This window comes from Mycobacterium sp. SVM_VP21 (genome assembly GCA_024758765.1).
Lineage (GTDB): Bacteria > Actinomycetota > Actinomycetes > Mycobacteriales > Mycobacteriaceae > Mycobacterium > Mycobacterium heraklionense_C.
Window position 1 is genome coordinate 1 of the sequence record CP101406.1, and the last position, 229,161, is coordinate 229,161.

At 66.8% G+C, this 229,161-nt stretch carries 225 protein-coding genes, 2 tRNA genes and 5 pseudogenes (1 of these 232 only partly in view); 90 read left to right on the forward strand and 142 right to left on the reverse strand.

Translation table 11 applies throughout. From position 1 onward, the window contains the following. Positions 1–163 precede the first annotated feature (163 nt). The 5 genes from trmD to NM962_00025 all read right to left on the reverse strand — a co-directional run bounded on the left by trmD (position 164) and on the right by NM962_00025 (position 2,729). Positions 164–853 carry a tRNA (guanosine(37)-N1)-methyltransferase TrmD gene (gene trmD / locus NM962_00005; protein ID UVO12601.1) on the reverse strand — a complete coding sequence of 230 codons (690 nt, stop codon included), beginning with the start codon at positions 851–853 and terminating at the stop codon, positions 164–166. Positions 854–861: 8 nt separating this feature from the next. Next, positions 862–1,383 carry a ribosome maturation factor RimM gene (rimM, locus tag NM962_00010; protein ID UVO12602.1) on the reverse strand — a complete coding sequence of 174 codons (522 nt, stop codon included), beginning with the start codon at positions 1,381–1,383 and terminating at the stop codon, positions 862–864. Between the two features lie 11 nt (positions 1,384–1,394). After that, positions 1,395–1,637 (reverse strand): RNA-binding protein, encoded by a 243-nt coding sequence (locus NM962_00015; GenBank protein ID UVO12603.1) that lies wholly within the window; start codon positions 1,635–1,637, stop codon positions 1,395–1,397. 8 nt (positions 1,638–1,645) lie between these two features. Beyond that, a complete protein-coding gene (gene rpsP, locus NM962_00020; GenBank protein ID UVO12604.1) occupies positions 1,646–2,140 on the reverse strand; it encodes a 30S ribosomal protein S16 in 495 nt (164 codons plus the stop codon). Positions 2,141–2,309: 169 nt separating this feature from the next. Then, positions 2,310–2,729: a nuclear transport factor 2 family protein gene (locus tag NM962_00025; protein ID UVO14917.1), complete on the reverse strand. Its 420-nt coding sequence runs from the start codon at positions 2,727–2,729 to the stop codon at positions 2,310–2,312. Positions 2,730–2,766: 37 nt separating this feature from the next. On the opposite strand from NM962_00025, the gene NM962_00030 reads away from it, so the two are divergent. Next, positions 2,767–3,636, forward strand: coding sequence for a D-alanyl-D-alanine carboxypeptidase (locus tag NM962_00030; protein ID UVO12605.1), 870 nt, complete (start codon positions 2,767–2,769; stop codon positions 3,634–3,636). Between the two features lie 89 nt (positions 3,637–3,725). Here the strand turns inward: NM962_00030 and NM962_00035 are convergent, their stop codons facing one another. After that, positions 3,726–4,793 carry an amidohydrolase family protein gene (locus NM962_00035; protein ID UVO12606.1) on the reverse strand — a complete coding sequence of 356 codons (1,068 nt, stop codon included), beginning with the start codon at positions 4,791–4,793 and terminating at the stop codon, positions 3,726–3,728. 1 nt (position 4,794) lies between these two features. Then, a complete protein-coding gene (gene ffh / locus NM962_00040; protein UVO12607.1) occupies positions 4,795–6,354 on the reverse strand; it encodes a signal recognition particle protein in 1,560 nt (519 codons plus the stop codon). Positions 6,355–6,693: 339 nt separating this feature from the next. On the opposite strand from ffh, the gene NM962_00045 reads away from it, so the two are divergent. Both NM962_00045 and NM962_00050 read left to right on the forward strand, forming a co-directional pair. Next, positions 6,694–7,524 carry a PE domain-containing protein gene (locus NM962_00045; protein UVO12608.1) on the forward strand — a complete coding sequence of 277 codons (831 nt, stop codon included), beginning with the start codon at positions 6,694–6,696 and terminating at the stop codon, positions 7,522–7,524. A 35-nt stretch (positions 7,525–7,559) separates the two neighbouring features. Beyond that, positions 7,560–8,738, forward strand: a complete 1,179-nt coding sequence (locus NM962_00050; GenBank protein UVO12609.1) for a PPE family protein — start codon at positions 7,560–7,562, stop codon at positions 8,736–8,738. 748 nt (positions 8,739–9,486) lie between these two features. Here NM962_00050 and NM962_00055 read toward each other — a convergent pair. The 5 genes and pseudogenes from NM962_00055 to NM962_00075 all read right to left on the reverse strand — a co-directional run bounded on the left by NM962_00055 (position 9,487) and on the right by NM962_00075 (position 15,031). Then, positions 9,487–10,194: pseudogene (locus NM962_00055) on the reverse strand (DUF294 nucleotidyltransferase-like domain-containing protein). A gap of 151 nt (positions 10,195–10,345) precedes the next feature. Continuing rightward, positions 10,346–10,684, reverse strand: coding sequence for a P-II family nitrogen regulator (locus NM962_00060; GenBank protein UVO12610.1), 339 nt, complete (start codon positions 10,682–10,684; stop codon positions 10,346–10,348). Next, the gene (locus NM962_00065; protein UVO12611.1) at positions 10,590–12,065 is read right to left on the reverse strand and encodes an ammonium transporter; all 1,476 of its coding nucleotides are present in this window, start codon (positions 12,063–12,065) and stop codon (positions 10,590–10,592) included. The genes NM962_00060 and NM962_00065 overlap by 95 nt, the downstream gene beginning before the upstream one ends. 149 nt (positions 12,066–12,214) lie before the next feature. Next, positions 12,215–13,648 (reverse strand): hypothetical protein, encoded by a 1,434-nt coding sequence (locus tag NM962_00070; GenBank protein ID UVO14938.1) that lies wholly within the window; start codon positions 13,646–13,648, stop codon positions 12,215–12,217. A 105-nt stretch (positions 13,649–13,753) separates the two neighbouring features. Further along, positions 13,754–15,031, reverse strand: coding sequence for a PE-PPE domain-containing protein (locus tag NM962_00075; protein UVO12612.1), 1,278 nt, complete (start codon positions 15,029–15,031; stop codon positions 13,754–13,756). 274 nt (positions 15,032–15,305) lie between these two features. Here NM962_00075 and NM962_00080 point away from each other — a divergent pair, with 274 nt between their 5' ends. Beyond that, positions 15,306–16,082 carry an SDR family oxidoreductase gene (locus NM962_00080; protein UVO12613.1) on the forward strand — a complete coding sequence of 259 codons (777 nt, stop codon included), beginning with the start codon at positions 15,306–15,308 and terminating at the stop codon, positions 16,080–16,082. Positions 16,083–16,169: 87 nt separating this feature from the next. On the opposite strand, the gene NM962_00085 is transcribed toward NM962_00080, so the two are convergent. The 4 genes and pseudogenes from NM962_00085 to NM962_00100 all read right to left on the reverse strand — a co-directional run bounded on the left by NM962_00085 (position 16,170) and on the right by NM962_00100 (position 17,875). Then, positions 16,170–16,550, reverse strand: a complete 381-nt coding sequence (locus tag NM962_00085) for a DUF4267 domain-containing protein (GenBank protein UVO12614.1) — start codon at positions 16,548–16,550, stop codon at positions 16,170–16,172. A gap of 36 nt (positions 16,551–16,586) precedes the next feature. Beyond that, a pseudogene (locus NM962_00090) lies at positions 16,587–16,775 on the reverse strand (hypothetical protein). Positions 16,776–16,825: 50 nt separating this feature from the next. After that, complete coding sequence (locus NM962_00095; GenBank protein ID UVO12615.1) at positions 16,826–17,194, reverse strand: STAS/SEC14 domain-containing protein; 369 nt, start codon at positions 17,192–17,194, stop codon at positions 16,826–16,828. Positions 17,195–17,245: 51 nt separating this feature from the next. Beyond that, positions 17,246–17,875 (reverse strand): GntR family transcriptional regulator, encoded by a 630-nt coding sequence (locus NM962_00100; GenBank protein ID UVO12616.1) that lies wholly within the window; start codon positions 17,873–17,875, stop codon positions 17,246–17,248. 137 nt (positions 17,876–18,012) lie between these two features. Between NM962_00100 and NM962_00105 the strand changes: the two genes are divergently transcribed. Together NM962_00105 and NM962_00110 are read left to right on the forward strand one after the other, a co-directional pair. After that, entirely contained in the window at positions 18,013–19,056 is a 1,044-nt protein-coding gene (locus NM962_00105; protein UVO14918.1) for a methyltransferase domain-containing protein, read from the forward strand. 20 nt (positions 19,057–19,076) lie between these two features. Beyond that, positions 19,077–20,054, forward strand: a complete 978-nt coding sequence (locus NM962_00110) for an isopenicillin N synthase family oxygenase (GenBank protein UVO12617.1) — start codon at positions 19,077–19,079, stop codon at positions 20,052–20,054. An 8-nt stretch (positions 20,055–20,062) separates the two neighbouring features. Here NM962_00110 and NM962_00115 read toward each other — a convergent pair whose 3' ends face one another. The 7 genes from NM962_00115 to NM962_00145 form a co-directional block, all read right to left on the reverse strand. After that, positions 20,063–21,034, reverse strand: coding sequence for a glycoside hydrolase family 6 protein (locus tag NM962_00115; protein ID UVO12618.1), 972 nt, complete (start codon positions 21,032–21,034; stop codon positions 20,063–20,065). A 63-nt stretch (positions 21,035–21,097) separates the two neighbouring features. Next, positions 21,098–22,348, reverse strand: coding sequence for a signal recognition particle-docking protein FtsY (gene ftsY / locus NM962_00120; GenBank protein UVO12619.1), 1,251 nt, complete (start codon positions 22,346–22,348; stop codon positions 21,098–21,100). A gap of 43 nt (positions 22,349–22,391) precedes the next feature. Next, positions 22,392–25,982 carry a chromosome segregation protein SMC gene (gene smc / locus NM962_00125; protein ID UVO12620.1) on the reverse strand — a complete coding sequence of 1,197 codons (3,591 nt, stop codon included), beginning with the start codon at positions 25,980–25,982 and terminating at the stop codon, positions 22,392–22,394. Between the two features lie 19 nt (positions 25,983–26,001). Beyond that, complete coding sequence (locus NM962_00130; protein UVO12621.1) at positions 26,002–26,283, reverse strand: acylphosphatase; 282 nt, start codon at positions 26,281–26,283, stop codon at positions 26,002–26,004. Then, complete coding sequence (locus tag NM962_00135) at positions 26,270–26,686, reverse strand: OsmC family protein (GenBank protein UVO12622.1); 417 nt, start codon at positions 26,684–26,686, stop codon at positions 26,270–26,272. Before NM962_00135 ends, NM962_00130 begins: the two co-directional genes overlap by 14 nt. 48 nt (positions 26,687–26,734) lie before the next feature. After that, on the reverse strand, positions 26,735–27,130 hold the full coding sequence (locus NM962_00140) for a nuclear transport factor 2 family protein (protein ID UVO12623.1): 396 nt from the start codon (positions 27,128–27,130) through the stop codon (positions 26,735–26,737). A 42-nt stretch (positions 27,131–27,172) separates the two neighbouring features. Then, positions 27,173–27,364 carry a hypothetical protein gene (locus NM962_00145; GenBank protein UVO12624.1) on the reverse strand — a complete coding sequence of 64 codons (192 nt, stop codon included), beginning with the start codon at positions 27,362–27,364 and terminating at the stop codon, positions 27,173–27,175. Between the two features lie 288 nt (positions 27,365–27,652). Between NM962_00145 and NM962_00150 the strand changes: the two genes are divergently transcribed. From NM962_00150 to NM962_00160, 3 genes and pseudogenes are all read left to right on the forward strand, one after another. Next, positions 27,653–28,675, forward strand: coding sequence for a LuxR C-terminal-related transcriptional regulator (locus NM962_00150; protein UVO12625.1), 1,023 nt, complete (start codon positions 27,653–27,655; stop codon positions 28,673–28,675). 11 nt (positions 28,676–28,686) lie between these two features. Beyond that, positions 28,687–29,025: pseudogene (locus NM962_00155) on the forward strand (hypothetical protein). A 33-nt stretch (positions 29,026–29,058) separates the two neighbouring features. Next, a complete protein-coding gene (locus NM962_00160; GenBank protein ID UVO12626.1) occupies positions 29,059–29,832 on the forward strand; it encodes a PIG-L family deacetylase in 774 nt (257 codons plus the stop codon). 20 nt (positions 29,833–29,852) lie between these two features. Here the strand turns inward: NM962_00160 and mutM are convergent, their stop codons facing one another. From mutM to NM962_00180, 4 genes are read right to left on the reverse strand one after another with little or no spacing between them, the layout of a single operon-like run. Further along, entirely contained in the window at positions 29,853–30,698 is an 846-nt protein-coding gene (gene mutM, locus NM962_00165; GenBank protein ID UVO12627.1) for a bifunctional DNA-formamidopyrimidine glycosylase/DNA-(apurinic or apyrimidinic site) lyase, read from the reverse strand. A 2-nt stretch (positions 30,699–30,700) separates the two neighbouring features. After that, on the reverse strand, positions 30,701–31,420 hold the full coding sequence (rnc, locus tag NM962_00170) for a ribonuclease III (protein ID UVO12628.1): 720 nt from the start codon (positions 31,418–31,420) through the stop codon (positions 30,701–30,703). Next, positions 31,417–32,010 carry a DUF177 domain-containing protein gene (locus tag NM962_00175; GenBank protein ID UVO12629.1) on the reverse strand — a complete coding sequence of 198 codons (594 nt, stop codon included), beginning with the start codon at positions 32,008–32,010 and terminating at the stop codon, positions 31,417–31,419. Before NM962_00175 ends, rnc begins: the two co-directional genes overlap by 4 nt. Positions 32,011–32,049: 39 nt before the next feature. After that, positions 32,050–32,787, reverse strand: a complete 738-nt coding sequence (locus NM962_00180; GenBank protein ID UVO12630.1) for a DivIVA domain-containing protein — start codon at positions 32,785–32,787, stop codon at positions 32,050–32,052. A 144-nt stretch (positions 32,788–32,931) separates the two neighbouring features. Between NM962_00180 and purU the strand changes: the two genes are divergently transcribed. Together purU and NM962_00190 are read left to right on the forward strand one after the other, a co-directional pair. Beyond that, positions 32,932–33,873 carry a formyltetrahydrofolate deformylase gene (purU, locus tag NM962_00185; protein UVO12631.1) on the forward strand — a complete coding sequence of 314 codons (942 nt, stop codon included), beginning with the start codon at positions 32,932–32,934 and terminating at the stop codon, positions 33,871–33,873. A 40-nt stretch (positions 33,874–33,913) separates the two neighbouring features. Beyond that, on the forward strand, positions 33,914–34,468 hold the full coding sequence (locus tag NM962_00190; protein ID UVO12632.1) for a DUF4334 domain-containing protein: 555 nt from the start codon (positions 33,914–33,916) through the stop codon (positions 34,466–34,468). On the opposite strand, the gene NM962_00195 is transcribed toward NM962_00190, so the two are convergent. The 3 genes from NM962_00195 to NM962_00205 are packed head-to-tail and all read right to left on the reverse strand — an operon-like array spanning position 34,465 to position 37,819. Then, entirely contained in the window at positions 34,465–36,450 is a 1,986-nt protein-coding gene (locus tag NM962_00195; GenBank protein UVO12633.1) for a 5-oxoprolinase/urea amidolyase family protein, read from the reverse strand. The two genes, NM962_00190 and NM962_00195, sit on opposite strands and share 4 nt — an antisense overlap. After that, complete coding sequence (locus tag NM962_00200; GenBank protein UVO12634.1) at positions 36,447–37,064, reverse strand: DUF1989 domain-containing protein; 618 nt, start codon at positions 37,062–37,064, stop codon at positions 36,447–36,449. Before NM962_00200 ends, NM962_00195 begins: the two co-directional genes overlap by 4 nt. Next, positions 37,061–37,819 (reverse strand): DUF1989 domain-containing protein, encoded by a 759-nt coding sequence (locus tag NM962_00205; GenBank protein ID UVO12635.1) that lies wholly within the window; start codon positions 37,817–37,819, stop codon positions 37,061–37,063. The genes NM962_00200 and NM962_00205 overlap by 4 nt, the downstream gene beginning before the upstream one ends. Positions 37,820–37,897: 78 nt before the next feature. Between NM962_00205 and NM962_00210 the strand changes: the two genes are divergently transcribed. Together NM962_00210 and NM962_00215 are read left to right on the forward strand one after the other, a co-directional pair. Beyond that, on the forward strand, positions 37,898–38,557 hold the full coding sequence (locus NM962_00210) for a TetR/AcrR family transcriptional regulator (GenBank protein ID UVO12636.1): 660 nt from the start codon (positions 37,898–37,900) through the stop codon (positions 38,555–38,557). Between the two features lie 96 nt (positions 38,558–38,653). Further along, the gene (locus tag NM962_00215; GenBank protein ID UVO12637.1) at positions 38,654–39,910 is read left to right on the forward strand and encodes an HNH endonuclease; all 1,257 of its coding nucleotides are present in this window, start codon (positions 38,654–38,656) and stop codon (positions 39,908–39,910) included. A 157-nt stretch (positions 39,911–40,067) separates the two neighbouring features. Here the strand turns inward: NM962_00215 and NM962_00220 are convergent, their stop codons facing one another. The 7 genes from NM962_00220 to NM962_00250 all read right to left on the reverse strand — a co-directional run bounded on the left by NM962_00220 (position 40,068) and on the right by NM962_00250 (position 47,728). Next, on the reverse strand, positions 40,068–40,658 hold the full coding sequence (locus tag NM962_00220; protein ID UVO12638.1) for a TIGR03086 family metal-binding protein: 591 nt from the start codon (positions 40,656–40,658) through the stop codon (positions 40,068–40,070). A 91-nt stretch (positions 40,659–40,749) separates the two neighbouring features. Continuing rightward, positions 40,750–41,229, reverse strand: coding sequence for a pantetheine-phosphate adenylyltransferase (gene coaD, locus NM962_00225; GenBank protein UVO12639.1), 480 nt, complete (start codon positions 41,227–41,229; stop codon positions 40,750–40,752). Between the two features lie 11 nt (positions 41,230–41,240). Then, positions 41,241–41,807, reverse strand: coding sequence for a 16S rRNA (guanine(966)-N(2))-methyltransferase RsmD (gene rsmD, locus NM962_00230; GenBank protein ID UVO14919.1), 567 nt, complete (start codon positions 41,805–41,807; stop codon positions 41,241–41,243). Continuing rightward, complete coding sequence (locus NM962_00235) at positions 41,804–45,187, reverse strand: pyruvate carboxylase (protein UVO12640.1); 3,384 nt, start codon at positions 45,185–45,187, stop codon at positions 41,804–41,806. Before NM962_00235 ends, rsmD begins: the two co-directional genes overlap by 4 nt. An 8-nt stretch (positions 45,188–45,195) precedes the next feature. After that, entirely contained in the window at positions 45,196–45,801 is a 606-nt protein-coding gene (locus tag NM962_00240) for a vitamin K epoxide reductase family protein (protein UVO14920.1), read from the reverse strand. 2 nt (positions 45,802–45,803) lie between these two features. Then, on the reverse strand, positions 45,804–46,523 hold the full coding sequence (locus NM962_00245; protein UVO14921.1) for a DsbA family protein: 720 nt from the start codon (positions 46,521–46,523) through the stop codon (positions 45,804–45,806). A gap of 101 nt (positions 46,524–46,624) precedes the next feature. Next, positions 46,625–47,728 carry an alpha/beta hydrolase gene (locus tag NM962_00250; protein ID UVO12641.1) on the reverse strand — a complete coding sequence of 368 codons (1,104 nt, stop codon included), beginning with the start codon at positions 47,726–47,728 and terminating at the stop codon, positions 46,625–46,627. Here NM962_00250 and NM962_00255 point away from each other — a divergent pair. Beyond that, a complete protein-coding gene (locus NM962_00255; GenBank protein ID UVO12642.1) occupies positions 47,727–48,572 on the forward strand; it encodes an aldo/keto reductase in 846 nt (281 codons plus the stop codon). The genes NM962_00250 and NM962_00255 overlap by 2 nt on opposite strands. 1 nt (position 48,573) lies before the next feature. After that, positions 48,574–49,413, forward strand: coding sequence for an aldo/keto reductase (locus tag NM962_00260; protein UVO12643.1), 840 nt, complete (start codon positions 48,574–48,576; stop codon positions 49,411–49,413). An 88-nt stretch (positions 49,414–49,501) separates the two neighbouring features. Here the strand turns inward: NM962_00260 and NM962_00265 are convergent, their stop codons facing one another. Genes NM962_00265 through NM962_00275 form a run of 3 tightly spaced genes read right to left on the reverse strand, consistent with a single transcriptional unit; the run spans position 49,502 to position 54,095 of the window. After that, positions 49,502–50,218, reverse strand: coding sequence for an HNH endonuclease family protein (locus NM962_00265; protein UVO12644.1), 717 nt, complete (start codon positions 50,216–50,218; stop codon positions 49,502–49,504). Next, complete coding sequence (recG, locus tag NM962_00270; GenBank protein ID UVO12645.1) at positions 50,215–52,443, reverse strand: ATP-dependent DNA helicase RecG; 2,229 nt, start codon at positions 52,441–52,443, stop codon at positions 50,215–50,217. Before recG ends, NM962_00265 begins: the two co-directional genes overlap by 4 nt. A gap of 2 nt (positions 52,444–52,445) precedes the next feature. Beyond that, positions 52,446–54,095 (reverse strand): DAK2 domain-containing protein, encoded by a 1,650-nt coding sequence (locus NM962_00275; GenBank protein UVO12646.1) that lies wholly within the window; start codon positions 54,093–54,095, stop codon positions 52,446–52,448. Between the two features lie 192 nt (positions 54,096–54,287). Between NM962_00275 and rpmB the strand changes: the two genes are divergently transcribed. After that, entirely contained in the window at positions 54,288–54,479 is a 192-nt protein-coding gene (rpmB, locus tag NM962_00280; protein ID UVO12647.1) for a 50S ribosomal protein L28, read from the forward strand. 70 nt (positions 54,480–54,549) lie between these two features. Here rpmB and NM962_00285 read toward each other — a convergent pair whose 3' ends face one another. After that, positions 54,550–55,230: a uracil-DNA glycosylase gene (locus NM962_00285; protein ID UVO12648.1), complete on the reverse strand. Its 681-nt coding sequence runs from the start codon at positions 55,228–55,230 to the stop codon at positions 54,550–54,552. Between the two features lie 6 nt (positions 55,231–55,236). Next, complete coding sequence (locus tag NM962_00290) at positions 55,237–56,169, reverse strand: thiamine-phosphate kinase (protein UVO14922.1); 933 nt, start codon at positions 56,167–56,169, stop codon at positions 55,237–55,239. Positions 56,170–56,253: 84 nt separating this feature from the next. Between NM962_00290 and NM962_00295 the strand changes: the two genes are divergently transcribed. After that, positions 56,254–56,796 carry a DUF3515 domain-containing protein gene (locus tag NM962_00295; GenBank protein UVO12649.1) on the forward strand — a complete coding sequence of 181 codons (543 nt, stop codon included), beginning with the start codon at positions 56,254–56,256 and terminating at the stop codon, positions 56,794–56,796. Positions 56,797–56,881: 85 nt separating this feature from the next. Here the strand turns inward: NM962_00295 and NM962_00300 are convergent, their stop codons facing one another. Together NM962_00300 and NM962_00305 are read right to left on the reverse strand one after the other, a co-directional pair. Beyond that, a complete protein-coding gene (locus tag NM962_00300; protein ID UVO12650.1) occupies positions 56,882–57,994 on the reverse strand; it encodes a D-alanine--D-alanine ligase in 1,113 nt (370 codons plus the stop codon). Positions 57,995–58,031: 37 nt separating this feature from the next. Continuing rightward, complete coding sequence (locus tag NM962_00305) at positions 58,032–59,060, reverse strand: NAD(P)-dependent glycerol-3-phosphate dehydrogenase (protein UVO12651.1); 1,029 nt, start codon at positions 59,058–59,060, stop codon at positions 58,032–58,034. A gap of 185 nt (positions 59,061–59,245) precedes the next feature. On the opposite strand from NM962_00305, the gene cofC reads away from it, so the two are divergent. Genes cofC through NM962_00320 form a run of 3 tightly spaced genes read left to right on the forward strand, consistent with a single transcriptional unit; the run spans position 59,246 to position 63,105 of the window. Beyond that, on the forward strand, positions 59,246–59,926 hold the full coding sequence (gene cofC / locus NM962_00310; protein UVO12652.1) for a 2-phospho-L-lactate guanylyltransferase: 681 nt from the start codon (positions 59,246–59,248) through the stop codon (positions 59,924–59,926). Then, on the forward strand, positions 59,916–62,123 hold the full coding sequence (locus tag NM962_00315) for an RNA degradosome polyphosphate kinase (GenBank protein ID UVO12653.1): 2,208 nt from the start codon (positions 59,916–59,918) through the stop codon (positions 62,121–62,123). Before cofC ends, NM962_00315 begins: the two co-directional genes overlap by 11 nt. Before the next feature lie 49 nt (positions 62,124–62,172). Further along, positions 62,173–63,105 (forward strand): NUDIX hydrolase, encoded by a 933-nt coding sequence (locus NM962_00320; protein ID UVO12654.1) that lies wholly within the window; start codon positions 62,173–62,175, stop codon positions 63,103–63,105. Positions 63,106–63,153: 48 nt separating this feature from the next. Here the strand turns inward: NM962_00320 and NM962_00325 are convergent, their stop codons facing one another. The 3 genes from NM962_00325 to leuC all read right to left on the reverse strand — a co-directional run bounded on the left by NM962_00325 (position 63,154) and on the right by leuC (position 66,013). After that, the gene (locus tag NM962_00325; GenBank protein ID UVO12655.1) at positions 63,154–63,768 is read right to left on the reverse strand and encodes an HU family DNA-binding protein; all 615 of its coding nucleotides are present in this window, start codon (positions 63,766–63,768) and stop codon (positions 63,154–63,156) included. Positions 63,769–63,956: 188 nt separating this feature from the next. Further along, entirely contained in the window at positions 63,957–64,553 is a 597-nt protein-coding gene (gene leuD / locus NM962_00330) for a 3-isopropylmalate dehydratase small subunit (protein UVO12656.1), read from the reverse strand. A gap of 38 nt (positions 64,554–64,591) precedes the next feature. Further along, a complete protein-coding gene (leuC, locus tag NM962_00335) occupies positions 64,592–66,013 on the reverse strand; it encodes a 3-isopropylmalate dehydratase large subunit (protein UVO14923.1) in 1,422 nt (473 codons plus the stop codon). Positions 66,014–66,065: 52 nt separating this feature from the next. Here leuC and NM962_00340 point away from each other — a divergent pair, with 52 nt between their 5' ends. Continuing rightward, positions 66,066–66,767 (forward strand): IclR family transcriptional regulator, encoded by a 702-nt coding sequence (locus NM962_00340; protein ID UVO12657.1) that lies wholly within the window; start codon positions 66,066–66,068, stop codon positions 66,765–66,767. A 41-nt stretch (positions 66,768–66,808) separates the two neighbouring features. Beyond that, entirely contained in the window at positions 66,809–67,309 is a 501-nt protein-coding gene (locus tag NM962_00345; GenBank protein ID UVO12658.1) for a PPOX class F420-dependent oxidoreductase, read from the forward strand. A gap of 63 nt (positions 67,310–67,372) precedes the next feature. Here the strand turns inward: NM962_00345 and NM962_00350 are convergent. The 4 genes from NM962_00350 to NM962_00365 all read right to left on the reverse strand — a co-directional run bounded on the left by NM962_00350 (position 67,373) and on the right by NM962_00365 (position 69,971). Beyond that, a tRNA-Glu gene (locus tag NM962_00350) sits at positions 67,373–67,445 on the reverse strand. A gap of 73 nt (positions 67,446–67,518) precedes the next feature. Then, a tRNA-Gln gene (locus NM962_00355) sits at positions 67,519–67,590 on the reverse strand. 99 nt (positions 67,591–67,689) lie between these two features. Further along, positions 67,690–69,162: a glutamate--tRNA ligase gene (gltX, locus tag NM962_00360; GenBank protein ID UVO12659.1), complete on the reverse strand. Its 1,473-nt coding sequence runs from the start codon at positions 69,160–69,162 to the stop codon at positions 67,690–67,692. Continuing rightward, positions 69,159–69,971, reverse strand: coding sequence for a fumarylacetoacetate hydrolase family protein (locus tag NM962_00365; GenBank protein UVO12660.1), 813 nt, complete (start codon positions 69,969–69,971; stop codon positions 69,159–69,161). Before NM962_00365 ends, gltX begins: the two co-directional genes overlap by 4 nt. A gap of 110 nt (positions 69,972–70,081) precedes the next feature. Here NM962_00365 and NM962_00370 point away from each other — a divergent pair, with 110 nt between their 5' ends. From NM962_00370 to NM962_00395, 6 genes are all read left to right on the forward strand, one after another. After that, positions 70,082–71,338, forward strand: a complete 1,257-nt coding sequence (locus NM962_00370; protein ID UVO12661.1) for an MFS transporter — start codon at positions 70,082–70,084, stop codon at positions 71,336–71,338. Between the two features lie 92 nt (positions 71,339–71,430). Further along, positions 71,431–71,988 carry a diaminobutyrate acetyltransferase gene (ectA, locus tag NM962_00375; GenBank protein ID UVO12662.1) on the forward strand — a complete coding sequence of 186 codons (558 nt, stop codon included), beginning with the start codon at positions 71,431–71,433 and terminating at the stop codon, positions 71,986–71,988. A 188-nt stretch (positions 71,989–72,176) separates the two neighbouring features. Next, on the forward strand, positions 72,177–73,454 hold the full coding sequence (ectB, locus tag NM962_00380) for a diaminobutyrate--2-oxoglutarate transaminase (GenBank protein UVO12663.1): 1,278 nt from the start codon (positions 72,177–72,179) through the stop codon (positions 73,452–73,454). Next, entirely contained in the window at positions 73,451–73,858 is a 408-nt protein-coding gene (locus NM962_00385) for an ectoine synthase (GenBank protein ID UVO12664.1), read from the forward strand. The genes ectB and NM962_00385 overlap by 4 nt, the downstream gene beginning before the upstream one ends. Next, complete coding sequence (thpD, locus tag NM962_00390) at positions 73,855–74,757, forward strand: ectoine hydroxylase (GenBank protein ID UVO12665.1); 903 nt, start codon at positions 73,855–73,857, stop codon at positions 74,755–74,757. Before NM962_00385 ends, thpD begins: the two co-directional genes overlap by 4 nt. 27 nt (positions 74,758–74,784) lie before the next feature. Then, the gene (locus NM962_00395; protein ID UVO12666.1) at positions 74,785–75,276 is read left to right on the forward strand and encodes a DUF3830 family protein; all 492 of its coding nucleotides are present in this window, start codon (positions 74,785–74,787) and stop codon (positions 75,274–75,276) included. Positions 75,277–75,341: 65 nt separating this feature from the next. Here NM962_00395 and NM962_00400 read toward each other — a convergent pair whose 3' ends face one another. After that, the gene (locus tag NM962_00400; protein UVO12667.1) at positions 75,342–76,715 is read right to left on the reverse strand and encodes an amidase; all 1,374 of its coding nucleotides are present in this window, start codon (positions 76,713–76,715) and stop codon (positions 75,342–75,344) included. A 10-nt stretch (positions 76,716–76,725) separates the two neighbouring features. Next, positions 76,726–77,694 carry a D-2-hydroxyacid dehydrogenase gene (locus tag NM962_00405; GenBank protein UVO12668.1) on the reverse strand — a complete coding sequence of 323 codons (969 nt, stop codon included), beginning with the start codon at positions 77,692–77,694 and terminating at the stop codon, positions 76,726–76,728. Between the two features lie 81 nt (positions 77,695–77,775). Here NM962_00405 and NM962_00410 point away from each other — a divergent pair, with 81 nt between their 5' ends. Genes NM962_00410 through NM962_00420 form a run of 3 tightly spaced genes read left to right on the forward strand, consistent with a single transcriptional unit; the run spans position 77,776 to position 79,951 of the window. Then, on the forward strand, positions 77,776–78,543 hold the full coding sequence (locus tag NM962_00410; protein UVO12669.1) for an Asp/Glu/hydantoin racemase: 768 nt from the start codon (positions 77,776–77,778) through the stop codon (positions 78,541–78,543). Beyond that, on the forward strand, positions 78,540–79,262 hold the full coding sequence (locus NM962_00415) for a maleate cis-trans isomerase (GenBank protein UVO12670.1): 723 nt from the start codon (positions 78,540–78,542) through the stop codon (positions 79,260–79,262). The genes NM962_00410 and NM962_00415 overlap by 4 nt, the downstream gene beginning before the upstream one ends. Beyond that, complete coding sequence (locus NM962_00420) at positions 79,259–79,951, forward strand: GntR family transcriptional regulator (protein UVO12671.1); 693 nt, start codon at positions 79,259–79,261, stop codon at positions 79,949–79,951. Before NM962_00415 ends, NM962_00420 begins: the two co-directional genes overlap by 4 nt. 3 nt (positions 79,952–79,954) lie before the next feature. Here NM962_00420 and NM962_00425 read toward each other — a convergent pair whose 3' ends face one another. Further along, positions 79,955–80,761, reverse strand: coding sequence for an IclR family transcriptional regulator (locus tag NM962_00425; protein UVO12672.1), 807 nt, complete (start codon positions 80,759–80,761; stop codon positions 79,955–79,957). A 121-nt stretch (positions 80,762–80,882) separates the two neighbouring features. Between NM962_00425 and NM962_00430 the strand changes: the two genes are divergently transcribed. The 11 genes from NM962_00430 to NM962_00480 are packed head-to-tail and all read left to right on the forward strand — an operon-like array spanning position 80,883 to position 89,685. After that, the gene (locus NM962_00430) at positions 80,883–82,310 is read left to right on the forward strand and encodes an aromatic ring-hydroxylating dioxygenase subunit alpha (GenBank protein ID UVO12673.1); all 1,428 of its coding nucleotides are present in this window, start codon (positions 80,883–80,885) and stop codon (positions 82,308–82,310) included. Continuing rightward, complete coding sequence (locus NM962_00435) at positions 82,307–82,933, forward strand: 3-phenylpropionate/cinnamic acid dioxygenase subunit beta (GenBank protein ID UVO12674.1); 627 nt, start codon at positions 82,307–82,309, stop codon at positions 82,931–82,933. The genes NM962_00430 and NM962_00435 overlap by 4 nt, the downstream gene beginning before the upstream one ends. Positions 82,934–82,950: 17 nt before the next feature. Further along, on the forward strand, positions 82,951–83,190 hold the full coding sequence (locus NM962_00440; GenBank protein ID UVO14924.1) for a dihydrodiol dehydrogenase: 240 nt from the start codon (positions 82,951–82,953) through the stop codon (positions 83,188–83,190). Further along, positions 83,187–83,987: a 3-(cis-5,6-dihydroxycyclohexa-1,3-dien-1-yl)propanoate dehydrogenase gene (hcaB, locus tag NM962_00445; protein ID UVO12675.1), complete on the forward strand. Its 801-nt coding sequence runs from the start codon at positions 83,187–83,189 to the stop codon at positions 83,985–83,987. The genes NM962_00440 and hcaB overlap by 4 nt, the downstream gene beginning before the upstream one ends. Beyond that, positions 83,984–84,712, forward strand: coding sequence for a class II aldolase/adducin family protein (locus tag NM962_00450; GenBank protein UVO12676.1), 729 nt, complete (start codon positions 83,984–83,986; stop codon positions 84,710–84,712). Before hcaB ends, NM962_00450 begins: the two co-directional genes overlap by 4 nt. Then, a complete protein-coding gene (gene pcaH / locus NM962_00455; GenBank protein ID UVO12677.1) occupies positions 84,709–85,458 on the forward strand; it encodes a protocatechuate 3,4-dioxygenase subunit beta in 750 nt (249 codons plus the stop codon). The genes NM962_00450 and pcaH overlap by 4 nt, the downstream gene beginning before the upstream one ends. Continuing rightward, positions 85,451–85,999 carry a protocatechuate 3,4-dioxygenase subunit alpha gene (pcaG, locus tag NM962_00460; protein ID UVO12678.1) on the forward strand — a complete coding sequence of 183 codons (549 nt, stop codon included), beginning with the start codon at positions 85,451–85,453 and terminating at the stop codon, positions 85,997–85,999. The genes pcaH and pcaG overlap by 8 nt, the downstream gene beginning before the upstream one ends. Then, on the forward strand, positions 85,996–87,195 hold the full coding sequence (gene pcaB / locus NM962_00465) for a 3-carboxy-cis,cis-muconate cycloisomerase (GenBank protein ID UVO12679.1): 1,200 nt from the start codon (positions 85,996–85,998) through the stop codon (positions 87,193–87,195). Before pcaG ends, pcaB begins: the two co-directional genes overlap by 4 nt. Next, positions 87,192–88,349, forward strand: a complete 1,158-nt coding sequence (gene pcaC / locus NM962_00470; GenBank protein UVO12680.1) for a 4-carboxymuconolactone decarboxylase — start codon at positions 87,192–87,194, stop codon at positions 88,347–88,349. Before pcaB ends, pcaC begins: the two co-directional genes overlap by 4 nt. Then, complete coding sequence (locus NM962_00475; protein ID UVO12681.1) at positions 88,346–89,014, forward strand: 3-oxoacid CoA-transferase subunit A; 669 nt, start codon at positions 88,346–88,348, stop codon at positions 89,012–89,014. Before pcaC ends, NM962_00475 begins: the two co-directional genes overlap by 4 nt. After that, positions 89,011–89,685, forward strand: a complete 675-nt coding sequence (locus NM962_00480; GenBank protein UVO12682.1) for a 3-oxoacid CoA-transferase subunit B — start codon at positions 89,011–89,013, stop codon at positions 89,683–89,685. The genes NM962_00475 and NM962_00480 overlap by 4 nt, the downstream gene beginning before the upstream one ends. On the opposite strand, the gene NM962_00485 is transcribed toward NM962_00480, so the two are convergent. Continuing rightward, positions 89,682–90,893 carry a PucR family transcriptional regulator gene (locus NM962_00485; protein ID UVO12683.1) on the reverse strand — a complete coding sequence of 404 codons (1,212 nt, stop codon included), beginning with the start codon at positions 90,891–90,893 and terminating at the stop codon, positions 89,682–89,684. The genes NM962_00480 and NM962_00485 overlap by 4 nt on opposite strands. A 177-nt stretch (positions 90,894–91,070) precedes the next feature. Between NM962_00485 and NM962_00490 the strand changes: the two genes are divergently transcribed. Then, the gene (locus tag NM962_00490; protein UVO12684.1) at positions 91,071–92,525 is read left to right on the forward strand and encodes a PE-PPE domain-containing protein; all 1,455 of its coding nucleotides are present in this window, start codon (positions 91,071–91,073) and stop codon (positions 92,523–92,525) included. A 64-nt stretch (positions 92,526–92,589) separates the two neighbouring features. Here NM962_00490 and NM962_00495 read toward each other — a convergent pair whose 3' ends face one another. Together NM962_00495 and serA are read right to left on the reverse strand one after the other, a co-directional pair. Continuing rightward, positions 92,590–93,606, reverse strand: a complete 1,017-nt coding sequence (locus NM962_00495; protein ID UVO12685.1) for a 3-isopropylmalate dehydrogenase — start codon at positions 93,604–93,606, stop codon at positions 92,590–92,592. After that, positions 93,603–95,189 (reverse strand): phosphoglycerate dehydrogenase, encoded by a 1,587-nt coding sequence (serA, locus tag NM962_00500; GenBank protein UVO12686.1) that lies wholly within the window; start codon positions 95,187–95,189, stop codon positions 93,603–93,605. The genes NM962_00495 and serA overlap by 4 nt, the downstream gene beginning before the upstream one ends. Before the next feature lie 273 nt (positions 95,190–95,462). Between serA and NM962_00505 the strand changes: the two genes are divergently transcribed. Both NM962_00505 and NM962_00510 read left to right on the forward strand, forming a co-directional pair. Continuing rightward, entirely contained in the window at positions 95,463–95,933 is a 471-nt protein-coding gene (locus NM962_00505; GenBank protein ID UVO12687.1) for a DUF4262 domain-containing protein, read from the forward strand. A gap of 26 nt (positions 95,934–95,959) precedes the next feature. Beyond that, on the forward strand, positions 95,960–97,393 hold the full coding sequence (locus NM962_00510) for an NAD(P)/FAD-dependent oxidoreductase (protein ID UVO12688.1): 1,434 nt from the start codon (positions 95,960–95,962) through the stop codon (positions 97,391–97,393). Between the two features lie 88 nt (positions 97,394–97,481). Here NM962_00510 and ilvC read toward each other — a convergent pair whose 3' ends face one another. From ilvC to NM962_00535, 5 genes are all read right to left on the reverse strand, one after another. Beyond that, positions 97,482–98,483: a ketol-acid reductoisomerase gene (gene ilvC / locus NM962_00515; GenBank protein UVO14925.1), complete on the reverse strand. Its 1,002-nt coding sequence runs from the start codon at positions 98,481–98,483 to the stop codon at positions 97,482–97,484. 54 nt (positions 98,484–98,537) lie between these two features. After that, positions 98,538–99,050 (reverse strand): acetolactate synthase small subunit, encoded by a 513-nt coding sequence (gene ilvN / locus NM962_00520; protein ID UVO12689.1) that lies wholly within the window; start codon positions 99,048–99,050, stop codon positions 98,538–98,540. Next, entirely contained in the window at positions 99,050–100,924 is a 1,875-nt protein-coding gene (locus NM962_00525; protein ID UVO12690.1) for an acetolactate synthase large subunit, read from the reverse strand. The genes ilvN and NM962_00525 overlap by 1 nt, the downstream gene beginning before the upstream one ends. A gap of 206 nt (positions 100,925–101,130) precedes the next feature. Then, positions 101,131–101,985, reverse strand: a complete 855-nt coding sequence (locus NM962_00530) for a metal-dependent hydrolase (protein UVO12691.1) — start codon at positions 101,983–101,985, stop codon at positions 101,131–101,133. Then, entirely contained in the window at positions 101,982–102,698 is a 717-nt protein-coding gene (locus NM962_00535) for a TetR/AcrR family transcriptional regulator (GenBank protein ID UVO12692.1), read from the reverse strand. The genes NM962_00530 and NM962_00535 overlap by 4 nt, the downstream gene beginning before the upstream one ends. A 91-nt stretch (positions 102,699–102,789) precedes the next feature. On the opposite strand from NM962_00535, the gene NM962_00540 reads away from it, so the two are divergent. Beyond that, positions 102,790–103,128 (forward strand): PH domain-containing protein, encoded by a 339-nt coding sequence (locus tag NM962_00540; GenBank protein ID UVO14926.1) that lies wholly within the window; start codon positions 102,790–102,792, stop codon positions 103,126–103,128. 38 nt (positions 103,129–103,166) lie between these two features. On the opposite strand, the gene NM962_00545 is transcribed toward NM962_00540, so the two are convergent. Beyond that, positions 103,167–103,976, reverse strand: coding sequence for a DoxX family membrane protein (locus NM962_00545; protein ID UVO12693.1), 810 nt, complete (start codon positions 103,974–103,976; stop codon positions 103,167–103,169). 133 nt (positions 103,977–104,109) lie between these two features. On the opposite strand from NM962_00545, the gene NM962_00550 reads away from it, so the two are divergent. Together NM962_00550 and gjpA are read left to right on the forward strand one after the other, a co-directional pair. Beyond that, positions 104,110–105,231, forward strand: coding sequence for a PQQ-dependent sugar dehydrogenase (locus NM962_00550; protein UVO12694.1), 1,122 nt, complete (start codon positions 104,110–104,112; stop codon positions 105,229–105,231). Between the two features lie 313 nt (positions 105,232–105,544). Next, positions 105,545–106,573, forward strand: coding sequence for an outer membrane porin GjpA (gjpA, locus tag NM962_00555; protein UVO12695.1), 1,029 nt, complete (start codon positions 105,545–105,547; stop codon positions 106,571–106,573). 61 nt (positions 106,574–106,634) lie between these two features. On the opposite strand, the gene NM962_00560 is transcribed toward gjpA, so the two are convergent. The 3 genes from NM962_00560 to tenA form a co-directional block, all read right to left on the reverse strand. Then, the gene (locus tag NM962_00560; GenBank protein ID UVO14927.1) at positions 106,635–108,263 is read right to left on the reverse strand and encodes a TIGR03767 family metallophosphoesterase; all 1,629 of its coding nucleotides are present in this window, start codon (positions 108,261–108,263) and stop codon (positions 106,635–106,637) included. Between the two features lie 479 nt (positions 108,264–108,742). Beyond that, positions 108,743–110,248, reverse strand: coding sequence for an Asp-tRNA(Asn)/Glu-tRNA(Gln) amidotransferase subunit GatB (gatB, locus tag NM962_00565; GenBank protein ID UVO12696.1), 1,506 nt, complete (start codon positions 110,246–110,248; stop codon positions 108,743–108,745). A 38-nt stretch (positions 110,249–110,286) separates the two neighbouring features. After that, the gene (tenA, locus tag NM962_00570) at positions 110,287–110,955 is read right to left on the reverse strand and encodes a thiaminase II (protein UVO12697.1); all 669 of its coding nucleotides are present in this window, start codon (positions 110,953–110,955) and stop codon (positions 110,287–110,289) included. A 37-nt stretch (positions 110,956–110,992) separates the two neighbouring features. Between tenA and NM962_00575 the strand changes: the two genes are divergently transcribed. Beyond that, positions 110,993–111,379 carry a DUF2237 domain-containing protein gene (locus NM962_00575; GenBank protein UVO12698.1) on the forward strand — a complete coding sequence of 129 codons (387 nt, stop codon included), beginning with the start codon at positions 110,993–110,995 and terminating at the stop codon, positions 111,377–111,379. Between the two features lie 31 nt (positions 111,380–111,410). Here NM962_00575 and NM962_00580 read toward each other — a convergent pair whose 3' ends face one another. The 4 genes from NM962_00580 to gatC form a co-directional block, all read right to left on the reverse strand. Continuing rightward, positions 111,411–111,785 carry a hypothetical protein gene (locus tag NM962_00580; GenBank protein UVO12699.1) on the reverse strand — a complete coding sequence of 125 codons (375 nt, stop codon included), beginning with the start codon at positions 111,783–111,785 and terminating at the stop codon, positions 111,411–111,413. A gap of 67 nt (positions 111,786–111,852) precedes the next feature. After that, positions 111,853–112,884: a 6-phosphofructokinase gene (locus NM962_00585; protein ID UVO14928.1), complete on the reverse strand. Its 1,032-nt coding sequence runs from the start codon at positions 112,882–112,884 to the stop codon at positions 111,853–111,855. 96 nt (positions 112,885–112,980) lie between these two features. After that, entirely contained in the window at positions 112,981–114,462 is a 1,482-nt protein-coding gene (gene gatA / locus NM962_00590; protein UVO12700.1) for an Asp-tRNA(Asn)/Glu-tRNA(Gln) amidotransferase subunit GatA, read from the reverse strand. Beyond that, on the reverse strand, positions 114,459–114,758 hold the full coding sequence (gatC, locus tag NM962_00595) for an Asp-tRNA(Asn)/Glu-tRNA(Gln) amidotransferase subunit GatC (protein UVO12701.1): 300 nt from the start codon (positions 114,756–114,758) through the stop codon (positions 114,459–114,461). The genes gatA and gatC overlap by 4 nt, the downstream gene beginning before the upstream one ends. 168 nt (positions 114,759–114,926) lie before the next feature. Here gatC and NM962_00600 point away from each other — a divergent pair, with 168 nt between their 5' ends. Then, positions 114,927–115,592 carry an amino acid-binding protein gene (locus tag NM962_00600; protein UVO12702.1) on the forward strand — a complete coding sequence of 222 codons (666 nt, stop codon included), beginning with the start codon at positions 114,927–114,929 and terminating at the stop codon, positions 115,590–115,592. Here NM962_00600 and ligA read toward each other — a convergent pair. Then, positions 115,589–117,697, reverse strand: coding sequence for an NAD-dependent DNA ligase LigA (gene ligA / locus NM962_00605; GenBank protein ID UVO12703.1), 2,109 nt, complete (start codon positions 117,695–117,697; stop codon positions 115,589–115,591). The genes NM962_00600 and ligA overlap by 4 nt on opposite strands. Before the next feature lie 33 nt (positions 117,698–117,730). On the opposite strand from ligA, the gene NM962_00610 reads away from it, so the two are divergent. Then, positions 117,731–118,126 carry an MmcQ/YjbR family DNA-binding protein gene (locus tag NM962_00610; GenBank protein ID UVO12704.1) on the forward strand — a complete coding sequence of 132 codons (396 nt, stop codon included), beginning with the start codon at positions 117,731–117,733 and terminating at the stop codon, positions 118,124–118,126. A gap of 7 nt (positions 118,127–118,133) precedes the next feature. Here the strand turns inward: NM962_00610 and NM962_00615 are convergent, their stop codons facing one another. Further along, positions 118,134–119,147, reverse strand: a complete 1,014-nt coding sequence (locus NM962_00615; GenBank protein ID UVO12705.1) for a methionine synthase — start codon at positions 119,145–119,147, stop codon at positions 118,134–118,136. Positions 119,148–119,208: 61 nt separating this feature from the next. Between NM962_00615 and NM962_00620 the strand changes: the two genes are divergently transcribed. Further along, on the forward strand, positions 119,209–119,832 hold the full coding sequence (locus tag NM962_00620; GenBank protein UVO14929.1) for a sensor domain-containing protein: 624 nt from the start codon (positions 119,209–119,211) through the stop codon (positions 119,830–119,832). Between the two features lie 75 nt (positions 119,833–119,907). Here NM962_00620 and mnmA read toward each other — a convergent pair whose 3' ends face one another. The 9 genes from mnmA to NM962_00665 all read right to left on the reverse strand — a co-directional run bounded on the left by mnmA (position 119,908) and on the right by NM962_00665 (position 130,251). Next, positions 119,908–120,996: a tRNA 2-thiouridine(34) synthase MnmA gene (gene mnmA / locus NM962_00625; GenBank protein ID UVO12706.1), complete on the reverse strand. Its 1,089-nt coding sequence runs from the start codon at positions 120,994–120,996 to the stop codon at positions 119,908–119,910. Beyond that, entirely contained in the window at positions 120,993–122,192 is a 1,200-nt protein-coding gene (locus NM962_00630; protein UVO12707.1) for a cysteine desulfurase, read from the reverse strand. The genes mnmA and NM962_00630 overlap by 4 nt, the downstream gene beginning before the upstream one ends. 62 nt (positions 122,193–122,254) lie before the next feature. After that, positions 122,255–123,058, reverse strand: a complete 804-nt coding sequence (locus NM962_00635) for a 1-acyl-sn-glycerol-3-phosphate acyltransferase (GenBank protein ID UVO12708.1) — start codon at positions 123,056–123,058, stop codon at positions 122,255–122,257. Between the two features lie 11 nt (positions 123,059–123,069). Continuing rightward, positions 123,070–123,936, reverse strand: coding sequence for a GNAT family N-acetyltransferase (locus tag NM962_00640; GenBank protein UVO12709.1), 867 nt, complete (start codon positions 123,934–123,936; stop codon positions 123,070–123,072). A 162-nt stretch (positions 123,937–124,098) separates the two neighbouring features. Then, positions 124,099–124,827 carry an SDR family oxidoreductase gene (locus tag NM962_00645; GenBank protein UVO12710.1) on the reverse strand — a complete coding sequence of 243 codons (729 nt, stop codon included), beginning with the start codon at positions 124,825–124,827 and terminating at the stop codon, positions 124,099–124,101. Continuing rightward, positions 124,824–125,567: an SDR family oxidoreductase gene (locus tag NM962_00650; protein UVO12711.1), complete on the reverse strand. Its 744-nt coding sequence runs from the start codon at positions 125,565–125,567 to the stop codon at positions 124,824–124,826. The genes NM962_00645 and NM962_00650 overlap by 4 nt, the downstream gene beginning before the upstream one ends. Before the next feature lie 100 nt (positions 125,568–125,667). After that, positions 125,668–128,364, reverse strand: a complete 2,697-nt coding sequence (locus tag NM962_00655) for a LuxR C-terminal-related transcriptional regulator (protein ID UVO12712.1) — start codon at positions 128,362–128,364, stop codon at positions 125,668–125,670. Between the two features lie 100 nt (positions 128,365–128,464). Continuing rightward, complete coding sequence (locus tag NM962_00660; GenBank protein UVO12713.1) at positions 128,465–129,421, reverse strand: electron transfer flavoprotein subunit alpha/FixB family protein; 957 nt, start codon at positions 129,419–129,421, stop codon at positions 128,465–128,467. Between the two features lie 38 nt (positions 129,422–129,459). Next, complete coding sequence (locus NM962_00665) at positions 129,460–130,251, reverse strand: electron transfer flavoprotein subunit beta/FixA family protein (GenBank protein UVO12714.1); 792 nt, start codon at positions 130,249–130,251, stop codon at positions 129,460–129,462. 195 nt (positions 130,252–130,446) lie between these two features. On the opposite strand from NM962_00665, the gene NM962_00670 reads away from it, so the two are divergent. The 4 genes from NM962_00670 to NM962_00685 are packed head-to-tail and all read left to right on the forward strand — an operon-like array spanning position 130,447 to position 135,220. Continuing rightward, positions 130,447–131,244, forward strand: a complete 798-nt coding sequence (locus tag NM962_00670; GenBank protein UVO12715.1) for a class I SAM-dependent methyltransferase — start codon at positions 130,447–130,449, stop codon at positions 131,242–131,244. Further along, positions 131,241–132,776, forward strand: coding sequence for a glycoside hydrolase family 57 protein (locus tag NM962_00675; GenBank protein UVO12716.1), 1,536 nt, complete (start codon positions 131,241–131,243; stop codon positions 132,774–132,776). Before NM962_00670 ends, NM962_00675 begins: the two co-directional genes overlap by 4 nt. A gap of 55 nt (positions 132,777–132,831) precedes the next feature. After that, positions 132,832–134,076 (forward strand): glycosyltransferase family 4 protein, encoded by a 1,245-nt coding sequence (locus NM962_00680; protein UVO12717.1) that lies wholly within the window; start codon positions 132,832–132,834, stop codon positions 134,074–134,076. A 10-nt stretch (positions 134,077–134,086) separates the two neighbouring features. Then, positions 134,087–135,220, forward strand: coding sequence for a Zn-dependent alcohol dehydrogenase (locus NM962_00685; protein UVO12718.1), 1,134 nt, complete (start codon positions 134,087–134,089; stop codon positions 135,218–135,220). Positions 135,221–135,226: 6 nt separating this feature from the next. Here NM962_00685 and NM962_00690 read toward each other — a convergent pair whose 3' ends face one another. Both NM962_00690 and NM962_00695 read right to left on the reverse strand, forming a co-directional pair. Beyond that, positions 135,227–136,993 carry an NAD(P)/FAD-dependent oxidoreductase gene (locus tag NM962_00690; GenBank protein ID UVO12719.1) on the reverse strand — a complete coding sequence of 589 codons (1,767 nt, stop codon included), beginning with the start codon at positions 136,991–136,993 and terminating at the stop codon, positions 135,227–135,229. A gap of 73 nt (positions 136,994–137,066) precedes the next feature. Beyond that, positions 137,067–137,675 carry a TetR/AcrR family transcriptional regulator gene (locus tag NM962_00695; protein UVO12720.1) on the reverse strand — a complete coding sequence of 203 codons (609 nt, stop codon included), beginning with the start codon at positions 137,673–137,675 and terminating at the stop codon, positions 137,067–137,069. Between the two features lie 90 nt (positions 137,676–137,765). Between NM962_00695 and NM962_00700 the strand changes: the two genes are divergently transcribed. Beyond that, positions 137,766–138,335: a TetR/AcrR family transcriptional regulator gene (locus NM962_00700; GenBank protein ID UVO12721.1), complete on the forward strand. Its 570-nt coding sequence runs from the start codon at positions 137,766–137,768 to the stop codon at positions 138,333–138,335. An 11-nt stretch (positions 138,336–138,346) separates the two neighbouring features. Here the strand turns inward: NM962_00700 and NM962_00705 are convergent, their stop codons facing one another. Both NM962_00705 and NM962_00710 read right to left on the reverse strand, forming a co-directional pair. After that, complete coding sequence (locus NM962_00705; GenBank protein ID UVO12722.1) at positions 138,347–138,670, reverse strand: TfoX/Sxy family protein; 324 nt, start codon at positions 138,668–138,670, stop codon at positions 138,347–138,349. Further along, on the reverse strand, positions 138,670–139,542 hold the full coding sequence (locus NM962_00710; GenBank protein ID UVO12723.1) for an alpha/beta fold hydrolase: 873 nt from the start codon (positions 139,540–139,542) through the stop codon (positions 138,670–138,672). The genes NM962_00705 and NM962_00710 overlap by 1 nt, the downstream gene beginning before the upstream one ends. A gap of 61 nt (positions 139,543–139,603) precedes the next feature. Between NM962_00710 and NM962_00715 the strand changes: the two genes are divergently transcribed. Next, the gene (locus NM962_00715) at positions 139,604–140,263 is read left to right on the forward strand and encodes a helix-turn-helix transcriptional regulator (GenBank protein UVO12724.1); all 660 of its coding nucleotides are present in this window, start codon (positions 139,604–139,606) and stop codon (positions 140,261–140,263) included. On the opposite strand, the gene NM962_00720 is transcribed toward NM962_00715, so the two are convergent. Further along, complete coding sequence (locus NM962_00720; protein UVO12725.1) at positions 140,226–141,173, reverse strand: alpha/beta hydrolase; 948 nt, start codon at positions 141,171–141,173, stop codon at positions 140,226–140,228. The two genes, NM962_00715 and NM962_00720, sit on opposite strands and share 38 nt — an antisense overlap. Beyond that, complete coding sequence (locus tag NM962_00725; protein ID UVO12726.1) at positions 141,173–142,642, reverse strand: aldehyde dehydrogenase; 1,470 nt, start codon at positions 142,640–142,642, stop codon at positions 141,173–141,175. The genes NM962_00720 and NM962_00725 overlap by 1 nt, the downstream gene beginning before the upstream one ends. Before the next feature lie 92 nt (positions 142,643–142,734). Between NM962_00725 and NM962_00730 the strand changes: the two genes are divergently transcribed. Continuing rightward, positions 142,735–143,712 carry an LLM class flavin-dependent oxidoreductase gene (locus NM962_00730; protein UVO12727.1) on the forward strand — a complete coding sequence of 326 codons (978 nt, stop codon included), beginning with the start codon at positions 142,735–142,737 and terminating at the stop codon, positions 143,710–143,712. 45 nt (positions 143,713–143,757) lie between these two features. Beyond that, positions 143,758–144,594 carry a class I SAM-dependent methyltransferase gene (locus tag NM962_00735; GenBank protein ID UVO12728.1) on the forward strand — a complete coding sequence of 279 codons (837 nt, stop codon included), beginning with the start codon at positions 143,758–143,760 and terminating at the stop codon, positions 144,592–144,594. A 3-nt stretch (positions 144,595–144,597) separates the two neighbouring features. On the opposite strand, the gene NM962_00740 is transcribed toward NM962_00735, so the two are convergent. Genes NM962_00740 through NM962_00750 form a run of 3 tightly spaced genes read right to left on the reverse strand, consistent with a single transcriptional unit; the run spans position 144,598 to position 146,884 of the window. Further along, positions 144,598–144,996: a PPOX class F420-dependent oxidoreductase gene (locus NM962_00740; GenBank protein UVO12729.1), complete on the reverse strand. Its 399-nt coding sequence runs from the start codon at positions 144,994–144,996 to the stop codon at positions 144,598–144,600. After that, the gene (locus tag NM962_00745) at positions 144,993–146,135 is read right to left on the reverse strand and encodes an FAD-dependent oxidoreductase (GenBank protein ID UVO12730.1); all 1,143 of its coding nucleotides are present in this window, start codon (positions 146,133–146,135) and stop codon (positions 144,993–144,995) included. The genes NM962_00740 and NM962_00745 overlap by 4 nt, the downstream gene beginning before the upstream one ends. 8 nt (positions 146,136–146,143) lie before the next feature. Continuing rightward, positions 146,144–146,884, reverse strand: a complete 741-nt coding sequence (locus tag NM962_00750; protein ID UVO12731.1) for an acyltransferase — start codon at positions 146,882–146,884, stop codon at positions 146,144–146,146. A 126-nt stretch (positions 146,885–147,010) separates the two neighbouring features. Between NM962_00750 and NM962_00755 the strand changes: the two genes are divergently transcribed. After that, entirely contained in the window at positions 147,011–148,273 is a 1,263-nt protein-coding gene (locus NM962_00755; GenBank protein UVO14930.1) for a PQQ-binding-like beta-propeller repeat protein, read from the forward strand. Between the two features lie 27 nt (positions 148,274–148,300). Here NM962_00755 and NM962_00760 read toward each other — a convergent pair whose 3' ends face one another. The 8 genes from NM962_00760 to NM962_00795 form a co-directional block, all read right to left on the reverse strand. Next, on the reverse strand, positions 148,301–148,942 hold the full coding sequence (locus NM962_00760) for an RsiV family protein (protein ID UVO14931.1): 642 nt from the start codon (positions 148,940–148,942) through the stop codon (positions 148,301–148,303). A gap of 134 nt (positions 148,943–149,076) precedes the next feature. Continuing rightward, entirely contained in the window at positions 149,077–150,228 is a 1,152-nt protein-coding gene (locus NM962_00765; protein ID UVO12732.1) for a class I SAM-dependent methyltransferase, read from the reverse strand. 50 nt (positions 150,229–150,278) lie between these two features. Then, positions 150,279–151,253: a class I SAM-dependent methyltransferase gene (locus NM962_00770; GenBank protein ID UVO12733.1), complete on the reverse strand. Its 975-nt coding sequence runs from the start codon at positions 151,251–151,253 to the stop codon at positions 150,279–150,281. 82 nt (positions 151,254–151,335) lie between these two features. After that, positions 151,336–152,448: a histidine phosphatase family protein gene (locus tag NM962_00775; protein UVO12734.1), complete on the reverse strand. Its 1,113-nt coding sequence runs from the start codon at positions 152,446–152,448 to the stop codon at positions 151,336–151,338. A gap of 125 nt (positions 152,449–152,573) precedes the next feature. Further along, positions 152,574–153,593 (reverse strand): histidine phosphatase family protein, encoded by a 1,020-nt coding sequence (locus NM962_00780; GenBank protein UVO12735.1) that lies wholly within the window; start codon positions 153,591–153,593, stop codon positions 152,574–152,576. 109 nt (positions 153,594–153,702) lie between these two features. Then, positions 153,703–154,458, reverse strand: coding sequence for an enoyl-CoA hydratase (locus NM962_00785; GenBank protein ID UVO12736.1), 756 nt, complete (start codon positions 154,456–154,458; stop codon positions 153,703–153,705). Then, positions 154,446–155,261, reverse strand: a complete 816-nt coding sequence (locus tag NM962_00790) for an NUDIX hydrolase (GenBank protein UVO12737.1) — start codon at positions 155,259–155,261, stop codon at positions 154,446–154,448. The genes NM962_00785 and NM962_00790 overlap by 13 nt, the downstream gene beginning before the upstream one ends. Further along, positions 155,258–156,112: an ABC transporter ATP-binding protein gene (locus tag NM962_00795; protein ID UVO12738.1), complete on the reverse strand. Its 855-nt coding sequence runs from the start codon at positions 156,110–156,112 to the stop codon at positions 155,258–155,260. Before NM962_00795 ends, NM962_00790 begins: the two co-directional genes overlap by 4 nt. A gap of 163 nt (positions 156,113–156,275) precedes the next feature. Here NM962_00795 and NM962_00800 point away from each other — a divergent pair, with 163 nt between their 5' ends. Beyond that, positions 156,276–157,670 carry a PE-PPE domain-containing protein gene (locus tag NM962_00800; GenBank protein UVO12739.1) on the forward strand — a complete coding sequence of 465 codons (1,395 nt, stop codon included), beginning with the start codon at positions 156,276–156,278 and terminating at the stop codon, positions 157,668–157,670. 58 nt (positions 157,671–157,728) lie between these two features. Here the strand turns inward: NM962_00800 and serB are convergent, their stop codons facing one another. Continuing rightward, on the reverse strand, positions 157,729–158,961 hold the full coding sequence (gene serB, locus NM962_00805) for a phosphoserine phosphatase SerB (protein UVO12740.1): 1,233 nt from the start codon (positions 158,959–158,961) through the stop codon (positions 157,729–157,731). 52 nt (positions 158,962–159,013) lie between these two features. Then, complete coding sequence (gene ctaD, locus NM962_00810) at positions 159,014–160,738, reverse strand: cytochrome c oxidase subunit I (GenBank protein UVO14932.1); 1,725 nt, start codon at positions 160,736–160,738, stop codon at positions 159,014–159,016. 137 nt (positions 160,739–160,875) lie between these two features. On the opposite strand from ctaD, the gene NM962_00815 reads away from it, so the two are divergent. Then, positions 160,876–161,961 (forward strand): iron-siderophore ABC transporter substrate-binding protein, encoded by a 1,086-nt coding sequence (locus tag NM962_00815; protein UVO12741.1) that lies wholly within the window; start codon positions 160,876–160,878, stop codon positions 161,959–161,961. 126 nt (positions 161,962–162,087) lie between these two features. Next, positions 162,088–163,140: an NAD(P)-dependent alcohol dehydrogenase gene (locus NM962_00820; GenBank protein ID UVO12742.1), complete on the forward strand. Its 1,053-nt coding sequence runs from the start codon at positions 162,088–162,090 to the stop codon at positions 163,138–163,140. A gap of 82 nt (positions 163,141–163,222) precedes the next feature. Here NM962_00820 and NM962_00825 read toward each other — a convergent pair whose 3' ends face one another. Then, complete coding sequence (locus tag NM962_00825) at positions 163,223–164,473, reverse strand: MFS transporter (protein UVO12743.1); 1,251 nt, start codon at positions 164,471–164,473, stop codon at positions 163,223–163,225. 48 nt (positions 164,474–164,521) lie between these two features. On the opposite strand from NM962_00825, the gene NM962_00830 reads away from it, so the two are divergent. Further along, positions 164,522–165,196: a FadR family transcriptional regulator gene (locus NM962_00830; protein ID UVO12744.1), complete on the forward strand. Its 675-nt coding sequence runs from the start codon at positions 164,522–164,524 to the stop codon at positions 165,194–165,196. A gap of 5 nt (positions 165,197–165,201) precedes the next feature. On the opposite strand, the gene NM962_00835 is transcribed toward NM962_00830, so the two are convergent. Both NM962_00835 and NM962_00840 read right to left on the reverse strand, forming a co-directional pair. After that, the gene (locus tag NM962_00835) at positions 165,202–165,615 is read right to left on the reverse strand and encodes a DoxX family protein (protein UVO12745.1); all 414 of its coding nucleotides are present in this window, start codon (positions 165,613–165,615) and stop codon (positions 165,202–165,204) included. Continuing rightward, positions 165,615–166,850, reverse strand: coding sequence for an MFS transporter (locus NM962_00840; protein UVO12746.1), 1,236 nt, complete (start codon positions 166,848–166,850; stop codon positions 165,615–165,617). Before NM962_00840 ends, NM962_00835 begins: the two co-directional genes overlap by 1 nt. Before the next feature lie 505 nt (positions 166,851–167,355). Here NM962_00840 and NM962_00845 point away from each other — a divergent pair. Continuing rightward, a complete protein-coding gene (locus tag NM962_00845) occupies positions 167,356–167,613 on the forward strand; it encodes a helix-turn-helix domain-containing protein (GenBank protein ID UVO12747.1) in 258 nt (85 codons plus the stop codon). An 83-nt stretch (positions 167,614–167,696) separates the two neighbouring features. Here the strand turns inward: NM962_00845 and nrdF (NM962_00850) are convergent, their stop codons facing one another. Further along, entirely contained in the window at positions 167,697–168,671 is a 975-nt protein-coding gene (nrdF, locus tag NM962_00850) for a class 1b ribonucleoside-diphosphate reductase subunit beta (protein ID UVO12748.1), read from the reverse strand. 97 nt (positions 168,672–168,768) lie between these two features. Further along, positions 168,769–170,280 (reverse strand): NAD(P)/FAD-dependent oxidoreductase, encoded by a 1,512-nt coding sequence (locus NM962_00855; protein ID UVO12749.1) that lies wholly within the window; start codon positions 170,278–170,280, stop codon positions 168,769–168,771. A 174-nt stretch (positions 170,281–170,454) separates the two neighbouring features. Between NM962_00855 and NM962_00860 the strand changes: the two genes are divergently transcribed. Further along, positions 170,455–171,300 carry a glycoside hydrolase family 5 protein gene (locus tag NM962_00860; GenBank protein UVO12750.1) on the forward strand — a complete coding sequence of 282 codons (846 nt, stop codon included), beginning with the start codon at positions 170,455–170,457 and terminating at the stop codon, positions 171,298–171,300. Beyond that, positions 171,239–171,838, forward strand: a complete 600-nt coding sequence (locus NM962_00865) for a hypothetical protein (GenBank protein ID UVO12751.1) — start codon at positions 171,239–171,241, stop codon at positions 171,836–171,838. The genes NM962_00860 and NM962_00865 overlap by 62 nt, the downstream gene beginning before the upstream one ends. A gap of 13 nt (positions 171,839–171,851) precedes the next feature. Here NM962_00865 and NM962_00870 read toward each other — a convergent pair whose 3' ends face one another. Both NM962_00870 and NM962_00875 read right to left on the reverse strand, forming a co-directional pair. Then, positions 171,852–173,378 carry a PE-PPE domain-containing protein gene (locus NM962_00870; GenBank protein UVO12752.1) on the reverse strand — a complete coding sequence of 509 codons (1,527 nt, stop codon included), beginning with the start codon at positions 173,376–173,378 and terminating at the stop codon, positions 171,852–171,854. A gap of 57 nt (positions 173,379–173,435) precedes the next feature. Beyond that, entirely contained in the window at positions 173,436–174,173 is a 738-nt protein-coding gene (locus NM962_00875; protein ID UVO12753.1) for a TetR/AcrR family transcriptional regulator, read from the reverse strand. A 66-nt stretch (positions 174,174–174,239) separates the two neighbouring features. On the opposite strand from NM962_00875, the gene NM962_00880 reads away from it, so the two are divergent. The 3 genes from NM962_00880 to nrdF (NM962_00890) all read left to right on the forward strand — a co-directional run bounded on the left by NM962_00880 (position 174,240) and on the right by nrdF (NM962_00890) (position 177,391). Beyond that, positions 174,240–175,421 carry an NAD(P)/FAD-dependent oxidoreductase gene (locus tag NM962_00880; protein UVO12754.1) on the forward strand — a complete coding sequence of 394 codons (1,182 nt, stop codon included), beginning with the start codon at positions 174,240–174,242 and terminating at the stop codon, positions 175,419–175,421. 380 nt (positions 175,422–175,801) lie between these two features. Then, entirely contained in the window at positions 175,802–176,428 is a 627-nt protein-coding gene (locus NM962_00885; protein ID UVO12755.1) for a superoxide dismutase, read from the forward strand. Positions 176,429–176,431: 3 nt separating this feature from the next. Next, complete coding sequence (nrdF, locus tag NM962_00890) at positions 176,432–177,391, forward strand: class 1b ribonucleoside-diphosphate reductase subunit beta (GenBank protein UVO12756.1); 960 nt, start codon at positions 176,432–176,434, stop codon at positions 177,389–177,391. A gap of 50 nt (positions 177,392–177,441) precedes the next feature. Here the strand turns inward: nrdF (NM962_00890) and NM962_00895 are convergent, their stop codons facing one another. Then, entirely contained in the window at positions 177,442–178,155 is a 714-nt protein-coding gene (locus NM962_00895) for a LysR family substrate-binding domain-containing protein (GenBank protein UVO12757.1), read from the reverse strand. A gap of 28 nt (positions 178,156–178,183) precedes the next feature. Here NM962_00895 and NM962_00900 point away from each other — a divergent pair, with 28 nt between their 5' ends. After that, complete coding sequence (locus tag NM962_00900; GenBank protein UVO12758.1) at positions 178,184–178,570, forward strand: DUF5997 family protein; 387 nt, start codon at positions 178,184–178,186, stop codon at positions 178,568–178,570. Between the two features lie 34 nt (positions 178,571–178,604). Here the strand turns inward: NM962_00900 and NM962_00905 are convergent. The 3 genes and pseudogenes from NM962_00905 to NM962_00915 form a co-directional block, all read right to left on the reverse strand. Continuing rightward, positions 178,605–178,898, reverse strand: a pseudogene (locus tag NM962_00905) (SAM-dependent methyltransferase). 92 nt (positions 178,899–178,990) lie between these two features. Next, positions 178,991–179,107 (reverse strand): VOC family protein, encoded by a 117-nt coding sequence (locus NM962_00910; GenBank protein UVO12759.1) that lies wholly within the window; start codon positions 179,105–179,107, stop codon positions 178,991–178,993. A 65-nt stretch (positions 179,108–179,172) separates the two neighbouring features. After that, on the reverse strand, positions 179,173–179,961 hold the full coding sequence (locus tag NM962_00915; GenBank protein UVO12760.1) for an SGNH/GDSL hydrolase family protein: 789 nt from the start codon (positions 179,959–179,961) through the stop codon (positions 179,173–179,175). 377 nt (positions 179,962–180,338) lie between these two features. On the opposite strand from NM962_00915, the gene NM962_00920 reads away from it, so the two are divergent. Continuing rightward, entirely contained in the window at positions 180,339–180,509 is a 171-nt protein-coding gene (locus NM962_00920; protein UVO12761.1) for a hypothetical protein, read from the forward strand. Here the strand turns inward: NM962_00920 and hchA are convergent. The 4 genes from hchA to NM962_00940 form a co-directional block, all read right to left on the reverse strand. Continuing rightward, on the reverse strand, positions 180,494–181,375 hold the full coding sequence (hchA, locus tag NM962_00925) for a protein deglycase HchA (protein ID UVO12762.1): 882 nt from the start codon (positions 181,373–181,375) through the stop codon (positions 180,494–180,496). The two genes, NM962_00920 and hchA, sit on opposite strands and share 16 nt — an antisense overlap. A 116-nt stretch (positions 181,376–181,491) precedes the next feature. Continuing rightward, positions 181,492–182,934, reverse strand: a complete 1,443-nt coding sequence (locus NM962_00930; protein UVO12763.1) for an aldehyde dehydrogenase — start codon at positions 182,932–182,934, stop codon at positions 181,492–181,494. A 265-nt stretch (positions 182,935–183,199) separates the two neighbouring features. Next, positions 183,200–183,406, reverse strand: coding sequence for an alcohol dehydrogenase catalytic domain-containing protein (locus tag NM962_00935; protein ID UVO12764.1), 207 nt, complete (start codon positions 183,404–183,406; stop codon positions 183,200–183,202). A 54-nt stretch (positions 183,407–183,460) separates the two neighbouring features. Next, the gene (locus NM962_00940) at positions 183,461–184,693 is read right to left on the reverse strand and encodes a helix-turn-helix domain-containing protein (protein ID UVO12765.1); all 1,233 of its coding nucleotides are present in this window, start codon (positions 184,691–184,693) and stop codon (positions 183,461–183,463) included. A 263-nt stretch (positions 184,694–184,956) separates the two neighbouring features. Between NM962_00940 and NM962_00945 the strand changes: the two genes are divergently transcribed. The 5 genes and pseudogenes from NM962_00945 to phaZ all read left to right on the forward strand — a co-directional run bounded on the left by NM962_00945 (position 184,957) and on the right by phaZ (position 189,874). Further along, positions 184,957–185,556, forward strand: a complete 600-nt coding sequence (locus NM962_00945) for an adenylate kinase (GenBank protein UVO14933.1) — start codon at positions 184,957–184,959, stop codon at positions 185,554–185,556. Next, positions 185,553–185,642, forward strand: a pseudogene (locus tag NM962_00950) (inorganic diphosphatase). Before NM962_00945 ends, NM962_00950 begins: the two are co-directional and overlap by 4 nt. Positions 185,643–185,815: 173 nt before the next feature. Next, positions 185,816–187,324: a long-chain fatty acid--CoA ligase gene (locus tag NM962_00955; protein ID UVO12766.1), complete on the forward strand. Its 1,509-nt coding sequence runs from the start codon at positions 185,816–185,818 to the stop codon at positions 187,322–187,324. Positions 187,325–187,329: 5 nt separating this feature from the next. Then, positions 187,330–189,021: an alpha/beta fold hydrolase gene (locus NM962_00960; GenBank protein UVO12767.1), complete on the forward strand. Its 1,692-nt coding sequence runs from the start codon at positions 187,330–187,332 to the stop codon at positions 189,019–189,021. 25 nt (positions 189,022–189,046) lie between these two features. Further along, the gene (gene phaZ, locus NM962_00965) at positions 189,047–189,874 is read left to right on the forward strand and encodes a poly(3-hydroxyalkanoate) depolymerase (protein UVO12768.1); all 828 of its coding nucleotides are present in this window, start codon (positions 189,047–189,049) and stop codon (positions 189,872–189,874) included. Between the two features lie 228 nt (positions 189,875–190,102). Here the strand turns inward: phaZ and nrdE are convergent, their stop codons facing one another. The 4 genes from nrdE to NM962_00985 form a co-directional block, all read right to left on the reverse strand. Continuing rightward, positions 190,103–192,274, reverse strand: coding sequence for a class 1b ribonucleoside-diphosphate reductase subunit alpha (nrdE, locus tag NM962_00970; protein UVO12769.1), 2,172 nt, complete (start codon positions 192,272–192,274; stop codon positions 190,103–190,105). Further along, entirely contained in the window at positions 192,241–192,699 is a 459-nt protein-coding gene (gene nrdI, locus NM962_00975; protein UVO12770.1) for a class Ib ribonucleoside-diphosphate reductase assembly flavoprotein NrdI, read from the reverse strand. The genes nrdE and nrdI overlap by 34 nt, the downstream gene beginning before the upstream one ends. 57 nt (positions 192,700–192,756) lie before the next feature. Then, positions 192,757–192,996, reverse strand: coding sequence for a redoxin NrdH (locus NM962_00980; protein UVO12771.1), 240 nt, complete (start codon positions 192,994–192,996; stop codon positions 192,757–192,759). Positions 192,997–193,396: 400 nt separating this feature from the next. Then, complete coding sequence (locus NM962_00985; GenBank protein ID UVO12772.1) at positions 193,397–193,657, reverse strand: hypothetical protein; 261 nt, start codon at positions 193,655–193,657, stop codon at positions 193,397–193,399. A 119-nt stretch (positions 193,658–193,776) separates the two neighbouring features. On the opposite strand from NM962_00985, the gene NM962_00990 reads away from it, so the two are divergent. Further along, positions 193,777–194,955: an AAA family ATPase gene (locus tag NM962_00990; GenBank protein UVO12773.1), complete on the forward strand. Its 1,179-nt coding sequence runs from the start codon at positions 193,777–193,779 to the stop codon at positions 194,953–194,955. A 13-nt stretch (positions 194,956–194,968) separates the two neighbouring features. On the opposite strand, the gene NM962_00995 is transcribed toward NM962_00990, so the two are convergent. Together NM962_00995 and NM962_01000 are read right to left on the reverse strand one after the other, a co-directional pair. Further along, positions 194,969–195,844: an SDR family oxidoreductase gene (locus tag NM962_00995; protein ID UVO12774.1), complete on the reverse strand. Its 876-nt coding sequence runs from the start codon at positions 195,842–195,844 to the stop codon at positions 194,969–194,971. Positions 195,845–195,927: 83 nt separating this feature from the next. Continuing rightward, positions 195,928–196,578, reverse strand: a complete 651-nt coding sequence (locus NM962_01000; protein UVO12775.1) for a TetR/AcrR family transcriptional regulator — start codon at positions 196,576–196,578, stop codon at positions 195,928–195,930. Positions 196,579–196,695: 117 nt separating this feature from the next. Between NM962_01000 and NM962_01005 the strand changes: the two genes are divergently transcribed. Further along, the gene (locus tag NM962_01005) at positions 196,696–198,171 is read left to right on the forward strand and encodes a cytochrome P450 (GenBank protein ID UVO12776.1); all 1,476 of its coding nucleotides are present in this window, start codon (positions 196,696–196,698) and stop codon (positions 198,169–198,171) included. A 103-nt stretch (positions 198,172–198,274) separates the two neighbouring features. Here the strand turns inward: NM962_01005 and NM962_01010 are convergent, their stop codons facing one another. The 4 genes from NM962_01010 to NM962_01025 form a co-directional block, all read right to left on the reverse strand. Continuing rightward, positions 198,275–198,742 carry a homocitrate synthase gene (locus NM962_01010; protein UVO12777.1) on the reverse strand — a complete coding sequence of 156 codons (468 nt, stop codon included), beginning with the start codon at positions 198,740–198,742 and terminating at the stop codon, positions 198,275–198,277. A 189-nt stretch (positions 198,743–198,931) separates the two neighbouring features. After that, entirely contained in the window at positions 198,932–200,668 is a 1,737-nt protein-coding gene (gene poxB, locus NM962_01015) for a ubiquinone-dependent pyruvate dehydrogenase (GenBank protein ID UVO12778.1), read from the reverse strand. A 118-nt stretch (positions 200,669–200,786) separates the two neighbouring features. Then, positions 200,787–202,952, reverse strand: a complete 2,166-nt coding sequence (locus NM962_01020) for an acyl-CoA dehydrogenase (GenBank protein ID UVO12779.1) — start codon at positions 202,950–202,952, stop codon at positions 200,787–200,789. A gap of 21 nt (positions 202,953–202,973) precedes the next feature. After that, complete coding sequence (locus tag NM962_01025; protein UVO12780.1) at positions 202,974–203,741, reverse strand: SDR family NAD(P)-dependent oxidoreductase; 768 nt, start codon at positions 203,739–203,741, stop codon at positions 202,974–202,976. 116 nt (positions 203,742–203,857) lie between these two features. Between NM962_01025 and NM962_01030 the strand changes: the two genes are divergently transcribed. The 3 genes from NM962_01030 (at position 203,858) to NM962_01040 (ending at position 207,237) form a co-directional block, all read left to right on the forward strand. Next, a complete protein-coding gene (locus tag NM962_01030; GenBank protein ID UVO12781.1) occupies positions 203,858–206,125 on the forward strand; it encodes a carbon starvation protein A in 2,268 nt (755 codons plus the stop codon). After that, positions 206,101–206,295: a YbdD/YjiX family protein gene (locus tag NM962_01035; protein ID UVO12782.1), complete on the forward strand. Its 195-nt coding sequence runs from the start codon at positions 206,101–206,103 to the stop codon at positions 206,293–206,295. The genes NM962_01030 and NM962_01035 overlap by 25 nt, the downstream gene beginning before the upstream one ends. Before the next feature lie 138 nt (positions 206,296–206,433). Further along, positions 206,434–207,237, forward strand: coding sequence for a L,D-transpeptidase (locus NM962_01040; protein UVO12783.1), 804 nt, complete (start codon positions 206,434–206,436; stop codon positions 207,235–207,237). Between the two features lie 9 nt (positions 207,238–207,246). Here NM962_01040 and NM962_01045 read toward each other — a convergent pair whose 3' ends face one another. Both NM962_01045 and NM962_01050 read right to left on the reverse strand, forming a co-directional pair. Continuing rightward, entirely contained in the window at positions 207,247–208,503 is a 1,257-nt protein-coding gene (locus NM962_01045) for a cytochrome P450 (protein ID UVO12784.1), read from the reverse strand. Then, positions 208,500–209,345 (reverse strand): MBL fold metallo-hydrolase, encoded by an 846-nt coding sequence (locus tag NM962_01050; protein UVO12785.1) that lies wholly within the window; start codon positions 209,343–209,345, stop codon positions 208,500–208,502. The genes NM962_01045 and NM962_01050 overlap by 4 nt, the downstream gene beginning before the upstream one ends. 103 nt (positions 209,346–209,448) lie before the next feature. On the opposite strand from NM962_01050, the gene NM962_01055 reads away from it, so the two are divergent. From NM962_01055 to NM962_01085, 7 genes are all read left to right on the forward strand, one after another. Beyond that, complete coding sequence (locus tag NM962_01055) at positions 209,449–210,237, forward strand: GntR family transcriptional regulator (GenBank protein UVO12786.1); 789 nt, start codon at positions 209,449–209,451, stop codon at positions 210,235–210,237. Positions 210,238–210,288: 51 nt separating this feature from the next. Further along, on the forward strand, positions 210,289–211,074 hold the full coding sequence (locus NM962_01060; protein ID UVO12787.1) for a class II aldolase/adducin family protein: 786 nt from the start codon (positions 210,289–210,291) through the stop codon (positions 211,072–211,074). A gap of 97 nt (positions 211,075–211,171) precedes the next feature. After that, entirely contained in the window at positions 211,172–212,440 is a 1,269-nt protein-coding gene (locus NM962_01065; GenBank protein ID UVO12788.1) for an amidohydrolase, read from the forward strand. Positions 212,441–212,442: 2 nt separating this feature from the next. Continuing rightward, positions 212,443–213,411, forward strand: coding sequence for a D-2-hydroxyacid dehydrogenase family protein (locus NM962_01070; protein UVO12789.1), 969 nt, complete (start codon positions 212,443–212,445; stop codon positions 213,409–213,411). 945 nt (positions 213,412–214,356) lie between these two features. Next, entirely contained in the window at positions 214,357–214,689 is a 333-nt protein-coding gene (locus NM962_01075) for a hypothetical protein (GenBank protein UVO12790.1), read from the forward strand. Beyond that, positions 214,686–214,982 (forward strand): DUF732 domain-containing protein, encoded by a 297-nt coding sequence (locus NM962_01080; protein ID UVO12791.1) that lies wholly within the window; start codon positions 214,686–214,688, stop codon positions 214,980–214,982. The genes NM962_01075 and NM962_01080 overlap by 4 nt, the downstream gene beginning before the upstream one ends. Before the next feature lie 123 nt (positions 214,983–215,105). Beyond that, the gene (locus NM962_01085; protein UVO12792.1) at positions 215,106–215,681 is read left to right on the forward strand and encodes a DUF732 domain-containing protein; all 576 of its coding nucleotides are present in this window, start codon (positions 215,106–215,108) and stop codon (positions 215,679–215,681) included. A gap of 316 nt (positions 215,682–215,997) precedes the next feature. On the opposite strand, the gene NM962_01090 is transcribed toward NM962_01085, so the two are convergent. The 15 genes from NM962_01090 to NM962_01160 all read right to left on the reverse strand — a co-directional run. Then, the gene (locus NM962_01090) at positions 215,998–216,357 is read right to left on the reverse strand and encodes a hypothetical protein (GenBank protein UVO12793.1); all 360 of its coding nucleotides are present in this window, start codon (positions 216,355–216,357) and stop codon (positions 215,998–216,000) included. Next, the gene (locus NM962_01095) at positions 216,357–216,581 is read right to left on the reverse strand and encodes a hypothetical protein (GenBank protein ID UVO12794.1); all 225 of its coding nucleotides are present in this window, start codon (positions 216,579–216,581) and stop codon (positions 216,357–216,359) included. The genes NM962_01090 and NM962_01095 overlap by 1 nt, the downstream gene beginning before the upstream one ends. Positions 216,582–216,625: 44 nt before the next feature. Beyond that, positions 216,626–217,459 carry a hypothetical protein gene (locus NM962_01100; protein UVO12795.1) on the reverse strand — a complete coding sequence of 278 codons (834 nt, stop codon included), beginning with the start codon at positions 217,457–217,459 and terminating at the stop codon, positions 216,626–216,628. A gap of 131 nt (positions 217,460–217,590) precedes the next feature. Next, a complete protein-coding gene (locus tag NM962_01105; protein ID UVO12796.1) occupies positions 217,591–217,926 on the reverse strand; it encodes a hypothetical protein in 336 nt (111 codons plus the stop codon). After that, positions 217,923–218,165, reverse strand: coding sequence for a hypothetical protein (locus tag NM962_01110; protein ID UVO12797.1), 243 nt, complete (start codon positions 218,163–218,165; stop codon positions 217,923–217,925). Before NM962_01110 ends, NM962_01105 begins: the two co-directional genes overlap by 4 nt. Then, positions 218,162–219,043 carry a hypothetical protein gene (locus NM962_01115; protein ID UVO12798.1) on the reverse strand — a complete coding sequence of 294 codons (882 nt, stop codon included), beginning with the start codon at positions 219,041–219,043 and terminating at the stop codon, positions 218,162–218,164. Before NM962_01115 ends, NM962_01110 begins: the two co-directional genes overlap by 4 nt. Before the next feature lies 1 nt (position 219,044). Beyond that, positions 219,045–220,025 (reverse strand): PPE family protein, encoded by a 981-nt coding sequence (locus tag NM962_01120; GenBank protein ID UVO12799.1) that lies wholly within the window; start codon positions 220,023–220,025, stop codon positions 219,045–219,047. Positions 220,026–220,034: 9 nt separating this feature from the next. Continuing rightward, complete coding sequence (locus tag NM962_01125; GenBank protein ID UVO12800.1) at positions 220,035–220,811, reverse strand: hypothetical protein; 777 nt, start codon at positions 220,809–220,811, stop codon at positions 220,035–220,037. Positions 220,812–220,827: 16 nt separating this feature from the next. Beyond that, entirely contained in the window at positions 220,828–221,268 is a 441-nt protein-coding gene (locus NM962_01130) for a hypothetical protein (protein ID UVO12801.1), read from the reverse strand. A gap of 85 nt (positions 221,269–221,353) precedes the next feature. Next, positions 221,354–223,444, reverse strand: coding sequence for a hypothetical protein (locus NM962_01135; GenBank protein ID UVO12802.1), 2,091 nt, complete (start codon positions 223,442–223,444; stop codon positions 221,354–221,356). Further along, the gene (locus NM962_01140) at positions 223,441–224,064 is read right to left on the reverse strand and encodes a hypothetical protein (GenBank protein UVO12803.1); all 624 of its coding nucleotides are present in this window, start codon (positions 224,062–224,064) and stop codon (positions 223,441–223,443) included. Before NM962_01140 ends, NM962_01135 begins: the two co-directional genes overlap by 4 nt. A gap of 32 nt (positions 224,065–224,096) precedes the next feature. Next, positions 224,097–226,541 carry a hypothetical protein gene (locus NM962_01145; GenBank protein ID UVO12804.1) on the reverse strand — a complete coding sequence of 815 codons (2,445 nt, stop codon included), beginning with the start codon at positions 226,539–226,541 and terminating at the stop codon, positions 224,097–224,099. Further along, entirely contained in the window at positions 226,538–227,413 is an 876-nt protein-coding gene (locus tag NM962_01150; protein UVO12805.1) for a hypothetical protein, read from the reverse strand. Before NM962_01150 ends, NM962_01145 begins: the two co-directional genes overlap by 4 nt. A 3-nt stretch (positions 227,414–227,416) precedes the next feature. Further along, a complete protein-coding gene (locus NM962_01155) occupies positions 227,417–229,111 on the reverse strand; it encodes a hypothetical protein (protein ID UVO12806.1) in 1,695 nt (564 codons plus the stop codon). Then, positions 229,108–229,161 carry the end of a hypothetical protein gene (locus NM962_01160; GenBank protein UVO12807.1) on the reverse strand. Its footprint extends 999 nt past the window's final position, so 54 of the gene's 1,053 nt are visible here — the last part of the coding sequence; its start codon lies beyond the right edge, outside the window; the stop codon is at positions 229,108–229,110. The genes NM962_01155 and NM962_01160 overlap by 4 nt, the downstream gene beginning before the upstream one ends.

Here is a 229,161-nt window from a genome sequence, read left to right on the forward strand (position 1 = left end):
CCACACAAAATCCGGTACCCGCCGATCACCACGGCCCCGAAACCCCGCCTGATACCCCATACCGCACCAACACCTCTCGATCAGGTGTTGCAGCGATCACTTGAGCCTGACCCGGGCAATCCAGACAATTTGGCACACTCGCGCGACCGAACGACGACCGCGGTTACTCGTCCAGCAGATCCGGACGGCGTTCGCGGGTCCGCTCCAGGGCCGCCTCGTGGCGCCAGGCATTGATCCGGGCGTGATCACCGGAGAGCAGCACGTCGGGCACATCCAGGCCGCGCCAGCTCGGTGGGCGGGTGTAACTCGGCCCCTCCAGCAGCCCATCACGGTCCGGCGAATGCGAATCGTCACGTTGGGACGCCGGATTGCCGAGCACGCCGGGCATGAGCCGCAGCACCGCCTCCAGCATCACCAGGACTGCGGGCTCCCCGCCGGCCAGCACATAGTCCCCGATCGACACCTCTTCGACCCGCATCCGCCGAGCGGCGTCGTCGGCGACCCGCTGATCGATGCCCTCGTAACGGCCGCAGGCGAACACCAGATGCTCTTCTGAGCTCCAGCGCTGCGCGGTGGCCTGGTCGAACAGTGTTCCCGCCGGGGTCGGGACGATGAGAACGGTCTGCTCCGAGCAGATTTCGTCCAGCGCGTCGCCCCAGACCGGAGCCTTCATCACCATTCCCGGGCCGCCACCGTACGGCGAGTCGTCCACCGAACGGTGCACATCGTGGGTCCAGCGCCGTAGGTCGTGAACCTCGAACGCGACCATTCCGGTCTCGATCGCCTTGCCGGGCAGTGATTGACGGATCGGAGCCAGGTAGTCGGGGAAGATCGTGACGACATCGATTCGCATGCCGCGCTTTACCCGTCCAGCTCCAGCAGCCCGTCGGGCGGGTCGATCAGCACGGTGTTGTCGGCCAGCGACACCGACGGCACGAACGCAGCGATGAACGGCACCAACAGTTCCCGGCCGTCGGTCCGCTTGATCGCGAGCAGTTCACCGGCAGCCGTGTGCAACACCTCGGTCACGGTGCCGATCTCCTCCCCCGCCACCGTGCGCACCTGCAGACCCTCGAGTTGATGGTCGTAGTAGGTGTCCGGCTCGGTGATCGGCGGCAACTCCGCGGAGTCGACGACGAAAACGCTGCCGCGAACCGCGTCGGCGCCGTCGCGGTCGACGACCCCGGCCAACCGCACCAGCAGCCGGGCCCCATGCGGGCGCGCCGCCTCGACGACATAGTCGCGTTGCGGCGCACCGGACTTGCGGGCGTGCAGCGTTGCACCCGGCGCGAACCGAAGTTCGGGATCGTCGGTACGGACATCGACGACGAGTTCGCCGCTGATGCCGTGGGCCTTGACCACACGCCCGACCGTCAGCTCCATGAGCCGGCCGACTACCGGTCGGTGTCCACCACGTCCACGCGGATACCACGTCCACCGATACCGGCGACGAGGGTGCGCAACGCAGTGGCGGTGCGACCGCCGCGACCGATTACCTTGCCCAAGTCGTCGGGGTGCACGTGCACCTCGACGGTGCGGCCACGGCGGTTGGTCACCATGTCGACTCGTACGTCATCGGGGTTGTCGACGATGCCGCGCACCAAGTGCTCGACGGCGTCTGCCACCACGGCACTCATGGCCGCGGTCAGCTCTCGCTGGCCGACTCGGCGGCCTCAGCAGCGGGGGCCTCGGCGGCAGCTTCCTCGGCGGGAGCCTCAGCCTTTTCGTCGGCCTTTTCGGCCTTTTTCGCCGGGGCCTTCTTCTTCTTGGCGGTGGTGGCCTCGGTGGTCGGGCCACCCTCGGCCTCGGCCAGCGCGGCGTTGAACAGCTCCAGCTTGCTCGGCTTGGCCGGCTTGACCTTCAGGCGGCCCTCGGCGCCGGGCAGTCCCTTGAACTTCTGCCAGTCACCGGTGATCTTCAGCAGCTTGAGCACGGGCTCGGTGGGCTGGGCACCGACCGACAGCCAGTACTGGGCGCGCTCCGAGTCGATCTCGATCAGGCTCGGCTCTTCCTTCGGGTGGTAGCGACCGATGACCTCGATGGCGCGGCCGTCCCGGCGGGAGCGCGCGTCGGCAATCGCGATGCGGTACTGCGGATTGCGGATCTTGCCGAGGCGGGTGAGCTTGATCTTGACAGCCATGAATAACTCCTGCGATATCACGCTGCAATTCAGCGATGCGGGCGGGATTGCCCACATCCGGTTTTGCCTCGCGTGGTTGCGTCACCCCGCGCGGAGCCCCAACAGGGTCGCGTCGCACGGCGGACAGCCGCCCATTGTGCCAGAAACAGGCCGGTCAGCAGAAATCGCCTCAGGGCATCTTCTGGAAGCACTTGATCTCGGAGCGCCTGCTCATCCGCCAGCCGTCGGCGGTGCGGACGAACTCGTCGTCATACCACAGCCCCACCAGCATCATGGGGTCGTTCTCCCCGCTGAACACCATCGGGTTGAAACAGAAGGTGCGCGCGGTGGCGCTGTCGCCGTCGACGCGGATCGCCGGCAGGCCCAGCATGTGGGAGTAGTTGGCGAAATTGGGCAGCACCTCGGTCAGCCAAGCCTTGACCTCTGGGAAGCGCCCGTCGATACCGCCCAAGGCGCGGTAGTCGATGTAGGCATCGGGGGTGAACACCGCGTCCAGACCATCGAAGTTGCGGGTGTCGATCGCGGTCGAGTAGTCGACCAGCAGCTGCTGGATCTCCCAACGGTCTGAAATTTCGTGTTGGCTCAGCATTCCTCGATTCAACACCACAGCGGTAAGGTAGGCCGCCATGCGGAAAATCTTGGCCGCAATCGCGGCTCTCGCAACCGTGTTCGCCTCTCCCGTGGCGACTGCCCACGCCGACGCCGCGCAGCCTCTCGGCTCGGCGCCGGTTCCGGTCGGCCCGGCCCCGAACTGGCTGATCGCCGACCTGGATTCCGGGCAGGTGCTCGCCGAGCAGAACGGCTACGCCGCGACTCCGCCGGCCAGCACGATCAAGGTTCTGCTGGCATTGGTGGTGCTCGATGAGCTGAACCTCGACGACACCATGGTGGCTACCCCCGCCGACACGCACGTGGAGTGCAACTGTGTGGGGGTCAAGGCTGACCACAGCTACACGGCACGGCAGCTGCTGGAAGGCCTGCTGCTGGTATCGGGCAACGACGCCGCCAACGCGCTGGCCGACATGCTCGGCGGTCCCGAGGCGGCGGTGGCGAAGATGAACGCCAAGGCCGCTGCGGTCGGCGCGACTGATACCCATGCCAGTACACCGTCCGGGCTGGACGGCCCCGGCGGCCCGGGCGCGAGCACCCCGCACGACCTGGCGGCCATCTTCCGGGCGGCGATGGCCAACCCGGTGTTCGCCGAGATCACCGCGCAGCCCGCGGCGACATTCCCCACCGATGCCGGGGAGCGTCCGATCGTGAACATGAACGAGCTGCTGGCCCGGTACCCGGGGGCGTTCGGCGGCAAGACCGGCTTTACCGACGCTGCCCGCAAGACCTATGTCGGCGGAGCGGCCCGCGACGGTCGGCGGCTGGTGGTCGCGATGATGTACGGGCTCATCCATGAGGGCGGCCCGACCTATTGGGACCAGGCGGCCGCCCTACTGGATTGGGGTTTCGCGCAGGGGCCGATGTCCAGCGTCGGCAGCCTGTAGGACCCGGCTCAACCGGCGCGAGCAGACGCAGAATCGCCTAAATCCGCGGCCCACAGTGCGAGTCTGTGTCTGCTGGGCGGTGAAAGCGGTCAGCAGACCCGGCCGCGCAGCATCACCAGATCGGGAGACCCGAGCACCTCGGGGCCGCTGCGCGGGTCGTCGGCGAAACACACCAGATCGGCCGGCGCGCCCTGCTCCAGCCCGGGTGCCCCCAACCAGCGACGGGCATCCCAGCAGGCCGCACCCAGTGCTTCGGTGCGGCTGAGGCCGACCCCGGACAGGGCGTCGACTTCGTCGGCGATCCGGCCGTGGGCCACCATGCCACCGGCATCGGTGCCGGCATAAATCGGCACGCCGGCTTCCCGAGCCGCACCGATCCGTGATCGACAGGTGGCGTGCAGCGCGCGCATGTGCGCCGCATAGGTCGGGTACTTGGCCGCCGAATCGGCGATCCCCGGGAAGTTGTCGATGTTGATCAGCGTGGGCACCAGGGCCGTGCCATGGGCCAGCATCAGCTCGATGATGTCGTCGGTGATCCCCGTCCCGTGCTCGATGCAGTCGATGCCGGCGTTGATCAGGCCGGGCAGTGCGTCCTCGCCGAAGACGTGCGCGGTGACCCGGGCGCCGTTGGCGTGCGCGGCGTCGATGGCCGACTTCAACACGTCGTCGGACCACAGCGGCGCGAGGTCGCCGACACCCCGGTCGATCCAGTCCCCCACCAGCTTCACCCAGCCGTCGCCGCGAAGCGCTTGGGCGGCAACGGCTTCCGGCAATTGCATCTCGTCGTCGACGTCGATCGGCAGTCCGGGGATGTAGCGCTTGGTCCGGGCGAGATGTTGTCCGGCGCGGATGATGCGAGGCAGGTCAGCGCGGTCGTCGAACGCGCGGGTGTCGACCGGGGAGCCCGCGTCACGGATCAGCAGGACCCCGGCGCGACGTTCGGTCTCGGCCTGGCGCACCGCCTCGTCGAGGTCGACCGAACCGCCGGGCCCGATCCCGACGTGACAGTGCGCGTCGACCAGGCCCGGGATGATCCAGCCGTCGGAGAAGACGGTCTCAGCGCCGTCGACCGGCTCGAGGCTGATCGCACCGTCGACGATCCAGTACTCGACAGGCTGTTCGTCGGGCAGCCCGCGACCGGAGATGTGGAGCGCCAAATTACTTCTGGCCCGGGAAGTTCAGCTTGGACAGGTCGAAGTCGGCCAGCCCCGGGGGCAGCTCGTTGAGGCCTTCGGGCATCTGCGACAGGTCAGGGAAACCGGCGGGCATGCCGGGGCCGCCGGGACCGAACAGGCCCCGCACCTTCGGTGGGGTCGGGCCGCGGCCCTTGCCCTTCTTGCCCGCCTTACCCTTGGCCTTGCGATTGGAGCTCTTGCGGCCCAGCCCGGGCAGGCCCAGGCCGCCCATCATCGACGACATCATCTTGCGGGCCTCGAAGAACCGATCGACGAGCTGGTTGACCTCCGAGACGCTGACGCCCGAACCGTTGGCGATGCGCAGCCGCCGGGAGGCGTTGATGATCTTCGGGTCAGCCCGCTCGGCCGGCGTCATGCCGCGAATGATGGCCTGCAGGCGATCCAGCTGGCTGTCGTCGACGGCGGCCAACGCGTCCTTCATCTGGCCGGCTCCGGGCAGCATGCCCAGCAGGTTGCCGATCGGACCCATCTTGCGGATCGCCAGCATCTGCTCGAGGAAATCCTCCAGCGTGAGCTCGCCGGAACCGATCTTGGCCGCTGCTTCCTCGGCCTTGCGGGCGTCGAAGACCTGCTCGGCCTGCTCGATGAGGCTGAGCACGTCGCCCATGCCCAGGATGCGGCTGGCCATCCGGTCGGGGTGGAAGATGTCGAAGTCTTCCAACTTCTCACCGGTGGACGCGAACAAGATAGGCGCACCGGTGACTTCCCGCACCGACAATGCCGCACCACCGCGGGCGTCGCCGTCGAGCTTGGTGAGTACGACCCCGGTGAAGCCCACTCCTTCGCGGAACGCATCGGCGGTGGTGACCGCGTCCTGGCCGATCATGGCGTCCAGAACGAACAACACCTCGTCGGGCTGCACCGCATCGCGGATGGCGGCGGCCTGGGCCATCATCTCCTCGTCGATGCCCAGGCGCCCGGCGGTGTCGACGACGACGACGTCGAAGTGCTTGGCTTTGGCTTCGGCCAAACCGGCTGCGGCCACGGCGACCGGGTCGCCCGGCGTGCCGCTATCACCGGCGACCGAGGTCCCCGGGTGCGGGGCGAACACCGTGACCCCGGCGCGTTCCCCGACCACCTGCAGCTGGTTGACCGCACCGGGGCGTTGCAGATCGCAGGCCACCAGCAGCGGAGTGTGGCCCTGGCCTCGCAGCCAAGTGGCCAACTTGCCGGCCAGCGTGGTCTTGCCCGCACCCTGCAGACCGGCCAGCATGATGACCGTCGGCGGGGTCTTGGCGAACGCCAGCTGTCGGGTCTCTCCACCGAGGATGCCGATGAGCTCCTCGTTGACGATCTTGACGACCTGCTGGGCCGGGTTGAGCGCACCGGAGACCTCCGCACCCTTGGCACGGTCCTTGATCCGGCCGATGAACGCGCGCACCACAGGCAACGACACGTCGGCTTCCAGCAGGGCCAGCCGGATCTCGCGGGCGGTGGCGTCGATATCGGCGTCAGTGAGACGGCCCTTACTGCGCAGCCCCTGCAGGGCCCCGGTCAACCGGTCGGAGAGGGATTCAAACACGCCGCCAGCCTATATCTGGTCGCATCGCGGGCGGGCGGGCCGCGGCGACATGGGGTGGCCCGAGCGGGCGGCGGGTCGTTGGCGTGTCCGATATCCGGGGCGTGCTAATTGTAACCGCGGCGTTAGATAAATTGCACAGTTAATGCCGCAATTCTCGTCCGTTAAACGGCAGTTTCCGAGCTTTCACAACCCGCCTATTTCCGTTAAAGATGAGCGCTCAACCGCTAAGAAAACGTTACCGATCCACTTAACCTATCCGATTCCTGCAATGCTTCACGACATCGATGACCGGCCCCTCGGACCATCCCATTCTGGTCCGGCTACCTGCGAGGAGGATGCATGTCGTTTGTGAAAACACTCCCCGAATCAATTACGCACGCCGCGGGTCAACTCGCAGGTATCGGCGAAGCGCTGTCCGCCGAGAGCGGCGCGGCGGCGATCCCGACCACGGTGATCGCGCCGGCCGGCACCGACCCGGTCTCTGCGTTGCAGGCCGCCGTGTTCGCGACCTATGGGAACCTCTACCAGTCGATCAGCCAGCAGGCGGCAACCGTTCACCAGCAGCTGGTACAGGTCCTCGGGCAGAACGCCGGGGCCTACTCCACCGCCGAGGCCACCAACCAGGCGACATCGTCAATGGACTCGGGGCTCCAGTGGTTCTTGACCAATGTCCTCGGTGTGCCGTCCAGCGGCAGCGGTTCCCTGCTCTCGGGCAACCTGGCCAACATCGAGAACGTCGGGATGGGCAACTGGGCCTCGGCCGGCTCGGCACTGCTCGGCTTGGCCGGTGGTGGTCTCCTGGACTTTCCCGAAGAGATCGCCGCCGAAGGAGCCGCGGGCCTCGTCGGGTTCGAAGAGCCCATGCTGGCCGCACCCATGGCCGGCGTCGGCGCGATGCCCGTGGCGGCCGGCATGGCCCAGGCCACCACGGTCGGCGCCTTGTCCGCGCCGCCCACCTGGGCCGCCGAGAGCGCGGCCGCCTCGACCGCTGCCCCCGCGCGTTTGGCGGCGGTCACGAGCAGCATGGCCACCCCGCACTCCATGCCCGCGATGGCCGCCGTGCCGGCAGCCATGGCCGCAGCCGGCGCCGGTGATCGCGGCGTCGGGAAGTTCGGCGCACCGCGCTATGGGGTCAAGCACACCGTCATGCCTAAGCCGACTGCCGTTTAGCAACCTGCCCCACCACCGAGAAGGGGAACACAGATATGTCGTTCGATTTCGGAGCACTACCCCCGGAGATCGTGTCCGCGTGGATGTACAGCGGAGCCGGTTCCGGACCTCTGATGTCGGCCGCCTCGGCATGGGGCAGCCTGGCCGCCGAGCTGGAGACGTCTGCGATGTCGGCACAGTTGGTGATTTCCGAGCTGGCCGGCGAAGAGTGGACGGGGCCTGCCTCGGCGGCAATGACCAGCGCGGTCACGCCGTATCTCGCGTGGTTGCAGACCACCTCGACAGCCGCCTACCAGGCCAGTTCGCAGGCGATGGCCTCGGCAGGAGCGTTCGAAGCCGCCCGTGCGGCCGTGGTGTCTCCGCCAGTGATCACCGCCAACCGGGCCCAGCTGGCGGCACTCGTTGCGTCCAATTTCTTGGGCGTGAATACCCCGGCGATCCTGGCCACCGAAGCCCACTACATGGAGATGTGGGCGCAGGACACCCTGGCCATGCTCGGCTACAGCACCTCGTCGGCCAGTGCTGCCGCGCTTACCCCGATGTCTCCGGCGCCGCAGACCACCAGCCCGGTAGGCGCTGCGGTCGCCACTGCGGGCAGTGCCACCGGCGGGCTTCAGCAGGAGCTGACCCAGGGCCTCAGCTCACTGCAGGGCGCCCTGCAGTCGCTGATCGCACCGCTGACCGGGGCATCGGACCCGACACTGGTGAACGCGCTCGATCTCTTCTTGGGTACCCCGTTGTTCTCGAATGCCATCAACGGCGGGGTGAACACGGCGGCGTGGTTCGTCTGCACTGCGGTCCCGACAGCGGTATCGCTGGGCCATACCCTGGCCTTGGCGGGCCCGGCCAGCCTGGCATCCGATGTCACCGGAGTAGACGGTCTCGCGGCGGGTCTGGGCTCGGGAGTCCTGGCTGGCATGACCCAACCGGTGGCAGCGGTGGGTGCCGCCGGCACGCCGGTGCTGGCAGGACTGGGCCAGGCATCCACGATGGGCGGGATGTCGGTGCCAGCCGGCTGGTCGGCCGCGGCAGGCACTCAGGTCGCGGCGTCGACGGGTTCGGGTTGGACGGTCGCGGCAGAGGAGACCGCACAGATGCATGCGGTACCAGCGGGAATGGGACCGATGGGCGCAGGTGGACGCGGCGGTTTCGGTTCAGGTGGCCCGCGTTACGGGTTCAAACCTACGGTGATGCCAAAACAGGTGCTGGTGTGAAGCCCGGCGCGCCCTCTTGGTCGCTGACGATGGCGGGAGCCCCGTCAAGCCGCGCTTCAGGAGGGCGCACTGCGTGCCTCCGCCGGTCACCGGGGCAGGTGCGGCCCCGAATGCAGCCGCAGTTGAGGCCGATGATGCAGGTCTGGGGGCTGGCGGGGGTCACACCCGGCAACGGGGCCACACCACTCACAGGGGCAGGCGCCGCCTGCGCGATGCCAGTTACTCCAACTCCGGCGAACCCGACTACCAAAGCTGCGCCTGCCGCACTCAACAACGCGGCCGTCATCCTGCCGAAGCGTCTCATCGCAATCCCTATGTTTCGTCCGTATTTCACCCCCCTCACGCAACGTACTTCTCGTTCCTGGCATACATCTGAATCTTGCTGGCATCCGTCTGAGTCTCTGAGGTTGCCTGGCCAGCGCCGATGGCCACCAGCGCGGGCGAAGCCGGCTTACGGGAGTCGACATCGATAATCGCCGTTGAATTCCCGTGTCCGTCTTACCCTTAATCGCTCGGCGCCCACAATTACTCAACTGGGAATTTCGGTCGAACGGTAGAAATAGGACGCCTCGACCAAGAGCTAAATTTGGCGCGCGAAAGGACTACACAGAACGCGACAGCACTGGCGCAAAGATTGGCGTTCTCGGGAGTGTCACGCCCGCACAGCCAACTTCCCGAGACGCGCCAATGTGTTGAATTCGGCGTCGACGCGGCGGCTGATTGTGTGCGCGGCACCAAGAAGTCTGGCCGCCAAGTCGTACCTGTCGCCCAGGCCCAGCGCGGCGCTGACTTCATTGGTGTACTGGTCGGACAACAGGTCCTGGCCACGCCCGCAGGCCCGGTGAAGTTCGGTACGGACGTCCAGCATCGTGCGGTGGGCACCACGCAACGAGCCCCGGCGCTCATACGGCCAACGCAAGGTCGAGCGGCCGGAAGCATGGGCGACCGTCAGCGCATCGAGCAGTTGAACATCACGTAAGCCGCCGCGGCCACATTTCAGATCGGGTTCGGCGCTGCCGGCTATGGCTCCACTGCGCTGCCAACGAGCGTGTGTCACGTCGACGAGTTCGCGGTAGCGGGCGCTGATGTCGCGGCGCCATTGCTGTCGGACGCCGGCGATCAGGCCTGCCGACAGCCGCTCATCGCCGGCAATATGGCGGGCGTCCAGCATGGCCAGGGCGGCGAGGATATCGGAAGTGGCGACCTGCAGCGCCTGCGGAATCGTGCGAACGCTGTGATCGAGACGAACATTGGCGTCCCACAACGGATACCAGAGCAATTCCGCCGTCCGTCCCACCACATCGGAAGGCATGTCGTTGTGCACCAGCAACAGGTCCAGATCGGACTGCGGAAGCAACTCCCGCCGACCCAGCGATCCAGTTGCCACTACGGCGAAACCGCTGCCGGGCACAACACCGATCTCGGCCGCCTTGGCAACCAGCCAGGCCTCGTGCACCTGGCGCCACACTGTCCGCAGGGCGACTGAATCCCATTGCGCGGATGTCGCACACCGCAATGTGGCTCGAACAGCCGCCAAGTCGACGGTCGGGCGACCCGCCCCCCTGCGGTTCATGGCCGTCTACATCGGCTCGGATCGCGCTACCGACTCACACCGCGTCAGCGCCGCGTTCGCCCGTGCGCACCCGGACCACGGACTCCACCGCGCTGACCCACACCTTGCCGTCGCCGATCTTGCCGGTACGTGCCGCCCGCACGATGATCTCGACGATCTTGTCCACCGCGAAGTCGTCGACCAGCACCTCGATCCGCACCTTGGGAACGAAATCGATCGAATACTCGGCACCCCGGTAGACCTCGGTGTGGCCCTTCTGCCGCCCATATCCCTGGACATCACTGACCGTCATCCCCAGGACTCCGGCCTCTTCCAAGCCAGTCTTGATGTCCTCCAACGTAAACGGCTTCACGATCGCGGTGATCAGCTTCATCTTCTCTCCTGTCTTCAGCCGAGTAAGCAAGAACAGCACTGCCGCTACTCACGAGGTCGTAACCGCTTTGGAGGTGCTCGGCCTCATCGATGCCCGAGGCTTCATCCTCGGCGTCCAGTCGCAGTCCGATGGTGTATTTGAGGATCAAGGCCAAGATCGCCGTTCCGACAGCTGAGTACACCGCAACGCTGGACGCACCGATGAGCTGGCGCCAGAGCTGATCGAAGCCACCGCCGTAGAACAAGCCGGGCGATACGTCGGACGCACCGTCGATGGCCGCTGTGGTGGGCGCCGCGAGCAGGCCCACGAGCAGTGTTCCGACGAGCCCGCCGACCAGGTGCACCCCGACGACATCGAGCGAATCGTCAAAGCCAAAACGGTATTTCAGACCCACTGCCAGCGCGCAGGCGACACCGGCCACGGCACCCACAACCAGCGCGCCCATAACATCGACTGATGCGCACGCCGGCGTGATCGCGACCAGACCGGCCACGATGCCCGATGCTGCGCCCAATGAGGTGGCATGGCCGTCGCGGATCCGCTCGGCAAGCAGCCAACCCAGCATCGCGGCGGCTGTCGCGACCGTCGTGGTGATGAAGGTCGAGCCGGCAACACCGTTGGCGCTCACCGCCGATCCAGCGTTGAATCCGTACCACCCGAACCACAACAGGCCGGCCCCAAGCATTACCAACGGCAGATTGTGCGGCCGCATCGGAAGTGTCGGCCACCCTTGGCGTTTGCCGAGGACAATTGCCAGCACCAAGGCCGCCATTCCGGCGTTGATGTGGACCGCGGTGCCGCCCGCAAAGTCGATCGCATGAAGTTTGTTGGCGATCCAGCCGCCATGGGAGGCGGTGCTGTCGTCGAAGGCGAAGACCCAGTGGGCAACCGGGAAGTACACGAAACTGACCCACAGCGCAGAGAACAACAGCCAGCTGCCGAACTTCATCCGGTCGGCCACCGCTCCAGAGATCAACGCGACAGTGATAATCGCGAACATCAGCTGGAATCCGACGAAAACGGTTGCCGGCACCGTGCCGACCAGCGGAATCTCGACCGCCGGCGTACCGCTGGCCGGATCCGCGGCGACCGCGTTGACCCCGATGAGGCCCTTCAAACCCCAATAATCGGTCGGGTTTCCCGCGACGTTGCCGACATCATCGCCGAACGCGAGTGAGAAACCGTAGAGCACCCAGAGCACGGTCACCACACCCATGGCACTGATGCTCATCATGATCATGTTCAAGACACTCTTGACCCGAACCATGCCGCCGTAGAAGAACGCCAGACCGGGCGTCATCAAAAGCACCAGGGCGGCGCTGGTCAGCATCCAAGCAGTGTCGCCGGTGTCGGGCACCCCCATCGCCGGGAATTGATCCATGCACCAAACCTCCTCCGCCGCGGCCGGTTGCCATATGAACCAGGCTGGTCATAACCATGCGCAACAGTTGTTTCGGCGCTAGCGCCGCTCCGTTGCAGATGTGTGACCACCTGCTCACAGCGGTGAGGCAGGAAGAGGCCAGGAAAGGCCTAGGGACGTGCGCCGGACGCACCCCCGGCGCCGCCGGCACCACCAGTGCCGTCGACGTTGGACTCCCCGGGCTTGCCCGCACCACCGGCGATACCTCCGGTGGAACCACCGTTGCCGCCGTCGCCGCCGTCGCCACCGACGCCCAAAGAACCGTTGCCGCCGTCGCCACCGTTACCGCCACGGCCACCGGAACTGCCGGTCTGATCGACTGCGGCGCCGCCGTTTCCACCGTCACCGCCGTCAGCGCCGACCTGGCCGCTGCCGCCGGCACCACCAACTCCCCCGGCACCGCCGTTCCCACCGGTGGTCCCGACGCCGCCGGCCCCGCCCGCACCGCCGTTGCCACCGTGGCCCCCGGTACCGAACGGGTTGGTCAGACCTACACCACCCGCACCACCGGCGCCACCGTCGCCGTCGTCACCGGTCTGCCCGACCGTGCCGATCCGTCCGACGCCGGTGCCGGCAACACCGCCTCGGCCGCCGTCGCCGCCATCACCGCCGTTACCACCGTCGGGCTGGCTGGCGGTGCCGATGGAGCCGGCCGCCCCCGCCCCGCCGACGCCGCCGGCGCCGCCATTGCCGCTAAAGCCCAAGAGCCATCCGGCGTTACCGCCCACGCCGCCGTTACCACCGACGCCGCCGTCCAATGCGGTCACATCGGGGCCGTTGACGCCGGCCCAGCCGGAGCCACCGCGCCCACCGGTTCCGCCGAACCCCCAACCGGCCAGAGCGTCGCCACCTGCACCGCCAGTACCCCCGGCGTGCGTCACCAACGACGTGCCGTCGAAGCTGTCGTGGAAGCCGGTACCGCCCTGGCCGCCGACACCGCCGTCGCCAAACCCCATTCCGCCGGTACCGCCCTGGCCACCCGCGCCGGCCTCGATCACTGTTCCGTCCGCACCGAGGTAGGCCGCAGCGCCCTGCCCGCCCGCACCGCCGTTGCCGAACAATCCGGCATCGCCGCCGTCACCGCCCGCACCGCCGTTGATCCCGGCTACGCCGGCGGCACCGTCGCCGCCGTCACCGAACAGGAACCCGCCGTCACCGAGATCCCCCAAACCAAGCCAGCCGAACAACGAGGTGTTGGCACCTTGGAAGCCATCGACACCGTCACCGATCAAGTACCTGCCGAATGTCATCACCCAGGGCGCGTTGATGATGTCGATCAACAGCTGGTTGCCCGTGTTGTGCAGGAAGCTCTCCACAGCGTCGTGGGCCGGAAGGTAGAAGCTGTCCTGGTAGAGGTCAGCCAAGTCGGTTTGCGCCAACGGGGTGGAATCGGCGCTGCCGACATCGCCCGCATCGAGGCCGGACATGTCGAACCAGGTGCCGGGGTCTAGGAAATCGAAGTCGGCGCCAGCCGACGGCGCGGTCGTAATGGGCACCAGTGCCAGCGCCAACGCCGACACGGCGCCGCCGATAGCGCGACTCATCCGACCGGTTGAGTTCCGTCCATGCTGCCCCATACTGCGACGAAGACGACGATTCATTTCTATAAGCCTTTCTGCGGCTGGTCAGTGCCGACGGCGGAACCCGACTTAGGCGGGGGTGAGCGAGTCGAAGCCGAGCAAATCCGAGATCCAGGACAGGCCGAGATCTCCGCCGACAACAGACGCGACGGAGTTCAGAAAGTCCGAACCGTCGCCGGGTTCAGTCGCCGTCGCCGAACCACCGAACAGCCCGCCGAACAGCGGCGCAGGGTCCTGGATATCAAACAAGACGCGTTGCGCTGCATTCCACAGCAGCGAAAACGGTTCCCGCTCCATGAACGACCCGAATACGTAGCTCGCCGGATCCTGTAGGTCACGAATGGCGGCCTGGACACCCTGCGACCACGCATCCGTGAGGGCGGCGTTGACCTGGTCCCAACTGATGTTGCTGGGTAACAGGTCGAAGCTGAACGACGTCGGCATGTTGGCCGGCCCCTGATTCCACCCCTCGGTGAGACTGCCGTAGCCGAGATTGACCAGGATGCGCATGCTCGGCTCCAACAGGTCGGCCAGCGGGTTACCCCAGATTGGGTTCACCCGCAGCAAGTCCAACAACGGCAGAGTCTCGGTAGGGATCATGTAGTAGTTGGTGGGACTGTCCCCGCTCGTTTCCAGGTGAATGGCGTTCGCAATGGCGTCGGGGCTCAGTCCGAAATATCCGTCGTGCTGCAGAAACATTCCCGCAACCGCATTAAGATCCGCTAGCAGATTCAGCGGATAACGCGGAAAGTCGGCGAATCCGTCGTATTCCATCGTGTAGAGATCAGTAGTGAAATAGTCCGGTGTTGGATGCCCAAGGGTCAGCCCATTCCAAAAACTGAGGTTGCCACCCCAAATGTTGAGCATTTCGACCAGCCCGCCGTTCGGGTTCGCCGCATTACCCACGAGCACAAAGTGAACGTCCTGGGTTCCCACACCCGCGTAGTGCAGCTGTTCCATCGTCATCGACGACATCGCCGAACTCTGCGAGTAACCGAAGACATACACCGGGTTGTCGGCGTTCACCCCTCCGCCGGCGATCTGCTTCTCGATCGCATCGGCGAGCAGCTGGGCGCCAACGGCTTCCGAGACGTTGCCCGGGTAATACAGCTCTGGCGTGAACAGCGACTCGGCAGTCCCGGTGAAGCCGTGCGGCTGTAGGTACAGCAGGTTGGCGGCGTTGACGTAGCCCTGCGACGGCAACGGAATACCGCTGCCTCCCATGACGAACGCGATGTCACCCGCCGCCAGCGCTACGTCGCGCGAGACGGTGGCCGACGACCGGGCAGACAACGGCGTCGCCGGAAGCCCCGCCATACCCGCGAAGACGACGAGAACGCTTACCACAGCGAGAACTACGCGACCGCGGCGGAGCGGACGCCTCCCCTGCGCACCGGTCATCGCTACGACACCAGCCATGGAAACCCCTTGAAATGCCCTTGAACGCACCGCAGAACGCGGAACCCCACCCGAAATTAGATCACCCACAACAGTTTTAGTCGGTAGTTCTGTAGAAAACCAGCTAGATTGACATAACTGCCTTTATTGGGGCGTGATAAAAAATCAGCCTTTCGGCTTCCCGAATCACAGAGCGGAACACCGTCCAAGTAAAGTGTCCGACGTGGATATTAACGGAGCAAGCGCGATCGTCACCGGTGGCGCATCAGGAATCGGTGCGGCCACTGCCCGCCAGCTGGCCGACAAGGGTGCCCGGGTCGTCGTCGCCGACCTACAGGCAGACAAGGGTGAGGCGCTGGCTCACGAAATCGGCGGAGTGTTCGTGTCCGTCGACGTGACCAGCACCGAGCAGATCATCGACGCCGTCAAGACCGCCGCGGACCTCGGCCCGCTGCGGGCGCTGGTGAACTCGGCCGGCATCGGCTGGGCACAGCGCACTATCGGCAAGGATGGCGAATTCGACTCAGCGCACAACCTGGATGCCTACCGCAAGGTGCTGGCGATCAACCTGATCGGCACCTTCGACTGCATCCGGATCGCGGCCACCGCGATGAGCCGCAATGAGTTCACCGACACCGGCGAGCGCGGCGCTATCGTCAACATGACCAGTGTTGCCGCCTTCGACGGACAGATCGGCCAGGCCGCCTACTCGTCGTCCAAGGGTGGTGTCGTGGGCCTGACCCTGCCGGTGGCCCGCGACCTGTCCGCGGCGGGCATCCGCGTCAACACCGTGGCCCCCGGCCTCATCGACACCCCGATCTACGGCGAGGGCGAGGCCTCGGAGGCCTTCAAAGCCAAGCTCGGCGAGTCCGTGCTGTTCCCGCACCGGCTCGGCAAGCCCGAAGAGCTGGCCTCGATGGTGGTGGAGCTGCTCACCAACTCCTACATGAATGCCGAAGTCGTCCGCGTGGACGGTGGCATCCGGATGCCACCGAAGTAGTTTGCGTACCCAAGGTTGAGATTGCGTCCAGGGTTGCGGATACCGCGAGATGTACAGCCCTGGGCGCAATCTCAGCGCACGACGGTCTCAAGGCCTGGGGGCGCGCCGGCGCGTGGCACCCCAGAGCCCAACCCCGATGCCGACTGCCGCTCCACCGAGACCGACGATCTGTTGTCCGCGCTTGAGATCGGCGTGCACGCTGATCCCGCCCAGCAGGTCGGCCGCGTCGGCACCACCGGATGCCAGGAACCAGCCGCGCGTGTCGCGACCGCGCAACGCCCCGTTCACGAGTAGGCCGCCGATCAGGGCGTCGCGGTAGCCCATCGAACGCAGCAGCAGCCGCGCGGAAGGCCCAGGATCGTCCGGCTCTCCCCACAATCGATTCGCCCGCAGCGGATCGACGAGAAACGAGATGCCCGACGCCAGCCGGATACAGCCCGCGACCAGTGCGGCACGGTCTTTGATCATGGAGCGCAGCCTAGGGCCCGACGCCTGCGCCCGAACCTATTTCCAGGCGAATACCGGTTGCTCCAACTCGTCGACCGGGTCCCCCCGGCCCTCCAGGCACAACCACCGCAGTTGCCACAGCACCGCCCCGGTCGGCGCGTGGATGGGGGCGCGGAGGTCGTGCCCGTCCAGATGTGCCCGGATCCGTTCCCGCAGCGTCTCGTCCCAGCCGACCGTCACCGCTTGACCATAGGCGGAGCGGCGGAAGCGATCTCGACACTTGACCCTCGGGTCGATCAGCCGGCGGCCCACTCCTTGGCACGTTCGACGTCATCGAGGCCGAACACCGCAAGCTCGCCGGGAATCATCCATTCGAGCGCATGCAGAACATGGGCAACCCATTCCTTGTCCGACACCACCGCGATGCGTTTGAACGCCGAGTGATGCGGCAGGACGGCACCCAGGCCGAGCTTGATGTCCTCGGCCAGCCCACCGGGCCCAAAGCCCGCATAGTCGGAGTCGATGACCTCGACGATGCGCACATCGCCGCCCTGTAGACGCTCGTGCAGCGACGGCTTGATCTCTCGGAGTTCGTCACCGCGAAGTCGCCCCGACACACGAATTCCGGTCACTCCCTGCGGCATGTCCGGCAGTAGCTCGATCATGGGAATGCTCCCTTCCGTCCGATGCCGCCACTGTAGCCCGGCCTGGGTCGACTATTCGAAGTCGTTGCCGTTGGACTGGTGTTCGCGAAGCCGGGTTGAGAAGGCCATCCAATCGCCGGCCTCGGCATCCTTGAGCAGACTCCGATGTTCGGCCAGCACCAGGTCTGGCTGCCCGCGGACCGTCGAGTTACGCACGATCGCGAGGTGCTGTCGATCTTGCAGTCGGTCGTAGAGCGCCAGCATCGTGGCGTTGTCGGCGAGCTCCACAAATGCGCGATGAAACTGCATGGCCAGTGCCGCAAAGCCGGGATAGTCGCGCCGGTGTAGCGCCTGCTCCTGCCCGTCGAGGTTTTCCTGCAGACGCGCACTCAGTTGCTGCCGAGCCTCAGGGTTGCCCAGTTGCACCCCGGCGCATTCGAAGGCATGCCGCACCTGGTCGGACTCGCGGATCTCATCGACGGTCAATTCACGTACCAGCGCACCGCGCTTGGGGTAGATCCGCACCAGCCCTTCATCTTGCAGACGCCCCAGCGCCGCCCGCACCGGGGTACGGCTCATCGACATCGAGGCCGCCAGCGTTGACTCGCTCAGCATGACCCCGGCGGGGAACTCACCGCTGAGGATGCCCGCACGAATCAGGGCGTGAGCACGGTGCGCGGAGTTGACCGTCGCGTCGCCCATGGGGACCTCCTGATCGGCGAGAACATTCTAGGATACCGCTAGTATCCTAGTTGATGACATCTGACGCAGAGGATTCAAGGAGTGTCGTGGCAACACCAGCGAACGAGCACCAGCCGACGGAATCGACTGCCCAAGCACTGGCATTCGCTGAGCGCGTCACCGAGGCGCTGGACGCCGCCAGCCTCGCACTGCTACTGAGCCTCGGACATCAGAGCGGGCTGTTCGATGCCCTGGCCGCCCTGCCGGAACCGGCAACCAGCACCCAGATCGCCAACCGCACCGGACTCAACGAACGCTACGTTCGCGAGTGGTTGGGGGGCACGACCGTGGCCGGCGTTGTGGACTACGACCCCGCCAACAAGACATATCGCTTGCCGCAGCACCATGCCGCGGTGCTGACCCGTGCTGCCGGGGCCGCCAACCTGGCGCGCGTCGCGCAGTACATCGCCCTGATGGGCGAGGTCGAGCAGAAAGTGCTGGGCTGCTTCCAGCATGGCGGCGGGCTTCCCTACAGCGACTATCCCCGCTTCCACGCGGTGATGGCGGAGCGAAGCGGCGAAGTCTTTGACTCGGCGCTAGTCGATGTCGTCCTTCCCCTCGTCGAGGGCTTGCCGCAACGACTCCACGACGGTGTGGAGGTGGCTGATTTCGGCTGCGGCAGTGGCCACGCCGTCAACGTGATGGCCCAGGCGTTCGCCAACAGCCGGTTCACCGGCGTTGACTTCTCGTCCGAGGGCATCGAACGAGCGACTCGCGAGGCGGCTCAGCGGGGACTGGCGAACGCCAACTTCGAGAGCCACGATCTGACGACGTTCGACCGAGCTTCGGCCTACGACCTTGTCACCGCATTCGACGCCATTCACGATCAAGCGCAGCCGGCGCGGGTGTTGGAGAACATCTATCGATCCCTGCGGCCGGGCGGCGTCTTCTTGATGGCGGATTCAAAATCGTCAAGCAGTCTGGAAGACAACATCGGCGTTCCCATGAACACCTACCGCTACACGGTCTCCCTGATGCACTGCATGCCCGTGTCGTTGGCCTTGAACGGCGCCGGCCTGGGCACCATGTGGGGCCGCCAACTCGCAATATCGATGCTGGCCGACGCCGGTTTCACCGACGTGGAGTGCGCCGAGATCGACGAGGACCCATCGAACTACTACTACATCGCCACCAAACGCTGAAACGTGAAGGAGACCCAACCATGCTGCCGGTGGTGAACTTCGCGCTGCTCGGCAGGACCGACGAGCGCATCCGGCTCCGTGAAGTCACCCACACCACTGGATTCTTCTACCTCGTCGGACATGGTGTCCCGGCGGAGCTGCTCGGTGAACTGCACGCCGCGGCACGCGAATTCTTCGCCCTGCCCGCCCAAGACAAGCTGGCGATCGAACTCGCACGCAGCCCACACTTTCGCGGTTACTCGAGAATCGGCGGTGAGCTGACCAATGGCGAAGTGGACTGGCGTGAGCAGATCGACTTCGGGCCCGAGGCTGACGCCACCGACGGCGCTGCCGGCCCGCAGTGGCTGCGCGGGCCCAATCAATGGCCGCCGGCGATCCCCGCGATGCCGAAGCTGGTGGGGCGCTACCAGCAGGAGATGAACAGGGTCGCACGGGAGTTGTTGCGGCGCTGGGCACAATCGCTGGGTTCGCCGTCAGAGATATTCGACTCCGCCTTCGGCACCGAGCCCGCATCGTTGATGAAGCTGATCCACTACCCGCCACGGCCAGCCACCTCGCATGGCGACCAGGGAGTTGGCGCCCATAAGGATCCGGGCGTCATGACGCTGCTGCACCTGCAGCACGACTCGACGGGACTGCAGGTGCAATCGCTCGACGGCGAATGGCTGGACGCCGCGCCACTAGACGGCGCATTCATCGTGAATATCGGTGAGCTGCTCGAAGTTTCGAGTCAGGGCTACCTTCGTGCCACGCCCCATCGGGTGCTGACACCGGCGGGTGCCCCGGCGCGCATCTCGATCCCGTACTTCTTCGGCCCAGCACTCGACGGCGTCGTTCCCACTCTTCACCTACCCCCGGACCTTGCCGCCAAGACCCGACCGATCAGTCATGACGCTAACAATCAGCTCCACAGCACCTACGGCGACAACATGTGGAAGGCCAAGAGACGTGCCCACCCCGAGGTGTTCGCCCGGTGGCATGGCGGTGCGGCCAGCTAGACCTACGATCAGCCCGCGTTGCGTGCCAGGTTGATGGCGTACTCGCTGACGAAGTGACCCGCAGCGGGTTCGCCCGAGCCGCAGCTGCCGTCGGACTCCCCGACCCGCTTGACCCACAGGTAAGCGTCGGCGTGCTGGCCGGCGGTGTTGGCGGTCGGCGGCGTGCCCAGCGCCCGCCCGCTGGGGTTGCACCAGCCGTAGGGGTCGCCCTCCGCGGGACCGGCGCCATTGCGCGACGTGTCGATCACGTAGTGCGCGCCGCCGGTCATGCCCGAGATCTCTTCGCCGTAGCCGATTTCCTCTTCGGTGGTGAAGTAGTTCGTGCTGTTCAGTGCGAAGCCTCGCGCACGCCCCACGCCGGCCTGGTTGAGCCGGTTGGCCATCTCTCCGGCGCTGACCCAACGCGAGTGCCCGGCGTCGACGTAGACCGCCGTGGCCGGGTTGCGGCCCAGCGTGTCGACGGCATAGCTGATCAGGTCGAAGCGCTCCTGACGCTGGTCACCCGAGAGGCAGTCGGCCATCGCCAGCGCGTCGGGCTCGAGGACGATCGCGGCCGGGTTGCCGCCGATCCCGTCGGCGACGCTGTCAATCCAGGCGCGATAGGACGCGCCGGAGGAGAATCCGCCCGCGGCGTAGCTGCCGCAGTCACGGTGCGGAATGGCGTAGAGCACCAGCACCGGCATTGCGCCCGCCGCAGCGGCCGCGCCGGTGTGCCGGGCCACCGTCGAGCCGACAGATCCCACTCCGAACGCCTGGTCCAGCCAGTACGCCTGCGGGGTGTTGGCCACCCGAGCCAGCTCGGCGCTGTCCGGCTGCGCGTTGGAGGCATGCATCGCCTTGGAGATGGGATCGACATAGAAGGGCATGCCGCCCAGCGGGTTATCGCCGTCGGCCTGGGCGGGGGCCGCGCCGGCCAGGGCCGCAACGGCAAGGAGCGGGGTGAGGCAGCGCGCGACCGCGCCAAATGCTGAGGGGATCACAGCCAAAAATTACCTCATGACCGACCCGAGGTCACAAGACGGTCACGATAGCGGCCGGAGCGCTCAGCCGAGCAGCGCGTCGACGAAGGCGCCCGGCTCGAACGGGGCCAGATCGTCGGGCCCTTCCCCCAAGCCCACCAGCTTGACCGGCACCCCCAGTTCCTGCTGCACCCGGAACACGATCCCGCCTTTGGCGGTTCCATCCAGCTTGGTCAGCACCACCCCGGTGATGTCGACGACGTCGGCGAACACCCGGGCTTGGGCCAGGCCGTTCTGCCCGATGGTGGCGTCGAGGACCAGCAGCACCTCGTCGACAGCCGCACGGCGCTCTACCACCCGCTTGACCTTGCCGAGCTCGTCCATCAGACCGGTCTTGGTGTGCAGCCGTCCCGCGGTATCGATGACCACGACGTCGACACCGTCGGCTACGCCCTTGTCGACGGCGTCGAACGCCACCGAGGCGGGATCGGCGCCCTCGGCACCGCGGACCACCTCGGCGCCCACCCGCGCCGCCCAGGTCTGCAGCTGGTCGGCCGCGGCGGCCCGGAACGTGTCGGCCGCCCCCAGCACCACACGACGGCCGTCGGCCACCAGCACTCGGGCCAGTTTGCCGACAGTGGTGGTCTTGCCGGTGCCGTTGACGCCCACCACCAGCAGCACCGACGGGTGATCGTCATGCGGCAGGGCCCGAATGGAACGCTCCAGACCGGGCTGCAGCTCGCCGATAAGCACGTCGCGCAACACCGTGCGAGCCTCGGCCTCGGTGCGCACCTGACCGCCGGCCAGCCGTCCGCGCAATTGATTCACCACCGATTCGGTGACCACCGGACCCAGATCGGCCACCAACAGGGTGTCCTCGACGTCCTGCCAGGAGTCGTCGTCGAGGTCTCCGCCGCCCAGCAACCCGAGCACGCTGCGGCCCAACGCGTTCTGCGACTTGGCCAACCGACCGCGCAGCCGGTCCATCCGGCCTTCAACCGGCTCAATGTCGAGCTCGACGGACTCTGGCGCCGGCCCCTCGGGGGCTGCTTCAGGCAGCTCGACATCGGTGATGGTGCGTTTGGGCGCGTCGCGCGGCACGGTCGCGTCGTCGCCGATCACGGGTGCGGGCGGCTCCGACGTGTCGGTCCGGCTAAAGGTGATACCCGAGGAGGCGGTGTAGCCGCCGGAACGGTCCAGACTCTGCTGTTCTGGGCGCTTTGCGCCCGACAGGCTGATGCGCCGCCGCCGTTGGCGCACCAGGCCGAAGACCAGTGCGGCGATGACGACGAGCGCGGCGGCGACCGCGAGGGCAATCCAGAGACCGTCAGACACGACCGCCATTGTTTCAGGGCCGCCGCGGGCCAAGTCGGACAGGCTAGCTCGGGCTACTGACCAGCTCTTCGCCCCGGATGCGTTGGGAGATCACCGCGGTGATCCCGTCGCCCTGCATGGTCACCCCGTACAGCGCGTCGGCGACTTCCATCGTCGGCTTCTGGTGGGTGATGACAATGAGCTGCGAGCGGGCCCGCAGCATCTCGAACAGCGCCAGCAGCCGGCGCAGGTTGGTGTCGTCGAGCGCGGCCTCGACCTCGTCCATGATGTAGAACGGCGACGGGCGGGCCCGGAAGATCGCGACCAGCATGGCGATGGCCGTCAGCGACTTCTCCCCGCCGGACAGCAGCGACAGTCGCTTGACCTTCTTGCCGGGTGGGCGGGCTTCAACGTCGACGCCGGTGGTCAGCATGTCGCTGGGGTCGGTCAGCAGCAGGCGGCCTTCCCCACCGGGGAACAGTGCCGCGAACACCTCGGTGAACTCGCGCTCCACGTCGGCGTAGGCGTCGGTGAAGACCTGCAGGATGCGCGCGTCGACTTCGGAGACCACGTCGAGGAGGTCTTTGCGGGCCGCCTTGACGTCTTCGAGCTGAGTAGACAGGAAGTTGTAGCGCTCCTCGAGCGCCGCGAACTCCTCAAGCGCCAAGGGGTTGACCCGACCCAGTTCGGCCAGCTCGCGTTCGGCGCGTTTGGCCCGGCGCTCCTGGGTGGCGCGGTCGAAGGGCATCGGGGCGGGAGCCATCACCAGTTCGCCGCGTTCGCGGGCCTGCTCGTACTCGGCCATCTCCAGTTCGGTCGGTGGCAAAGCGACGTCCGGGCCATACTCGGCGATCAGGTCAGCCGAGCTCATGCCGAACTGTTCGAGCACGGTCTGCTCGAGTTGCTCGATGCGCAACGCGGCCTGCGCCTTGGCGACTTCATCGCGGTGCAGTGATTCGGTGAGCGCGGTCAGCCGGGTACTCAGGGAATTCACCTCGTCACGGACGGCGACCAGGGCGGCGGACCGCTGCTGACGTTCACTGGCCAGCCCGTCACGGATCCGTGCCGCCGCGATCACCACATGTTGCAGGCGCTGGGCCAGCGCACTGCCGGCATCGGCCACCGCTGCCGCCGTCGTCGCCGCGCGCGCGCGTGCGGCGCGGGCCTGCTCGGCGCGGACCCGCGCCTCGCGTTCGGCCGCGGCCGCCCGGCGCAGCGAGTCCGCCTTGCCGCGTACCGCATTGGCGCGCTCCTCGGCGGTACGCACCGCCAGCCTTGCCTCCACCTCGACGCCGCGCGCCGCCTCGGCTGCGGCCGCGATCTGCTGGCGATCCACCGGTTCAACGGTGGCGGTCGGCTGATCCTCTTCAGCATTGCGCAGCCGGGTTTCCAGCTCGCCCAGCTCGGTGACGGTCTGCGCCCGGCCGGCCTCGAGCTCTTCACGCTCACGCAGCCGCCGGCGCCACTCGGTCTCTGCGGCGCGCGCCTCTTGCCCCAACCGGCCCAGCTGCTCGTGGGTCGCGGCGATGGCGGCATCGGACTCGTTGAGCGCCGCCAATGCCTGCTCGGTGGCGTCCCGGCGCGCGGACTGCTCAGCCAGCGCCCCGGCGAGGGCCGCGCCGAGTTCGCCGGCCTGTGTCTCGGCGGCGGCCAGTTCGGCGCGGGCCTTGTCGATCTCGCTGTTGATCTCCAGGGTGGACGGCTTGCGATCCGATCCACCGCTGACCCAGCCCGCACCGACCAGGTCACCGTCTAACGTCACCGCGCGCACGCCGGGGCGTGCAGCCACCAGGTCCAGTGCCTTAGGCAGGTCGTCGACCACCGCCACCGCCGACAGCATTGCCGTCATCGCGCCGCGCAATCGGTCGGGGGCCTCGATCAGCTCCACTGCCCACAGCGCTCCGCCGGGCAGTGCCGCACGCTGTTCGACGGCGGGCAGCGGCCAATCCCCCAGCACGATCGCGGCCCGGCCACCGTCGGCGGTCTTGAGCGCGTGCAGCGCCGAGCTGGCCGCGCCGGCATTCTCCGCGGCCAGCGCATCGGCTGCGGACCCGAGCACCGCGGCCAGTGCCGCCTCGTACCCCGAGCGCACCTTGACCAGCTTCGCGATCGACCCGAAGATCCCGGGGCCACTGTGGTTCGCTGCGAGCCAGGCGGCGCCGTCGCGGCGTTCGAGACCCATCGACAACGCCTCGATACGGGCATGCAGCGAAGCGACCTGGCGCTCGGCGGCGCGCTCGGCGGCCTGCAGTTCGGCGACACGCTCATCTGCCAGCTGCAGGGTGGCCACGGTCCGCTCGTGGTGCTCGTCCAGACCGACCTCGCCCTGATCGAGCTCGGAGACCCGCCCCTGAACCGTCTCGAACTCCGCCTGGGCGGCCTGGGCCCGTCCGGCGGCCTCCTCGATGCGCGTCGACAGCTGCCCGACATGAGCGTCGATCGACTCGACGCGAGCCCGAATCGTCTCCACCTGACCGGTCAACCGGGCCAGGCCCTCGCGCCGGTCGGCTTCGGCACGGACCGCAGCCAGATGCGCCTTCTCCGCCTCGGTGCTGCGGCGCTCCCGTTCGGCCAGCTCGGCGCGGGCCGCTTCCAGCCGGATGCCGGCGTTGGCCAGCTCGGCCAAAAGTTGCCGCTCGGCCGCGGCCACCTGCTCGGCCTCGGCCTCCAATGCATCCGGGTCGACGCCGGCGGTGGTGATCGGCTCGTCGTCGAGATGCTGTGCGCGTTCGCTGGCGATGCGCACCGTGGCGCTGACCCGCTCGGCCAGCGCCGACAGCGAGAACCAGGTCTGCTGGGCGGCCTCGGCGCGGTGGGTCAAACTGGCGACCGCGGACTCGTGGGCGGTCAGTTCGTCGGCAGCCACCGCCAGACGCTCGGTGATCTGGTCGTGTTCGCGGCGCAGCGTCGCCTCGGCGTCGGTGGTTCCGGCGAACTCAGCCTGCCGCGACACCAGGTCATCGGCGGTCAACCGCAGCTTGGCGTCGCGCAGGTCGGCTTGGATGGTGGCCGCTCGCCGGGCGACTTCGGCCTGACGGCCCAGCGGCTTGAGCTGGCGGCGCAGCTCGGTGGTCAGGTCGGTCAGGCGGGCCAGGTTGGCCGCCATCGCGTCCAGCTTGCGGACGGCCTTTTCCTTGCGCTTGCGGTGCTTGAGCACCCCGGCGGCCTCTTCGATGAAGGCCCGGCGGTCCTCGGGCCGTGACTCCAGGATCTGCGCCAGCCGGCCCTGGCCGACGATGACGTGCATCTCACGGCCGATGCCGGAGTCGCTGAGCAGCTCCTGGACGTCCATCAATCGGCAGCTGGCGCCGTTGATCTCGTACTCGCTGGCTCCGTCGCGGAACATCCGCCGGGTGATCGAGACCTCGGCGTACTCGATCGGCAGCGCGTTGTCGGAGTTGTCGATGGTGACGGTGACCTCGGCGCGACCGAGCGGCGCGCGCGAAGAGGTGCCGGCGAAGATGACGTCTTCCATCTTGCCGCCGCGCAGGGTCTTGGCGCTGTGCTCCCCCATCACCCAGGCCAGGGCATCGACCACATTGGACTTGCCCGAACCGTTGGGTCCGACCACCGCGGTGATACCGGGTTCGAAGCGCAGAGTCGTCGGCGCGGCGAAGGACTTGAAGCCCTTCAGCGTCAAACTCTTGAGATGCACGGGAGGTGAGACTACCGGGCTAGCGTTCGGCGAATCCGTCGATCGGGTCCCCGACGTCCGTCCAGTCAGCGACGACGGTGTCCACCCGGCCCGGTGTGGTGCCACCCTGCAGCAGCTCCAGCAGGCGTTGGCAGTTCGCGCGGGGGCCCTGAGCGACGACGTGCACCCGGCCACCGGGCCGGTTGGCGGCGTAGCCCGTCAGGCCCAGCTCCAGTGCCCGCGAACGCGTCCACCACCGAAATCCGACGCCCTGGACATGTCCGTGCACCCAGGCGGACAGGCGGATGTCAGGACCGGTCACCGGAGTCGATCTCGAAGCGCACCTCGGTGCCGGATTTCAGTGTGCGTCCGACCGTGCAGACCTGATCTATCGCCCGGTGCACGACGGTCAGCAGCCGCTGTTTGTCCGCGTCATCCAAACCCGACAAGTCCAGCTTCAGGACCTCTTCCAGCAGCGGATAGCGCTCCTGTTCCCGATCGGCGGGACCGGAGACCTCGATGGTGGCCTGGTAGTCGTCGCCGAGCCGGCGGGCCAGCGGGGCGTCGCTGGACATGCCGCTGCAGGCGGCCAGCGCGATCTTCAACAGCTCTCCGGGGGTGAACACGCCGTCGACGTCCTCGCTGCCGACCAGCACCTGCGCGCCCCTCGAACTGCGTCCGGTGTAGCGGCGGGTCCCGGTACGTTCCACCCACAATTTCGTCATGCGGACATTGTCGCCGCCTCCCCGGGCCGGCGCTACGCCGGTGGCCGATCAGCTTGCGGCAACAGGCTTTCTGCCGTAGTGACGTTCCATCAGCGCCGTGTCGCCGTACACCTGCACGCGCACCGTCGTGCCGTCGCGCAGGGTGTAGACCTCGGCACTGGGGCCGTGATCGCCGCCGATAGAGGCTTCACTGAGCACCACGACTGTGTCGCCGTCGGCGATGAACCGCTGCGGGGTGATCGTCGGCGCCTTGGTGGCCAGCGCGGCCAGGAACTCGCCAAGTTCGGTTTTGCCCCGGTAGGTTCCGCTGACCGCGCTGTCGCCGGGCTGCACCCATTCGACACCGTCGTCGAAGAGCGCCATCAGCGTTTCGGCATCGCCGACGGCGAATGCCTCGTAACCGCTGCGGACCAATTCGATGTTGCGTTCGGACATCTCTCCCATTCCTCTCAACGGTGTTTTGTTGTGACCGTCCTGTTTTCGTCGTCACAGCCGGTACATTTCCCGCGACATCCGCGCCTGCTCGAAGTAGGCCGCCTCGCGGCGTGGGGCGTGCTCGTGCGGCCGTGGGCGCCTGCGGGCCAGCGCTGCCAGCGACGTTGCGACGAGCTCATGAGCGTGCTGCAGCACCTGCCCGACCGGCATCGACAGCCCCGGCTTGATGACCAATTGCGACATGGAGCTCACCTCTTCGTGTGGCGGTGACTCGGGTACCGGCCCACCAGCCGGCTCATGCCAAGAAAAACACCGAGCAGGCGAAATAACCTCATTCCAACGGACGAGATCCGAGTACACTTTTCCGGCAGGAAGACAGCGGTCTTCTGAGCACTTCGCAATCGGGAGTACGTCGAATGTGCAGGCCTGTAGCTGAATTCAGAGCCGACCATGAACGCGGTCGATGAATTCTCACAACTGATCTCTGGTATTTATTCCGCCGTCCTTGCCCCAGACCAATGGGACCGCGCGGTGGCCGCCATCGCTTGGGCCTTCGACGCCAGCGCATCTTCGCTGGTGTATTCGGACAACGGCTCCCGCACACTCAAGCACACCCAGATGCCGGCGGCGGCCGCGCAATCCTACGCCGCCTATTACCAACGGCTCGATCACGTATTCAGCGCGGTCGAGGCAGGGCCGCTCGGTGCGGTGCGCACCGGCGCCGAACTCATGTGGCCTTACCAGCACTGTGAGTTTCAGATCGACTGGGCCCGCCCGAACGGGCTGCACGATGGACTGTTCGTGCGGCTGACGCGCGGTCCGACGGTGATCAGCCTCGGCATCGCGAACGTGCAGCGATCGGATCGGTTCGACAGTCCAGAGCACGTCGCACTGGCCACACGTCTCACACCTCACCTGCAACAGGCGCTGCGTATGCAGGGTCACCTCGACGACCTCGGTCACCGCAGCGACGACCTCACCGAGGCCAGCGAGGCCGTCAACCACGGCATCGTCATCACCGACCGACGCAGGGTCGTTTACGCCAACGGTGCCGCCGAGCGAATCCTGGCCACCTACGACGGTCTACGCATCGACGACGGCCTGCTGCGTGCGGACTCCTCGTCTGCCGACGCGCAGTTGGAGCACAGCCTTTCTCGGGCGTCGGCTCTCGACAGCGTCGACGTCTGGGGCGGGTCGTTCCTGTGTGCGCGGCCCTCGGGTCGACGCCCCTACGTCATCCACGTGTTGCCGACCGAGCCGGATTCCGCTGTGGCACATCGGAACGACCGGGTGATGGTCGTGATCATCGACCCCGAGCGCCAACCCGAACCTCCCGCCACACTGTTGCGCCGTCTCTACGGCCTGACCAACAGCGAAGCGCAGGTCGCCGTGCTGGTGATGCGAGGCGAGGGTTTGGCCCCGATCGCCGAGGAGCTGTCCGTATCGCTGACCACCGTGAAGACCCACTTGGCGCACGTCTTCGACAAGACCGGGATGCACCGCCAGGCCGAGCTGGTCCGGCTATTGAGCATGCTCGATCCCCTGCACCGGTGAACAGGCCCGCGGTGCAGGTCACGATTCCGCTGTTCCCCGGGTTCACCGCGCTGGACGCGGTCGGGCCGTACGAAGTGTTGCAGCGGGTTCGGGATGATGCTCCGAGTCCTCTGCGATGTCCGGCTCGACGAGCTGACCGGACCGGATGTCCTGGTCGTCCCAGGCGGCGTCGGGACACGAACATTCCAGCGGCATCGACATGGCGCCGCGGCTGGTCGAGCTGCTGGCGGACGCCGACACGGCTTGCGCCATTCAGCTGCTGATCGAGTACGCAGCCACCGTTCGATTGCGGATCGCTGACCAAGGCCGGCGAGGATGTTCGTCGGCGCGCCGCGCAGCTGCGACGCTGACTCAGCCGACCCCCGCGGGCATACTGGGCTTTTATGGGGACGGTGGTCGCATTCCACGCCCATCCCGACGACGAGGCGATACTGACCGGGGGAACTCTGGCGCGGGCCGCCGCCGAAGGGCATCGCGTCGTCGTGGTGGTGGCAACCGATGGACGCGTCAATGACGGCGACGGCGATCGGCTGGGCGAATTGCATGCGAGCGCAACGACCCTCGGCGCACACCGGGTCGAATGTCTGGGCTACGCCGACAGCGGCTTCGGGGAAGAGTTCTATCCGGATCCGCCGGGGCGGGTCAGGTTCGCCCGCGCTGACCTCGAGGACGCGGCGCAGCGACTGGCAACCATCCTGCGTGACGAAGACGCGGATCTGCTGCTGAGCTACCAGCCCAATGGCGGCTACGGCCACCGTGACCACGTGCGGGTTCATCATGTCGGCAAACGAGCCGCACAGATCGCCGCGACGCCGCGCGTGCTCGAAGCGACAATGCCCCGGGAAATGCTGACCCGAGTGGAGCATGGCGCGCGTTTACTGCATCTGCCGGCCCCTTACGGGCGTGAGGTGGTGCGCACCGCCTACGCACCGGCATCGAGCATCACCCACCGGATCAACGTGTTTCGGTTTGCCCAGCAGAAGCGAGATGCCTTCGCCGCGCATCGCTCTCAGATCGGCGCCAGCGCCGCCGCGGCACGCCTGTTCGCGGTGCTGATGCGGCTTCCCCCACAAGTGGCCGGCCTGATGTTCGGCCGGGAGTGGTTCGTCGACCCGAATCTGCCGCCAGGCAGGGTACACCGCGACATCTTCGAGTGACCCCGATCCAAGTCCCCGCGTCAGCGTTGGCAAATCGGGCAGAAATACGACGACCGGTTCATGAACTTCGCCCGGCGGATCGGCGTCCCGCAACGCCGGCACGGCTCGTCCTCGCGGCCGTAGGCGTCCAGTGACCGGCTGAAGTAGCCGGATTCACCGTTGACGTTGACGTAGAGCGAGTCGAACGAGGTGCCCCCGGCGGCCAGCGCGTCGTTCATCACCTGTGCCGCGGCAGCCAGCAGTGCCCGCAGCCGCGGCCGCGACAGCCGGTCGGCCGTTCGGGTGCCGCGTATCCCGGCCCGCCACAGTGCTTCGTCTGCGTAGATGTTGCCGATACCCGACACCACCGTCTGATCGAGAAGTTGGCGTTTGATCTCGGAGTGCTTGCGCCGCAGCACTTCGATCACCGATTCGGCATCAAAGCGCGGGTCCAGCGGGTCGCGGGCGAGGTGGGCGACCGGCACCGGCAGCACACTGCCGTCCACAGCGACCAGATCGGTGAGCTGCCACCCGCCGAAGGTGCGCTGGTCGACGAAGCTGACCTTCAATCCGTCATCGAGCACGGCGGCGATCCGCAAGTGCCTGGTATCGGGCAGCTCCCCCAGCAGCATCTGACCGCTCATGCCCAGGTGCACCACCAGCGCCTCGTCGGCCGCAGCCCCGCTCAGCAGCAGCCATAGGTATTTGCCCCGCCGGTCGGTGCCGGTGATTCGGGCGCCCAGCAGCCGGGCGGTCAGATCGGCGGGGCCGGCGTCGTGGCGGCGCACTGCCCGCGGGTGGTGCACCCGCACCCCGGTGATCGTGCGCCCGACCAGGTGCTCGTTCAGGCCACGCCGAACCACCTCGACCTCGGGAAGTTCGGGCATTCTCAGGCCTGCGGTGCGTCGTTCACCGCACCCGATGCGTCCAACGCCTGCCAGGCCGCTGCCGCGGCCTTCTGCTCGGCTTCTTTCTTGGTCCGGCCCACACCGGTGCCGTACGCGGTGTCCGATATGACGGCCGTCGCGGTGAACTCGCGGTCGTGGTCGGGCCCGGTGGAGGTGACCTGATAGGACGGCACACCCAGACCGCGGGCAGCCGTCAGTTCCTGCAGGCTGGTCTTCCAGTCCAAGCCGGCGCCCAGCGTGGCCGCGGTGTCGAGCAGCGGACCGAACAGGCGCAGGATCACCTCCCGGGCGGTGTCCATTCCGTGCTGGAGGTAGACCGCTCCCAGCAGGGACTCCATCCCGTCGGCCAAGATGCTGGATTTGTCGGCGCCGCCGGTGTTTTCCTCGCCGCGGCCGAGCAACAGATGAGCCCCCAGGCCATCCTCGGTCAGGCCCCGCGCCACATCGGCCAAGGCAGAGGTGTTGACCACGCTGGAGCGCAGCTTGGCCAGATCTCCCTCGGGCCGGTCCGGGTGCCGGTGGAACAGCTCGTCGGTAATGGTCAGTCCCAGCACGGCATCACCCAGGAACTCCAGGCGCTCATTGGTGGGCAGACCGCCGTGCTCATAGGCGTAACTGCGATGCGTGACGGCCAGCGTGAGCAGGTCGTCAGCGAGATCCACGCCGAGTGCATCCAGCACGGCTTGCCGGGGACGGCTCACCGCTCACCGTCGTCGTTCTGCGGTTCCAACATTCCAGCCAGCTTCGCCCAGCGCGGATCGATCTTGTCGTGGTGATGGCCGGGTTCTGCCGTGGACAGCACCACGCCGCAGTCCGGGCAGAGTCCCGGGCAGTCCGGGTCGCACAACGGGGACAACGGCAGCGCTAGGCCGACCGCGTCGACGATGGCCTGTTCAAGATCTACCGCGTCATCGACGACCCGGCCCATCTCGTCATCGTCTGTGGTGGCATCGGTGGTGCTGTCGGGGTAGGCGAACAACTCCGTCAACTCGACCTCGACATTGCCGGTCAGTGGTTGCAGGCAACGCGCGCATTCGCCTGCAGTGCGCGCTGAGACCACGCCACTGACCAGAACGCCCTCGGAGACCGACTCGACCCGCAGATCCAGATCGACTGCGCCATCCGCAGGAATCGCCACCAGATCCAGCCCGATACGGGTGGGGCTGACCCGCTGCTCTTGCAGCGGCATCAACGCACCGGGGCGCCGTCCCAATCGGGAGACATTGACCACGAACGGCGCAGGCAGCTGTCGCCGTGCCGCCTTCATACCTGCGCCGGGGTGCCTCGCCATGCCGCGATTCTACGCAGCGCGTAACTGGGCGTTCTCGGGTCAGCGAGTCGCGTAGTCGTGAGTGCCCGCGGCGGTACGCAGTTGGTGACGACCGCGGTTGATCGAACGCAGCGTGCCGTTGAGGAAGTCCTCGAATTCGGCCAGCTTGGCGTCGACGTAGATGTCGCATTCGCCGCGCATCCGGTCGGCCTCGGCGTGTGCCGAATCGATCAGCCGAGTGGATTCGGCACGCGCCGAGGTCACCACCTCGTTCTGCGAAACCAGCCGCTGCTGTTCCTTGATGCCCTCCTGCACGGCCTTCTCGTAGGCGGCGTTGCCGTTTTCGACCAGTCGGTCGCATTCCGCCTGGGCGCGGCTGGTGGCGGTCTCGAATTCACGCTTGGCGGTGGCGCTCAGCCGGGCCGCCTCCTCGCGGGCTTCGCCGACCATCCGCTCGCTGTGTCCGCGGGCCTCGGCCACCATCCGGTCAGCCTGTCCCTTGGCGTCGGCCAGCAATCGGTCGGCCTCTGCGCGCGCGTGGCTGACCAGCGAGTCGGCTTCGGCGGTGGCCGAGCCGACCATCGACTCCGCGTGCTCCTTGGCCTCGTTGAGGACCGAGTCGCGGGCGTCAAGGACGTCTTGGGCGTCGTCCAACTCGCCCGGGATGGCGTCGCGGATGTCGTCGATCAATTCCAGGACGTCACCGCGGGGTACCACGCAACCTGCCGTCATCGGCACGCCACGGGCCTCTTCGACAATGGAGCCCAGTTCGTCAAGGGCTTCGAACACTCGGTACACGGCAGCACCCTCCAGGCATAGTTGTTGTTACTAGTGTGCCCTGTGTTACGCGTGTGACTGTGTTAGTCGCCCGGTGTGTCGGATTCTGGCCCACTCCCCCGGTAGCCTGACCCGTTGAAAGTCGGAGATCGGCGAAGGGCGGCCATGACGAACGGTTCTGGGGGCCACGGGGGCACCGCGACACCAGCGCAGGCTCAACAGGGCTATCCGCAACAGTCCAGCGCCCAAGCGACCACCGATATCGGCCGACTGCTGCTGAGCTGCCGAGATAGCCACGGGATCATCGCCGCAGTCAGCGCCTTTCTGGCCGACGCCGGCGCGAACATCATCTCGCTGGATCAGCACTCGACCGCTCCCGAAGACGGGACCTTTGTGCAGCGGGCAATCTTTCACCTGCCCGGTTTGCCGGCGGCCCTCGACGGGCTCCAGGAGCGCTTCGGCGCCACGGTGGCCCAGCGGTTCTCGATGGACTACCGCTTCACCGAGGCCGCCAAGCCCAAGCGGGTGGCGATCATGGCATCCAAGACCGACCATTGCCTGCTGGACCTGTTGTGGCGCAACCGCCGCGGCGAGCTGGAGATGAACGTGGCGATGGTGATCTCCAACCACCCGGAACTCGCCGAGCAGGTACGCCCGTTCGGGGTTCCGTTCTTCCACATCCCCGCCACCCGCGACATTCGCGCCGAGGCCGAACAGCGTCAGCTGCAGTTGCTTTGCGGCAACGTGGATCTGGTGGTGCTGGCCCGCTACATGCAGATCATCACCGGCGACTTCATTGCAGCGGTGGGCTGTCCGCTGATCAACATCCACCATTCCTTCCTGCCGGCGTTCATCGGTGCGGCGCCCTATCAGCGAGCGCGGGAACGCGGCGTGAAACTGATCGGCGCCACCGCGCACTACGTCACCGAGGTTCTCGACGAGGGTCCGATCATCGAACAGGACGTCGTGCGGGTGGACCACACCCACAGCGTCACCGATCTGGTGCGGTTGGGCGCCGATGTAGAGCGGGCGGTGCTGTCGCGGGCGGTGCAATGGCACTGCCAGGACCGGGTGATCCGGGTGGGAAACGAGACCGTGGTGCTCTAAGCGGCTCCGCAGTTGACATCTGTCAAGTACGGTGTTGCGCATGGCTGTCCAGGACTTGTTTTCGCACGTGCCGACGTCCACCGCCGAGGCCTGTGAGATCTTCGACGCCGCCGCGGCAGTCGACCCCGATTTCATGGTCGGCACCTGGCATGGTTCCGAGCTGCCGACCGGCCACCCGCTGGACGGGCTGTTGGCGGCCACCGGCTGGTGGGGCAAGCAGTTCGTCGACGCCGAGACCGTCCATCCGCTGTTGTTCCCCACCCGCGACGGGGCCGCGCTGTGGGCGTTCAACCCGGTGCTGGCATTCAGTGTTCTGGGACTCGCCACGAAACTGCCGGCGCTGAAGAGCCGCTCATTCCTCGGGCAGATCAACGCGTTGCAGCCACTGCTGCGGACCCGTTCGCCCCGGGCTCGGCTGCGCACCACGAGATACCGCGGAGTCGACAGTGCCACGATGGTCTATGACCAGGCACCGGTCAACGATGTCTTCCGCCGGCTCTCCGATGACGCGGTGATCGGCGCGATGGACCTGCGGGGCGCGTCGCGGCCTTACTTCTTCGTGTTGCGCCGCGACGACTCGCTGAAACTGATTTAACCGCGCGCGATTTCGCCGGCATCGCGCCAGGCGTTGCGCTCCGCGGTGAACGCGGCCGTTTGTTGCCGACGGAATCCGGCGATGCTCTCGGTGTTGCTGTCCAAGAATCGACGGTAGGCCGGCAGTGAGAACTCGCCGTCGGTGATCTCCACCCGGCCACGCCCGGCCGCCATGTCGGCACGCAGCTCCAGGAGCTCCTCGGCCCGCACCGGATAGAAGCTGATGCGGTCGAAGTAGCGCAGCAGCCAAGGGGTTTCGGGATCGAACAGGCCTGCGGTGGCGTGCCGGTGGTTCCACACCTGGGTGGTGCGTCCGACAAACTGGTAGCCGCCGGGTCCCTCAATGCCGTAGATGCACAGGTAGGCGCCGCCGATCCCGACGGCGTTCTCCGGGGTCCAGGTGCGCGCCGGGTTGTATTTCGTGGTCACCAGCCGGTGTCTGGGATCCAGCGGGGTGGCTACCGGCGCCCCGAGGTAGATGTCGCCCAGGCCCAGTACCAGGTACTGCGCGTCGAACACGATGTCGTATACCCGGGCGATGTCGTCGAGTCCGTTGATGCGCCGGATGAACTCGATGTTCGACGGGCACCACGGCGCGTCCGGCCGCACGCCGTACATGTAGCGGCGAATGGCCTCGTGGGTGCCGGGGTCGTCCCAACTGAGCGGCAGGCGTACCGAACGGCTCGGCACCACCAGTTCATCGCAGGGCGGCAGCGCGTCGTCGATGGCGGCCACTTCGTCGATCACCTCGGCGCACGAGGACTGCTCGGAGTCGAACTGGATCTGCAGTGATCGCACCCCGGGGGTCAGTTCGGTCAGGCCGGGCAGCCCCCGTTCACGGAGTTGGTCGTAGAGCACCTGCACCCGCGCCCGCAACGCCAAATCCAGTGTCATCGGCCCGTATTCGAGCAGAATGCCGCTGTCACCGGCGCGCCGCAGGGTAACGGCCGTCCCGTCGCGACCGGTGTAGCGCTGCAGCACTCCGTCGTCGCCGTCGCCGGAGCCGGAGACCACGACGGGCAACGCCGCGCGCCGCTGCACACCCAGCGCCGCCGTCGGTGGAGCGTAATCGGCGCGGATCGGCACCAGCCGCACGGTGTCGCCGGGCGACAGCTGGCCCAGTTTCCATCGGTCGCCACGTACCACCGTCACCGGGCAGACGAACCCGCCCAGGCTGGGCCCGTCGGGACCGAGCAGGATCGGGGCGTCACCGGTGAAGTCCAGCGCCCCGATGCTGTACGCGGTGTCGTGAATGTTGGATGGGTGTAGCCCGGCATCGCCGCCGTCGGGGCGGGCCCATCGTGGTTTAGGCCCCACGAGCCGGACACCGGTGCGGTCGGAGTTGAAGTGCACGGTGTAGTCGGTAGTGGTCAGGGTGGTCATATCGGCGCGGGTCATGAACTCCGGCGCCGCATGCGGCCCTTCGGTCACCGCGAGCTCCCAGTGCCTACCGATGCTGGGCTGGATCTGGCTGGGGGCGCGGGTGAGGGCCGGTGGGGCGCCGCCCAGGCCGACGGCGCTGAGACGATCCGATTCGCGCAGGGCCCGGCCGTGGTGGCCGCCGAATGCACCTTGGGTGAAGGTTGCTGCGCTGCCGAGGAATTCCGGCGCGCCGATGCCTCCCTCGATCAGGATGTAGCAGCGTATTCCAGGGCCGGCGATGATGCCGATCTCGAGCAGTCCACCGGCGGGTATCCGCACCGACTGCCATTGCGCAACCGGGACACCGTCCAGACTGACCGGTACCGCGGCTCCGGTGACGCACACCCAGGCCGCGCTCGAAAAACGCAGGGCAGGACCCGCTTTGGTACATTCCAGACCGGCGGCGCCTTCGGGATTGCCCAGCACCTGGTTGCCGACGCGAAATGACAGGTCGTCCATCGGCCCGGACGGCGGCACCCCGACATGCCAGTAGCCGACGCGCCCGGGCCAGTCCTGCACCGTGGTGCACATGCCCGGGGAGACCACCTCGATGCCGATCATGTTCGGGCGATCACCATCCGCACCGGTGTCGGGTCGAAGCCGTTGCACGGGTTGTTGATCTGCGGGCAGTTCGACACCAGTACCAGGGTGTCAGCCTCGGCGCGCAGGGTCAGGCTCTTGCCTGGGGCCGAGAGGCCGTCGACGATACCCAGCGTGCCGTCGGCCTCGACGGGGACGTTCATGAACCAGTTGATGTTGGAGACGATGTCACGTTTACCCAGGCCCCACCGAGCCCCCTCGGCGAGGAAGTTCTCGACGCAGGCGTGCTGGTGGGCGGTGTGGTGCCCGTAGCGCAGGGTGTTGGATTCCTGCGAGCAGGCTCCGGCGATGGTGTCGTGGTTGCCGACGTCGTCCACAACCACGGTCATCAGGGCGGTGCCGTCGGCACTGCGCAGCACCGAGCCGGTGCTCAAGAAGATGTTGCGCGCAGCGGCGACGGTGGCCTGGGCGCTGTAACGGCGGGTGTGGTCGGCGGCGTCGTAGAGCAGGCAGTCCACCGCCTGGTTTCCGTGCAGATCGATGATCTGCAGCAGGTCGCCGGCGCACACCACCGCCGACCAGGGCGCCCGGGCCGCCACTACCTCGTCGGAGACGATGTGCGATTGGTTCGTCATGAGCGCTTCCCCGATCCGGCGGCCCAGGCCGCCTCGGTGTTCTGCACCGCGCGTAGGTATTCCGGGTCCCGGTTGGTCAGGTCGGCCAACTGCTCACCGGCCTGCCAGCCGAGCACGTCCAACTCGGTGGAGGGCGGGTCAGGATCCAGCGGGTGCGCGGCATTGGCGACCACCAGCACCACCGGAAGGTGGATCAGCAGGTCGACCTCGACGCCGGGCCCCGCGGACCCGGTGAATTCCAGTGCGCCGCTGACGGGGTCAACGCGTACTCCACGGAACAGCGACACCGACGGTGCCACGTCTCGAATGCCCATACCGTGCTTGATCGCGCCCAGCAGCAGCAGTTGGCGGCCGGCGGCGTCCGGGCCGCAGAGCATGTCGTGCTGCCCCGAGGAGTCGGCGACGACAGTGGCCAGCACGCGGCCCTGATCGGACAACAGCGGATGGCCGAGACCGAGATAGGCCTGCCACGGCACCTTCATGGTGTCGGCGACATTGAGCCGTTCCCAAGGCGCGTCGGCGCGATACAGCAGCAGATTCGCGCACGCGCCGCCATTGACGTCGACCAGCCGGATCCGAGTGCCGCGAGCCAGCACCTTGGTGGCGTAACCGCCTCCCGGGATCGACTCGGCCCAGATCATCGTCGCCGGGTCGACGTCATCCGGGGCCGCCGGGATACGCATCGACGCGTGCTGCGCCTGCGCGCGCGCGTGGAGGCGTGCACTGTCGGTGGAGTCGGTGCGTGGGTTGTCCATCACCAGGAAGCTAGCACATTTCCTATCAGATGATAGTTTTTAGCGCACCGGGCCTCAGCACGTGATAGGCAGTAAGGCGTGCAGACCGATCGACGAGGACGTCCCCGGCTGGTGGCTTCCAGCAGGCCGGGGCGCAGCGCGCGCGACGAGATCCTCGACGCCGCGGCGGAGCTGTTCACCACCGTCGGCTACGCCGCCACCTCGACCCGGCGCATCGCCGAGAGCGTCGGGATTCGGCAGGCCTCGCTCTATCACCACTTCGCCGCCAAGGACGACATCCTCGACGCCCTACTGGCCGACACCGTCGAGCCCTCCGTGCAGCTGGCCGCCGAGCTGCTGGCCGAGGGCGGGCCCAGCGCTCCCCGACTGCACGCGCTCGTCGTCGCCGATACCGCGCAATTGTGCGGCGGCGCCTGGAATCTGGGCACCCTGTATCTGCTGCCAGAGCTTCGCCTCGAACGCTTCGCCGCCTTCCGCCGGCGCCGTGCCGAGTTGCGCAGTCACTACCAACAGCTGTCGCGCGCGGTGATCGCCGAGCATGACGGTCCCGCGGATGCCGACGACCTGTCGTTCCGGTTGGTTGAGGCGGTGATCAACCGCCGCTCCGACGACGGCTCCTGCCCGCCGGATTATCCGTGGACCGTTGCCGAAGCCGCACTGCGCGTGTTGGGCTGTACGAGCGGTTTCGCCCGGATGCGAGAGGCGACGACGGAGCGGCTGGGGTTGCCGCCCGGATAGTCACACGCGTCGCTCCGTCTTGATGCAGATGATCACCGCACCCCTCCGCGAGCCGGGTAGCCCGGACTTGTCGTACCCCACTGCCATGATGAAGTCATGTCCTCGACCGCACCGCCTGCGCCGCCCGGCACCGCCGCGTTGCGCCCTGACCAGCGGCTTGAGGTGCTGTTCGGCGAGTTGTCGGAGTTGACCGGTCAGCGCAATGCCATCGATGGGCGCATCGTGGACATCGTCGCCGAGATCGAGCGCGACCGGCTGTGGGGAGCCACCGGCGTACGGTCCATCGCGGCCTTGGTGGCCTGGAAGACCGGTGTGTCCCCGGGAAACGCCAAAACAGTCGCCACCATCGCCCACCGGCGCGCCGAATTCCCCCGCTGCACCCAGGGCATGCGCGACGGTCAACTGTCCCTGGATCAGGTCGGGGTCATCGCCGACCGGGCCGCCGATGGCTCCGATGCGCACTACGCCGAACTGGCCAGCGTCGCCACGGTCACCCAGCTGCGCACCGCGGTCAAACTCGAACCACGCCCCGAACCCGAACCCCGCCCCGAACCGGCACAGTCGATCAACAAGACCAGCGACGAACACGGCAGCTGCTGGCGGATCAAACTCGACACCGTCGACGCGGCGAAATTCGACGCCGCCCTGCAGTCCCATCTCGATGCCCTGATCACCGAGTGGAAACACGACCACGACAACGGCCCCGTATCGGATCAGCGGCCCCCGTTGCCGACCACCGCCGATGCGTTCATGCGCCTGATCGACACCGGCTGGGACACCGAAGCCGCCCGCCGCCCCCACGGACACCACACCACCGTGGTCATGCACCTCGACGTCAAAGACCGGGCCGCAGCGCTGCACCTGGGCCCGCTGCTGTCAGAGGCCGAACGCCGCTACCTGTTGTGCGACGCCACCTATGAGGCCTGGTTTCAGCGCAACGGCGAGGTGATCGGCGCCGGCCGAACCACCCGCCAGATCAACCGCCGGCTTCGCCGCGCCCTCGAGCACCGCGACCGAACCTGCGTGGTCCCCGGGTGCGGCGCCACCCGCGGCCTGCACGCCCACCACATCCAGCACTGGGAAGACGGCGGCCCCACCGAGCTGTCCAACCTGGTACTGGTGTGCCCGTATCACCACCGACTGCACCACCGCGGCCTCATCACCATCACCGGACCCGCCGACCAACTCACCGTCACCGACCACACCGGCCGGCCCCTGAGCTCAGCATCGCTGGCCCGACCACCCACCGGCCCTCCACCCACAGTCGCACCCTGCCCCGGACCCACCGGCGAACGCGCCCAATGGTGGTGGTACCAGCCCTTCCAACCACAACCACCACCGACCGTCAACTAAGTTGGCCGTCGGGAGAACCCAAAGACGTTGGGGGCCAAGAAAATCGTTCGCGCCACCCGCTCCTAGCGCATCGTGAAGATCCCGGCCGGAAAACCAACCGGGAATTGTCCGATGTTGTGGATCGGGCCGAGGGGCAGCTGGGTGGACCGTGGGATTGTCAAGGCATGAACCTTCCTGTGAGAGCCAGCAGCCGTGCCGAGGCGGGGGCGTCCGGATTCGCTGGTTCGACGTGCGCGAAGTATCCGTGTTCGCGCTGTGCCCGCAGGATCGGGGTCGCACGATCGAGAATGTAGGAAGCAAGATCGTTGTCGATCGTTGATGTGGCATCGAGGGTGCTTGCGATATCCCAGGCATGTACCGCAAGTTCGGCGACTCGCATCCGCAGCAGCACGGCGCCGCTGACTGTCTGCATCGGGTGATGTGCACGCAATGAACCAGCCCCGGATTGCGCGAACAGAGTTCGCAGCTCGGCGGATAGGTTGTCATGAGCGGCCTGCGGATCGTTGCCGGCGTTATCGGCTGTGCGGGTCCAGGCAATCTCGCCGGGCATGCCGCCTCGCAGGTAATGGGCATAGCGCAGCGCTCCACCGCAGACATGATTAGCGACGTCCTTGATCGTCCAGCTTCCGCAGGCGGTTGGACGATCAAGGACGTCGAGTTCGAGTGATCCGAGTACCTGCGAGAACGCCCGCGTCGCACGGTCGAGCGAGTCAAGGTCCGTCGAGTCCAACATCACGACGTCCAGCACGACTACAACGCTAGCCGATCGGATTGTTGAGCCAGCGCAGCCGAACACCCCAGCGTTCTACCGGACAATCCGTTCGCCGGGCGCCCCTTCGCTAATAAGAACCAAGCTTCGCGGCCAGTCTGCGGTTCACCGGCTCGGGCAACAGATCGGAGACATCACCGCCCATCGACGCCACTTCCTTGGCCAGCGACGACGACACGAACGAATACCGCGGTGTGGTCGCCACGAAAAACGTGTCCACACCGGCGATGTGCTTGTTCATCTGAGCCATCTGCAGCTCGTACTCGAAGTCGGTGCCCGTGCGCAGACCCTTGACGATCGCGGTGAGCCCCCGCTGCCGGACGAAGTCGACCACCAAGCCCTGACCCGACTCCGCGCGCACATTGGGCAGATGCGCGGTGGCTTCGGCGATCATCTCGAGCCGCTCGTCCAGGGTGAACATGCCCTTTTTTGACGGATTGACCAGTACGGCGGCCACCACCTCGTCGAACTGGGCGGCCGCGCGCTCCAGGATGTCGACATGTCCCAACGTCACCGGGTCGAAGGAGCCGGGGCATACCGCGCCACTCATGGCTCATGACGCTAGCAGCCGGGTGAGCCGGCTTCGGCCAGCTCCAGCCGGGTGTCGCCGTAACGGCGCGAGGGCCAGGCTTCCCAACCCTGCGGCCACCCCACCGCGGGGCTGGAGGCGGCCCGTTCGATCACCACGACGGTGCCCGGGGCTGCCCAACCGCCAGCGGTCAACATCTGCGGCAACGCGTCGATCGCAGCGGCATCCACCTCGTAGGGCGGATCGGCCAGCACGAGATCCACCGGGGTCTCGGTGCCCCCGGCTAGCGCCGCGGCGACCGTGCCGCGGCGCAGCACGGCACCGGCCAGCCCCAGTCCGGCAATATTGGCGGCCAGCACATCGGCGGCGCGGCGATCCGATTCGACGAACAGTGCCGATGCCGCGCCGCGAGACAGCGCCTCCAAGCCGAGCGCTCCCGACCCCGCGTAGAGGTCCAGCACCGATATTCCGGTCAGGTCCATCCGGGAATCGAGCACATTGAACAGCGCCTCGCGCACCCGATCGGTGGTTGGCCGGGTGCCACGCGGGGGTACGGCGAGGCGTCGTCCACCGGCTGCACCCCCGACGATGCGAGTCAGCTCAGCACCACCAGCAGGTCTCCGCCTTCGACCTGTGCGGTCTGGGCAACGGCGATCCGTGCGACGGTGCCGTCGGCCGGCGCGGTGATGGCCGCCTCCATCTTCATCGCCTCGATGGTGGCCACGGTCTGGCCGGCGGTGACCTTCTCGCCCTCGGCAACCCCGATGGTGACCACACCGGCAAAAGGTGCCGCGACATGGCCCGGCTTGGTGCGATCGGCCTTTTCGGCGACGGGCACTTCGCTGGCGATGCTGCGGTCACGCACTTCGACCGGTCGCAGTTGACCGTTGATAATGCACATCACGGTCCGCATGCCGCGTTCATCCGGCTCGGAGATGGCCTCGAGCCCGATCAGCAGCTCCACCCCGCGCTCCAGCTTGACCCGATGCTCCTCGCCTTGGCGCAGACCATAGAAGAACTGGTTGGCCGACAACCGCGAGATGTCGCCGTAGAGTTCCCGATGCGACTCGAATTCCTTTGTGGGCCCGGGGAACAGCAGGCGATTCAACCGGGCCTGGCGTTGCGGGCCAGACTTTGCCAATACCGCCTCGTCGTCGTCCGAGAGCTGCTGCATCTCGCGTGCCGGGCCGCGGCCCTGAAGCGCCTTGGTCCGCAAGGGCTCCGGCCAGCCGCCGGCCGGGTCGCCCAGCTCGCCGCGCAGGAAGCCGATCACCGAGTCAGGGATGTCGACTCGGGACGGGTCGGCGGCGAACTCGTCGGCGCTCACGCCGGCACCGACCAGGGCCAGCGCGAGATCGCCGACCACCTTCGAGCTCGGGGTCACCTTGATCAGCCGACCGAGTACGGCATCCGCGGCGGCATAGTTGTTCTCGACGTCCTCGAACCGGTCCGCCAACCCCAGCGCCTTGGCCTGCTGGTGCAGGTTGGACAGCTGGCCACCGGGAATCTCATGACGGTATACCCGCCCGGTTGGTGCGGCCAGCCCGGATTCGAACGGCGCGTATACCTTTCGCAGCGCCTCCCAGTACGGCTCCAGGTCGCCCACCGCATCCAGCGAGATCCCGGTGTCGTAGTCGGTCTGGGCTGCCGCGGCGATGATCGAGCTCAGCGCCGGTTGGCTGGTGGTGCCCGCCAGGGGCGCGGCCGCGCCATCGACGGCGTCCGCCCCGGCTTGCCAGGCGGCGACGTAGCTGGCCAGCTGGCCGCCCGCGGTGTCGTGGGTGTGTATGTGGATCGGCAGGTCGAAGCGGCTGCGCAGCGCGCTCACCAATGTGGTTGCCGCGGCGGGACGTAACAGCCCCGCCATGTCCTTGATCGCCAGCACATGGGCGCCGGCGTTCACGATCTGCTCGGCAAGCGTGAGGTAGTAGTCCAGCGTGTAGAGCGTTTCACCCGGACTGCTCAGATCCCCGGTGTAACACATGGCGACTTCGGCTACCGCACTGCCGGTTTCGCGCACCGCGTCAATGGCGGGAAGCATCGAGTCAACGTTGTTGAGCGCGTCGAAGATCCGGAAGATGTCAATACCGGTCTCGGTTGCCTCCTGGACGAATGCCGAGGTCACCAGCTCCGGATAGGGGGTATACCCGACTGTGTTGCGCCCGCGCAGCAGCATCTGCAGACAGATATTGGGCAGCGCCTCGCGCAGCGCGGCCAGCCGCTCCCAGGGGTCTTCCTTCAAAAATCGCAGCGCCACATCGTAAGTCGCGCCACCCCAGCACTCGACCGACAAAAGCTGCGACATGGTGTGGGCCACGTACGGCGCCACCTTGACCAATCCGCTGGTGCGCACCCGGGTGGCCAACAGTGACTGGTGGGCGTCCCGGAACGTCGTGTCGGTGACCCCGACCGCCCGCGACTCTCGCAGCCAGCGGGCGAACCCTTCTGGCCCCAGCTCGACCAGCCGTTGCTTGGAGCCCGCCGGCGGGGGCACCGACAGATCCAGCTCGGGCAGCTTGTCACGCGGGTACACCGCCGAGGGCCGGGTGCCGTGCGGGCTGTTGACGGTGACATCCGCCAGGTAGTTCAAGATCTTGGTGCCGCGGTCGGCCGAGGAACGCGCGGTCAGCAGCTGCGGGCGCTCGTCGATGAACGAGGTGGTGATGTGGCCGGCGGAGAAATCCGGGTCATCGAGCACGGCCTGCAGGAACGGGATGTTGGTGGCGACCCCACGGATGCGGAATTCCGCGATCGCCCGGCGCGCCCGCTTCACCGCGGTGGGGAAATCCTTGCCGCGACAGGTCAGCTTGACCAGCATCGAGTCGAAGTGCGCGCTGATCTCCGCGCCGAGGTTGGTGCCGCCATCCAGCCGGATGCCCGCCCCTCCCGGGCTGCGGTAGGCGCTGATCCGTCCGGTGTCGGGCCGGAATCCGTTGGCCGGGTCTTCGGTGGTGATCCGGCATTGCAGTGCGGCGCCGTGCAGCGTGATCGCGTCCTGTGAGAGGCCCAGGTCGGCCAGCGATTCACCGGCGGCGATCCGCAGCTGTGACGACACCAGGTCGACGTCGGTGATCTCCTCGGTGACGGTGTGCTCCACCTGGATGCGCGGGTTCATCTCGATGAACACGTGGTGGCCGCGCTCATCGACCAGGAACTCCACGGTGCCCGCGCACGTGTATCCGATGTGACGCGCGAACGCGACGGCGTCCGCGCAAATCTTCTCGCGCAGGGCCGGATCCAGATTCGGCGCCGGCGCCAATTCGACGACTTTCTGGTGCCGGCGCTGCACGCTGCAGTCACGCTCGTAGAGGTGGATCACGTTGCCGTGGTTGTCGGCCAGGATCTGCACTTCGATGTGGCGCGGGTTCAGTACCGCCTGCTCGAGGTAGACGTGCGGGTCGCCGAACGCCGAATCCGCTTCCCGGCTGGCCGCTTCCACCGCGTCGGACAACGCGTCGATGTCGGTCACCCGGCGCATCCCGCGCCCACCGCCACCGGCGACCGCCTTGACGAAGAGCGGGAAGGTCATGTCTTGAGCTGCGGCGAGCAGTTCGGCGACCGAGGACGACGGCGCCGACGACGCCAGCACCGGCAGTCCGGCCTCCCGCGCGGCAGCCACCGCGCGGGACTTGTTACCGGTCAGCGCCAGCACTGCCGCGCTGGGACCGACGAAGGTGATGCCGGCATCCGCACAGGCCTGCGCCAGTTGCGGATTCTCCGAGAGGAAACCGTAGCCGGGGTAGACCGCATCGGCCCCGCACCGCACTGCGGTGCCGACGATCTCATCGACTGACAGGTACGCGCGTACCGGATGGCCCTCTTCGCCGATCTGATAGGACTCGTCGGCCTTGAGCCGGTGCAGCGAGTTGCGGTCCTCATACGGGTACACGGCCACGGTGCCGACCCCGAGCTCGCAGGCGGCCCGGAACGCGCGGACGGCGATCTCCCCACGGTTCGCAACCAGTACTTTGGAGATCACTTCCACCCCTACAGCAGCGTTATCCAGTAATCCTGAAACCGAATAAATATCAACAGAAATAACGCGATAAACCATAACGCAGCGACGGTCCAACGCCACCGGTGCAAATGCTGCAAATTTTTGCGTATACCACCCTGCTCAGATGCTAGGGCTGCGAATATCACCAACAGGCACAGCGTGACCGCCCAGACCACCATGCAGTACGGGCACAACGCGCCGATCCGGTACAGGCTCTGAAAGATCAGCCAGTGCACGAACCCCGCCCCGACCAGCGTACCGACCGCCATACCGGTCCAATACCACTGCGGCAGAGGCACTTTCGCCACCGCTAGCACACCGGTCACCACCACCACGGTGAAGGCGACGATCCCCATCAGCGGGTTGGGGAAGCCCAGCACAGACGCTTGCGGGGTCACCATCACCGATCCGCAGGACAGCACGGGGTTGAGGTTGCACGATGGCACGTACCCCGAGTCCATCAGCAGCTTGATCTTCTCGACGGTCAGCGTGACCGAGGCGGCCAGTCCGATGACCCCGCCGATCAGCACCGCCCAGGCCCGGGACGCCGCGACCGGCACCGCCTGGGCGGGCGGTTCGACCGCCGGAGCCGTGATGGTCACGACTCCTGAGCCGGCACGGCCATACCGGGCACGTCGCCGACGATCTCGCGGATCTTGGAAACCAGGGCTTCCGGAGTGGAGGGGCGGTAGTCCTCGCCGTTGATGCGCAACGTGGGGGTGGCGTGAATGCCCCCGGCCGCAGCCATGCCGCCGACCATCTTGAGGTACTTGCCGCTGTTGATGCACGCCGGAACACCGCCGGCAGCGCCGGCCTGACGGGCCAGCTCGATCAGGCGCTTGTTGTCGGGGAAGTCCGTGCCGATCTCCGACGGCTGCAGCTGCTCGGTGTAGAGCGCGGTGTGGAACCGGCGGAAGGCGTCGTTGCTCTCGTCGGCGACGCAGTAGGCGGCGGCTCCGGCGCGCGAGGAGTAGTCATCGTTTTGCGGCCGATCCAGGATCGCGACCATGTGGTAGTCGGCGGCGATCGCCCCGCTGTCGATCAGCCGAGACACCGTCGGGCCGAACGCCCGCTCGAGGTTGCCGCAGGCCGGGCAGAGGAAGTCTTCGTAGAACGTCAGCACGGCCTTGGGCTCGTCGGTCCCGTCCTTGGTGACCAGCTTGCTCGAGGTGACCCGGATCGCCTCGCCGGCGCCGGCGCCCTTCTTATGACCGTTGGACATCACGATGTAGCCGATCAGTCCCACCGCGAAAACCACCACGATGGCGACTAGGCCGATCTGCATTGCGAGGTTGCGCTTCTGGTCGCCGGCCCTCAAGCCGGAGGCGCCGGGGCGTTTGGGTTTGCTGGCCACAGTCGGTTGGTCCTCGTGTTCGGTGGTTGGTTTGCCGTTCAGCGTACCGGCGTGAGCCCCGGACCTCAGCCGCGGCTGAGGTGCGCGCGCAGCGCCGAGATCAACTCACTGGTCGCGGTCGCGCTGCCACCCCCCAGCGGAAACAGGTTGATGAAAGCGTGCGTCAACGACGGCATCTGCCGCAGGTCCACCACAACCCCGGCCTCGCGCAGTGCCGCCGCGAACGCTTCGCCTTCGTCCTGCAGCGGGTCGAATCCGGCGACGGCCACCAGCGCCGGCGGCAAGCCGGACAGGTCGCCGGCCAGCAACGGCGATACCAGCGGGTCGGTCGGGTCGAGCTGTGAGCGGCCCAGATACTGGTCGGTGAACCAGTCGATGTCGTGCTTGGTCAGCAGAAAACCGTCGCCGTAGAGGGTGCGCGAACGGGTCCGCGCGGTGCAGTCGGTGACCGGGTAGATCAGCCACTGCAGAACGGGTGCCGGTCCCCCGTCATCACGCGCCCGCAGCGCGACCGCGGCGGCCAGGTTGCCGCCGGCGCTGTCGCCACCGACCGCGACCCGCCCGGCAATCCCACCCAGCTCCGCGGCGTGGTCATGAGCCCAGCGGAATGCCGCGAGGGCATCGTCGAGCGCGGCCGGTGCGGGATGCTCGGGCGCCAGGCGGTAGTCGACCGACAGCACCGCGATGTCGCCGTCTCGGCAGGTCAGCCGGCAGATCGCGTCGTGGCTGTCCAGGTCGCCGATCACGAATCCGCCACCGTGGTAGAAGACCAGCAACGGCTTGGCGCCATCACCGGTCGGGCGGTAGTGCCGAGCGGCGATGTCCCCGGCCGGCCCGGGCAACACGATGTCGCGAACGTCGACGTGGATATCACCGCCACCTAGCCCGGCGGTCGTCTCGCGCAACTGGGCGCGAGAGGCGACCGCGTCGTCGCCGACGACTAGGCCGTTGACGCCCATCGCGCGCTGCGCGGCCAGCGTCAGCCGCAGGGTGGGGTCCAAGGTCTTGCCATCGATGGTCACCGCGCGCCCGCCGGTCATGATCCGCTGGACCCCGATCGGCAGCATCGGCGTCACCTTCATACCGACCGTCATCAGGGTGCTCTGCAGCTGATCGGTCCATCGCGCGCCCCGGCCGGAACCGGAGCCGCCTGGCAGACTTCGTGTCATGGCTGCTGAAGATAAGTTGCGTTCAGTCACGCTCAACGACGGTAATTCCATCCCCAGCGTCGGCTTCGGGGTTTACAAGATTTCGCCCGCCGAGACCGAGCAGGCGGTGCGCACCGCATTCGCAGCCGGATACCGCCATGTCGACACCGCAGCCTTGTACGGCAACGAGCGAGAGGTCGGCCGGGCCGTCGCGGCATCCGGGCTGCCGCGCGACGAGGTGTATGTGGTCACCAAGGTGTGGAACTCCGACCAGGGTTACGACTCCACGCTGAGAGCATTTGATACGAGCATGGACCGCCTCGGCCTGGATTTTCTGGACCTGTACCTGATCCACTGGCCGCTGCCGGCGGCCGGCAAGTTCGTCGAGACCTTCCGGGCGCTGGCCCACCTGCGGGATCAGGGCCGGATCCGCTCGATCGGGGTGAGCAACTTCGCACCGGAGCACCTCGAGATGCTCATCGACGGAACGGGGATCGTTCCCGTTGTCAACCAGGTGGAGTTGCACCCGCGCTTCAGCCAGCCCGAACTGCGTGAGGTGCACGCTCGCCTCGGGATTGCCACCGAAGCCTGGGCGCCGCTGGGGCGGGGTTCGCTGCTGGCTCATCCGGCGGTCACCGAGGTGGCACGGCGTTGCGATAAGACACCGGCGCAGGTGCTGATCCGGTGGCATATTCAGCTGGGTAATATTGTGATCCCGAAATCGGTGCACCCCGAGCGCATCGTCGGCAACTTCGATGTCTTCGACTTCGAACTCGGCACCGCCGAGATGGCCGCGATATCCTCGCTCGACGACGGCGCCCGATTGGGACCCGATCCGCGAACATTCGATGACACAGGTAGGTGAAATGACGTCGGGCACTGCGATTCCCTCGGTCACCCTCAACGACTCCCGCACGATGCCGACTCTGGGCATCGGGGTGGCCGAGTTGTCCGAAGCCGAGACCGAGCGCGCGGTCTCGACGGCGCTCGAGCTGGGCTGTCGCTTGATTGACACCGCCAAGGTGTACGGCAACGAGGCCGCGGTGGGCCGGGCTATCGCCGCGTCGGGGATCCCGCGCGAAGAGGTGTTCGTCACCACCAAACTGGCCAACGCCGACCAGGGACTGACCGCCGCCATCGAAGCCTGCAAGGCCAGCCTGGAGCGGCTCGGAATGGACTACGTGGACTTGTACCTGGTGCACTGGCCGGCTCCATCGCTGGGCATGTACGTCGACAGCTACGGCGGACTCATCCAGACCCGGGAGCTGGGCCTGGCCCGGTCCATCGGGGTGTGCAACTTCACCGCGAATCACCTCGACGACGTGATCGACCTGGCATTCGAGACCCCATCGGTCAACCAGATCGAGCTGCACCCGCTGCTCAACCAGGCTGAGCTGCGTGCCGCCAACGCCGAGCGCGGCATCATCACCCAGGCTTACAGTCCGCTGGCGGTGGGCCGGTTGCTTGACCACCCGACCGTGACGGCTATCGCCGGCGAGTACGGCAAGACCCCGGCGCAGGTGCTGATCCGGTGGAGCCTGCAGTTGGGCAACGTGGTGATCCCCCGGTCGGCCCAACCCGAGCGCATCGCGGCCAACCTCGACGTGTTCGGCTTCGAGCTGGCCGACGAGCACATGGAGAGCCTGGGCGCACTCAATGACGGCACCCGGGTGCGGGAAGACCCGCTCACCTACACCGGTATCTGATCCCTCATTCCGCGAGCCGGAATCTCGCGACGGCGCATCGGCGTGTCCCGTCGTCAGATTCCCACTCGGCGGCTCGGCAGCGCAGTCCCTATCCGGTCGGGCAGGTGGCCGCTGCCTCACGCAGTGCGTCGGCTGACGGCTGGTCGAGGCGCAGCGCGTAGCCCCGCAGGACCGCAATGTAGGCGATGGCGTATTGGCACGCGAACGATTTATTCGGCGGCATCCACTGCCCGGGGCCCGCGTCGCCCTTGTCCTGGTTGCCCTGCCCGGCCACTGCCAGCAGGTTGGCGGGGTCGTTGGCGAAGCGCAGTCGCTGCCGATACGGCCAGGCCGACGCTCCCATGTCCCAGGCGTAAGCCAACGGCACGATGTGGTCGATCTGCACCGCTTCGCCGATCTTCGCGCCGCGGGTGAAGGCGACGACGGCGTTGGTGTAGGGGTCGTGCAGGGTTCCGGTGGCTACCGCGTCCGGGCAGCGCTTGGTCGACACGTGCGTGATGTCCACCAGATCACGGTTGAGGATGTCGTCGCGGGTGTCGCAGCCGTTGTGTCCGCCCGGCGCGTCGTTGTCGTCATCCCAGGCGTCCCCGAACCGCGAGCGGACGTAGTCGTAGCGGTGGGTACGAGCCGGAACCACGGTGATGCCGGCCAGCACATCGGCGCCGGCCGCCACCGTGGGCATGCCGGCCTGCGCCGCCAGGGCACGACTGCGATGGCCCACGGCCGATACCGTCTGGTAGGCCACGACTACGGCCAGCACCGCGGCCACGGCCAACCACACCAGGGTCTTGCGGCTCGGGTTCATGCTTTGTCCAGGTAGTCGATGTCGGTGAAATACGCGGCGAGCGTAGCCAATCCGGGATCATCGGGGTTGGCTGCCCAGGCCTGCATGCAGTACGCGCGGGCCGCCTCGATCACTTCACCGTGGTCGGCCAGCGACAGCAGCTTGAGGCCGCCTCGCCAGCCGGACTGGTTGCGGCCCAATACATCTCCTTCGCCACGCTCGGCCAGATCCAGATCCGCCAAGGCGAAGCCGTCCAAGGTGGCTGCGACGGCCTTCAGGCGCTGACCCGCTTTGGATCCAGGCCCGCTGGAGGTCACCAGCAGACAGAGGCTGGCGTGCTCGCCGCGGCCGATCCGACCGCGAAGCTGGTGCAGCTGGCTGATACCGAACCAGTCGGCGTCGGCGATCAGCATGACGGTGGCGTTGGGTACGTCGACACCGACCTCGATGACCGTGGTGCAGACCAGCACGTCGACCGCACCGCTGCGGAACGCCGTCATCACCGCGTCCTTCTCGTCCCCGGTCAACCGCCCGTGCATCAAGCCCAGCCGCAATCCCGACAACGGCCCGGCTCGCAGCTGATCGAACAACCCCACCGCGGTGGCCGAGGTTCGGCCGCCCTCATCGGCTGAACCGGGTTTGCTCGGCTCGTCGGTCTCGTCGATGCGGGGTGCCACCACGTAGGCCTGCCGTCCGGCCGTCACCTCCTCGCGGATCCGCGCCCACGCCCGATCCAGCCAGGTCGGCTTCTCCTTGACGAAGATCACCGAGCTCGCGATGGGCTGGCGTCCGCGGGGCAGCTCACGCAACGTGGAGGTCTCCAGATCGCCGTAAACGGTGAGCGCCACCGTGCGCGGAATCGGAGTGGCGGTCATCACCAGCAGGTGCGGAGTGATGCCGTCAGGAGCTTTGGCGCGCAACCGATCTCGCTGCTCCACGCCAAATCGATGTTGTTCGTCGACGACCACCATGCCCAGGTTGTCGAATTCGACCGCGTCGACCAGCAGGGCGTGAGTGCCCACGACGATGCCGGCCCGGCCGCCGGCGATCTCGGCGCGAGCCTGCTTCTTGGCGGCCGCGGACATCGAGCCGGTGAGCAGCGCCACCGCGGTGGCATTGTCGGCCCCGCCCAGCTGACCGCCGAGCGCCAGCGGCCCGAGCATGTCACGTATCGATCGGGCGTGTTGGGCAGCAAGGACTTCGGTGGGCGCCAACAGGGCGCACTGATAGCCGGCATCAACCAGCTGCAGCATCGCCAGCAGCGCGACGATCGTCTTGCCCGAGCCGACCTCACCCTGCAGCAGCCGATTCATCGGGCGACTGGCGGCCAGTTCGCCTTCGAGCACGCCAAGGACCTCGCGCTGCCCGGCGGTCAGCTCGAACGGCAGCCGCCGCAACAGCTCTGCGACCATCCCGTTGTCGCGGCGCGGTGCCGGTAACCCGGATTCGGACAGTTCACCGTTTCGACGCATCGCCAACGCCCACTGCAGACCGAACGCTTCGTCGACGGCCAACCGAGCCCGGGCGCGATCCCGTTCGGCGGCGTTCTCCGACAGGTGGATTGCGCGCAGCGCTTCGTCTTCGCCGAGCAGACCCCGTTCGGCGCGCACCGCAGCCGGCAGCGGGTCCGGAACCGGATCGAGGACGTCGAGCACCTGCCGCACACAGGCGAAAATGTCCCAGCTCTGCAGTTTCGCGGTCGCCGGGTAGATCGGGTAGCAGCTGCGCTCGAAGTCCGACTGGTTGACCTGGCCGCTGACCTTCTGCGAGGCATCGGCGATGTTGCGCAGCGAACTGCTGCCGAAGTTGCGATCGTGGGCTGCACCATCGGCTTCCTTGAGTACCAGGAAGTCCGGATGGGTGAGCTGGATCGCACCCCGATACAGCTTGACCTCCCCGGACAGCATCACCCGCGTGCCGGGGGTCAACCGCCAGCGCAGGCCTTTGGGGTTGAAGAACGTCGCACTGACCTTGTTGCGGCCGCTACCGACGGTGACAGCGAGGTATTTGCCGTTGCGCCGCTGCATGTCTTTGAGCACCGCCGAGCCAATGGTGTCGACGATGGTGATGTGGTCGCCTTCGGCGGGGCGGCTGTCCGCCGCACCGCGCACCCCGGTGCCTTCGACATAGCTGCGCGGGTAGTGCCGCAACAGGTCTCCGACGGTGCGGATGCCAAAGCATTCGTCGAGTTTGTCGGCGGCATCAGAGCCGACGATGAAATCCAGCCGGTCGGCCAAGGTCACCATCGCTACTCGACCCCGATCAGCAGCGCGTCCCCCCGATGCCCGGTGAAGTAGGTCGCCAGTTCGGTTCCCGGGTGCTGGTCGTGCACGTGCCGCGTCAAGACGTCCATCACATCTTCTTCTAACCCATCGATGCCCGCACCGAACAACACCGTCACCAACTCACCGCCGGCCGCCAGCAGCAGGTCGATCAGGCCAATCGCCGCGGCGCCGACATTGCGGGCCACGATCAGCACCTCGTCACCGGCGATGCCCAGGCCGTCACCGGGCCGGCAGGAACCGGCCCAGGTCAGCGCCTGTTCGGTGGCGACCCGCACCGATCCGAGCCGGGTGCTGCCGGCGGCCCGGGCCATGGTGTAGCCGTCATCGACCACCGGACGGCCAGGATCGTGGACCGCCAACGCCGACAGCCCCTGCACCATCGAGCCGGTCGGCACCGGCACCACCTCGATACCCCAGCCGATGGCCGCGGTACAGCCCGCCACCAGTTCCTCGGCGGCGACATAGCCGTTGGGCAGCAGCATCACCTGCGCAGCGCCGGTGTCCACCACCGCCCGTAGCAACTGCTGGGCGGTGACCATCATGACCGGCTCGGCACTGTGCGGATCGGGCCGCAGTACGCAGGCGCCTTCGGAGTCGAACAGCGCCTCGGCGCCGTCGCCGTCGACCACGGCCAGCACCGCACGCTCCCGGGCCCAGCTGCCCGGGGACGGGCCGGCGGCCCCGGCGAGGGCCGAGATCTGGATACGCCGCGGCCGGCCGAACGCCAGGCCCGCCTCGACGGCGGCGCCGGCGTCATCGGTGTGCACGTGCACCGAATATCCGCCGACCACCCCCGAGGTGGCGATGGCCACCGATTCTCCGAGCTGATTCAGCCGCTCGCGCAGGGCTTCGATGTCGTCGGGACCGCACTCGCCAAGGAGGTACATGACCTCGAACTGCGGCGCGGGAGCCTCGGTGCCGGCCTCCGGCGGCCGCGGGGACGGCGCGGGCTGGTACGCCGCGCGCACGGGAGCCTGCCCGGTGATCGTGGAGCGCAGTGCGTCGAGCAGCACCAGCAGGCCGCGGCCGCCCGCATCGACCACCCCGGCCTCGGCGAGCACGTCGAGCTGCGCAGTGGTCGCCTCCAGGGCCGTGGCGGCCGCGTCGGTGCCGGCTACCAGCGCCGGGCCCAACGCGGCTCCGCCGGCCGCGCACCGTTCGACGGCCGCGGCGGCAGCCTGCAACACCGACACGATGGTGCCCGGAACCTCGCGGCCGCCCATCGAGGTGACCACCAGCTCCACCCCGTGCCGCAGACCGGCGCCGAGCAGGGCGGAGTCGATGACGCTGACGCCAGTGTCGGCTGCGGTCACATCGGCCAGGCCGCGCAGGATCTGCGACAGGATCACCCCGGAGTTGCCGCGCGCACCGTGCAGCGCCCCGGATGACAGGGCGGCCGCGACCCGGCCCACCTCGCCCGAGGCGGCCTCGGTGTTGGCCTCGGCCAGGGCCGAACGCATAGTGAACAGCATGTTTGTTCCGGTGTCGGAGTCGGCGACCGGGAAGACGTTGAGCTGGTTGATCTCGTCGGTGTGGGTGATCAGGTCACCGACGGCGGTGTGCGCCCAGTCCCGCAAGGTCGCCGCATCCAGCCGACGATCGGGGTTGCCCACCTGCACCCACCTTCCTGCCGCCACCTCCGGTGGCCGCAAGCCTAATCACTCCGGACGACAGCACAGCTCACGTCCGTCCGGCCGGGAGGGGCGTTTTGGTGGTTGCCCCGCCGGGCGGGTATCCTGATCAGGTTGTCGGGCCACCCGCTGAGGTCGTTGGCCCTCAAGCAGACGTTTTGAGGAGTGTCACATATGGCTGCCGTGTGCGATATCTGCGGAAAGGGCCCCGGCTTCGGTAAGTCGGTGTCCCACTCGCACCGTCGGACCAGCCGTCGGTGGGACCCGAACATTCAGGTTGTGCACGCCGCGCGGCCCGGCGGCAACAAGCAGCGCCTGAACGCCTGCACCTCGTGCATCAAGGCCGGCAAGGTCGTCCGCGGCTAAGTCCGCTCTTTGCTCGCCGAGCGCAGGACATCCGTGCCTCGTCGGCGATGTGCGCGTCCCGCTGAACGGGCTACTCCAGCCGCCAGTCGATCGGCTCGGCTCCCATCTGCGCCAGCAGCTCGTTGGCGCGGCTGAACGGCCGCGATCCGAAGAAGCCGCGCGACGCCGACAGTGGCGACGGGTGCGGTGATTCGATCGCGACGCAGCGGTCGGACAGCATTGGCTTCAGTGTTCCCGCGTCGCGTCCCCACAGGATCGCCACCATCGGCTGATTGCGGGCCACCAACGCGCGGATCGCACATTCGGTGACGGCCTCCCAGCCCTTGCCGCGATGTGACGCCGGCGTGCCCGGCCGCACGGTGAGCACCCTGTTGAGCAGCAGTACACCCCGCTGCGCCCACGCGGAAAGATCGCCGTTGGACGGCTTGGGATAGCCCAGATCCGCGCTGTACTCGGTGAAGATGTTCTCCAGGCTGCGCGGCAGCGGCCGAACATCCGGCGCGACCGAGAAGCTCAGGCCTACCGCGTGGCCGGGCGTCGGGTACGGGTCCTGCCCGACGATCAACACCCTGACGTTGTCGAACGGAAACGTGAAGGCACGCAAGATGTTCTGCCCTTCGGGCAGATAGCCGTGACCGGACGTCGTCTCCTCACGCAGAAACTGCCCCAGCGCGGCGACGTGATCGGTCACCGGTGCCAGCGCAGTGGCCCAACCGCTTTCGACAAGTTCAGGAAGTGGACGAGCAGTCATGGTGTCTCAACGTAATGGGGCGCCAGAATCAAACGACTGCCAGCCCGCCTCCCCGTCCCACAAGGCCCCGTCGACCAGCACTCGCGCCGGCCCGGGCAGCACCTGTCCGATCGCCCGCCAACCGGGCGGCACCTCGCCGGGAAACGCGGCGACCAGAGCGTGGTCTTCTCCCCCGCCCAGAACCCACGACCACGCGTCGGCACCGACCGCAGCGGCCGCGGGCGCCAAGGCCCGATAATCGGCCGCCAGCGCCGCTGTGGACACCTCCAATGTCACCTGCGACGCGGCGGCCAGGTGGCCCAGATCGGCGATCAGGCCGTCGGAGACATCGGTCATCGCCTGCGCCCCCGTGTCGGCGGCCGCCACACCCTGCCCGTACGGCGGCTCCGGGACCAGGTGGCGACGCCTGAGCTCGGCGAATTCTGCGGAGTCCACGCCGTCGCTCCACAGCCGCAGCCCGGCCGCCGAACGGCCCAGCTCCCCCGCCACCGCCAGGGTCGCCCCGGGCCGCGCCCCCGATCGCAGCACCGCGGCCCGGCCGGCCAGATCCCCCAGCACCGTCACCGACACCACCCAGCGGTCGGCCTGGACCAGATCGCCGCCGACCACACCGGCACCCAGGCGCTCCGCCTCCGCCCACAACCCGTCGGCCAGGGCGGCGGCATCGGCGGCGAAGGTGTGCGCCGGGGCACCGAAGCCGACGACGAACGCGGTGGGCCGCGCACCCATCGCCTCGATATCGGCGGCGTTCTGCGCGATCGCCTTACGCCCGGCCTGCTGCGGGGTTGACCAATCCAGCCGGAAATGGCGGCCTTCGACCAGCATGTCGGTGGATACCGCAACTCGGCCGTCGGCGCAGCGCACCACCGCCGCATCGTCCCCGGGACCCAGCTGGGTGGTGTCGGGCTGACGTCGCCCGGCCACCAGCCGGTCGATCATGGGAAACTCTCCAAGCTGACCCAGCGTGGGCTCGTTACCGCGCACAGCCTGGAGTGTAGGTGTGATCAGAACGGTAGGCGGGGCTTGACCACGGACAACGACGCGGACGGACCGCCACGGCTCGCGCTGATCATCGCGCTGGTGGTCGCCGTCGCCGCGGTAGGCGCCGCGTTGACGGTCGCCGCGCTACACCACCCGGACAAGCGGCCGGCCGGACCGCTCCCGGTCGCGACCGTGCCTGCTCCGCACTCCGACAGCGAAGACTGCCGTGCACTCCTCGAGGAGCTACCGGCTCAGCTAGGCGACTATCGGCGCGCCGAGCTCGCCGCACCCGCACCGCAGGGCGCGGCGGCCTGGACCGCCGCCGACGGCGAGGCCGTGGTGTTGCGCTGTGGGCTGGACCGGCCGGCCGACTTCGTGGTGGGCTCCCCCATCCAGGTGGTCGATGGCGTCCAGTGGTTCGAAGTCCGCGAAGGCGACCGCGCCACCTGGTATGTGGTGGATCGGAAGGTCTATCTGGCGCTGACGCTGCCGCCGGGATCGGGCCCCACGCCGATCCAGGAGGTGTCGGATCTGATCGCCGACACCGTCGCTGCCGTCCCGATCCGGCCAGGCCCGCCGGCCTAACCTCGCCGAGCAGACGCAGACTCGCACACGCAGGACGCGAAACGCGCGATTCTGTGTCTGCTCGCCGAGGGATGGCGGACACCGCCTAGCGCAAACCCACGCCGCGAGCCAGGGCGGTGTCGACCATCGTCGCTAGCAGCGTCGGGTAGTCCACGCCGCTGGCCGACCACATCCGCGGATACATCGAGATCGTGGTGAATCCGGGCATGGTGTTGATCTCGTTGATCACCGGGCCGGCATCGGTGAGGAAGAAGTCCACCCGGGCCAATCCCTGACAGTCCAGCGCGCCGAACGCCCGAATCGCCAACTGCTGCACGGCTTCAGCGACATCGTCGTCGACCTTGGCGGGCACGTCGAGTTCGGCTGCGTCGTCGAGGTACTTGGTAGCGAAGTCGTAGAACGAGTCGTCGCGGTCAGCCACGCCGGCCACCCGGATCTCCCCCAGGGTGCTGGCGGCCACCGAGCCGTCGGGGAATTCGAGCACCCCGCATTCGATTTCACGGCCAACGATCGCGGCTTCGACAATGACCTTCGGGTCGTGCCGGCGCGCCTCGGCGATCGCCGCGGCAAGCTCGTCGTACGACGTCACCCGGCTGACCCCGATCGAGGACCCGCCGCGCGCCGGTTTGACGAACAGCGGCAGCCCCAGCCGCTCCCGATCGTCTACCGACAGCGTCTCCTGGGCGGGCCGCAACACCGCGTAGGGGCCGATCGGCAGGCCGTCGGCGGCCAGCAGCTTCTTGGTGAACTCCTTGTCCATGCCCGCCGCGCTGGCCAGCACGCCGGCACCGACATAGGGCACGCCGGCCAACTCCAGCAGGCCCTGCACGGTGCCGTCCTCGCCGTAGGGACCGTGCAGCACCGGAAACACCACGTCGACCGATTCCAGTACCTCCGCGGGCCCGGCGGCGGAGAACGCGACCAGTTGACCGGCTCGCTGCGGGTCGGCCGCCAGCGCCAGTTCGGCGCCGGAGTCCGTGCTGACCGCCGGCAGTTGGCGGTCGGTGATCGCCAACGTGTCGGGGTTGCCGTCGGTGAGTACCCACGCCCCCTCCGGGGTGATACCTACTGCGACGACCTCGAAGCGTTGCGGATCCAGGTTGCGCAGGATGCTGCCCGCCGAGACGCAGGAGATGGCGTGCTCGCTACTGCGGCCACCGAAGACGACGGCCACGCGGGTGCGTTCGTGGGAATTCACACGCCAGAGGGTACCGGGCGGCCCGACGACGGACGCCTCACTCCGGTTTGGTGCGACGTCCCAGCAGCAGCGCCACCGCCTCATGGACCGACGACCCCGTGTGGCAGACCCGGTGCACGGCATCAGTCAGCGGCATCTCCACGTCGTAGCTCGAGGCCAGCGCCAGCACCGACTGGCACGACGTCACACCTTCGACGACATGACCGTCGGAGGTGCTCAACAGCCCCGCCGACCCAGGTACCGGCGGCATCGCCTCGCCCCGGCCGAGCCGTTGGCCGAACGTGCGGTTACGTGAATGCGGCGATGTGCAGGTGGCCACCAAGTCGCCCACCCCGGCCAGGCCGGCCAGGGTGGCCCCCTTGGCACCCAGCGCGACTCCCAGACGGATGATCTCGGCCAGGCCCCGGGTGATGATGGCGGCGGCCGTGTTCTCGCCCAGCCCCACTCCCGCAGCCATCCCGCAGGCCAGGGCGATGACGTTCTTGCAGGCACCGCCGATCTCGGTGCCGACGACATCGGAGTTGGTGTAGGGCCGGAAGTAGCCCGTGTTGAGCATCCGCTGCAGCGCCACCGCACGACCGGAGTCCGTGCAGGCGACCACGGTGGCCGCGGGCTGCCCGGCGGCGATCTCGGCCGCCAGGTTGGGACCGGACACCACCGCGACCTGACCGGGATCGAAGCCCGTCACTGAGGCGATCACCTGGCTCATCCGCATCAGCGTGCCCAGCTCGATGCCCTTGGCGACGCTGACCAGCGTGGCGCTGTCGGTCAGGTGCGGCGTCCACGCTTGGAGATTGGCCCGCATCGTCTGTGCCGGCACAGCCAGCACCACAGTGGTCAAGCCGCCCAGCGCCTCGGCCGGATCACTGGTGGCGCGCACCGCGTCGGGGACCTCGAAGCCCGGCAGATAGTCGGGGTTGCGCCGGGTCTCGTTGATCTGCGCGGCGATATCGGGCCGGCGAGCCCAGAGTCTGACGTCACTGCCGGCGTCGGCGAGCACCTTGGCCAACGCCGTGCCCCACGCGCCCGCGCCCATCACCGCGACCGTTCCCTCGGTGCCGACCATCGCACACCACCTCCCTATAGGCGCATCACCTTAGCGGTGATCGCGAGCACAGCGGAGCCGGGCGAAGCGGGTCACCGCCATCGACCCAGCGGTGATCGCGAGCACGGCGGAGCCGGGCGAAGCGGGTCACCGCCATCGACCCAGCCCCGCGGAACGCCCAGCCCGGCGCTGGCAGGATGTGATGTGTGAACTCCGCACCGGCTGAGGTATCCGGCATCGGCCTGATCATTGCCGTCAAGCGGCTCAGCGTGGCCAAGACCAGGCTGGCCCCGGCGTTTCCCGCACCGCTGCGCGAAGCCGTGGTGCTGGCCATGCTGGTGGACACCATCAGCGCGGCGTCGGCCGCCCGCGGACTGGAACACATCACTGTGGTCACCCCCGATGAGGCCGCCGCTGCGGCCGCCGCCGAGCTGGGAGCCGAGGTGTTGGCGGACCCCACACCGGACGGTCACGCCGACCCGCTGAACAACGCGCTCGCCGCAGCCGAAGCCTCAGTGACCGAATCCATACCGAACATCGTTGTGCTGCAAGGTGATTTGCCTGCTTTACAATCCTACGAACTCGACGAGGCGATCGCCGCGGCACGGACCCACCAGCGCAGCTTCGTCGCTGACCGGCATGGGATGGGGACCGCGGCGCTCTTCGCGTTCGGCACTGCCCTGGATCCCCGATTCGGCCGGGATTCCTCGAAGCGGCACCGGCAATCAGGAGCGCTGGAGCTGACGGGCGCCTGGCCCGGCCTGCGCTGTGACATCGACACACCGGAAGATCTGGCGGTGGCGCGACGGCTCGGCGTCGGCACCGCAACGGCCCGTGCGCTTGCACATGCCAAGTCCGGTGGCAGCAGCACGCGGGATGAGCAATGATTTCGGAGTGGACGAAATCGAGGGCAGCGAACTCACTGAGACGCGTACCGACACGACTGACTGGCGTCCACACGACGCCGCTCCGACCGCCCCTCCCGCTGCCACCGAGACTCTTCCGGCCGGCGATGACGACGAACTGCCAGCGGACCGCTACCTCAACCGCGAACTGAGCTGGCTGGACTTCAACGCGCGAGTGCTGGCGCTGGCCGCCGACATCTCGTTGCCGCTGCTGGAGCGGGCCAAGTTCCTGGCGATCTTCGCCTCCAATCTCGACGAGTTCTACATGGTCCGAGTTGCCGGCCTCAAGCGCCGCGATGAGATGGGTCTGTCGGTGCGCTCGGCCGACGGTCTCACCCCACGTGAGCAACTGCGCCGCATCGGCGAACGGACCCAGCAGATCGCCACCAGCCACGCGCGGGTGTTCCTCGATTCGGTCCGTCCGGCGCTTGCCGCCGAAGGCATCCACGTCGTCACGTGGGCGGATCTTCTGCCGGCCGAGCGCGACCAGCTGTCGGTGTACTTCCACGAGCAGGTGTTCCCGGTGCTGACACCGCTGGCGGTGGACCCGGCGCACCCGTTCCCCTTTGTCAGCGGTCTCAGCTTGAACCTGGCCGTGACGGTCAAGCGCCCCGAGGACGGCGGCAGTCATTTCGCGCGGGTCAAGGTCCCCGACAACGTCGACCGTTTCGTCGAACTCGACGCCGGCGCCAGCGGAGGCGACGGCCGTGGCGAGGTCCGCTTCCTGCCGATGGAGGAGCTGATCGCGGCGTTCTTGCCGGTGCTGTTCCCCGGCATGGAAATCGTCGAGCATCACGCGTTCCGCATCACCCGCAACGCCGATTTCGAGGTCGAAGAGGACCGCGACGAAGACCTGTTGCAGGCCTTGGAGCGAGAGCTGGCGCGGCGCCGCTTCGGGTCGCCGGTGCGCCTCGAGGTCGCCGACGACATGACCGAGCACATGCTGGAGCTGCTGTTGCGGGAGCTCGACGTGGACCCCGGTGACGTCATCGAGGTGCCCGGCCTACTGGACCTGTCATCGCTGTGGCAGGTCTACGGCCAGGACCGGCCCGACCTCAAGGACCGCACCTTCGTCCCGGCCACCCACCCGGCGTTCGCCGAACGGGAAACCCCTAAAAGCATTTTCGCCACCCTGCGGGAAGGCGATGTGCTGGTACATCACCCCTACGACTCATTCGCCACCAGCGTGCAACGGTTTATCGAACAGGCAGCCGCCGACCCGGGCGTGCTGGCGATCAAGCAGACGCTCTACCGCACCTCCGGTGATTCGCCGATCGTCACCGCGCTGATCGACGCCGCCGAAGCCGGCAAGCAGGTGGTGGCACTCGTCGAGATCAAGGCCCGCTTCGACGAGCAGGCCAACATCAAGTGGGCCCGCAAGCTGGAGCAGGCCGGCGTGCACGTGGTGTACGGATTGATCGGACTGAAAACCCACTGCAAGGTCTGCCTCGTGGTGCGCCGCGAGGGCTCCACGATCCGGCGGTATTGCCATATCGGCACCGGGAACTACAACTCCAAGACCGCGCGCCTCTACGAAGATGTGGGACTGCTCACCGCCGACCCGGATATCGGCGCCGACCTGACCGACCTGTTCAATTCGTTGACCGGCTATTCGCGGAAAGTCGCCTACCGCAATCTATTGGTGGCCCCGCACGGTGTCCGGACCGGGATCATCGAACGCATCGAACGTGAGGTCTTGGCGCACCGCCACTCCGGTAACGGACGGATCCGGCTCAAGCTCAACTCACTGGTGGACGAGCAGGTGATCGACGCGCTCTACCGCGCCTCTCGCGCCGGTGTGCAAGTTGAGTTGTTCGTTCGCGGTATCTGCGCACTGCGGCCCGGGGTCGAGGGCTTCTCCGAAAACATCCTCGTCCGATCGATTCTCGGCCGATTCCTGGAGCACTCGCGCATCATCCACTTCCGCGCCATCGACGAATTCTGGATCGGCAGCGCCGACATGATGCACCGCAATCTGGACCGCCGGGTCGAAGTGATGGTTCAGGTGCGCAACCCGCGGCTGACCACACAGCTGGGCGATGTATTCGACTCCGCCATGGATCCGGCCACCCGCTGCTGGGAGCTCGGGCCCGACGGCCAGTGGACGGCGGAACCGCAAGCCGGCGCCACCGTGCGCGATCACCAGGCGTCCTTGATGGACCGACACCGCAATCCCTGACCCCCGGCCCACCGCCCAAGAAGCCCGAATTGACCTGCAGGAGTGCAAGGTGCTCGAAACGACAGTGTCGAATGGCTCCGGGACGGTAGACAAGGTCGTCCACGCCGCCGGCGCGGTGCTGTGGCGGACGCGGCGCAATGCCGTTGAGGTGGCGCTCATCCACCGCCCGCGCTACGACGACTGGTCATTGCCCAAGGGCAAGGTCGATCCCGGCGAGACCGAACCGGTGACAGCCGTGCGGGAGATCCTGGAGGAGACCGGCCAGCACGCACAGCTGGGCCGCCGGCTGGGGGCGGTCCGCTATCCGGTAACCCAGGGCGTCAAGAAAGTCCGGTACTGGGCTGCACAGGCGCTGGGTGGAGACTTCGTGCCCAACCACGAGGTCGACGATCTGGTCTGGCTGCCGGTCGATGCCGCGATGAAGGAACTGCAGTACGCCTATGACCGGAAGATACTGCGGCGGTTCGCCAAGCAGCCCGCCGACACCCAAACGGTGTTGATCGTGCGGCACGGTACCGCCGGGCGTCGGTCCCGGTTCTCCGGCGATGACCGCCAGCGGCCGCTGGACAAGAAGGGCCGCGCACAGGCCGAGGCGCTCACCGATCAGCTGCTGGCCTTCGGCGCGACCGCGGTGTACGCGGCCGACCGGGTGCGCTGCGAGCAGACGGTGGAGCCACTGGCCGCCGAACTCGGGGTGGCTGTGCACAACGAGCCGACGTTGACCGAGGAGTCCTACGCCGACAACCCGAAGCAGGGCCGTCGCCGGGTGATGGAGATCGCGAAATTGGGCGGGACACCGGTTATCTGTACCCAAGGCAAGGTGATTCCAGACCTGATCGCCTGGTGGTGTGACCGCGACGGCGTCAGCCCGGACAAGTCCCGCAATCGCAAGGGCAGCACGTGGGTGCTGTCACTGTCGGGTGGGCGGCTGATCGCCGCCGACCACATCGGTAGCCCGCTGGCTACCCAAGCACTGGTATGAACGACCGAGCGCCGCGGGGATAACCCCGCGGCGCTCGGCTATTCGTTGCTACTTGCGACCCTTGCGGGCCGGAGCCTTGGTGGCTTTCTTGGCCGGAGCCTTCTTCGCCACGGCCTTGGTGGCTGCCTTCTTGGCGACAACCTTCTTGGCCGGAGCCTTGGTCGCTGCCTTCTTCGCAACAACCTTCTTAGCCGGAGCCTTGGTCACGGCCTTCTTGGCCGGAGCCTTGGTCGCTGCCTTCTTCGCAACAACCTTCTTGGCCGGAGCCTTGGCCGCAGTCTTCTTGGCGGCGGCCTTGGTGGCCTTCTTGGCCGGCGCCTTCTTGGCCGGCGCAGCGGTGGCGCCAGCGCCGCGCTTGACGGCCAGACCCTCCGACGGGACACGCTGCGCGCCAGAAACAATCGCCTTGAACTGCGCACCGGGGCGGAATGCGGGGACGGACGTCGGCTTCACCTTGACCGTTTCACCGGTGCGGGGATTGCGGGCAACGCGCGCGGCGCGACGACGACGCTCGAAAACGCCGAACCCGGTGATGGTGACGCTCTCACCCTTGTGGACGGCGCGCACAATGGCATTGACGAAATGCTCGACGGCCTCGGTCGCCGACCGGCGGTCGGTGTCCAATTCCTTTGTGAGCACCTCGATGAGCTCTGCTTTGTTCATCCAATCCCTCCGAGACCAGTGGCCCTACTTGAGCCGACTAGAGCACACGGTAAACCCTGATACCACTGATATCCAAGAGCCACGCGCAATTTCAGACGAGATTATGGGCGAATTCGGCAATCCGGTTACCGCCCTTGGACGCTGACGAGAGCGTCGAAACCACCGGAATTAAGCTCCGGCGCAGGCCCTCAAGAAGCCGGCAGGGTGCGCGGTTTCCAGCTCGGGCGAGCAGCCTCGAATGAGTCGATCTCCTCGAGTTTCCGCAGCGTAAGGCCTATATCGTCGAGCCCTTCCGACAATCGCCAGGCGGTGTAGTCGTCAATCGTGAACGCCACCACCACCGTTCCGGCCGTGATATTCCGATCTTGAAGATTGACAGTGATTTCCAGCCCCGGGCTCTGCTCGATAACTTTCCACAGCAGTTCCACATCATCTTGAGCCACCTGGGCCGCCAGCAGGCCGGCCTTGCCGGCATTGCCGCGGAAGATGTCGGCGAATCGGGAGGAGATCACCACCCGGAACCCGTAGTCGAGCAGCGCCCACACCGCATGTTCCCGCGACGATCCGGTGCCGAAGTCCGGTCCGGCCACCAGGACCGAACCTTGGTCGAAAGGGCTGAGATTCAGCACGAAGGACGGATCGGTGCGCCACGTGGCGAACAGGCCGTCCTCAAATCCCGTCCGGGTGATCCGCTTCAAATAGACCGCGGGAATGATTTGGTCGGTGTCGACATTGGACCGCCGCAGCGGGACTCCGATTCCGGTATGAGTGCGGAAAGCTTCCATGACTAGGCTCCTTTTAATACCGTGGCGGTCAGTTCAAGTCAGTTCAAGTCCTGGGGGGCCGACAGCGTCCCACGGACGGCGGTGGCGGCGGCGACGACCGGAGACACCAGATGAGTGCGTCCGCCCTTGCCCTGCCGGCCCTCGAAATTGCGGTTGGACGTCGACGCGGACCGCTGCCCCGGCTCCAGCTGATCGGGGTTCATCCCCAGGCACATTGAGCAGCCGGGCTGGCGCCACTCGGCACCTGCCGCGGTGAAAACCTCCGCGAGGCCTTCGGCTTCGGCCTGATTGCGCACCCGCATCGAACCCGGCACCACCAGCATCCGCACACCCTCGGCGACCTGACGCCCGCGCAGCACATCCGCCACCGCGCGCAGGTCCTCGATGCGGCCGTTGGTGCACGACCCGACGAACACCGTGTCGACCGCGATCTCGCGCATCGGCGTGCCCGGCTGAAGGTCCATGTACGCCAACGCCTTCTCCGCGGCCCGCCGCTCAGCCTCGTCGTTGATCGACTCCGGGTCGGGCACATCGGCGCCCAGCGGGACGCCTTGACCGGGGTTGGTGCCCCAGGTCACGAACGGGGTCAGTGCGTCCGCGTCCAAATGGACCTCGGCGTCGAACACCGCACCGGGGTCGGTTCGCAGGCTGCTCCAATAGGCCACGGCGGCATCCCAGTCCGCACCGGTCGGCGCGTGCGGCCGGCCCCGCAGATACTCGTAGGTGGTCTCATCGGGGGCAACCATGCCGGCCCGGGCGCCGGCCTCAATGCTCATGTTGCAGATCGTCATCCGCGCCTCCATCGACAGCGCCTCAATGGCGCTGCCCCGGTATTCGATGACGTAGCCCTGGCCGCCGCCGGTGCCGATCTGAGCGATCACCGCCAAGATGATGTCCTTGGCGGTCACACCGTCGGCGAGTTTCCCGTCGACATTGACCGCCATTGTCTTGAACGGCTTCAGCGGCAGCGTCTGGGTGGCCAGCACGTGTTCGACCTCGGAAGTGCCGATTCCCATCGCCAGGGCACCGAACGCGCCGTGGGTGGAGGTGTGACTGTCGCCGCAGACCACCGTCGTGCCGGGCTGGGTGAGCCCCAGCTGCGGCCCGATGATGTGCACGATCCCCTGATCGATGTCGCCCATCGGGTGCAACCGGATACCGAACTCGGCGCAGTTGTGCCGCAGCGTCTCGACCTGAGTACGCGACACGGGGTCGGCGATCGGTTTGTCGATGTCGACCGTAGGCACGTTGTGGTCCTCGGTGGCGATGGTCAGATCCGGGCGCCGCACCGGACGACCGGCCAGTCGCAGCCCCTCGAAGGCCTGCGGACTGGTGACTTCATGGACCAGGTGCAGGTCGATGTAGATGAGGTCGGGTTCGGTCCCGCCGCCGGATACCACGACGTGGTCTGCCCAGACCTTCTCGGCCAGGGTGCGAGGCTGCTCGGTCTTGAACATCACTGCCATCCCCAAATCTGCACAGTCTCATATTTTGAGACGCTAGTATCTGTATATGGGACAGCATAGCGGCATCGGCGTTCTGGACAAAGCACTGGCGGTGCTCCACTCAATCGCCGAATCGCCGTGCGGGCTGGCCGAACTGTGCGACCGCACCGGCCTGCCCCGCGCCACCGCCCACCGGCTGGCCGCAGGCCTGGAGACCCACCGGCTGCTCGGGCGTGACAACGAGGGCCGCTGGCAGATCGGACCCGCGGTCAGCGAACTGGCCGCCCATGCCGACGATCCGCTTCGGGCGGCCGGCGCGACGGTGCTGCCGCGGCTGCGAGAGATCACCGGGGAGAGCGTGCAGCTGTATCGTCGCGAAGGCTCCGAAAGAGTCTGCGTTGCGGCACTGGAACCGCCTGCGGGGCTGCGAGACACGGTTCCGGTCGGCGCCCGGCTGCCGATGACCGCCGGTTCGGGTGCCAAAGTCTTGCTGGCCTACTCCGATGCAGCCGTGCAAGAGGAAGTGCTGGCGGAAGCCAAGTTCACCAGCCGCACCCTTGCGGAGATGCGCCGCCGGGGTTGGGCACAAAGCGTCGCCGAGCGCGAGCCCGGGGTAGCCAGCGTGTCAGCGCCGGTGCGCGATCACCGCGGCACGGTGGTGGCAGCGATCTCGGTGTCGGGCCCGATCGACCGGATGGGGCGTCGCCCGGGGGCGCGCTGGGCCGCCGACCTGCTCGCGGCGGCCGGCGACCTGACGGCCCGGCTGTAACCCGGGCGCGGGGCCCCCCGTCCGCCTGTCAGACTGCAGAGATGGGAACCAAACAGCGCGCACAGATCGTCATGACCGATGCCGAGGTCGCTGACTTCGTCAACGCTCACCGCACCGGAACACTGGCCACCATCGGGCCCGACGGCCAGCCCCACCTGACCGCGATGTGGTACGCGGTGCTCGACGGCGAGATCTGGCTCGAGACCAAGGCCAAGTCCCAGAAGGCGGTCAACCTGCGCCGCGATCCGCGGGTCACCTTCCTTCTGGAGGCCGGCCAGACGTACGACACACTGCGCGGGGCCGCGTTCGAGGGCGTCGCCGAGATCGTCGACGACCCCGAGACCATCTTCCGGGTGGGCGTCAGCGTCTGGGAGCGCTACACCGGTCCCTACAGCGACGAGATGAAGCCCGGCGTCGACGCGATGATGAACAACCGGGTGGCTGTGCGCATCGTCACACAACGCACCCGCTCCTGGGACCACCGCAAGCTCGGGTTGCCGGCCATGCCGCTGGCTGGTTCCACCGCTCCGAAGGGCAACTGAGCCCACTCGGACCTAGGTCATCGCAAAAGGCCCGCACCTTGACGGTGCGGGCCTTTTGCGATGTACCCCCGATGGGATTCGAACCCACGCTACCGCCGTGAGAGGGCGGCGTCCTAGGCCGCTAGACGACGGGGGCTAGAACATTTCCGGGTTGCCAGCATAGCTCAACCCGTACGGCCCGCCTAATCACTTGCAGCGGACCGCTTTTGCTGGGGTACCAGGACTCGAACCTAGAATGGCTGAACCAGAATCAGCTGTGTTGCCAATTACACCATACCCCATTGGCCGGCCATTACCGCTGGTCAGAGTGCCGGTGAGGCACTACTGGTCAGCCGTTCTTGGGCCGACGAGCAGACTACCAAACTTCTAGCGCGAAGTTGTCATCGCGCTTCCCCAACGCCGTCTCGGGCACTCCGCAGCCGGTCCAAACTGCGGTTTGAGCCCAACAGTTCCAGCGACTCGAACAGCGGCGGGCTGACCAATCCGCCGGAGACCCCGACCCGGATAGGGCCGAACGCCTTGCGTGGTTTGAGCCCCAGATCGTCCAGCAGCGCGGCCTTCAGCGCAGCCTCGATCTCGGCGGTGGTCCACTCCCCCACACCCTCCAGCGCCGCGATAGCCGCATCCAACACCGGAGCCGCGTCGGGGCCCAGCTCCTTGGCGGCGGCCCGCGGGTCCAGCTCGTAGTGAGCGTCGTTGAAGAACTTCAGCAGCGGCCATGCGTCGCCGAGCACCACGATGCGGGTCTGCACCAACGCCGCGGCGGCCGTGAAACCGGCGTCGTCCAGGCCGGTGTCATGACCGTGGGTGTCGAGGAAACTGCGCAATCGTGCGGTGAAGTCGTCCAGCTCGAGCAGCCGGATGTGCTCGGCGTTGAGCGCATCGGCCTTCTTCTGGTCGAACCGGGCCGGGTTGGAGTTGACGTCGACCACATCGAACGCGGCGACCATCTCGTCGAGACTGAACACGTCGCGGTCGTCGGCGATCGACCAGCCCAGCAGTGCCAGATAGTTCAACAGCCCCTCGGGGATGAAACCGCGGTCGCGATGCGCGAAAAGGTTCGACTGCGGGTCACGTTTGGACAGCTTCTTGGTGCCCTCACCCAAAACGGTTGGCAGATGGCCGAATTCCGGGATGCGATCAGCCACGCCGATGCGAATCAGGGCCTGATACAGCGCGATCTGGCGCGGTGTGGACGGCAACAGGTCCTCGCCGCGCAGCACGTGGGTGATCTTCATCATGGCGTCGTCGACCGGGTTGACCAACGTGTACAGCGGGTCCCCGTTGGCGCGGGTCAGCGCGAAATCGGGAACGGTGCCCGCGGGAAAGGATGTCTGACCGCGCACCAGGTCCGCCCAGCCGAGCTCGGTATCGGGCATCCGCAGCCGCACGACGGGCTTGCGGCCCTCGGCCAGAAAGCCGGCCCGCTGCTCGGCGGTCAGCTCGCGGTCGAAGTTGTCGTAACCCAGCTTGGGGTTGCGGCCGGCAGCGAGGTGGCGGGCCTCGACCTCCTCCGGGGTGGAGAACGCCTCGTAGGCCTCTCCCGCCGCCAGCAGCTGCGCCACCACATCACGGTGGATGTCGGCGCGCTGCGACTGCCGGTACGGGCCGTAGGGCCCGCCCACCTCGGGGCCCTCATCCCAGTCCAGATGCAGCCAGCGCAGCGCGTCCAGCAGCGCCAAATAGCTTTCCTCGCTATCGCGTTCGGCGTCGGTGTCCTCCACCCGAAAGACCATGGTTCCGCCGGTGTGGCGGGCGTAAGCCCAGTTGAACAGGGCGGTGCGGATCAGCCCGACGTGCGGCGTACCGGTCGGTGATGGGCAGAACCGGACACGAACACCAGATGTGGTCACGAGTTTCCTTTGTGGATAACGGGGTTGGACGCCTTCCGGATGACCGGATTGGACAGAGTGCCAATGCCTTCGATGGAGACCGACACGGTGTCACCATGCTCGATGGGGCCGACACCATCGGGGGTGCCGGTCAACAGGATGTCGCCGGGCAGCAGAGTCATCACCGCGGAGATCCACTCAACGATGGCGCCGACGTCGTGCATCATCAGCGAAGTCCGGCTGTCCTGCTTCACCACCCCATTGACCTCGGTGCGAATCGCTAGGTCAGCGGGGTCGAGGTCGGTGACGATCCACGGTCCGATCGGGCAGAAGGTGTCATGGCCTTTAGCCCGGGTCCACTGACCGTCGGACTGTTGCTGGTCACGGGCCGACACGTCGTTGCCGATGGTGTAGCCGAGGATATTGTCCTTGGCCCGCGCGGCCGGAACGTCCTTGCACGGACGCGAGATGACCACGGCCAGCTCGCCTTCGAAGTGCACGGGGGAAGCATTGGCGGGCAGCTGAATCGGCACGTTGGGCCCGATGATGGCGGTATTGGGCTTGAGGAACATCGTCGGGTTGACCGGTGGGGCGCCGCCCATTTCGGCGATATGGGCCGCGTAGTTCTTGCCGATACAGACCACCTTGCTGGCAAGGATCGGTGCCAGCAGGCGCACGTCGGCCAGCGGCCAGGACCGGCCGGTGAACTCCGGTGTCCCGAACGGGTGCTCGGCGATCTCGCGAGCGGTCATCTCGTGTGGCCGGTCCGGGTCTCCTTCAATACTGACGAAGGCGACCCCGTCCGGGCTGGCAATTCGGCCTAGTCGCATTTGCACAAGCCTAATGGCGATCACAAGCGCGACGGAGCCGGGCGCAATGGGTCGCCATCAATCGGCTCAGGTCACCTACCTGGTAGGTGGGCCTGTGGAAGCATGGTCGGATGTCCACCGAGCCGATCGGGAAAGCCGCTCGCTGGTCGGTCGTGGTCGTCGCCCTGATGGCCACGCTGTGTTCATTCGTCTTCATCAACGGCATCGCCTTCGTCATCCCAATGCTGGAGACCAAGAGGGAAACCAACCTGGCAATGGCCGGCCTGCTGGCCGCCATGCCCAGCTTCGGAATGGTGCTGACCCTGTTCGCCTGGGGAGCGCTGTTGGACCGTATCGGCGAACGGATCGTGTTGAGCGTGGGTTCCGCGTTGACCGCGCTGGCCACGTTCGCGGCGGCATCGATGCAGTCACTGGTCGGGGTCGGCGCTTTCCTTTTTCTCGGAGGTATGGCCGCCGCCAGTGCCAACAGCGCCAGCGGGCGGTTGGTGACCGGCTGGTTCCCGCCTCACCAGCGCGGACTGGTGATGGGTATCCGCCAGACCGCCCAACCGTTGGGCATCGCGTTGGGGGCCGAGGTGATTCCCGAGCTGGCTGAGCACGGACTGGCGCGGGCGCTGATGTTCCCGGCAACGCTGTGCGCCGTTGCGGCGGTGGCGTGTGCAATCGGTGTCGTCGATCCACCGCGCAGGCCACGGTCGGCGGCCTCCGGCAGCGAACTCGCCAGCCCTTACCGCGATTCAAAGGTGCTGTGGCGCATTCATGTGTCTTCGGCTCTGTTGATGGTTCCGCAGTGCGTGCTCGCCACGTACATGCTGGTGTGGCTGATCGTGGACACCGACTGGTCGATCGCCGCCGCGGGCGGTCTGGTGACGGTGTCGCAGTTGCTCGGCGCCGCGGGGCGAGTTGCAGCCGGTCGGTGGTCCGACCGCGTGCGCTCGCGGCTGCGGCCGATTCGCAGCCTCGCCGTCGCCGGGGCGCTGGCGATGCTGGCGTTGGGAACCGCCGACCATCTGCACTCCCGTCTCGCCGAAACCGCGATGGTCATCGCGGCGGTTATCACCGTGCTGGACAACGGATTGGCCTCGACAGCAGTCGCCGAAATCGCCGGCCCGTACTGGAGCGGTCGCGCGCTGGGCATCCAGAACACCACCCAGCGGCTGACCGCCGGCATCGCTCCCCCGCTCTTCGGTGCGCTGATCGGCGCCGCCGGCTACCCGGTGGCCTTCGCGCTGTGCGGACTGTTCCCCCTGGCCGCCCTGCGTTTGGTACCGGTGAACGCCGAGCCGGAAGGCCGCTCTGCGCTCGAAGCGCTGCGGACCCTCCGAGTGCCGCCCGGGCCGCCGCCCGATACGCCAGCGCAACCCTGAGCCTGCCGGCAAGTACCGTCGAAACGATGACGGCTACGGATCATGTCCGGCTTCGGACACCAACTGTGGCGGACGGCCGTGCCCTATGGCAGATGGCGGTCGACAGCGCCACTCTCGACGTCAATTCGCCTTACGCCTATCTGCTTTGGTGCCGCGATTTCGCCTCTACCTCGGTAGTTGCCGAGGTAGACGGAGGGCCCGGCGGTTCAGCGAGGCTCGACGCAGGAGAGGCGAAACTGGGACCGCCGCATAAACTCGGCGGTTCAGCGAGGCTCGACGCAGGAGAGGCGAAACTGGGACCGCCGCATGAACTCGGCGGCTTCGTCACCGGCTATCGGCGTCCCGAGCAGCCGCAGACCCTGATGGTCTGGCAAGTGGCGGTCAACGCCGCCCACCGGGGAGCCGGCCTGGCCGGCCGGATGCTCGATCACCTGGCGACCGCGCAGGTCACTCAGGGTGTTACGCATCTTGAGACCTCGATCACACCGGACAACGACGCCAGCCGACGGCTCTTCAGCGCCTTCGCCCGCCGATGGGACGCGCCACTGGAGTGTTCCGTGCTGTTCGGAGCGGACTTGTTCGCCGAATCTCATCTGGCAGAGGAACTGTTTCGCATCGGACCGCTTCGGGTACACCCACGTCGCCAGTGACGGCGTGGCAAGGTTGAGATCACGAAATGGTCTCGGTAAGGTCACGGGCGCGCAAACGTGAGCCCCGACAGACCTAGTGCGGGGGCATACGAGCGGGGTGGTGGGTCGAGCCGAGATCACCCGCGGCACGAGTTTGATGTCGACCTGTCGTTCCGTTCCGTTGTATGTGACCGACGGACGGAGGAACTATGACGATTTTCGAAACCCTGGAATCCGAAGTACGAAGTTATTGCCGGTCGTGGCCGGTGACGTTCGACCGGGCCAGCGGCTCCCGGATGTGGGACGTCAACGGCAAGGAATACCTGGACTTCTTTGCCGGCGCCGGAGCGCTCAACTACGGCCACAACCACCCCGATCTGAGGGCGCCGCTGCTGGAGTACCTGAGCTCGGATCGAGTGGTGCACAGCCTCGACATGAACACCGTCGCGAAGGCCGAGTTCTTGGAGCGCTTCAGCGACGTGATTCTCAAGCCTCGCGGACTCGACTACAAGGTGCAGTTTCCGGGCCCCACCGGGACCAACGCGGTGGAATCGGCGCTGAAACTGGTGCGCAAGGTCACCGGACGCGAGAGCATCATCAGCTTTACCAACGCTTTTCACGGCATGACGCTGGGTTCGCTGAGTGTCACCGGCAACTCGATGAAGCGCGGCGGTGCCGGGATTCCGCTGGTGCACGCCACCCCGATGCCTTATGACAACTACCTTCACGGCGCTACCCCCGACTTCATCTGGTTCGAGCGACTGCTGCAGGACAGCGGCAGCGGCCTGAACGACCCGGCAGGGGTGATCGTCGAGACTGTTCAGGGCGAAGGCGGAATCAATGTGGCCCGCCTGGAATGGTTGCGCGGCCTATCCGACCTGTGCAAGCGCCACAACCTGCTGCTGATCGTCGATGACGTCCAGATGGGCTGTGGGCGCACCGGGCCGTTCTTCAGCTTCGAGGCGGCTGGCATCGTTCCCGACATTGTCTGCCTGTCCAAGTCGATCAGCGGGTACGGGCTCCCGATGGCATTGACGCTGCTCAAGCCCGAACTGGACGTGTGGGAGCCGGGCGAGCACAACGGCACATTCCGCGGCCAGAACCCGTCGTTCGTGACCGCCGCTGCCGCGCTGAACTTCTGGACCGACAACCGCCTGGAGAAGTCCGTTTTGCGTAAGGGCGAACTGATCGAACAGGCGCTGACCGAAGTGGTGGACCCGATTCCCGGCGTCAGCACCCGGGGCCGTGGGCTGATCCGCGGCGTGGCCTTCGAACGCCCCGAGCTGGCAGGAGCGGTATGCCGCGAAGCCTTCGAGCGAGGCCTGCTGCTGGAGACCTCTGGTCCTGAAAGCGAAGTCGTAAAACTGATGCCGCCCTTGGTCATTGACGATGACGACCTGGCCGAAGGTCTGATGATCGCCGCCAAGTCGATCGAAGCCGTCGCCGCCCGCGAACTCACCGCAACCACCTCAGGAGTCAGCCGATGATCGTCCGTACCCTCGCCGAGATCAAGGGCACAGACCGCGACGTCCAGTCCAAGACGTGGAACAGCCAGCGGCTGTTGCTGGCCCGCGACGGACAGCGGTTCTCGATGCACGAGACGTGCCTGTACGCAGGAACTGAAACGTCGATGTGGTACGCCAACCACGTTGAGGCGGTGTACTGCGTCGGCGGCGAAGGCGAGCTGATCAACGACGAAACCGGCGAGGTGCACCCGCTGCACGACGGCACGCTGTACCTGCTCGACGGCCACGAGCACCACCGGGTCATCGCCCACACCGACCTGCGCATGGTGTGCGTGTTCGACCCGCCGGTCACCGGTCAGGAGGTGCACGACGACACCGGCGCGTATCCCCTGCTCACTGAACAACCACAGGAGACCGCATCGTGACTCCTCCTCTGGCCGAAACCCTCACCGACCGCTACCCCACGCGCAATAACGTCACGATCGGTATCGAACCCCGGCACGACCCGGTGGTCTGGACTGCCGAAGTCAACGGCGGCCCGTTGAGCCCGGACCGTGTCGCGCAGTTCGACGCCGACGGATTTCTGGCCGTCCAAACCCTGGTGGACACCGACGTGGTGGAGGACCTGCGTGACGAACTGGACCGCCTGCGGGCGGACGCCGCGCTGGCCGCCGACGAGCGTTCGATCTGCGAGCGCGACAGCGGCCAGATCCGGTCCATCTTCGAGGTGCACCGGATCAGCCCGGCGTTCGCTGCGCTGGTCGCCGACCCGCGCCTGGTAGGACCGGCCCGTCAGTTGCTCGGATCCGATGTCTACGTGCACCAGAGCCGGGTCAACTTCAAGCCGGGATTCAATGGCCGAGAGTTCTACTGGCACTCCGATTTCGAGACCTGGCACGCCGAAGACGGCATGCCCACCCCGCGCGCGGTCAGCGTCTCGGTGGCCCTGACCGAGAACCTGGACAGCAACGGATCGCTGATGATCATGCCCGGCTCGCACCGTTGGTTCGTGTCTTGCCCGGGCCAGACCCCGCCGGATCACTACCGCTCGTCGCTCAAGCAGCAGGAGATCGGCACGCCCGACGACGCGAGCCTGACCTGGTTGGCCGATCAGCACGGGATTCGTCAGATCACCGGCCCGGCCGGGTCCGCGGTGTTCTTCGACAGCAACTGCATGCACGGCTCGAGCAGCAACATCACGCCGTATGCGCGCTCGAACGTCTTCATTGTCTACAACAGCGTGGAGAACGCTCTGGTGGAGCCGTTCGGCGCTGCCGTTCCGCGACCGACATTCATCGCCAGCCGCGTCTTCGACCCGGTCTAGACCCGGCCGGGAAGGAAAGGGAATGCTGTGGCACGTTTCCTGTCCATCACGCTGACCGGACGAGGGGTGTCTTGCCGGGCGCGACTGCTCGACGAGCAGGCGCCCCTGACCTGCGCGGTGGTCTGGGAGGCGTTACCCGTCGCAGGCCAGGCCTTTCACGGCAAGTACGCCCGCAACGAGGTCTACACGCTGTTGCCGCCGTTGGGCACACCGGGCCGGGAGAACACCACGGTCACGCCGATCCCCGGCGACGTCTGCTTCTTCGACTTCGACGCCGGTGACATCGGAAACCCCGCCTACGGCTATGACAAGGACGGCCAAGCGAATTCACCGCTGGGCGCCACCGACTTGGCGATCTTCTACGGCCGCAACAACCTGCTGATCAACGGCGATGTCGGGTGGGTGCCCGGCAATGTTTTCGCCACGATCGAGGACGGCCTGACCGAGATGGCCGCCGCATGCAACGACTTGTGGATGGCCGGCGCGGTCGGCGAACAATTGGCCTTCACAAGGGCTTGATCGCCGAGCAGACGCAAAATCGTCCAAAACAGGCGAGTTTTGCGGGATTTTGCGTCTGCTCGCCGTCAGGAGCCCAGCACCCGCTCGGCGAACAGACCGGCCGCCAACACCAGATCGTCGCTGTGCCGGGGCCCGACGATCTGCATGCCGATCGGCAACCCCTCCGATGTGGTGCCGATCGGGATGCTCAGCGCCGGCTGTTGAGTCATGTTGAACGGGTAGGTGAAAGGCGTCCACTGCGCCCACCACCGCATATCGGATTCGACCGGCACGTCGTGGCCGGCGGTGAAGGCCGCAATCGGCAGGGTCGGCGTGATCAGCAGGTTGTGCCGTTCGTGGAAGCGCCCCATGGCCACTCCCAGATCCACACTGACCTGGCGGGCCGCCAGATAGTCGACGCCGGACACCGCCGTCCCCCGATCCCACATGTCCGCCAGCCCGGGGTCGACGAGCCCGCGGTCGCTTTCCCGGCCACGCAGGCTGCCCGCCGCCCCGGTTGCCCACAGCACCTCGAACGCGTCGATCGGATCGGCGAAGCCGGGATCGGCCGCCAAGACGTTCAATCCCGCGTCGGCCAGCGCCTTTACCGCCTCGGCCACCGCGGATTCGATCTGCGGGTCGACGTCGACATATCCCAGAGTCGGCGAATACGCGACGTCGAGACCGACCACGTCGCGCCGGACCTCGCCGCGGTAGGTCGTCAAAGTCGCCGGCAACGATGTGGGGTCACGAAAGTCCGGCAGCGCGATGATGTCCATCAGCACCGCAGCGTCTTCGACGGTCCGGGTTATCGGGCCGGCGTGCGCCAGCGGCCCGAACGGGCTGATCGGATACATCGGCACTCGGCCATGAGTGGGCTTGAAGCCGACCACACCGCAGAAGCTTGCGGGAATCCGGATACTGCCACCACCGTCGGTGCCGATAGCCAAGGGCACCATTCCGGCGGCGACCGCGGCGGCGCTGCCGCCCGAGGAGCCACCCGCGGTGCGACTGGTGTCAACGGGGTTGCGGGTGATGCCGGTGCGCGGGCTGTCGGTGACGCCTTTCCACGCCAGTTCCGGGGTGGTCGTCTTACCGAGCAGCACCATGCCGTCGTCGCGGATCTTGTCCACCGCCGGGCTGTCGTCGGGCCACGGCCCCGCCGCGTCGGCAAGCAGCGATCCCCGCAAAGTCGGCCAACCGGCCGTATGAAAGACGTCTTTGATCGCGATCGGCACCCCGTCGAGCAGGCCCTTGGTGTAGTTGCCACCCCAGCGGACTTCGGACTTACGGGCCTCCGACAGCGCAGTCTCTTCGTCGACCAGGCAGAAGGCGTTGACCTCGCCGTCGCGTTCACTGATGGCCGCGATCGCGGCCGCGGTGGCTTCCACCGGGGAAAGCTCGCCGGAGGTATAGGCGGCAACCAGTTGCAGGGCGGTCAGTTCGGTCGGCTCGGTCATCTCAGCCCCCTCAGCCAGTTCCACTGGATGCGTACCGGGTCATCTGCTTGTCAACGACGTTGTGCAGTGGCTGCCCAGCGACATATCGCCTGAAGTTGGCGATGAACTGTTGCTGCAACAGATTCCGCCAACCCCGGATGTCACCGCTGTTATGCGGCGTCAGGCTGACGTTGGGCGCACTCCACAGCGGATGATCGGCCGGAAGCGGCTCTGGGTCGACGACATCGAGGGCCGCGCCCGCAATGACGCCGGACTGCAGCGCCGCCACCAGAGCGCCGGTGTCCACCAGCTCGCCACGCCCCACGTTGATCAGTCGCGCAGTCGGCCGCATCGCGTCAAGAACGCCGGCATCGACCATGCTCCGGGTCTGCGGTGTCAATGGCGCGGCCAGCACCACATAGTCGGCATCGGCGACTGCGGCGAGCACGTCGGTGGTGATCGAGCCGAAGTCGGGATCCTCGCGGGCACAGCGGCCGACGCCTTGCACCGACATACCAACGGCCCGCAGCAACCGGGCGGTAGCCCGCCCGACAGGCCCCGGCCCGACGATCGTGACCGAGGCACCGGCAATCGGCTCGCTGTCGAAGTGCTCCCACCGGTGGGCACGCTGAGCTTCCCCGGAGCGCCGGAAGTCCTTGGCGAAGGCCAGGATCTGCCCCAGCACATACTCGGCAATGGGTTCCTCGAAGATGCCGCGCGAATTGGTGACCACGACATCGCTGTCGATCATCCCAGGGAACAGCACGGCGTCCACACCGATCGCGGCGACTTGGACCCAGCGCAACGCCTCGGCAGAAGGCCACACCGATTCCAGTGCAGGAGAAGAGAAGTCATATAAGAACAGCACGTCGGCACCGACAATCCCGTCGGCCAGCCGCGACGACGGAACCATGCGCAGCTCCGCGTCTGCGCTGATCGAATCGAGTTGGGCGGGAACCGACTCACCGTGCTGGACGGTCACCACCGGCCGCGCGTCCACATTGACACCGTAAAAACAGATCGTATGATTGTCAACAATCCAGGGCTGGCCTGGGGGTGGAACGTCGGTATGGGGAAACCCATGGATCTGTCCCAGTTTCCGGAGTTGCCGGACTTCGACGGGCCGGTCGATCAACGCGGTGTCGGCATCATCGCGCCGTTCGATCTGGCTATCGAACGCGAACTGTGGCGCTGGATCCCCGCCGAGGTGACGCTGCACCTGGCCCGCACTCACTACGAACCGGTCCCGGTCAGCCGGGCCATGGCGGAGCTGGTTTCTGACACCAACCACCTACAGGCGGCGACCCGAGACGTTCTACACGTCGAACCGGAAGTGGTTGCCTATCTGTGCTCGTCGGGCAGCTTCATCCACGGCGTCGAGTATGAGAAGACCTTGGTCTCTGCGATCGAAGCCGCCGGCGCCAAGATGGCGGTCACCACGTCGGGAGCACTGGCCGAAGCGATTATCGCGCTGGATATCGCACGGATCAGCGTGCTGACCCCCTACGACGAGGAGCTGACCGACCTGCTGCGCGTGTTCTTGAATCAGCTCGGGGTGTCTGTGCTGCACTCGGATCACCTGGGACTGGGCGGGGGCATCTGGAAAGTCAACTACCGCACCGTGGCCGAACGGATCTTGGCTGCGGATCGCCCAGAGTCGCAGGCCGTCTTCGTCAGCTGCACCAACCTGCGTACCTACGACATCATCGCGCCGCTAGAGCAGATGCTAGGCAAGCCGATCCTCACGGCCAACCAACTCACGATGTGGGCATGCCTGGGCCGGATGGACCTGCCGATGATGGGCCCAGGCCGATGGCTCCGCGACGTCTTCACCGGAGCCCCGCAATGACCGCCGCGCAACCCACCGTCGGGTTCATCTATCCCGACCACGCCGCCGAGTCCGACTACCCGCGCGCCGCCCGTCTGCTGGACGTGCACCTGCCCGTGGTGCACATCTACGGCACCGACCTGCATGCCCTACCAGAGCTGATGGATCTCGGCAGCCCAGACAAACTCGCCCGCGGTGCGGCATTGCTGGCACCGCAACGGCCCGCCGCGGTGATCTGGGCGTGCACATCGGGCAGCTTCGTGTTTGGACCTACGGGCGCGGCCGAGCAGGTCGAGCGGCTGGCAGCGGAAGCCGGTGTTCCCGCATCGAGCACCTCGTTCGCGTTCGTGCATGCGCTAGCCGCGCTCGGTTGCCGCCACGTTGCGGTCGCGGCCAGCTATCCGCGCGACATCGCTCAGCTGTTCGTGGACTTCGTTGCCGCCCAGGGCGTCACCGTCGAAGCCATGGGCGATGCCGGCATCCCCACGGCCGCTCAGGTGGGCCGGTTGACGCCAAGTCAGGTCCGGGAGTTGGCGCTGCGCAATGATTCTCCCCGGGCAGACGCACTGTTGATTCCCGACACCGCCATGCACACCGTCGATCAGGTCGACGAACTCGAGGAACTGCTCGGCAAGCCGGTACTGACAGCCAATGTGGTGACGGTGTGGGAAGGTTTGCGCATCGCCGGGATCACCCGGCGGACCGCCGGGCTGGGCGCATTGTTCGAGGATGGGCGATGACAATCTCACACGATGCCGGGTTCGAGCCACTGAGCCGGGCCTCGACGGCCGAGCTGATCGCCGAACGACTGCGGGAGGCGATCACCCGTGGCCGGCTGTTGCCGGGTCAGCAACTCGGCGAAGCGAGTCTGGCCGCGCAGTTTGCGGTGTCGCGTGGGCCGGTGCGTGAGGCGATGCAGCGGCTGGTGGCCGAAGGGTTGCTGCGTAGCGAACGCAACCGGGGCATCTTCGTCGTCGAGCTCACCGATGACGACGTCCGCGACGTGTATCAGGCCCGCAAAGCCATCGAACGCGCCGCGGTGATCGAAGTGCTCGGCGGTGACCCCCGCGGCGCGGCGGCGCGATTGCGTGGCCCGGTGGAGGCCCTGCGGGTGGCCGCCGCCCAAGGCGACGGCACCGCGGCGGCCGACGCCGACCAGGCGTTCCATGAGGTGCTGGTCGAGTGTGCCGGCAGTCCACGACTGCACCGCGCGATGCGGACCCTGCTTTCGGAAACTCGCATCCTGCTCGGCGAACTCGAAGAGGCCTACCCCGACCTGCGCGAACAAGTTGCCGAACATGTCGTGCTGCGCAAGGCGATCGGCGCCGGAGATGAAAACCTGGCGATTCGACTGATCGATGAGCACATGGACGATGCGGTACGTCGCCTCTTGGCGCGGCGGGCGCAGCTGCTCTTGGCCCCGTCGTAGCGCCTAGCCGATCTGGTCGCCGATCTCGTTGGCCGCCTCGACCAGCACAGCTGCCACCGCCCGGTACTGCGAACTGCTCAGACGGTGAACGGGCGCTGCGGCATTGAGCGCCAGCAGCACGCCCGGCGCACGCGTGGGAATCGGCACCGCGACCGAGGCAACGCCGTCCTCACTTCCCTCCCGGTTCACCGCGTAGCCCTGCCGTCGAATCCGACCGAGCTCGCGTTGCAGCTCCGTGCGGGTGCTCACCGAATATTTCGTCACACGCTGCAGCTCTTCGTCGGGATACAGCCGGGCGATGTCGGCATCAGACAGGCGCGCCAGTAACGCCTTGCCGGTCGATGTGCAGTGCGCAGGCATGGCGCGTCCCAGGCGTGAGGCGACCCGCACCGCGGCCTGCGCCTCGGCGGCTGCGATGAAGCGAACGGTGGCGCCCTCAAGTACGCCCAGATGCACCGACTCGTTGAGGCGGTCGCTGAGACGCAGCAGCACCGGCTTTGCCGCACCCTCGATATCGATGCGGTTGAACACCGAAAACGCCACGCTCATCAGCGCCGGTCCCGGGTGATACGCCTTGGACGCCGGATCCTGGCGCACGAAGCCCCGATACTGCAGCATCGCCAACAGACGGTGAGCGGTGGAGGATGCGACGCCCAAGTGATTCGCCGCGTCGGTCAAACGGATCTGCGGCTGCTCCCCCAGTAACAGCAGAAGCTTCAGCGCCCTATCCACCGATCCGATCGGATACTGCGGCACACCCCGATCCAGGGCCGCGTCGCCGGGTGGCCAAATAGGCTCGTTGTTCTGCATACCAGAGACACTACTCAACGTTGTTGACCTTTGAGCCCTGATCCTGGCAGAGTTTTTTCACGCCCCGGGGATTTTCTCTGCATACCAGATATCGTGGGCCTTCAAGACTGGAGACGCATCGATGAGTGATCACCGGCATGTCCTCGATGAGGTCCGGCGGGGAATGATCCCAGCGCACATCTACAACGACGCCGAAATATTCGAACTCGAGAAGGAGCGGCTCTTCCGTCGCGCCTGGATGTTCGTCGCGCATGAGTCGGAGATCCCCCAAGACGGCGACTACGTCGTGCGACGCCTGCTCAACGATTCCTTCATCATTGCGCGGGACTCCAAGGGCGACGTGCGGGCCATGTTCAACATGTGCCTGCATCGCGGGATGCAGATCTGTCGCGCCGAGATGGGCAATGCCTCCAATTTCCGGTGCCCCTACCACGGCTGGTCGTATCGCAACGACGGGCGCATCACCGGCCTGCCGTTCCACCAAGAGGCCTATGGCGGCGAGGCCGGATTTTCCAAGCGAGGCCAGACGCTCTTGCCGGCACCGAGCCTCGCCAGTTACAACGGTCTGATCTTCATCAGCCTCGACCCGCAGGCTCCCCCGCTCGACGAGTTTCTTGGCGACTTCAAGTTCTATCTCGACTTCTACACCAAGCAGAGCCGCAGCGGTCTTGAGGTGCGCGGCCCGCAACGGTGGCGTATCAAAGCGAATTGGAAGATCGGCGTCGAGAACTTCGCCGGGGACATGTATCACACCCCGCATACCCACGCCTCTGTCGTTGATATCGGGCTGTTTCGTGAACCGAAGGCGCAGAAGCGCAAAGACGGTGCGACGTACTGGGCGACTTGCGGCGGCGGTACGACCTACAAGCTGCCGCCCGGCAACTTTGAGGAACGGATGCGCTACGTCGGCTACCCCGACGACATGGTGGGGCGAATCAGGGACGTGTGGTCCGCCGACCACCAGCGCATGGTCGCCGACGACGGCTTCATGATCTCGGCGGCATCGTGCTTTCCCAACATGAGCCTGGTTCACAACTGGCCGAAGATTCAAGACAGCGAAGATGTGTTGCCGTTCATATCGATTCGCACCTGGCAGCCGATCAGTGCGAACGAAACCGAGGTGTACTCGTGGTTCGCGGTCGACGCGGCCGCCCCCGAGCAGTTCAAGAAGGACTCCTACAAGGCCTACCTGATGTGCTTTGGCTCCACGGGCATGTTCGAACAGGATGACGTGGAGAACTGGGTGTCGCTGACCAACACCGCTGCCGGCTCCATGGCCCGTCAACTGTTGCTCAACGGACGGATGGGCCTGCTCGCTGACGACAGCCCAGTGGTCGACGCGTTGCCACCGGAGCTGTTCCATGGCCCAGGCACCGCTCAAGTCGGCTACAACGAGAACAATCAGCGGGCGATCCTTCGGATGTGGGCCGATCACCTCCAGATGGCTCCGGTAACGATGGATACCGCATCGATGGGCAAGCAGCGCGACGGAATCACCCCCCTTGTGCAGACCAACGGCACGTCGGCGTGCGAGGAGGCCCGGGTATGACATCCGCCGAGAAAAGTCAGCGGCCCGGGTTTGCCCGACCAAAAGACGCCGGCGGCCCGTGGGAACTGGCAGTTCTGGGTGACCATGCGCCCAAGAAGGTCCGTACCGCTAAGCCGTTGCCGTTCAACGACGCCCGACACCTACAGGCGCATCAGTTCTTGGTCGACGAGGCCTATCTGCTCGACGCACAGCAGTACACCGAATGGCTCGACACCCTCACCGAGGACATCCACTACTTCATGCCGGTGCGGGTGACCACCGCTTCTGGCGCTGGATTCGACACTTCGCCCGGCATGGCCCATTTCGACGAGAACAAGTACTCGTTGAACCGGCGCGTCGCGCGCTTTGCGACCGAGCACGCCTGGACCGAAGACCCGCCGTCACGGCTACGCCATCACGTCACCAACGTCCGCACCTTTGCCTGCGACGATGATCAGCACCTGATCGTCGAGTCGGCCGAGCTGCTGTTCCGTAGCCGCGGCGATGTGAACGAGGCGGCGTTCGTCTCCTGCGGCCGTGAAGACCTGCTGCGGCGCACAGATGGCCAATGGAAGTTGGCGCGGCGCACCATCTATGTCGACGAGTCGGTCCTGCGTATGCAGAACCTGGCGGTCTTCCTGTGAGCGCACTCGACGACCTCATGGCCAATGCGGTCGGCGACGCCATAACCATCGCGAACGAATTCACCGAAGTGACGCTGCACCGGGTTGATACCCGCAACGGATCGCGGCTGCTGATCACCTCGCCGAAGTCGGGGCAATGGATCAGTCTCGACGCCCTGGAACTTGAAGCATTGACCTGGCAAAACGCCTACACTCTGGCGGCGATGGTCGGCAACATGCATCAACCGCTCCTCTCCGACGACAGTGACCTGCCGTGACACGATGGCTGGACGGTAAGCGGGCGCTGGTCGTCGGCGCCGGCTCGGGCATCGGCCGAGCAGTCGTCGACGCCTATCTCGACGAGGGAGCCCAGGTCGCGGTGTTGGAACGCGATCAGTCGAAATGCGCTGCGTTGGCAAGTCAATTGCCGGGAGTTCCAGTGACACAGGGAGATGCCACGACTGCCGAGGCGAACCAGCGCGCCGTCGCTACCGCCGTTGCGGCTTTCGGTGGCCTGGATACGCTGGTCAACTGCGTCGGGATTTTTGACTTCTACAAGGGCATCACCGATATCTCTGCCGAAGAGCTGGAGCCGGCGTTTGACGAGATGTTCAAGACGAACGTGCTGAGTCAGCTGCAGTCGGTGAAGGCCGCCATCCCGGCGCTGCAAGCCCAGGAGCGGTCGTCGATCGTCCTCACCGAGTCTGCGTCGTCGTTCTATCCAGGCCGCGGCGGTGTGCTGTACGTGGCGTCGAAGTTCGCCGTACGCGGCCTGGTCAGCACTCTCGCCTACGAACTCGCCCCGCACATCCGGGTCAACGGCGTTGCACCGGGCGGAACGTTGAACACCGACCTGCGCGGCTTGCAGAACCTGTCGCTCGACCATATCCGGCTGGACGACACCCCCAACCGGGCACGTGATCTCGCGGCACGCACCCCCCTCAATGTGGCGCTCACCCCGCAGGACCACGCCTGGAGCTACGTCTTCCTGGCATCAGACCGGTCCCGCGGTATCACGGCCGGGACTACACATCCCGACGGTGGGTTCGGAATGACGACCGGGGGTACCGCGTGACCGCCGACGATCTGGCGCCGCTGCGACTTGAGGTTGCGCAGGCCTGCCGAGTCGCTGCCGCCCGGGGTCTGGTGGACGGCATTCTCGGACACATCAGTGCCCAAGTCGACGAACAACACCTACTCGTGCGGTGTCGCAGCGACTCAGACGACGGCGTGGCATTCACTCGCCCCGACGACATTCGGCTCATCCGCTTTGACGGAACACCGGGCATGCCAGGTGAACTGGACGGATATCGGGTGCCCAACGAGCTGCCGATCCACGTCGAAACTCTGCTGGCTCATCCCGAACACCGGGCGGTGGCCCACCTGCATCCCCCGGCCGTCGTGGCCGCCGACCTGGCGGGAATCACGATCGAGCCCATCTACGGGGCCTTCGACATCCCTGGTGCATGGCTCGCGCTCCGAGGCATCCCGGTGTACGCGCGGGCCGTGCTGATCCGCACCGCGGAACTCGGCAAAGAAATGGTTGCCGCCATGGCGGGCAAGCCGGTGGTGATCTGTCGCGGCCATGGAATCACCAGTGCAGCTGCCACGGTTCGCCAGGCTGTCCTGCAAGCGATCAGCCTGGACCAATTGGCTTCGATGTCACTGCGGGTCCACTGCGCGGGCGGCACCTGCAAGCCGATCGATGAGGCAGATTGGGCAGATCTGCCCGACCTCGGCCCCGCATTCACCGCGGACGCCGCCTGGCGCCATGAACTGGCCCGGCTGGAGCAGCGATGACCGGTCAGGGGAAGATCAGCGCCGAAATCGAGGCGATCCAGGACGATTACCGGCATGCGGGCCTCGAGGAAACCCAGCCCAGGCTCGACTATCCGCCGTACCGCAGCAGCGTGCTTCGGCATCCCAAAAACGCCCTACTCCTGGCAGACCCAGAGGCCGCCGAACTGCAGGCACCCTGTTTCGGCCAGGACGACGTCGCCCTGCTGGACGCCGATCTGACGGCCCAGCACACGGGCACACCGATCGGTGAGCGCACCGTGGTGACCGGCCGGATCGTCGACCGCAATGGCAGGCCGGCACGCCGCCAACTCGTCGAGATCTGGCAGGCCAACGCCAGCGGACGCTACATCCACCAGGGGGATCAGCATTCCGCACCGTTGGACCCCAATTTCACCGGAGCGGGGCGATGCCTCACCGACGACGACGGGTTCTACCGGTTCACAACGATCAAGCCCGGCCCCTACCCCTGGCGCAACCACCACAACGCCTGGCGGCCCGCGCACATCCACTTTTCCTTGTTCGGAACTGATTTCGCGCAGCGGATGATCACTCAGATGTACTTCCCCGGCGACCCGCTGTTCGCGTTGGACCCGATCTATCAATCGATCACCGACCAGAAAGCCCGCGACCGGCTCGTCGCGGTCTACGACCACGACATCACCAGTCACGAATGGGCCACCGGATACCGGTGGGACATCGTGCTCACCGGCCCAGCCGCAACGCCGTTCGAGGATCACGATGACTGAGCTGACGGCCACGCCCGGGCAGACCATCGGACCGTTCTTCGGCTATGCGTTGCCGTTCGAACACGGCAACGAGCTCGTACGCCCTGGCTCGACCGGTGCCATCGGGCTACACGGCACCGTCACCGATGGCGTCGGGGCGCCCGTTCCCGACGCGCTGTTGGAGATCTGGCAGGCCGATGCGGGCGGCGCCGTGCCAACGTCCAGTTCGCTTCGCCGCGACGGCGATACCTTCAGCGGGTGGGGACGCGCCGCGACAGATACCAATGGCCACTACAGCTTCACGACGGTGAAACCTGGTGCGCTCCACCAGTCGACACCATTCATCACCGTCGCCGTGTTTGCCCGCGGCCTGCTGAACCGGTTGTTCACCCGTGCCTATCTGCCCGGCGATCGCCTCCATGCAGATCGCTTGCTGAATTCCGTGCCGGCTGAGCGTCGCCATACCCTCATCGCGGTGCCCGACGAGGGTGGCTTTCGGTTCGACATCAGGCTGCAGGGCGCCGACGAGACGGTATTCCTGCGCTATCGGGGGCAACCATGACCGACTTGTTGTGGCCCGGCGACCACCGGGCCGGGCCGATCTTCAGCGACGCGGCGTACCTGGCTGCGATGCTGCGGGTCGAAAGTGCCTGGCTCGATGTGCTTGTCGACGCCGGTACCGCGCCGGCCTCGGCGCGGACCGACCTGGCAAGGACGATCTCGGCAGCGGACATGGAGGCGGTGGCCGTGGCTGCCGAGATCACCGGCAACCCGGTGCCGGGCCTGCTCGAGTTACTCCGCGAACGCACCGGTGGCGAACCGGCACGCTGGCTACATCGCGGTCTAACCAGCCAGGACGTCGTCGACACCGCGCTGATGCTCTGCCTGCGAGACGCATTGGATCGGGTTCGCCACGAGCTCAGCACCCAAGTACGCACCCTGGCCGCGCTGGCCGCGACCTACCGTGACAGCCCCATGCTTGCCCGCACCTTGACGCAGCCCGCGTTGCCCACCACAGTCGGCATGAAGTTTGCCAACTGGCTGACCGGACTTTTGGACGGCGCCGACTGTGTCGCCGTACTACCGCGGCTTTCGGTGCAGGTCGGCGGCGCCGCGGGAACTCTGGCCGCTGCCACCGAGTTAGCCGGTTCACCCACCGATGCCATGAGCCTGTCCGGACGATTGGCCGCAACCCTTGGCCTTGCTGACGGCCCGCCGTGGCACACCACTCGCTCAGTCATCACCCGCGCCGGCGACGCACTGGTGACATGTTGCGACGCCTGGTCCCACATCGCCAATGACGTTGCGATGAGCAGTAGGCCCGAGATCGCTGAATTGGCCGAGGGCCGCGGCGGCGGTTCGTCGACGATGCCGCACAAGAACAATCCGGTGTTGTCCGTACTGATCCGCCGTGCTGGCTTGGTGGCACCGCCGCTGGCCGCCAGCTTGCACGCCGCGTCAGCGGGCAGCATCGATGAGCGTTCCGACGGCGGCTGGCATGCCGAATGGGCGGCCCTGCGGACCTTGTCCCGCTATACCGTCGTAGCTGCCGCGCAGACAACAGATCTGCTGGCTAATCTGGTCATCGACACCGATCGCGCCACGACGAATCTCGCCGCCGCGGGCGACCTGCTCGGTGAGCAGCGCGCGATGACCGAACTCACCGGGAAAGCCACTCGGGGCGACTACACCGGGGCAGCAAGCCATCTCATCGATGCAGTGCTGCAGCGCGCGCACCACCACTTGGAGGCAACATGAGCGTGCCGCGGCTGGTCGGCACCGACTTCGGCGGCCCGCCGAACGCGGACCTGATCGTGCTCGGGCCATCGCTCGGGACCTCCGCAACCGCGCTGTGGGGCTTGGCCGCTGAACAGCTCGCCGAGCGGCTGCGCGTCGTCGCGTGGGACCTTCCCGGCCACGGTCGTAGTCCAGGAGCTCCCTTCCGGATGCCGGACCTGGCGGCAGGCGTGCTGGCCTTGGTTGACGAGATCGCACCGCGCGCGGCGTTCCATTACGCCGGCAATTCGATCGGTGGCGCGGTCGGCTTGCAGTTGCTGCTGGATGCCCCCGAACGGGTGTCGAGTGCCACGCTGCAATGCACCGGCGCCGCCGTCGGCCGAACCGAGGACTGGGCGACACGTGCGGACACCGTGCGCACATCGGGCACCGGCGCGGTCGTCGAGGCTTCCCTGCAGCGCTGGTTCGCACCCGGTTTCATCGATCGAGCGCCGGAGCTGGTGGCGGCACTGGTTGATGCGTTGCGCGGCGCCGACGACGAATCGTATGCCCAAGCCTGCGAGGCACTGGCCGACTTCGATGTCACCGCACGACTCGGTCAGATCGCTGCACCGGTGTTGGCCATTGCCGGTTCCCATGATGGCGCTACTCCCCCGGAGCTGCTGGGGCGCATCGCTTCCGGTGTCCAACACGGCCGCCTGGTGGTGCTCGACGATGTCGGCCACCTTGCACCGGTCGAGGCCCCCAACGCGACGGTCAACCTCATTCTCTCCCATCTGATGGTGCCGGATCCGGTCTACACCTCGGGAATGTCGGTGCGCCGACAGGTCCTGGGCGACGAACACGTCGACCGCACGATCGCACGCACCACCGAGTTCACCGCCGACTTTCAAGACCTGATCACCCGTTACGCGTGGGGCAACATCTGGACCCGAGACGGCCTCGACCGACGCAGTCGCTCGATCGTCACCCTGACCGCCCTGGTGGCTCGGGGCCACCATGAGGAGCTGGCCATGCATCTGCGCGCGGCGCGCCGCAACGGCCTGTCCAACGACGAGATTAAAGAGGTGCTGTTGCAGACCGCCATCTATTGCGGTGTACCCGATGCCAATACCGCGTTCCGCATCGCCGCACAGGTGCTGGCCGACCACGACAACTCAGAGGGCGAACGGTGAGCCGTGCCGTAGTCTGTGACACCGCCGCCGAAGCGGTATCCGGAGTCGCCGACGGCGCAACGGTTTTGGTAGGCGGATTCGGCTTGGCAGGCCTTCCCACCGTGCTGATCGATGCACTGATCGCCCAGGGAGCCCGCGATCTGACCATAGTCAGCAACAACGCAGGCAATGCTGATATCGGACTGGCAGCGCTGCTGGCCACCGGCCGCGTCCGCAAGGTCATCTGTTCGTTTCCCCGCCAGTCGGATTCCTACGTGTTCGACGGCCTATATCGCGACGGCAAGATTGAGCTGGAACTGGTACCACAAGGCAACCTCGCCGAATGCATCCGCGCTGCCGGTGCGGGTATCGGAGCGTTCTACTGCCCCACCGGAGTGGGCACGCTGCTCACCGAGGGCAAGGAGATTCGGACCATCAACGGGCGGGACTACGCGCTGGAGTACCCCATCCACGCGGATGTCGCATTGATCCGCGCCTACGTCGGTGATCGCGCGGGCAATCTGGTGTATCGCAAGACCGCCCGCAACTTCGGCCCGGTGATGGCTACCGCTGCGGCGCTGACGGTCGCTGAAGTGTCCCGTGTCGTCGACACCGGCGAGCTGGATCCCGAAGCGATCGTCACTCCGGGCATCTACGTCGATCGGATCCTGGAGACGAGCTCGTGACGCGGACGCCAGCCACCACAGTTGAGCATGTTGATCGCGGCCCCCTGACCCGCGACGAACTGGCCGCCGTCATCGCCCGGGATATCCCGGCGGGCTCCTATGTCAATCTCGGCATCGGGCAGCCCACACTGGTCGCCGATCACCTATCACCCGACGACGCGGTGATACTGCACACCGAAAACGGCATGCTGGGCATGGGGCCCGCCGCACCGGGCGACGACGTCGATCCCGATCTCACCAATGCCGGCAAGATCGCGGTGACCGAGATGCCCGGGGCCTCCTATTTCCATCACGCCGACTCCTTCGCGATGATGCGCGGCGGACACCTCGACGTGTGCGTGCTGGGAGCCTTACAGGTCAGCCAGAACGGCGACCTGGCCAACTGGCATACCGGGGAACCGGGCGCGATCCCGGCCGTCGGAGGAGCAATGGACTTGGCGATCGGTGCCAAGAAGGTCTTCGTGATGATGGATCTGTTCACCAGGGACGGTGCCGCCAAACTGGTTCCGTCGTGCACTTACCCTCTGACCGGTCTGCGTTGCGTCAGCAGGGTCTACACCGAGCACGCCATCATTGATATCGACACGGCTACCGGAACGATCCGGGCACGCGAAACCTTCGGCACCACCATCGCTGACCTTGCGGCGAGATTGCCCGTCGATTTCGGCTAACGCCAGAGCAGGGCTTCCAATGCGACCGCGATATGCACGCTGTTCTCTTCCAGTGGCCTGGGCAACAGTTCATCTGCCCTAGAAACCCTGCGCAGCAAGGTGTTTCGATGTGTATACAGGCGCGCGGCCGCCCGGGAAGCGTTGCACTGCTCGCCGATGAAGGTGAGCACGGCACGGTGGAGCTCCTCGTCAGCTGACTCGAAATCTCCGAGCGCGTGCTTGACGAAACGATCGGCCCGTTCGGGATCGGCGGTGATCAGCGCGATCAGCTCAACGTCGGTGAACCGGGCGACCTGCTGGTGAGAGTTGGATCGCGCCATCGTGTGTTGAGCAGTGATCGCATCGAAGTGACTGCGCCGGAAGCCCTCTATCCCCGATTCCGTGGGCCCCACTGCGATGCGGATCCCGGGCAGGTCCCGGACCGCGTCGGCCAGGCGGGTCAGGTCCGGCCCCTCGACGCCCGGCAACCATGTCCAGCGGGTCGCGGAGCTGACCACGATCGACAGCGATGGCCGGCTGCTCGGACCGCCGGTCAAAACCTCCGCGGCGCGGTCTAGGTCCGCGAGCGTGGTCTCCGACTCGGTACCCCAGATCACCGCTGCGGTGTGGTGCTGATCGAGGCGGTAGCCCAGTTGAGTCTCGACATGCCGCCGATCGACCGGCGCCCCGTCGAGGATGAGCGCGACGGCCTGCCGGCGTTCGGCGTGCGTCCCCCCGGTCAGCTCTTCGCGCTCGCTCTGGATCTGGCGGTAGACCTCGGTGACCGTGGCGTCGATGAACGATCCAATCGACTGCGCGGACACGTCGAGCAGCTCGTGCAGTTCGTCGGGATCCGACGTCAACCGAAACGCGAACCGCATCCAGAACCGCCACGCCGCGTTCTGTCCAAGCCGGTAGGCATCCACCGACCACGGGATGTCGATTCCGCGCCGAATCAAGTCTCGAGCAATAGCGAGCGGTTCTCTGGTGTTCGGCGGAACCGGTTCGCCAGGACGACTGATATTGGCGGCCGCCCAGTGCAAGAGGTTTGATCGATTGTTGCGGCGGATCGCGTCGGCAAGCACCGGGTCGCTCCCGATACCCTGCATGTGCTCGGAGGCAAGGATGGCCCGGTCCAGCTCACCGAGCTGCGGCTCCGGCACGTTGACCATCAACTCTGCGCCCTGCCGCATCAGCTCGCATACCCGCGCCGACGGCCGCTCCCACATTCGGCGGAGCCTAACCGGTGAGGGCAAATTGCACCAAGAATCCGGTTGTTTTGGTAGGAAATTATCTTGCTCCGACCGGGAGCCACTCTAGATTATTAGGTTTCCATCACAGTCAGATCAGTTTTTTTCATGTGCGCTCTTTTCGCTTTGCGCCCGTGGCCCAGTAAGGAGATGTTTGTGTCGTCAACGCTTCGTCCCTATGCGACGGCCGGGGTGGCCCTGGTGGGAGCCGGCCTGATCGCCGTCAGCTCGGTAGCAGGGCCCTCGCTTGCCGCCGCACTGCCGGCAGTACAGCTCACGTCAACCGGCGGCGGCTACGTGGTCGACTCCCCCAACAATCTGGTGGGGTTGATCGTCGGCGGCAGCGGTATGCCATTGCCGCAACAGACCCCGGGCTACGTCGAGAACATGGACGAGCTGTACATCCAACGTATGCTGCCCGGCGCCCTCAGCGTTCCGGTGTTCACACCGGAGGGCGCCCAACCGATCTTCTCCGGCATCAAGAGCCTGCCGCTCGATGTTTCGGTGGCTCAGGGCACTGCGATGGTGCACCAGTACGTCACCGACAACGTCGCCGCCGGCAACACCGTCGTGGTCTCCGGCTACTCCCAGAGCACGGCGATCGCCGCGAACCTGATGACTCAACTGCAGGACGAGGGCGTACCCGCCGATGCGGTGAAGTTCCTGTTGACGGGTGCGGTCACCAATCCCGACGGCGGCCTCTTCGAGCGGTTCGGGATGACGATCCCGGCGTTCCAAACCACGTTCGCCGGCTACGCCCCACCGGACACCCCGTACGAGACCTCGATCTACTCACTGGAGTACGACGGCTTCGCCGACTTCCCTAAGTACCCGCTGAACATTCTGTCGGTCCTCAACGCGGAGCTGGGTGAGCTCTTCGTGCACCCGCTGTATTCCGAACTGACCGCTGAACAGGTCGACAACGCCATCCAAGTGGGGACCACCGCGGACTACGACGGCGTCACCACCTACTACATGATTCCCCACGACGAACTGCCGTTGCTGCTGCCCCTGCGGATGCTTCCGGTCCTGGGCCAGCCGCTGGCCGACCTGCTGAATCCGGTACTGACACAGCTGGTCAACCTGGGCTACGACAACCCGAACAATGACGGCTGGGACGAGGGAACAGCCAACGTGCCCACCGGTTTCGGGATCTTCCCGCGCTGGGAACAGGTGATGGTGGCGCTCAACAATCTCGGTCCTGCCGCCGAGCAGGGCTTCAACGCCTTCGTCCAAGATATCAACGACCTGCTGTCGAACCCGTCGTCACTGTTCACCGGCATTTCCGATTCCGGCACCGCACCAACGGACCTGTTCTCCTCGCCGATGGACTTCATCAACACACTCACCGGTGCGTTCGCCCAGCTGTATTCGCTGTTGCTGCCGGCTGCCGACAGCCTGACGACCTTGGCGATCACGGTGCCGACTCAGGTGGCAAACATCCTGCTGAGCAACCTCGACGACCCGCTGACCGGATTGGGCCTGGCCGCCGGAACCTTCGTCGCCGGAGTCACCCAGGTGGGTGCCATCGAATTGGGTACGACAGTCGAGACACTTGCGTCGGTCCTGGGCGATTTCGGCATCAGCATCCCGTTCTTGGACGAACTCTGACAACAAACGCGGTGCGGCCCAACCGAGTTGGGCCGCACCGCGTTCATTGTCGAGAGGCGATCGCCTAGAGCAGGCTCAAAATCCGGTCTCCGGTGGCGACGGTCGACAGCTTCTGTCCACCGCGGGTGGCCAGGTGCTGCTCGACGGCCGCGTCAACTCGGGCCGCAGCCTCGTGCTCGCCGATGTGGTTGAGCAGCATGGCCACCGAGGTCACGGCCGCGGTCGGGTCGGCGATGCCCTGCCCGGCGATGTCGGGTGCACTGCCGTGCACCGGCTCGAACATTGACGGGTTGGCGCCGGTGGCATCAATGTTGCCGCTGGCCGCCAGTCCGATCCCGCCGCAGACAGCACCGGCGAGGTCGGTGATGATGTCGCCGAACAGGTTGTCGCTGACGATCACGTCGAACCGACCGGGGTCGGTGACCAGGTAGATCGTGGCGGCGTCGACGTGGGTGTAGGCGGTCTCGACGTCGGGGTAGTCCTTGGCGATCTCGGCTACCGTACGGGTCCACAGCGACCCCGCGTAGGCCAGCACGTTGTTCTTGTGCACCAGGGTCAGGTGCTTACGCCGGGCGCGGGCCTTCTCGAAGGCGAATCGGACCACCCGGGCCACCCCGAACGCGGTGTTGACGCTGACCTCGGTGGCGACCTCGTGGGGGGTGCCGACCCGCAGCGCCCCGCCGTTGCCGGTGTAGGGACCCTCGGTGCCTTCGCGCACCACCAGGAAGTCGATCTCCGGCGGGTCGGCCAGCGGGCTCGCCACCCCGGGGTACAACCGGCTGGGACGCAGGTTGACATGGTGGTCCAGGGCGAAGCGGGCATGCAGCAGCAGGCCACGCTCCAGCACACCCGACGGCACCGACGGGTCACCGATCGCGCCGAGCAGGATCACGTCGTGGCCGCGGATCTCGTCGAGCACCGAGTCCGGCAGGACCTCGCCGGTGGCGTGATAGCGCTTGGCGCCCAGGTCATATTCGGTCTTCTCAGTGCCCGGGAGCACCGCGTCGAGCACCTTGACGGCCTCGGCGATGACCTCCGGGCCGATCCCGTCGCCGGGAATGACAGCAAGCTTGAGGCTCATGTCAGGTCTACCTCTTCAATCTTGTTGGCGCCGACTGCAGCAGTGATCGCCGACTGCACGTCGGCGGGCACCTGGCGGTCGACCCGCAGCAGGATGGTGGCCGCGGGGCCTTCGGCGTCTTCGGACAGCTGCGCGGCGTGGATGTTGATGCCCGCCGAGCCCAGCAGAGTGCCTATCTTGCCGAGCGCGCCGGGCTGGTCGGAGTAGTTGATGATCAGGTTGACGCCTTGGGCCCGCAGGTCGAAGTGCCGGCCGTTGATCTCGACGATCTTCTCCACCTGCTGGGTGCCCGACAGCGTGCCTGCAACCGTGACGGTTGCGCCCTCGGCGCTGACCGCCTTGAGCTCGACGACGCTGCGGTGGTTGGGGCTTTCGGTGGCGGTGCCGATCTCGGCGTCGACACCGCGTTCGGCGGCCAGGGCCGGCGCGTTGACGAAGGTCACCGGGTCTTCGATGACCGCCGAGAACAGGCCGCGCAGCGCCGACAAGCGCAGCACCCCAACGTCTTCGGAGGCCAGTTCGCCGCGTGCCTGTACCGACAGCGACACCGGCAGCCCGTCGGAGAGCGCACCCGCCAGCAGGCCGAGCTTGCGCACCAGGTCCAGCCAGGGTGCGACTTCCTCGCTGACTGCGCCACCGCCGACGTTGACCGCGTCGGGAACGAATTCCCCGGCCAGCGCCAGCTTCACGCTCTTGGCGACGTCGGTGCCGGCCCGGTCCTGCGCCTCGGCGGTCGATGCGCCCAGGTGCGGGGTCACCACCACCTGCGGCAGGTCGAACAGCGGCGAGTCGGTGCACGGTTCGGTGGCGAATACGTCCAGGCCGGCGGCCCGGACATGGCCGCTGGTGATCGCCTCGGCCAGTGCCGCCTCGTCGATCAGCCCGCCGCGGGCCGCGTTGACGATGATCACCCCGGGCTTGGTCTTGGCCAGGTTTTCTTTGCCGATCAGCCCCGCGGTCTCGGGCGTCTTGGGCAGGTGCACGGAGATGAAGTCGGCGCGGCCGAGCAGCTCGTCGAGGCTGAGCAGCTCGATGCCGAGCTGGGCGGCGCGGGCCGCCGACACGTACGGGTCGTAGGCGACGATGTGGGCGCCGAACGCGGCCAGCCGCGCCGCGACCAGCTGCCCGATGCGCCCCAGGCCGACCACGCCGACGGTGTGGTCGTAGATCTCGGTGCCCGAGAACGACGACCGCTTCCACTGTTTGCCGTGCAGCGAGGCGTCGGCGGCGGGGATCTCGCGGGCAGCGGCGAGCATCAGCGCGATCGCATGCTCGGCGGCGCTGTGGATGTTCGAGGTCGGGGCGTTGACCACCAGCACACCTCGGGCGGTGGCAGCCTCCACGTCGACGTTGTCCAAGCCGACCCCGGCGCGCGCCACGATCTTGAGCTTGGTGCCGGCCGCGAGGACCTCGGCGTCGACGGTGGTGGCCGAGCGCACCAGCAGCGCGTCGGCTTCCGGTACCGCGGCCAGCAGCTTCTCCCGGTCCGGGCCGTCCACCCAGCGAACCTCGACCTGGTCGCCGAGGGCGGCGACGGTGGATTGGGCGAGTTTGTCAGCGATCAAAACCACGGGCAGAGTCACCCGGACAGCCTAGTGGCCGGTCGCAAGCGCGGCGGAGCCGGGCGCTGGGGGCACCTCCCGCTTGCGGGGGACGGGCCGGCCACCACCAGCACAGCGCCGGTCGCAAGCGCGGCGGAGCCGGGCGCAGCGGGCCGCCGCCCGTCCCGAGATTGCACTGAGGCGAGCGCTGCCGATTTCACCTGCCTGAGTTCGATCTCGCGACGCGACGCCCATTTCTTGTCGGACCGTCGGCGCACCCTGAGGTCAATTCGACTCGAAGGAAGGGGCACACCTATGTGCTGGAAATGCGATCACCCGGACAGCACCGTCGAGCAGTGGCTGGATGCCATTCGCGCCATGGTGGACAAACACGGTTGGGCGGTGCAATACGTGGAGAGTGACCACGCACCGTACGCCTACACGGTCGGCTTGCATGAACACGGCCTACCTGAGTTGCTGGTGACGGGTCTGCCGCCGGAGAAAACCGCCCGGTTGCTCAACGGTGTGGCCGCCTACCTGCTGAGGGGCGGACGACCGCTGCCCGGCGAATGGATCGAGGGACCCGACGGTCAGCTGATAGCCGTGGTTGCGGTGGAGCATCCGGACGCGCACATGAACGTGGCAATCGCGTTCTACGGCCGCAGTGTGCGGGCGTTGCAGCTGGTGTGGCCAGACGAGCGCGGCCACCGGCCGTGGTGCCCCGAATTCGACAACGGCGGCGTTCGGCAGCCGGTGCTGGGGGTGCGCCCCGATTTGGCCGCATAGCGCGGGTCGCTCCCTACTATCGACGGATGGATGTCACCGTCGTCGGTAGTGGACCCAATGGCCTAGCTGCCGCCGTCATCTGTGCCCGCGCGGGTCTGTCGGTTCAGGTCCTGGAAGCCCAGCCCACGTTCGGCGGCGGCGCCCGCACCGCCGCCGATCCGGAATTCAGTGACGTCGCCCATGACATCTGCTCAGCAGTGCACCCGCTCGGATTGGCGTCGCCGTTCTTCACCGAGTTCGATCTGGCCGCCCGCGGTGTGCAGCTGACGTCGCCGGAGATCTCCTATGCCAATCCGCTTGATCACCGGCCAGCAGCAATCGCCTACCGGGACCTGGACCGCACCTGCGCAGAGTTGGAGCACGGTCCTTCCTGGCGACGGCTGCTCGGCCCACTGGTCGCCAACAGCCAAGCCGTAGTGAAGTTTCTGCTGGGCGACAAACGGTCCGTCCCGTCCGGGATCGCGACGGTCGCCCGGCTTGGGCTGCGGATGGCCGAGCAGGCCGGCCCGGCTTGGAACGCGACGCTGTCCGGCGACGATGCCCGCGCCCTCTACACCGGGGTGGCCGCGCACACGATCTCGCAATTGCCGTCGGTGACCTCGGCCGGCGCGGGCATGATGCTGGCGACGCTTGGCCATACGGTCGGCTGGCCCATCCCGGTCGGCGGCAGCCAGGCGATCACCGGTGCACTCATCGCGGACCTAACCGCGCACGGTGGCCAGCTGGCCACCGATTACCCGGTGAGAAAACCGCCCCGTGGCGTGGTGCTGTTCGACACCGCCCCGACCGAGTTGCTGCCGATCTACGGGGACGCGCTACCGGCCCGGTATGCGAAGGCACTGCGCCGTTACCGGTTCGGCTCTGCGGCCGCCAAGGTCGACTTCGTGCTCTCCGATGAGGTGCCGTGGAGCGATCCGCGCCTAGCGCAGGCGCCCACGCTGCATCTCGGGGGCGACCGCAAACAGATGGCCCAGGCCGAAGCTGCGATCGCCGCCGGTCGGCACGCACCACAGCCGATGATCTTGGCGGCGCTACCGCATCTGGTCGATCCGTCTCGCATCGATGCGGCTGGACGCCGCCCGATGTGGGCCTATGCCCACGTTCCGGCCGGCTCGACCGTCGATCAGGCCGAGACCGTGACGGCAGGCATCGAGCGATTTGCCCCCGGCTTCCGCGACATCGTGGTCGCGGTGCGATCCGTGCCCGCAGCCCGGCTGGCAGACCACAACGCCAACTACGTCGGCGGCGATATCTCCGCCGGAGGCAACAGCGCGTGGCGGGCGCTGGCCGGGCCAACGCCTCGGGTAAACCCTTGGGCCACAGCGATTCCCGGGGTGTACCTGTGCTCAGCAGCCACGCCGCCGGGCGCCGGCGTGCACGGAATGGCCGGCTACTACGCCGCGCGCACCGTACTGCGACGCGAGTTTGGGATTGACCGGCTACCGAGCCTGGCTCCCTAGCCTCCGACGACGCCGAGCGTGTACTCAGCGCGAGAAATCAAACGAAAACTCGCACTGAGTACACGCTCGGCGCGTGACGACGGACCTGCTAGGCGGTCTCGGTGATGGGCCGGTCCACCCAGCTCATCAGGTCGCGCAGCTTCTTGCCGGTGACCTCGATGGGGTGCTCGGCGTTCTCCTTGCGCAGACCTTCGAGTTCCTTGTTGCCGCCCTCGACGTTGGCCACCAGGCGCTTGACGAAGGTGCCGTCCTGGATGTCGGACAGGATGTCGCGCATCCGCTGCTTGGTGTCGGCGTCGATCACCCGCGGACCGGACAGGTAGCCGCCGAACTCCGCGGTGTCACTCACCGAGTAGTTCATCAGGGCGATGCCACCCTCATACATCAGGTCGACGATCAGCTTGAGCTCGTGCAGCACCTCGAAGTAGGCCATCTCCGGGGCATAGCCCGCCTCGACCATCACCTCGAAACCAGCCTTGACCAGTTCTTCGGTGCCACCGCACAGCACGGCCTGCTCACCGAACAGGTCGGTCTCGGTCTCCTCCTTGAAGGTGGTCTTGATGACGCCGGCCCGAGTGCCGCCGATGCCCTTGGCGTAGGACAGCGCCAGCGCCTCGCCCTCGCCGTTGGGGTCCTGCGCAACCGCGATCAGCGAGGGCACACCCTTGCCGTCGACGAACTGCCGGCGCACCAGGTGGCCGGGGCCCTTAGGCGCGACCATCCCGACGGTGATGTCGGCGGCCGGCTTGATCAGGCCGAAGTGGATGTTGAGACCGTGGCCGAAGAACAGCGCGTTGCCCGCCACCAGATTCGGCTCGATGTCGTTAGTGAAGATCTCAGCCTGGGCGGTGTCGGGGGCAAGCAGCATGATCACGTCCGCCCACTTGGCCACCTCGGCGGGGGTGTCGACCTCTAGACCCTGCTCGGCGACCTTGGCGCGCGACTTCGACCCTTCCTTGAGGCCCACCTTCACCTGCACACCGGAGTCGCGCAAGCTCAGCGAGTGCGCATGCCCCTGGCTGCCGTAACCGATCACGCCGACCTTGCGGCCCTGGATGATCGACAGGTCAGCGTCGTCGTCGTAGAACATCTCAACTGCCACTGGTTTTCTTCCTTACTATCTTTTCTGGCTTTTTCTGGGGGACTATTTGGTCGTGCCGATGCCGCGCGGACCGCGAGACAACGATACGAGACCCGATTGGACGATTTCGCGGATGCCATAGGGCTCCAGCACCCGCAGTAGCGCATCGAACTTGGCCGGCGTGCCGGTGGCCTCGATGATCAACGACTCCGGAGAGACATCGATCACGCGCGCGCGGAACAGGTTCACCGCCTCGACGATCTGTCCGCGCGTACTGGCGTCGGCACGGACTTTGATCAGCGCAATCTCGCGGGAGACGGAGTTGTCCTCCTCCTGCTCGACGATCTTGATGACGTTGATCAGCTTGTTGAGCTGCTTGGTGATCTGCTCGAGCGGGGTGTCCTCCACCGAGACCACGATCGTCATCCGCGACATGTTCTTGGTCTCGGTGGCGCCGACGGCCAGCGACTCGATGTTGAAGCCGCGGCGGGAGAACAGGGCCGCCACCCGCGCCAGCACGCCGGGCTTGTCCTCGACCAGCACCGAGAGCGTGTGGGTCTTCCAACCTGTCGCCATCACGCGTGCCCCTCGTTGTTCTCGTCGTCGAATAGCGGACGGATGCCGCGTGCAGCCTGGATCTCGTCGTTGCTGGTGCCGGCGGCCACCATCGGCCACACCTGCGCATCCGCGCCGACGACGAAGTCGATCACCACCGGGCGATCCGTGACTGCCTGGGCCGCCTTGATCACGTCTTCGACGTCTTCCTCACGCTCGCAACGCAATCCGACACAGCCCAGCGCCTCGGCCAGCATCACGAAGTCGGGGATGCGGTGCGAGTGGGTGGCCAGGTCGGTCTGGCTGTAGCGCTCCCCGTAGAACAGGGTCTGCCACTGCCGCACCATGCCCAGGTTGCCGTTGTTGATCAGCGCAACCTTGATCGGGATGCCCTCGATCGCGCAGGTGGCCAACTCCTGGTTGGTCATCTGGAAGCAGCCGTCGCCGTCGATCGCCCACACCTCGGCGTCCGGACGGCCCATCTTGGCGCCCATGGCCGCCGGGATCGAGAAGCCCATGGTGCCCAGGCCCCCGGAGTTCAGCCAGGTGCGCGGCTTCTCATACTTCACGAACTGCGCGGCCCACATCTGGTGCTGGCCGACGCCGGCAACATAGAGCGCGTCGGGTCCGGCGATGCGACCCAGCGTCTCGATGACGAACTCCGGCGACAGGCTGCCGTCGCTCTGCGGTCCGTAGCTCAGCGGGTAGGTCGAGCGAACCCCGTCGAGGTAGCTCCACCAGTCGGCGAGATCGAGGGAGCCCGGCGTCTTCTCGTGGCGCAGTACCTCGAGCAGTTCGGTGATGACGGCCTTGACGTCACCGACGATCGGGACGTCGGCGTGCCGGTTCTTGCCGATCTCGGCGGGGTCGATGTCGGCGTGAATCACCTTGGCATCCGGGGCGAACGAATCCAGTTGGCCGGTGACCCGGTCGTCGAATCGGGCGCCCAGGGTGATCAGCAGATCCGAGCGCTGCAGCCCGGCCACCGCTGCAACCGTGCCGTGCATACCGGGCATCCCCAGGTGCTGACGGTGGCTGTCCGGGAACGCACCGCGGGCCATCAAGGTGGTGACCACCGGGATGCCGGTCAGCTCGGCCAGCTCGGCCAGTTCCTCGCAGGCATCCCCACGAATCACTCCGCCGCCCACATAGAGCACCGGGCGGCTCGCGGCCGCGATCAGCTTGGCGGCCTCGCGGACCTGCCGGCTGTGCGGCTTGGTGGTGGGCTTGTAACCGGGCAGGTCCAGCCGCGGCGGCCAGGCGAAGGTGCACTGGCCCTGCAGCACATCCTTGGGGATATCAACGAGAACTGCTCCGGGCCGTCCGCTTGCCGCGATGTGGAACGCCTCGGCGAGCGCACGCGGGATGTCGTCACCGTTGCGAACCAGGAAGTTGTGCTTGGTGATCGGCATGGTGATGCCGGAGATGTCGGCCTCCTGGAAGGCGTCCGTGCCGATCAGCTGGCGACCGACCTGACCGGTGATCGCGACCACGGGGATGGAGTCCATCTGCGCATCGGCCAGCGGGGTGACCAGGTTGGTGGCACCGGGCCCAGAGGTGGCCATGCACACCCCGACCCGTCCGGTGGCGTGCGCGTAGCCACTCGCCGCGTGCCCGGCGCCCTGCTCGTGGCGGACCAGCACATGGCGCAGCTTCTTCGAGTCGAAGAGCGGGTCGTAGACCGGCAGAACCGCGCCGCCGGGGATACCGAAGATCACGTCGACGTCGAGTTCTTCCAGCGACCGGATCACCGATTGGGCGCCGGTCATCTGCTCCGGCGGGACTCGCTTGGCGGGTGACTTGGCCTTGTCGGAAGCTGCGTCCGAGGCCGAAGCCCCGTTGGCGGCTTGCGACGGTGCCGACCGCTCCGGCGGTCGCGTGGTGGGTGCGCTCACGGTTTCCTCTTTGTCTTCGACGACTGTGTCTTTGGGGACTGGTGGCAACAAAAAACCCCCGCCAGCTCAGCTGCTGCACGAGGGTTGCGCGTCGGTGTTGGAAGTTCAGGCAACAACCAACGCGCAGTGGGCTACTACGAGCATGCCGTTGTCCATAGCAGACGACGGTAGCCGCTGGACCGAGCATGCGTCAAATGACCGAGCACTCAGTTGAGGTGGTCGACCAGCGATCCCTGCTCGCCGAACAGCTCCGCCTCCCAGTGCTGCAGCAGTGCTGCATTGTCTTGGTCATCGGGATGGAAGCCCGGACGCAGGTACTCCGCCAGCCGGCGGAAGACCGCGCGGGTCAAGAACGGCGATCGCCGCAGGTTCGCAAAGCTGCGGACGGTTCGCACCGGGTTGTAGGCAGCCCGGTCTGCGAAGAGCGAGATGATGGTGTTCACCACGACGGCAAGGGGAAAGGTGAACCGGATTACCTTCATCACCTTGATCCGGCGGGCCTCATCGCCGCCGACCGCCCGGTACACGTCGAACGCCACCGAGCGGTGCTCGGATTCCTCGATGGCATGCCACAACAGCATGGACCGCACTTCGGTCGTGCCGAGCAGAGCCTGCGCCCGCTCGTCGGAGAGCAGGGTCTCGGCGAAGACCGCGGTGAAATGCTCCAGTGCGGCGGTGATGGCCAGGCAGGTCAGCGGAGAGAACCGTCGTTCGATGACCGCCTGGCGGCGGTTCACCAGCCGGTCGATCCTGCGGGTCGGGTAACCCATCTCATGCAGGCGCTCATTAAGTGCACGATGCTCGCGCCCGTGGGTGACCTCCTGGCCGATGAATCCCTTGACCTGATCTTTGAGAACGGGGTCGGTGATCTGGTCGGCGTAGCGACGCACCGAGCGAATGAAGAAATCCTCGCCCTCCGGGAACACCGCCGACAGGTGCGCGATCATGTGGCTCATCACCAGGTCACCCTGAACGAAGTGGCGATTCAGGGACGCCACCGGGTAGTTGAACCGGATGCGACGCGGCTGCACCGCCGGGTGGCGGTTCTCGTTGGTGGTCATGGCTCTCTCTTGGGTTGGGGGTCTGCAAAGCCGGTCGCCAGTGGTCGAACCAGCATTTTGAAGGCGTCAAGAATCTCGTTGGTGGCCACCGGTTCGTGCCCCTCTATCGACCGTGACATCGCCAGGCCGTTCATCAGCACGAAAGCCATCTGCAAGCCGATGCGCGACCGCGGGACGGCGACATCGGCCGGGTCGGCCGGGCCGAGCAGTTGGTCGTAGACCCGCTCGCAGGCTTCCGCAAACTGCCGATCCGTCTCGATGACCGCCGGGGCCAGCTCCCGGTCGGTGCGTGCCGCCACCCACAGCTCGTGCGTTGCGGTGAAGGTCGGACCGGAAAACATCGACCACAGCAGATCGAAGGCCTCGTCGAGCTTGTCGGCGGACGGGTCCAGCCCCGCCATCAACACCTCGAACTCTTCGATGCGGCGGTTCAGCGAGAACTCGATGGCGGCGGTCAGCAGGCCGACCTTGGTCGGGAAATGTCCCTGCAGCGCCCCCACCGAAACGCCGGCACGGCGGGCTACCTCGGTCGTGGTAGTCCCCTTGAAACCGACCTCTACCAGCGCGTCAAGCGTCGCGTTGAGCAGCGCATGCCGAGTCTCGGCGGTGCGCTCCGCCTGGGTTCGGCGGGGTTTGGTCGGCGACACGCGTTCATCATGCAGCACATAAAATAAGTAGTCAATATTTATTTTTACCGCGGCGCTGCCCGCCACCCAACGGGTCCGACGACGCCGGCGGTGACATCATGCGGGGGTGGCCTCTCCCTCCCCCGATCCCGCACCCTTGGTGATCCGCATCTCGCCGATGGCCCACTTCGCGGTCGGCTTCCTGGCCCTCGGCCTGCTGATCCCCGTGTTGACTTGGCCCGTAACCACGCCCCTGATGGGGCTGCCGATCCTGCTCTCTGCGCTGGTCGCCCGGTGGCGAACCGTGGCCGACGCGCAGCAGATCACCGTGCGGACCCTGACGAGCAGCCGCTCGATGGGTTGGGATGCCATCGACGGATTGGGATTCAGCCGCGGGTCCTGGGCACGGGCGCACCTGCGCGACGGTGAGACCGTGCGGTTGCCTGCGGTAAGTTTCGCCACCCTGCCGCTGCTGACCGAGGCCAGCGGCGGGCGAGTGCCGAACCCATATCGCTGAATCGTTAGCCGGGAGGGCGGCGATTCGCCACTGCCGTGCTAGCCCAGTGGGTTGGCCCCGTTGAGGAACACCCACATCGCGATGCCCCCAGCAATGCCGAGAACCAGGGCCGCGATGGATCCGATAAAGGGCCGCCGGGCCCAGCCGCGGTCGCCATCGAGGCCGTACCGTCCGGGGCCGACCAACACGATCGCAACCGCCACCACGATCAGAATGACGTGGTATTCGTGGCCGTCGGGCAGGAAAAGGTCGAACCGGCCCTGGTTGTGCGACGAGACGCCGGTGAGGACTCCGTTGATGAAATAGGCCAACGCGCCGGCCGCTGCCAGCGGCGTGAACAGTCCGAGCACCAGCAATAGGCCGGCGGCGATCTGCCCGCCCCCGGCCGCGTAGGTCAGCATGTCGGCGTGTTGGTAGCCGGCCGCGGCGATAGAACTCTTGAAGTCGGCCAGCCCCTGACCACCCCACCACCCGAACAGCTGACGCAGCCCGTGGGCCACCAACAGCACACCGAGGCCCAGCCGCAGGATCAGCAGACCGAGATCTTGGGTGCCCCGCCGGTCCAGGACCCGGAACGGCTCATCGGCATCGGCGCCGGTGGCAGCTCCGACGCGGCCTGGGTTAGCCTGCGGCTCCGCGTACGGCAGCGGGTGGTAGCCGGTGCCCACCGCACGAGTACCGGTGGGGTCGTAAGCCGGAATGGCCGCAGTCTCGAAATCACCGGTGTAGGTCGGTGATGGCATGTCGTCCTCCGGATCTACCAGACGTGCCGACTTGGGACGTCCTTTTCCTGCGTCGGCAGTCTCACCCGGCCGACGCCAGTGTGAGCCCTCACCATGACTCGTCACCCTGCAAGGGTAAGGGCAACCCCGGCACGATTGGGGATTTGAACGGCTTCGTTAGCGAATCGAATCCAGCCCGGTACAGCCCTGGGGTGGGCGTCGTGGCGAAACCCGACCCGGTGTCCGTAACCTGACGGGCATGCGGATGCGCGGGGTGGTTCACCGGGTGCCTGTCGTACTGTGCGCGGCACTCCTGGTTCTGACAGGCTGCGCACATTTCGATGACGCTCAGTCTCAACCGTTCACCACCGTGCCGCGGCGCGGAATGGCGCCCCCCACGACTCCCCCGCCGCCGCCACCGCTGCCCGCCAATCCGTTCCCGAAACAATGCCCGGCCCCCGGCGTGATGCAGGGCTGCCTCGAGAGCACCAGCGGCCTGATAATGCATGGCGACAGCAAATCGGCTCTCGTCGCCGAGCGGACCACCGGTGCGGTCAAAGAAGTCTCACTGTCCGCCGAACCGAAGGTGAAGACGGTCATCGGCGTCGACCCGGCCGGTGACGGCGGTCTGATGGACATCGTGCTGTCACCGACCTACACGCAGGACCGGTTGATGTACGCCTACATCAGCACGCCCACTGACAACCGGGTGATCCGGATCGCCGACGGTGACGTTCCCAAAGACATCCTGACCGGAATCCCCAAGGGCGCAACTGGCAATACCGGTGCGTTGATCTTCACCAGTCCGACCACCCTGGTCGTCTTGACCGGCGACGCGGGCAATCCTGCCGCGGCGGCCGATCCGGGCTCGACCGCCGGGAAGGTGCTGCGCATCGAGCAACCCACCACCATCGGCCAAGCTGCGCCCACCACCGCGCTAAGCGGGATGGGCGCGGGCGGCGGGCTGTGCATCGACCATGTCGACGGCTCGCTTTACGTGACCGACCGAACGCCAAGCGGCGACCGGTTGCAGCGCATCACCAAGGATTCCCGGGTGTCGACGGTGTGGACCTGGCCGGACAAGCCGGGCGTAGCCGGTTGCGCCGCGATGGATGGCATCGTGCTGGTCAACCTGGTCAACACCAAGCAAACGGTGGCCGTGCGATTGGCGGCCGGCACCGGATCTGTCACCAGTGAGCCCGAGGTCATGCGCCAAGACACCCACGGCCATGTCTGGGCCGTCAAGATGTCGCCGGACGGCAACGTCTGGGGCGCGACGGTGAACAAGACCGCCGGGGATGCCGAGAAGCTGGACGACGTGGTCTTCCCACTATTCCCGTCCGGTGGCGGGTTCCCGCGCGCCAACGACGACAAGGACTAGGGGCCCGACTCCGCACCGCGTCCCCTGACCGGCGTCGCAGCTGGCGCTGCTCGAGGCTCCATTCACGCGCGACCGCAGACTCCTGGACGCCACTTTGGCCCACTCGCAGCGGCCGCGTTTCCTCCTCCCGGCACGAAGTTTCTGAGAATTATCTGTTAATCAATTTCTTGCGATCGGCATATTCCCAGGTCGCCTAGGGCATTCTTGGGCTGACCTTGGCTTTTGTTAGCAGTTAGTTGATTTGCGCATAATCTACTTTCAAGTAGCCTTTCGTTGCCGTGGCAGCTGTCACGCATACGTAACTAGGAGACCAATGCACCACTTCGCCCCCGCTCCGTGGGTCGCAGCAGGCGTCGCGCTCATCGGCGCCGGCGCCGTCGCCGCCACCCCGGTCACCGTTCCGCTGCCCGGCCTGACCGCCACGCACTCCGCTGTGGCGCTGACCGCTGACTTCGACCCGTTCGGCGCGTGGCAGGACGTGTTCGCCACCGCCAAGGACAACGCCAGCACACTGTGGGACCACATGTCCGCGGTGCCCGGAGTCGCCACGCAGCAGCTGATCGCCGACCTGATGCATGGCACGTCGATCGACCCGCAGGCCGTCTTTGAGGCGATCGTGCAGCCCAACATGGCGACTGACCTGCCGATGTCGCCACTGCTGCTGAGCAATGACGCGCTGCAGGCGCTGATCACGCTGGTGATGCCTCAGTACATGCCCGACGACTTCCCACTCAGCACCGACCAGCTCACGCCGATTCTCTCCTTCCTGGCGTCACCGCTTAGCGGGGTGCTGATCGGTGCTATCGGCCCTTCCATCAGCCCGCTGGTGGCACTCGGCAACAGCGTCAGCGAGATCAGCACCGCGCTGTCCGCCGACGACCCGGACTGGACCGCAGCACTGCAGGACGTGGCTAACATCCCTGCCAACATGGTCGGTGGACTCCTCAACGGGGCCACCATCAATCTGGACGCGCTGCTGCCGACCCTGACCGAGGCCGGCCTGCTGCCGGCGGACCTGGACGTCACCGCGCTCAGTTACACCTTCGGCGGGCTGCTGTCGCCCGGCGTCACCGGCACCGACGTCGAGGGCTTCATCAACGAGGTCTCCGACGGCAGCTCCCCCGGCATCGGCGGCTCGATCATCAACGGCCTGGGATTGACCACCGGCCTCATGGGCTTCCCAATGGTGGTTGAGGGTCAAGGCGTCGGGCTGCTGGGGGCGTGGCAAAGCCTGCAGGAGATCATCGCCATGACGCTCGGCTGGGACGGCGTGGGCAGCCCCTTGGGCGGCGAGGACGCCATGGCCTCGCTGGCGAGCGACATCTTCGGTATGTCCGTGTAGAACCCTGCACTACAGAAGTGGCCCCCTTCACCGCGAAGGGGGCCACTTCTGCGTTGCGCCGTCAGTGCAGCGGATGAGCCAGCAGCAACTCGCAGTTGCGATCCGCCACGGCGCCGAGGCGGGCGTCTTTGCGGTGCAGGTCGTTGTAGGACAGCTCGCGATACAGGCTCGCCAGACCGGTGGGACTGAGGTCGCTGGGATCCGCGGTGAACGGTGCCTGGGCCTCGACCAGCGGGGTGAACAAGCTCAGCGTGCCGTCGTGATTGTCGGTGACTTCGATGATCCTGGCGAGCTGCGGATAGTCGATGTGGCTGGCCGTGTTGATCTCCCAGAAGCTCTGCTTCGGGGTGGGGCCCTTGTGCGGGATCATCTCGTTGGTGTGCGTGTGACCGTTCACCCATGCGATCACATTCGGCCGCTCCAGCAGTGCCGCGACGAGCGATGCGCCCGTATAGAGCTTCTCGCCAGGATGATTCGGATCCGGCAGGCCAATATTCATGGTCCGTGAGGTGTGGTGGCTGAACAGGATCACCAACTGGTCTGGGTGCGCATCGATTTCCGCCAGAACGAACCTTAGCTGGGTTTCGTTGATCGAGCCGTCCGACAAACCGAAGTCGTTGGTGGTGTTCAGCGCGACACCCAGCACACCAGGCGCCACCTGGAAGCTGTACCAGGTGGGCCCATCCGGGTCCGTGAAGCCATGCCCGACCGGTCCGGGACCGGTGATGGCGGGCTCGAAGTGCCGACGAACATACTGGCTCAACGTGAATGGCCCGCGTCGCTGATCCACCGTTGCAGGCAGGAACGGGCCACCGGACTTGAGCTGCAACAGGATCGGGACGAGCTGTGAGGGATCGGCGCACAGCGCCTTGGCAATGGCGATCGCCGAGGGATCGCTATGCGGCAGATCGAATTTGATCGGCGACGTGTACATCCAGTCCAGCAGACCGTTGGGAACGGTGCCCAGCAGCTGCTCATCGTGGTTGCCCACCACCGAATACCAGGGCATGCGCAGACCCGGGCTGACGTGCGCAGAAATCGCAGCAGACAGGAAACCTGGAATCTGCTGAAATCCCTTGCCCTTGTAGCTGTCCCAATAGGGCGACTCGGCCAACCAGTAGTCCGACGAGCCGTGTACCTGCACGCCCTCATAGCGATGCGGTGCACCGGTGTTGGGGGTGATCGACCCTCCCGACATCACCGTCAGAAACCAGTCGAGTTCGATCAGCTCTTTGTTGTCGGTGTTGTCCCCGGTGGAGACCAAGCAATCGAATGGCCGGCCGGTGAACGGCCCGCCGGGAAGCGCATTGAGTTGCTTCACCAGCGAGACCGCACCCTGGGTGGTCAGTGTCTCGTGCGGCCGGTAGGCCGACGAGATAAACGGGTGGACGAACTCGAACCGGGCCGGACTCTGCGCGTCGGTGAGGTGCAGATCGGTGACTTGGACGAACGCCGTCAACGCGGTGCGGGCCATCTCGCGCGCGGAGCCCGCGGTGGCCAGCTCCTGGCGGATGTACAACGGCCACCCACTGCCGGCAACCAGCGGCCGGTAGCCACCCGCTTGGGCCATGCCCGGCGTGCTGACCACATCCAAGGTGGTGCCGGTTGGATTCGACGCCAGCAGCGCCGCCGGTTCGGCATGCGCCAAACGGGAACCCATACCTGCGGCAGCGCCGGCGGCCGCGGCCATTCCGGCCTGAAGAAAACTACGACGGGACAGGCTCACTACACCGGCACCGGATTCATCCGGGGACGCGACACGATCAAACGCATGACGCGAAACGCTATGAAATCACCAAGAAGACAGCCACAGGAGTAATGGTTTTGTCTCAGGTTTGAGGCCCGCTCGGCTCCGCCCCGTTTCCAACCGGTGATTAACTACCACGGGACCGGCCAGCGCCAACCACACCGGTCAGTTCTCACAGAAGTATTACTGACTCCGCCCGGACGCCTTAAATATCGGGCTTACCTTGGGTTTCAACGGGCCGAAAGCAGTGACTCACGCAGAACGTCACCGCCGCCGCATACTCGCCCGACGAGCGAAAAGGATGACCACGCAATGTTGATCGACTTTCGGTGGCTGCAGTTCATATTCGACCACCGTGACCACCAGGGCTCCCGCCAGCTGCCGCAGACTCGCGGCGCCACCGCCGGCTGAGGCTGCCGCGACTACCCGCCGCAGGCAGCCAGCACCAACTCCCGCACCCGGGCGGCGTCGGCTTGGCCTTTGGTCGCTTTCATCACGGCACCGACGATAGCGCCAGCGGCCTGCACCTTCCCGCCCCGAATCTTCTCGGCCACATCGGGATTGGCGGCCAAGGCTTCATCGATCGCCGCCTGGATCACCGAGTCGTCACGCACCACAACCAGGCCCCGGTCGGCCATCACCTGAGCGGGCTCTCCCTCGCCGGCGAGCACCCCTTCGACCACCTGCCGGGCCAGCTTGTTCGACAGCTCGCCCGAATCCACCAGCGCCACCACCGCGGCGACCTGCTTCGGCGTGATCGCCAGGGCGTCCAGTTCGACGCCGGCCTCGTTGGCCTTCTGCACCAGGAAGTTTCCCCACCAGGCCCGGGCCGCCTCGCTGGAGGCTCCGGCCGACACGGTGGCGGCCACCAACTCAACCGCGCCCGCGTTGACCAGATCGCGCATAACCTCGTCGGAGACGCCCCACTGCTCCTGGATCTTCTTGCGGGACAGCCACGGCAACTCCGGGATGGTCTCTCGCAGCCCGGCGACCAGCTCCGCGGATGGCGCCACCGGCTCGAGGTCGGGTTCAGGGAAATAGCGGTAGTCCTCCGCGGTCTCTTTGGCCCGGCCCGGGCTGGTGTAACCGGCCTCATGGAAGTGCCGGGTCTCCTGGACCACGGTGCCGCCGCCGGTCAACACCGCGCCCTGGCGTCGCATCTCGTAGGTCACCGCCACCTCGACACTCTTGAGCGAGTTAACGTTCTTGGTCTCAGTTCGGATGCCGAATTCGGCTGCCCCGGTGGGCTTCAGTGACACGTTGGCGTCGCAGCGCATCGATCCCTGGTCCATCCGCACGTCGGAAACGTCCAACGCCCGCAGCAGATCCCGTAGCGCGGTCACGTAGGCCCGAGCGATCTGCGGGGCACGATCACCGGCGCCGGTGATGGGTTTGGTGACGATCTCGATCAGCGGCACGCCGGCTCGGTTGTAGTCGACCAGGGATTCGCTGGCGCCCTCGATGCGGCCGGTGTCGCTGCCCACGTGGGTGAGCTTGCCGGTGTCCTCCTCCATGTGTGCACGTTCGATGTCCACCCGCCACACCGACCCGTCTTCCAGCGGTACGTCCAGGTAGCCGTTGAAGGCGATTGGCTCGTCGTACTGGGAGATCTGGTAATTCTTCGGCTGGTCGGGGTAGAAGTAGTTCTTGCGCGCGAACCGGCACCAGGAGGCGATGTCGCAGCCCAGCGCCAGCCCGATCCGGATCGCCGATTCGACCGCGGCGGCATTGAGCACCGGCAGCGAACCGGGCAGGCCCAGACACACCGGACACACCTGGGTGTTCGGCTCGGCGCCGAATGCCGTCGAGCATCCGCAGAACATCTTGGTGGCCGTGGACAGCTCGACGTGCACTTCCAGGCCCAGCACCGGGTCGAAGCGGGCGATGACGTCGTCGTAATCGAGCAGTTCAGCGACAGCAGAGGTCATGGGTCCAAAGTCTAGGTGACCCCCTCAGCCAGACTTGGTCACACCGGCCAGTCCTCCATCCGGTAGGCGGCATCGAAGAACATCCATTCATAGCGGGCGGCGGTGTGAAGATGCCGGCGCATCAGCTCCCACTCCGTTGCCGGCAGATGTGTACCGATGCGGTCGGTGACGGCAAGCACCGCCTCGACCACCGCCTGGTACTCCTGGCCCGCGTATGTATCGATCCAGCGCGCAAAAAGCGGCTCCGGTGAGCCGTGGCGCTGCAGGTGTTCACCCACCCGGGCGTAGACCCAGTAGCAGGGCAGCACGGCGGCGACAGCCTCTGCATACGATCCGGACGCGGTGACCGCCAGCAGGTAGCTGGTGTAGGCCTGGGTGGTCGGGGCAATCGGCAGTGCGGCGGCAGCCTCAACGTCGAGGCCCAGATCCGCCAGCAGCCCGGCGTGCAGTTCCGCTTCAGCGGTGATCGCCGCGCCGGCGTGTTCGGCGAACATCGTCAGCTCTGACTCGATCGGCGCCTTGGCCGCACAGATCGCCAGTGCCCTCGCATAACCGCGCAAGTAATGCGCGTCCTGCACCAGATAGTAGCGAAACTGGTTGCGCCCCAACGTCCCCTTGGTTAAGCCGGTGACGAACGGGTGCTCGCAGATCTGCCGATAGATGCCGTCGATGTGCCCCCACAGCCGCTCACGGTTCCGCTCGGTCATACCTCACGGTAGGTGACGGCGCCCTAGACTGTGCCCCATGCCCGACCGCAACGTACTGGGCGGCCCTCTGGAGCCGTGCGGTAGCGACCCGATCACCGGCTTCTACCGCGACGGTTGTTGCTCATCGGGGCCCGAGGACATTGGCCTGCACACGATTTGCGCCGTCGTCACCGGCGAATTCCTGGAACACCAGCGTTCGATCGGTAACGACCTGTCCACGCCGATGCCGGCCTATCGGTTCCCTGGGCTGACGCCCGGCGATCGCTGGTGCGTCACCGCGCTGAACTGGTTGCGGGCCCACCGCGATGGCTGCGCCGCGCCTGTGGTGCTGGCCGCCACCCATGAACGCACGCTGGAGGTGGTCGCCCTAGAGGTGCTGGCGGACTACGCCGTCGACGTGCCCGATGACCCGAGCGACCTCTGACCTTGACCGGCTTTCGCCGGCAACCCGAGGATCAATAGCCGAGTATTGCGCCGACGCCGCCGCCGCTGTTTTGCTGCACGCGCTTTTCGTACCAGACGAATTCCTCGACCAGGGGGCCGTCCTCGGGGCAGTCGGCGATCACTGACCCGGCCAGCAGTCGCCCGGTCTGGTCCGCGGGCAGACCACTGGTCGCCAGGATGTGGCTGACGGCATGCTTGACTCCCGCCAGATTCGGCTCGTCGTTGATGAATGCGCAGACATCACCACCGTGATCGGTGACGTAGTCGCCTATCTGGTCACCACTGGCGTGGGCCGGTACAGACAGCACCAGTCCCATCGGCAGACCGCACAGCACCGCGGCAGACAACGCCATCTTTCCCATACCCCACCCCCAGCCTTCGTCCATCGGGCAACACGAAGCACAACCTCACCATTGTGCGGCCATTTCGCGGTGTTGTCACGCCACACGCGAGCTAGCCGAAGAACGCCGCCGCATCGTCGTAGCGGCTCTGCGGCACCACTTTGAGCTGTCGGACCGCATCGGCCAACGCCACCCTACCGATCTCCTGGCCACGCAGCGACACCATCATTCCGTATTCGCCGGCGTGGGCGGCGTCGGCGGCGTTGACGCCGAAGCGGGTCGCGAGGACCCGGTCGTAGGCAGTCGGGGTGCCGCCGCGCTGCACGTGGCCCAGCACGGTAGTGCGGACCTCCTTCTTGACGCGCCTTTCGATCTCGACTGCCAGCTGGGCGGCCACGCCGGTGAACCGTTCGTGGCCGAACTCGTCGACACCGCCGGCCCGTAGCTCCATGGAGCCGGCAGCGGGTTTGGCCCCTTCGGCGACGACGCAGATGAAGTGCGACGACCCGTGTTGGAAGCGCTGCTTGACCAGCCGGCACACCTCTTCGACGTCGAAGGGTTGCTCGGGGATCAGCGTCATGTGGGCGCCGGAGGCCAGGCCGGCGTTGAGCGCGATCCAGCCGGCGTGGCGGCCCATCACCTCGACCAGCATCACCCGCTGGTGAGATTCGGCAGTGGAGTGCAGTCGGTCAATGGCGTCGGTGGCGACCTGCAGCGCGGTGTCGTGGCCGAAAGTGACATCGGTGCAGTCGATGTCGTTGTCGATGGTCTTGGGTACCCCGACCACCGGGACGTTCTCCTGCGACAGCCAGTGCGCCGCAGTCAAGGTCCCCTCACCGCCAATAGGGATGAGCACATCGATGCCGTTGTCATCGAGGGTCTGCTTCACCTGGGCCAGCCCGGCGCGCAACTTGTCCGGGTTTACCCGGGCGGTCCCGAGCATGGTGCCGCCCTTGGCCAGCAGTCGGTCGTTGCGGTCGTCGTTGGCCAACTGGATGCGCCGGTTCTCCAGCAGGCCGCGCCAGCCGTCCTCGAATCCGACCACCGTCGAGCCGTAGCGGGAGTCGCAGGTGCGCACCACCGCCCTGATCACCGCGTTCAATCCCGGACAGTCGCCGCCGCCGGTGAGCACTCCGATCCGCATGGTCACCATCTTGCCGGGGTTGGCGTCCCTACGCCGAGCAGACACAGAATCGCGCTAAAAGTGCCCAACGAATGCGATTCTGTGACTGCTCGCGGATTAGATCGCGCTGGCCAGCTCCCCGCGGGCCGCCTCGTAGGCAGCGCCCACCCGGTACAGCCGGTCATCGGCCAGCGCCGGCGCCATGATCTGCAGACCCACCGGCAGCCCGTCGTCGCCGGACAGCCCGGACGGCACCGACATGCCGCAGTGTCCGGCCAGGTTCAGCGGCAGCGTGCACAAGTCGAACAGGTACATGGCCAGCGGGTCGTCAACCTTCTCCCCCAGCCGGAACGCCGTGGTGGGCGTCGTCGGCGAGATCAGCACGTCCACCGACTTGTACGCCTCGTCGAGGTCGCGCGCGATCAGGGTGCGCACCTTCTGGGCCTGGTTGTAGTAGGCGTCGTAGTAGCCGGCCGACAGCGCGTAGGTGCCGAGCATGATGCGCCGCTTAACCTCAGGACCGAAGCCGGCCGCGCGGGTCAACGCCATCACCTCCTCGGCGCTGTGGGTGCCGTCGTCGCCGACCCGCAGCCCGAAGCGCATCGCATCGAAGCGCGCCAGGTTGGACGACACCTCCGACGGCAGGATCAGGTAGTAGGCGCTCAGCGAGTAGTCGAAGTGCGGGCAGTCCACTTCAGAGATCTGCGCGCCCAGCGCTGTCAACTGTTCGACGGCGGCGTTGAACGACGCCAGCACGCCGGGCTGGTAGCCCTCCCCACTGTGCAGCTGGCGCACCACCCCGATCCGCACACCCGACAGATCACCGGTGGCCCCGGCGCGCGCGGCGCCGACGACGTCGGGCACCGGTACGTCCAGCGAGGTGGAGTCGCGCGGGTCGTGCCCGGCGATCACCGAGTGCAGCAGCGCGGTGTCGGCCACGGTGCGTGCGCACGGCCCGCCCTGGTCCAGCGACGACGCGCACGCCACCAGCCCGTAGCGGCTCACGGTGCCGTAGGTGGGCTTCACGCCGACGGTGGCGGTCAGCGCGGCCGGCTGGCGGATCGAGCCGCCGGTGTCGGTGCCGATGGCCAGTGGCGCCTGAAACGCCGCCAGCGCCGCGGCACTGCCGCCGCCCGAGCCGCCCGGCACCCGCTCGACATCCCACGGGTTGCGGGTCGGACCGTAGGCGGAGTTCTCCGTCGACGAGCCCATGGCGAACTCGTCCATGTTGGTCTTGCCCAGGATCGGGATGCCCGCTGCGCGCAGCCGCGCGGTGACGGTCGCGTCGTAGGGGGCCCGCCAGCCTTCCAGGATCTTCGATCCGCAGGTCGTGGGCGCGTCGACCGTGGTGAACACGTCCTTGAGGGCGAGTGGCACCCCGGCCAGCGCCGACGGTGCCGCGCCGGCGGCGATCGCCTGGTCGGCCGCTTCCGCGGCGGCCAAGGCCTCGTCGGCGCCGACGTGCAGGAACGCCCCGTAGCGATCGTCGGTGGCCGCGATCTGGTCGAGGTGGGCGCGGGTGACCTCGACCGAGGACACCTCACGGGCGGCGATCTTGGCCGCCAGGGTGGCCGCGTCGGATCGGATCAGCTCACTCACTGGCTCTCCCCCAGGATCTGCGGAACCGCGAAACGGTTCTCGGCGGCACGCGGCGCGGCGGCCAGCGCCTCGGCCTGGGTCAGCCCGGCGACAATCTCGTCCGGCCGGGTGACGTTGACGTCCTTGAGCGGGTTATCGGTCGCCTCGACGCCAGTGACGTCGACAGCCTGAATCGTGCTGACATGGGTCAGGATCGCATCGAGCTGGCCTGCGAAGCCGTCCAACTCGGCGTCGGTCAGCGCCAGCCGGGCCAACCGGGCCAGGTGGGATACGTCGTCACGGGAGATCTGGGACACGGGTGCAAAGCCTAGCGTCGGTCGCAAGCGCGGCGAAGCCGGGCGCTGCGGGCCGACGCCATCAGATCAGTCGTCCGCTCACGCCGAGCGTTAAGCCAGCGTGCGGTGGCGAGCGTGAAGTCAGACTCACTCGCGGCGCGCCCGGACGGGCTGTGGGAAGGTTTGCCCATGCCTTCCTATCTGCTGCGCGTCGAACTCGACGACCGCCCCGGCAGCCTGGGTTCGCTGGCCGTGGGTCTGGGCTCGGTGGGCGCCGACATCTTGTCGCTGGACGTTGTGGAACGCGGAAGCGGCTCGGCGATCGACGACCTGGTGGTCGAACTGCCGCAGGGGTCGATGCCTGACGTGCTGATCACCGCCGCCGAACGGTTGCCCGGAGTTCGGGTGCACAGTATTCGCCCGCACACCGGACTGCTGGATGCGCACCGTGAACTCGAGCTCATCGACCACGTCGCGGTCGCCGGCGACCGCAGCGCCAAGTTGCAGAAGCTGGCCAACGAAGCGCCGCGGGTGCTGCGGGTCAGCTGGTGCGCGGTGCTGCGCAGCGATGGGGACGACGGGACGTTCCGTCGGCTCGCCGGTAGTCCGGGCATCCCGGAGACTCAGGTCAGCGCGGTGCCGTGGCTGCCGATCGAGCAGGCCGCTGCCTTGGACAACACTGCCGCCTGGGTGCCGCCGGTGTGGCGAGAGATGGATGTCGCCCTGGCGGCCGCGCCGCTGGGCAACCCCCGCACCGCCGTCGTGCTGGGCCGCACCGGAGGTCCGGCCTTCCTGCCCGCCGAAGTGGTCCGGTTGGGCTATCTGGCCGGGATCGTGGCAACGCTGCTGCGCTAGTCGGTCTGTGCCGAGTCGTCGTCCGGGGTCTCGCTGCCGCTATCCCCCGGACCGTTCTCCAGCAGGGCGCGGAAGCCCTCCTCGTCCAGGACCGGCACCCCGAGCTCGACGGCCTTGTCGTATTTGGAGCCGGGCGCGTCGCCTGCCACCACGTAGGCGGTCTTCTTCGACACCGACCCGGCCGCGCGCCCGCCGCGCACCACAATCGCCTCCTTGGCCTGGTCGCGGGAGAAGCCGGTCAGCGAGCCCGTCACGACGATGCTCAGACCTTCCAGGGTGCGTTCGATGCTCTCGTCGCGTTCGTCGGCCATCCGGACCCCGGCCGCTCGCCACTTGTCGACGATGGCGCGGTGCCAGTCGACGTCGAACCATTCGGTGACCGCGGCGGCGATGGTGGGGCCGACGCCCTCGACGGCGGCCAGCTGTTCCGTGGACGCCTCGGTGATCGCGTCCAGGCTGCCGAATTCGGTGGCCAGCGCCCGGGCCGCGGTCGGGCCGACGTGACGGATCGACAACGCCACCAACACCCGCCACAGCGGTTGGGATTTGGCCTTGTCCAGGTTGGCCAGCAGTTGCCGGCCGTTTTTGGACAGCGCGCCGTCCTTGGTCGTGAACAACTCGGTGCGCAGCAGGTCGTCCTCGGTGAGGGTGAACAGATCGCCCTCGTCGGTGATGACGCCGGCGCCCAGCAGCGCGATCGCCGCTTCGTAACCCAGCGCCTCGATGTCGAAGGCGCCGCGCCCGGCGACGTGGAAGACTCGCTCGCGCAGCTGCGCCGGGCAGGACCGGGCGTTCGGGCAGCGGATGTCGACGTCGGCTTCCTTGGCCGGGGCCAACAGGGTTCCGCATTCCGGGCAATGGGTCGGCATGACGAACTCCCGCTCGCTGCCGTCGCGCAGGTCGACCACCGGCCCGAGCACCTCGGGGATCACGTCACCGGCCTTACGGATCACCACGGTGTCCCCGATCAGCACGCCCTTGCGCTTGACCTCCGAGGCGTTGTGCAGGGTGGCCAGCGACACCGTGGAGCCGGCGACCTTGACCGGGGTCATATAGGCGAACGGGGTGACCCGGCCGGTGCGGCCGACGCTGACCCGGATATCGACCAGCGTGGTCTGAGCCTCCTCCGGCGGGTATTTGTAGGCCACCGCCCAGCGCGGTACCCGGGAGGTGGCGCCGAGCCGGCGCTGCAGCGACCGGTCGTCGACTTTGACGACGACACCGTCGATTTCGTGTTCGACGGCGTGGCGGTGTTCGCCCCAGTAGCTGATGCGTTCGGCCACCGCGGCCATCCCCTCGACCCGGGCGGTGTGGGTGGAGACCGGCAGCCCCCAGGCCTTCATCGCGGAGTAGGCCTCATGCAGGGTGTCGGGGCTGAATCCTTCGGCGTAGCCGAGGCCGTGGCAGACCATCCGCAGGTTTCGTCGGGCGGTGACGGCCGGGTTCTTCTGCCGCAGGGAGCCCGCCGCGCTGTTGCGGGGGTTGGCGAACGGCGGCTTGCCGTCGGCGACCAGGCCGGCGTTGAGGGTTTCGAAGTCCTCCAGCCGGAAGTACACCTCGCCACGTACCTCCAGCACCGCCGGGACCGGGAATTCGGTATCGGTGTTCAGGAATTCGGGGATGTCGGTGATGGTGCGCGCGTTGAGCGTCACGTCCTCACCGACCCGGCCGTCGCCGCGGGTGGCGCCGCTGACCAATCGGCCGTTGCGATACACCAGCCCGAGCGCCACCCCGTCGACCTTGAGTTCGCACAGATAGGCGGTATCGCCGCCGATCTCGCCGATGACCCGGCCCGCCCAGGCCGTCAGCTCGTCGGGTGAGAACACGTCTTCCAGCGACAGCATCCGCTCCAGGTGCTCAGCGGGCGTGAATTCGGTGGTGAACCCGGCACCGCCCACCAGCTGGGTGGGTGAGTCGGGGGTGCGCAGTTCCGGGTGCGCGTCCTCCAGCGCGAGCAGCCGGTTGAACAGCCCGTCGAAGTCGGCGTCGGTGATGATCGGCGCGTCTTTGATGTAGTAGCGGAACTGGTGCTCGCGCACCTCTTCGGCCAGTTCATACCACTGCCGCCGGAGGTCCGGGGGGACGCTGTCGGCCTCTGGACTCACCCCCGCAGGTTATCGCCTGACTACCCTGGCGGCATGCCGCACCCGATCATGTACCACGACGACGACCCTGGTCTGGCGGAGCTGCGACGCATCGCGCTGGGCCTTCCCGAAGCCTTCGAGAAGATCTCCCACGGCCGCCCGGTGTTCTGCGCCCCGAAGATGTTCGCGATCTACGGCGGCAACAGCAAAGCCACTGGTGTGATGGTGCCCTACCCGCATGCGCTGCTGGTCAAGGTCGACGAGTCCGAGCGACGGGCCCTGGCGCAGGACCCGCGATTCTTCTCGCCGATGTATCTCGGTCCGTCCGGTTGGTTGGGACTGGATTTCGTTGCAGCTGAGGTGGATTGGGACGAGGTGGGCGAGCTGGTCGACGCGTCGTTTCGGCTGACCGCGTCGGCGCGGTTGATCCGGTGTCTAGATGAGGCCTAACAGCTCCTCACACCGCCTCGGGATCACTCGCCAGCGCCTCGCCCACTTTGCGCACCAGCCCGACCGCGGTTCGCGCCCACGCGGCGTCGGCGCCGGCCATCCCGCAGACCGGGCTGATCCCGATCCGCTCGGCCAGCACCGAGCGGGGGAATCCGATCCGGTCGGTGATCGCCGCGACCGCGGTCGCCAGCTCTTCGACGTCGGGCCTCCGCCCCGGAGCGAGTGCGGGAACCAGCCCCACAACCAGGGTGCGGCCGGAGTCGACGAAGGCGCCGATCTGGTCGTAGTCGGCGGATTCCAACGCGGTGCAGTCCAACGCCAGCGCGGTGATAGAACTGCGCTGCAACACATTCCACGGAAGTCTCGATGCACAACTGTGCACCAGCACCTCGCCTCCGATCATCTCGGCGCAGCCGTCGAGCAGCGCGGTCGCCACCGACTCGTCGATGGCGGCCACCGGGCTCAATGCGGTAACGCCGGCCAGCCGGCCGGTCACCGCGGCGGCCAGCGACGGCTCGTCGAGCTGCACGATCACCGGCGTCTCGAGCCGGCGGGACAGCTCGGCCCGGTGCGACTTGAGACCCTCTGCCAGCGATGCGGCCAGGTCCCGCAGCGCCCCGGGGTCGGTGATCGCCCGGTGCCCGTTGGCCAGTTCCAGCTCCGCGGCCAGAGTCAGCGGACCGGCGGCCTGCACCTTGACCGGATGCCCGCTGCCCCGCAGGCCGGCGACTTCCCATGCCTCTTCCAGGGCATCGGCGTCCTCGCCGAGCAGGCTCACCGCGCGCCGGCTCACCGCTCCGGGACGCGCCGCCAGCCGGTAGCCGCGCGGCGCGGTGTCGATGGCGATGTCGACCAGCAGCGCGCCGGTCCGACCGATCATGTCGGCGCCCACTCCGCGCCCCGGCAGCTCAACCAGGTGGGCCAGGCTGCCGCCCAACTCACCGACCACCACCTCGGCCGCCGCGCGCGCCGAGGTGCCCGGCCACGACCCCAGTCCGGTCCCAGTGGCGAAAGCAGTCACCGGGCAACCGTATTGAAGTGACATGACCCCGGGCACGGCGGGCTAGCCTTCGGTGGTGAGGATGTCGCGGCTGGTGCCGATCTTGGCCGTAACGGCAGCGGTGGTGGGCTGCACCCGGCTGGTCGACGGCACGGCGCTGCCACCGGTGGCGCTGCCGGCTCCCGCCGGCACCGTGGACCTCGGCCGGATCATGCTCGGCACGCCCCGGATGCGGGCCATCGTCGGCGCCGACGAGCAGCTGACGGTCATCCCCACCATGGATTCCAGCTCTCCGGTGGACATCGACGACCTCGCCGCCACCATCCCGCCGCCGTGCCGTTTCATCTTCGCCGAGACCGCGGTGTTCGGGTCCGCGATGACGCGTTTCCACAAGACCACCTACCAGTACCCGCCGAAGGCCGCAATGCTCTCGGAGGGCGCTGCCGTCTACCCCGAAAGCGAGGCCGCCCACCACGCTCTCGACGCGCTGGTGGCCACGGTCTCCGAGTGCGCCGACACCTCCGCCGGACCTGGGCTGGTCAGCGACTGGGATGCCAACGAGGAGTCCCTGCGTACCCACGCCGGTGATTGTGGCCGGGCCTATCAGGTCAAGTCGGTGGTGCTGTTGGAGGTCACGTACTGCGGCTTTTCGGCGTCCGACGCCGACCTGGTGGTGACGAACATGGCTTCCGCGGTGCCCGGTTAGGCGCACTTCCCCGCGCCGAACGTGCATTCAGGGCGAAAAAATCGCCGCATCGTCGCGCTCAGTACACGTTCGGCGCTAAGGGCTGACGCTACGCGCCGTGGCGGCGATGGTGGCGCTGGCGATCACTTCGTCGCCGTGCGCGTCCGGCCGGTAGCAGGCCAGGGTCTGGCCGCGGGCCACGCCGCGCAACGGCTCGCGTAGCCGCACCTGCAACATGTCACCGACCAGTTCGGCTACCGCACCGACCGTCTCACCATGGGCGCGCACCTGCACCTCGCACTCGACTGGGCCGCGCCACGGCTGCCCCGAGGTGAACACCGGCGCCCGCCCGGTCAGCTCCACCACGTTCAAGTCGGCGGCCGACCCGACGGTGACCGTGCCGGTCGCGGCGTCGATACCGGTCACGTAGCGCGGCTGGCCGTCCGGCCCGGGCCCGGCGATGCCCAGACCCTTGCGCTGGCCGATGGTGAAGCCGTGCACCCCGTCGTGTTCAGCGAGCACCGATCCGCCGGTGTCCACCACAGCTCCGGGCCGTACTCCGATGTGACCGCCGAGGAAGGTGCGAGTGTCGCCGGTCGGGATGAAGCAGATGTCGTGACTGTCGGGCTTGCTCGCCACCGCCAGGCCGCGTTCGGCGGCTTCGGCGCGGATCTGCGGCTTGGGGGTGTCCCCGATCGGGAACGCCGCGTGCCGGAGCTGCTCGGCGGAGAGCACCGCGAGCACGTAGGACTGGTCCTTGTCGGCGTCCACCGCGCGGCGCAGTCGACCGTCGGCGAGCCGGGCATAGTGGCCGGTGGCCACCATGTCGAAACCCAGCGCCAACGCTCGGGCGGCCACCGCAGAGAACTTGATCTTCTCGTTGCACCGCATACACGGATTGGGGGTCTCGCCGCGGGCGTAGGACTCGACGAAGTCGTCGATCACCTCGTCCTTGAACTGCTCGGAGAAGTCCCACACATAGAACGGAATGCCCAGCACGTCGGCGACGCGGCGGGCGTCATCGGAATCCTCCCGCGAGCAGCACCCCCGCGAGCCGGTGCGAAGGGTGCCCGGGTTACGGGACAGCGCCAGATGCACACCGACCACCTCGTGGCCGGCGTCGACCATGCGGGCCGCCGCCACCGAGGAGTCCACTCCGCCGCTCATCGCGGCGACCACCTTCACCGGGCCACCCTCATCGCGCTCACTCCCGCGGCAGCCAGCATCGCCTGGCGGGCCCGGTCCACCGCGCCGGGCAGCACGGCCAGCACAGCGTCGACGTCACCGTCGACGCTGGTGTGCCCCAACGACAGTCGCAGCGATCCGCGGGCCGCGACCGGGTCGGCGCCCATCGCGGTCAGCACGTGCGAGGGCTGCGGCACACCGGCAGTGCAGGCAGATCCGGTGGAGCATTCGATGCCGTTGGCGTCCAGCAGCATCAGCAGCGAGTCGCCTTCGCAGCCGGCGAAGGTGAAGTGTGCGTTGCCGGGCAGGCGTTGGGTGCGCGACCCGTTGACCCGGGTGTCGTCGATCCTGGCGAGCACTCCGTCGATGAGCCGGTCGCGCAGGCCCGCAACCCGGTCGGCGGTGGCCTCCAACGAGTCCACGGCAACCTGGAGCGCCGCTGCCATGCCGACCGCTCCGGCGACATCGGCTGTGCCGGAACGGATGTCACGCTCTTGTCCCCCGCCGTGCGTGAGCGGGACGCAGGTCACGTCACGACGAATCAGCAGTGCGCCGGTCCCGCACGGCCCGCCGAACTTGTGGGCGGTCAGGCTCAGCGCGGACAGCCCGCTGGCGCCGAAGTCGACGGGCAGCTGCCCGACGGCCTGGACGGCGTCGGAGTGCATCGGCACCCCGAACTGCGTGGCGATCGCGGCCAGTTCAGCGACCGGCAGGACCGTTCCGACTTCATTGTTGGCCCACATCGCCGACACCAGGGCGACGTCGTCGGCCCGGCCGTCGTCCAATTCCTCGCGTAGCGCCTCCGGTGACACCGACCCGTCGGCGTGGGTGGGCAGCCAGGTGATCTCGGCGCCCTCGTGTTCGGCGAGCCAGCCCACCGCATCCAGCACGGCGTGGTGCTCGACCTCGGTGGTGATGATCCGGCGCCGCTGCGCATCGGCGTCGCGGCGCGCCCAGTAGATGCCCTTGACGGCCAGGTTGTCGCCGTCGGTGCCGCCGGAGGTGAACACCACCTCAGACGGGCGCGCACCCAGCCGTGCGGCGATGGACTCCCGGGACTCCTCCATCCGGCGGCGCGCGGCGCGGCCGGCGGCGTGCAGCGAAGAGGCGTTTCCGACAGTGCCCAGCACAGCTGCCATCGCCTCGATGGCCTGCGGGTGCATCGGGGTGGTGGCTGCGTGATCCAGATAGACCATGACCTGCCCAGGATACCGGGCACCTGCGGCTGCCCCGGCGCTGCGGCGGGCGGCCGCGCTGCTCAACAGGCGATGCGGACTCGTCGGCGCGGCCGCACCCGCCAGCCCGCCGCCGCCTGGCAACGAGCGGCGAGCTCACGCCGATCCGTTCCTGGCAACTGCAAGGCCGCGACATGCACCTGCGCGATGGTGCGGCGCGCGGTGATCAGACGCCGCATCGAAGCCAGCAGGCTGTCGTCTCCGACAAACGCCGGCACGGTCGACGGCGCCCCGTCCGGGTGGTGATAGGTGAGCTGCAAGGGCTGCACCGGGCGACCCGCATCCACGGCGGCCTGGAACATCGCCGGATAGAACCGGCCGTGGGCCCGTCCGCACCAGGTGGTGCCCTCCGGGAACGCCACGACCGTGCGACCGGCCCGCAATCGGGCCGCCACCGTCTCCACCACCACCGGCAACCCACGCAGACTGTCTCGTTCGATGGGGATGATCCGCATCAGGCGGGCCAGCGCTCCGATGCCGGGCCAGCTGATCAAATCGGCGCGCGCCACGAACGTGCCCGGCGACACCGCACCGATGACGAACACGTCCAGCCAGGACACGTGCGGGCTGACCACCAACATGCCGCGCAGGTTGCGTACCGGCCCGCCGGTCGTCGTCACCCGCACCCCGAAGCAGCGCAGCACCACCCGGCAGGCGCCGCGCTGCAGCTGGACACGGCCTGGAATCGGCACCGCCAGCAGTGGCAGCAGCGGCGCCAGCAGCACCACCAGCGCCAGTCGCAGCGCCACCACACCCGGGAAGGGCCGCTCACTGCCGCTGCGGACGCATCGCGGCGTGCAGACGGCCCGGGGCGCCCACGCGTTCACAGCCGTTTGGTTCACGCGTGTGCAGCAGTGTCGGCAGCCTCAGGAGCTCCCGCCACCACCGACGCCGCGGACACCGACCGCAGTCGGCGCAGGTAGCGAGTGTCGGCCTCGCTGCGGCGCAGCAGAGCCGGAAAGTCCCCCACCCCGAAGGCCGGGTCGTGGGCCGGCTCGCCGCAGACCCGCGCGCCCAGGCGCAGGTAGCCCCGCAGCAGCGGTGGCATGGTGGGGCGTGTCGGCGGCGCGATCTCGTCGAGGCCCTTGCCGTCGACCACCACCGGCCGATACGGAGTCACCTGGTACGGAGAGGCGTGCCGGCGCCGCACGAAGTCGCGGATGCCCCGGATCTGGCTACCGGGGGCGCCCTCGCCGCACACCGGCACCGAGACGCAGCCGGTGATGTAGTCGTACTGGTAGCGGTCCAGGTAAGCCAGGATTCCGGCCCACATCAGCAGCACGACCGCACCGTTGCGGTGGCCCGGGCGGACCACCGCGCGGCCCATCTCGACCAGCGACGGCCGCAGCGGGTCCAGCGCGGTGACATCGAATTCCATTGCGCTGTAAAGGCCTCCGGCGGCGATAGCGCCGGTGGGAGGAAGCATGCGGTAGCAGCCGACCAGCCCTCCGGAGTCATCGTCGCGCACCAGCAGGTGGTCGCAGTATTCGTCGAAATGGTCGGCGTCCAGGCCGGGGCGGCCGGTGCCGGTGTCGGTCAGGGTAAAGCCCGGCTCGGTGCTGAAGACCTCGAATCGCATCCGCTGCGCGGCTTCGATCATGGCGGCGTCGGTGGACAACAGCAGCGAGTAGCGGGGGTTGTCGGTCCCGGAAGCGGGAGAATCGGTGGCGGGCTCAGGGGCGATGAGAACAGAACCAGTGCTCACACTCGCCACGCTCGCGCAGCCAGGCAGCGACGAGGCAATCACGGCATGACATGTCGGTGCACGCTTGGTGACGAATTGTCGCGGCGCTCATCGGCGCGAACAGACACAGAGTCGCATTCAAACTGCTCGCGTCGTGCGATTCTGTGACTGCTCGCTGCGAGATCAGGCGGCGACTCCGCCACCGTCGGCATGCAGGGTTGATCCGGTGATGAAGCTGGACCGCGGCGAAGCCAGAAACAGCACAGCCTCAGCGATCTCGCTGGCACGCGCGGTGCGCCCGAGCGGAAGGGCCCGACCCAGTTCGTCGTTGACGTCGCCCCATTCGGCGACGACCCCCTCGGTGGCGGTCGGTCCCGGGGCCACACTGTTGACGCGTACTCCATGCGGGCCGAATTCAGCAGCCCAGGTGCGCGTCAGCGACTCCAACGCGGCTTTGGAGGCGCTGTAACTCGACGCACCGGGAACACCCTTGAAAGCGACCATGCTGGTGACGTTGACGATGCTGCCGCGCCCGCGCCGCAACATGCCCGGCGCCAAGGCGGCGACCAGGAAGTAGGCGCCGCGCACGTTGGTGTCGAACGTCGACTCGAACGACGCCACATCCTGTTCCACGGTCAGCGCGCCGGGGAAACTGGCCGCGTTGTTCACCACGATGTCCAGGCCGTCGCCGCATTGCCGCACCAAGGATTTCACCGACTCGAGGTCGGCGAGATCCGCTGCCACGAATCGCACTGCGCCGCCGAGTTCGGCGACCGCGGCCGCACCGCGCTGTGCCGAGCGGCCGGTGATGATCACCTCGGCACCGTGCCGCGCCAGCAGTCGCGCCGATTCGAGTCCGATGCCCGCGGTCCCACCTGTCACCAGCGCCGTCTGACCCGCCAGCTCGTTCATTGCGCCGCCTGCCAATCGGCCAGCCGGGTGGTCGCCAGGGTCGCGCCGTCGCCGGTGACCAGGCCGGTGGCGCCGATCTTGGTGCCGAAGTAGAGCGCGGCGGGGTCGACGACGATCGGAAGGTCCTCGCCTCGATGGGCCAGCACCAGAGCGGCCAGTTCGGCGAAGGTCAGCTTCTGCGGGCCACCGATGTCGATGATCCCGTCGACGGGCGCGGCCTGAGCGGCGCGCGCCATTTCGGCGGCCACCTCGGCACCGGCGATCGGCTGAATCAGGCCTTCGGGGGCCCGGACTTCGCCGTCGACCGTGATCGACGCAACGATGCCGTCGGCGAACTCGTGGAACTGAGTGGCACGCACGATGGTGTAGGGCAATCCGGAATCGGCGATGATCCGTTCCTGGGCGACCTTGGCGCGCATGTAGCCACTGTCGGGCAGGCCATCGGCGTTCACGATGGACAGCACGACGTAGTGGCCGACGTCAGCTGCTTTGGCCGCGGCCACCAGGTTGGTGGTGGACTTGGTGAAGAACTCCAGCACCGGGCCGTCGGCGAAATCCGGTGAGTTGACCACGTCGACCAGCACGTCAGCGCTCGACAGGGCGTCGGCCAGGCCGTCGCCGGTCAGCACGTCGACACCCGTACTGCGAGCAGCGGCCACGGTCTCATGGCCGGCGGCGCGCAGCAGCTCGACGACCTTGGTACCGATCTGCCCGCTGGCACCCATCACAGTGATCTTCATCCTCGACACACCCTCTCTGCTGAGCACGATTGCGATACCTCGACCCTGGCATCGCACCGCCCGTGGGGAAACCCCGGAAAGTCCGTAGTCTGCTCCCCGGTCAGGGGCCAACGGAGGTGTCGCGCAACTCCCGGCGCGAGCGGATCCCGAGCTTGGCGAAGACCTTGCGCAGATGCCATTCGACGGTGTGGGCACTGATGAACAACTGCGCCGCGATCTCGACATTGGTCAGGCCGGCCCCGGCCAGCTCGGCGATCTGCTGCTCCTGTGGTGTCATGACGTCACCGGCGGCCGCGGGCCTGCTGCTGACCTTGTCCCCGATCGCCTGCAGTTCCCGACGGCTGCGCTGCACGAAGGCCTGTGCCCCGAAACCGGTGAACATCTCGTGGGCGGTGCGCAGCTGCTGGCGCGCGTCGCCACGTCGCTTCTCCCGGCGAAGCCATTCCCCGTACACCAGATGCGCGCGAGCCAGGTCCACGGCGATCCGGGTGCGCCCCAGCCGCTCGACGGCCTCGATGTAGTGGTCTTCGGCGACTGGTTCGTCGCACAGCAGCGCACGCGAGCGGGCCAGCACACCCAGCCCCCAGTCCGTTCCGCTGACTGTGGTGCGTTCCTCCAGCTGGGCCAGCGCCTCGGCGGCCAACGGCCGCTCACCGCCGCGCACCCCGGCCTCCACCAGTTCGGCCAGGTTCATCCCGTAGATACCGAGATCTTCGTAGTCCAGCACGCCGCGCAGCCGCTCGCATGCCGACTGGTAGCGGCCCAGGCCGTTGTAGAGCACGGCGGAGGCGTAGCCGATCAGTGCGCGGATGCGTCCCTCGCCACGGGCGGCTCCGCTGCGTGCCGCGGCGTCGATCAGCACGGCCGCCTCGGATTCCTCGCCGATCCAGGCCGCCAAGGCCAGCGCGTGATAGCGCACCGGTGTCTGACCGGCCGCCGCGCTCAGTGCGTCGGCGTCGGCGATCAGCGCGCGCGCCGCCGCGAACTCACCCGCCTGCACGTGCACCCCGGCCCGGGTCGTCAACGCGATCGGCAGCATGGCCAGCGCACCGGTGTCGGTCGCGACCCGCACGGCGTCAGTGGCGATCCGATGCCAGGCCTCGTCGTCCCAGACATCGTGCACCGCGGCTTCGTAGCCGATCGGAAATGCCTGCCACGACCAGGTGTTCGGTGTGAGTGCGGCAATCGCAGCACGCAACGGCTCCACGCCGGCTTGCGGACCGGCGCTGATACGGGTGGTCAACGCAAGCAGCAGCAGGTCGGCCGGCCGGTTCGGGGCCGTCCGCACACCCGCTGCCAGCGCTGCCGCGGTGTGCTGGCGCACCTGCGCTCCGAACGCCCGGCCCGCATACATCGCCGAGCTGACCGCTTCCAGCAGGGCCTGCTGCGCCATCACCGGATCAATGGATTCTAAATGACTTGCTGCGCTGAAGAATTGGTGAACCGACTCAAGAATAGTGGCGGCGTTGCCGCTGCCGCGGCCGCGGGTGAATGCCAACTGTGCTCGCATCCGGGCCAACCGGGCACGCTGCAGCTCGTCGAGCGGCGCCAGCTCGGCAGTGCCCAGCAGTGCTTCCGCCGCCTCCATTTCAGCCACTGCCCGCTTGGCTTCGGCGGCATCGAGCGCACGGGCTCCGCGCCGCAGCGGATCGGGGGTCAGTTCAGTGGCGCGGGCCAAAAACGCTGCTGCCGCGGCGGTTCCACCCCGCAACGCAGCCCGGTCAGCGGAGCGTTCCAGCTCCACGGCGACCGATTCGTCCGGCCCGGCCGCCGCATGGGCGCGGTGCCACGCCCGTCGATCGGGGTCGTGCGCCGGGTCGGTGGCCTGCGCCAGGGCGCGGTGGGCATCCCGGCGGTCCTCCAGGCTCGCCGCGCGGTAGATGGCTGAGCGCACCAGTGGATGGCGGAACCGCACCCGTGCGCCCACCTCGATCAGGCCAGCCTCCTCTGCCGGGGCCAGGGCCGTAATCGTCAGGCCCAGCACACCGGCCGCACGCAGCAGCAGCGCCGCGTCCCCCACCGGCTCGGCGGCGGCCAGCAGCAAGAACCGTTGGGCGGCGTCGGGCAACGCCTGCACACGGGTCAGGTAATGGCGTTCGATCTGGCCCGCCACCGGCACCACGTCGGGGCGGTAGTAGCCGCCGGCCAGCTCGGCCGCCGACAGCCCCCGCGGAAGTTCCAGCAGCGCCAGTGGGTTGCCGTGGGTCTCGGCGACGATCCGGTCGGCGACCTGGGGGTCGATCCGGCCCGGCAGCGCCGATTCCAGCACGGCGCGCGCGTCGGAGTCGGCCAGGCCACGCAGCATCAGCCTCGGCAGCCCGGTCAGGCCCTCGACGGGCCCGCGCAGGGCGCACACCAGCGCGATGGGTTCGGCCCGCAGTCGCCGCGCCACAAACCCCAGCGTCTGAGCCGAAACCCGATCGAGCCACTGGGCGTCGTCGACCAGACACAGGACCGGCCGGCGGGCGGCGATCCCGGCCAGCAGCCCCAACACCGCCAACCCGACCAGAAAGCGGTCGGGTGCGGACCCGCTGCTCATCCCGAACGCGATGGCCAGCGCATCGCGCTGCGGTTCGGGCAGGAGGTCGATTTCGTCGGCCGCGGGTGCACACAGCTGTTGCAGCCCGGCGAATGCCAGCTCCATGTCGGACTCCACGCCGGCCGCCCGGATCACGAGAAAGTCCGTCGCGGATTCGGCCAGGTGGTCCAGCAGCACTGTCTTGCCGATCCCGGCCTCGCCGCGCAACACCAGCACCTGAGGGCGACCCCCACGGGCGGCGGCGAGGGTCTCCCGCAATTGCTCACACTCGGCATCACGGCCCCGCAAAGACGACAAAACCCCCGACACGCCAGGCGTGCGGGGGCTTTGACGACTACTCACGCAGGTGAGGTTTTATCTAACCCTTGCGGGCCTTGATCGCCTCGGTCAGCTGCGGGGCGACCTTGAACAGGTCGCCGACGATGCCGTAGTCGGCGATCTCGAAGATCGGCGCTTCCTCGTCCTTGTTGACCACGACGATGGTCTTGGACGTCTGCATGCCGGCCCGGTGCTGGATCGCGCCGGAGATGCCCAGGGCGATGTACAGCTGCGGCGACACGGTCTTGCCGGTCTGGCCGATCTGGAACTGACCCGGGTAGTAGCCCGAGTCCACCGCGGCACGCGATGCGCCGACGGCCGCACCGAGCGAGTCGGCCAGCTCCTCGACCACCGAGAAGCTCTCGGCGCTGCCGACACCGCGACCACCGGACACCACGATGGGGGCCTCGGTGAGCTCCGGACGGTCACCGGCCACGGCCGGCTGACGCGAGGTGATCTTGGTGGCGTTCTCGGCGGCGGCGGGCACCTCGACGGTGACCTGCTCTCCCGCACCGGCGGCCGGCGCGGGCTCCACCGCACCCGCACGGACGGTGATGACCGGGAGCTCCCCGGTGGGCTCGGCCTCGACGGTGTAGGCACCACCGAAGATGGAGTGCACCACCTTGGCGCCCGCCTTGACCTCGACCACGTCGACCAGCAGACCGGAGCCGATCCGGGCCGCCAAGCGGCCGGCGACCTCTTTGCCGTCGGCGGTGGCAGCGATCAGCACCGCGGCCGGAGCGGCCGTCTCGGCCAGCCCGGCCAGCACGTCAACGACCGGGGTGATCAGGTAGCCGTCCACGACGTCGGACTCGGCCACGTAGATCTTGGCGGCGCCGGCCTCCTTCAGGCCGTCCACCAGCGGGGCGGCAGTGCCGGGGGCACCGACGACGACCGCGGACGGCTCGCCGAGCTCACGCGCGGCGGTGATCAGTTCGGAGCTGACCTTCTTCAGCGCTCCATCGGCGTGCTCAACGAGCACAAGTACTTCAGCCATGTCTATTTTCTTCCGTCTTCGCTAGGTCCGGGGATCGCTTAGATGATCTTCTGGGCAACCAGGTACCCGGCGATCTTGGTGCCGCCATCGCCCTCGTCGGTCACCTTCTCGCCCGCGGTCTTCGGCGGCTTCGGAGTCGAAGCAGTCACCTTGGTACCGGCGTTGGCGACACCAACCTCGTCGGCCTCGACGCCGATCTCGGCCAGGCTGAGCACGGTGACTTCCTTCTTCTTGGCGGCCATGATGCCCTTGAAGGACGGGAAGCGCGGCTCGTTGATCTTCTCGTTGACGCTCACCACGGCCGGCAGCGAGGCCTCCAGGGTGAACACGCCCTCGTCGGTCTCCCGCTCGCCGGTGACCTTGCCGCCCTCGACGGTCAGCTTGCGCAGGTGGGTCAGCTGCGGCAGACCCAGGTACTCGGCGATGATCGCCGGAACCGCGCCGCCGACACCGTCGGTCGACTCGTTGCCGGCGATGACCAGCTCGGTGCCCTCGATGGCGCCCAGCGCGCGCGCCAGCGCCCAACCGGTCTGGACGACATCGGAACCCTTCATGCCGTCGTCGAGGATGTGCACGGCCTTGTCAGCCCCCATCGACAGCGCCTTGCGGATCGCCTCGGTGGCCCGCTCCGGGCCGGCGGTCAGCACGGTGACGGTGCCTTCGGCGCCTTCCTTCTCCCGGATCTGCAGAGCCTCTTCGACGGCCCGCTCGTTGATCTCATCGAGCACGGCGTCGGCAGCCTCACGGTCCAGCGTGAAGTCACCGTCGGTGAGCTTGCGCTCCGACCAGGTGTCTGGGACCTGTTTGATCAGGACCACGATGTTCGTCATGAGTGTGGTTCGTCCTCCTCGAAGGGGTCCTGCAGCAGCGGGCCGCAAGACTGGGTAGCGATTCACGCAGCCGCACGAGAATGTTACTCACCGGTAACTTAATGCGGTTCGCGTGTACAGCGTAGCGGGTCGTGATAATGCCATGTGGGGTAGCCGGTTCATGGACCGCGCCCTTCGCGTTAGCCTGCCTGTGCGATGAAATCTACGAATGCCGCCGGAGACTCCACCGGCACGCCGCCCAGCGACAGCACGCTGACGCTGACCGGGGAGCGCACCATCCCCGGACTGGACGTCGAGAACTACTGGTTCCGACGGCACGAGGTGGTCTACCAGCAGCTGGCGCCGCGCTGTAGCGGCCGCGACGTCCTGGAGGCCGGGTTTGGCGAGGGCTACGGCGCCGACCTGATCGCGCGCGTGGCCCAGCGGGTGATCGGCGTGGATTACGACGACGCGGCGGTGGCCCACGTGCGAGCCCGCTACCCGCGCGTCGAAGCCGTCCAGGGAAACCTCGCCGACTTGCCGCTGCCCGACGCGGCCGTGGACGTGGTGGTCAACTTCCAGGTCATCGAGCACCTCTGGGACCAGGGGCAGTTCATCGCCGAATGCGCCCGCGTGCTGCGGCCCGGCGGGTTGCTGATGGTGTCCACTCCCAACCGGATCACGTTCTCCCCCGGCCGTGACACTCCGATCAACCCGTTTCACACCCGCGAACTCAATGCCGCCGAGCTCACCGAACTGCTGATCGAGGGCGGTTTCGAAATCGATGGGGTCTACGGAGTTTTTCATGGGCCCGCGCTGCGGGCGATGGACGCCCGACACGGCGGCTCGATCATCGACGCCCAGATCGCGCGGGCGGTCGCCGACGCGCCCTGGCCGGCCGACTTGTTGGCCGATGTCGCCGGCGTCACCAGCGACGACTTCGACATCCTCGAAGCCACGCAGCGCAACATCGACGACAGCCTGGATCTGGTGGCGATCGCGGTGCGCCGGTGACCGAAGAAGCCAGCGGCTCGGTACCGGGCCTGTTCACCCTGGTGCTGCACACCCACCTGCCCTGGCTGGCGCACCACGGCCGCTGGCCCGTCGGCGAAGAGTGGCTCTACCAATCTTGGTCGGCGGCGTATCTGCCGCTGGTGCGGGTGCTGCGCACGCTGGCCGCCGAAGGCCGGCGAAACCTGCTCACACTCGGGGTGACGCCGGTGGTCGCCGCCCAGCTCGACGACCCGTACTGCCTGGACGGGATGCACCACTGGCTGGCGAACTGGCAGCTGCGCGCCGCGCAGGCCACCACCTTGGCCGACATTCGCCCGTTCGGGCTGCACGAAAGCGCCGCAGCCGAACAGGCCCTCGAGGAGTTCGCGCTGCTGTGGCGCCACGGCGCCAGCCCGCTACTTCGGGAGCTGGTGCAGGCGCAGACGGTGGAACTGCTCGGCGGTCCGCTAGCCCACCCGTTCCAGCCTCTACTGGCGCCACGACTGCGCCAGTTCGCGCTCCACGAGGGTTTGGCCGACGCCCGGGCGCGGCTGGCCCACACCCCCACCGGAATCTGGGCGCCGGAATGTGCATACACGCCCGGCCTGGAAACCGAGTACGCGGCCGCCGGGATTTCGCACTTCATGGTCGACGGCCCGTCGCTGCACGGCGATACCACACTGGGCCGGCCGGTCGGTGACTCCGACGTGATCGCGTTCGGCCGTGACCTTGCAGTCAGCTACCGGGTGTGGTCACCGAAGTCGGGCTATCCCGGGCATGAGGCCTACCGGGACTTCCACACCTATGACCATCGCACCGGCTTGAAGCCGTCGCGGGTAACGGGCCGCAACGTCTCGCCCGAGCAGAAGGCGCCGTACGACCCGCAGCGCGCCGACGCCGCGATCGATGCCCATGTCGCCGATTTCGTCGGGGTGGTCCGGGGCCGCCTGCAATCCGAGTCCGAGCGGATCGGCCGCCCGGCCCACGTGGTTGCCGCATTCGACACCGAGCTGTTCGGCCACTGGTGGTACGAGGGACCGACCTGGCTGGCCCGGGTGTTGCGAGCACTGCCCGAAGCCGGGGTTCGCGTCGGCACGCTCACCGATGCCATCAACGCCGGATTCGTCGGCCAGGCCGTCGAACTGCCGCCCAGCTCGTGGGGTTCGGGCAAGGACTGGCGGGTGTGGTCCGGTGAGAAGGTGGCCGACCTGGTGCAGCTGAACTCCGAGGTGACCGAGACCGCCTTGGGCGCCGTCGACAAAGCCCTGGCCCAGACAGCGGCGCCGTCGGGCCCCACGCAGCGCGACCGGGTCGCCGACCAGATCCTGCGCGAGGCGCTGCTGACGGTCTCCAGCGACTGGCCGTTCATGGTCAGCAAGGACTCCGCGGCCGACTACGCCCGCTACCGCGCGCAGCTGCACGCGCACGCCACCCGCGAGATCGCCGACGCACTGGCCGGCGGACACCGAGACACCGCACAGCGCTTGGCCGACGGCTGGAATAAGGCCGACGGCCTGTTCGGCGCCCTAGATGCCCGTAGGCTGCCACGGTGACCCCCCGCCACCGGACCTCGCACCACGACGGTGCGCGTCAGAACGGACCCGCCGCGTGAAAATCCTGATGGTGTCGTGGGAATACCCGCCGGTGGTGATCGGCGGGCTGGGTCGGCACGTCCATCACCTGTCGACCGCGCTGGCCGCCGCCGGGCACGACGTCGTCGTTCTGTGCCGGCGTCCCTATGGCACCGACCCGAGTACGCACCCGTCGTCCGACGAGATCAGCGAAGGCGTGCGGGTGGTCGCCGCGGCCCAAGACCCGCACGAGTTCTCCTTCGGCGAAGACATGATGGCCTGGACGCTGGCGATGGGTCATTCGATGGTCCGCGCCGGACTGTCGCTCAAGATCGACGGCGGCCAAAGTGTGTGGCGCCCCGATCTGGTGCACGCCCACGACTGGCTGGTAGCACACCCGGCCATTGCGCTCGCCGAATTCTACGATGTGCCTTTGGTTTCCACGATTCACGCCACCGAAGCCGGACGTCACTCGGGCTGGGTATCTGGGGCGTTGAGCCGTCAGGTGCACGCGGTGGAGTCGTGGCTGGTCCGCGAATCCGATTCGCTGATCACCTGTTCGGCCTCGATGCGGGATGAGATCACCGACCTGTTCGGTCCCGGACTGGCCGAAACCACCGTGATCCGCAACGGTATTGACGCCGGCCGGTGGCCGTTCGCCCCTCGGCAGTCCGGCAGCGGCCCACCGGAGATCCTGTTCGTCGGGCGACTCGAATACGAGAAGGGCGTGCACGACATCATTGCGGCGCTGCCGCGGATTCGGCGGGCCCACCCGGGAACCACGCTGACCATCGCCGGCGACGGCACGCAGCAGGACTGGCTGGTCGAGTGCGCCCGAAAGAACCGGGTGCTCAAGGCAACTCGGTTCATCGGCCGGGTCGACCACGACGAGCTGTTGGCACTGTTGCACCGAGCCGACGCTGCGGCACTGCCCAGTCACTACGAACCGTTCGGCCTGGCGGCGCTGGAGGCCGCTGCCGCCGGAACCCCGCTGGTGGTGGCCAACGTGGGCGGATTGGGCGAGGCGGTGATCAACGGCGAAACCGGTATGTCCTGCCCGCCGCGCGACGTGCCGGCGCTGGCCGCGGCCGTCTGCCACGTGCTCGATGACCCGGCCGCCGCCCAGCACCGCGCCGTCGCCGCCCGGGAGCGGCTCAGCTCCGACTTCGATTGGCACACCGTCGCCGACGAGACCGCCCAGGTGTACCTGGCCGCAAAGCGCCGCTTGCGGGACCCGCAGCCACGCCGGCCGATCATCGAGCACGCGCTGCCGGACCGGTAAGCCCGGCGAGATGAGAAGTCGCGCCGCGATCCTGCGAACCTACGGTGGCCCCTGGTCGGTCGAGGAGTTCGAACTCGATCCGCCGCGCGCCGGCGAGGTCTTGGTGCGCATGGCCGCAGCGGGCCTGTGCCATTCCGACGAACACATCCGTCAGGGCCACCTGGCCCCGCCGACGCAGAGCGCTCCCACCGCGCCGACGATCGGCGGCCACGAAGGCGCCGGGGTGGTCGCTGCGGTCGGCGACGGCGTTACGGGACTGTCCCCCGGCGATCATGTGGTGACGTCATTTGTCGCGGTCTGCGGTCAATGCCGTTGGTGTTCCTCGGGTATGGAGTACATCTGTGATGCCGGAGCGGGAACGATGCTGCCCGGAATGCCCACCGACGGCACCTTCCGGCATCACGGCTGCGACGGCCTGGATCTGGCTCATGTCTCCAAGATCGGCGCGTTCGCCGAACACACCGTGGTCTCGGCCGCCTCGCTGGTGAAGATCGACCCGCACCTGCCCCTGCTTCCCGCGGCCCTGCTGGCCTGCGCAGTGCCGACCGGGTACGGCTCGGCGGCGTATCGCGCCGGTGTGCGTGGTGGCGACACCGTGGTGGTCATCGGGGTGGGCGGCATCGGCACGGCCGCCGTCCAGGGAGCCCGCATCAACGGCGCCGTCCGGATCGTCGCGGTGGATCCCGTTGCCTTCAAGCGGGAATCGGCGGCTACGTTCGGCGCCACGCACACCGCGGCCAGCGCCGCCGAGGCCTTCGAGCTAGTCCGCGACCTGACCCGCGGGGTGATGGCCGACGCGGTGGTGGTGTCCCCCGCCGTCGTCACCGATTCCGATGTCGAGGACGCATTGCGGCTTACCCGCAAGGCCGGGACCTGTGTGCTGACCGGGATGGCGGTGCAGGGCACGCGGACCAGCATCGATCCCCAGGACATGATGCTGATGAACAAGACGCTGTGCGGCACCGTCTTCGGCTCCTGCAACCCGCGGACCGACATCCCACTGTTGGCCACGCTCTACGATGCGGGCCGACTGCAACTCGACGAGATGATCACCAAGCGCTACCGGCTCGACGACCTCAACGAGGCTTACGCAGACCTCGCCCGCGGCGAATTGATCAGGGGCGTCATCGACTTCGGCCTCTAGCTCCGGCTATCCGGTGATGGTAAACCCTTCCAAGCTGCCGGATTCCCGCCACGCGGCCAAGATGTCGGCGTATTCGGTGGGGCTGCCGAAGAAGAAACTGTCCTGGCGCAGCCGTGCGTTCGCGTGGCCCTCACGGTTGTAGTAGCCCGGCGTACACGTCTCGCGCCGCCCGGCAATGACGTCGGAACGCGCCACCACGGCATCGACCCAGCCCTGTTCGGCGTCCTCGGTGGCCTCCAGCGCGGCCACGCCCTGCTGCAACGCCTGGGCGATCACCCACGCGACGTGCCGCGACTGGGTGTCGATCAGATAGGGGAAGTTCACCGTGAACCCGGACTGGGCGATGCTCTCGATGAAGCAGTTCGGGAAGCCGCTCACGTGCAGGCCGTGAAAGGTGCGCACGCCGTCGGCCCACTTCTCGGTCAGGGTCACGCCGTCGCGCCCGATGACCTCGAAGCCGGTGCGCCGGCAATAGTCGGTGCCTACCTCGAAGCCGGTCGCGAAAACCAGGCAGTCCAAGGGATATTCGATGTCGTCGACTACCGCGCCGGAAGCGGTGATCTGCTCGACACCGCGGCCTTTCGTGTCGACCAGGGTGACGTTGTCGCGGTTGAAGGCCTGCAGGTATTCGTCGTGGAAGCACGGCCGCTTGCAGTAGTAGCCGTACCACGGCTTGAGTGCCTCGGCGGTGGCCGGATCGTCCACCAGCGCGTCGACGCGGCCGCGGATCTCCTCCATCTTGGCGAAGTCGGCCATCTCGGCGGCGTTCGGGCCACCCTCGTTGACGATCGGCATCTGCTTGGTGAGGCTGGTCCAGGCGTCGTCGACCAGGTCCTCGTCGGCCTGGCCGCCCGCGGTCAGGATCTGAAAGTTCTCCATCCGGCGCTGTTGCCAGCCCGGCGCCAGCTCGGCTGCCCACTGCGGATCGGTGGGCCGGTTGCCCCGTACGTCCACCGTCGAGGGTGTGCGCTGAAAGACGTAGAGGTGCCCGGCCGCCTCGGCCAGTCGCGGCACACACTGAATGGCGGTAGCACCGGTGCCGATAATCCCAACCCGCTTGTCGGCCAGCCGATCCAGGTCAGCGCCGGTGTAGTCGTAGTCCCAGCGACTGGTGTGGAAGGTGCGCCCGGCGAACTCGTCGATGCCGGGAATGCCCGGCAGCTTCGGCTTCTGCAGGTAGCCATTGGCCATCGAGACGAATCGGGCCCGGAATGCATCGCCACGATTGGTCGTGATCACCCAGCGTGACGTGGCCTGTTCCCAACGTACTTCGGTGACCTCGGTCTGCAGGCAGGCATCGGAGTACAAGTCGTAGTGGTGGGCGATGCGCTGGCAGTGCGCGAAGATCTCCGGGCCCTTGGCATATTTCTCGGTCGGCACGTAGCCGAGTTCCTCCAGCAGCGGCATGTAGACGTAGGACTCCACATCGCAGGCGATGCCGGGATACCGATTCCAGTACCAGGTGCCGCCGACGTCGGCGGCCTTGTCGATCAGCCGAATGCTTCCCACACCGAGCTCGCGCAGTCGGGCTCCGGTCAACAGTCCGCCGAAACCGGCTCCGACGATCGCGACGTCGACCTCATCGGACAACGGCGCCCGGGTGAACCCGGGGTCGGCCCACGGGTCTTGCGCGAACCGGGCGAAGTGGCCCGCCACCTCGACGTACTGGTCGATCCCGTCGTTTCGCAGGCGCCGTTGACGTTCCCGGGTGTACTTGTCGCGCAGGGCATTCGGATCAAAGTCCTGCGCCTGAAGATCCTGGACGTCGGTCACTATCAGGCACCTCCGGAACGCCGCAAAGCCAGCCCAGCAACCGGCTCAGCATATAATCAATCAGTTGATCATATCAATGGGTGACGAACAGCGTCCCCCTGATCAGGCGCTTCGCGGCGGCCAGCGCCGCGTGATAGGCCTCCGGAGATCCGGTCGCCGCCAACTCGGTCAGGCCATAGACCAGGGCGTAGGTCACCTCGATCGCCGGCCGCGCCCCGGTGGCGTCGCGACGATCGCCGTCATCAACGATCCCGGTGATGATGTCGCGCAGCGCCGCGAGCCCCTCGCTTCCAGTCTCGCCCGGATACACGGTGACGGCGTTCTGAGCGCGAATCGCCCACTCGAACGTGGCGAGATCGGGATGTTCGCGCATGAGGTCGCCGGACTCGTCCAGCACGGCCTCGATCCGATCGACGACCGTGCCGGGCCGCTGCGCGGCGCGCCGCAGTCGCGGCAACGCGATCTCGGCCCGCGCGGCGATCGCGGCCGCCACCAGTTCGGCCTTATTCGGAAAGTAGTTGTACAGGTTGGCGCTGGTGACACCCGCCGTGCGCGCGATCTGACGGATCGTGGTCCGCGCGTAGCCCAATTCGGCCACGCACGCAATGGTGGCGGCGATGATCCGCTGCCGGGTCTGGCCGCCGTCGGCGCCGACCGGGCGGCCCAGCTGCGGAGTCGACATAGACACATCCTCGCAGCCGTCGACACCGGAGTTGGGCAACCGACGCAGTGTTGACCCGCCGGATCGCCGGCGGACTAATCTGAGGTCATCATGCCCCTGACGTCGCCGCGGGGTCGGCCGGCTGGAACCAGCAGCGAAGAGACCCGCCAGCGGATCATCACCGCAGCGATCCGGCGCGTCGCCGAGGTCGGCCGTTCGGGTGCCACGATCCGCGAGATCGCGGCCGCCGCCGAGATGACCAGTGCCAGCCTGTACCACTACTTTCCGAACAAGGATGAGCTGATGGCGGCGACCGTGGCCGCCGCCCGCGAGATCGCACTGCCCCGGCTGCATGCCGCGGCGCAGCGCAGCGGCACCGTGGCGGATCAGCTTGCCGCGGTGCTTGCCGAGGCCGATCGGTTGAGCCACGACCACCCCTATCTGGCCGCGTTCGAACGCGCCACCGGCGGGGTCTCGCCATTGCGCGACGTCATCGGCGAGGTCGTCGGCGAAGCGCGACGCGGCGGGTCGCTGGCGACCGACGTCGACAGCGATGGCGCCGCGGATGCCATCTACGCGTTGACGCGGGGGTTGACCGAGCAGGCAGCGCAGCTGTCACCGGACGCCTACCGTGCCACCCTGCGCTGCGCCGAAGACCTGCTGCGCGGCACGCTGTTTTAAGCGCCTGCGATCTAAGCGCTTGCCGCGGCGGCGATCCCGATGTCAATCCATTGGGCGAGCTGATGCCGAGAACTGACGTGCTCGCCATCGACATGGACCCAGCCACGCATGGTCCGCCCACCCATCTCCATGGGCTGGGCCGCCGTGGTTTTCAGCAGCTGTTCGGCACGCGCGGTGCCCACGCGGACCAGCAGCCCGCCGGCCATGGCCGCGACCGCGATCTTGCCGGCGACCAGGAATGCCAGTCCGCCGAACATCGCCTTTTCCAGCACCGGCGGACCGTCGCCCGCGAATATCTCCCGCACCCGGGCCACCAGCTGGGCGTCGTAGGCCACTATGCCCCCGGATGCCAGCCGCGGATCGCTGCCGCGAATTGTTCGGGGGCGTCGGAGGGAACGAAATGACCGGCACCTTTGACGATGACCGTCTGGTGGTTGGTCAGCGTCTGCTCCCACTGCCGCAGTTCACTGTCGCCGAAGGCGAAGTCGCCGTCGCCCCAGATAATCAGCGCTGGGAGCCCCGCGATGGCGGGCAACCCGGCTTCCAGCTCGGCGAGAAAGGCACGGCTAGCGGTGATCTCGCGGGGAAAGACCGCCGACGCCTCTCGCCGCGCGGGGCTGTCCAGGGCCTTTTGATAGTGGGCCATCTCGTCGCCGGTGGGCTTGGTCAGTCGGTGCCCGATGGGGATCATGACGTTGACGAAGAGATTGAACTGCCGGATCAGCAGGCGCCCGATCGGGCCGCCCATCACATGGGACATGACCTGGATCAGCGGAGTACCGACCGGCCAGGCCCAGGTGTTGGACAGCACCAGCCGGTCGAAGATCTCGGGGCGTTGTTGCAGAGTGGCCAGCCCGATCGGGCCACCCCAGTCGTGCACCACCAAGGTCATGGCACTCAGGGCGAGCGCGTCGACGAACGCGCCGATCACCCGAGTGTGTTCGGTGGGCAGATACCGATATCCCGGGCCCGCCGACGACAGGCCGAACCCCGGATAGTCCACGGCGATGCACCGAAAGTTCGTCCGCAGCGCTTCGATGACCTTGCGATAGTCGAACGACCAGGTCGGGTTGCCGTGCAGGAACAGCAGCACCGGTCCCGATCCTTCGTCGACGTAGTGGACGGTATGGCCGTCGATGTCGAGGAACCGGCTCTCGAACGGGAACAATGTGTCGTCGACCCACGCGGGGCGTTCTGCGACTGCCATGTCCATCTCCCTAGCTGACTTGATATAGTCAAGTACACTTTAAATTAGCAAGTAGATGGTGATGAGTCGAGACTACGGTCAGTACTGCGGACTTGCCCGGGCCCTGGATGTGGTGGGCGACCGGTGGAATCTGTTGATCGTCCGCCAACTCCTGATGGGCCCGGCCCGCTACCGCGACTTGCGCGACGGGCTGTCCGGGATCGCGACGAACCTGCTGACCGACCGGCTCCGCGATCTGGAGACCGCAGGCGTCCTCGAGCGGCGATTGTCCGACGACGGCAAGGCGCTCACCTACGCCCTGACCCCCTGGGGCGCGCAGCTGCGCGAGCCCATCTACGCGTTGGTCCGCTGGTCGACGCCGCTGATGATCCGCGGCCCCCAGGGCGACGAATTCCGCGCCGAGTGGCTGCGGTTGGCGCTGCCCGCCCTGTTCGCCGATCGCGTGCCCGCGGGCGCACCGCTGGCAGTGGGAGTCGCCGTGGACGGCGGCATGGTTCAACTGCGGGCCACCGCATCCGGTATCGAAGTCGGCGAACCCGACGGACGCACGCTTGATGCCGTGCTGCACACCGAGGCGCCTATCGTTCTCGGCCTCGCGGCGGGTGTGTTGTCCTGTGACGACGTGGCTGCGCTGGTCGAGATCGACGGTGACGAGGCGGCGCTACGCAGGTTCTTCGGAGCGACTACAACCCCGCCAGATACCGCACTCGGTGCGCGATAACCCGTTGCGACACTTCGGCATCGGGCACCAGCAGGTCGAACGCATGCGGGCAGCCGGGGTACACGTGCAGCTCGACGGGGACCCCCGCGGCGATCAGCCGGTGCGCGAAGGCGACGTCCTCCGGCGCGAAGATGTCCAGCCCGCCGACATCGACGTACGTCGGCGGCAGACCGGCCAGGTCGCCGGCTCGAGCCGGCGCGGCGTAGCCGTCGGCGCCATCGTCGCCCAGCAGCGCTGACCAGCCGGTGGCGTTGTCGTCGTAGCTCCAGGTGAGCAGCGTGGCGCCCGCGGCGCCTGCCTCGCGGGTGCGGTCGTCGAGCATGGGGTAGATCAACAGCTGAGCCGCGATCGCCGGGCCGCCCCGGTCGCGGGTTAGCAGGCCTACGCCCGCGGCCAGTCCCCCGCCGGCGCTATCGCCCATCACGGCCAGCCGGGATGCGTCAACACCCAGCTCGCCGGCATGATCCCTGAGCCAGCACAATGCCGCGTAGCAGTCCTGAAGCGGAGTCGGATGCGGGAATTCCGGGGCGACCCGGTAGTCCACCACCAGCATCGGCACCCCGGAGGCAGCGACATAGCCGCGCACCGCCGCGTCGTAGAGCGGCCCCAGGTGGCTCCAGTCCAGGATCATTCCGCCGCCGTGCAGATACAACGCGGCACTGCCGGGCTGATCAGCGCCGATTCGCCGATACCAGCGCAACGGAAGGGTGCCGCCGTCATAGGTCAGCGAGAACTCTTGGGTCTCGACGCCGGTGGTCGGCGGCCGCGACGCCAAGACCTGTTTGAACATGTGCCCGGCATTGCGCCGCCGGGCGGCGACATCGCCCACCTGCGGCGGCGGCGCCGTGTCGGCACCGTCGCGCATCGCCAGCAGCGCCTCCAGCACCTGCGGGTCGGGAGGCCCGGCCATCAGTGTTGCGCTCCAGGTACCGCGGTGGCCACCACTTTGGTCTCGAGGTATTCCTCGAAGCCCGCCAGTCCCATTTCCCGGCCGACCCCGGACTGCTTGTAGCCCCCGAACGGCACATCGGCGGAGTACCACATGCCCCCGTTGACGTTGATGGTCCCGGCGCGCAGTCGCGACGCCATTCGGGCGGCGCGCTCCACAGACCCGAACACCGTGGCGGACAACCCATACGGCGAGTCATTGGCGATGCGCAGCGCGTCGGCATCCCCGTCGTGGGCCAGCACCACCAACACCGGGCCGAAGATCTCTTCGCGGGCCACCCGGGCGTTATTGGTCAACCCGGCGATCACCGTCGGCTCAATGAAGAAGCCCCGGTCCAGTCCGGCCGGTCGGCCGCCGCCGCAGTGGAACGTCCCGCCTTCGGCGATCGCCAGATCCAGATAGGACTGCACCCGGTCTCGCTGCTTCGCCGAGATCAGCGGTCCGCACAGGGTTTTCGGATCGTTGGGGTCACCCACCGCGACCCGCAACATCGCGGCGGCCACGATATCGAGCGCCTCGCGGTAGCGTTGCCGCGGCACCAGCAGCCGGGTGGTCAGTGCACACCCCTGCCCGGCGTGCATCGCCACCGTCGACGCCGCGGCCGTGCAGGCGGCGGCCAGGTCGGCGTCATCGAGGACCACGAACGCCGATTTGCCGCCGAGCTCCAAAAACACCTTCTTGATGGTCTGCGCGGCAGCGGTCATCACCGAGCGTCCGGTTGCCGTGGAGCCGGTGAAGGAGACCACATCGACTCGCGGGTCCTGGGCGAGCTGGGCACCGATGCGGTGGTCGGATGCGGTGACGATGTTGACCACTCCGGGCGGAAAGTCGGTCTTCTCGGCGATGATCCGGCCGACTTCGGCTGCGCACCAGGGGGTGTCGGGTGCCGGCTTGAGGACGACGGTGTTGCCCGCCGCCAACGCCGGCCCGATCTTGGCGAACGTGACCTGATGAGGGAAGTTCCACGGCGTGATCGCGCCGACCACGCCGAACGGCTCCCGCACGAGGGTGCGCGCAGTGGTGATCCCCATCGGGGCGGCCACCCCAAGGTCCACCTGCCAGGGATAACTCTCCGCGGTGGCGGCCGGGAAACTCAGGTCATCGACCGGGGTCTGCAGCTGACCTCGGTAGGTCAGCGACCGGGGTGCCCCGACCTCGGCGATGGTGATCTCACGCAGCGTCTCGATCTCGTCGTTGAGCGCGTCGCGCAGCTGACGCAGGCAGCGCACTCGCAGTGCGGTGTCACGGCCCCAGTCCGTTGAGTCGAACGCCGTCCGGGCCGCGGCGATGGCACGGTCGAGGTCGGCGGCGTCACCATCGGAGGCCTCACCGATAGGTTCTTCGGTGGCCGGGTTGATGGTGTCAAACGTGCCCCCACCACCGGCGACCAGCGCTCCGTCGATCAGTAGCTGAGTCAGAGCACCGGTCACAATCCCTAGGCTAACGGCGGGACGCCGACATAATCAATCGATTGATCATTTCGTACGCTACGGTGGCGCCCAGGAGGTGACCGACCAATCCCATGCCACTGCTGAGCGCCCTGCGCGTGAACATGACCAACGTCCCCGGTGCCGGAAACGGCGAACGATACCGGGCGGCGTTGGAGATGGCGTCCTACGCCGACGCCAACGGAGTCACCGCCGTCGGTTGCGAAGAGCACCATCTTGCGGCCACCGGCTGGCTGCCCGCACCGCTGCTGATGGCCGCCGCCGTCGCGGGCTGCACCACCAACATCCGCATCAGCATAAACGCACTGCTGATCCCGCTCTACGACCCGGTGCGCCTCGCCGAGGACATCGCGGTGCTCGATCAGCTGTCGGCCGGAAGGGTCAGCTTCGTAGCCGGAATCGGTTACCGCCCAACGGAATACCACGCCGTCGGCAAGGACTTCCGGCGACGGGGTCGCTTGATGGACGAATGCCTCGACGTGCTGCTCAAATCCTGGGGCGACGAGCCGTTCGACTATCACGGCCAGCTGATCGATGTGACACCCAAGCCGTACACCAAGCCGCATCCGGTGTTCTTCATCGGCGGGATGAGCGCCGCTGCCGCCCGCCGGGCCGCCAGATTCGGGTTGCCCTTCTCCCCGCCGATGCCGATGCCCGAGATCGAAGAGGTATATCGGGATGAACTGGCCCGCAACGGAAAACAGGGTTTTGTGTTCAGCCCGCCGAACGGCAACACCGTGACGCATCTGACCACCGACCCGGAAGCCGCGTGGGCTCGCTGCGGTGACTACTTCATGCACGAGGCGGCCGAATACAGTTCGTGGGCGGTGGCCGACGTGCCTCGCCCCAATGAGAGCCCGGTCGCAACCGTCGACGAACTGCGCCGCGCGAACAAGGTTGAGGTGCTGACCCCCGAAGAGCTCGTGGCGCAGTGTCGTGCCGGCCGCACCGGGGTAACCCTGCACCCGCTGATCGGCGGGCTGCCGTTGGACGAGGGCTGGCAGAGCCTGCAACTGCTGGTCGAACGGGTGCTGCCAGCGCTGAAACCCTAGACGGGCCAGCCCGGCCCAGTGGCCTGCTCCGATACCATGGGCGCGATGGACCGTCCAGCCGAATCCAAAGTCGACGCCCGTGCGCTCAATGGAGTTTCGGAAACCGCCCTGATGACGCTCAACGGGCGCGCATATCAGGCCGCCCACCCCCACGCCATCATCGACGACCCGGAGGCCATTCGACTCGTCGAGTCCATCGCGTTCGACTTCGACAAGTTCGGACGTCGCGGCCAGGAGATGGCGCTACGGTCGCTGGCCGTCGATCGATGCGCAACGGCCTATCTGCGCGAGCACCCCGAAGCGACGGTGGTCGCGCTTGCCGAAGGCTTCCAAACCAGCTTCTGGCGCTTGAGCAGTGCCATACCAGATGCGCGATTCAATTGGGTGTCAGTGGATTTGGAGCCGGTGATGCGGCTTCGCGAACGGTTGCTGCCGAGGTCACCGCGCGTCACCAACCTGGCGCAATCTGCGCTGGACTACAGCTGGATGACGCAGGTCGATTCCAGCGCCGGCGTCTTCATCACCGCCGAAGGTCTGCTGATGTATTTGCAGCCGCGCCAGGCGATGGACCTCATCGCGGCGTGCGCCGAACGTTTCCCCGGCGGTCAGATGTTCTTCGATGTCCCACCGACCCTGGTCAAGAGAGTGGCTCCGCGCGGGATGCGTTCATCAAGGCACTACCGCGTGCCCCCGATGCCGTTCAGCCTGTCGGCGCGTCAGCTCGCCCGGCTGACCCAGACGGTGCCGGGTATCAGCGCCGTGCACGATGTGCCGATACCGAAGGGGCGTGGCCTGTTCTTCGGAACGCTGTTTCCGGCCTTCTGGCAGTGCGGTCCGATGAAGAACGTTCGAGGCGCCTACACGCTGCTTGAGTTCGCCTGACAGCTAGCCGCTCGTGGGTACGGCGGTGATCTCCAGGCCGACGTGCACCTTGTCTATTCCACCGCGCACGAGCGAGTGCGGAACGAACCACCAGGCGTGCCACCAATACCGTTTGACGACGGCGTCGTAGACCCGCCGGGTCTCGGACTTGGGCAGGACCCGAGCCACCGCCTCAACGGGATCGCCTTTGGGCTTGCCGAGTGCGCCGCACTTTTGGATGGTGACCCGCGGAGTGTTGTTGATCCGCTTGGTCTTCCACGACCCGTCGTCGGTGATGACCAAGAGCTTGTCCCCTGCGGGCGCCCCCCACACCGCGGTGGGTTTGGGCTTGCCGTCCTTGGTGAACGTCGTCAGCAGCAGATACTTTTCCCGGTACACATCGGAGAATGCCGGTGTAGTCATCTATCAATTCTGGCAGTTTTCAGCGGATCGTTGGGGCGCACGCCACGATAGATGCCCCGCCGGACGATCCAGGGAAGCAGCACCCGGTCGATCGACCAGGCCGGGAACCGGAACGCGCGCCCAGAGGGCGCGAACACCTCCAGGCCCTCGGGTTGAGCCCCCAGCACCGAACCCCAACGCCTGGTTGGTGGCCGATAGTGCCGGAGCGGCCTGCCGGTGAGGGCGGCCCGCACGTTATGGGCCAGCAGGCCGTCCGCCCGGTTGCGGGCTGAGCTGCGCAGCGGGTCGGTCGCCGCGACGTCGCCGATCGCGAACACCGTCGAATGCCCGGGAACCCGCAGGTCGGGCAGCACCCGAACGAAGCCGGCATCGTCGAGCAGCTCGGTCGGCAACCAATCGGTGTTGGGTCGCACCTTCCCGATCGCCCACAACACGGCATCAGCCGAGGCCGGGTCCTGACCGGTGCTGAAGCGAACCGGGTCATCGGTGATGCGGTCGCACCCGAATCCTTCGGGGACCAGCGCGCGGTGTTCGGCATGGAGCACCACACCGGCGTCGGCCAACCTGGTCTCGACGGTGCGCCAAACCCGCGGATGGTGCTCACGCAGTGGGCGCTGGCCCGGGAAGTACAGATCGACTCGTTTAGCCGGCCAGGTGCGGGCGATGTTGGCGGCGCTGCTGACCGCCGCGGCACCGCCGCCCACGACGATGACCGATCCGGCGGCCGCCAGTCGGGCGTGCGCCTCGGTCAGCTCCGCGGCGACGTCGCCGGGCGACTGTGTCGTGGGCTGACGCCAGAAGCCGTTGCTGACTCCGGTCGAGATGATCAGGGCGTCAAAAAGCTCGTCGCGGGTGGCGCCGTCGGCGCAAGCGACCCTCAGAGCTCCACCATCGAGATCGACGCCGGTCACCGCGCCGTGCACGGTGCGCACCGCGTCCAGCCGCGCGAATCGGTCGAACGGCAGCCAGTAGTCTCGCGCCCACTGCTGCGGGCGGGACAGTCGCAGGCCGAGTTCTTGGCCACTGACCAGGGCGGGCTTCACCGATACGCCGACGACATCGGCGTGCTTGGCCAGCCGGATCGCGGTGAGAACCCCGCTGTCGCCCAGCCCCGCTATGACTACCCGCGGTCGCGTCACGGCACGACTCAGCCCTGGGCGGCCTTCTTGCGTTCGATGTCGGCCAGCGCGGCGGCCAACTCGGCCCGCTCGGCGGCCGAGGTCTCCCAGGCCAGTTTGCGGTTCTTGACCACCTTGGCCGGCGCCCCGACCGCGATCGAGTAGTCGGGGATGACGCCCTTGACCACCGCGTGAGCGCCCAGCACACAACCGCGGCCGACGCTGGTGTCGCGCAGGATGGTGACCTTGGCCGCGATCCAGGTGTCCGGGCCGATCCGCACCGGGCTCTTGATGATGCCCTGGTCTTTGATCGGCACGTTGATGTCGTCCATCTTGTGGTCGAAGTCGCAGACGTAGCACCAGTCGGCCATCAGCACGGAATCACCGAGCTCGATGTCGAGATAGGTGTTGATGACGTTGTCGCGTCCGAGCACCACTTTGTCGCCGAATCGCAGTGAGCCCTCGTGAGCCCGGATGGTGTTCTTGTCGCCGATGTGCACCCAGCGGCCGATCTCCATGTACGACATCTCCGGGGTGGCCTGGATCTCCACGCCCTTGCCCAGAAAAACCATGCCGCGGGTGATGATGTGCGGGTTGGCCAGCTTGAACTTCAGCAGCCGCCAGTAGCGCACCAGGTACCACGGTGTGTATGCCCGATTGGCCAGCACCCAGCGCAGCGAGGCCAGCGTGAGGAACTTGGCCTGGCGCGGGTCACGCAGGCGCGAACCGCGCCAGCGTTTGTGGATCGGAGCACCCCACATCGTCGTCATGGCCGGAAAGCCTACGCGAGCGCGTTCTTGCCACGCGCTACCCTCACCTGGACTCGTTCACTGACCGGCCGAGGATTGGGGATTGCCACTGTGTTGCGGCGACGTGGTGTCCTGGCCGGAATCGCAATGGTGGCGCTGGCAGGGCTTCTTGGCGGCTGCGCCAACACCGATTCCTGGGTGGATGCCGCGCCCGCGCCGGGCTGGCCCGCCCAGTATGCCGATGCCGCCAACAGCAGTCATACCGCTACTGCGGGAGCCACCGACCTGCAGCTGGACTGGATCCGCTCGGTCAAAGGTGAGCTGGGAGCCCAGCCCGCCTTGGGCGTCCACGGCTGGATGATGCTCAACGGTCAGACCGAGGCGGGTTGCTCGCTGATGCAGTGGGAGAACGCCGACCGCGGCCGGCAGCGCTGGTGTACTCGGCTGCATCAGGGCGGCGGGTTCTTCGGCGCGCTGATGGACGGCTTCGACAATGTCTATGTCGGGCAGCCCGGTGCCATGCTGTCGTTTCCGCCCACCCAATGGATCCGCTGGCGTGCACCGGTGATCGGAATGCCCTCCACGCCCCGGATCCTCGGCGACGGCCTGCTGCTGGTCGTGACCCATTTGGGGCAGGTGCTGATCTTCGACGCGCACCGCGGCGCGGTCGTCGGCACGCCGCTGGATCTGGTGGACGGTGTCGACCCGACCGACTTCCGGCGCGGACTGTCCGACTGCGCCGGCGCCCGACCGGACTGCCCGGTCGCCGCCGCACCTGCCTTCTCACCGCAGAGCAACATCGCGGTGGTGAGCCTGTGGCAGCCGGGTGCCAAGGAGTCCGGCTTGGTCGGTCTCAAATATCACCCGGGCGGCGTCCCGCTGCTCACCCAGGAGTGGAGCAGCGATGCCGTCGCCGCCGGGGTGTTGGCCAGCCCCGTGCTGTCCGCCGACGGTTCCACGGTCTACGTCAACGGACGCGACCAGCGGCTGTGGGCGATCGACGCCGCCGACGGCAAGGCGAAATGGTCAGTGCCGCTGAAGTTCTTGGCTCAAACACCACCGGCGGTGACGCCCGGCGGACTGATTGTCTCGGGCGGCGGCCCCGACACCGAACTGGTTGCCTACGCCGACCGCGGGGACTACGCCGAGCAGGTATGGCGCCGCGAGGACACCGTGCCACTGTCCTCGTCGAGCCTGGCCGGCAAGGTGGGCTACACCGTGGTCGCCGGCACCAGCCTGGGACCGGCGGGCCTGTCGCTGCTGGTGTTCGACCCGGCCGACGGCCACACCCTCAACAGCTATCCACTGCCCGAAGCGCGCGGGTTTCCCGTCGGAGTGTCAGTCGGCAATGACCGGCGGGTGGCGGTCGCCACCAGCGCCGGTCAGGTGTTCAGCTTCGCCCCCGCGTAATCGCGACGGCTCCCCCGCCGCGATCGTCTAGACAGCCAGTGGCGGGAGCGCGGTGCGCGGCACCTTCACGGAGGTGGCACCGGAGCTCATCGGCAGCAGCTCGCCGGGCGCGAAGTAGAAGATCACCTCGTCGTTGGTGATGGCGAAGTTCTGGTAGTGCGCCGGGTCCATCCCCGAGCCGGACGGGATCAGGATCGCCGGCACGCCGGTCTGGCGTTCGAGGTCACGCTGCACGACCGGAAAGATCGCGTCCAACGGCTTGCTGTTGGGCGCGAACAGGGTCTCGAAGGTGATCGGCTTGCGCGACGCCAAGTCGTAGTTGAAGGCCTGGTACCAAGTAGACGGCTGCGGGCCGCCGAGGTCCTGGAAGATCTTCAGCACGACGCTCTGGGTGCCTTTGGGGGCCTGACCCGAACGGTGCTGCTCGGATGTGGCGTCCATTTCGTAGGGCATGTCGCGCGACCCTGGAGATTTGGCCACGGTCAAGAAGCCGTCGCGGTTCTGCACCAGGTAGTCGGTCAGGGTCTGCTGGTCGGGATAGTCGACCGGAAACCGCATGTCCAGCGTGTAGTTGGCGTTGGACGAGTGGACGTGGCACTGCCCGGACTCGAGCGTGCCGCCCAGTTCGGCACAGGGCGAAACCGCGCCCGCCGAGGGCAGAGCCGTCATGCCCAGCCAGCTGCCCACTGCACCGCCCGCCAACAGGGTGGCCACCAGAATGCGCATTGTCGGTTTGTCTCGCTTTGTCTCGCCTTGCCGCAGCAAGCAGGATGGCCCCGGAAGATCTCAGCCTACCGGGCGCCTCAGCGCGACGGACGGCAGACGAACGCAATCGCCCGCGCCGCGGCTCCCGTCCCGATGCGGGTGATCACCACCGACAGGGCCTGCGTCCCGCGCAGCCGCAGCCGGCGGCGCAGACCGTCCGGGTCGCCCTGCACGTCGCGTACGCCCCGCACCAGGATTTCCAGCGCGCCGCAGTCCCGTGCCGTCAATACCTGGCGAAGACGCTTTTCGCTGTAGGCCAGCGTTTCGAGCACCTCGAATCCACGTACACCGTCCGGTAATTCGTCACCGGACAGGTAGGCGATGTCGGAGTCGAGCTGCCAGAGCCCGTGCCGGGCGCCGTACTGGCGGACTAGGCCGGCCCGCACGACCGCGCCGTCGGGGTCGATGAGCCAGCGCCCCGCCGGCCGCACGTCGCAGTCGTCGGGCTCGGCGTCGGTGATCTGCTCGCCGCGGTCGAGGATCACCGCGCGGCGGCGCACCCCAGGTCCGGCCAGGCCGGGCGACCACAGGCAGGCTTCCCGCACCGAGGCACGCCACGAGGTGACTTCGATCTCGCCCTCGAAACCGAGCTCCCCCACCTTGTCGAAATCGATTCCGGGAGCGACCTTTACCACCATGTCGCGGTGGCGGTAGACCTCCAGCAACCGATCCAGAGCGGGCTGATAGTCGGTCGGGTCGAAACGACGCCGCCCGCCGCCGCGCCGGCCGGGGTCGGCCAGCACAACCGTGTCGCGGCTGACCGGCGCCAAAGCATCGGCGCGAACGACGGCGGCCCCGCCCAGGTTGTGGCGCGCCATCGCCAGCCGTACCGGGTCAAGGTCGCTGCCCAGCACCCGATCGAGCAGCTCGGATAGCGCTGCCAGCTCGGTGCCGACCGAGCAGGTCACATCGTGCACGACCGCACCCGGTGCCGCGGCCGCGATGCGTTGCGCCCGGTGCCGTGCCACCGGCGCGGCGCTGGCCTGCTGCAGCGCCTCGTCGGTGAACAGCCACCGCGACGTCCCGGGCAGCTCAGCCAGTTTTGTGGTGGCACGCCGGCGCAGCAGAACAGTCTCGACCAAGGCGGACGTGCGGGCGCCGAAGCGGCCGCGCAGGGCAGCGATGTCGGCGATCCGGGTGGCGTCGGTGAGCGCGAAGCCGGCAACCTCGGCCAGGTGGGCTTCCCCCACCGGCGAGCTCAGATAGCCGACGTCGTCGACTTCAAATCTGAAGCCCGCAGTCAGGACGGTTTAACCCCGGTGATCATCAGGTTGTAGAACCAGCCCTTGGGCACCACCCGGCGCCAGATGTTGGCGTCCACCCAGCTCAGGCCCCTCCAGCTGCCGAAGGCGAACCGCGCCCAGCCCCAGCCAAGCTTGCCCGGCGGGACCGTCGACTCGAAAGTCCGCACCGGCCAGCCCAGCATGGCGGCGGTGAACTCTTCGCTGGCGGTCTGCACGTCGACCGCGCCGGCGTTGCTCGCCATCCGCTCCAGATCGCGTGGCTCGAAGGTGTGCAGGTCCACGATCCACTCGAGGGCAGCGGCGCGGGAGTTCTCGTCGAGCTCCTCCTGCGGCCGGCGCCAGGAACCCATCCCGGGGAGCTTCATCGCCGCGACCGTGGTCTTCCAGGTCAGGTCGGCCAGCCGCCGGGCGTAGAAGTTGCCGACCGTGGTGGGCTCGCCGGCGAAGATGAACCGCCCACCAGGCTTGAGCACCCGGACCACCTCGCGTAGCGACAGTTCGACGTCGGGAATGTGGTGCAGCACCGCGTGGCCGACCACCAGGTCGAAGGTGTTGTCCTCATACGGGATGCCCTCGGCGTCGGCGACCCGACCGTCAACGTCCAGACCGAGGGCCTGACCGTTGCGGGTGGCGACCTTGACCATGCCGGGCGACAGGTCAGTGACCGAGCCACGCCGCGCTACGCCGGACTGCATCAGGTTGAGCAGGAAGAATCCCGTGCCGCAGCCGAGTTCCAGCGCCCGGTCATACAGCGGCGCTTCCCCGGACCTGTCGGCGGCCGGCACGATCGCGTCGAAGCGGCCCCGGGCGTAGTCGATGCAGCGCTCGTCGTAGGAGATCGACCACTTCTCGTCGTACTGCTCGGCCTCCCAGTCGTGATAGAGCACCTGAGCGAGCTTGCTGTCATGCCGGGCGGCCTCCACCTGCTCGGCGGTGGCGTGCGGGTTCGGCGTCGGGTCCGTACTGGTCATGGTAGGTCAGCCTAATAGGTGCTCTTCGCACGGCGAAGCCGGGCGCAGCGGGGGGAACGCCACGCCCGGCTCCGCACGCGGCTCAGATCGCCAGAGCTCCCAGCAGGTCACCCATCGCATCCCCCGCACCGCTGCCCGCGGCGTCGCCCAGCGATCCGGTGATGGTGTCGATCACCGCCTGCGGGAACTCCACGAGCGCCGAGAAGACGTCGCTGAAGCCGGTCTGCAATGCAGCGAGGACGTCGGACGGGTCGCCGCCCAGGATGGCCTCCCAGATGTGCCAGCCAGCCATCTGGGGCGCCACGACCAGGTCACGCCAGTCGACGAACAGCCCGGTGAGCAGCCCCGGGTTCGCCGCCACGTCCTGCCCGTTCCAGCTGACCAACGTCCAGCCGTCGGTGGGGTTGCCCTCGACCACGACCTGTCCGGTGTTGGGTATCCCGTGGTCATTGGCCAGCGTCTGCAAGAACAGCCCCCAATCGGGGTTCTTGACGTTCATCATCGTCCACGCCATGATCGCCGCGCCGTGCGAAAACGCCACATCGGTCCCGCTGCTGTCGCCCTCTGCCGTACTGGCGTCGTAGATCGTCTGAAGGGCGCCACTGTAGTTGTCCTGGAACGCCATCCCGTTGGGGTTGATGCCCGAGCCCAGCATCGGCACCCAGTAGGCCCCGGTCATCCACGCGATGGTGGGCAGGAGATAGAGGAGGCCGGGGATGGTGCCGCTCTGTCCTTCCAGCCACCCGGCATTGATCTCGCCGAGCCCGGACAGGATCTGGCTCGGGTCGAGCAACGGTGTCGGGCCGCCCGGGATCTGGTCGTAGTTGCTGTTGCCCGCCAGCAACTGGACTAGCGGCCAGGCCGTCTGCTGGGCGCGCAGGAAGTCCGAAGCCCACACCCCGCCGATATTGTTGTCGCCGCCGTTGTACAGCTGCTCGCCGACAGTGATCGCCTGCTGCTCGCCATCTGCGGTCAGCGGCGCACCCGGCGCCGTCGTCCCGATGTAGTCCGTCACGTTCTCCGTCGACTGCCCGTGCCGGACCAGATCCAGCAGGATGTCCGTTGCGGTCAGCTGGATGTTAGGCACTTTGAGGGCGGGCAGCGGCCCGGCTATCGGAGCCACCGGGGCGACGGCCACGAGGCCGGCGCCGACAAGGGTGACCCCGGCGGTGATCCACGGGCGGGTGTGCTGCATGACCTTCTCCTTCAGCGATTCCGTAAGTTCCGTTACGCTCCGGCGCGTAGCGCAATGCTTCGCTGAAAATATCCCGTTGTTTTTCTTATGTCAATGCTTAATCCGCCGAATTCCGCCGTCGTGCGCTAAACGCCGAGCGCGCCGGCGATGGTGTTGAACACGTCCTGCGGGAAGGTGATGAGAGCGCCGAGAACCTGATCAAACCCGCTCTGTACGGCGGCAGCGATTTCGGCCTCGTCCCCGCCCTGCAACGCCTCCAGGATGTGCCAGGTCGCGATCTGCGGCGCGACGTTCAGATCCCGCCAGTCGACGAACAGTCCGGTGAATAGGTCCGGGGTCTCGGCCACGTCATGACCGCCCCAGCGGACCAGCGTCCAGCCGTCGGTGGGGTTGCCCTCGATAACAACCTGGCCGGTGTTGGCCAGTGGACTGTGAGTGTCGAGCAGTTCGCTGAGGACCAGCCCGAAGTCAGGGTTCTTGACGTTCATCAACGTCCAGATCGAGATCGTTCCGGCGTGGGCGAACACCGCGTCGCTCAGCGGGTTCTGCTCGTCAGAGACGGTGTTGTTGTAAATGGCGTCGATCGCCTCGGTGACGCGGTCGTTGAACGCAACCCCGTTGGGGTCGATGGTGGATCCCAGCATCGGCACCCAGTACTGCCCCAAGGCCCACATGAATGTCGGTAGGGCGTAAGCGATCTCGGTGAGGATGTTGAGATCGTGCCCCTCGAACCATCCCGCATTGATCTCGTTGAGCCCGGCGAGGATCGAGACGTCCATTCCCAGCAGACCAGCCAACGGCTGCGCGGTGTCCTGCGCGCGAACGAACTCCGACGCGTAGATGCCGGCAAGTCCGCCCGGGAATGCCGCATCGATCAACGGAGCCACCGCAGCCGCCTGCTGCTCCCCGAGTTCGGTGAGCGGAGCGCCCGGCGGAAGGGTGCCCAGGATGCCGTCGGCGTTGTCCTGAGACTGACCGTGGCGGATCAGGTCGATGGTGATGTCCGTGACGTCCTGAGCCGCGAGCAGAATATCGACCGCCACGGCTCCGGCCTGCGGCATCACGACCGGACCAGCCACAACGGCGCCCGCGCCCAGCAGTGCGACGGCTGCGGCGGTCCAGGGACGGATGGCAGGTGACTGCATGGTGGGTTCCTAACGCCGGGATCGTCGCGGCCCTCGCCGCTGACTGGACGTTAGCTGATAAAAACTTGAAAAGAAACCGTCACTGCCCCAAGTCGTTGTGGCGTGGCGCCTAAGAGCGTTCCCCCGCGGGGCCGATGCCGGCGGCGAACAGCTCACCGTAGCGGCGCTGGTCGGCGGCGGCCCGATCTGCCGGAGGCAGCGTCTCGATGGAGTCGATCGAGGCCTTGGCGGCGGCCAACGCCTGCGCCGGGGTATCAATGAAACGGCGAGCCCAGCCAATCGCAGCCTCGTAGACACCGTCGGGTGCGACCATGTCGTCGACCAGCCCCAGGTCCAGCGCCTCTTCGGCATCGAAGAACCGGCCGCTGTAGGCCAACTCCTTCGCGCGGCTGGCACCGATGGTTCGAGCCAGCCGAGCCAGCCCGCCACCATCGGGAGCCAGGCCGGCCAGAATCTCAGTCGCTCCGAACTTGACGTTGTCGCCGCTGATTCGCCAGTCCGCGGCCAGCGCCAGCGCCAGACCACTCCCCAGCGCGTAGCCGGTGATCGCCGCCACCGTCGGCTTTCCGATTGCCGCCACCGCCTGCACGGCATCGTGGCGCACGCGAGCGAAGACCTGCGCCTCGGCCGCGATCAGCGTGCGCAGTTCGGGCACATCGTCACCGGCGCAAAAGATCTCGTGGCCCCCGTACAACACCACAGCGGCGACGTCGTCGCGTGCCGACGCCTCGGCCGCAGCCGCGACGATCTCCCGGTAGACCTGCCGGGTCATGGCATTGGTCGGTGCCCGAGAGATCACCAGGGTGGCCACCCCCGGCTCCTCGGCGCAGGTGTGCACCGATACGAATTCGCTCATCCGGGCCATCGCGTCCCGCGCGCTGCGTTGTAACGGTCGGAGTTGAAGAACTCGATCTCCCAGTTGTCGCCGCGACGCGCCAGGTTCGGTTGCACCACCGCGATCTGACGTTCCACCGCCATCACGGCCTCGATGCTGCGGCCGATGAGCGAATCCAGCTGCGTCCAGGTCGGCGGCAGCAAGAAGCTGTTCCCGGCCGCGAAGTCTTCGATCGCGGCTTCGGGCGTGAGCCAGCCGGCTCGGTCGGATTCGGTGTTGTCGCCGTCCGCGCGCTGCCCGACCGGTAGTGCGCCCACAAAGAAGTAGGTGTCGTAGCGGCGGGTGCGTTCGGCCTCCGGCGTCACCCAGTTCGCCCAGGGCCGCAGCAGCTCGGCGTGCAGCACCAGATGCTCGGTGCGCAGGAAGTCGGCGAACGACAGCTCGCCGGCGTTCAGGGCTCGCCGGGACTCGGCATAGACCGACGCATCGGAGACCAACCGGTTCGGATCATCGGCGGGGCCGGCGAACAGCACCCCGGATTCCTCGAAAGTCTCGCGTGCGGCGGCGCACACCAGGGCCGCGGCCAGGTCGACGTCGACTCCGAAACGCTGCGCCCACCACGTCGGTTCGGGCCCGTGCCAGGCGATCTCGGTGCTGCGGTCACGGTCGTCGACTCCACCGCCGGGAAACACCATCACCCCGGCGGCGAACTCCATCGCGGCGTGGCGGCGCATCAGGAACACGTCGAGGCCCTGCCCGCCGGGGGCGTCCTCGCGTACCAGCATCACTGTCGCAGCAGGTCGCGTCGGCAAAGGTTGTTGGGGTTCGTTCATGCGCGCCTCCGGTGGGCTGCTCGACTACGGGTCCGGCGCGCGAAGTAGCGCCCGTCGATGACATCCAGGGAGATCGACTGGCCGAACGTGGCCGACAGGTTCTCGGCCGTGAGCACGTCCTCGAGCAGGCCGGCAGCCACCGCGCGGCCCTCGGCCAGCAGCAGGCAGTGACTGAATCCGACCGGGATCTCCTCGACATGGTGGGTGACCAGGACGATCGCCGGCGCGTCCGGGTCGGCGGCCAGATCCCCCAGCCGCGCCACCAGTTCCTCGCGCCCGCCCAGGTCCAGGCCGGCCGCCGGCTCGTCGAGCAGTAGCAGTTCTGGGTCGGTCATCAGGGCGCGGGCGATCAGCACCCGCTTGCGTTCGCCTTCGCTCAAAGTGCCGTAGGTGCGATCGGCTAGGTGCTCGGCGCCCAGGCTCTCCAACAGATCGACCGCCCGCTCGTGGTCGACGGCGTCGTAGCGTTCCCGCCACCGTCCCAGCACTGCGTAGCCGGCCGAGATGACTAGGTCGCTGACCGTTTCCCCGCCTGGGATCCGCTGCGCCAGTGAGGAGGAACTCAGTCCGACCCGGGCCCGCAGTTCCGTGGTGTCGACCCGGCCCAGCTGTTCGCCCAACACGTAGGCCACACCCGAGGACGGGTGCTCGGTGGCGGCGGCGATCCGCAGCAACGACGTCTTGCCCGCCCCGTTGGGCCCGATGATCACCCAACGTTCGTCGAGTTCGACCGACCAGTCCAGCGGCCCCACCAGAGAGCGCCCGTCACGGCACAGCGAAATGCCCTCGAAGTGGATCAACAGATCCTGATCGGCCCCGGTTGCGGGAGCGGAACGTCCGGTATCGGGCACGGTCCTATCGTGCCGTATCCCGGCTCCGCGACGACCGACCGGGGTACGACAGCCAGGGCGCATTTTCGATCGATGTTCTTGCCAGTTACTCCAGGTGGCCCTGTTGTAATGTGTTGCACGGTTCACGCTCATCAATACTTTGGGTTTATTTCAGGGAGCTTCGATGGTCCGTATTTCCAGTGCTGTCGCGGTCGGGATTGTCAGTGCCGGTCTCATCGTCTGCCCCTCCCCCGCGGGCGCCGCGGTGCCGGCGGTCCAGGCTGTCCAGCTCACCGGCGCCGGCTTGCCGCTAGGCGGCGGGACCGCGCTGATCATGGGCGGCAGCGGTATGCCCACGCCCGGCCCCGGCTACGCGGATCTGGTCAACGAGCTCTACCTGGCGCCCCTCGGCTTCACCGGCACCACCCAGATCCTGACCACCCCCGAAACGCTGTACCCGTTCCTGGGCGCGTTCACCGGGACTTTCGACAGTTCGGTGGATGAAGGCATCCAGGTCCTGGAGGCCGCGATCCTGGGCCAGATCGCCGGCGGCCAGGTCGACGCCGACAACCCCGTCGTGGTGTTCGGGTGGTCGCAAAGCGCGGTGATCTCGTCGCTAGTCATGCAACAACTCGCCGACCAGGGCGTGCCCAGCGACTACGTGCACTTTGTCCTGATCGGCAACGAGAGCCTTCCCAACGGCGGAATGCTGTCCCGCTTCGACCTTCCGACAGGGACGTATCCGGAACTGCCCAGCGTCGGAATGACATTCAGTGGCGCAGCGCCCGCCAACCTTTTCCCCACCACCGTCTACACCACCGAGTACGACGGTTTCGCCAATTTTCCGCAGTATTCGCTCAACTTCTTGTCCACGATCAACGCCGTTATGGGCATCATCTTCGCGCACACGGCCTATCTGGGGCTCAGTCCCGAGGACATCGCCAACGCGGTGCCCCTTCCGACGTCGAGCCCCGATCTCTTGACCGACTACTACATGATCCCCTCCAGCACGTTGCCGCTGCTGGCTCCGCTGCAGCTGCTGCCCTACATCGGCAACCCGCTAGTCGATCTGCTTGATCCGGCACTGCGAGTGCTGGTGAATCTGGGATACGGCAACATCGAGCACGGCTGGAGCCCGGAATTCGCGGACACCCCCACCGGCATCGGATTCCTGCCCGACTTCAGTGTCCTGCAACAGGTTCCGCAAGCACTCTTCGACGGCGTGCAAAAGGGCATCACCGACGCCTTCAACACCTTGATGGATCCGGCCAACTACGTCTACTCAATGCCGGAGTGGGCCGAACAGTTGGCGAGCCTGGGCGGCATCATGGACGGTGGAGAGACCTCTGTCGGAGTTACGGTGCCCACCACGTGGGACGACCTCTTCGGGTCGTTCCCGCCGCATACGGGCTACCCGCCGCTGGACATGCTCAGCGCCTTGCTGTTCACGCTGCCCGAGTACGGCTACAACGTCTTCACGTCCGAGATCGCTGACGGCGACCTCCTCGACGCCATCGGGATACCGCTCGCCGCCACCGCCGGGCTCCTGCCGTTGGCGTTGATCGGGGCGTTGCTGTAACGCCGCGGTCCATGGCGGCGACCCGCCGCGCCCGGCTCCGCCACGCTCGCGATCGCCGCTAGACCGGCGGGATCTCGACGCGGCGCAGCACCCCGTCATGCGCGTCGGCGGCCTCGATCTCGGCGCGAGTGACCCCGAGCAAAAACAGCACCGTGTCCAGATACGGGTAGCTCAGCGAGGCATCGGCCACCTCGCGCAACGCCGGCTTGGCGTTGAACGCCACACCCAGGCCCGCCGTCGACAGCATGTCGATGTCATTGGCGCCGTCGCCGACAGCCACCGTCTGCTCCAGCGGCACCCCCGCCTGGGCGGCGAACTCCCGCAACGAGTCGGCCTTGCCGGCCCGGTCCACCACCGGACCGATCACTCGGCCGGTGAGTTTGCCGTCGACGATCTCCAGCTCGTTGGCCGCCACGAAGTCGAGCTGCAGCTCGGCTGCCAGCGGCTCGATCACCTGCCGGAAGCCACCGGACACCACCCCGCATTTGAAACCGAGGCGGCGCAGCGTGCGCACCGTGGTGCGGGCACCGGGAGTCAGCTCGATCTGTTCGGCGACCTCGTCGACGACACTGGCGGGCAGACCGGCGAGGGTCGACACCCGGTGGTGCAGCGATTCGGCGAAGTCGAGTTCGCCACGCATCGCGGCCTCCGTGATCGCGGCGACCGCGTCCCCGGCACCGGCCCGGTCGGCGAGCATCTCGATGACCTCGCCCTGAATCAGGGTGGAGTCGACGTCGAACACGATTAGGCGCTTGGTCCGGCGCGACAGGCTGGCATCTTGGAACGCCACGTCGACCTGCTGCTCCGCGGCGACCCTGCTCAGCGCGGACTGCAACCGGCCGTCGGCACCTTCCGGCACCGAAACCCGCAGTTCCAGCCCGGTCACCGGGTAGTCGGAAACGCCACGGATCATGTCGATGTTGGCATCGATCTCGGCGATCTCGTGAGCAAGTGCGCCCAGGGCCGTGGCGGCCACTGGCCGCCCCAAGACCACGATCCGGTGTGTGGAAGGTGCCGCGATGATCGGGGCGTCGTCGCTGCGTTCGATCGTGACGTCGAGTCCCACACCGCGAATCGCGGTGGTGACCTGGTCGGCGAATGCAGATCCGTCAGCCACCGTCGGCTCTGCGGACACCAGCACGCCCAGCGTGAGGCGACCGCGAACCACGACCTGTTCGACGTTGAGCAACTCCACCTGGTAGCGCGACAACACCTCGAAGAGGGCCGATGTCACGCCGGGCTGATCGACACCGGTGACGGTGATCAACACCGGCACCTTGACCGTGCTCACCCGTGACGGGCGCCCGGATCGACCGGGCGCCGCCTCTCCCCCAGCGGGCTCATCAAGCGTTTGCGGGTTCGTACAGCTCGTCACCGGGGTGACGGCCGACGTGTGCCTCAGCCCGCAACCGGTCGACCATGTGCGGGTAGTGCAGCTCGAAAGCCGGGCGCTCCGAACGGATCCGGGGCAGCTCGGTGAAGTTGTGCCGCGGCGGCGGGCAGCTGGTGGCCCACTCCAGGGAGTTGCCGTAACCCCACGGGTCGTCAACGGTGACGACCTCGCCGTAACGCCAGCTCTTGAAGACGTTCCAGGTGAAGGCGATCATCGACGAGCCCAGGATGAAGGCGCCGACGGTCGACACGATGTTGAACGCGGTGAAACCGTCAGTGGGCAGGTAGTCGGCGTAGCGGCGCGGCATACCCATGTTGCCCAGCCAGTGCTGGATCAGGAACGTGGTGTGGAACCCGATGAAGGTCAACCAGAAGTGCAGCTTCCCGAGCCGCTCGTCAAGCAGCCGGCCGGTCATCTTCGGGAACCAGAAGTAGATCCCGGAGAACGTCGCGAACACGATGGTGCCGAACAGCACGTAGTGGAAGTGCGCGATCAAGAAGTAGCTGTCGCTGACATGGAAGTCCAGCGGCGGGCTGGCCAGCATCACGCCGGTCAGGCCACCGGCCAAGAACGTGACGATGAAGCCCAGCGCGAACAGCATCGGCGTCTCGAAGGTCAGCTGGCCGCGCCACAGGGTGCCGATCCAGTTGAAGAACTTCAGCCCGGTCGGGATGGCGATCATCAGGGTCAACAGCGAGAAGAACGGCAGCAGCACCGCACCGGTGGCGAACATGTGGTGCGCCCACACCGCCGTCGACAGTCCGGCGATGCTCAACGTTGCGTACACCAGGGTGACGTAGCCGAAGATCGGCTTGCGGGCGAAGACCGGGAACACTTCGCTAACGATGCCGAAGAACGGCAGCGCGATGATGTACACCTCGGGGTGGCCGAAGAACCAGAACAGGTGCTGCCACAACAGCACGCCGCCGTTGGCGGAGTCGTAGACGTGCCCGCCCAGGTGACGGTCCACGGCCAAGCCGAACAACGCCGCGGTCAGCAACGGGAAAACGATCAGCACCAGGATCGAGGTGACCAGGATATTCCAGGTGAAGATCGGCAGCCGGAACATGGTCATGCCGGGGGCACGCATGCACGCCACCGTGGTGATCATGTTGACCGCACCGAGGATGGTGCCCAGACCACCGACGGCCAGGCCCATAATCCACAGGTCGCCGCCGGCACCCGGGGAGTGCACCGCGTCGCTCAGCGGTGTGTAGGCGGTCCAGCCGAAGTCGGCGGCGCCACCGGGGGTGATGAAGCCGGCCAGGGCGATGGTCGCGCCGAAGAGGAACAGCCAGAACGAGAACGCGTTCAGGCGGGGGAAGGCCACGTCCGGGGCGCCGATCTGCAGCGGCAGCACCAGGTTGGAGAACCCGAACACGATCGGGGTGGCATAGAAGAGCAGCATCACCGTGCCGTGCATGGTGAACAACTGGTTGAACTGCTCGTTGGACAGGAACTGCAGGCCCGGCACCGCCAGCTCAGTACGCATGAGCAGCGCGAGCAGGCCGCCGATGAAGAAGAAGGCCATACAGGCGACGCAGTACATGATGCCGATCAGCTTGTGATCGGTGGTGGTGATCATCTTGTACAGCAGGCTGCCCTTGGGGCCCATCAACGCAGGGAAGGGCCGACTGGCCTCGAGTTCTGCGCGCGGGGGTGCTTCGGCGGTCAAGATTCCTCCAAACATGGGCATCCCGGGAACTTGGTCGAATCCTAACCCCGAGCATCGCCCTGTCGGTATAGGCCTCCTACAAACTGTCGTATTCGTCTCCTCAAGAGGTGCACCACCGTGGGTGTTAACGTCACGGCGTGACCAGGGTGGACAGGCGGGCGGCGTCCGCAGTAGCGCTTGCCGTGACCTTGCTCACGACGGCCGGATGCGCGGGTGATACCGCCGAAACGGCTACGACCTCGATCTCCACCACGACGACGATGGTCGCCGGGGCCGGCGTGCTCGGCAATGATCGTCGCCCCGACGAGTCGTGCGCGGCTGAGCCTGCGCACCCGGACCCCGGGCCCGCCATGCGCTGGGCCCACAACGCGGCCGAGGTGGAGCCGGCCAGCGTCGAAGTCCCCGAGCAGGCGGAACGCATCGTAGTGCTCTCCGGCGATCAGCTCGACACGCTGTGCGCCCTGGGCCTGCAGTCCCGCGTGGTCGGCGCCGCACTATCGGACGGGGCGGACAAGCAACCGTCGTACCTGGGCTCGGTAGTGCACGGTGTCGCGGCCGTGGGCTCGGCCAGCAACCCCGATACCGGCGCCATCGCCGAGCTGCATCCGGATCTGATCCTGGGTGCACAGGGCCTGACACCCGGATATGCGGAGCTGGCCGCGATCGCCCCCACCGTGTTCAGCGGGGCGCCGGGTTCGGCGTGGGAGGACAACGTGCGCGCTGTGGGCGCCGCGACGGCACGCAACGGCGCCGCCGACGAGGTGCTCGAGAGGTTCAGCGCGTACGCCGCTGAAACCCGTGAGGTCAGCGACGCGACCCACTTCCAGGTGTCGGTGGTGGAGTTCACCGACAACAGCGTGCGGGTGTACGGGGCCTCCGGCTTCGCTGCCAGCGTGCTCAAGACCGTCGGGGTGGACCGCCCACCGTCGCAGCGCTTCACCGATCGGCCCTACATCGAGATCCCAGCTAACGATGCCGATCTGGCCGGCCGGGCGGATTTCTCGGCGGCCGACGGCGACGTCGTCTACGTGTCGTTCGCCTCGCCAGCAGTGAAGGCGCGGGCTGCCACCGTGTTCGACAGCGTCGCCTGGCGACGGCTTGCGGCCAACCGTGACAGCCGGGTTTTCGTCGTCAACAACGAGGTGTGGCAGACCGGGCAGGGACCGGTCGCCGCGCGCGGCGTGGCCGAAGATCTGCGCTGGGTGAACGCGCCGATCAACTGATCCGGCGTCCCTGCCCCCGACGCCTGCGGTGACCGATCTCACGCCCGTGGGACACGCTTTTCAGCAAATAACTTTGCTAAGCTATGTTTTTACGTGTCGATGCATATCTGAAGAGGAATCTCCGCTATGAGCACCGTTTCCGCCTATGCCGCTACGTCGGCAACCGACCCCCTGAGCAAGACCACGATCACCCGCCGGGACCCCGGCCCGCACGACGTGGCGTTCGACATTCATTTCGCCGGGATCTGCCATTCCGACATCCACACCGTCAAGGCCGAGTGGGGCGCTCCGCAGTATCCGCTGGTTCCCGGCCACGAGATCGCCGGCGTGGTGACGGCTGTCGGCTCCGAGGTGACGAAGTTCAAGGTGGGCGACCGGGTCGGCGTGGGTTGCTTCGTCGACTCCTGCCGCGAGTGCCCCAACTGCCAGGCCGGGCTTGAGCAGTACTGCACCGGCGGCGGCATGATCGGTACCTATGCCGGCGTCGGCCGCGACGGGCAGCCCACCCAGGGCGGCTACAGCGGCGCGATCGTCGTCGACGAGAACTACGTCTTGAGCATCCCCGACGAGATTCCCCTGGACGCCGCCGCTCCCCTGCTGTGCGCCGGAGTGACCACCTATTCGCCGCTGCGGCACTGGAATGTCGGTCCCGGCAAGCGGATTGCGGTCATTGGCCTCGGCGGCCTGGGGCACATGGCCGTCAAGCTGGGGGTGGCGATGGGCGCCGAGGTGACAGTGCTGTCACAGTCGCTGAAGAAGATGGAGGACGGCCTGCGCCTGGGCGCCGAGCACTACTATGCCACCAGCGACCCGGGGACCTTCAAGAAGCTGCGTGGCACCTTCGACGTCATCCTCAACACGGTCTCGGCCAGCCTGGACCTGGGCGCATATCTGGGCCTGCTCACATTGGACGGCACGCTGGTCGAGTTGGGCATGCCCGAGCACGCTCTGGCGGTGCCGCCCGGCCCGCTGGTCCGGATGCGGCGCAGCGTTTCCGGCTCGCTGATCGGTGGCATCGCAGAGACGCAGGAGATGTTGAACTTCTGCGCCGAGCACGGTGTGCGCCCCGAGATCGAGGTCATCGAGCCGGACTACATCAACACCGCTTACGAGCGGGTGTTGGCGTCCGACGTGCGCTACCGCTTCGTCATCGACACCGAGTCGCTGCGCCAGCCCTGACGCCCAACGTTTCGCCGAGCGTGTACCGAGATCGAAAAAGTCGCAAAACCCCCGGTCTCAGTACACGTTCGGCGAGGGCTGCTTAGACGTAGCGATTGCGCCCGGCCAGTGCGCCCGCCGCAGTCTGCACCAGGTAGACGGCGAGCATCATCAACCACGGCACCGTCCATCCACCACTGACGTGGTGCAACAGACCGAACAGGAACGGGCCGATACCGGCGAGCAGGTAGCCGAAGCCCTGTGCCATCCCCGACAGGCTCGCCGTGTCTTGTGCGTCGCGGGCTCGCAGCGCAATCACGGTGAGCGCCAATGAGAACACGCTCATCCCCAGGCCCACCAGCACGCTCCACAGCAGTGGTGCGGCCGCGGGCGCGATCAGCAGACCGACAATTCCGGCCATCCCGAGCACTCCCAGTCCGACGATCCATCCGCTTTGACTGTCGCGACGGGCAGCCAGCGGCGAGACGATCAGACTGATGGGCACGGCGATCAGCGAGATCAGGCCCAGCAGTAGGCCCGCGCGCGTTTCGCTTGTGCCGTTGTCGATGAGCACCTCGGGCAGCCAGCCCATCACCACGTAGGCGATCAGGGACTGGGTGCCGAAGAACAGCGTGACGATCCAGGCCAGCTTGCTGCGCAACAGCGACCGGCCCTTCGTCGTGGCCGGGGGTGCGACGGCGGGCCGGTCGAATCCGCGGGCCCCCACCACCCAAGCCGCCAAGGCCAGCAGCGCGAGCGCACTCCAGGCCCCCAGGGCTGCGCGCCAGCCGCCCAGCGCGCCGTCGAGCACCGGGGTGACCGCGGAGCCCAAGGCCCCTCCCCCTTGCAGTGCCGCGGTGTAGACCCCGGTCATCAGCCCGACCTGCGCGGGGAAGGATCCCCGGATGATCACCGGGATCAGCACGTTGATCAAGGCGATTCCGGCGGTCGCCACCAGCGTTCCGCCGAGCACCACAAAGGGTCCGTCGCAGACCCGGATCAGCAGTCCCGCAACGAGTATCAGCAGCGCCGCCGAAACCGTGCGCCCCAGTCCGATCCGCCGGGACAGCCACGGCGCGGCCAGCCCGGCTGCGGCGAAACACAGACCGGGCAACGTGGTCAGGACGCCGGCCCAGGTGTCCGAGACGCCCAATGCTCCGCGCATCTCCGGGAGCAGCGGCCCCACGCTGGTGATCGCCGGGCGCAGGTTCAGTGCGGTCAACACCACCGCAACGGTCAGCAGTGCACCGCCGGCCACCATCGTCGCCGGCCGGAATTCGGCGGCGCCCTCGAGTTCCAGTTCGAGGTCGTGCTCGTACTGGCCGAGTGTTTCGTTGCGGGCGGTGCGGGTCACCTAAAGTAGGATCGCATACATCCTATGATTGGATGAAGGGAGGAACCTGTGCCGTTGGTCACCACCCGCCGCACCGGCTTGGTAGATCAGGTGATTGAGCAGCTACGTGCCTCAGTGACCAGCGGGGAATGGCCGATCGACACGCGAATCCCCACCGAACCCGAGCTCACCGATGCGCTGGGCGTCGGCCGCAATACCGTGCGTGAGGCGGTCCGGGCGCTGGCCCACAGCGGCATCCTGGAGGTCCGCCAGGGCGACGGCACCTACGTGCGCGCCACCAGCGAGGTGTCCGGCGCGGTACGTCGGTTGTGCGGCCCGCAGCTGCGCGACGTGCTTCAGGTGCGGCGTTGTCTGGAGGTGGAAGGGGCACGCCTGGCGGCCGCCGCCCGCACCGAGGAGGATCTAGCAGAGCTACGCGCACTGTTGGATCGCCGCGACTGCCACCAGCAGCAGGGCCGACACCAAGAGTTCGTCCGGGCCGACACCGATTTTCATCTCGCGGTGGTTCGCTGCTCGCACAATCCGGTGTTGACCGAGTTGTACTGCGGGCTCACCGAGGTGCTCATGGCCAGTGTCGCCACGACGAGCGCAAAACCGGTGCAGGCAGACCAGATCCGACACCGGGGCCTGGTGGAGGCGATCGCCGCGGCCGACGTCGAAGCGGCCGGGCGTGAGGCGGGCGGATTCCTCGACGAGTTGCTCGAGCAGCTACCTCCCCGCTGAGGCGCTCAGTCGCGCCGAAGCCCCAACACGCGCAGCAGCTCCGGTCGCCGCAAGATGAGGCCGATCCACACCAGCATGCCGACATACACCCCGGATAACACGAAGCCCGCCAGTGGTTTGTCGGCATGCAGGTTCATCGTCACCGCGCCCCCGAGATAGGCGGTCAGGCCGAGCGCACCCAGCACGGCGGTGCGCGGAATCAGGAAGACGACGAGGCATACCAGCAGCACCCAGCCGATCACCGCGGTCTTGTCCGGGGAGAAGCCCAAGCCTTCGGTGGCTTCCCGGGCGAAAGGCACGCCGAGGATCTTCGGAATGCTGTCGAACGCGAAGAACAGGCCCAGCAGGGCGGTGATCGCGGCTCCGATGATCCACGCTCGAGAACGGCGCGGTGTGGTGGCGTCGGCGTTTGTCGTCATCATGCGCTCCTTGTATCCGAAGGTAATTGTGCCGCGATGGGTTCCTGCGCGCGCAAAAACACTGCGGTGTAGCCGAACAGGATCACCGCGGTGGCAACCAGCAGCAGCAATCCCACCGCATAGCTGTTGCGCACCGGATCGTAGGTAGCGCCCATCACCAGCGGCGGGAAGTAGCCACCCAGCCCGCCGACGGCGGCGACGATCCCAGTGACCGAGCCGACCGAACCGGCCGGGGCACGGTGGGACACCCAGGCGAATACCCCGCCGGTGCCGATGCCGAGCGCGACCGCCAGGGGCAGAAACGTCAGTCCCGACCAGATATCGGCGGGCGGTTTGAACACCGAGATCAGTGTCTGCACCGCGATACCGGCCAGCGAGGCCAAGACGACGTATTTGGGCGCGATGTGGTCAGCCAGCGTTCCGCCGAGCAATCGGGCCAGCACCGCCGCCAGGGCGAACGCCGCGGTGCGCTCCCCCGCGCCGACCGCGGAGAAATCGTAGACCGTTTTGATGTAGATGGGCAGGTAGCTGCAGAAGGCCACGAAGCCGCCGAACACCAGTCCGTACAGCAGCGACATCTCCCACGTCACCCGTAACCCTGCGGCGGCCTTGAGCTTCGGCAGCACCGGGGTGGTGTTGGGTACGAAGCGCGGGCCGTTGCGCATCAGCACCACACACAGCAGCGCCGAAATCGCCAGCGCCACTGCGACTATGAGATGGGTGGTGAACAGTCCGAACCACCGCACGAACCGCGGGGTGAAGAACGCCGAGACCGCGGTACCTACCATGCCCATGCCGAAAACTCCGGTGGCAAAGCCGCGGCGTTCGGGCGCAAACCAGTTGTTCGCGAACGGGATTCCAATCGCAAAGACGGTGCCGGCCACACCGAGGAAGAACGCCGACACCAGCATCAACGGATAGGAACCGATCTTGGCGGCGTACCCGACCGCCAGCACCGGGAAAATCGAGGCCAGCGAGACCCCGATAAACATGGTGCGACCCCCGAAGCGGTCGGTCATCAGCCCGGTGGCGATGCGGCCCAGCGCCCCGACCAGGACCGGGGTGGCCACCATCAGCGCTTGAGCTGTGGTGCTCAACTTCATCGCGGCGGTGTACCGCGTCGACAGCGGGCCGATCAGGGTCCACGCCCAGAAGCAGATCACCGAGACCCAAGTGGCCAGGAACAGATTGACGAGCTGCTGGATTCTGGTTTCCGGGTTGGCCGCAACCGTCATTCGGCTATGTAAACACGGGACCGAAGGCGGCGCGGGGCGAATGAATCCCGCGGCATATCCGATCGGGATTGTCGGCCGTGCCCGCTACGGTCCCGCACATGCGCTCATGCCAAGTGGATCAGCCAAGTGCTTGGGTCGGTCCGGTGCCTACGGGCTTTTGCGAAATCGACGCCGCGCTCGACGGCGGTCTTCAGCCCGGCTCATTGACCGTCATTGCTGGGTTCGTCGCGGCGGCCACCGACTCCGGGCCGTCCAGGCCCGACAAGTCGAGCCAATCGAAGCCCTCGGCCTGCGCAGCCGGCGCCACCGCCACCGGGCACCCGTTGCGCGCGAACCCGCTTGCCCACCCGGCCAGGGCAACGCTGCCCGTGACGACGACTCATCGGAACGGCCTTCCTCAAAGATCCTTGGTTTTAGCCCTGGCGAACCTGGGGGCACCCCAATCCCGACGAATGTAATACTAGTAGGGCAGACAATCGCGGCCATTGTCCGATTAGTGGTACAGGTGCCCACACGCCCCGGACAGACCGATCCCGTGCGGGCTGCTGCATGGGCGCAGCGACGCATCGACGTCGGCTTCCGAATCCGTACGCTGCGAACCGAACTCGGCATCACCCAAGAAGCCCTGGCGCTGAAGTCGGGGGTTACCCGCAACGTCTTGATCGACGTAGAGCACGGCCGGCGCAGCCTGCTCTACGAGCGGCTATTCGACCTGGCCGATGCGCTTGGCGTGCCCGTCGCAGAACTCATGCAAAACCCGTAGGACCGGCTCACCGAGCCGGCCCTACAAGGTCTTGCTGTGGTCGCCGAACGACGTCGGCCGCAGCGAGGCAGCGCCCCGCTAAATCAGAACTCCCAGTCCTCGTCTTCGGTGACGACGGCCTTGCCGATCACGTACGACGATCCGGAACCGGAGAAGAAGTCGTGGTTCTCGTCGGCGTTGGGTGACAGCGCCGACAGGATCGCCGGGTTCACGTCGGTCTCTTCGCGCGGGAACAGCGCCTCGTAACCGAGATTCATCAACGCCTTGTTGGCGTTGTAGCGCAGGAACTTCTTGACGTCCTCGGTCAGGCCGACGTCGTCGTACAGGTCCTGGGTGTACTCGACCTCGTTCTCGTAGAGCTCGTAGAGCAGGTCGTAGGTGTACTCCTTGAGCTCACCCTGCTTAGCCTCGTCAACGAGGGCCAGGCCGCGCTGGTATTTGTAGCCGATGTAGTAGCCGTGCACCGCCTCGTCGCGGATGATCAGCCGGATCATGTCGGCGGTGTTGGTCAGCTTGGCCCGGCTCGACCAGTACATCGGCAGGTAGAAGCCGGAGTAGAACAGGAAGCTCTCCAGCAGCGTGGAGGCCACCTTGCGTTTGAGCGGCTCGTCACCCCGGTAGTACTGCATGACGATCTCGGCCTTACGCTGCAGGTTGGGGTTCTCCTCCGACCAGCGGAACGCGTCGTCGATCTCACTGGTCGAACACAGCGTGGAGAAGATCTGGCTGTAGCTCTTGGCGTGCACCGACTCCATGAAGGCGATGTTGGTGTAGACCGCCTGCTCGTGCGGGGTCAGCGAGTCCGGAATCAGGCTGACCGCCCCGACTGTGCCCTGGATGGTGTCCAGCAGCGTCAGTCCGGTGAACACCCGCATGGTGAGCTGCTTCTCGTGAGCGGTCAGAGTCCCCCACGACGGCAGGTCGTTGGAGACCGGCACCTTCTCCGGCAGCCAGAAATTGCCGGTGAGGCGGTCCCAGACCTCGGCGTCCTTGTCGTCTTGCACCCGGTTCCAGTTGATCGCCGAAGTGCGGTCGATCAGCTTCACATTTTCGGACACCAGAACCCCATTTCACCCGCCGAAATCTAGGCCTCTGACACTACCCCTGGGGGCCGACAACCCACGGCAACACAAGAAGTTGTGTCTGCGTGTCGTGTCAGCCCACTCCGGAGAACCGGTACTCGCCCGCCCGCAACGAGCGCGTGGACTGCCAGTACTGCCAGGTCATCCCGCTCCACAGGGTCCGGTTGACGCCGTGTTCGTCGAGATACCAACTGTTGCAACCGCCGGTGATCCACACCGAGCCGGCAAGCTTGTCCTGCAACTCGGCGTTGTAGCGGTCCTGGGCCGCGCGGGTGGGCGCCAACGCCTGCGCGCCGGCCTTGTCGGCGGCGGCGATCGCCTGGGCGACGTAGCGAATCTGCGACTCGATCATGAACACCACCGAGGTGTGACCGAGCGCGGTGTTGGGACCGAGCAGGAAGAACAGGTTGGGCATGTCCGCCACGGCGATGCCGCGGTGCGCCTGGACCCCTTCTCGGTTCCAGCGCTCTACCAGATCCTCTCCGTTCGGACCGGTGATGCCGACGTAGGTGTAGGAGTCGGTGACATGGAATCCGGTGGCGTAGATGATGACGTCGACCGCATGTTCCACGTTGTCGGCGGTGACGATGCCGTCCCGGGTGATGCGGGTGATCCGGTCGGTCACCAGCGTCGTCTTGGGGTCGGCCACCGCACGGTAGTAGTTGTTGCCGGAGTAGAGAATTCGCTTGCAACCGGCCCGGTACTGCGGCGTCAGCTTGCGGCGCAGCTCTTTGTCGCGGACCTGTCGACGGATGTTGAGCTTGCCGACCGCCTCGATCAGGCGCAGCAGGCCGGGGCGCTTGGTCATCGCGAATCCGACGCCTTCGAGCGCCCAGTAGATGGCTGCCCGCACCGTGTAGCGCAGTCCGGGCACCACCGCGAACGCCTGTCGCACCGCATCCGGGAGCTGATGATGCGGCACCGGTACGACCCACGCTGGGGTGCGTTGATAGAGCTGCAGTTCAGCGACCCGGTCGACGATCGCGGGCACGATCTGGATCGCACTGGCGCCGGTTCCGATCACCGCGACCCGCTTACCGGTCAAGTCCACTGTGTGGTCCCACTGCGCGGAATGGAATGCGGTACCGGCGAATTCGTCGATTCCCTCGATATCGGGCAGGCGTGGGATGTGCAGGCCACCGACTCCGGAGACCACGAACTGGGCCACATATTCCTGGCCGTCTTCGGTGAACACATGCCAGCGGAACTCTTCGTCGTCCCACGCCGCGCGGGTCACTTTCGAACCGAACCGGATATGGCGACGCAGACCGTACTTGTCGGTGACGCCCTTGAGGTAGTCCAGGATCTCCGGCTGCGGGGAGAACAGTCGGCTCCAGGTGGCCTTCGGTTCGAACGAGAACGAGTAGAGGTGCGACGGTACGTCGCAGGCGCAACCCGGGTAGGTGTTGTCCCGCCACGTCCCGCCGATCTCGTCGGCCTTTTCCAGGATGAGGAACTCCACACCCTGCTTCTGCAGCGCAATGGCCATGCCTAGGCCGGAAAATCCGGTCCCGATGATGAGTGCCCGGGTGTGTACCGGCGCCCGGCGCCCAGCATCCTCGGTGGTGGGATCGGCCAGGGTCATCGCGTATCCCTCCCTCCAAGGGTGTTGATATTCAGTGTGTTTGCCGGACCTGAGTCCGTCAACGGCGTCACACCTCACCTGAGAATGCCTTCTGCTTGACCTGAAGCTTCTCCCACTTCGGCGCTACGCTCAACCCCCACCATCACTGTCGAGGCGGTCCTGTAGTTGATATCTGTGCGTCGCATCCAAACGGCACTCGCGGCGGCCGTCCTGGCCGTCTCAACCCTGACCGGTGCCGCCGGCGCGCCGACGAGCAATCCCGGCGCCGCCCCGGCGATCGCAGCGCCTCAGCTGATCCACCTCGAGACAATCACCCTCGTCAACTCCGAGACCGGCGATGTCACCACCCAGATCTTCGGGGTGGCAGATTCCGACCTGTACAACCTGAACCAGTCCGAGCTGATCGCCCAACTCAGCGAAATCCGCGAGCTCGGGGTCACCGATCTGCGCCTGGGTGTGCCGTGGCTCTACATCCAGCCCACGGCCACCACCTACGACTGGACCCAGATGGACAACGTGATCAACACGGCGCATTCGATGGGCTTCACGATCACCGCCGCCATCACCGGCAACCCCGCCTGGGACGGCGCCCTCATCTCGGGTGCACCCGACCCGACGGCGTATGCGAATTTCGCGGCCGACGTCGCCGAACGCTACGGCAGCGAAATCGGGTCGTACGAGATCTGGAACGAGCCCAACGGGGTGATCTTCTACTCCCCGCTCAGCGCCGAGACTTACACCACCGTGCTGCAGGCCGCTTACACCGCGATCAAAGCCGTCGACCCCGACGCCACCGTGCTGGCGGGAGCGTTGGGCGCGACCACCACCATCGCCGGGCTCAGCATCAGTCCCCAAGAGTTCCTGGAGCAGATGTACGCCAGCGGGGCGCACGGCTACTTCGACGCGGTCAGCTACCACCCCTACCACTACACGCTGCCCGTTCTCCGCGGGCCTGGGCGTGACCAACTCACCCCTGGAGCAGGTCCAGGCACTGAACGCGATCATGGCCGCCAACGGTGACGGCGATCTGAAAATCTGGGCCACCGAGTACGGCAATGCCACCACCCCGGTGTTCGGTGTGAGCGAGACCATCCAGGCCAATTTCCTCGAAGACTTCCTGATCGCCTGGTCCAAGCTCCCGTTCGCCGGCCCGGCGTTTGTCTACAGCGCGCAGGATCTGGTGACCGGGGCGCTCAACCACGAGGGCAACTTCGGTTTGTTCACCGACGACGGCACGCCCGAGCAGGCCGCCGAGGTGCTGGCCAACCTCATCGCCGCCAACGCCCACGGCACCCTGCCGGACTACACCGCACCCCTGCTACCCGACGCCGAGGTGGTCTACCTGCAGCTGGCCACGATGGTCGCGGGCGTGATCAACCAGGGGCTGATCATCCCCAACGCGATCATCGCGGCGATCTACCAGGAGTTGCCCGGGCCCCTGCAGCAGGCGTTCACCGCGCTGTCCGACTTCATCACGGCGACCACCACCCAATTCCTAGAGGCCACCAAACCCCTGGTCGTGGACACCATCAGCGCGTTGCTCGACCTCGGGTTGTAAAAGCCCGCTCGGGTCAGCCGAACAGGCCCGCGAATTCCGCCTGAATCTGGGACGTCGCATGCATGATTCCGATCAACTCGAAGCCCGCCGCCAGCGACCCCAGCCCATTGGCCGCGGCCAATGGAAGACCGATCGCATCGACGAGATCCCCCTGGGAGAGCTGGGAGAAGAAGACCTGGGCCATGGCGGCCGGCAGCGTGGTAGTCAGTGCATTGAGGATGTCGCCGGTCACCATCGACAGCCCGTTGATCGCGGAGACCGAGCCGCTGAATGCGTTGGCGATGTCGACGAGGCTGGGCATCGTGAACGCGGCACTGTCCGCGCCCGCGTCGGGCCCGTCGGCAACGGCTGACGACAGCGAACCCAAGTCGTGAACGAAATCCTGCCAGCCCTGTTGCGCCCCGTTGACCAGGGCGGTCAGGACATCCATGGGGTTGACGTCCGGGAACAACCCCATCGTGGTGGGCACATTGGCCGGCCCCGCGTCCCAGCCGTGCTCGATCTGGCCGTAGCCCAGGTTGACCAGCACCCGCAGGGCCGGCTGCACCAGGTCGGCGATCGCGTTCCCAAACGGGCTGCCCCGGAACGGCTCCAGTAGGGGAAGGTTCTCGGTGGGGATCATCCAGTAGTTGGTCGCCGTACTTGGCGTCACGCCGTCGGGCAGCCCACCGACATAGTCCACCGAGCCTGGCAGCAGAATCGCGTTGGCAAGCTGGCCGTCGGGCGTCATCGGCAGCATCGGGTACTGGTTGTGGGTGTAGAGGATCCCAGCCACCGCATTGAGGTTGGAAAGCAGATTCAGCGAGTAGCGCGGAAAGTCGGCAAACCCGTCGTACTCCAGCGTGTAATTGTTGGTCGCCCAGGGTCCGTCCGGAGTTGCGCCGTTGAGGGTCAAACCCAGTGAGGCAATGGGCACCGATCCACCGAACTCGGGCAGATTGAAGATCTGCATCAGCCCGCCGTTGGGGGTGTTGGGGTTGCCCAGCAACGTGAACGACAGCTGATCTGGGTCGGGCCGTTGATCAGCGGGCAACGCGAGATACTGCCTCATCAGCAGCGTGTCGATCGAAGCGCTTTGCGAGTAGCCGTAGAGGTTGACCGCGTGCCCCAAGTCGAACTGCTTGTCGACGGCCAGCTGCAGCATCGTCAGTCCCTGCGACATCGAAACGTCCAGCGGCAAAGTCTTGACACCGGTAAACGGCTGCAGTCCCTCCGGGGTGAACAGGGCCTGCGGGGTGAACCCGGGATTCAATGGCTGAATGAAGCGCTGGTTGACCGCGTCGATGTAGTCCTGGTGCGGTATCGGAATGCCGCTGCCGCCGAACACGATCGAGCACCCGACTACGCCCACCTCCATGCAGGCATACGGGTCACCCGGCGGCCCCCCGAACGGAAAAGTGGGCAACGCCGTCGGTGATACCGCCAACGCCGTGGTCACCGCGGGCACCGCTGACGCCTGCGTCGCCGGCACGACCAATGCTGCCGCGGTGACTGCTGACAGCAGCCCTGAACCCATCCGCCAGGCGTTATTGTGTTTCATTCAGCTGTTTATACGGCATTTATCAGGTTAACGCGCCTGATTCAAGAGGATCGCTGCTCAGGCAACCGGTCGACTGCGGACCGCCGACTGGATCGGCTGATCGGGGTCCATCACGATGCCGAGGTTCTGGGCGGTGCCCCCGACGACGCTGATCATGATGGTCGTCAGGTAGTCCACAAAGGTGTCGCGGGGCATACGCCGCGGGCTGTCCAACTCCGGCCCGAGCCACCAGTCGGTGGCCGAGGTCGCACTACCGAACGCCGCGAAAGCGGCCAGATCCAGCGCCCCGCGATTGAGATCCAGATCCTGCAGTTCGTTGTTGATCATCTCGGCCATCGCCAGGGTGATGGTCCGGCCTTCGTTGAGTGCCCGCATCCTCGACTCGGACTGGGCGCGGGCCCGACCCTGGATGAAGAACCGCAGCACATTGGGGTGCTCGTCGACCAGGGCAACGTACTCTTCGACGCTGCGCTGGACGATGTCGCGCAGCGAGTTGGTGGCGACATCGATGGAGGCGAAGATCGCCGTCCACAGGTCGTCACGCAGTCGAGCCCCGACCGCCTCGAACAGGTCGTCCTTGTCGGCAAAATGCCGGTAGATCTTGGGCTTGGCGGTGCCGGCTTCCTCGGCGATCTCGCGCACGCTCACTTCAGGGCCGAGCCGGTCGATGGACCGGAATGCGGCGTCGACGATTTCGCGGCGGACCTTCTTGCGGTGCTCGCGCCAGCGTTCGCTGCGCGCGTCGACCTTCTGCCCACCGTTTTCGGCCGGCTTGGGTCTCGTCGTTCCGCGCACGTCAAGCACCTTACAGCGTTGCCGTCGCTGACCTGGGCAGACCGGCCGTCGGCTAACATCGCGGCTGTGGTGCAGCGATTCGACCTTGCAGTTGTCGGCGGAGGTCCAGCAGGGTCAGCGGCCGCCTGGCAAGCCAGGCAGGCCGGCGCGAGCGTCGTGGTCTTGGACAAGGCGGAGTTCCCGCGGGACAAGCCGTGCGGTGACGGACTGACCGCGCGCGCGGTCAGCTACCTGCAGAAAATGGGCCTGGCCGCGGAGGTGGACAAGTTCCACCGGGTCAACCGCGTGAAGGTGTTCAGCCCGAGCGAGTGGGAGCTGTCGTTTCCGCGCCGACCGGGCATGCCCGACCACGGCTACGTCGCACGCCGCCCGGAACTGGACACGTTGCTGCTCAAGCACGCCGAATCGGCCGGCGCAGAAATCCGCCAGTCCGCCGAAGCCGCCGGCCCGGTGCTCGACGACACCGGCCGGGTAACCGGGGTGCTGCTCAAGGGTGGTGAGAAGGTGCTGGCGGATGCGGTGATCGCCGCCGACGGCGCCTACTCGCCGATCAAGCGGGCGCTGAAGCTCGACTCGGACTACAACGGCTACTCCGCGATCGCGATCCGCGCCGAAATGCCTGCCGTCCGACCGGATGTCGACTCCCTCGACATCTATATGAAGTTGGTCTTTCAGGGCGACCAGCTGCCCGGCTACGGGTGGGTGTTCCCGCTGGGCGACGGCCGGGTCAACGTCGGCTTGGGCTACGTCAACAGCTACAAGAATTGGCAGGCCATCAACGCGACGCACTTTCTCGGCGATTTTCTCGAGACGTTGCCCCGAGAGTGGGAACTGCCGTCGATCACCGAACTCAAGCAGTCCAAGACCGTGCGCGCCTGGCGCCTGCCGATGGGTTTCACCGCGTGGCCGCCGTGGCGACCCGGGGTGCTGTTCGCCGGGGACTCCTTGGGGGCGGGCCGGCCGACCTCGGGAGCCGGGATCTCCAAGGCGTTGGAGTCCGGACTGGCCGCCGGCGAGTGCGCCGTAGCGGCACTGACCAATGGCGGGCCCGACGATTTCACCAACTACGCGCAGCGGATGGAAGAGGCCTGGGGCCGGGAGTACAAGCGCGGCCGGTTCTTTCACAAGCTGGCCGGTAAGCCGGCGCTGGCCAACGCCGGACTCAAGCTGCTCGACAATGCGCGATTCCGCGACCTAATGCTGGCCCGGCTGTACAAGGGACAAGAGGGGCCGGCGCACACCCACTGAGACCGCCTCGCTCCCCCGCGGTCGCTCGAGCCTGCCAAAAGGTCGCCAAAAGGTCTAAGTGGGACCGTTTCGAATGCGGCATCACCGGCGATATCCCCTTGCCGACGCGAAGCTTGGCGCGCACCGGATGGCCGTCCGTAGATCCTTTGATCCGCCAAATCCAGAGCTGCGTCAGCGCTACTGGGCCGCCACGAGAGCGGATCGACACATGTTGTGGCACTGCGCCGCGCCCGTCAAAGCCACCCATCATCGCAAGGCGACAGAGTGCCCCTCCTTCTGCGCCGCATGAATTGCGGCGTCCCGTAATTATTTGTTCGGCAAACCGAAATCCAGCTACCGTATGAGGCGCAACAACCCAGCCGTCTGAGGAGGACGCCGCGATGCCCGTGTACCAACTTCCTGATCTGAGCTATGACTACGGCGATCTCGAACCCGCGATCAGCGGCGAGATCATGGCGCTGCACCACGGCGCGCACCACGCCGCGTACGTCAAGGGCGCGAACGCCACGTGGGAACGACTGGGCGAGATGCGTCAGGCCCGCGACTTCGCGCCACTACCCGGACTCGAACGCACTCTGGCCTTCCACCTGGCCGGCCACAGTTTGCATTCGATTTTCTGGACCAACCTGTCCCCCGACGGTGGAGACCGGCCTGGCGGGGAACTCGCCGCCGCTATCGATGAGTCCTTCGGCGATTTCGATACCTTCCAAGCGGAGCTGACGGCGGCCACCGCCAGCGTGCAGGGTTCAGGTTGGGGTGCGCTGGCCTGGGATCCGCTCGGGGCACGTCTGGTGATCAACCAGATCCACGACCACCACATCACGGTGGTCCCCACCAGCACACCGCTGCTGGTGTTCGACGCCTGGGAGCATGCGTTTTACCTCCAGTACCGCAACGTCAAGACCGACTACATCGACCGGTTGTGGTCGTTGATCAACTGGGCTGACGTGACCGAGCGGTTCGAGGCCGCCCGCGCCGCGACGCTGTTCACCGTCGACGAAGGCTAGACCGTGACCGTCGATCCGATCGAGGCGATCAACTGGAACGACATCACCGACCAGCGGGACTTGGAGGTGTGGAACAGACTCACCGCGAACTTCTGGCTCCCCGAGAAGGTGCCGCTGTCCAACGACCTACCCAGCTGGCACACCCTGACTCCCGAACAGCAGACCCTGACCATCCGGGTGTTCACCGGGCTGACGCTGCTCGACACCATGCAGGGCACCGTCGGGTGCATCGAGATGCTTGCCGACTCCGCCACACCGCACGAGGAGGCGGTGTACACCAACATGGCGTTCATGGAGTCGGTCCACGCCAAGAGCTACAGCTCCATCTTCTCCACCCTGTGTTCGACGGCCGAGATCACCGCCGCCTTCGCATGGTCGCGTGAGAACACCTTCCTGCAGCGCAAAGCCCACATCGTGCACGACTACTACCGCGGCGACGACCCGCTCAAGAAGAAGATCAGTTCGGTGATGTTGGAGTCGTTCATGTTCTACAGCGGCTTCTATCTGCCGCTGCATTGGGCATCACGGTCGATTCTGACCAACACCGCCGACATCATCCGGCTGATCATCCGCGACGAGGCGGTGCACGGTTTCTACGTCGGCTACAAGTTCCAGCAGGGCATGTCCACGGCCACCGCGCAGCGCCGCACCGAGCTGGCGGACTTCGCGTATTCCATGCTCACCGACCTCTACGACAACGAAATCGACTACGCCCGAGATCTATACGGCCCACTCGGCATGACCGAACCGGTCCTGCCGTACATGCGCTACAACGCGAACAAGGCGCTGTCCAACCTCGGCCTGGACCCGTTGTTTCCCACCGATGACTGTCGCGTGCCGGCCGAGATCATGTCCGCCCTCGACCCTGGGGCTGTCGAGAACCACGACTTCTTCTCTGGGTCGGGCAGCTCATATGTCATCGGCGCACAGCAGCCCACGACCGACGACGACTGGGATTTCTAAAGTCCCCCAACGCACCAAGTGCCGCCGGCAGCCGGGCGCCAGTGGGCGCCTCAGCGTCGACCGCGGCCCGCCCCACCTGGCTTGCGGGCGACCTTGCCCGCAGCCGCTCGGGCGGCCTGCTTGGCAAGGGTCTTCTCCCGTGCGCTGCGTTTCGGTGCCGGCTGGGACTGGCCCCGCGAGGAACCGGGTTTGCGACCGCGCACAATGCCAACGAACTCTTCAACCAACGCCGTCTGCGGTCCTTCGGCGAAGGCGAGCGACACCGGGCAGGTGGGCGCATCGCGGATCGGGCGGTAGGCCAAGTCCTTGCGGTGATACAGCCGCGCCAGCGACTGCGGAACGATCAGCGCACCCAGCCCGGCGGCGACGAGTTCTATTGCATCCTTGGTGGTTTCAGGGCGATGGTCAATCGGCTTGCCGGGCGCATCCGCCCAAGCAACGACGTCGTCGAGTGGGAGCAGCAGCGGCTCGTCGCCGAGATCCGCCGAGGTGATCTCGTCGACGGCATTGAAGACGTGGTCTTTGGGTACCACGGCCACCGTCGTCTCCTCGTAGAGCGGAATGACCGCTAACCCTGCGGTGTCGGCCATCGGCCGCAGCAGCGCGACATCGACGGTGCCTGCTCGCACCGCGGCGGCTGCGTCTGCGGCCTCAACGGTGTGCAGCAGCAACGGAACGTCTGGATGCCGCTGTCCCCAGACTCGTGCCCACTTCGCGGGCGTCCCGCCGGGGACGTACCCGAGGGACAGGGAAGGCGGGTTCACCGCATCAGGTTACCGATAGGCTGACGCCATGAGCAGGCCGAACGCACAGTCCATGAAACCCGCCACGGCCGCCAAGAAGCTGGACGTGTATCTGCCCGCGACGCCCGCGGAGTTCCAGGAGAACTCGATCACCCGCAGCGAGCTCGCCGCCTTGCAGGCCGAACCGCCCCAGTGGCTCAAGGACCTGCGCAAGAACGGGCCGCACCCGAAGAACCTGGTGGCAGCCAAGCTGGGCATCTCGATCTCCGGCCTCACCCGCAGCGGTGTGGACAATGCGCTGACTACCGAACAGATCGGTCAGCTCCTCGAGGAGAAGCCGGACTGGCTGATCGCCGAACGCGAGAGCTACCAGTCGATGCTGCGCGAGCAGCGGCGCATCAAGGCGCTACATGCCGAGCAGGCCGGCAAGGACTGATCCAAGAAGCCCCCGAGTTTCCCGCTGGCCAGAATCAGCACTTACGCGCCGTCAGCAACAGATACTCCCACTCCATCGAACCGCGCCGCAAAGCGCGATCCGCCAGCACCGCGATGTCAACGTCAAGTGCGGCCACGCGATCGGGGTCCTCGGCGATCCCCCGGTAGGCCGCGATAGTCGGCCCGTAGTTCGCCTTGAAATACTCGCGAAACGCGACACCGTCGGCGAAGGCAGAGACCGTCAACTCGCGACGTTCGGTCGCAACATCGGTCGCCGATTCGCCCAGCAAGGCATGCACGTAGGGCTCGCTGCCCCACAGCGGTGGAGCGGACACTCGCACCACCGATGTGCGTCGAGCCATCCCGACCTGGCTCGGGCAGGCCAGAGCGGCCTCGGTCCCCCGGCCGGACTGACTGTCGCTCAGGGCAGGTTGAGCTGCCAGGACACCCCGAATCGGTCGTTGACCCAGGCCAACGCGGTGGAGAAGCCGTAATCGCCGAGCGGCATCAGGAACGGTCTGATCCGGAAGCTGACCACCGTTGAAATCTCGTACGTCTTCGGAATGATGCGAACAAACGATGGTGTGCATCAGGCCAGGCGGCTCAGGAAGGCTCGCCGACGATTTTCAGTAGTTCTGCGGCAACAGCTTTCATCCCGTCTGCGGTCGGGTGAAACGAACTCGCAATTCGACAGCTGGGTTGCAGTGGCTGGATCCAGGGGAACGGGCTACCGAGTTCATGTCCACGGCCGATTCGGGATGCTTGTACGAGATCGGCCCCAGTTTCGTCGGCGACATCGGTGAACACGCACGACAGTTGATCGTGAATAGCCGCTAGAGCATCGATGACGGCCCCGTCGAATGGGACATCCTTGAAGGGGGCGGTCGGGGCACCGACCATGGGTAGGTAATCGATGAGGATAACTCGCGCTTGCGTTGCGCGGGAACGCGTTTCGGTCACAATCCGCGCGAGCCCCGCGGCGGCCTGGTCTCGCTGCTGCGGGGTCGTCGTCGGAATGCCGGCCGGCTTCCAGCGCTGCAGCAGCCCGTACGTGTACTGGTCGAGGGTGAAGTGAACACCGAGCTTGACCGCAGAGCCCAGGTATTCCAGATCGTTGCCGGCGGCCGTTATGAGCACCAGGTCGGCGTCGGCGGGCAGCGAGCGAATCTGTGGCGGGAACTTCACCAGGCCCACGCGCTGCGGGACATCCAGGACGGTTGACGTCGTTGCTCCCGAAACAGTCAGATCGGTGAGTTCGGCGCCGAGGGCACGCGCCAACACGTGAGCGTAGTTGTTGCCTGAACGCATCGCGGGGCGGTTGACGACGGGCGTGATGCCGGGGCCGGCGGCATAGGAACTGCCCAGCGCAGCGATCCTGCGATAGGTGGTCATCGACGTACCTCTATCAATCCAATGAGTTTTGGTTACCAGGGGTTTTCCTCCGATAGCGGGCTTACACAAGCGCTACCCCGTCCGCGCTCGGTGTGCCGCCGCCCTCAATCCCACATCGGCTATCGCAATCGTACGAGGCCCGGTAGCGTCGCTGAGCCGCGTCAACACGTGGCCGGGCGGCATTTCAATTGCGGACGTGGCGCCCAACTCCGGCAATATCTCGGCGATGGTCCACCACTGCACGGGCTGGGCCACCGATTCGGCCAGGTCGGTTCGTACCGCTTCGCTGGTGGTTACCCGCCGTCCCCGGGTGTTGGTCAGGTAGTCCGCCGACAACGGTCCCCAGCGTTCGCGTCCCGTGCCGGGTGGGTCGCGGGATGAGCACCATGCCCCTGTTACCCACGACCACACCGGACTCGACCGCGTGGAAGGAGGCCACCCACATTCACGTCAGGAGAGCCTTGAAGAATAGCGGCACCCTCAAGGCGCACTACGTGATAATCGTGGGCTCCAACCAGCCCGGGCTGTTGGATTACTTCGTCGCCTGAACGGCTTCGACCAATGCATCGGCGGCGAGCAGACCGAGACTGTTCGAGGCGAGCGGGCTATCACCGGTGAGCAGCATGCGGTCTTGGTGGGTCTGGCCGGTCATGGTGTCGTTGATGACGGTCAATCCCTGCTTGCCGAGCAGATCGGCGACAAGCCACCGCAAATGGCCAGGGAGATAGCCGATCTCGATATTCGGCCCTTGGTCGAGCGCGTCGGGAAAAACGCAGACCGAGTATCCGTTGAAGGGCGATTCTTTCTTGCCCAGCGAGGCGGCCAGCAACGCGGCCGGGCCATGACACAAGGTGATGATGAACTTGTCGTTCGATAAGGCCCAATCAAGGGTTTGGCCCACCGCAGGGCTCGAAGGGAGCCCGACCACGGCGGCGTGCCCACCGGGGATGAAGACGGCGATGTAGTCGGAATCAGGCCCGAGATCCTTCGCGACGACCTCGGAAAGATTCTTGGGGGCCTTGAGCTTTGGCTTCAGCGCCTCGTAAGTTGACAGGACAGCTTCGTCCTCGCGCGGCATCGCCCACAATTCCAGCTTGGCTGGGTAGCCGGAGATCGTCGCGGCGTCGACATCGAATCCCGCCGCCATCAGGTGGTGTAGGGGGAGCAACATCTCGACGGGATGATTTCCGGTAGAGAACATTCTCCCGTTCTCCAGCAAGACGTATCGCTCCTCGGCTGCGATCATAAGTACTTTCCATCTGCCCTCGGTGTAGGCGCCCTTGTGTCGCACTCCGCTGAAGTCGGTCTTCGTCGTGGTGTACTGACTCAGTGAATACGGGGAGGGAAAGAACGCGTTGTCTTCGGCAGCGTCGGGGGTGGGGTCTTTGCTCAGGCGATCTGCACTGTGTGACATTGAGCGACCTACTTTCAGGTTGTGTGGAGGTTTGCTAATTTTCGGAGGAGGGCGCGCCAGCTCGCAGAGCGGGCGGTTGCCGATTCGCGTCGGACTCGACGGCAAATGTCTGCTTGTCAGCCACTGATGTACATCGACTTCAGGTTGAAATAGCTGTTCAGTGCCTCGGGACCGAATTCGCGACCAATCCCGCTGTCCTTCACGCCACCGAACGGCGACCCGATCGCGACCGGATAGCCGTTCACCCCGATGGTGCCCGTGTGCACTCGGCGGGCAACATCTTTCGCCCGTTCGACGTCTGCACTGAACACCGAGCCGCCGAGCCCGTAGGGCGAGTCGTTCGCCAACCGCACCGCGTCGTTCTCGTCCTCGTAAGGGATGACCGACAGCACCGGCCCAAAGATCTCTTCCCGGGCGATGGTGGCCGAGTTGGTCATGTAGGCGAACACGGTGGGCTCGACGAACCAGCCGCGGTCCAGTCCCTTCGGCCGGCCGCCGCCGGCAACCAATTTAGCTTCAGTCTTGCCTTTTTCGATGTAACCCTCGACCCGCTCCCGATGCTCCTTGGAGGCCATCGGCCCGATCTCGACGGTGGGATCCAGCGGGTTCCCGATCTTGAGCGATGACACCCGCGACGCCACGGTCTCCACGATCTCCTCGTAGCGACCTGCGGGAGCCAGCAGCCGGCTGCAGCACACACAGGTCTGGCCTTGGTTCATGAAGTTGACGAATTGCAGGTTGGGCCAGATCGTGTCCATGTCGACGTCGTCGAGCAGGATCGCCGCGGACTTGCCTCCCAGCTCCAAGGTCACTGGACGCAGCAATTCCGCGCACACTTTCCCGATAGACCGGCCTGCCGCAGTCGACCCGGTGAAGCTGACCTTGTTCACGCCGGGGTGGGAAACCAGGTAGGCACCGATTTCCCGTCCACCCGGAACCCAGTTGATCACCCCGGGTGGCAAACCGGCGGCCTCGGCGGCGTCGGCCAAGATGTAGGAATCCAGCAGCGTGCTCGGCGGCGACGGCTTGACCACGATCGTGCACCCCGCAGCGAGCGCGGGCGCGATCTTGCTCATCGCCAGCACTACCGGGTAGTTCCACGGCACGATCGCGGCGACCACACCCATTGGTGTCCGCCGAACCAGAGTCTCCACCCCCAGCTGTGATGGCCGACTCTCCTCTGTCGTTGTCGCGCCGGCGAGTTCGGCGTAGAAGCGCAGCATCCCGATCGCGAAGGAGCCCTCCAACATCTCGGCCAGGCCGATCGGCATCCCGTTCTCCTGGGACACCGTGCGGGCGAGGTCCGACGCGCGTTTTTCCAGTTCATCGGCGAAGCGGAGCATCGCGGAGGCCCGATCGGGCGGTGAAAGGCCAGCCCAGTCGGAACTGTCGAACGCGGCCCCCGCCGCCGCCACCGCCTGGTCCACATCGACTTCGGTAGCCTCGGGCACACTGCCCAATACCTCCTCGGTCGCCGCGTTTAGCACGGTGAGGCGACTTGATCCCGACGGTTTGACCCAGCTGCCACCGATGAACAACGCATCACGATCAACGCCCATGGCTGCGACTCCCAAACTTGACATGAGCGGCGGAATGGTGACCGCCACCACCTCGAAGACTTCTCCCGACAGTGGGCTTTGTCGATGGCGAGCCGAACAACCGTCGCCCGGCCATGTTGTGTCGGTGAACAGCCGGGCCGGCGACACCTCGCCTCGTTCGTCACGTGATGCGCCGCAGCGGCGGCAGGACCGCGGCGCTGCGCATCGGGCCCAGCCGTCCGAATCACCCGAAGGTAAGTACCCATCGCCGTCGCGCGCATTCGAATCACCGCTCGGGAGTAGGCCAGACAGATTGCGCCATCCATTCGAGGCAGTACGCGGGGTGTCCTGACTGGCACCGATCACATAGCCCGCAGCTGTCGAACGACAACACGACGTGGTCACCAACGGCTACCCCGGATACCGAGCTACCCACGGCCTCAACAACACCCGCCCCTTCATGGCCCGTGACGATTGACAGCGCACCGGCCATTCCACTCCGCGGAACCATGTCGGTATGACACATCCCGGCGCCGTTCACCGGTGTCTAGGGCAGCCGCAGTTCGATCTCGAACGCCAGACAGAGTTCGGCGGTGTCCTTCGGGCTCGACAGGGACTTGCCGGTCCACTCTTCGATCCGATGCAGCCGGTGCCGCACGGTGTTGGGATGGCAGAAGATCTTCATCGCGGTATCGCTGACGGAGCCCTGTGCCTGAACCCAGGCCCGGAATGTGTCGAACAGGATCTTGCGTTCTGTCGACGGCAACTCATCCAACCGGCCCAGAACCGACGATCTGATCTTCGCCATGACCTCCGGTGAGCTGACCGCCGCCACTGCCAGCGGGGAGTCGTCGAACACCGTGACCATAGAGTCGCAAGAGGGCTTTCCGGTGACCGCCAACCGGGCGAACCGCAGTGCATCGCCGGTTTCGGCCAGGTCGTGGAACGGCGGGCTGATGCCGACCCGGCTGGTGGCTGCACTGTGGAGTATCTCGACCAGTTCGTCGAGTGTGTCGGGCCTTTCGGGCGCTGACCGGTTGCGGAGATGGACGATGCCGACCTGCAGATCCGGCAGCAGTCGCCACGCCGAACGGATGTCGTGGGAGGACAACTTGTTGGCGATGGTAGGAAGCCCCAGCTTCCCGATCGCCGGTAGTTCTGCCGCCACGACGACGAACGGTCCGGAGGTCGGCAGTCGCAGCAGGTCGGCCGCCTCCCAGAGGCTCCGGATGTCGGTGATCTGCCGAAACAGCAGCGCCTCCACCAGCGCCGATCGCTCCTCCTCCTGCTCCAAGATCTGCGTGGTCAGCTGTTGGCGGTAGGCGCTGGCCATCGCCTCGGTGAAGGTGTCCTGCGCGAGGAAGACACGCGCGGCGGCATCCAGGATCGATTCGGTGGGCATCTTCGCCGCCCGCGCTTCGGCAACGGCCTGCTCCCACATCAACCGGAATCCGATCCGATAGGCGGTCATCACCGCTGGCAGCGGCACACCGGCGACGGCGCGGGTGATGCCGGTGCGCTCGGCGGCCGACAAATCCGGGGCGATGTCCCCGGCGAGCGAGTCGAAGACGAATGTCAGGTTGGCCACGCAGCTGTCGCGCACGTCGTCGCGACTGACGATTGTGCCGTCGCGGTACGCGGCGATCTCGCGGCAGAGCAGGTCGGCCATCGCCGCACCCAGCTCTGGTCCGCGGGCCAGCATGAGTTCGCTGAGCTTGCTGATGTGCGGACCGGTCGCGTTGCCACGCCGGACACCATCGGTGTGCGATGCCGCGCCCATGCCGCAGATCATAGGCCTGTCATTGGCCGGTGTGAGAAATCACATCAAAGCGGACCCGTCGTTGTCTGCACCGACATTGTGCCGCAGAGCCGCCCAGGTGACCCTAGATGCCAGCAACGCCCTTGCGAACGCCTGATGACCAAGGTGGCCCAAGGACTGGGGTTAGCTCATCGACGATTCTGGGCCAGACGGAAAATCCGCAGTACCAAGGTATTTCGAGTATTACTATTTCGGAGGGGACCTTACCGGAAGTGAAGATAATTATGGTATCCCCGCCTGGGTCCGGTAAAGGGACTCAGTGCAAGCTACTTTCCGAAGCAACTGGGATCACGCATATTTCGTCCGGAGACATGCTGCGTGCCGAGGTCGCCGGGAACACGGAGCCAGGGCGCAAAGTGTCGTCGTTCATCGAGCGTGGGGACCTGGTCCCGGACGCTTTACTGTTCGATATCGTCACGCCTGCGGTCGTCGGCGCGGTTCGCGAGACCGGCGGCTACCTGCTGGACGGTTTCCCGCGGACTCTGCCGCAGGCCTTGCGGGCGGCGGAGATCGGCGTGCAGTTGAATGTGGCCGGCGACGCAGTGGTATATCTGAGCGCTCCCGAGGATGTGCTCGTTGCAAGGCTGCTCGCCCGCGCGGAGCGAGAGGACCGGCCCGACGATACGCCGGAGATCATCAGACACCGGCTTGCCGTATACACCGAGCAAACCGAGCCACTGGTCAAGTACTACCTCGGCCGGGGAATCCTAGTCGAAATCGACGCCGACCGCGCCGAGGCCGAGGTGCACACCACGCTCATGGAGCGGCTCACAGCGGGCGGTGCACGGTCGGCGGCTGAGGGCGCGCCACGGAATTCGACGTGACGGTTGAGATTCCCAACGGTCAGCGCAGCAAGTATGAGATCGACCACCAGACCGGCCGGGTGCGACTCGACCGGTTCCTGTACACCACGACGGACTGCCCGGTTAGGGACGCGATACGCCTGCGCCCGGCTGAGATACCGCCGCTGTGCGCGGGTACACCGAAATAGCCACATGGTTGGTCGGACCCACATTGTGCGGCACCGTCGCCCGGAGCACGCTTTGAAGCAGTGACCATCGGCACACTCCCGGAGAGCCCACCATGACCAGTTTGAGCACCACCCTCATCGCGGCCGCAGACCGTCATCCAGACCGCATCGCGCTGCGCTGCGACGAGGTGAAATTCACCTTCGCCGGGTTCCATGCCGCGGCCGCCCGCGTCGCCACGCTGCTTGGGAAGGCGGGTATCGACCCCGGTGATCCGGTCGGCCTGATGCTGCCCAACACACCGGCTTATGCCATTGCGTACTACGGCATCATGTACCGCGGAGCCATCGCGGTCCCGATGAATCCGCTGCTCAAGGCTCGCGAAGTCCAGTTCTATCTCTCTAACAGCGGCGCTAAGGCTCTGTTTGCCACTCCGGCGTTCGCCGGGGAGGCCAGTGCGGGCGCAGCGCAGGTGGACGCGCAGTGTTGGGTCGTCGACGACGCCGGTTTGGTCGGCCTCATCGCCGACCTGCCCGAGCAGGACGCCCCGACAGACCGCGCCGACGACGACGTCGCAGTCATCCTGCACACCTCGGGAACCACGGGCAGGCCCAAGGGAGCCATGCTCACCCATGGCAATCTCGGCCGCAACGCCGATGTCTGCGCTCGCACCCTCATCGAGATCGGACCGGATGACGTAGTGATGGGCTGCCTGCCGCTGTTTCACGTGTTCGGTCTGACTTGCGGGCTGAATTCCGCAGTGCTCGCTGGGGCGATGTTGACGCTGATCCCGCGGTTTGACCCCCGCAAGGCACTCGAAGTGATCGAGCGCGACGCCGTCACCGTGTTCGAGGGGGTGCCGACCATGTATTCGGCGCTGTTGAGCGTGGCAGGCGAGTTCACGCCGGACGCGATTCGCAGTTTGCGGACCTGCGTGTCGGGCGGGGCGGCGCTTCCGGTGCAGACCCTCACCGACTTCGAGAAGAACTTCGGCTGCATGGTTTTGGAGGGCTATGGGCTCTCCGAGAGTTCTCCGGTGGCCTCGTTCAATCATCCGCACCGCCCACGAAAGGCCGGTTCCATCGGAACTCCGGTCGAAGGTGTACAGATGCGGGTGATGAATCTCGACGGCGTCGAAGTGCCGCAAGGCGAGTTGGGTGAGATACAGATCCGCGGCCACAACGTGATGAAGGGCTACTGGAACCTGCCGGAAGCCACGGCGACCACGATCAGCGCTTCCGGTTGGCTGTCCACCGGTGATGTGGGACGCGTCGACGAGGACGGCTACTTCTACATCGCCGACCGTACCAAGGACCTGATCATCCGCGGTGGCTACAACGTCTATCCCCGGGAGATCGAAGAGGTCCTCTACGAGCATCCGGCGGTGGCTGAGGCCGCCGTTGTCGGGATCCCGCACGACTCTCTCGGTGAAGACGTCGGCGCGGCGGTCGTCTTGAAAGAAGGGTCGAGTGTGGACCCCGATGAGCTGCGCGACTTTGTCAAGGCGCGGGTGGCCGCCTACAAGTATCCCCGCAAAGTCTGGATGATCGAGGAGCTGCCCAAGGGCCCCACCGGCAAGGTCCAGAAACGCGACATCGAAATCCCGACCAGTGAGGGCAATTGATCACCATGCCCACTACAACGACCAAACCCGACGAACTCGCCGCCCCGCTGGACCTGTTGCTGACCAGCGCCACCAAACCGTTCGCGAGCCGGATGCTGCCCGACGCCACCTGGGCGCGGTTCGGCGCCAGCCTTGCCAAGCAACCCGGCGCGGTGGCCGATCGCGTTGCCAAGCTGGCCCGCGAGCTCGGCAGCATCGCCGCGGGCAGGTCGCAACGCGCCCCTGGCCGGGCCGACAAGCGGTTCAGCGACCCGGCGTGGCAACACAATCCACTGCTGCACCGGATCATGCAGACCTACCTGGCGGCCGCCGAGACCACCGGCGGGTTACTCGACGACGCCGACCTGGACTGGCGTGACAACGAGAAGATGCGCTTCGTCGCCGACAACATCGTCGAATTCCTGGCGCCGAGCAACAGTCCGGTGATCAGCCCGCTCGGCTGGAAAGCCCTGATCGACACCGGAGGATTGAGCGCGGTTCGCGGGCTGAAAGCCTTCGCCCGCGACATGGCGTCGCAACCCCGGGTACCGGCCATGGTAGAACCGGACGCATTCGCGGTGGGTGAGACCGTCGCGGTCACCAAAGGCGCGGTGGTGGCTCAGACCTCGATGTTCGAGCTGATCCAGTACGCCCCGCAGACCCCTGAGGTGCGTGCGATTCCGCTGCTGATGGTGCCGCCGGTGATCAACAAGTTCTACATCCTCGACATCGCACCCGGGCGTTCCATGATCGACTACTTTGTCGCCCAGGGTCAGCAGGTGTTCGTCATCTCCTGGCGTAACCCACAGGCCCGGCATCGTGATTGGGGTTTCGACGCCTACGGCGCCGCAATCATCGAGGCACTGGGAGCCGTCCAGAACATCGCCGGAACCGACAACGCCCACCTGTTGGCCACCTGCTCGGGCGGCATCCTGGCCGCGATGACCGCCGCACACCTGGCCCACATTGGCGAGGGCAACCAGGTGGCCGGGTTGACCTTGGCGGTCACCGTGCTCGACGAGACCAAGGCTGGCTTCGCCTCGGCGGCGATGAGCGATCGTGCCGCGCAGGCCGCGATCGCCGGCTCGGCGAAGAAGGGCTATCTGGACGGGCGGGCGATGGCAGAGATGTTCGCCTGGCTGCGGCCCACCGACCTGGTGTGGCGCTACTGGGTGAACAACTATGTGCAGGGCCGCCCGCCGGCACCGTTCGACGTGTTGTTCTGGAACGCCGACACCACCCGGATGACTGCCGCGCTGCACCGCGACATGGTGCTGATGGGCCTGCACAACGCGTTGGTCACCCCAGGTGCGGTCAGCATGCTGGGCAGCCCGGTGGACCTGTCGGGCATCACCGCCGACGCCTACGTCATCGGCGGCATCGCCGACCACATCTCACCGTGGCAGGCCACCTACCGCAGCGCCCGACTGCTGGGCAGCAAGGACAACACGTACCTGCTGTCCACCAGCGGCCACATCGCCGCACTGGTCAACCCGCCCGGCAACCCCAAGGCGTCCTACCGCGCCGGCCCGGTCGACGCCGAAGACCCCGGCCAATGGTTGGACACCGCTGAAAAATCCAGCGACTCCTGGTGGCCGCATTACGTGGCCTGGCTCGCCCAGCGCAGCGGCCCGCAGGTCGATGCGCCGAAGATGCTCGGCGGAGAGGATTTTCCGCCACTTGGCCCGGCACCGGGCAGCTATGTGATGGAAAAATAGGATGCATGCCCCCAGGAACGCAGCGATGACGTCCGCGAAACCAATCGGCGAGGACCGCTACGTCACCGCTGGTGGACAGCGGATCCGCGTCGACATCCGGCACGGCACCGGGGTGCCACTGGTACTGTGCAACGGCGTTGGCGCCAGCCTGGAAGTGCTGGAACCACTGGTCGAGCATCTGGATCCAGCCGCAACGGTGGTCCGGTTCGACGTGCCGGGCACCGGCGGATCACCGACGTCCATTGCACCCTACGGATTCCCGTACCTGGCTTGGGTGCTGGGCCGGGTGCTGTCCAAGCTAGGCATCGGCGTCGTCGATGTGCTTGGGCTGTCCTGGGGCGGGGCGCTGGCGCAGCAGTTCGCGTTCCAGAACCCGCGACGTTGTCGCCGCCTGGTTCTGGTGGCCACCGCCACCGGCGCTTTAATGGTGCCTGCGCGACCACACATTCTGGCCAAGATGCTGACCCCCCGCAGGTTCTCCGATCCGAACTACGCTGCTTCCATTGCGGGTGAGCTGTATGGCGGCACTGTCCGCGCACACGGCGAGGATGTGGCGCGACTGTTCGTCCGCCAACTGCGCGCCGGATCGAAAATTGGTTACCTGCACCAATTGCTCGCGGGCGCGTGCTGGACCAGCCTGTTCGCGCTGCCCGCGGTTCGACAGCAGACCCTGATCGTCGCGGGTACCGATGATCCGATCATCCCGGTCGTCAACGCCCACATCATGAACACGTTGCTGCCACACTCCCGGATGCACCTCCACCCCGGTGGACACATCGATCTGGTGCAGAATGCAGCAGAACTCGCGCCCGTCGTCGACGCATTCCTGAAAGACGCCGGAGAACGACCATGAGCCACAGCGCCATCCCTTGATACCAGTGAAGAAACTCGGGACTGCCCCGAGTTCAGTTGACTCGGCGGTGTGAAAGTTCAAGTGCGGTCGCGATGCACGCAGGCCTCCGCCCAACCCGTGGCCTGAAACCAAGTATGGCGACACCACCGAACCCGGGGCACTCAGACCCTCCGGAAAAGAAGCGGGCCAAGGGTCGTTTCCCTGGCCCGCGACCCGTTCAGAACATGCCTACAGCATGCAGCTGACGCAACCCTCCACCTCAGTACCCTCCAGCGCCATCTGCCGCAGGCGGATGTAGTACAGCGTCTTGATTCCCTTGCGCCAGGCGTAGATCTGCGCCTTGTTGACGTCGCGCGTGGTCGCGGTGTCCTTGAAGAACAGCGTCAAACTCAACCCCTGGTCCACGTGCTGGGTGGCCGCAGCGTAGGTGTCGATGATCTTCTCGTAGCCGATCTCGTACGCGTCCTGGTAGTACTCCAGGTTGTCGTTGGTCATGTACGGCGCCGGGTAGTAGACCCGACCGATCTTGCCTTCCTTGCGGATCTCGACCCGCGCCACGATCGGGTGGATCGACGACGTCGAGTGGTTGATGTAGGAGATCGACCCGGTCGGCGGAACGGCCTGCAGGTTCTGGTTGTAGATCCCGTGGGTCTGCACCGACTCCTTGAGCCGGCGCCAGTCGTCCTGGCCCGGAATCCGGATGCCGGCCTCGGCGAACAGCTCACGCACCCGCTCCGTCTTGGGCTCCCACACCTGCTCGGTGTACTTGTCGAAGAACTCCCCGGAAGCGTACTTGGAATTCTCAAAACCTACGAAGGACGTACCCCGTTCCAGGGCAAGGCGATTCGACGCGCGCAGTGCGTGATACAGCACGGTGTAGAAGTAGATGTTGGTGAAGTCGATGCCCTCTTCGGAACCGTAGAAGATCCGCTCCCGAGCCAGGTACCCGTGCAGGTTCATCTGGCCCAGCCCGATGGCGTGCGACTCGTTGTTGCCCTGCTCGATCGACGGCACCGACCAGATGTGGGTCTGGTCCGACACCGCGGTCAGCGCCCGGATCGCGACCTCGATGGTCTGACCGAAGTCGGGCGAGTCCATCGCCTTGGCAATGTTGAGCGAGCCGAGGTTGCAGGAGATGTCCTTGCCCACCTTGGCGTACGACAAATCGTCGTTGAACTCCGACGGGGTGGAGACCTGCAGGATCTCCGAGCACAGGTTCGAGTGGGTGATCTTGCCGGCGATCGGGTTCGCTCGGTTCACCGTGTCCTCGAACATGACGTACGGGTAGCCGGATTCGAACTGCAGCTCGGCCAGGGTCTGGAAGAACTCGCGCGCCTTGATCTTGGTCTTGCGGATCGCCGCGTTGTCCACCATCTCGTAATACTTCTCGCTGACCGAGATGTCGGCGAACGGCACGCCGTAGACCTTCTCGACGTCGTAGGGCGAGAACAGGTACATGTCCTCGTTCTTCTTCGCCAGTTCGAAGGTGATGTCGGGGATCACCACGCCCAGGCTCAGCGTCTTGATCCGGATCTTCTCGTCGGCGTTCTCCCGCTTGGTGTCCAGGAAGCGGTAGATGTCGGGGTGGTGGGCGTGCAGGTACACCGCACCGGCACCCTGACGCGCACCCAGCTGGTTGGCGTAGGAGAACGAGTCCTCCAGCAGCTTCATGATCGGGATGACCCCGGAAGACTGGTTCTCAATGTTCTTGATCGGGGCGCCATGCTCTCGAATGTTGCTGAGCAGCAACGCCACTCCCCCGCCACGCTTGGACAGCTGCAGGGCAGAGTTGATCGATCGGCCGATCGACTCCATGTTGTCTTCGATGCGCAGCAAAAAGCAGCTGACCGCCTCGCCGCGCTGCTTCTTGCCGGAGTTCAAAAACGTCGGGGTGGCGGGCTGGAAGCGGCCGTCGATGATCTCCTCGACGAGTTGCTCGGCCAGCTTGGTGTCACCGGCAGCCAGGGTCAGCGCCACCATGCACACCCGGTCCTCGAACCGCTCCAGGTAGCGCTTGCCATCGAAGGTTTTCAGGGTGTAGGAGGTGTAGTACTTGAACGCCCCCAGGAAGGTCGGGAACCGAAACTTCTTGGCGTAGGCCCGATCCAGTAGCGACTTGACGAAGTTGCGCGAGTACTGGTCGAGCACCTCGCGCTCGTAGTATTCCTTGCCGATCAGGTAGTCGAGCTTCTCGTCCTGATTGTGGAAGAACACCGTGTTCTGATTGACGTGCTCCAAAAAGTACTGGCGAGCGGCCAGCACATCCATGTCGAACTGGATCTTGCCGTCGGCGTCGTACAGATTGAGCATCGCGTTGAGCGCGTGGAAGTCCAGCTCGCCCACCGGAGCGCTGCGGGTGGTTGCGGTTACCTGCTCTGCAGTTGCAGCGGTTGGTGGCATGCCTCGTCCTTCCAGAAATCAGCCAAGCCCGCGCGGACGGCTTGTACGTCCTCGTCGGTTCCCATCAATTCGAATCGATACAGGTACGGCACTCCGCACTTGCGGGACACCACGTTGCCCGCGTAGCAGAACTCCGCACCGAAGTTGGTGTTGCCGGCCGCGATCACGCCGCGCAGCAGTCCCCGATTGTGTTCGTTGTTCAAAAAGGCGATGACCTGCTTCGGCACGTAGCCGCCGTCGTCCATATCGGGCTGCTGGCGTCCGCCGCCGTAGGTCGGCAGGACCAATACATAGGGGTGATCAACCTCGATGCGTCCGTGCAGTGGGATCCGGATGGCCGGGACGTCCAGCTTCTGCACGAAGCGGTGGGTGTTCTCCGACACCGAAGAGAAATACACCAGGCTGCATTCCGAATCCGCAGACATGGCGACCCCCTTCAGCTCTCAGTCAGACTCCACCCGTACCCGACCCGACGACCGGCTCTAGGCGCTCAGCGCGGTCTGCGACAGCGCCTTGATGCGGTCCGGCCGGAATCCCGACCAGTGCTCGTCGCCGGCGACCACGACCGGGGCCTGTAGGTAGCCCAGCGCCATGACGTAGTCACGGGCGTCGGGGTCCAGCGAGATGTCGACCTTCTCGTAAGCGATGCCCTGCTTGTCCAACGCCTTGTAGGTGGCGTTGCACTGCACGCACGCGGGCTTGGTGTAGACAGTGATGCTCATGGCGGCAGGCTCCTCAGCGAATCGTCGACAAACGAGCGGATGACGGATCGGGCACTACGTTCAGCGGGCCGCCAGGACTTTCGGTTCTCCAGCTCCGCAGCCGTGGCAGAGCACCGAATAGGTGCCGGTTGCCGCGGCCCGGATAACTGGAAGATCCCGGGCCTGTCGGTCCCCCGAACACTACACCTAGTGGTCATCCCTCGGGGTTAATACTAGATGTTCTGAACGACATTGTTGAAATTCGCTGGTCGTAAGCTTGCGACACCGTCCGCATCGGCGTGTCGCAGCTCACATTCGAACGTCTCTCTGCTCATAACCGCAGGTCTACCAGTCGGCGCCGACAAGTGAGTGAGGCAAGCAGCAGCCGAGCGCCGGCCAGCAAAGACTTCCAGCCCGCGGCTCAGCGCATCCCGGCAGGTACCGGTTCGGGCGGATTCACGGCATTGAGCGGAGCCGGACGCGTGCTGTGCCGCCGCAGATGACCGCCCACAGCACCCAGCAGCACCGGGACCAGCGAGACTGCGATGACCGCCAGCGAAACCAGGTCCAGGTGAGCGCGGACGAACCCGATGCCACCCAGCAGATACCCCAGCAAAGGAACGCCCGCACCACAAGCCACGGACCCGGCGATGCTGTAGGCGGTGAAGGTGCGGTGGCGCATTCCCGACGCCCCGGCCGGCGGCGATCGGGGCGCGCCGCCCGCCGCCGCTGTGATAGCACTGAGGCCGCAGGTTGCTCACGACACCCACTACGTCGGACGCACCCGATAACCTGCCGGGCATGCTGTCGACGCTGGCCGTACGGGGTTACCGCTCGCTGCGCGATCTGGTGCTGCCGCTGAATCCCCTGACGGTCGTGACCGGGGCCAACGGCACCGGCAAGTCGTCGCTGTATCGGGCACTACGACTGTTGGCCGACTGCGGGCGCGGCGAGGTGATCGGCTCACTGGCTCGCGAGGGCGGCCTGGAGTCGGTGCTGTGGGCCGGCCCCGAACAGCTCGGCGAAGCACGCCGCAGCGGAACCGCCCAGGGCAGCGTGCGCACCCGACCGGTCTCGCTGGAGATGGGTTTCGCCTCTGACGATTTCGGCTACCTGGTCGATCTGGGACTGCCACAGGACCCCGCGCAGGCGTCGGCGTTCGCCCACGATCCGGAGATCAAGCGGGAGATCGTGTTCGCCGGACCGGTGCCGCGGCGCGGCGCCACCCTGGTGAGCCGCACCCGGGCTTTCGCGCAGGCCAGCACGGATTCCGGTGTCGAGGAACTGTCGCGGACCCTGCCCACCTATCGCAGCGTGCTCGCCGAATTCGCCCACCCCGGTTCGCATCCGGAACTGGCCGCGGTCCGCGACCGGCTGCGGGACTGGCGCTTCTACGATGGCTTCCGGGTGGATGCCGGGGCACCGGTGCGACGGCCACAGGTCGGTACCCGCACACCGGTACTCGCCGGCGACGGCGTCGATCTGGCTGCGGCGGTGCAGACCATCGTCGAGTCCGGCGACGACCAGCTGGACCGTGCGGTCGCGGCCGCATTCGACGGCGCGACGCTGTCGGTCAGCTCGCACGACGGCATGTTCGACCTGCAACTGCGTCAACGGGGCATGCTGCGCCCGTTGCGTGCCGCCGAATTGTCCGACGGCACCCTGCGCTTCCTGTTGTGGGCCGCCGCCCTGCTGAGCCCACAGCCACCGTCGCTGATGGTGCTCAACGAGCCGGAGACGTCCCTGCACCCCGATTTGGTGGCACCGCTGGCCGAGCTCATCCGGGCGGCCGCCACCCGAACCCAGGTTGTGGTGGTCACCCACGCGCGCACCATGCCCGAACTGCTGGCCGCTGTGCCGGTCGCCGAAGCCGATCGCCACGACACCGCAGAGATCGAGGTCTACAAAGACTTCGGCGAGACGCGGGTCGCCGGTCTGGGCCTGCTCAATACCCCGGCGTGGGACTGGGGCAGCCGTTGACCTCTCCGGCGGCTCAGGAACTGCGCAACGAATCCCGCGACGGCCGCAGCGCCCGGCTGAACAGCACGTTGGCCTGACGCATGGCCACGCTGTAGGGCAGCCAGGCCAGCCGCTTGAACGCATACAGCGCCCGGATGTCCCCGGAGGTGTAGACCAGGTAGCGGTTGCGGGCTACCCCGGCCAGGATCTTGTCCGCCGCCTTCTCCGGCGACACAGCGTGGCCGGCAAAACGCCCCACCCATTTCTCCACCTGCGGGTCGTCGCGGTCCACGCCGGCGATCTCGACGGTGTGCACCAGCCCGGTCTTGACCGCGCCCGGAACCACCACCGACACCCCGATGCGGTGCCGGGCCAGGTCGAAGCGCAGCACCTCCGACACGCCACGCAGGCCGTACTTGCTGGCGGAATAGGCCGCGTGCCAGGGCAATGCGACGATTCCGGCTGCCGAGGACACATTGACCAGGCGCCCGCCGCGGCCGGCGGCGACCATCTGCGGCAAGAACGATTCGATGACGTGGATCGGGCCCATCAGGTTGATGTCGACCATCTTTCGCCACTGCTGGTGGCTCAAGCGGTCGACCGTCCCCCATGCCGACACTCCGGCAATGTTCATCACGACGTCCATCGGCTCATGGTGCTCATGGATGTCGGCGGCGAAGGCGGCGACATCGTCGTAGTCGGCGATGTCGACCACCCGGTGCTCGGGTACCAGCGCGCCCAGGGCACGTGCGTCGGCGACGGTTTCAGCCAGGCCCTCGGCGTTGCGGTCGGTCAGGTACAGCTCGGCACCATGCTCGGCCAGCCGCAATGCGGTGGCCCGTCCGATCCCGCTTGCCGCTCCGGTGATGAAGCACCGTTTGCCCCGGTAGTACTGCGCTACGCGTGTCATGGGTGCAGACGATACCGGCGGTACCGCGCACCGATGATTCAATCCCCTATTGAGCTGCTGGCGACGCCCCGCTCCGCCCGGAGCTAGCCTTTGCGGCCGCCCCACAGCGCGTTGCGCCACAACGCCTCGAGCACCTGCACCCCACGACTGACATCACCGCTGGGCCCCACGAAGGCGCTGTCTCCGGAAAGCATGTAGGCCGTGGTGGCGCCCAGGGTCCGCACCAGCGCAGGGATGTCGTCGCTGATCGGGTTCGCGGTCCCCGCGGTGAGCTCGTCATTGACGATGCCGACGATCTGGTCGATCACCGCATCGATCTGAGCGTCGAGCAACTCCCGGATCTCGGCGTCACTGTTGCGCGCCAGGTTGCACGCCGACATCACCGGATCGTTGTGGGCGTAGACCGCGGCCGCACTGCCCACCATGCGCTGGGCGAATGCCTCCGTCGACTCGTCGGCGCCCCGCGGCGCGAAATAGTGGGTCAGCTCTTCGAGCTCGTGGGTGGCCTCCGCCAGGATGTGGGCGAGCACAGCGTATTTGGAGTCGAAGTAGAAATAGAACCCTGAGCGCGCCACTCCGGCCCGGTCGCTGATGGTGCTGACCGATAGTTCCGCGAAGGGTTTCTCCTCCAGCAGTTCCCGAACCGCCTGAACAATCGCCTGACGTTGCTTGTCGCCCCGCCGCAACGGCAGATCGTCGGCAGACCGGCCACCCTCGTCAACCTCGCTATTCACCTTTGCACCTTGCACCACGCCGCGCCGGATTCAAACTTGACAGGCGTCAAACTTACTCCAAGGATTAGGGCCGAGTGACGGTTACCACAACCTGTCCGGGTATTTAGAGGAGCGTCTGTGACCACGATCAGCACCCCGCGTTACCTGATCGACCAGGCAAAACGCCGGTTCATCCCGACCGTGAACACCATCCCCGGAATGGGTTTGCTGGAAAAGCGGCTGATGACGGTCGACTGGCCACAGCGGACGCTGGCCGCTCCGCCGCCGGGCAGCGACTTGAAGCCCATCGTCGGTGACTCGGGACTGCCGCTGCTGGGTCACATCGTCGAGATGTTCCGCCAGGGACCGGACTTCCCGCTGCACCTCTACAACACCCGGGGCCCGATCACGTTCGCCGATTCGCCCATCCTGCCGTCGATCGTCGCGCTGGGGCCCGACGCCACCCAGACGATCTTCACCAACAAGAACAAGGACTACTCGCAGAAAGGCTGGCTCCCGGTCATCGGGCCGTTCTTCAACCGCGGCCTGATGATGCTGGACTTCGACGAGCACATGGGCCACCGGCGGATCATGCAGTCCGCCTTCACCCGGCCGCGGCTGGCCAGCTACGTCGAGGACATCGATCGGGTGGCTTCGGCGATCGTGGCCGACTGGCCCACCGACGACGGCCGTTTCCTGGTGTACCCGGCAATGAAGGAACTGACCCTCGACGTCGCCTCGGTGGTCTTCATGGGCCACGAGCCGGGCAGCGACCACCAGCTGGTCACCAAGGTCAACCGCGCATTCGAGCAGACCACTCGGGCCGGCGGCGCGATCATCCGCACCGGAATTCCGCCGTTCAAGTGGTGGCAGGGCCTGCAGGGCCGCAAGCTGCTCGAGGACTACTTCGTCGAGCGGGTCAAGGAGCGTCGTAAGGCCGAGGGCACCGACATGCTGACCGTGCTCTGTCACACCGCCGACGAGGACGGAAACAGCTTCTCCGACGCCGACATCGTCAACCACATGATCTTCTTGATGATGGCCGCCCACGACACCACCACCTCGACGGTGACCACGATGATCTACCACTTGGCCGCACACCCGGAGTGGCAGGACCGGGCACGTGACGAGTCGACGCGCCTGGGCGACAGCCCGCTGGACATCGAGTCGCTGGAGAAGCTGGAAACCCTCGACCTGGTGATGGACGAGTCGCTGCGGCTGGTGACGCCGCTGCCGTTCAACATGCGCCAGACCGTGCGCGACACCGATCTGCTGGGCCACTACGTGCCGGCCGGCACCAACGTGGTCACCTGGCCGGGCATGAACCACTGGCTGCCCGAGCTGTACACCAACCCGCGTCAGTTCGACCCGGAGCGGTTCCTCGAGCCGCGGGCCGAGCACAAGAAGCACCGCTACGCCTGGGCGCCGTTCGGTGGCGGGGCGCACAAGTGCATCGGGATGGTGTTCGGCCGCCTGGAGGTCAAGACGGTGTTGCACCGGCTGCTCCGCCAGTACCGGATCGAGTTGTCACACCCGGACTACACGCCGCGCTGGGACTACGGCGGCATGCCCATCCCGATGGACGGGATGCCGATCGTCTTGCGCCGGCTCTAAGCCGCGCGCCGGCCCAGTCACGCGCCGGCCTAGTTTCCACGCCGAGCAGACGCAGAATCGCACGATTTAGCCCGCCCACGTGCGATTTTGCGACTGCTCGCGCTCACGCCGCCGTCAACAGCCGATTGACACACGTAACCACGGCGTCCACGACCGAACACCCGGCATCGGAGCCAAAGCCCACCGCCCAGGCCGTCGCGCGGCCGTTGGAGCCGTGGATGAACGTCGCCGTCTCGGCTCCGCAGCCGAGCTGGTGAAACCCGAGTATCTCCAAGGTGATTCCGCGCTCATAGAGCATTTCGGTGAGCGCGGCCAGCGGGCCGTGCGCCGCTGTGGTGCAGGTTCCGGTCCGCTCCCCGATCGCGATCGTCGCCTGGTAGGTCCGGCCCTGTAACCCGAGCCGTGCCGCGGGCCGGTCGGCGTCCAGGCAGCGCCAGCGCCCAACCCGCAGCGGCCCGGTGGCGTGACCATAAGCAGCCACGAAGCCATCCCAGCTGAGCCTGGCGCCCTGGTCGCGTAGTTCACGCGGGAGTCGGGTGTCGAATCGGTCTGCGAACGATGTACTTGCCATGATGCGGTCTTTTCTGCTCGAAGAGAGCGACCGACGGGAGTAGCTTCCGACCCACAGCGGGGGGTCGGTCTGGATCAGACCCCGCTGCGGGTGCCGGCTACTACGACTAGAGAACGCATGATGTCACCAAGGCTAGCGGCGCGTCTGTTGGCCGTGCAAGGTATTTATGGACTGGCGTCGAGATCGATATCAATTCAAGATGCGGCGGGCCACGTTGGTGGTCACCAGGTCCAGCAGTTCGTCGCTGCGACCGGCCAGGATGGTCCGGATCGCATAGAGCGAGAAGCCTTTGGCCTGTTCAGCGGTGATGGCCGGTGGGATCGACAGCTCCTGGCGGGCGGTGACGACGTCGACGACGGCCGGTCCGTCGTAGGCTAACGCCTCGGTCAGCGCCGCTTCCAAGTCGGCCGGATGCTCCACCCGGCGGCCAAACATGCCCAGAGCGGTGGCGACGGCGCCGAAGTCCGGATTGTCCAACTCGGTACCGAAGTTGACGATGCCTGCGGCCTTCATCTCCAGTTCGACGAAATTCAGCGACGAATTGTTGAACACGATCACCTTGACCGGCAAGCGATTCTGCGTCAGCGTGAGCAACTCTCCGAACAGCATCGCCAGCCCACCGTCGCCGGCCAATGCGACGACCTGGCGCTTCCGGTCGACGGACTGGGCACCGATCGCGTGTGGCAGCGCGCATGCCATGGTGCCGTGGTTGAACGACCCGATCAATCGCCGTCGTCCGTTCATGGTTACGTAGCGCGCCGCCCATACCACCGGGGAACCGACGTCGACGGTGAACACCGCGTCATCTGAAGCCAACCGATTAACAACCGCAGCAACATATTCGGGGCGAATCGGAGTGCGGTCTCGATCATTGGACGCCAGCGAGTCGAGTCGCTCGCGGGTCTTGCGGTAGTGCTTGCGCGACCTTTCCAGGTGGCTGCGGTCGTTCTTGCTCGCCAGCAATGGCTGCAACGCGGCAACGGTGTCGGCGACCGTGCCGAGCAACCCGAGATCGATCGGGGCGCGTCGGCCCAGGTGTCGACCGCGAATATCGACTTGAATGATCTGCGCACGATCGGGATAGAACTGCTGGTAGGGAAAGTCGGTACCGAGCATCAGCAACACGTCGGCTTCCCGAATCGCCTTGTAGCCGGACGCAAAACCGAGCAGTCCCGTCATACCTACGTCGTAGGGATTGTCGTACTCGATGTGCTCCTTGCCGCGTAACGCGTGCACGATCGGCGCCGCCAAGGTGTGCGCCAGCTCCATCACCTGATCATGGGCGCCGGCGACCCCCGCACCGGCCAAAATGGTGACGTGGGCGGCAGCGTTGAGCATGGCCGCGGCTGCCCGCAGTCCCTGCTCGTCGGGGTGGCACACCGATCCGGTGGGTCGCACCGGACGCGCCCCCCAGGCGGTCTCGTCGAGACGGTGGCCGAAGATCTCGCCCGGCACCACCACGACGGCGACGCCGTTCTCCTCCACCGCCGCTCGCATGGCCAGCTCCAGGATGCGCGGTGCCTGTTCGGGGGTGCTGACCAACTCGCAGTAGACACTGCACTCGCGAAACAGGTTCTGCGGATGGGTTTCCTGGAAGTAGTCGGAGCCGACCTCGGCCAGCGGGATGTGGGCAGCGATCGCCAGCACCGGCACCCGGCTGCGCTGGGCGTCGAACAGTCCGTTGATCAGGTGCAGGTTGCCGGGTCCGCAACTACCGGCGCACACCGCCAAACCACCGCGCAGCGCCGCCTCCGCGGCGGCCGCGAACGCAGCGGTCTCCTCGTGACGCACCTGTTCCCAGCTGACCTCGCCGTCACGGCGGATCGCATCGGTGAGCCCGTTGAGACTGTCGCCGGGTATCCCGAAGATGCGCTGCACCCCACTGTGTTTAAGGGTGGCTATGACATGGTCTGCGACAGTTGCCATCTCGCGTTCTCCTCACCGCGGTCCAGGGTGCGCAGAATGCCGCTGCACTCGGCGTGTCGCTGTGCAAACACGCTCCCCCGCAAGCGGGGGTACACGCACCCTGGCGCCGTGAGAAACGCTACTTGATCAGCGGGTCGCGGGGCATCCCCAGAATTCGCTCGGCGATCTGGTTGCGGGTCACCTCCGAGGTGCCGCCGGCGATCGCGATGCCACGCGCCCCCATCACCATCCGGCCGGCCATTGCGCCCGGCCCGTCGTCCAGGGCGACGTCCGGACCCAGCAACGCCGCACCGATGGCCGCACCGTCACCCATGTGCTCGGCGAGCTTGAGTTTGGTGACGTTGCCCTCCGGTCCGGGGCCGGCGCCGGCGATGCTGCGCGCCACCCGGCGCAGGTTCAGCAGCCGCAACGCGTGCTCGTCGGCGACGAACCGGCCGATCCGCACCTCGGCGTCCGCCACCGAATGCCGGTGCTGCTGAGCCAATGCGATCAGCCGCTGGTCGACCCCGGCGGTGTAAGAGCCGCCACCGCCGATGCTGACCCGCTCATTGCCCAAGGTGGCACGGGCTACCTTCCAGCCCTCGTTGACCTCGCCGACGACGTCCTCATCGGGCACGAAGACGTCGTTGAAGAACACCTCGTTGAACTCCGACCCGCCGGTGATCTGTCGCAACGGCCGCACTTCGACGCCCGGTGCCTTCATGTCGATGATCACCATGGTGATGCCGGCGTGCTTGGGGACGTCGAAATCGGTGCGCACCGTGGCCAGGCCGCGCCGGCACAGATGCGCACCGGAGGTCCACACCTTCTGGCCGTTGATCTGCCAACCACCCTCGACCCGGGTTGCCTTGGTCTTGACCGCGGCCGCATCCGAGCCCGCGGCGGGCTCGGAGAACAGCTGGCACCAGATCTCCTCCTGGCGCAGCGCCTTCTCCACGAATCGTTCGATCTGCCAGTCGGTGCCCTGCTGAATCAGCGTCAGGATCACCCAGCCGGTGATCGAGTAGTCGGGCCGCTGGATGCCGGCCGCACTGAACTCCTGCTCGATCACCAGCTGCTCGACGGCGTCGGCGGCCCGCCCCCACGGCTTGGGCCAGTGCGGCATCACGTAACCGGTCGCGATCAGCTTGTCCAGCTGGTCTTCGGCGGCCAGCGCCGCGATCTCGGCGGCGTCGGCGTGGATTCGGGTGCGCAGCTCCTCGGCCTCGGGCGGCAGGTCCAGGCTGTTGGCCCGGGTGATGCCGGCCGCGGCGCTCTCGAAGACGGCCAGTGCCGGTGCGTCGCCGCCGAACAACGCCTGCACCGTCAAGGCCCGGCGCAGCTGCAGGTGGGCGTCGTGCTCCCAGGTGTAGCCGATACCGCCGTGCACCTGGATATTGAGCTCGGCGTTACGCACGTAGGCGGGGAACGCCAGCGTGGCAGCCACCGCGGCAGCCAACCGGAAGGCGAACTCGTCCTCGCCGTCAGCCCGGGCGGCATCCCACACCGCGGCGATGGCCGACTCGGCGCCGACCAACATGTTGGCGCAGTGGTGCTTGATGGCCTGGAACGTGGCGATGGTGCGGCCGAACTGTTCGCGCACCTTGGCGTACTCGACGGCCGAATCGGTGCAGTCGGCCGCGCCGCCGACGGCTTCGGCGGCCAGCAGCACGCGGGCGCGCGCCAGCGCCGACTCGCGCCCTCCGGCCAGGATGTCGTCGGTGCTGACTCCGACACCGGTCAGCGTCACGCGCCCGGACCGGCGGGTCGGGTCGAGGTTGCCGGGCACGTCGACGTTGACCCCGGCGCGGTCCCGCTCGAGCACCAGCACGTCCTCACCGGCAGCCACCAGCAGCAGGTCGGCCAGGCCCGCGCCCAGCACCACCCCGGCGTCACCGGAAGCCACGCCGCCGTCCAGGACTAGGTCGCCGGCCAGCCCCACCCCGGCGGTCACCGAACCGTCGATCAGTCCGGGTAGCAAGCGGGCCTGCTGCTCGGGGGTGCCGGCGGCGGCGATCACCGCCGAGGCGATGACGGTCGGAACGAACGGACCCGGGGCCACCGCGCGGCCCAGCTCCTCGATCACCACCACCAACTCGGGCAGCCCGAAACCGGAGCCGCCATGTTCCTCGCCGATATGCAGTCCCAGCCAGCCCAGGGAGGCCAGCTCGGCCCAGAACGGTGGCCGAGCCTCCTCGGCAGCGTCCAGCAGCGCACGGGCCGCCGAGCGGGCCTGCTGTGCGGTCAAAAATCCGCGGGCCACCTCGGCAAGTTCGCGGTGGTCGTCGGTCAGTCCAATGCCCATGGGATATCTCCTGGTTTTCGTTTACTTGGGGGCGAACCGCTGCCCGGCGTCGAGTCGCAGGCATTGTCCGTTAAGCATGGGGTTGTCCACGACGGCGGCAACCAACTTGGCGAACTCCTCGGGGCGGCCGAGGCGCTTGGGGAACGCCGCGTCCTTGGTCAGGGCGCTGGCGAACTCCTCGGGGATGCCCTTGGTCAGGCCGGTGGCGAACAGGCTCGGCGCGATCGCCAGCGCCCGGATGCCCACCGACCCGAGGTCGCGCGCCATGGTCAGGGCCATGCCGGCCACGCCCGCCTTGGCGGCGGTGTAGGCGACTTGGCCGATCTGGCCCTCGAAGGCCGCGATGGAAGCCGTGTTGATGATGACGCCACGTTCCTCGTCCTCGGGCTCGTTGGTGGCCATGTGCGCGGCGGCCAGCCGGTTGATGTTGAACGTGGCGATCAGGTTCAGGTCGATCACCGCACGGAAGGACTCCAGGTCGTGCGGACCGGACTTGGACAGAGTGCGCTTGGCGATACCCCCGCCGGCCGTGGTGACGATGACGTGCAACCCGCCCAGGCCCTCGACCGCCGCGGCCAGGGTCTTCTCGGTGGCGTCGAAGTCGGTGATGTCCACCGGGTAGAAGGCACCGGCCCCACCCTTTAGACCGGCGGCTACCTCTTTGCCCTCCGAGCCCTCCCGGTCGAGCACTGCGACGTCCGCCCCGCCGGCAGCCAGCAGCTCCGCGGTGGCGCGGCCCATTCCGGAGGCACCACCAACGATGATGACCTTCTTGCCGTTGATGTCCATGCACATCCCTTCGCCACCATTGCGGGAAAGCTAGTAGTTGAGAATCTAGGACAAGTTATCGTTCCGCTCGGAATCCGCTGCCCCTCGGGCATCAGGCAGGCGCTAAGGAGGTACCCGTGGCCGCACCGACGGCGCCAGAGGTAGTCGAGCGACACGACGGGCCGCTGACGTATGTGCACACCGACCCGGAGCTGCCCGCGGTGGCGGTCATCGACAGCTCGCCCATCTCGGCACGGCACAAAATGGTGTTCGGTGCGGTCGCGGTCGCGGGGGCGGTGGCGTGGGCATCGATCGCATTCGCCCGCGGCGAGTCGGTGAACGCGGTGTGGTTCGTCATCGCCGCGGTGTGTACCTACATCATCGGATTCCGGTTCTACGCACGGTTTATCGAGCGCAAGATCGTGCGCCCGCGCGACGACCACGCCACGCCCGCGGAGATCTTCGAGGACGGCACCGACTATCTGCCGACCGATCGGCGGGTGCTCTTCGGCCACCATTTCGCCGCAATCGCCGGCGCAGGCCCGCTGGTCGGCCCGGTGCTGGCCACCCAGATGGGTTACCTGCCGGGCACCATCTGGATCATCATCGGCGCAGTGGTGGCCGGCTGCGTGCAGGACTACCTGGTGCTGTGGTGCTCGGTGCGCCGACGGGGTCGCTCCTTGGGACAGATGGCCCGCGAAGAGCTGGGCGTCGTCGGCGGTGCGGCCGCGATCATCGGCGTGCTGGTCATCATGGTGATCCTGATCGCGGTGCTGGCACTGATCGTGGTGCGAGCATTGGCGGTCAGCCCCTGGGGGGTGTTCTCCATCGCGATGACGATTCCGATCGCCCTGTTCATGGGGATCTATCTGCGGTTCCTGCGGCCAGGCCGGGTGTCCGAGGTGTCCCTGATCGGAATCGTCGCGCTGCTGGCCGCTGTCGCTTCGGGCAAGTGGGTCGCCGAAACCTCTTGGGGTGTCTCGTGGTTCACGTTGTCCCCGATGACGTTGTCCTGGTGCATCATCGGCTACGGTTTCGCCGCCTCGGTGCTGCCGGTGTGGTTGCTGCTGGCGCCACGGGACTACCTGTCGACGTTCATGAAGGTCGGCACCATCGTCCTGCTGGCCGTCGGCATCCTGATCGCCCGGCCGCTGATGGCCGCGCCGGCCGTCTCGGAGTTCGCCCGCACCGGCGAAGGACCGGTGTTCGCCGGGTCGCTGTTCCCGTTCCTGTTCATCACGATCGCGTGCGGCGCGCTGTCGGGATTTCATTCGCTGATCGCCTCGGGCACCACCCCGAAGCTGCTCGAAAAAGAGAGCCAGATGCGGCTGATCGGCTACGGCGGCATGCTCACCGAGTCCTTCGTGGCGGTGATGGCGCTGATCACCGCGTCGATCCTGGACCAGCACCTGTTCTTCACCCTCAATGCACCAGTCGCCGCAACCGGCGGTACGGCCTCCAGTGCCGCCGCCTACGTCAACGGACTCGGGCTCGGCGGGTCCCCGGTGACCGCCGACCAGATCACCGAGGCCGCCACCGCGGTCGGCGAACAGTCGATCGTGTCGCGCACCGGCGGGGCCCCCACCCTGGCGCTGGGAATGGCCGACGTTTTGGGGCGCGTGTTCGGCGGACCGGGCCTCAAGGCCTTCTGGTACCACTTCGCGATCATGTTCGAGGCACTGTTCATCCTGACCACCGTCGACGCCGGCACCCGGGTGGCTCGGTTCATGCTCTCCGACGCGCTGAGCAACTTGGGTGGACCGCTGCGCCGGCTGGCCAACCCGAGTTGGCGGATCGGGGCGTGGGTGTGCAGTCTGGCCGTAGTCGCGGGGTGGGGTTCGATCCTGTTGATGGGCGTCACCGATCCGCTCGGCGGGATCAACACCCTTTTCCCGTTGTTCGGTATCGCCAACCAGTTGCTGGCCGCGATCGCGCTGACGGTGGTGACGGTGATCGTGGTTAAGAAGGGCCGGGGCAACCGCGGCCTGAAATGGGCGCTGATCCCCGGCGTTCCGCTGCTGTGGGATCTGACGGTCACCATGACGGCCTCGTGGCAGAAGATCTTCTCCGGCGATCCGCGGGTGGGCTACTGGACGCAGCATTTCGCCTATCGAACCGCCGAACGAGCCGGCGAGACATCGTTCGGATCGGCGGCCAACGCGTCGCAGTTGCACGATGTCGTCCGCAACACGTTCATCCAGGGCACCTTGTCGATTGTGTTCGCGTCCGTGGTGGCGGTGGTGGTCATAGCCGGAATCGTGGTGTCGATACGGGCCGTTCGCGGAACAGCGTCGACCGCCGAGCCGCCGCCAGTGCCGTCGAAGCGTTTCGCGCCTGCCGGGCTGATCCCGACATCGGCCGAACGAAAGGTGCAGGCGCAATGGGACGCCCGCTGCGCGGACTAGCGCGGGCCGCGCGCCACATCGGCTGGTACTGGGCATCGCTGTTGGGCGACAACCACTACCACCGCTACCTGGAGTACCGCCGGCGCGCTCATCCCGGCGAGCCGGTGCTCTCCGAGCGCGAATACTGGCGGCGCCGTCACGACGGCGACCCTGGGGCGCGTTGCTGCTGACACCGCCGCACGCGGTCCGTGTCCAAACCTTAATGAAGCCTTGACCGACTCGTGGGCATGTGCGCGAGGCTTTCGGGCGCGAATCTCCCTACCATCAACGGCGATAACTAGTTACAAGATCGGGAAGGTATGCCGACGATGTGGACATCGGTGCGCTCAGCAATGGTGGTGATCGGGGTCGCGGTCACAACGCTCGTGACGCCGCCCGGAACGAGTTCGGCCGCGGCCAGCCAGCCGCCCGGCGCGGGGATCGCATCGATCCAGCCGGCGTCGGGTGCTGTCGTCGGCGTGGCACACCCGGTCGTGGTGACCTTCGCCGCGCCGGTGATCGACCGCCGGGCCGTCGAGCGCACCATCGCGGTGCGGTCCACCCCGCCGATGACCGGAACGTTTGACTGGGTCGACGACACCGAGGTGCAGTGGATTCCCGATCACTACTGGCCGGCGCACAGCGCCGTGGCACTGTCGGTCGGCAAGCTCTCCGTCGACTTCAGCACGGGCGCAAAGGTGGTGGGCGTCGCCAGCATCTCGGCACACACCTTCACCGTGACGGTCGACGGCGACGGCGACGAGGCCGGCCCGCTGCCCACGCCGCATCACCGCCCGCACTGGGGCGAAGACGGTGTCATGCCGGCCACCATGGGCAAGACCGAGTACGAGACGCCGACGGGCAATTACACCGTGCTGGGCAAGGACCGCAAAGTCCTGATGGACTCCAGCAGCGTGGGGGTCCCGATCGACTCCGCCGAGGGCTACCGCTTCGAGGTCGAGCATGCGGTGCGCATCACCCGGCGCGGACTCTACGTCCACTCCGCACCCTGGGCGCTTCGTTCCCTGGGGCTGGAGAACGTCAGCCACGGCTGTATCGGCCTGAGTCCCACCGACGCGGAGTGGTACTTCGACCGGGTCAACATCGGCGACCCGGTGATCATCAAGGAATGACGCGGGCCGCTAGGGCGTCCCGGCGCCGCCGAATTCCACCGGCATAGCGTCGATCCCGTTGATCCAGGGCAGCACCGACCGTGACGGTCGATCCAGCTGGTGGATGTCGGGAATGATGTCTGCCAGCGCCCCGAAGATCAGGTTGATCTGCATGCGGGCGAGGTTGGCGCCGATGCAGTAGTGCGCCCCGGGAGCCCCGAAACCCAAGTGGGGGTTGGGGCTTCGCAAGATGTCGAACCTGAATGGGTCGTCGAACACTTCGTCGTCGTAGTTGGCCGAGCCGTAGAACATGCCGACCCGTTGGCCCTTGCGGATCTGCACCCCGCCGAGTTCGACGTCACGTAACGCCGTGCGCTGGAAGGAGATAACCGGCGTCGCCCAGCGGACCACTTCTTCGGCCATGGTGGTGGGGCGTTCCTCGACGAACAGCTGCCATTGATCCGGGTTGTCGAAGAACGCCAGCATCCCTTGCGAGGTGGCGTTGCGGGTGGTCTCGTTGCCGGCCACCATCAGCATCATCACGTAGTAACCGAACTCCATTGCGGTGAGCTCTTCACCATCGATGACCGCGGTCACCAGGGCTGTCGCGATGTCGTCACGCGGGCGGGCCTTGCGATCTTCGGCCATCTGGTAGGCGTAGCCCAGGAGTTCTGCGGCGGCCAGCGTCCCGTCGGCTCCGGCCTCGGCCTCACCGTTGCCGCCTCCCACCAGCCGATTGCTCCAGTCGAAAACCTGCTGGCGCTCGTCCGCGGGCACGCCAATCAATTCGCAGATAGTGGCCAATGGCAGCTGCGAAGCGACCTCGGTGACGAAGTCGCCGGTATTGTGCTCCGCGGCGGCGGTGACGATCTCTCGGGCTTGCCGGTCGAGTGAATCCCGCATGCCGGCAACCACTCGGGGCGTGAAGCCCCGCGAGACGATCCGGCGCAGCTTGGCGTGCTTGGGCCCGTCGAGAAACAACATGATGTTGTCGCGGCTGGCGTCGTGGAGCTCTTGATTTTCGGTCGTGTTCGTCCGGATCAGCGAGGTGTTCTCATGCGAGGAGAACACCTCGTCCTGCAACGACACGGCCCGTACATCGGCGTGTTTGGTGACGACCCAGTAGCCCTCGTCCGGGTAACCAGATGCGCCGAAGGGCTGGGCGTTCCACCAGATCGGTTCGGTCTTGCGCAGCAGGGCGAACTCCTCATGCGGGATCCGCTCGCCGATGAGTGTGGGGTCGGTGAAGTCGAACCCCTCCGGCAGCAGGTGCTGTGTCTCGGTCATCGTGCTCCCTCTCGCTCTACCAGCGGTTGCCACGCCAAACCTGCACCGGCGCTATTGATGTAGCCGCCCGAGGGGGCGGCGAAATGCGAGCCGAGCAGCAGTGCCCGCTCGTCGGCGACGCGGCGCAGCAGGTCCCGTCGGCTGGCGCGCGCAGCGGTCGGGTCAGTGTCGGGCCGGGCACTGATCTCGGGGTCGACGATTTGGACCGGATGGTGGACGACGTCGCCGCTGATGTAGGCGACCGCGCCGGCGGATTCGATGCGCACCGACACGTGGCCAGGGGTGTGACCGGCAGTCGGGACGAGCCGGACCGTGTCGGTCAGCCGATGATCGGGCCCGACCAGCCGGAGCTTGCCGTGCTGCGCCAGTGGCGCGACGCATTCGGACGCCACCCGGTCCTCCCCGGTGAATTCGCTCCAATGCGCATGCTCGGCCGCGGTCACCAGATAATCGGCCCCTGGGAACCTCGGCACCCACTGCCCGTCCTGCTCGACTGTGTTGCCACCGGCGTGATCGCGGTGCAGATGGGTGCAGACCACCGCCGTAATGTCGCCGGGACTAGATCCGGTAGCCGCCAACGACTCCTCGAAGCGGTCCGGGATGTTGCGCGTCCGCAGGAAGCTTTCGCCGAAGCAGGTGTCGACCAGCACGCAGGACGCCTCGGACGCGATCAGAAAGGACTGGACCGCCATCAAGATGTTGCCCGACGCGTCGCAGTAGTCCGCCAGCGAGTCGTCCGTGAAACGCTCGGAGGCCGCTGCGAAAAGCAGGGCGGGTGGGATCGGTATGAGCGCCTGCAGGACCGCATGGATGTCAACGTCGCCGACAGTCCAGTGCTGCACGCCATGGTCCCCTTCTCGCAGCGCGATCGTATGCCACGAATCATTTGGAAGTGAGCGATTCGAGGAACCGAGGGAAAGGGTCTTGGTCTGGCACACTCGACGGGTGGCAGCTCCCACCGTTCGCTTTCGGCGGCTCGCCGAACAGGTCGCCGACGAGCTTCGTCGGCGCATTCTGACCGGCGAGCTGACCGACGATCATGTGCTCCCCAAAGAGGACGAACTTCTGGTGGAGTTCGCCATCAGCAAGCCGTCCCTGCGTGAGGCCATGCGCATCCTCGAGGCCGAGGGACTGCTCACCGTGCGCCGCGGCAAACGGGGCGGCGCGGTGATCCATCGACCCAGTCCAGCAAACGTCGCCTACACCATGGGCCTGGTATTGGGCTCGCAACAGGTCAGTCTCGCCGACGTCGGGACCGCACTGCTGCAGGTCGAACCAGCCTGCGCGGCACTCTGCGCGCAACGGCAGGACCGAAAGAGCACGGTGGTGCCCATTCTGCGCCGGCTACACGAGGAATCGGTGGCCGCGGTCGACGACCTGCAGCAGGCCACCTCCGCCAGCCGCCGCTACCACGAAGCGCTCGTCACCCACTGCGGCAACACCACCATGCTCGTCATGGCGGGCGCGCTCGAAGCCCTGTGGTCGGCTCACGAGCAAAGTTGGTCCAGCCAGGTCACCGACCATTCGACGGTGCCCGTTCCCGAGCGGCGCGCCGTCTTGGAGGACCACCGTCAGGTGATCGACGCCATCGATGTCGGCGACGCCCAGCGGGCCCGAGACCTTGCCGCGGCACACCTTCTGCACGCCCAGCACTACCCCGGCCGCTCGGGAATCGTCGACCCCGCCATGGTTCGTCCGCGGGGGCTTTCCAGCGCCGGGGAACCCGAGCTCTGAAGAACTCGCCGACTCCATTGACGGGTCTCCTTATTTCCATATGATTTGTTCATGACGGAGTCCGTCGACGTCCAGTGCGCCCGTCGCGGCGGCTCAGCGGTCTGGTCGCCGTCGGTAATTCCGCCGATCGGCGTCGAGCTGAGCAACGCCCAGGCGCTGGCCATCGCCTTTCGCCACCTCGCCGACATCGGCTTCGCCGAGAACATGGCCGGCCACATCACCTGGCAGCCCACCGGCCAGACCGAGATGCTGGTCAATCCGTGGGGACTGTGGTGGGCCGAACTCACCGCCTCCGACATCTGCACCGTCGACGAGGGTGCCCACGTCGTCGCCGGCCGCTGGGATGTCACCCCGGCCATTCATATCCACACCGAACTGCATCGCGCCCGCCCCGACGCTCGCGTGGTGATCCACAATCATCCGTACTACGTGAGCCTGTTGGCGTCGCTGCAGACGCTGCCCGAGCTGGTCCACCAGACCGGCTCGCTGTTCCTCGACGACCTGTGCTTCGTCGAGGACTACGACGGAGAAGTGGACACCGCTGCACGGGCCCGGGATCTGGCCGAGCGCATCGGTAGCGCGAACCTGGCGATCCTGGCCTCGCACGGGGTGATCGCCACCGGGCGCACCCTGGCCGAGGCGGTCTATCGGTCGGCGACCATCGAGCGGGTGTGCAAGCTGGCCTACCACGTCATGTTGACCGGCCGAACACCCACGCCGATGAAGCGCTCCGATATGGCCGGGATGCAGGCGTCGTTGCTCGAACGCGCCGCCGACGTGTACTGGGCCGGCGCGGCCCGCATGACCATCAAGGCCGACCGGCATGTGCTCGACTGATCCCCCACGGCGACCCTCCCCCGCAAGCGGGAGGTGCCCCCATTCGCCCGGCTCCGCCGCGCTTGCGATCGCCTGGCCCGAAGACTGAGGTGCACCGGTGAAATCGATCGACGAGCTCAGCTCCGACCTGAGCTTCACCACCGCCAAGGCCGGAGCGGAACGCACCGTGACCTTCCTCCCGGAACCGCCCCGCGCGCAACGGCGCTACACGGTGATCTCGGTAGACGACCACATCGTCGAACCCCCGGACACCTTCCTGGGGCGAGTACCCCGCAAACTGGCCGACCGGGCGCCGCGGGTGGTCGAGACCGATACCGGCGGCCAGACCTGGATGTATGACGGCCAATCGCTGCCCAACGTCGGGTTCAACGCCGTGGTGGGGCGTCCGGTGTCGGAGTACGGCTTCGAGCCGGCCAGATTCGACGAGATGCGCCGCGGCGCCTGGGATATCCATGCACGCATCAAAGATATGGACCTCAACGGCGTCTACGCCTCGCTGAACTTTCCCTCCTTCCTGCCCGGGTTCGCCGGCCAACGCCTACAGCTGACGACCGGCGACCGTGAGCTGGCACTGGCATCGGTGCGGGCGTGGAACGACTGGCACCACGAGGTATGGGCCGGTTCCTATCCCGACCGCATCATCGGCTGTCAGCTGCCTTGGCTGCTGGATCCCGAGGTCGGCGCGGCCATGATCTACGAGAACGCCGAACGAGGCTTTCGCGCCGTCACTTTCAGTGAGAATCCGGCCATGCTGGGCCTGCCGACCATTCACTCCGGGTATTGGGACCCGATGATCGCCGCCTGCGCCGAAACCGGCACCGTGGTCAATCTGCACATCGGTTCGTCGGGCACCTCACCGTCGACCACCGATGATGCACCGCCCGACGTTGCCGGCGTCCTGTTCTTCGCCTACGCCATCTCCGCCGCGGTCGACTGGCTGTACTCCGGGCTGCCCAGCCGCTTCCCCGAGTTGAAGATCTGCCTGTCCGAGGGCGGGATCGGCTGGGTCGCAGGGCTGCTGGATCGCCTCGACCACATGCTGAGCTATCACGAGATGTACGGAACCTGGAAGGCGCTCGGCGAGACGCTCTCCCCGGCTGAGGTGCTGCAGCGCAATTTCTGGTTCTGCGCGGTCGAGGATCAGTCGTCGTTCTGCCAGCACGAGCGCATCGGCACCGACCACATCATGCTGGAAGCCGACTACCCGCACTGCGATTCGACCTGGCCGAACACTCAGCGGGTGATCCATGAGGAGATCGGCAACCTTCCTCCCGAGGTGATCCGGAAGTTCACCTGGGAGAACGCCTCTCGCCTCTATCAGCATCCGGTTCCCGAGGCGGTCCAACACGACCCGGATGCGTTCTGAACGTGGCCGTCTCCCCGTCACCGCTACGTGTCGCGGTGCTCGATGACTACCAGGGCATCGCCGCCACGGTGGACTGGTCGCCCATCCCCCGGCCCGTGGATCTGTTGGCGATCCGCGAACACCTCGCTCCCGGCGACGAACTCATCGCCCGGCTGGCCGACCGCGAGGTGGTGGTGGCGATGCGCGAACGCACGCCGATCGGAGCCGAGCTGCTATCTCGGCTGCCGGCGTTGAAATTGCTGGTCACCACCGGGCCGTTCAACGCCGCCATCGACGTGGCCGCAGCCCACCGGCTCGGGGTCACGGTCTGTGGGACCGGGGGCACCATAACCCCCACGGTCGAACTCACCTGGGCGTTGATCCACGCCCTGCAACGTCATCTGATCGTCGAGGACGCGGCGCTGCGGGCCGGTCGCTGGCAGCAGACCGTTGGCGCTGATCTGGCCGGCGCCACGCTCGCACTGGTGGGGCTGGGCCGCATCGGCCGGTTGGTCGCCGCGGTGGGCCACGCCTACGGCATGCGAGTGACGGCGTGGAGCCCACACCTGACCCCGGAGCGGGCCGCCGAGGCGCAGGCGCAGCTGCTGGACCGGCGCAGTCTGTTCGAGAGCGCGGACGTCGTATCGATCCACATGGTGCTCTCCGAGGCCACCCGCGGCCTCGTCGGACGCGGCGAGCTGGCCGCGATGAAATCCAGCGCGATCCTGGTCAACACCTCCCGCGGCGGGCTGATCGATGAGGCGGCACTGATCGACGCGCTGCGTACCAACCGGATCCGTGGTGCGGGGCTCGACGTCTACGACCAGGAGCCGCTGCCGGCCGGGCACCCGCTCACCACGCTGGGCAACACCGTGCTGACCCCGCACCTGGGCTACGTGACCGAGAACTGCATGAACGTGTTTTATCGCGATATCGTCGACGACATCGCCGGTTACTGCGCCGGTACCCCACGCCGACTGGTGAAACCGTAATCGCCGCGTTCACACCTTGTCCTATAACAGCCTTTCGTAACAGTGCAGTCGCGTTGGAATAACGGTTCTACAAATAAATTGACTTTGAACGATTTCATGATGATTCCGCAACAGAAAAGGTCCGCGAACACAATGTTCGCGGACCTTTTTCTGGCGCGTGTTATTTAGTGCCGCCGGCCAAACCGATAGGGGCACTGATGGCGTCTGTCATCAATCCCGCGATCGGACTTGCCGCAGCGGCTCCGGCCGGCCCCGGCGCCACCAGCGGCACGGGGGGCGGCAGTCCGGGAACCACCGGAATCGGGGCAATCGGGATCGGAGGCACCGGCCCCGGCAGCCCCATCGGCACAGGGCCAGCAAGAGTGGTTAGATCAGCCGCACACGGCGCCGCGCCGGCCGCCCCGACCACGCCCGCCGGAGCCCCACCGTCACCGGATGTTTGAGCGATCACACCACCCGCACACACCGGCCCACCGAGGGGCAGCTGTGCGACGGGAACAGCACCCGCCTGACCGCTGAGAATCAACCCGCTTGCATAAAAGCCGATACCGGCGAATATCGCTTTACCGAGTCTCCCGAGGCTCTTCACGTAAACTCCGATGATTAGTAACCAGTCCCCCCGGACACGCAATCCTGTGACTGCAAAAGAACCGTATCACAGGCGTGTAAGTTACCGGGCCGGCCAATTGACTCGTTACCGTAACGATGCGGCTCAGGCTGTGTGACTCTATGTTCACCAAGTGGCCTTGCCGCCATTCTGCGCAATCAGCGCAGACCGAACGGGATACCCATCGAAATGAGTGGAGCTAAGGGGACTCGAAACTGTTTTTCGAGCCTCTGAGCTGCGACAATGCACACATGTTCGACTGAACCGAACTGTCCTGACCTGGTGCAAACCGATCCCTTGATGAAAGCTTTCATCACGCATCCACGGAAGGACCATCCATGATCAGACTGACCGTCGTGCTCACCGCGGGCGCCCTGCTGCTCGCACCCGGCGCCCACGCCGACCCCGATCCGCACATCCCCAACCCGAGCGCAGGCTACTGTCCCGGCGGCTCGGCCGGCTCGCCGATCTACATGGGATTCTGCGACGGCGAGCACTACCCAGACGGCACCTACTGGCACACGCGCCAGTGGGGCATTCCCATCTACGGAAACCCGAACGGCCTAGCCGGCACCAGCGGGGGTCCGAACGGCGCCGAGTGCGTCATCGACAACGGCTCACCACTACCGTCCGCGGCGGCTGCCGGCGGCTGCGGGGGCGCTGTCAAATGAGCGCCTATCGGAAGCTACTGATCGCACCCGCGGCGGTCTTGATCCTCGCGCCGTCGGCGCACGCTGACGACCAGTCGTTCCTGGCCGACCTCGCTGCGCACGGCATCACGGACTACTGGGGTCAAGGCCCCGACCGCCTGGTCTACATGGGGCACGAGGCGTGCAATCAGCTGCACGGTGGTGGTTCCCGCCAGAGCGTCGTGGGTATGTTCGGGCCGCTCCAGGCCGGGTTCGGTGAGACGTTCACCAACGCGGCACAAACGCAACTGTGCCCCGACACACTGGGCAACTGAGGCGAATCGTCACGGTGACGACTGTCCCGTGAGCCCCCAACGGGGTGCCGATGACCATCCAAGCGACTCACAGTCATCGAGGCGTAGTCTGCTGCCAGCCAGCAGCAAGGAGGTCACGCACCGATGGACGATCAGACCGAGCTTGGCCTGGACATCGAGACGACGTTCCTCAGTCCACCCGGTGAGCCGCCCGCACCACCCGCGCTCGCATGGGAGGAGAGTGCCGCGCCAGCCGACGCCGACCAGCGTCCACTCCCCCGGCAGCTGCTGGCGTTGCTCGGCTTCGTCGGCGTCGCAGCCCTGGTGCTCGGCGCCTACCTCCTCGGCGCCCGAGCTGAGCGCAGCGCGGCCGTCGCGCAGATCAAACCAGTCATCGAAACCGAGACCGTGACCGAGACGCCGTCCGCTGAGGCATTCCTCGAGTATCACGACGATGCATTCACCAAAGCACTCACCGATGCCGGGCTGCCGGTCGGCAACCTGAATCAGGCCGTGGCATACGCGCAAGGATGGTGCCAGTTCCTTGGCAGCGGTCATCGCACGGCGGCCGAGCAGGCCGACTACCTGCAGCTGATCTATCCGCAGCTGACACCGATGGAGCAGGGCAACTTCGCTGGTCTTGCCATCCGCGCATTCTGTCCACAGTTCACCTACGTGTTCGGCAATGCCGACGTGAGCGCCGGCGCACACACCTCGTAAACGCGAAAAGCGCCCCGCCGCTGGGATGATCTCCCAACGCCGGGGCGCTTGTTCGTGCAACAGGGTGTGATAGTGCCTGTGCCCTATCGAGGTTACCGCTTCCAGCAGTCGGGTAGCCGCTGCAACGGGTCAGCCTCGTGGGGCAGCCACCCGAGCAGGTGCAGCGCGAGATAGACGACCGCGCTGGTGACCGTTACGGGCGCAATGCGGCGGGCGTCCCGGCACGCGGCCGAGAGCGTCTCACCGCGCGGGCACGTTACGTCCCACCAGATGATGCCGGCAGCGAGGGCAATCCAGGCTTTCGCCGCCGGCCGCATCAGAGCAGCCCGTCGAGTTCGGGTGGGGCTTGTGGTGGCGTCTCGTTGGGGAAACAGTGCTTGACCCAGTCGAGGATCTGCCGCAGATACGAGACGGCGACCACCTGCAGCCGTTCAGCACGGTCTGCGCGCTGATCGCATTCGCGGCCGCGCAGCTCGGCGGTATCGAGCCGTCGTTCGACGGTCGTGAGCCGCGTTTGCAGCCCGGTCGAGTACGCCGACCAGTCGGCCGATGTCACGCCGCGCAGCTCGGCGTCCGCGCTGCGCTTCGCCGGCCGGTAGGCGATCGCCGCCACGACGATCGCGCCGACCGCGCCGGACAGGCCGCTGGTCAGCGCAACCGCCAGCGCGGAGTCCATTACAGCTTGTCGACGCTGGTGAGTACGTCGTCGGCTTTCTTGAGGAAGCCGGAGACCGTCGCGATCGCGGTGAGTGCACCGGTCAGCACCGCGGTCCAGGTCGTCGGTACCAGCGGCCCGACCGGCGACTGCAGGATGCCGGTGATGATCGCAGCGGTGCCGGTCAGTGCGGCGATGATGAACTGCACGTCCTTGTGGAGCCCGGCAGGGATGGTGAGTGCCATGTGGGTGGTTCCTTTCAGTTCACTAAATTGAATCGTATCGGCTGCTAAACGCCGAGTTCGTGTGGCAATGACATGCCGAGCTGATAGGCGTCTTGAATGCAGGCGTCCATCTGCGGGGTGTACTGGTAATGCGGTGAATTCGGTCCCGCGGCAAAGAACACCATCACGTGGAACAACTCCATGACCCCGGCGATCGGCTCGCCCAGCACGCCGGCCGCGGCCACGACATCGTCGAACGTCGGCTGCATGACGATTTTCATGAACGTGCGGCCGACCTTGCCCTCGGGTGCTGGTGCTGACCACGGGTTGATGCCGACGCTGCAGCAGGTGTAGATGTCACCTTTGTTAGCGCAGCTATGCACTACCGGGCGGCCGTCGGGTGCTGGGTAGTTCGTCTGCTCGGCCGTGAGGTCGAGTTCGAGCCCGATGCCGCCGGTCTCGACGCCATCCTGCTCGATCGACTCGGGCAGTCCGGCCAGCGCGTTGCCGTGCGCAATGCCCGGCGTTCGGAAAATGTGTCCGAACTGGTAGATCCGATAGATGTACGTCAGCAGGTGATGCAGGCGCCCGTCTTCGGGCAGGATGTCGAGCGTCCACACCTGGTCCCAGACCATCGAGCCTTGGCTGTAGCCGGAGCCGATGATCGCGAGCCCGTCGATCTGGCCGCCGTTGCGGCTGCGATAGTCCTGTTCGCACCACAGCAGCGCCGTCACGAGGCTCTCGCGGCCGGCCTGCACGCTCGGCCACATCGGCAGCGTCGCGGCCGGGTACCCGACCGTGATGCAGACCCACAGGCCGTCTGCCATGTTGGTCAGGCCGCCGGCCATGCCGGAACTGAACCCGGCCCACCAGCCTGTGCCGTCGTCGATGATCGCCATGGGCGGCTCGGGTGCGCCGGCGTAGACGGTGCCGTCGACGCCCAGGAAGTAGCCCGCTGGGCGCCACGGTCGGCCGTTGCCCTGCGATCGGACGGCCGGCCACATGCCCGTCCGGGTCGCAAACGCAGCGGTCACGACGACGCCGGTGGCTTGTAGTTGACGCTGTTCGGCTCGTCGTCATTGATGTGCGGGTTCGCCAGCACCGTGGCCTTGCACAACGTCATCACGGCATCCCAGATGTCGTAGTCGTTGCCGTCGGGCATCCGCATTTTGCGGGTGAGCAGCTTGGCGGTGCTGGTGATCTGGTCCCAGCGCGACGCCGACGTGTTGGCGCCCTCGGGGTGTGCGTAGTCCTTGGACAGCCCGAACATGTTGGCGTCGTAGAACATCGCGGCGAGCGCGTAGTCGAAAGCGCCGTCGGGTGTGCCACCGTTGCCGGCATTGAAAACGTCCTGATCGGCGGTCACTCGTCATCTCCGTTCTCGACGGTCGCGACGGCGGCGTTGGCCCACATCAGCGCCGACTGCAGCTCGGTCAGTGCCAGCGCCTTTTCTCGGCCGGGCGGCACGTCGCGGTCGATCTGGTGCGCCAGCTCGAGGAACGCGGCGCGCAGCGACTCGTGGACGGCGACCTTGGCCGGCGTCGACGGCTTGTAGACGATCCGGCGGTTGATCTCCGCGGTGCTGTTGGGGTCGTGGTGGCTCACTGGTCGGTCCCTTCGGTGTTGGTGGCGAGGACGTCGACGCATCCGGGGATGCCGAAGTGGGCGCCGAGCGCGCCGAGCATCTCGGCGTTGGTGCGGCCGCCGTTGAAGTCCCAGCGGATCAGCTCTTGGTCCCAGACTTCGGCGACCTGGCCGTCCTCGTCGGGCGGCTTGGGTACGGCTGGCGGGTTGTGTTCCACGGTGGTTCCTCCTGTCGGTGGTGCGGGGTCGGGCTGCGCGGGTGCGTAGCCGAGTAGCGTGCGGAGTTCGTCAACGGTGCCGCGGAATGCGTTGGCGTCGACTGATTTGCCGTCGATGATGGCGCCGTCACTGAACTGCCAGATCACGGGCGCGGCACCGCCGTAGGCGTCCCATCCGGGGCCGGTGTCGCCGCCGGCGTGGTCGTACTCGACGGAGCCGTAGGTGCCGCGCTCGTAGTAACTCGACGAGATCAGCCCGGGAACGCCAGCCAGATTCGGCCAGCCGATTTGCTGCCAGTACCAGTGCGGAATGTAGGACAGGGCGACGTTCACACCGACAGCGTTGAAAGCGTGCACGACCGCCCAGAAATTGCCGATGCCACCGGAATTGGCCTCGAAATCGAGCATCACGTACGCGCCGCCACCGTTCGCGACGAACTTCGCGGCCTGCTGCGCCGGATCGTTGGTGGTGACGTAGTGGTAGCCGATCACGGGAACGTCGTTGGCGTTGCACCAATCTCGGACGGTCGGCCAGTACGGATCGCGGTAGTAATTGCCCTCGGACACTTTGTGTTCCATCCACGAGTAGCCCTCGCGATGGAAACAGTCGTCGAGCCAACCAGCGATCTCGGCGAACGATGACCAGTTGTTGTTTGACAGGTCGGGCCCGTAGAGCGTCACGTCATCCTCCTGCAGGGTGTTTGGGCATTACGGTCGGCTGATCGCCGTAGCGTGGTTGCGTGCTGGCGTGCTGCTCACGGCTGCGGTCGCTGATGTTCGGCAGCGGCAACGGCACCGCAGTCGGCGCCGGCCGTACAGCAGCAGCGGACGGTGGTATGAAAGCTGGCATTTTTTCGGCCGGTTCGGCGTGCGCCCAGTTCGGCGGCACCGTCAGGGCGCCGATACGTGAACCGGCCCCGACGCGCGCCGAGACCGCGGTGCTGGTGCTCGGCGTCGGCGCGATGGCCGGGGGCGTCTCGATGATGTTGCGCACCCGATTCAGCACGTCCGGGACGGCTGCGACGCTGCTGGCCGCCCACAACCCGGTCATCAGCGCGAGCACGCTGGTCGGCAGCTCATACGGGCCGGACGACAGCAGCGATTGAAAGGTCTCGTCAAGCCACGCGCTCGGGTCGGTCGCGGTCCCGGCGCCGATCTGCTGGCCGACGCCCGGGACCTGCAGCTGGCCGGTCGCTGCGGTCGACGCCGCCGCGTAGGCGTGCATGGCGGCGATGTCCTGCGCCCACATCTGTTCGTATGCGGACTCGAGCAGCGCGATCGCCGTGGAGAACTGACCGAGTGCGTTGAGTTCGATCAGCGTGGCGCACAGCTGCCGGTTGGCGGCGATGTGTGCCGGGCTGGCAACCGCGGCGTGCGCCTGCGTGAACGCGGTCGCCGCGGCGGCCGCTGCGTGGCCGGTGGTGGCCGCGGAGTCGGCGAGCGCCGTCAACAGTGCCGTGTAACTGCTGGCGGTCGCCCGCATCGACAACGCGGCCGTACCGAGCCATGGAACACCGGCCGTCATGGCGGTCACGGCCTGCGCGGCGGCGTGCAGCTCGGCGGCGAGCTGCTGCCACGCCAGCGCGGCCTGCGTCAATGACACCGCGCCGGGGCCGGCGTAGATCGCCGCCGATGTCACCTCGGGTGGCGCGTACAGGCTCACCGCCGACGGTCAGTCGACACTCGTCAGTGCCTCGAGCTGTTCGCGCAGCTTCTCGACGTCGATGCCGGTGGCGGTCGCGGCGCCGGTGCGGAACTTCTCGACCGTCAGGTAGGCGTACGCCTCGTCGGATGCCTGCTCGTAGCCGGCTTGGGTGATCTCGACGAGTCCGCCCCACGACACCAGAACGGCGTTGCCGTCACGGAACGCCACACACGGCACGTAGTGGCCGCCGGCCGGCTGCGGGCGTGCCACGGCGTCCCAGGTGCGCGGGAACTGCTGCATCCACTGCCGCGGCATCTGCAGCCCGAGTCCGACGCCGTCGAAATAGTAGGCGGCGTACCGCAATTGCTCCCAGTTGCCGGGGTCCAGGGCCACGTAGGCGCCGATCGGGTGCCGCCGTCCGGCGGCGTCGAGCAGGCCCGCGCTGCGGCGTTTCGCCAGTGCGGCGGCGACGTCGGTGCCGTTGTCGGTCGGGTTCTCCCCCGTCGCGGGGTCGACGGCCGCGTTGGGGTCGTAGCCGGTGATCTCGCTGTAGTTGGCGATCGCCGCGGCCGTGTCGACTGGCACGCTGCGGCCGGCCTCGGCGTTCCACAGCATGACCTCGTGGAGTGCGCCGGCCTCGTAGCAGTCGCCGACGCGGTCGTTGCCCAACATGCCCCAGTCCCAGCCGATGAGCCGTTCGTGGCCGAAGTCGGCGGGCGGCTCGTCGAGTTCCGTGGTGTCGGCGAAGTCCGCGAACCGTAGCTTGACGGCGCCGGGACGGGCAGGCTGCTTTCCGAGTTTCATCACAGCTAGAACTCCTTTACGGGTGGCTGATGGTCAGGACGCCGGTCGCCGCCCAGGTGATCTGAAATGTGCCGTTGGTGTCGGATTCGGCGCCACCGAAGTCGATGACCGTCACGATCGGGTTTTCCGCTGCGCTTCCCGGTGTGGTGTCGACGACCGCAGCTTTGTAGGCGGTGATGGTCGAGTCATCCCAGACGGGGGGATCGGCCTTGAGCGTCAACGTCTTCGACGCGTAGGTGACCGACACGCCGGTGAGCGCCTGTCCGCCGGCGGTGTAGCCTCCTGCCGCGGCGCCGCTGATCTCGTTGGCTCCCAGGTCCGACTGGTAGCGGTGAGCGTCGGAAAACGTGTAGCCGCTGCCGAGCAGGATGACCTTCAGTGTGTCGCTGTTGAGGTTGATCTCCTTGTTGACGAGCGACAGCAGGAGTCCGCCGGGAACGGTGTTCGTGATGGTCATATCGGTTGCGTCCTTTCGGGACTGGTTGGGGATGATTGCCATACGTATGGGTGATCGCGCCGCGATCAGTGCGCATGGAGTGGCGTCATTGAGATGGGTTGTATCGAGCGACAATCCAGACGGACCCGCGCGCGCCGTCGCCCGCGCCAGCGAATCCGGATGCCTCTCCGGCACCTCCACCACCGGGTGCATTACCGTCTTTGCCGCCAGAGTTTTGGGCAGCGCCGCCGGTGTACGTGACCCCGTTGTAGGTGCGGTTGCCCGGCGATTTCCCGGGCACGGAATTTCCGGCAGATGCGCCAGCCGCGCCACCGCTTGCATACAAGGCTGTACCGACGGATGAGGTCCCACCGGCGGACCCGGCACTCCCCCCCGCGCCGACGGTCACCGTGATTGACGCGCCCGGAATTGCCTGGATTGTTGTTGTGTTCCATGCGCCGCCCGATCCGCCGGAGCCGGGCGTGAACAGTGAGTAGCTACCGCCTCCACCACCGCCACCAACGGCGATAATGTCCAGGTAATCGACCCCGTTGCGCCACCAGGACGGCGGTGTGTATTTGCCGGACGCGGTGAACGTTGTCGATTCTGGTGCGTAATTCGATTGAACGTGCACGCTGGGGGCCGGCGCGGATACCGCGATCGTGACGGTCGGCACCGCGATCGTGTTGTCGATGACATTGAACGTGTAGATCGTCGGCGCGTCGGATGTGACGGTGACTGCGGCGGTTGGCACTGTCGGTGCAGTGATCGTCGCGACCACTGGCGCCGGCGCGGCGACCTCGACGGTTGCGGTCGGTACCGCGGCCACGGCCGAGCCGGTGACCGCGGCTGGGGTCGGCGCGGCGACCTCGACGGTCGCGGTCGGTACCGCGGCCACGGCCGAGCCAGTGACCGCGGCTGGCACTGGTGCTGCGACCTCGATGGTGGCCGCCGGCACTTCGGCGGCGGCGCTGTACGAGATGTATACCGTTGGCGCGGGTGCATCGACGGTGACCGTCGCGGTCGGCGCTGCGATAACCGCTGTTCCCGATGCTGCCGGGGGCACTGCGGTGACGGTGACGGCCGCGGTCGGCACGATCGCGTTGGCTGAACCGGTGCCCGTCGGGATCGGGGTCGTGAGCGTGATCACTGCCGTCGGCACGACGATCGCGGTCAGTGCCTCGACAGTGGGGCCCGGCGCGGCGATGTCGACCTCGGCGGTCGGTGTCTCGACATCTGCCGAACCACTGACTGTCGGGGCCGGTGCGGCGGTCTCGATCGCAGCGGTCGGCACCGTGCCGACGACCGCGGTGCCGCTGGCTACCGGCGACGACGCCGTTACCTCGACGATCGCGGTCGGCGGGTACAGCACAACGCCCTGCGTGAATCCGACGTCGCCGCCCTCGATGACGATCACAGCGGTCGGAACCTCGAGGTCGGCCGAGCCACTGACCGTCGGCGCGTCCGTGGCGATCATGGCCTCGGCGGTCGGGACGATGACCGCGGTGATCGCGGCAATCGTTGGTGCTGCCGCGGCGACCTCGAGGACTGCGGTCGGTACTGCGGCCAGCGCCGAGCCGGTGATAGCAGTCGGCGCAGGCGCGGACACGCTCACGGTCGCTGTCGGGACGGCCGCCGCGGTGACAGTGTCGACAGTCGGGGCCGGCGCCCACACGGTGAGATCGGCGGTCGGAATCATCGCGTCGGCCGAGGCCGCCACCGCTGGCGCTGGCGCGTCGACAGCGACCATGGCGGCCGGTACCTCGGCGGCGACGCCGACGACCACAGCCGGAACTGGCGCGGAAACCACGACCACCGCAGTCGGCACCGGCAATGCCGTGGATCGGTCGACCGCCGGTGCCGGCGCTCCCACCATCAGCTCGGCCGTCGGCACCGCGACGTTGACGCTCAGGCTGCCGTATGGGCCGCACACCTCGATGGTTCGAGAGCGGCCGGCCACGACGGCGACCCGGTCGGTGTTTTCCACGGCGGCCATGCGTTGCCGCGGGGCCTCGAGTTCAAGAACGCGGGTGTCGCCCGGTACCGCGGCGTCGCGCGCCGTGGCGAGCAGGGCGGCGACGTAGCGTTTACGTGGCTCGTCGACGGCCAGTGCACGCTCGAACGTGGCGACCGTGGCCGAGCGATCAGTAGGCGTCGGGACGGTGACGATGCGCGGCCGGGTCGCGCAGCAGGTCATGGCACGTATTGCTCTTGGATCGAAATCTGCAGGGAAATCGACGCCTGTCGACCGGCCGCGGTGGTGATGTGGTTCGTGACGTCGTAGACCACGCCGACGCTGCCGCCTTGCACGAACGCGGTCGCGGTGGTGTCGGTGAATGCGGGCTCAGGTTCCGCGGCGATGGTCACACCGAGCGCCGCGGTGTTGACCATCGGGGGCGCTGCCGATGCCGTGGGCGCCCTGCCGTCGTCGGTGAAGGTGGTTGCCGATGCCGGCAGCGGACCCATCCGATACTGGAACGTCGTCGGCGTCGCCCCGGCGTAGACGTAGATGCCCGTCGCGTTCGGCACCGCGGGCCATTCAAGCTGCGCGAGCCCGTTAGCTGCCGTGAATGTCGCCGAAACGACGTTCGACGGGGTCGTTTCGCCGTGGTCGTCGATAGCCGTGATGCACCAGCACCGCGTACCCGACGCCAGTTCACCGCCGGTGTTTGCGGTGCCGACCAGGGTGAGGTTTACCGGTGGCGTGACGTTCTCGACGGACCACGTAGACGATGCGATGGTGTCCCCGGTCGGGAGCCATTTTGTCCAATCAACGGTGTAATCGAGGATGTCGTTCGGGCCTTGAGTGAAAGTCATACGTTGGCCTTTGGCTCGTTAATGATGTTGTGCTACAACAGGCTTCGGTTCATCAGCCCAAGCTTCATCCACGACGTCCCGTTACTGTTACCGACAAACGTCCAGGTCGCGGCGGTCGTCATGTTCGTCGCGACCCATGTCACAGTCGCGCCGGGGTCGAGATTGAGCACCGAATGAATCGACACACCAGCCTGATTCGCCAACGCGACGGCATACCCGATCAGCTCAGAGACGCCGTTTACGACGGCCTCGAACATGAAACAGTTCGGCGAGGTGATCACCGTGCCGAAGTTCACGCCGACCTCGAGCATGTAGGTTCCGGCGAGGCTCGCGGTCAGCGTGTTGCCGTTGCTGAATGTGATGTCATCCGTCAGCTTTACCGTCGTGTCGTAGGAATTCGCCGGGATCGTCGACGCGCCGAGCGCCACACTGACCGCGGTGGTGTTCTCACGGCTGACATGGGCGAAGCTCCCCACCGTCTCGGTTGGCGGCTCGAGCAGAATCTCGACCGCCATCCACTCGTTACCGGCCCCCGACGCCGCGGTCGCACTGAACGCGGTATTTGTGCCGACGGGAATGGCATCACCAAGCGCGACCGCGGTTCCTGTCGAGCCCGTCGCGAACACATCCGATAGCCGCTGCGTCACGCCCGTCAGGCCGCTGATTTTCGCGGCGGTCGTCGACGCTGCGGTGTTGCCCCAGTAGACGACCGCCAGCGCACGCGGATTGTTCGGCTGCGACGGGAACGACAACGGCATCGACGTGCCGGCCGCGCCGGACCCGTGCGCGGTGGTGATACCGACGGTGTTGACGTTGCGGTAAGACACCGACGCGCACACGAAGCCAGGGCCGGTGTTCGGGTAGATGACGTTGGACGTCACCGCCACCGTGTAGGTTCCCGGCTCGATCAGCGCGCCGAGCATGGTCAACACGTTGGTGTCATCGCTGAACGTGATCTGCGGCAATAGGAACTGTTGACCGTCCGACTGCCGCGTCGCTACCCCGATGAACGACGGTGTCGCTGGCGACATCGGGCCTGGATAGTAGATCGGGACCAGCAGGTAGTTGCCGGGCGGCACCGGTGGCGACGCGGCCGGGTTGCCGGCTCCGATAACGTGCGTCCACGAGACGGTCGTGCCGTTCTGCGTGACGCTGTACGGCCCCGACGCGGCACCAGCACCGACCGCGTCGAACGTGACGGCCGCCGGGTTACCGCTCGCGGGGTTGACTTTGATGTTGTTCTGCGGGATGGCCGCCAGATTCGCGACCACCTGCGACAGCGGTGTGCCGGTGGCGTTGCCGCCGTTCACGGCATTGTTGATGCTGTCGATAACGCCCTGAGCGTTGGTGTTGGCGGTCGCAGCCTTGTCGACGGCGGTTGCGGCGTTGTCAGCGATCGTCGGGACACCGGACGCGTTGGCTTCGCCGGGCGTCGTCAGGTCCGGCACCGTCGCGACCGACAGGCGCGTCGAGGTCGCTGGGTTCGGGACGGTCGACGCGCCGGGGTTGAACAGGTTCGTGAAGAACGACGACAGGCCGTCGATGACGGGGTCGACGCCGGCCTCGATGTTGGCGACCGTCTGCGGGTCGGCGCCGAAGAACGATCCGACGCCGTTGATCAGGTTGTTCGCCGCGGTGGTGACCGTGTTGGCGGTGTTCTGCGCGCCGGTCGCTACGTCGTGCGCCGAGTTCGCGGTGTCAGCGGCAGCCGTGGCCGTCCCGGCCGCTGTCGCAGCGTTCGCCACCGCGCCCGCCACATCGTCACCCAAGCTCGCGTTACCCGACGTCGACGAGACCACCGAATGCGGGATCTGCGACGGCGCATTGACTGTCACGGTTGCGCCCGGCCCGATCATGTCGACCGCCAACTGCTGCACATCCGGGCCGATCTCATCCCAGCCGCGACCATCAGCGAAAACCACATCGTTGAACAGGTTCTGCAGATCGACGTGGATGTTGTCGTAGCTCGACGGGAGCGCCGAGTGCTGAATGTTCGACGTGTTGGTGCCGACGATCGCGTCGGGGCCGAACAGGTCCGTGATGAACGTCTGCAGCGCCACGCCGAAGTCAGCGCCTTTGCCGGTCGTGCTGAGGCCCATCGCGGCCAGGCCGTCGTTGATGAGCGTCGTCAGGTCAGCACTGGCCTTTTCCGCTGCGGTTTGGGCTGTGTCCGCCGCGGTCTGTGCATCACCGGCCGCCGTCTGCGCATTGTTGGCAGTGGTTTGGGCGCCCTCAGCCGCAGCAAGCGCCGCCTGCGCTTTCTGCTCCATCTCCTCGCCGTATTGCTGCAGAAACGCAAAGGGCTTCATGCCGAGTACATCGACGCTGGCGAGCGCGAACGCCACCTGCGCGAGCACCTCGTCGACGATCGCCTCACCGAACGCCTCCGTCTGGGCTGCCGAGAACGCCGGCGCCAGTGACGACCGCTGTCGATGCACCGACGGGTTCGGGGTCGTCGCCGCCGGATACTGGCTCACAATGCCGGCTGCTGGTTGACGGTGAACGATGTCTGCGACGCGACCGTCGACCATGTGTCATTAGTCGGGTTCGACTGCGTGGCAACGAAGTAGATCGTCGCGGTCTGGCCGGCCTTGACGCGGGCTGGCGTCGAGGGGGTCGGCAGCTCCGGAATCAGGGTGATCGCGACCTGGGCTTGTCCGCCGATCGCCCAGCCGACACCGACCTGTGGTCCGGTCGGCGAATTCAGGTTCGCGGTCAGCGTGATCAGCGTGTTCTGCGTGCCGGAGATGACGCACTGCCCGTGAGGCTGCGGGTAGTAGTCGAACGCCGCGGCCGGGACCGCGATCTCAGCGAGCGTGCGCGACGCCTGCGCGGATGCCGGCGTCGAGATCGGCTGACCGGTAAAAATGTCGGTGATGAGCTGCGGAACGTAGTCGAACACGTTCGTCGCCTCATTCCAGGCCAACGTCCAACCGTTAGCTTGCGGGACGCCATTAACGTCGGGTGCGTCAGTGATGTTGTTGCCGGGCCCGGCCGCGCCCGGCTGACCCTCGTTGAGGTAGATCACCACGTCATAGACGGCCGGAATGCCGGGACCGCCGGGACTAACCAAGCTGAACTGCCCTTGCGGCGACGGCGGCGTCTGACCGTACGGAATCGGGATGACATCCAGCTTGCGGAACATCGGCGATGGGCCGGGCTTCCCCTCGGCGAGCCCCGGCATATTGACCACGCCGCCGCCGGGGCCAAAAACACACACGGCCGTCTTCGTAACGCCGGGCTCGATGCCCGCCGGAAACAGGATGGTTCCGGTGAACGTCGCCGCGCCGGCGGGGTAGCCGGCGGGCGCCCAGTCCCATACACCAGTCATCTCGGGTGGTGAAGTCACGTTCTATCCTCCGGGGCTGGCAAGCAACAGCAGGTTGATATTGTCTTCGGCCTCAACGATTTTCCGTTGCGAGATAATGGCCGATGAGTCCTCACGGCGGCCGTCGCCGATCGTCGCGGTGACCTTCGCCCAACTCTCGCGACTGTCCTCGATTTCGATCTCGTCGACCACGTCGGTGTAGAGCACGCCGCGGCGCACAACCGACGACATTGCGGCCGGCCAAATATCACGGAACAGTCGGAACGGTTGCCCGTTGTAGAACGACATCTTGATCGCCGGATAACCGCGGCACTGATATTGCGCATCGAGGCCAGCGAATGTGGCATCGACGTTGTAAGTCGACTGTGTCGGAAAGAATTTCTCGGGGAAACCGTACGGCCCCATTTCGACTCGCATATCGAAGTTTTCATAACTCTCGAACGCGAGCACGGCGTTATCAATGATGCCGTCAAGCATGTCCGACGGGATACCCGAGACACCGATCGCGATGGTCAATAGGTCGATCAGGTAGGCGCTTGTAGCGTTGAAGAACGCATTCAACCACTGGGGCGACCGGCCACCGATGATCGTTTTCCATGCCAGCGGATGATGGTGTGCCACATCGAGTGTCACGATTCCGCCGTCTTTGATGTCGGCGTTGAAGATCGTCCACGGCGGCACGAAGTTCACGCCTATAGCCGGGGCGATCTCAATGTTTGATCCGGGCGGCACGTAGGCGTTGTTCGGGTTAAGGAATGCTTTCGCGACCTTCCCGTAGACCGAATCGATCAGGTTCACAGCATCTTTGATTCCACCGTCGAACACCGTGTTTGTCGGTCCGGTGACGTTACTGTAATCGCGGACGTTGAAAATGTAGGTCGGGACTGTGAGGTCGAACATGCGGCCGACCGGTTGCGGGTCGCCGGGCATCCACATATCGATCGTGGCATAAAGCCCGTTGTCGTCGAGCTGCTCTTTCATCAGCTTCCAACAGCTGTCCATCTTGCCGTGGATGTTGATCCAATTCGACGTGTCGACAAATCCGTCGTCCCAGATCACGCACACTGGCGTCGTACACATTTGAGCGAGCTGCGTGAGGTTGATCTGGTAGTCGGCGAGCAGCGTTCCCAACCAGGTACGCCAGTCCGGGTCGAGTGAGCCGAGCTGGTTGAGGAATTCGTTCAGGCCCGATTGGATGCGAAATGCGTTCTCGGCCACCATCGTTTTGAGCACGGTGATCGCGGGACCGGTGTACATCGCCTCGAGCGGCTGAAATTCGATCGGCAGACCCGGGTCCGGGAATACGAGGATCGCATCCAAGATTGCGAGGTTGCCGATCAGGTCGCATTCGACGGTCTCGCTACCGTCCTCGTTGATCTTGTCGTGAGCGGTGAGCACACGACCCGTCCACACACGCTGATCGTCCAGCTCGTAGTTGATCGGCACGACCGTGGTGTCGCAGGACAGCACCACCTCGGCGAGTGGGTCGTGGCCGAGCAACGTTAGATTGCCGGTCGGAATGTCACGACGCGGGATCTTCACCCGCGTGTTGATGTAGTTGTTCGGCCGGCCCATCTCGCGGTAGAGCCGGTCATACACCGTCAGCGACAGGTTCGTTGGTGGCCGCTGCGCGGCCTCGGCGAGCTCGCGTGCAGCAGCCGCCGCCGCGACCGGGTCATCACCGAGGATCGCCTCAAGCTGTTCGCCGCTGCCGCTCATTCTGGCGACACTCGCATCGGATCGAGACGTGCGATCACCTTCGATTTCGG

What these genes read in the sequence shown, in the direction of transcription:
- trmD (UVO12601.1), bottom strand. Translation starts at nt 853, where the DNA reads ATGCGAATCGATGTCGTCACGATCTTCCCCGACTACCTGGCTCCGATC.
- rimM (UVO12602.1), bottom strand. Translation starts at nt 1,383, where the DNA reads ATGGAGCTGACGGTCGGGCGTGTGGTCAAGGCCCACGGCATCAGCGGC.
- NM962_00015 (UVO12603.1), bottom strand. Translation starts at nt 1,637, where the DNA reads ATGAGTGCCGTGGTGGCAGACGCCGTCGAGCACTTGGTGCGCGGCATC.
- rpsP (UVO12604.1), bottom strand. Translation starts at nt 2,140, where the DNA reads ATGGCTGTCAAGATCAAGCTCACCCGCCTCGGCAAGATCCGCAATCCG.
- NM962_00025 (UVO14917.1), bottom strand. Translation starts at nt 2,729, where the DNA reads ATGCTGAGCCAACACGAAATTTCAGACCGTTGGGAGATCCAGCAGCTG.
- NM962_00030 (UVO12605.1), top strand. Translation starts at nt 2,767, where the DNA reads ATGCGGAAAATCTTGGCCGCAATCGCGGCTCTCGCAACCGTGTTCGCC.
- NM962_00045 (UVO12608.1), top strand. Translation starts at nt 6,694, where the DNA reads ATGTCGTTTGTGAAAACACTCCCCGAATCAATTACGCACGCCGCGGGT.
- NM962_00050 (UVO12609.1), top strand. Translation starts at nt 7,560, where the DNA reads ATGTCGTTCGATTTCGGAGCACTACCCCCGGAGATCGTGTCCGCGTGG.
- NM962_00060 (UVO12610.1), bottom strand. Translation starts at nt 10,684, where the DNA reads ATGAAGCTGATCACCGCGATCGTGAAGCCGTTTACGTTGGAGGACATC.
- NM962_00065 (UVO12611.1), bottom strand. Translation starts at nt 12,065, where the DNA reads ATGGATCAATTCCCGGCGATGGGGGTGCCCGACACCGGCGACACTGCT.
- NM962_00070 (UVO14938.1), bottom strand. Translation starts at nt 13,648, where the DNA reads ATGAGTCGCGCTATCGGCGGCGCCGTGTCGGCGTTGGCGCTGGCACTG.
- NM962_00085 (UVO12614.1), bottom strand. Translation starts at nt 16,550, where the DNA reads ATGATCAAAGACCGTGCCGCACTGGTCGCGGGCTGTATCCGGCTGGCG.
- NM962_00095 (UVO12615.1), bottom strand. Translation starts at nt 17,194, where the DNA reads ATGATCGAGCTACTGCCGGACATGCCGCAGGGAGTGACCGGAATTCGT.
- NM962_00100 (UVO12616.1), bottom strand. Translation starts at nt 17,875, where the DNA reads ATGGGCGACGCGACGGTCAACTCCGCGCACCGTGCTCACGCCCTGATT.
- NM962_00110 (UVO12617.1), top strand. Translation starts at nt 19,077, where the DNA reads ATGCTGCCGGTGGTGAACTTCGCGCTGCTCGGCAGGACCGACGAGCGC.
- NM962_00135 (UVO12622.1), bottom strand. Translation starts at nt 26,686, where the DNA reads ATGACGAAATTGTGGGTGGAACGTACCGGGACCCGCCGCTACACCGGA.
- NM962_00140 (UVO12623.1), bottom strand. Translation starts at nt 27,130, where the DNA reads ATGGGAGAGATGTCCGAACGCAACATCGAATTGGTCCGCAGCGGTTAC.
- NM962_00145 (UVO12624.1), bottom strand. Translation starts at nt 27,364, where the DNA reads ATGTCGCAATTGGTCATCAAGCCGGGGCTGTCGATGCCGGTCGGGCAG.
- NM962_00160 (UVO12626.1), top strand. Translation starts at nt 29,059, where the DNA reads ATGGGGACGGTGGTCGCATTCCACGCCCATCCCGACGACGAGGCGATA.
- mutM (UVO12627.1), bottom strand. Translation starts at nt 30,698, where the DNA reads ATGCCCGAACTTCCCGAGGTCGAGGTGGTTCGGCGTGGCCTGAACGAG.
- NM962_00175 (UVO12629.1), bottom strand. Translation starts at nt 32,010, where the DNA reads ATGGCGAGGCACCCCGGCGCAGGTATGAAGGCGGCACGGCGACAGCTG.
- purU (UVO12631.1), top strand. Translation starts at nt 32,932, where the DNA reads ATGACGAACGGTTCTGGGGGCCACGGGGGCACCGCGACACCAGCGCAG.
- NM962_00190 (UVO12632.1), top strand. Translation starts at nt 33,914, where the DNA reads ATGGCTGTCCAGGACTTGTTTTCGCACGTGCCGACGTCCACCGCCGAG.
- NM962_00195 (UVO12633.1), bottom strand. Translation starts at nt 36,450, where the DNA reads ATGATCGGCATCGAGGTGGTCTCCCCGGGCATGTGCACCACGGTGCAG.
- NM962_00200 (UVO12634.1), bottom strand. Translation starts at nt 37,064, where the DNA reads ATGACGAACCAATCGCACATCGTCTCCGACGAGGTAGTGGCGGCCCGG.
- NM962_00205 (UVO12635.1), bottom strand. Translation starts at nt 37,819, where the DNA reads ATGGACAACCCACGCACCGACTCCACCGACAGTGCACGCCTCCACGCG.
- NM962_00215 (UVO12637.1), top strand. Translation starts at nt 38,654, where the DNA reads ATGTCCTCGACCGCACCGCCTGCGCCGCCCGGCACCGCCGCGTTGCGC.
- coaD (UVO12639.1), bottom strand. Translation starts at nt 41,229, where the DNA reads ATGAGTGGCGCGGTATGCCCCGGCTCCTTCGACCCGGTGACGTTGGGA.
- NM962_00255 (UVO12642.1), top strand. Translation starts at nt 47,727, where the DNA reads ATGGCTGCTGAAGATAAGTTGCGTTCAGTCACGCTCAACGACGGTAAT.
- NM962_00250 (UVO12641.1), bottom strand. Translation starts at nt 47,728, where the DNA reads ATGACACGAAGTCTGCCAGGCGGCTCCGGTTCCGGCCGGGGCGCGCGA.
- NM962_00260 (UVO12643.1), top strand. Translation starts at nt 48,574, where the DNA reads ATGACGTCGGGCACTGCGATTCCCTCGGTCACCCTCAACGACTCCCGC.
- NM962_00265 (UVO12644.1), bottom strand. Translation starts at nt 50,218, where the DNA reads ATGAACCCGAGCCGCAAGACCCTGGTGTGGTTGGCCGTGGCCGCGGTG.
- recG (UVO12645.1), bottom strand. Translation starts at nt 52,443, where the DNA reads ATGGTGACCTTGGCCGACCGGCTGGATTTCATCGTCGGCTCTGATGCC.
- rpmB (UVO12647.1), top strand. Translation starts at nt 54,288, where the DNA reads ATGGCTGCCGTGTGCGATATCTGCGGAAAGGGCCCCGGCTTCGGTAAG.
- NM962_00285 (UVO12648.1), bottom strand. Translation starts at nt 55,230, where the DNA reads ATGACTGCTCGTCCACTTCCTGAACTTGTCGAAAGCGGTTGGGCCACT.
- NM962_00290 (UVO14922.1), bottom strand. Translation starts at nt 56,169, where the DNA reads ATGATCGACCGGCTGGTGGCCGGGCGACGTCAGCCCGACACCACCCAG.
- NM962_00305 (UVO12651.1), bottom strand. Translation starts at nt 59,060, where the DNA reads ATGGTCGGCACCGAGGGAACGGTCGCGGTGATGGGCGCGGGCGCGTGG.
- NM962_00315 (UVO12653.1), top strand. Translation starts at nt 59,916, where the DNA reads ATGAGCAATGATTTCGGAGTGGACGAAATCGAGGGCAGCGAACTCACT.
- NM962_00325 (UVO12655.1), bottom strand. Translation starts at nt 63,768, where the DNA reads ATGAACAAAGCAGAGCTCATCGAGGTGCTCACAAAGGAATTGGACACC.
- leuD (UVO12656.1), bottom strand. Translation starts at nt 64,553, where the DNA reads ATGGAAGCTTTCCGCACTCATACCGGAATCGGAGTCCCGCTGCGGCGG.
- NM962_00340 (UVO12657.1), top strand. Translation starts at nt 66,066, where the DNA reads ATGGGACAGCATAGCGGCATCGGCGTTCTGGACAAAGCACTGGCGGTG.
- NM962_00345 (UVO12658.1), top strand. Translation starts at nt 66,809, where the DNA reads ATGGGAACCAAACAGCGCGCACAGATCGTCATGACCGATGCCGAGGTC.
- NM962_00365 (UVO12660.1), bottom strand. Translation starts at nt 69,971, where the DNA reads ATGCGACTAGGCCGAATTGCCAGCCCGGACGGGGTCGCCTTCGTCAGT.
- NM962_00370 (UVO12661.1), top strand. Translation starts at nt 70,082, where the DNA reads ATGTCCACCGAGCCGATCGGGAAAGCCGCTCGCTGGTCGGTCGTGGTC.
- ectA (UVO12662.1), top strand. Translation starts at nt 71,431, where the DNA reads ATGGCGGTCGACAGCGCCACTCTCGACGTCAATTCGCCTTACGCCTAT.
- ectB (UVO12663.1), top strand. Translation starts at nt 72,177, where the DNA reads ATGACGATTTTCGAAACCCTGGAATCCGAAGTACGAAGTTATTGCCGG.
- NM962_00385 (UVO12664.1), top strand. Translation starts at nt 73,451, where the DNA reads ATGATCGTCCGTACCCTCGCCGAGATCAAGGGCACAGACCGCGACGTC.
- NM962_00400 (UVO12667.1), bottom strand. Translation starts at nt 76,715, where the DNA reads ATGACCGAGCCGACCGAACTGACCGCCCTGCAACTGGTTGCCGCCTAT.
- NM962_00410 (UVO12669.1), top strand. Translation starts at nt 77,776, where the DNA reads ATGGATCTGTCCCAGTTTCCGGAGTTGCCGGACTTCGACGGGCCGGTC.
- NM962_00415 (UVO12670.1), top strand. Translation starts at nt 78,540, where the DNA reads ATGACCGCCGCGCAACCCACCGTCGGGTTCATCTATCCCGACCACGCC.
- NM962_00420 (UVO12671.1), top strand. Translation starts at nt 79,259, where the DNA reads ATGACAATCTCACACGATGCCGGGTTCGAGCCACTGAGCCGGGCCTCG.
- NM962_00425 (UVO12672.1), bottom strand. Translation starts at nt 80,761, where the DNA reads ATGCAGAACAACGAGCCTATTTGGCCACCCGGCGACGCGGCCCTGGAT.
- NM962_00430 (UVO12673.1), top strand. Translation starts at nt 80,883, where the DNA reads ATGAGTGATCACCGGCATGTCCTCGATGAGGTCCGGCGGGGAATGATC.
- NM962_00435 (UVO12674.1), top strand. Translation starts at nt 82,307, where the DNA reads ATGACATCCGCCGAGAAAAGTCAGCGGCCCGGGTTTGCCCGACCAAAA.
- NM962_00440 (UVO14924.1), top strand. Translation starts at nt 82,951, where the DNA reads ATGGCCAATGCGGTCGGCGACGCCATAACCATCGCGAACGAATTCACC.
- pcaH (UVO12677.1), top strand. Translation starts at nt 84,709, where the DNA reads ATGACCGGTCAGGGGAAGATCAGCGCCGAAATCGAGGCGATCCAGGAC.
- pcaG (UVO12678.1), top strand. Translation starts at nt 85,451, where the DNA reads ATGACTGAGCTGACGGCCACGCCCGGGCAGACCATCGGACCGTTCTTC.
- pcaB (UVO12679.1), top strand. Translation starts at nt 85,996, where the DNA reads ATGACCGACTTGTTGTGGCCCGGCGACCACCGGGCCGGGCCGATCTTC.
- pcaC (UVO12680.1), top strand. Translation starts at nt 87,192, where the DNA reads ATGAGCGTGCCGCGGCTGGTCGGCACCGACTTCGGCGGCCCGCCGAAC.
- NM962_00485 (UVO12683.1), bottom strand. Translation starts at nt 90,893, where the DNA reads ATGTGGGAGCGGCCGTCGGCGCGGGTATGCGAGCTGATGCGGCAGGGC.
- NM962_00495 (UVO12685.1), bottom strand. Translation starts at nt 93,606, where the DNA reads ATGAGCCTCAAGCTTGCTGTCATTCCCGGCGACGGGATCGGCCCGGAG.
- NM962_00505 (UVO12687.1), top strand. Translation starts at nt 95,463, where the DNA reads ATGTGCTGGAAATGCGATCACCCGGACAGCACCGTCGAGCAGTGGCTG.
- NM962_00510 (UVO12688.1), top strand. Translation starts at nt 95,960, where the DNA reads ATGGATGTCACCGTCGTCGGTAGTGGACCCAATGGCCTAGCTGCCGCC.
- ilvC (UVO14925.1), bottom strand. Translation starts at nt 98,483, where the DNA reads ATGTTCTACGACGACGACGCTGACCTGTCGATCATCCAGGGCCGCAAG.
- ilvN (UVO12689.1), bottom strand. Translation starts at nt 99,050, where the DNA reads ATGGCGACAGGTTGGAAGACCCACACGCTCTCGGTGCTGGTCGAGGAC.
- NM962_00530 (UVO12691.1), bottom strand. Translation starts at nt 101,985, where the DNA reads ATGACCACCAACGAGAACCGCCACCCGGCGGTGCAGCCGCGTCGCATC.
- NM962_00540 (UVO14926.1), top strand. Translation starts at nt 102,790, where the DNA reads ATGGCCCACTTCGCGGTCGGCTTCCTGGCCCTCGGCCTGCTGATCCCC.
- NM962_00550 (UVO12694.1), top strand. Translation starts at nt 104,110, where the DNA reads ATGCGGATGCGCGGGGTGGTTCACCGGGTGCCTGTCGTACTGTGCGCG.
- gjpA (UVO12695.1), top strand. Translation starts at nt 105,545, where the DNA reads ATGCACCACTTCGCCCCCGCTCCGTGGGTCGCAGCAGGCGTCGCGCTC.
- NM962_00560 (UVO14927.1), bottom strand. Translation starts at nt 108,263, where the DNA reads ATGGCCGCGGCCGCCGGCGCTGCCGCAGGTATGGGTTCCCGTTTGGCG.
- gatB (UVO12696.1), bottom strand. Translation starts at nt 110,248, where the DNA reads ATGACCTCTGCTGTCGCTGAACTGCTCGATTACGACGACGTCATCGCC.
- tenA (UVO12697.1), bottom strand. Translation starts at nt 110,955, where the DNA reads ATGACCGAGCGGAACCGTGAGCGGCTGTGGGGGCACATCGACGGCATC.
- NM962_00575 (UVO12698.1), top strand. Translation starts at nt 110,993, where the DNA reads ATGCCCGACCGCAACGTACTGGGCGGCCCTCTGGAGCCGTGCGGTAGC.
- NM962_00580 (UVO12699.1), bottom strand. Translation starts at nt 111,785, where the DNA reads ATGGACGAAGGCTGGGGGTGGGGTATGGGAAAGATGGCGTTGTCTGCC.
- NM962_00585 (UVO14928.1), bottom strand. Translation starts at nt 112,884, where the DNA reads ATGCGGATCGGAGTGCTCACCGGCGGCGGCGACTGTCCGGGATTGAAC.
- NM962_00600 (UVO12702.1), top strand. Translation starts at nt 114,927, where the DNA reads ATGCCTTCCTATCTGCTGCGCGTCGAACTCGACGACCGCCCCGGCAGC.
- NM962_00610 (UVO12704.1), top strand. Translation starts at nt 117,731, where the DNA reads ATGCCGCACCCGATCATGTACCACGACGACGACCCTGGTCTGGCGGAG.
- NM962_00620 (UVO14929.1), top strand. Translation starts at nt 119,209, where the DNA reads ATGTCGCGGCTGGTGCCGATCTTGGCCGTAACGGCAGCGGTGGTGGGC.
- NM962_00630 (UVO12707.1), bottom strand. Translation starts at nt 122,192, where the DNA reads ATGGTCTATCTGGATCACGCAGCCACCACCCCGATGCACCCGCAGGCC.
- NM962_00645 (UVO12710.1), bottom strand. Translation starts at nt 124,827, where the DNA reads ATGAACGAGCTGGCGGGTCAGACGGCGCTGGTGACAGGTGGGACCGCG.
- NM962_00650 (UVO12711.1), bottom strand. Translation starts at nt 125,567, where the DNA reads ATGAAGATCACTGTGATGGGTGCCAGCGGGCAGATCGGTACCAAGGTC.
- NM962_00660 (UVO12713.1), bottom strand. Translation starts at nt 129,421, where the DNA reads ATGGCTGAAGTACTTGTGCTCGTTGAGCACGCCGATGGAGCGCTGAAG.
- NM962_00665 (UVO12714.1), bottom strand. Translation starts at nt 130,251, where the DNA reads ATGACGAACATCGTGGTCCTGATCAAACAGGTCCCAGACACCTGGTCG.
- NM962_00670 (UVO12715.1), top strand. Translation starts at nt 130,447, where the DNA reads ATGAAATCTACGAATGCCGCCGGAGACTCCACCGGCACGCCGCCCAGC.
- NM962_00685 (UVO12718.1), top strand. Translation starts at nt 134,087, where the DNA reads ATGAGAAGTCGCGCCGCGATCCTGCGAACCTACGGTGGCCCCTGGTCG.
- NM962_00695 (UVO12720.1), bottom strand. Translation starts at nt 137,675, where the DNA reads ATGTCGACTCCGCAGCTGGGCCGCCCGGTCGGCGCCGACGGCGGCCAG.
- NM962_00700 (UVO12721.1), top strand. Translation starts at nt 137,766, where the DNA reads ATGCCCCTGACGTCGCCGCGGGGTCGGCCGGCTGGAACCAGCAGCGAA.
- NM962_00710 (UVO12723.1), bottom strand. Translation starts at nt 139,542, where the DNA reads ATGGCAGTCGCAGAACGCCCCGCGTGGGTCGACGACACATTGTTCCCG.
- NM962_00715 (UVO12724.1), top strand. Translation starts at nt 139,604, where the DNA reads ATGAGTCGAGACTACGGTCAGTACTGCGGACTTGCCCGGGCCCTGGAT.
- NM962_00720 (UVO12725.1), bottom strand. Translation starts at nt 141,173, where the DNA reads ATGGCCGGGCCTCCCGACCCGCAGGTGCTGGAGGCGCTGCTGGCGATG.
- NM962_00730 (UVO12727.1), top strand. Translation starts at nt 142,735, where the DNA reads ATGCCACTGCTGAGCGCCCTGCGCGTGAACATGACCAACGTCCCCGGT.
- NM962_00735 (UVO12728.1), top strand. Translation starts at nt 143,758, where the DNA reads ATGGACCGTCCAGCCGAATCCAAAGTCGACGCCCGTGCGCTCAATGGA.
- NM962_00740 (UVO12729.1), bottom strand. Translation starts at nt 144,996, where the DNA reads ATGACTACACCGGCATTCTCCGATGTGTACCGGGAAAAGTATCTGCTG.
- NM962_00750 (UVO12731.1), bottom strand. Translation starts at nt 146,884, where the DNA reads ATGACGACGATGTGGGGTGCTCCGATCCACAAACGCTGGCGCGGTTCG.
- NM962_00755 (UVO14930.1), top strand. Translation starts at nt 147,011, where the DNA reads ATGGTGGCGCTGGCAGGGCTTCTTGGCGGCTGCGCCAACACCGATTCC.
- NM962_00760 (UVO14931.1), bottom strand. Translation starts at nt 148,942, where the DNA reads ATGACGGCTCTGCCCTCGGCGGGCGCGGTTTCGCCCTGTGCCGAACTG.
- NM962_00770 (UVO12733.1), bottom strand. Translation starts at nt 151,253, where the DNA reads ATGACCAGTACGGACCCGACGCCGAACCCGCACGCCACCGCCGAGCAG.
- NM962_00775 (UVO12734.1), bottom strand. Translation starts at nt 152,448, where the DNA reads ATGCAGCACACCCGCCCGTGGATCACCGCCGGGGTCACCCTTGTCGGC.
- NM962_00780 (UVO12735.1), bottom strand. Translation starts at nt 153,593, where the DNA reads ATGCAGTCACCTGCCATCCGTCCCTGGACCGCCGCAGCCGTCGCACTG.
- NM962_00785 (UVO12736.1), bottom strand. Translation starts at nt 154,458, where the DNA reads ATGGCCCGGATGAGCGAATTCGTATCGGTGCACACCTGCGCCGAGGAG.
- NM962_00790 (UVO12737.1), bottom strand. Translation starts at nt 155,261, where the DNA reads ATGAACGAACCCCAACAACCTTTGCCGACGCGACCTGCTGCGACAGTG.
- NM962_00800 (UVO12739.1), top strand. Translation starts at nt 156,276, where the DNA reads ATGGTCCGTATTTCCAGTGCTGTCGCGGTCGGGATTGTCAGTGCCGGT.
- NM962_00820 (UVO12742.1), top strand. Translation starts at nt 162,088, where the DNA reads ATGAGCACCGTTTCCGCCTATGCCGCTACGTCGGCAACCGACCCCCTG.
- NM962_00835 (UVO12745.1), bottom strand. Translation starts at nt 165,615, where the DNA reads ATGACGACAAACGCCGACGCCACCACACCGCGCCGTTCTCGAGCGTGG.
- NM962_00840 (UVO12746.1), bottom strand. Translation starts at nt 166,850, where the DNA reads ATGACGGTTGCGGCCAACCCGGAAACCAGAATCCAGCAGCTCGTCAAT.
- NM962_00855 (UVO12749.1), bottom strand. Translation starts at nt 170,280, where the DNA reads ATGACCCTGGCCGATCCCACCACCGAGGATGCTGGGCGCCGGGCGCCG.
- NM962_00870 (UVO12752.1), bottom strand. Translation starts at nt 173,378, where the DNA reads ATGAAACACAATAACGCCTGGCGGATGGGTTCAGGGCTGCTGTCAGCA.
- NM962_00885 (UVO12755.1), top strand. Translation starts at nt 175,802, where the DNA reads ATGCCCGTGTACCAACTTCCTGATCTGAGCTATGACTACGGCGATCTC.
- NM962_00900 (UVO12758.1), top strand. Translation starts at nt 178,184, where the DNA reads ATGAGCAGGCCGAACGCACAGTCCATGAAACCCGCCACGGCCGCCAAG.
- NM962_00915 (UVO12760.1), bottom strand. Translation starts at nt 179,961, where the DNA reads ATGACCACCTATCGCAGGATCGCTGCGCTGGGCAGTTCCTATGCCGCC.
- NM962_00920 (UVO12761.1), top strand. Translation starts at nt 180,339, where the DNA reads ATGAGCACCATGCCCCTGTTACCCACGACCACACCGGACTCGACCGCG.
- hchA (UVO12762.1), bottom strand. Translation starts at nt 181,375, where the DNA reads ATGTCACACAGTGCAGATCGCCTGAGCAAAGACCCCACCCCCGACGCT.
- NM962_00930 (UVO12763.1), bottom strand. Translation starts at nt 182,934, where the DNA reads ATGGGCGTTGATCGTGATGCGTTGTTCATCGGTGGCAGCTGGGTCAAA.
- NM962_00935 (UVO12764.1), bottom strand. Translation starts at nt 183,406, where the DNA reads ATGGCCGGTGCGCTGTCAATCGTCACGGGCCATGAAGGGGCGGGTGTT.
- NM962_00940 (UVO12765.1), bottom strand. Translation starts at nt 184,693, where the DNA reads ATGGGCGCGGCATCGCACACCGATGGTGTCCGGCGTGGCAACGCGACC.
- NM962_00945 (UVO14933.1), top strand. Translation starts at nt 184,957, where the DNA reads ATGGTATCCCCGCCTGGGTCCGGTAAAGGGACTCAGTGCAAGCTACTT.
- NM962_00955 (UVO12766.1), top strand. Translation starts at nt 185,816, where the DNA reads ATGACCAGTTTGAGCACCACCCTCATCGCGGCCGCAGACCGTCATCCA.
- NM962_00960 (UVO12767.1), top strand. Translation starts at nt 187,330, where the DNA reads ATGCCCACTACAACGACCAAACCCGACGAACTCGCCGCCCCGCTGGAC.
- phaZ (UVO12768.1), top strand. Translation starts at nt 189,047, where the DNA reads ATGACGTCCGCGAAACCAATCGGCGAGGACCGCTACGTCACCGCTGGT.
- nrdE (UVO12769.1), bottom strand. Translation starts at nt 192,274, where the DNA reads ATGCCACCAACCGCTGCAACTGCAGAGCAGGTAACCGCAACCACCCGC.
- nrdI (UVO12770.1), bottom strand. Translation starts at nt 192,699, where the DNA reads ATGTCTGCGGATTCGGAATGCAGCCTGGTGTATTTCTCTTCGGTGTCG.
- NM962_00980 (UVO12771.1), bottom strand. Translation starts at nt 192,996, where the DNA reads ATGAGCATCACTGTCTACACCAAGCCCGCGTGCGTGCAGTGCAACGCC.
- NM962_00985 (UVO12772.1), bottom strand. Translation starts at nt 193,657, where the DNA reads ATGCGCCACCGCACCTTCACCGCCTACAGCATCGCCGGGTCCGTGGCT.
- NM962_00990 (UVO12773.1), top strand. Translation starts at nt 193,777, where the DNA reads ATGCTGTCGACGCTGGCCGTACGGGGTTACCGCTCGCTGCGCGATCTG.
- NM962_00995 (UVO12774.1), bottom strand. Translation starts at nt 195,844, where the DNA reads ATGACACGCGTAGCGCAGTACTACCGGGGCAAACGGTGCTTCATCACC.
- NM962_01010 (UVO12777.1), bottom strand. Translation starts at nt 198,742, where the DNA reads ATGGCAAGTACATCGTTCGCAGACCGATTCGACACCCGACTCCCGCGT.
- poxB (UVO12778.1), bottom strand. Translation starts at nt 200,668, where the DNA reads ATGGCAACTGTCGCAGACCATGTCATAGCCACCCTTAAACACAGTGGG.
- NM962_01020 (UVO12779.1), bottom strand. Translation starts at nt 202,952, where the DNA reads ATGGGCATTGGACTGACCGACGACCACCGCGAACTTGCCGAGGTGGCC.
- NM962_01025 (UVO12780.1), bottom strand. Translation starts at nt 203,741, where the DNA reads ATGGACATCAACGGCAAGAAGGTCATCATCGTTGGTGGTGCCTCCGGA.
- NM962_01035 (UVO12782.1), top strand. Translation starts at nt 206,101, where the DNA reads ATGGGACGCCCGCTGCGCGGACTAGCGCGGGCCGCGCGCCACATCGGC.
- NM962_01040 (UVO12783.1), top strand. Translation starts at nt 206,434, where the DNA reads ATGTGGACATCGGTGCGCTCAGCAATGGTGGTGATCGGGGTCGCGGTC.
- NM962_01045 (UVO12784.1), bottom strand. Translation starts at nt 208,503, where the DNA reads ATGACCGAGACACAGCACCTGCTGCCGGAGGGGTTCGACTTCACCGAC.
- NM962_01060 (UVO12787.1), top strand. Translation starts at nt 210,289, where the DNA reads ATGACGGAGTCCGTCGACGTCCAGTGCGCCCGTCGCGGCGGCTCAGCG.
- NM962_01075 (UVO12790.1), top strand. Translation starts at nt 214,357, where the DNA reads ATGATCAGACTGACCGTCGTGCTCACCGCGGGCGCCCTGCTGCTCGCA.
- NM962_01080 (UVO12791.1), top strand. Translation starts at nt 214,686, where the DNA reads ATGAGCGCCTATCGGAAGCTACTGATCGCACCCGCGGCGGTCTTGATC.
- NM962_01085 (UVO12792.1), top strand. Translation starts at nt 215,106, where the DNA reads ATGGACGATCAGACCGAGCTTGGCCTGGACATCGAGACGACGTTCCTC.
- NM962_01090 (UVO12793.1), bottom strand. Translation starts at nt 216,357, where the DNA reads ATGGACTCCGCGCTGGCGGTTGCGCTGACCAGCGGCCTGTCCGGCGCG.
- NM962_01095 (UVO12794.1), bottom strand. Translation starts at nt 216,581, where the DNA reads ATGGCACTCACCATCCCTGCCGGGCTCCACAAGGACGTGCAGTTCATC.
- NM962_01100 (UVO12795.1), bottom strand. Translation starts at nt 217,459, where the DNA reads ATGGCGATCATCGACGACGGCACAGGCTGGTGGGCCGGGTTCAGTTCC.
- NM962_01125 (UVO12800.1), bottom strand. Translation starts at nt 220,811, where the DNA reads ATGAAACTCGGAAAGCAGCCTGCCCGTCCCGGCGCCGTCAAGCTACGG.
- NM962_01130 (UVO12801.1), bottom strand. Translation starts at nt 221,268, where the DNA reads ATGACCATCACGAACACCGTTCCCGGCGGACTCCTGCTGTCGCTCGTC.
- NM962_01135 (UVO12802.1), bottom strand. Translation starts at nt 223,444, where the DNA reads ATGACCTGCTGCGCGACCCGGCCGCGCATCGTCACCGTCCCGACGCCT.
- NM962_01140 (UVO12803.1), bottom strand. Translation starts at nt 224,064, where the DNA reads ATGACTTTCACTCAAGGCCCGAACGACATCCTCGATTACACCGTTGAT.
- NM962_01155 (UVO12806.1), bottom strand. Translation starts at nt 229,111, where the DNA reads ATGAGCGGCAGCGGCGAACAGCTTGAGGCGATCCTCGGTGATGACCCG.